The organism is Cytobacillus oceanisediminis (genome assembly GCF_022811925.1).
In the GTDB taxonomy this organism is placed as follows: Bacteria; Bacillota; Bacilli; order Bacillales; family Cytobacillaceae; genus Cytobacillus; species Cytobacillus oceanisediminis_D.
On the sequence record NZ_CP065511.1, the window covers coordinates 3,101,136 to 3,331,821 of the forward strand.

General features: G+C 38.4%; 207 protein-coding genes, 23 pseudogenes and 1 riboswitch (2 of these 231 only partly in view). Of the genes and pseudogenes, 47 read left to right on the plus strand and 183 right to left on the minus strand.

The genetic code is table 11. The annotated features are described in order from the left end of the window. From IRB79_RS15670 to IRB79_RS15700, 7 genes are all read right to left on the minus strand, one after another. On the minus strand, window positions 1-175 hold the 5' portion of the coding sequence (locus IRB79_RS15670; protein WP_243503385.1) for a DUF2243 domain-containing protein. Its footprint begins 269 nt before the window's first position; only the first 175 of its 444 coding nucleotides appear in the window; the start codon lies at window positions 173-175; its stop codon lies beyond the left edge, outside the window. Between the two features lie 122 nt (window positions 176-297). Then, window positions 298-1,437: a Ger(x)C family spore germination protein gene (locus IRB79_RS15675; RefSeq protein ID WP_243503386.1), complete on the minus strand. Its 1,140-nt coding sequence runs from the start codon at window positions 1,435-1,437 to the stop codon at window positions 298-300. Beyond that, complete coding sequence (locus tag IRB79_RS15680; RefSeq protein ID WP_243503387.1) at window positions 1,437-2,897, minus strand: spore germination protein; 1,461 nt, start codon at window positions 2,895-2,897, stop codon at window positions 1,437-1,439. Before IRB79_RS15680 ends, IRB79_RS15675 begins: the two co-directional genes overlap by 1 nt. Continuing rightward, window positions 2,857-3,990, minus strand: a complete 1,134-nt coding sequence (locus IRB79_RS15685; protein WP_243503388.1) for a GerAB/ArcD/ProY family transporter — start codon at window positions 3,988-3,990, stop codon at window positions 2,857-2,859. The genes IRB79_RS15680 and IRB79_RS15685 overlap by 41 nt, the downstream gene beginning before the upstream one ends. A 138-nt stretch (window positions 3,991-4,128) precedes the next feature. Then, window positions 4,129-5,037, minus strand: coding sequence for a cupin domain-containing protein (locus IRB79_RS15690; RefSeq protein WP_243503389.1), 909 nt, complete (start codon window positions 5,035-5,037; stop codon window positions 4,129-4,131). A 149-nt stretch (window positions 5,038-5,186) separates the two neighbouring features. Further along, window positions 5,187-5,840 (minus strand): DsbA family oxidoreductase, encoded by a 654-nt coding sequence (locus IRB79_RS15695; protein ID WP_347815358.1) that lies wholly within the window; start codon window positions 5,838-5,840, stop codon window positions 5,187-5,189. A gap of 773 nt (window positions 5,841-6,613) precedes the next feature. Continuing rightward, a complete protein-coding gene (locus tag IRB79_RS15700) occupies window positions 6,614-7,621 on the minus strand; it encodes a DUF3231 family protein (RefSeq protein WP_243503390.1) in 1,008 nt (335 codons plus the stop codon). 140 nt (window positions 7,622-7,761) lie between these two features. Here IRB79_RS15700 and IRB79_RS15705 point away from each other — a divergent pair, with 140 nt between their 5' ends. Next, window positions 7,762-8,304: an ADP-ribosyltransferase-containing protein gene (locus tag IRB79_RS15705; RefSeq protein ID WP_243503391.1), complete on the plus strand. Its 543-nt coding sequence runs from the start codon at window positions 7,762-7,764 to the stop codon at window positions 8,302-8,304. A 17-nt stretch (window positions 8,305-8,321) separates the two neighbouring features. Here the strand turns inward: IRB79_RS15705 and IRB79_RS15710 are convergent, their stop codons facing one another. From IRB79_RS15710 to IRB79_RS15725, 4 genes and pseudogenes are all read right to left on the minus strand, one after another. Beyond that, window positions 8,322-9,437: a cysteine desulfurase family protein gene (locus tag IRB79_RS15710; protein ID WP_243503392.1), complete on the minus strand. Its 1,116-nt coding sequence runs from the start codon at window positions 9,435-9,437 to the stop codon at window positions 8,322-8,324. A 308-nt stretch (window positions 9,438-9,745) separates the two neighbouring features. Further along, a pseudogene (locus IRB79_RS15715) lies at window positions 9,746-9,820 on the minus strand (peptidase E); the annotation flags it as partial. A gap of 42 nt (window positions 9,821-9,862) precedes the next feature. Beyond that, window positions 9,863-10,219, minus strand: a complete 357-nt coding sequence (locus IRB79_RS15720; protein WP_243503393.1) for a VOC family protein — start codon at window positions 10,217-10,219, stop codon at window positions 9,863-9,865. 117 nt (window positions 10,220-10,336) lie between these two features. Next, window positions 10,337-10,597 (minus strand): hypothetical protein, encoded by a 261-nt coding sequence (locus IRB79_RS15725; protein WP_431833436.1) that lies wholly within the window; start codon window positions 10,595-10,597, stop codon window positions 10,337-10,339. A gap of 195 nt (window positions 10,598-10,792) precedes the next feature. Here IRB79_RS15725 and IRB79_RS15730 point away from each other — a divergent pair, with 195 nt between their 5' ends. Both IRB79_RS15730 and IRB79_RS15735 read left to right on the plus strand, forming a co-directional pair. Further along, the gene (locus IRB79_RS15730) at window positions 10,793-11,086 is read left to right on the plus strand and encodes a phospholipase A2 family protein (protein ID WP_243503394.1); all 294 of its coding nucleotides are present in this window, start codon (window positions 10,793-10,795) and stop codon (window positions 11,084-11,086) included. A 113-nt stretch (window positions 11,087-11,199) separates the two neighbouring features. Then, window positions 11,200-11,571 carry a VOC family protein gene (locus IRB79_RS15735; RefSeq protein ID WP_243503395.1) on the plus strand — a complete coding sequence of 124 codons (372 nt, stop codon included), beginning with the start codon at window positions 11,200-11,202 and terminating at the stop codon, window positions 11,569-11,571. A gap of 66 nt (window positions 11,572-11,637) precedes the next feature. On the opposite strand, the gene IRB79_RS15740 is transcribed toward IRB79_RS15735, so the two are convergent. Continuing rightward, the gene (locus tag IRB79_RS15740; RefSeq protein ID WP_243503396.1) at window positions 11,638-11,868 is read right to left on the minus strand and encodes a hypothetical protein; all 231 of its coding nucleotides are present in this window, start codon (window positions 11,866-11,868) and stop codon (window positions 11,638-11,640) included. A 155-nt stretch (window positions 11,869-12,023) separates the two neighbouring features. Here IRB79_RS15740 and IRB79_RS15745 point away from each other — a divergent pair, with 155 nt between their 5' ends. After that, the gene (locus IRB79_RS15745; protein WP_243503397.1) at window positions 12,024-12,893 is read left to right on the plus strand and encodes an EamA family transporter; all 870 of its coding nucleotides are present in this window, start codon (window positions 12,024-12,026) and stop codon (window positions 12,891-12,893) included. Window positions 12,894-13,133: 240 nt separating this feature from the next. Here IRB79_RS15745 and IRB79_RS15750 read toward each other — a convergent pair whose 3' ends face one another. Continuing rightward, window positions 13,134-13,985, minus strand: a complete 852-nt coding sequence (locus IRB79_RS15750) for a GNAT family N-acetyltransferase (RefSeq protein ID WP_243503398.1) — start codon at window positions 13,983-13,985, stop codon at window positions 13,134-13,136. A 71-nt stretch (window positions 13,986-14,056) separates the two neighbouring features. Continuing rightward, window positions 14,057-14,551: a YoqH family protein gene (locus IRB79_RS15755; protein WP_243503399.1), complete on the minus strand. Its 495-nt coding sequence runs from the start codon at window positions 14,549-14,551 to the stop codon at window positions 14,057-14,059. Window positions 14,552-15,059: 508 nt separating this feature from the next. Here IRB79_RS15755 and IRB79_RS15760 point away from each other — a divergent pair. Then, the gene (locus tag IRB79_RS15760; RefSeq protein ID WP_243503400.1) at window positions 15,060-15,932 is read left to right on the plus strand and encodes a putative RNA methyltransferase; all 873 of its coding nucleotides are present in this window, start codon (window positions 15,060-15,062) and stop codon (window positions 15,930-15,932) included. A gap of 2 nt (window positions 15,933-15,934) precedes the next feature. Then, window positions 15,935-17,401, plus strand: a complete 1,467-nt coding sequence (locus tag IRB79_RS15765) for an Msr family ABC-F type ribosomal protection protein (RefSeq protein ID WP_243503401.1) — start codon at window positions 15,935-15,937, stop codon at window positions 17,399-17,401. 57 nt (window positions 17,402-17,458) lie between these two features. On the opposite strand, the gene IRB79_RS15770 is transcribed toward IRB79_RS15765, so the two are convergent. The 7 genes from IRB79_RS15770 to blaOXA all read right to left on the minus strand — a co-directional run bounded on the left by IRB79_RS15770 (window position 17,459) and on the right by blaOXA (window position 27,261). Beyond that, window positions 17,459-17,869, minus strand: a complete 411-nt coding sequence (locus tag IRB79_RS15770; RefSeq protein ID WP_243503402.1) for a RidA family protein — start codon at window positions 17,867-17,869, stop codon at window positions 17,459-17,461. A gap of 343 nt (window positions 17,870-18,212) precedes the next feature. Beyond that, the gene (locus IRB79_RS15775) at window positions 18,213-20,540 is read right to left on the minus strand and encodes an alkaline phosphatase D family protein (RefSeq protein ID WP_243503403.1); all 2,328 of its coding nucleotides are present in this window, start codon (window positions 20,538-20,540) and stop codon (window positions 18,213-18,215) included. 149 nt (window positions 20,541-20,689) lie between these two features. Continuing rightward, window positions 20,690-20,869 (minus strand): twin-arginine translocase TatA/TatE family subunit, encoded by a 180-nt coding sequence (tatA, locus tag IRB79_RS15780; protein WP_221880945.1) that lies wholly within the window; start codon window positions 20,867-20,869, stop codon window positions 20,690-20,692. A gap of 709 nt (window positions 20,870-21,578) precedes the next feature. Continuing rightward, entirely contained in the window at window positions 21,579-23,822 is a 2,244-nt protein-coding gene (locus IRB79_RS15785) for a metallophosphoesterase (protein ID WP_243503404.1), read from the minus strand. 592 nt (window positions 23,823-24,414) lie between these two features. Next, window positions 24,415-24,990 carry a glycerol-3-phosphate responsive antiterminator gene (locus tag IRB79_RS15790; protein ID WP_243503405.1) on the minus strand — a complete coding sequence of 192 codons (576 nt, stop codon included), beginning with the start codon at window positions 24,988-24,990 and terminating at the stop codon, window positions 24,415-24,417. A 255-nt stretch (window positions 24,991-25,245) separates the two neighbouring features. Beyond that, window positions 25,246-26,265, minus strand: a complete 1,020-nt coding sequence (locus tag IRB79_RS15795; protein ID WP_243503406.1) for an NAD-dependent epimerase/dehydratase family protein — start codon at window positions 26,263-26,265, stop codon at window positions 25,246-25,248. A 189-nt stretch (window positions 26,266-26,454) separates the two neighbouring features. After that, window positions 26,455-27,261 (minus strand): class D beta-lactamase, encoded by an 807-nt coding sequence (gene blaOXA, locus IRB79_RS15800; protein WP_243503407.1) that lies wholly within the window; start codon window positions 27,259-27,261, stop codon window positions 26,455-26,457. Window positions 27,262-27,407: 146 nt separating this feature from the next. Between blaOXA and IRB79_RS15805 the strand changes: the two genes are divergently transcribed. Together IRB79_RS15805 and IRB79_RS15810 are read left to right on the plus strand one after the other, a co-directional pair. After that, window positions 27,408-28,754, plus strand: a complete 1,347-nt coding sequence (locus IRB79_RS15805; protein ID WP_243503408.1) for an aminotransferase-like domain-containing protein — start codon at window positions 27,408-27,410, stop codon at window positions 28,752-28,754. A gap of 102 nt (window positions 28,755-28,856) precedes the next feature. Then, entirely contained in the window at window positions 28,857-29,357 is a 501-nt protein-coding gene (locus tag IRB79_RS15810; RefSeq protein WP_243503409.1) for a hypothetical protein, read from the plus strand. A gap of 114 nt (window positions 29,358-29,471) precedes the next feature. On the opposite strand, the gene IRB79_RS15815 is transcribed toward IRB79_RS15810, so the two are convergent. The 10 genes from IRB79_RS15815 to yfcC form a co-directional block, all read right to left on the minus strand. After that, the gene (locus IRB79_RS15815) at window positions 29,472-30,557 is read right to left on the minus strand and encodes a YkvI family membrane protein (RefSeq protein ID WP_243503410.1); all 1,086 of its coding nucleotides are present in this window, start codon (window positions 30,555-30,557) and stop codon (window positions 29,472-29,474) included. Window positions 30,558-30,630: 73 nt separating this feature from the next. Next, window positions 30,631-31,737 (minus strand): o-succinylbenzoate synthase, encoded by a 1,107-nt coding sequence (gene menC, locus IRB79_RS15820; RefSeq protein WP_243503411.1) that lies wholly within the window; start codon window positions 31,735-31,737, stop codon window positions 30,631-30,633. A gap of 21 nt (window positions 31,738-31,758) precedes the next feature. Beyond that, window positions 31,759-32,577 carry a GNAT family N-acetyltransferase gene (locus tag IRB79_RS15825; RefSeq protein WP_243509458.1) on the minus strand — a complete coding sequence of 273 codons (819 nt, stop codon included), beginning with the start codon at window positions 32,575-32,577 and terminating at the stop codon, window positions 31,759-31,761. A gap of 2 nt (window positions 32,578-32,579) precedes the next feature. After that, window positions 32,580-33,710, minus strand: coding sequence for a M20 peptidase aminoacylase family protein (locus IRB79_RS15830; RefSeq protein ID WP_243503412.1), 1,131 nt, complete (start codon window positions 33,708-33,710; stop codon window positions 32,580-32,582). Beyond that, window positions 33,707-34,570, minus strand: a complete 864-nt coding sequence (locus IRB79_RS15835) for a MurR/RpiR family transcriptional regulator (protein ID WP_243503413.1) — start codon at window positions 34,568-34,570, stop codon at window positions 33,707-33,709. Before IRB79_RS15835 ends, IRB79_RS15830 begins: the two co-directional genes overlap by 4 nt. A gap of 175 nt (window positions 34,571-34,745) precedes the next feature. Next, window positions 34,746-35,825 carry a Ger(x)C family spore germination protein gene (locus IRB79_RS15840; RefSeq protein WP_243503414.1) on the minus strand — a complete coding sequence of 360 codons (1,080 nt, stop codon included), beginning with the start codon at window positions 35,823-35,825 and terminating at the stop codon, window positions 34,746-34,748. After that, entirely contained in the window at window positions 35,822-36,910 is a 1,089-nt protein-coding gene (locus IRB79_RS15845) for a GerAB/ArcD/ProY family transporter (protein ID WP_243503415.1), read from the minus strand. The genes IRB79_RS15840 and IRB79_RS15845 overlap by 4 nt, the downstream gene beginning before the upstream one ends. 36 nt (window positions 36,911-36,946) lie before the next feature. Then, window positions 36,947-38,473 (minus strand): spore germination protein, encoded by a 1,527-nt coding sequence (locus IRB79_RS15850; RefSeq protein ID WP_243503416.1) that lies wholly within the window; start codon window positions 38,471-38,473, stop codon window positions 36,947-36,949. Between the two features lie 150 nt (window positions 38,474-38,623). Next, window positions 38,624-39,799 carry a beta-aspartyl-peptidase gene (gene iadA, locus IRB79_RS15855; RefSeq protein WP_243503417.1) on the minus strand — a complete coding sequence of 392 codons (1,176 nt, stop codon included), beginning with the start codon at window positions 39,797-39,799 and terminating at the stop codon, window positions 38,624-38,626. A 36-nt stretch (window positions 39,800-39,835) separates the two neighbouring features. After that, a complete protein-coding gene (gene yfcC / locus IRB79_RS15860; RefSeq protein ID WP_243503418.1) occupies window positions 39,836-41,338 on the minus strand; it encodes a putative basic amino acid antiporter YfcC in 1,503 nt (500 codons plus the stop codon). A 159-nt stretch (window positions 41,339-41,497) separates the two neighbouring features. Here yfcC and IRB79_RS15865 point away from each other — a divergent pair, with 159 nt between their 5' ends. Next, entirely contained in the window at window positions 41,498-43,510 is a 2,013-nt protein-coding gene (locus IRB79_RS15865) for a sigma 54-interacting transcriptional regulator (RefSeq protein WP_243503419.1), read from the plus strand. A 305-nt stretch (window positions 43,511-43,815) separates the two neighbouring features. Here the strand turns inward: IRB79_RS15865 and rpmG are convergent, their stop codons facing one another. The 8 genes from rpmG to IRB79_RS15905 all read right to left on the minus strand — a co-directional run bounded on the left by rpmG (window position 43,816) and on the right by IRB79_RS15905 (window position 49,451). Further along, window positions 43,816-43,965: a 50S ribosomal protein L33 gene (gene rpmG, locus IRB79_RS15870; protein ID WP_095312352.1), complete on the minus strand. Its 150-nt coding sequence runs from the start codon at window positions 43,963-43,965 to the stop codon at window positions 43,816-43,818. A gap of 27 nt (window positions 43,966-43,992) precedes the next feature. Next, window positions 43,993-45,159, minus strand: coding sequence for an FAD/NAD(P)-binding protein (locus tag IRB79_RS15875; RefSeq protein ID WP_243503420.1), 1,167 nt, complete (start codon window positions 45,157-45,159; stop codon window positions 43,993-43,995). 59 nt (window positions 45,160-45,218) lie between these two features. Then, window positions 45,219-45,584, minus strand: coding sequence for a hypothetical protein (locus IRB79_RS15880; RefSeq protein WP_243503421.1), 366 nt, complete (start codon window positions 45,582-45,584; stop codon window positions 45,219-45,221). A gap of 33 nt (window positions 45,585-45,617) precedes the next feature. Next, on the minus strand, window positions 45,618-45,869 hold the full coding sequence (locus IRB79_RS15885; protein ID WP_243503422.1) for a type B 50S ribosomal protein L31: 252 nt from the start codon (window positions 45,867-45,869) through the stop codon (window positions 45,618-45,620). 23 nt (window positions 45,870-45,892) lie between these two features. Next, on the minus strand, window positions 45,893-46,162 hold the full coding sequence (rpsN, locus tag IRB79_RS15890) for a 30S ribosomal protein S14 (protein WP_243503423.1): 270 nt from the start codon (window positions 46,160-46,162) through the stop codon (window positions 45,893-45,895). 183 nt (window positions 46,163-46,345) lie between these two features. Next, window positions 46,346-47,944, minus strand: a complete 1,599-nt coding sequence (locus tag IRB79_RS15895) for an ABC transporter permease (protein ID WP_243503424.1) — start codon at window positions 47,942-47,944, stop codon at window positions 46,346-46,348. Next, window positions 47,944-48,846, minus strand: coding sequence for an ABC transporter ATP-binding protein (locus IRB79_RS15900; RefSeq protein WP_243503425.1), 903 nt, complete (start codon window positions 48,844-48,846; stop codon window positions 47,944-47,946). Before IRB79_RS15900 ends, IRB79_RS15895 begins: the two co-directional genes overlap by 1 nt. 2 nt (window positions 48,847-48,848) lie before the next feature. Beyond that, window positions 48,849-49,451, minus strand: a complete 603-nt coding sequence (locus IRB79_RS15905; RefSeq protein WP_243503426.1) for a TetR/AcrR family transcriptional regulator — start codon at window positions 49,449-49,451, stop codon at window positions 48,849-48,851. A 455-nt stretch (window positions 49,452-49,906) separates the two neighbouring features. Between IRB79_RS15905 and IRB79_RS15910 the strand changes: the two genes are divergently transcribed. From IRB79_RS15910 to IRB79_RS15920, 3 genes are all read left to right on the plus strand, one after another. Continuing rightward, a complete protein-coding gene (locus IRB79_RS15910) occupies window positions 49,907-51,025 on the plus strand; it encodes a YibE/F family protein (protein WP_243503427.1) in 1,119 nt (372 codons plus the stop codon). Then, window positions 51,022-51,798 (plus strand): YibE/F family protein, encoded by a 777-nt coding sequence (locus IRB79_RS15915; protein WP_243503428.1) that lies wholly within the window; start codon window positions 51,022-51,024, stop codon window positions 51,796-51,798. Before IRB79_RS15910 ends, IRB79_RS15915 begins: the two co-directional genes overlap by 4 nt. 140 nt (window positions 51,799-51,938) lie before the next feature. Continuing rightward, window positions 51,939-52,430, plus strand: a complete 492-nt coding sequence (locus IRB79_RS15920) for a CBO0543 family protein (protein ID WP_243503429.1) — start codon at window positions 51,939-51,941, stop codon at window positions 52,428-52,430. A 38-nt stretch (window positions 52,431-52,468) separates the two neighbouring features. Here the strand turns inward: IRB79_RS15920 and IRB79_RS15925 are convergent, their stop codons facing one another. From IRB79_RS15925 to IRB79_RS15980, 12 genes are all read right to left on the minus strand, one after another. Then, window positions 52,469-53,254 (minus strand): DUF817 domain-containing protein, encoded by a 786-nt coding sequence (locus IRB79_RS15925; RefSeq protein WP_243509460.1) that lies wholly within the window; start codon window positions 53,252-53,254, stop codon window positions 52,469-52,471. A gap of 118 nt (window positions 53,255-53,372) precedes the next feature. After that, window positions 53,373-53,582 (minus strand): helix-turn-helix domain-containing protein, encoded by a 210-nt coding sequence (locus IRB79_RS15930; RefSeq protein WP_243503430.1) that lies wholly within the window; start codon window positions 53,580-53,582, stop codon window positions 53,373-53,375. A gap of 9 nt (window positions 53,583-53,591) precedes the next feature. Then, window positions 53,592-54,074 carry a DUF2975 domain-containing protein gene (locus tag IRB79_RS15935; protein ID WP_243503431.1) on the minus strand — a complete coding sequence of 161 codons (483 nt, stop codon included), beginning with the start codon at window positions 54,072-54,074 and terminating at the stop codon, window positions 53,592-53,594. A 256-nt stretch (window positions 54,075-54,330) separates the two neighbouring features. Beyond that, a complete protein-coding gene (locus IRB79_RS15940) occupies window positions 54,331-55,479 on the minus strand; it encodes a M20 family metallopeptidase (RefSeq protein WP_243503432.1) in 1,149 nt (382 codons plus the stop codon). 31 nt (window positions 55,480-55,510) lie between these two features. After that, window positions 55,511-57,193 carry a gamma-glutamyltransferase gene (gene ggt / locus IRB79_RS15945; protein WP_243503433.1) on the minus strand — a complete coding sequence of 561 codons (1,683 nt, stop codon included), beginning with the start codon at window positions 57,191-57,193 and terminating at the stop codon, window positions 55,511-55,513. Window positions 57,194-57,494: 301 nt separating this feature from the next. Next, a complete protein-coding gene (locus IRB79_RS15950) occupies window positions 57,495-60,368 on the minus strand; it encodes an ATP-binding protein (RefSeq protein ID WP_243503434.1) in 2,874 nt (957 codons plus the stop codon). After that, a complete protein-coding gene (locus IRB79_RS15955) occupies window positions 60,358-60,729 on the minus strand; it encodes a response regulator transcription factor (protein WP_243503435.1) in 372 nt (123 codons plus the stop codon). Before IRB79_RS15955 ends, IRB79_RS15950 begins: the two co-directional genes overlap by 11 nt. After that, a complete protein-coding gene (locus IRB79_RS15960; RefSeq protein WP_243503436.1) occupies window positions 60,707-63,979 on the minus strand; it encodes a hypothetical protein in 3,273 nt (1,090 codons plus the stop codon). The genes IRB79_RS15955 and IRB79_RS15960 overlap by 23 nt, the downstream gene beginning before the upstream one ends. Then, entirely contained in the window at window positions 63,976-65,376 is a 1,401-nt protein-coding gene (locus tag IRB79_RS15965) for a glycosyltransferase family 2 protein (RefSeq protein ID WP_431833437.1), read from the minus strand. The genes IRB79_RS15960 and IRB79_RS15965 overlap by 4 nt, the downstream gene beginning before the upstream one ends. Window positions 65,377-65,387: 11 nt before the next feature. Continuing rightward, entirely contained in the window at window positions 65,388-66,431 is a 1,044-nt protein-coding gene (locus IRB79_RS15970; RefSeq protein WP_243503437.1) for a HEAT repeat domain-containing protein, read from the minus strand. Further along, complete coding sequence (locus IRB79_RS15975) at window positions 66,432-68,054, minus strand: GGDEF domain-containing response regulator (protein ID WP_243503438.1); 1,623 nt, start codon at window positions 68,052-68,054, stop codon at window positions 66,432-66,434. A gap of 470 nt (window positions 68,055-68,524) precedes the next feature. Continuing rightward, window positions 68,525-69,049, minus strand: coding sequence for a DUF3231 family protein (locus IRB79_RS15980; protein ID WP_243503439.1), 525 nt, complete (start codon window positions 69,047-69,049; stop codon window positions 68,525-68,527). 206 nt (window positions 69,050-69,255) lie between these two features. On the opposite strand from IRB79_RS15980, the gene IRB79_RS15985 reads away from it, so the two are divergent. Next, a complete protein-coding gene (locus IRB79_RS15985) occupies window positions 69,256-69,831 on the plus strand; it encodes a CBO0543 family protein (protein WP_243503440.1) in 576 nt (191 codons plus the stop codon). A 49-nt stretch (window positions 69,832-69,880) separates the two neighbouring features. Here IRB79_RS15985 and IRB79_RS15990 read toward each other — a convergent pair whose 3' ends face one another. Both IRB79_RS15990 and IRB79_RS15995 read right to left on the minus strand, forming a co-directional pair. Continuing rightward, window positions 69,881-70,561, minus strand: a complete 681-nt coding sequence (locus IRB79_RS15990) for a lysoplasmalogenase (protein WP_243503441.1) — start codon at window positions 70,559-70,561, stop codon at window positions 69,881-69,883. A 53-nt stretch (window positions 70,562-70,614) separates the two neighbouring features. Next, window positions 70,615-71,181, minus strand: coding sequence for an MOSC domain-containing protein (locus IRB79_RS15995; RefSeq protein ID WP_243503442.1), 567 nt, complete (start codon window positions 71,179-71,181; stop codon window positions 70,615-70,617). 211 nt (window positions 71,182-71,392) lie between these two features. Here IRB79_RS15995 and IRB79_RS16000 point away from each other — a divergent pair, with 211 nt between their 5' ends. Continuing rightward, window positions 71,393-71,977, plus strand: coding sequence for a hypothetical protein (locus IRB79_RS16000; RefSeq protein WP_243503443.1), 585 nt, complete (start codon window positions 71,393-71,395; stop codon window positions 71,975-71,977). Between the two features lie 137 nt (window positions 71,978-72,114). Here the strand turns inward: IRB79_RS16000 and IRB79_RS16005 are convergent, their stop codons facing one another. The 24 genes from IRB79_RS16005 to IRB79_RS16120 form a co-directional block, all read right to left on the minus strand. Further along, window positions 72,115-72,609 (minus strand): CBO0543 family protein, encoded by a 495-nt coding sequence (locus IRB79_RS16005; RefSeq protein WP_243503444.1) that lies wholly within the window; start codon window positions 72,607-72,609, stop codon window positions 72,115-72,117. Window positions 72,610-72,766: 157 nt separating this feature from the next. Then, complete coding sequence (locus tag IRB79_RS16010; protein WP_243503445.1) at window positions 72,767-73,963, minus strand: CbiX/SirB N-terminal domain-containing protein; 1,197 nt, start codon at window positions 73,961-73,963, stop codon at window positions 72,767-72,769. A gap of 255 nt (window positions 73,964-74,218) precedes the next feature. Next, window positions 74,219-75,199 carry an ABC transporter substrate-binding protein gene (locus tag IRB79_RS16015; RefSeq protein ID WP_243503446.1) on the minus strand — a complete coding sequence of 327 codons (981 nt, stop codon included), beginning with the start codon at window positions 75,197-75,199 and terminating at the stop codon, window positions 74,219-74,221. Window positions 75,200-75,222: 23 nt separating this feature from the next. Beyond that, window positions 75,223-75,987, minus strand: coding sequence for an ABC transporter ATP-binding protein (locus IRB79_RS16020; protein ID WP_243503447.1), 765 nt, complete (start codon window positions 75,985-75,987; stop codon window positions 75,223-75,225). A gap of 2 nt (window positions 75,988-75,989) precedes the next feature. After that, a complete protein-coding gene (locus IRB79_RS16025; protein ID WP_243503448.1) occupies window positions 75,990-77,030 on the minus strand; it encodes a FecCD family ABC transporter permease in 1,041 nt (346 codons plus the stop codon). Beyond that, window positions 77,027-77,863, minus strand: coding sequence for a class I SAM-dependent methyltransferase (locus IRB79_RS16030; RefSeq protein WP_243503449.1), 837 nt, complete (start codon window positions 77,861-77,863; stop codon window positions 77,027-77,029). The genes IRB79_RS16025 and IRB79_RS16030 overlap by 4 nt, the downstream gene beginning before the upstream one ends. Before the next feature lie 62 nt (window positions 77,864-77,925). After that, window positions 77,926-78,465 (minus strand): cob(I)yrinic acid a,c-diamide adenosyltransferase, encoded by a 540-nt coding sequence (locus IRB79_RS16035; protein WP_243503450.1) that lies wholly within the window; start codon window positions 78,463-78,465, stop codon window positions 77,926-77,928. Between the two features lie 13 nt (window positions 78,466-78,478). Further along, window positions 78,479-79,033: a nitroreductase family protein gene (locus IRB79_RS16040; RefSeq protein ID WP_243503451.1), complete on the minus strand. Its 555-nt coding sequence runs from the start codon at window positions 79,031-79,033 to the stop codon at window positions 78,479-78,481. Continuing rightward, complete coding sequence (gene cobA / locus IRB79_RS16045) at window positions 79,027-79,788, minus strand: uroporphyrinogen-III C-methyltransferase (protein WP_243503452.1); 762 nt, start codon at window positions 79,786-79,788, stop codon at window positions 79,027-79,029. The genes IRB79_RS16040 and cobA overlap by 7 nt, the downstream gene beginning before the upstream one ends. Continuing rightward, window positions 79,785-80,414, minus strand: a complete 630-nt coding sequence (locus IRB79_RS16050; RefSeq protein WP_243503453.1) for a precorrin-2 dehydrogenase/sirohydrochlorin ferrochelatase family protein — start codon at window positions 80,412-80,414, stop codon at window positions 79,785-79,787. Before IRB79_RS16050 ends, cobA begins: the two co-directional genes overlap by 4 nt. Further along, window positions 80,383-81,768, minus strand: a complete 1,386-nt coding sequence (locus IRB79_RS16055) for a cobyrinic acid a,c-diamide synthase CobB (protein ID WP_243509465.1) — start codon at window positions 81,766-81,768, stop codon at window positions 80,383-80,385. Before IRB79_RS16055 ends, IRB79_RS16050 begins: the two co-directional genes overlap by 32 nt. Beyond that, on the minus strand, window positions 81,768-82,901 hold the full coding sequence (locus tag IRB79_RS16060; RefSeq protein WP_243503454.1) for a cobalt-precorrin 5A hydrolase: 1,134 nt from the start codon (window positions 82,899-82,901) through the stop codon (window positions 81,768-81,770). Before IRB79_RS16060 ends, IRB79_RS16055 begins: the two co-directional genes overlap by 1 nt. After that, the gene (gene cobM, locus IRB79_RS16065; protein ID WP_243503455.1) at window positions 82,894-83,676 is read right to left on the minus strand and encodes a precorrin-4 C(11)-methyltransferase; all 783 of its coding nucleotides are present in this window, start codon (window positions 83,674-83,676) and stop codon (window positions 82,894-82,896) included. The genes IRB79_RS16060 and cobM overlap by 8 nt, the downstream gene beginning before the upstream one ends. Further along, entirely contained in the window at window positions 83,673-84,377 is a 705-nt protein-coding gene (gene cobI / locus IRB79_RS16070) for a precorrin-2 C(20)-methyltransferase (RefSeq protein ID WP_243503456.1), read from the minus strand. Before cobI ends, cobM begins: the two co-directional genes overlap by 4 nt. After that, a complete protein-coding gene (gene cbiE / locus IRB79_RS16075; RefSeq protein ID WP_243509468.1) occupies window positions 84,378-85,571 on the minus strand; it encodes a precorrin-6y C5,15-methyltransferase (decarboxylating) subunit CbiE in 1,194 nt (397 codons plus the stop codon). Next, a complete protein-coding gene (locus IRB79_RS16080) occupies window positions 85,546-86,682 on the minus strand; it encodes a cobalt-precorrin-5B (C(1))-methyltransferase (protein WP_243509471.1) in 1,137 nt (378 codons plus the stop codon). The genes cbiE and IRB79_RS16080 overlap by 26 nt, the downstream gene beginning before the upstream one ends. Beyond that, on the minus strand, window positions 86,657-87,331 hold the full coding sequence (locus IRB79_RS16085; protein WP_243503457.1) for a precorrin-8X methylmutase: 675 nt from the start codon (window positions 87,329-87,331) through the stop codon (window positions 86,657-86,659). The genes IRB79_RS16080 and IRB79_RS16085 overlap by 26 nt, the downstream gene beginning before the upstream one ends. Further along, a complete protein-coding gene (gene cobK, locus IRB79_RS16090) occupies window positions 87,319-88,089 on the minus strand; it encodes a precorrin-6A reductase (RefSeq protein WP_243503458.1) in 771 nt (256 codons plus the stop codon). The genes IRB79_RS16085 and cobK overlap by 13 nt, the downstream gene beginning before the upstream one ends. A gap of 9 nt (window positions 88,090-88,098) precedes the next feature. Beyond that, window positions 88,099-89,721 carry a precorrin-3B C(17)-methyltransferase gene (cobJ, locus tag IRB79_RS16095; protein ID WP_243503459.1) on the minus strand — a complete coding sequence of 541 codons (1,623 nt, stop codon included), beginning with the start codon at window positions 89,719-89,721 and terminating at the stop codon, window positions 88,099-88,101. A 232-nt stretch (window positions 89,722-89,953) separates the two neighbouring features. Further along, window positions 89,954-90,132, minus strand: a riboswitch (cobalamin riboswitch). Between the two features lie 51 nt (window positions 90,133-90,183). Next, the gene (locus tag IRB79_RS16100) at window positions 90,184-91,407 is read right to left on the minus strand and encodes an MFS transporter (protein ID WP_243503460.1); all 1,224 of its coding nucleotides are present in this window, start codon (window positions 91,405-91,407) and stop codon (window positions 90,184-90,186) included. A 390-nt stretch (window positions 91,408-91,797) separates the two neighbouring features. After that, window positions 91,798-93,204, minus strand: coding sequence for an amino acid permease (locus IRB79_RS16105; RefSeq protein WP_243503461.1), 1,407 nt, complete (start codon window positions 93,202-93,204; stop codon window positions 91,798-91,800). An 86-nt stretch (window positions 93,205-93,290) separates the two neighbouring features. Next, window positions 93,291-94,925, minus strand: coding sequence for a M20 family metallopeptidase (locus IRB79_RS16110; protein ID WP_243503462.1), 1,635 nt, complete (start codon window positions 94,923-94,925; stop codon window positions 93,291-93,293). Window positions 94,926-94,976: 51 nt separating this feature from the next. Further along, window positions 94,977-95,780, minus strand: coding sequence for a dimethylarginine dimethylaminohydrolase family protein (locus IRB79_RS16115; RefSeq protein WP_279401024.1), 804 nt, complete (start codon window positions 95,778-95,780; stop codon window positions 94,977-94,979). A gap of 41 nt (window positions 95,781-95,821) precedes the next feature. Beyond that, on the minus strand, window positions 95,822-96,676 hold the full coding sequence (locus IRB79_RS16120) for a dimethylarginine dimethylaminohydrolase family protein (protein ID WP_243509476.1): 855 nt from the start codon (window positions 96,674-96,676) through the stop codon (window positions 95,822-95,824). Window positions 96,677-96,854: 178 nt separating this feature from the next. Here IRB79_RS16120 and IRB79_RS16125 point away from each other — a divergent pair, with 178 nt between their 5' ends. Beyond that, window positions 96,855-97,592 carry an IclR family transcriptional regulator gene (locus IRB79_RS16125; RefSeq protein WP_243503463.1) on the plus strand — a complete coding sequence of 246 codons (738 nt, stop codon included), beginning with the start codon at window positions 96,855-96,857 and terminating at the stop codon, window positions 97,590-97,592. A gap of 507 nt (window positions 97,593-98,099) precedes the next feature. Here IRB79_RS16125 and IRB79_RS16130 read toward each other — a convergent pair. The 8 genes and pseudogenes from IRB79_RS16130 to IRB79_RS16165 form a co-directional block, all read right to left on the minus strand. Continuing rightward, on the minus strand, window positions 98,100-98,303 hold the full coding sequence (locus IRB79_RS16130; RefSeq protein ID WP_243503464.1) for a site-specific integrase: 204 nt from the start codon (window positions 98,301-98,303) through the stop codon (window positions 98,100-98,102). 61 nt (window positions 98,304-98,364) lie between these two features. After that, a complete protein-coding gene (locus IRB79_RS16135) occupies window positions 98,365-99,147 on the minus strand; it encodes an MBL fold metallo-hydrolase (RefSeq protein WP_243503465.1) in 783 nt (260 codons plus the stop codon). Between the two features lie 496 nt (window positions 99,148-99,643). After that, window positions 99,644-100,938 (minus strand): annotated as a pseudogene (locus tag IRB79_RS16140) (IS110 family transposase). A gap of 382 nt (window positions 100,939-101,320) precedes the next feature. Beyond that, window positions 101,321-101,530, minus strand: coding sequence for a heavy-metal-associated domain-containing protein (locus IRB79_RS16145; protein ID WP_243503466.1), 210 nt, complete (start codon window positions 101,528-101,530; stop codon window positions 101,321-101,323). Window positions 101,531-102,006: 476 nt separating this feature from the next. Continuing rightward, the gene (locus IRB79_RS16150) at window positions 102,007-102,186 is read right to left on the minus strand and encodes a DUF6440 family protein (RefSeq protein WP_243503467.1); all 180 of its coding nucleotides are present in this window, start codon (window positions 102,184-102,186) and stop codon (window positions 102,007-102,009) included. A gap of 239 nt (window positions 102,187-102,425) precedes the next feature. Beyond that, complete coding sequence (locus IRB79_RS16155; protein WP_243503468.1) at window positions 102,426-102,788, minus strand: YunG family protein; 363 nt, start codon at window positions 102,786-102,788, stop codon at window positions 102,426-102,428. A gap of 82 nt (window positions 102,789-102,870) precedes the next feature. Then, window positions 102,871-103,605 (minus strand): SDR family NAD(P)-dependent oxidoreductase, encoded by a 735-nt coding sequence (locus tag IRB79_RS16160; RefSeq protein WP_243503469.1) that lies wholly within the window; start codon window positions 103,603-103,605, stop codon window positions 102,871-102,873. A 145-nt stretch (window positions 103,606-103,750) separates the two neighbouring features. Beyond that, complete coding sequence (locus tag IRB79_RS16165) at window positions 103,751-104,191, minus strand: GNAT family N-acetyltransferase (RefSeq protein ID WP_243503470.1); 441 nt, start codon at window positions 104,189-104,191, stop codon at window positions 103,751-103,753. Between the two features lie 628 nt (window positions 104,192-104,819). On the opposite strand from IRB79_RS16165, the gene IRB79_RS16170 reads away from it, so the two are divergent. Both IRB79_RS16170 and IRB79_RS16175 read left to right on the plus strand, forming a co-directional pair. Continuing rightward, window positions 104,820-105,833 (plus strand): AraC family transcriptional regulator, encoded by a 1,014-nt coding sequence (locus IRB79_RS16170; protein WP_243503471.1) that lies wholly within the window; start codon window positions 104,820-104,822, stop codon window positions 105,831-105,833. A gap of 32 nt (window positions 105,834-105,865) precedes the next feature. After that, complete coding sequence (locus tag IRB79_RS16175) at window positions 105,866-106,654, plus strand: SDR family NAD(P)-dependent oxidoreductase (protein ID WP_431833438.1); 789 nt, start codon at window positions 105,866-105,868, stop codon at window positions 106,652-106,654. A 509-nt stretch (window positions 106,655-107,163) separates the two neighbouring features. Here the strand turns inward: IRB79_RS16175 and IRB79_RS16180 are convergent. From IRB79_RS16180 to IRB79_RS16205, 6 genes and pseudogenes are all read right to left on the minus strand, one after another. Beyond that, window positions 107,164-107,490: an antibiotic biosynthesis monooxygenase family protein gene (locus IRB79_RS16180; protein WP_243503473.1), complete on the minus strand. Its 327-nt coding sequence runs from the start codon at window positions 107,488-107,490 to the stop codon at window positions 107,164-107,166. A 151-nt stretch (window positions 107,491-107,641) separates the two neighbouring features. Next, window positions 107,642-108,073, minus strand: a complete 432-nt coding sequence (locus tag IRB79_RS16185) for a cytidine deaminase (protein ID WP_243503474.1) — start codon at window positions 108,071-108,073, stop codon at window positions 107,642-107,644. Window positions 108,074-108,117: 44 nt separating this feature from the next. After that, on the minus strand, window positions 108,118-108,807 hold the full coding sequence (locus IRB79_RS16190; protein WP_243503475.1) for an aspartate/glutamate racemase family protein: 690 nt from the start codon (window positions 108,805-108,807) through the stop codon (window positions 108,118-108,120). 222 nt (window positions 108,808-109,029) lie between these two features. Next, window positions 109,030-109,185 carry a hypothetical protein gene (locus IRB79_RS16195; RefSeq protein WP_009335269.1) on the minus strand — a complete coding sequence of 52 codons (156 nt, stop codon included), beginning with the start codon at window positions 109,183-109,185 and terminating at the stop codon, window positions 109,030-109,032. Between the two features lie 124 nt (window positions 109,186-109,309). Then, window positions 109,310-109,753 (minus strand): hypothetical protein, encoded by a 444-nt coding sequence (locus IRB79_RS16200; RefSeq protein WP_243503476.1) that lies wholly within the window; start codon window positions 109,751-109,753, stop codon window positions 109,310-109,312. A 255-nt stretch (window positions 109,754-110,008) separates the two neighbouring features. After that, window positions 110,009-110,089, minus strand: a pseudogene (locus tag IRB79_RS16205) (DinB family protein); the annotation flags it as partial. On the opposite strand from IRB79_RS16205, the pseudogene IRB79_RS16210 reads away from it, so the two are divergent. Further along, window positions 110,088-110,537 (plus strand): annotated as a pseudogene (locus IRB79_RS16210) (isochorismatase family protein); the annotation flags it as partial. The pseudogenes IRB79_RS16205 and IRB79_RS16210 overlap by 2 nt on opposite strands. 326 nt (window positions 110,538-110,863) lie before the next feature. On the opposite strand, the gene IRB79_RS16215 reads toward IRB79_RS16210, so the two are convergent. From IRB79_RS16215 to IRB79_RS16235, 5 genes and pseudogenes are all read right to left on the minus strand, one after another. Continuing rightward, complete coding sequence (locus tag IRB79_RS16215) at window positions 110,864-111,529, minus strand: Type 1 glutamine amidotransferase-like domain-containing protein (RefSeq protein ID WP_243503477.1); 666 nt, start codon at window positions 111,527-111,529, stop codon at window positions 110,864-110,866. 464 nt (window positions 111,530-111,993) lie between these two features. Continuing rightward, a pseudogene (locus tag IRB79_RS16220) lies at window positions 111,994-113,258 on the minus strand (IS110 family transposase). A gap of 414 nt (window positions 113,259-113,672) precedes the next feature. Next, entirely contained in the window at window positions 113,673-114,416 is a 744-nt protein-coding gene (locus tag IRB79_RS16225; RefSeq protein ID WP_243503478.1) for a hypothetical protein, read from the minus strand. A gap of 276 nt (window positions 114,417-114,692) precedes the next feature. Next, window positions 114,693-115,589: an endonuclease/exonuclease/phosphatase family protein gene (locus IRB79_RS16230; protein WP_243503479.1), complete on the minus strand. Its 897-nt coding sequence runs from the start codon at window positions 115,587-115,589 to the stop codon at window positions 114,693-114,695. Window positions 115,590-116,033: 444 nt separating this feature from the next. Then, window positions 116,034-116,450, minus strand: a complete 417-nt coding sequence (locus tag IRB79_RS16235; protein ID WP_243503480.1) for a carboxymuconolactone decarboxylase family protein — start codon at window positions 116,448-116,450, stop codon at window positions 116,034-116,036. A gap of 121 nt (window positions 116,451-116,571) precedes the next feature. Here IRB79_RS16235 and IRB79_RS16240 point away from each other — a divergent pair, with 121 nt between their 5' ends. Next, window positions 116,572-117,012: an Lrp/AsnC family transcriptional regulator gene (locus IRB79_RS16240; protein ID WP_243503481.1), complete on the plus strand. Its 441-nt coding sequence runs from the start codon at window positions 116,572-116,574 to the stop codon at window positions 117,010-117,012. A gap of 238 nt (window positions 117,013-117,250) precedes the next feature. Here the strand turns inward: IRB79_RS16240 and IRB79_RS16245 are convergent, their stop codons facing one another. Continuing rightward, the gene (locus tag IRB79_RS16245; RefSeq protein WP_243503482.1) at window positions 117,251-118,765 is read right to left on the minus strand and encodes an MDR family MFS transporter; all 1,515 of its coding nucleotides are present in this window, start codon (window positions 118,763-118,765) and stop codon (window positions 117,251-117,253) included. Window positions 118,766-119,253: 488 nt separating this feature from the next. Here IRB79_RS16245 and IRB79_RS16250 point away from each other — a divergent pair, with 488 nt between their 5' ends. Both IRB79_RS16250 and IRB79_RS16255 read left to right on the plus strand, forming a co-directional pair. After that, window positions 119,254-119,754, plus strand: coding sequence for a GNAT family N-acetyltransferase (locus IRB79_RS16250; RefSeq protein WP_347815332.1), 501 nt, complete (start codon window positions 119,254-119,256; stop codon window positions 119,752-119,754). A gap of 369 nt (window positions 119,755-120,123) precedes the next feature. Next, window positions 120,124-121,094, plus strand: a pseudogene (locus IRB79_RS16255) (IS110 family transposase); the annotation flags it as partial. 79 nt (window positions 121,095-121,173) lie between these two features. Here the strand turns inward: IRB79_RS16255 and IRB79_RS16260 are convergent. Then, window positions 121,174-122,001 carry an HAD-IIB family hydrolase gene (locus tag IRB79_RS16260; RefSeq protein ID WP_243503483.1) on the minus strand — a complete coding sequence of 276 codons (828 nt, stop codon included), beginning with the start codon at window positions 121,999-122,001 and terminating at the stop codon, window positions 121,174-121,176. 84 nt (window positions 122,002-122,085) lie between these two features. Here IRB79_RS16260 and IRB79_RS16265 point away from each other — a divergent pair, with 84 nt between their 5' ends. After that, window positions 122,086-123,069, plus strand: coding sequence for a LacI family DNA-binding transcriptional regulator (locus IRB79_RS16265; RefSeq protein ID WP_243503484.1), 984 nt, complete (start codon window positions 122,086-122,088; stop codon window positions 123,067-123,069). A 142-nt stretch (window positions 123,070-123,211) separates the two neighbouring features. On the opposite strand, the pseudogene IRB79_RS16270 reads toward IRB79_RS16265, so the two are convergent. Then, window positions 123,212-124,409 (minus strand): annotated as a pseudogene (locus IRB79_RS16270) (IS110 family transposase). 343 nt (window positions 124,410-124,752) lie between these two features. On the opposite strand from IRB79_RS16270, the pseudogene IRB79_RS16275 reads away from it, so the two are divergent. Continuing rightward, window positions 124,753-125,150 (plus strand): annotated as a pseudogene (locus tag IRB79_RS16275) (YybH family protein). Window positions 125,151-125,465: 315 nt separating this feature from the next. On the opposite strand, the gene IRB79_RS16280 reads toward IRB79_RS16275, so the two are convergent. Together IRB79_RS16280 and IRB79_RS16285 are read right to left on the minus strand one after the other, a co-directional pair. Beyond that, entirely contained in the window at window positions 125,466-126,347 is an 882-nt protein-coding gene (locus IRB79_RS16280) for a DMT family transporter (protein WP_243503485.1), read from the minus strand. Beyond that, a complete protein-coding gene (locus IRB79_RS16285) occupies window positions 126,334-127,254 on the minus strand; it encodes a DMT family transporter (protein WP_431833439.1) in 921 nt (306 codons plus the stop codon). The genes IRB79_RS16280 and IRB79_RS16285 overlap by 14 nt, the downstream gene beginning before the upstream one ends. Window positions 127,255-127,370: 116 nt before the next feature. On the opposite strand from IRB79_RS16285, the gene IRB79_RS16290 reads away from it, so the two are divergent. Further along, window positions 127,371-128,711 (plus strand): aminotransferase-like domain-containing protein, encoded by a 1,341-nt coding sequence (locus IRB79_RS16290; protein ID WP_243509481.1) that lies wholly within the window; start codon window positions 127,371-127,373, stop codon window positions 128,709-128,711. 267 nt (window positions 128,712-128,978) lie between these two features. Here IRB79_RS16290 and IRB79_RS16295 read toward each other — a convergent pair. From IRB79_RS16295 to IRB79_RS16305, 3 genes and pseudogenes are all read right to left on the minus strand, one after another. Further along, window positions 128,979-129,164 (minus strand): annotated as a pseudogene (locus tag IRB79_RS16295) (aminoglycoside phosphotransferase); the annotation flags it as partial. A 425-nt stretch (window positions 129,165-129,589) separates the two neighbouring features. After that, complete coding sequence (locus IRB79_RS16300) at window positions 129,590-129,832, minus strand: SMI1/KNR4 family protein (protein WP_243503487.1); 243 nt, start codon at window positions 129,830-129,832, stop codon at window positions 129,590-129,592. Window positions 129,833-129,837: 5 nt separating this feature from the next. Beyond that, window positions 129,838-130,023, minus strand: coding sequence for a hypothetical protein (locus IRB79_RS16305; protein ID WP_243503488.1), 186 nt, complete (start codon window positions 130,021-130,023; stop codon window positions 129,838-129,840). Window positions 130,024-130,437: 414 nt separating this feature from the next. On the opposite strand from IRB79_RS16305, the gene IRB79_RS16310 reads away from it, so the two are divergent. Continuing rightward, complete coding sequence (locus tag IRB79_RS16310) at window positions 130,438-131,361, plus strand: ArsR/SmtB family transcription factor (RefSeq protein ID WP_243503489.1); 924 nt, start codon at window positions 130,438-130,440, stop codon at window positions 131,359-131,361. Between the two features lies 1 nt (window position 131,362). Then, on the plus strand, window positions 131,363-132,628 hold the full coding sequence (locus IRB79_RS16315; RefSeq protein ID WP_243503490.1) for an MDR family MFS transporter: 1,266 nt from the start codon (window positions 131,363-131,365) through the stop codon (window positions 132,626-132,628). A 220-nt stretch (window positions 132,629-132,848) separates the two neighbouring features. Here the strand turns inward: IRB79_RS16315 and IRB79_RS16320 are convergent. From IRB79_RS16320 to IRB79_RS16335, 4 genes and pseudogenes are all read right to left on the minus strand, one after another. Next, window positions 132,849-133,024, minus strand: a pseudogene (locus IRB79_RS16320) (MazG nucleotide pyrophosphohydrolase domain-containing protein); the annotation flags it as partial. 92 nt (window positions 133,025-133,116) lie between these two features. Beyond that, a pseudogene (locus IRB79_RS16325) lies at window positions 133,117-133,619 on the minus strand (N-acetyltransferase family protein). 495 nt (window positions 133,620-134,114) lie between these two features. Next, window positions 134,115-135,383: pseudogene (locus IRB79_RS16330) on the minus strand (IS110 family transposase). A gap of 254 nt (window positions 135,384-135,637) precedes the next feature. After that, window positions 135,638-136,084 (minus strand): Lrp/AsnC family transcriptional regulator, encoded by a 447-nt coding sequence (locus IRB79_RS16335; RefSeq protein WP_243503491.1) that lies wholly within the window; start codon window positions 136,082-136,084, stop codon window positions 135,638-135,640. A 118-nt stretch (window positions 136,085-136,202) separates the two neighbouring features. On the opposite strand from IRB79_RS16335, the gene IRB79_RS16340 reads away from it, so the two are divergent. Next, window positions 136,203-136,757: a cysteine hydrolase family protein gene (locus IRB79_RS16340; protein WP_243503492.1), complete on the plus strand. Its 555-nt coding sequence runs from the start codon at window positions 136,203-136,205 to the stop codon at window positions 136,755-136,757. A gap of 109 nt (window positions 136,758-136,866) precedes the next feature. Here the strand turns inward: IRB79_RS16340 and IRB79_RS16345 are convergent, their stop codons facing one another. The 21 genes and pseudogenes from IRB79_RS16345 to IRB79_RS16440 form a co-directional block, all read right to left on the minus strand. Then, window positions 136,867-137,394 (minus strand): P-loop nucleotide/nucleoside kinase family protein, encoded by a 528-nt coding sequence (locus IRB79_RS16345; RefSeq protein WP_243503493.1) that lies wholly within the window; start codon window positions 137,392-137,394, stop codon window positions 136,867-136,869. A gap of 325 nt (window positions 137,395-137,719) precedes the next feature. Further along, entirely contained in the window at window positions 137,720-138,235 is a 516-nt protein-coding gene (locus IRB79_RS16350; protein WP_243503494.1) for a DinB family protein, read from the minus strand. 877 nt (window positions 138,236-139,112) lie between these two features. Then, window positions 139,113-139,247, minus strand: a complete 135-nt coding sequence (locus tag IRB79_RS28055; protein WP_279401025.1) for a hypothetical protein — start codon at window positions 139,245-139,247, stop codon at window positions 139,113-139,115. Window positions 139,248-139,401: 154 nt separating this feature from the next. Next, window positions 139,402-140,133, minus strand: coding sequence for a class I SAM-dependent methyltransferase (locus IRB79_RS16355; protein ID WP_243503495.1), 732 nt, complete (start codon window positions 140,131-140,133; stop codon window positions 139,402-139,404). A gap of 226 nt (window positions 140,134-140,359) precedes the next feature. Further along, window positions 140,360-140,770, minus strand: a complete 411-nt coding sequence (locus tag IRB79_RS16360; RefSeq protein WP_243503496.1) for an NUDIX hydrolase — start codon at window positions 140,768-140,770, stop codon at window positions 140,360-140,362. A 145-nt stretch (window positions 140,771-140,915) separates the two neighbouring features. Next, window positions 140,916-141,263, minus strand: a pseudogene (locus IRB79_RS16365) (HAD-IIB family hydrolase); the annotation flags it as partial. Window positions 141,264-141,270: 7 nt separating this feature from the next. Further along, window positions 141,271-141,783 (minus strand): DinB family protein, encoded by a 513-nt coding sequence (locus IRB79_RS16370; protein WP_243503497.1) that lies wholly within the window; start codon window positions 141,781-141,783, stop codon window positions 141,271-141,273. Between the two features lie 186 nt (window positions 141,784-141,969). Continuing rightward, window positions 141,970-142,452: a DinB family protein gene (locus tag IRB79_RS16375; protein WP_243503498.1), complete on the minus strand. Its 483-nt coding sequence runs from the start codon at window positions 142,450-142,452 to the stop codon at window positions 141,970-141,972. A 565-nt stretch (window positions 142,453-143,017) separates the two neighbouring features. After that, window positions 143,018-144,496, minus strand: a complete 1,479-nt coding sequence (locus tag IRB79_RS16380; protein WP_243509484.1) for an Lsa family ABC-F type ribosomal protection protein — start codon at window positions 144,494-144,496, stop codon at window positions 143,018-143,020. 600 nt (window positions 144,497-145,096) lie between these two features. Next, entirely contained in the window at window positions 145,097-145,933 is an 837-nt protein-coding gene (locus IRB79_RS16385) for an alpha/beta hydrolase (protein WP_243503499.1), read from the minus strand. Window positions 145,934-146,257: 324 nt separating this feature from the next. Continuing rightward, the gene (locus IRB79_RS16390) at window positions 146,258-146,752 is read right to left on the minus strand and encodes a GNAT family N-acetyltransferase (RefSeq protein ID WP_243503500.1); all 495 of its coding nucleotides are present in this window, start codon (window positions 146,750-146,752) and stop codon (window positions 146,258-146,260) included. 326 nt (window positions 146,753-147,078) lie between these two features. Then, the gene (locus IRB79_RS16395; protein WP_243503501.1) at window positions 147,079-147,261 is read right to left on the minus strand and encodes a hypothetical protein; all 183 of its coding nucleotides are present in this window, start codon (window positions 147,259-147,261) and stop codon (window positions 147,079-147,081) included. A gap of 487 nt (window positions 147,262-147,748) precedes the next feature. Continuing rightward, window positions 147,749-149,022: pseudogene (locus IRB79_RS16400) on the minus strand (IS110 family transposase). 190 nt (window positions 149,023-149,212) lie between these two features. After that, window positions 149,213-149,348 (minus strand): annotated as a pseudogene (locus IRB79_RS16405) (NAD(P)H:quinone oxidoreductase, type IV); the annotation flags it as partial. A gap of 31 nt (window positions 149,349-149,379) precedes the next feature. Beyond that, complete coding sequence (locus IRB79_RS16410) at window positions 149,380-149,991, minus strand: alpha/beta hydrolase (RefSeq protein WP_243509487.1); 612 nt, start codon at window positions 149,989-149,991, stop codon at window positions 149,380-149,382. Window positions 149,992-150,004: 13 nt separating this feature from the next. Next, the gene (locus tag IRB79_RS16415) at window positions 150,005-150,940 is read right to left on the minus strand and encodes a ring-cleaving dioxygenase (RefSeq protein WP_243503502.1); all 936 of its coding nucleotides are present in this window, start codon (window positions 150,938-150,940) and stop codon (window positions 150,005-150,007) included. A gap of 31 nt (window positions 150,941-150,971) precedes the next feature. Continuing rightward, complete coding sequence (locus tag IRB79_RS16420) at window positions 150,972-151,580, minus strand: flavin reductase family protein (protein ID WP_243503503.1); 609 nt, start codon at window positions 151,578-151,580, stop codon at window positions 150,972-150,974. Window positions 151,581-151,600: 20 nt separating this feature from the next. Next, window positions 151,601-152,539, minus strand: coding sequence for a ring-cleaving dioxygenase (locus tag IRB79_RS16425; RefSeq protein ID WP_243503504.1), 939 nt, complete (start codon window positions 152,537-152,539; stop codon window positions 151,601-151,603). 378 nt (window positions 152,540-152,917) lie between these two features. Continuing rightward, complete coding sequence (locus IRB79_RS16430) at window positions 152,918-153,316, minus strand: DoxX family protein (protein ID WP_243503505.1); 399 nt, start codon at window positions 153,314-153,316, stop codon at window positions 152,918-152,920. 195 nt (window positions 153,317-153,511) lie between these two features. Next, entirely contained in the window at window positions 153,512-153,748 is a 237-nt protein-coding gene (locus IRB79_RS16435) for a DUF896 domain-containing protein (protein ID WP_243503506.1), read from the minus strand. Window positions 153,749-154,163: 415 nt separating this feature from the next. Continuing rightward, complete coding sequence (locus IRB79_RS16440; RefSeq protein ID WP_243503507.1) at window positions 154,164-154,871, minus strand: Crp/Fnr family transcriptional regulator; 708 nt, start codon at window positions 154,869-154,871, stop codon at window positions 154,164-154,166. A gap of 112 nt (window positions 154,872-154,983) precedes the next feature. Between IRB79_RS16440 and IRB79_RS16445 the strand changes: the two genes are divergently transcribed. Continuing rightward, complete coding sequence (locus IRB79_RS16445; protein ID WP_243503508.1) at window positions 154,984-155,337, plus strand: DoxX family protein; 354 nt, start codon at window positions 154,984-154,986, stop codon at window positions 155,335-155,337. A 365-nt stretch (window positions 155,338-155,702) separates the two neighbouring features. Here the strand turns inward: IRB79_RS16445 and IRB79_RS16450 are convergent, their stop codons facing one another. After that, window positions 155,703-156,068: a hypothetical protein gene (locus tag IRB79_RS16450; RefSeq protein WP_243503509.1), complete on the minus strand. Its 366-nt coding sequence runs from the start codon at window positions 156,066-156,068 to the stop codon at window positions 155,703-155,705. 91 nt (window positions 156,069-156,159) lie between these two features. On the opposite strand from IRB79_RS16450, the gene IRB79_RS16455 reads away from it, so the two are divergent. From IRB79_RS16455 to IRB79_RS16465, 3 genes are all read left to right on the plus strand, one after another. Further along, complete coding sequence (locus IRB79_RS16455) at window positions 156,160-156,636, plus strand: hypothetical protein (RefSeq protein ID WP_243503510.1); 477 nt, start codon at window positions 156,160-156,162, stop codon at window positions 156,634-156,636. A 340-nt stretch (window positions 156,637-156,976) separates the two neighbouring features. After that, a complete protein-coding gene (locus IRB79_RS16460) occupies window positions 156,977-157,300 on the plus strand; it encodes a spore germination protein (RefSeq protein WP_243503511.1) in 324 nt (107 codons plus the stop codon). A 63-nt stretch (window positions 157,301-157,363) separates the two neighbouring features. Continuing rightward, a complete protein-coding gene (locus tag IRB79_RS16465; protein ID WP_243509488.1) occupies window positions 157,364-158,467 on the plus strand; it encodes a GerAB/ArcD/ProY family transporter in 1,104 nt (367 codons plus the stop codon). A gap of 610 nt (window positions 158,468-159,077) precedes the next feature. Here the strand turns inward: IRB79_RS16465 and IRB79_RS16470 are convergent. From IRB79_RS16470 to IRB79_RS16480, 3 genes are all read right to left on the minus strand, one after another. Next, the gene (locus IRB79_RS16470) at window positions 159,078-159,461 is read right to left on the minus strand and encodes a VOC family protein (RefSeq protein WP_243503512.1); all 384 of its coding nucleotides are present in this window, start codon (window positions 159,459-159,461) and stop codon (window positions 159,078-159,080) included. A gap of 171 nt (window positions 159,462-159,632) precedes the next feature. Next, on the minus strand, window positions 159,633-160,382 hold the full coding sequence (locus IRB79_RS16475; protein WP_243503513.1) for an SAM-dependent methyltransferase: 750 nt from the start codon (window positions 160,380-160,382) through the stop codon (window positions 159,633-159,635). 386 nt (window positions 160,383-160,768) lie between these two features. After that, window positions 160,769-161,950, minus strand: a complete 1,182-nt coding sequence (locus IRB79_RS16480; RefSeq protein WP_243503514.1) for a styrene monooxygenase/indole monooxygenase family protein — start codon at window positions 161,948-161,950, stop codon at window positions 160,769-160,771. A gap of 463 nt (window positions 161,951-162,413) precedes the next feature. Between IRB79_RS16480 and IRB79_RS28225 the strand changes: the two genes are divergently transcribed. Further along, window positions 162,414-162,689 (plus strand): HYR domain-containing protein, encoded by a 276-nt coding sequence (locus tag IRB79_RS28225; RefSeq protein ID WP_431833390.1) that lies wholly within the window; start codon window positions 162,414-162,416, stop codon window positions 162,687-162,689. A 130-nt stretch (window positions 162,690-162,819) separates the two neighbouring features. On the opposite strand, the gene IRB79_RS16485 is transcribed toward IRB79_RS28225, so the two are convergent. The 8 genes from IRB79_RS16485 to IRB79_RS16520 form a co-directional block, all read right to left on the minus strand. Further along, window positions 162,820-163,755 (minus strand): transporter substrate-binding domain-containing protein, encoded by a 936-nt coding sequence (locus IRB79_RS16485; protein ID WP_243503515.1) that lies wholly within the window; start codon window positions 163,753-163,755, stop codon window positions 162,820-162,822. A 306-nt stretch (window positions 163,756-164,061) separates the two neighbouring features. Next, window positions 164,062-164,580 (minus strand): YfiT family bacillithiol transferase, encoded by a 519-nt coding sequence (locus IRB79_RS16490; RefSeq protein ID WP_243503516.1) that lies wholly within the window; start codon window positions 164,578-164,580, stop codon window positions 164,062-164,064. A 154-nt stretch (window positions 164,581-164,734) separates the two neighbouring features. Continuing rightward, a complete protein-coding gene (locus tag IRB79_RS16495) occupies window positions 164,735-165,070 on the minus strand; it encodes a (2Fe-2S) ferredoxin domain-containing protein (RefSeq protein ID WP_243503517.1) in 336 nt (111 codons plus the stop codon). 25 nt (window positions 165,071-165,095) lie between these two features. Continuing rightward, window positions 165,096-165,971: a hypothetical protein gene (locus IRB79_RS16500; protein ID WP_243503518.1), complete on the minus strand. Its 876-nt coding sequence runs from the start codon at window positions 165,969-165,971 to the stop codon at window positions 165,096-165,098. Window positions 165,972-165,999: 28 nt separating this feature from the next. Then, window positions 166,000-168,420 carry a heavy metal translocating P-type ATPase gene (locus IRB79_RS16505; protein WP_243503519.1) on the minus strand — a complete coding sequence of 807 codons (2,421 nt, stop codon included), beginning with the start codon at window positions 168,418-168,420 and terminating at the stop codon, window positions 166,000-166,002. A 91-nt stretch (window positions 168,421-168,511) separates the two neighbouring features. Further along, entirely contained in the window at window positions 168,512-168,751 is a 240-nt protein-coding gene (gene copZ, locus IRB79_RS16510; protein WP_243503520.1) for a copper chaperone CopZ, read from the minus strand. Between the two features lie 98 nt (window positions 168,752-168,849). Then, window positions 168,850-169,056: a copper chaperone CopZ gene (copZ, locus tag IRB79_RS16515; RefSeq protein ID WP_243503521.1), complete on the minus strand. Its 207-nt coding sequence runs from the start codon at window positions 169,054-169,056 to the stop codon at window positions 168,850-168,852. A 16-nt stretch (window positions 169,057-169,072) separates the two neighbouring features. After that, window positions 169,073-169,414, minus strand: a complete 342-nt coding sequence (locus IRB79_RS16520; protein ID WP_243509490.1) for a metal-sensitive transcriptional regulator — start codon at window positions 169,412-169,414, stop codon at window positions 169,073-169,075. A 326-nt stretch (window positions 169,415-169,740) separates the two neighbouring features. Between IRB79_RS16520 and IRB79_RS16525 the strand changes: the two genes are divergently transcribed. The 4 genes from IRB79_RS16525 (at window position 169,741) to IRB79_RS16540 (ending at window position 172,598) form a co-directional block, all read left to right on the plus strand. Further along, window positions 169,741-171,501, plus strand: coding sequence for a SulP family inorganic anion transporter (locus IRB79_RS16525; protein ID WP_243503522.1), 1,761 nt, complete (start codon window positions 169,741-169,743; stop codon window positions 171,499-171,501). Window positions 171,502-171,529: 28 nt separating this feature from the next. After that, window positions 171,530-171,877: an ArsR/SmtB family transcription factor gene (locus tag IRB79_RS16530; protein WP_243503523.1), complete on the plus strand. Its 348-nt coding sequence runs from the start codon at window positions 171,530-171,532 to the stop codon at window positions 171,875-171,877. Window positions 171,878-171,924: 47 nt separating this feature from the next. Continuing rightward, window positions 171,925-172,032: a YtzI protein gene (gene ytzI, locus IRB79_RS16535; RefSeq protein ID WP_243503524.1), complete on the plus strand. Its 108-nt coding sequence runs from the start codon at window positions 171,925-171,927 to the stop codon at window positions 172,030-172,032. Between the two features lie 224 nt (window positions 172,033-172,256). Beyond that, on the plus strand, window positions 172,257-172,598 hold the full coding sequence (locus IRB79_RS16540; protein ID WP_243509492.1) for a zinc ribbon domain-containing protein YjdM: 342 nt from the start codon (window positions 172,257-172,259) through the stop codon (window positions 172,596-172,598). Between the two features lie 533 nt (window positions 172,599-173,131). On the opposite strand, the gene IRB79_RS16545 is transcribed toward IRB79_RS16540, so the two are convergent. The 5 genes from IRB79_RS16545 to IRB79_RS16565 all read right to left on the minus strand — a co-directional run bounded on the left by IRB79_RS16545 (window position 173,132) and on the right by IRB79_RS16565 (window position 179,077). Beyond that, a complete protein-coding gene (locus IRB79_RS16545; RefSeq protein WP_243503525.1) occupies window positions 173,132-173,629 on the minus strand; it encodes a DinB family protein in 498 nt (165 codons plus the stop codon). A 542-nt stretch (window positions 173,630-174,171) separates the two neighbouring features. Further along, window positions 174,172-175,935: a Rieske (2Fe-2S) protein gene (locus tag IRB79_RS16550; protein ID WP_243503526.1), complete on the minus strand. Its 1,764-nt coding sequence runs from the start codon at window positions 175,933-175,935 to the stop codon at window positions 174,172-174,174. A gap of 749 nt (window positions 175,936-176,684) precedes the next feature. Further along, window positions 176,685-177,350 (minus strand): HAD family hydrolase, encoded by a 666-nt coding sequence (locus tag IRB79_RS16555; protein WP_243503527.1) that lies wholly within the window; start codon window positions 177,348-177,350, stop codon window positions 176,685-176,687. Window positions 177,351-177,624: 274 nt separating this feature from the next. After that, window positions 177,625-178,314: an aspartate/glutamate racemase family protein gene (locus IRB79_RS16560; protein ID WP_243503528.1), complete on the minus strand. Its 690-nt coding sequence runs from the start codon at window positions 178,312-178,314 to the stop codon at window positions 177,625-177,627. 244 nt (window positions 178,315-178,558) lie between these two features. After that, window positions 178,559-179,077, minus strand: a complete 519-nt coding sequence (locus IRB79_RS16565) for a CGNR zinc finger domain-containing protein (RefSeq protein ID WP_243503529.1) — start codon at window positions 179,075-179,077, stop codon at window positions 178,559-178,561. 104 nt (window positions 179,078-179,181) lie between these two features. On the opposite strand from IRB79_RS16565, the gene IRB79_RS16570 reads away from it, so the two are divergent. Next, window positions 179,182-180,363: an MDR family MFS transporter gene (locus IRB79_RS16570; protein WP_243503530.1), complete on the plus strand. Its 1,182-nt coding sequence runs from the start codon at window positions 179,182-179,184 to the stop codon at window positions 180,361-180,363. 204 nt (window positions 180,364-180,567) lie between these two features. Here the strand turns inward: IRB79_RS16570 and IRB79_RS16575 are convergent. Further along, window positions 180,568-181,014: pseudogene (locus tag IRB79_RS16575) on the minus strand (ABC transporter permease subunit); the annotation flags it as partial. Between the two features lie 53 nt (window positions 181,015-181,067). Between IRB79_RS16575 and fabZ the strand changes: the two are divergent. Then, a pseudogene (gene fabZ / locus IRB79_RS16580) lies at window positions 181,068-181,491 on the plus strand (3-hydroxyacyl-ACP dehydratase FabZ). A 59-nt stretch (window positions 181,492-181,550) separates the two neighbouring features. On the opposite strand, the pseudogene IRB79_RS16585 reads toward fabZ, so the two are convergent. From IRB79_RS16585 to IRB79_RS16595, 3 genes and pseudogenes are all read right to left on the minus strand, one after another. Further along, window positions 181,551-181,829 (minus strand): annotated as a pseudogene (locus IRB79_RS16585) (ketoacyl-ACP synthase III); the annotation flags it as partial. Between the two features lie 318 nt (window positions 181,830-182,147). Continuing rightward, on the minus strand, window positions 182,148-182,777 hold the full coding sequence (locus IRB79_RS16590; protein ID WP_243503531.1) for an NAD(P)H-binding protein: 630 nt from the start codon (window positions 182,775-182,777) through the stop codon (window positions 182,148-182,150). 668 nt (window positions 182,778-183,445) lie between these two features. Beyond that, the gene (locus tag IRB79_RS16595; protein WP_243503532.1) at window positions 183,446-184,759 is read right to left on the minus strand and encodes a haloacid dehalogenase-like hydrolase; all 1,314 of its coding nucleotides are present in this window, start codon (window positions 184,757-184,759) and stop codon (window positions 183,446-183,448) included. Window positions 184,760-186,737: 1,978 nt separating this feature from the next. On the opposite strand from IRB79_RS16595, the gene IRB79_RS16600 reads away from it, so the two are divergent. After that, the gene (locus tag IRB79_RS16600) at window positions 186,738-187,121 is read left to right on the plus strand and encodes a hypothetical protein (protein ID WP_243503533.1); all 384 of its coding nucleotides are present in this window, start codon (window positions 186,738-186,740) and stop codon (window positions 187,119-187,121) included. Window positions 187,122-187,283: 162 nt separating this feature from the next. Here IRB79_RS16600 and IRB79_RS16605 read toward each other — a convergent pair whose 3' ends face one another. The 4 genes from IRB79_RS16605 to IRB79_RS16620 form a co-directional block, all read right to left on the minus strand. After that, the gene (locus tag IRB79_RS16605) at window positions 187,284-188,555 is read right to left on the minus strand and encodes a hypothetical protein (protein WP_243503534.1); all 1,272 of its coding nucleotides are present in this window, start codon (window positions 188,553-188,555) and stop codon (window positions 187,284-187,286) included. Then, window positions 188,548-189,888 (minus strand): type IV secretory system conjugative DNA transfer family protein, encoded by a 1,341-nt coding sequence (locus tag IRB79_RS16610; protein WP_243503535.1) that lies wholly within the window; start codon window positions 189,886-189,888, stop codon window positions 188,548-188,550. The genes IRB79_RS16605 and IRB79_RS16610 overlap by 8 nt, the downstream gene beginning before the upstream one ends. A 19-nt stretch (window positions 189,889-189,907) precedes the next feature. Beyond that, entirely contained in the window at window positions 189,908-191,689 is a 1,782-nt protein-coding gene (locus tag IRB79_RS16615; protein WP_243503536.1) for a hypothetical protein, read from the minus strand. Window positions 191,690-191,763: 74 nt separating this feature from the next. Next, entirely contained in the window at window positions 191,764-192,645 is an 882-nt protein-coding gene (locus IRB79_RS16620; protein WP_243503537.1) for a M48 family metalloprotease, read from the minus strand. A gap of 333 nt (window positions 192,646-192,978) precedes the next feature. Between IRB79_RS16620 and IRB79_RS16625 the strand changes: the two genes are divergently transcribed. Next, a complete protein-coding gene (locus IRB79_RS16625) occupies window positions 192,979-193,566 on the plus strand; it encodes a TetR/AcrR family transcriptional regulator (protein WP_243503538.1) in 588 nt (195 codons plus the stop codon). Window positions 193,567-194,324: 758 nt separating this feature from the next. Here the strand turns inward: IRB79_RS16625 and IRB79_RS16630 are convergent. The 5 genes and pseudogenes from IRB79_RS16630 to IRB79_RS16650 all read right to left on the minus strand — a co-directional run bounded on the left by IRB79_RS16630 (window position 194,325) and on the right by IRB79_RS16650 (window position 198,031). Then, the gene (locus IRB79_RS16630) at window positions 194,325-194,822 is read right to left on the minus strand and encodes a DinB family protein (RefSeq protein WP_243503539.1); all 498 of its coding nucleotides are present in this window, start codon (window positions 194,820-194,822) and stop codon (window positions 194,325-194,327) included. Window positions 194,823-195,316: 494 nt separating this feature from the next. Next, window positions 195,317-195,487, minus strand: a pseudogene (locus tag IRB79_RS16635) (dipeptidase PepV); the annotation flags it as partial. 94 nt (window positions 195,488-195,581) lie between these two features. Beyond that, on the minus strand, window positions 195,582-196,019 hold the full coding sequence (locus tag IRB79_RS16640) for a VOC family protein (RefSeq protein WP_243503540.1): 438 nt from the start codon (window positions 196,017-196,019) through the stop codon (window positions 195,582-195,584). 223 nt (window positions 196,020-196,242) lie between these two features. Continuing rightward, a pseudogene (locus IRB79_RS16645) lies at window positions 196,243-197,525 on the minus strand (histidine--tRNA ligase). Between the two features lie 140 nt (window positions 197,526-197,665). Then, window positions 197,666-198,031, minus strand: a complete 366-nt coding sequence (locus tag IRB79_RS16650) for a transcriptional activator HxlR (RefSeq protein ID WP_243503541.1) — start codon at window positions 198,029-198,031, stop codon at window positions 197,666-197,668. 229 nt (window positions 198,032-198,260) lie between these two features. Between IRB79_RS16650 and hxlA the strand changes: the two genes are divergently transcribed. Together hxlA and hxlB are read left to right on the plus strand one after the other, a co-directional pair. Further along, entirely contained in the window at window positions 198,261-198,893 is a 633-nt protein-coding gene (hxlA, locus tag IRB79_RS16655; protein WP_243503542.1) for a 3-hexulose-6-phosphate synthase, read from the plus strand. An 8-nt stretch (window positions 198,894-198,901) separates the two neighbouring features. Next, complete coding sequence (gene hxlB, locus IRB79_RS16660; protein ID WP_243503543.1) at window positions 198,902-199,459, plus strand: 6-phospho-3-hexuloisomerase; 558 nt, start codon at window positions 198,902-198,904, stop codon at window positions 199,457-199,459. A 215-nt stretch (window positions 199,460-199,674) separates the two neighbouring features. Here the strand turns inward: hxlB and IRB79_RS16665 are convergent. Beyond that, window positions 199,675-200,013: pseudogene (locus IRB79_RS16665) on the minus strand (transposase); the annotation flags it as partial. A 562-nt stretch (window positions 200,014-200,575) separates the two neighbouring features. Next, window positions 200,576-201,175 (minus strand): tyrosine-type recombinase/integrase, encoded by a 600-nt coding sequence (locus tag IRB79_RS16670; protein ID WP_243503544.1) that lies wholly within the window; start codon window positions 201,173-201,175, stop codon window positions 200,576-200,578. Window positions 201,176-201,808: 633 nt separating this feature from the next. Here IRB79_RS16670 and IRB79_RS16675 point away from each other — a divergent pair. The 3 genes from IRB79_RS16675 to IRB79_RS16685 are packed head-to-tail and all read left to right on the plus strand — an operon-like array spanning window position 201,809 to window position 205,482. Continuing rightward, window positions 201,809-203,302, plus strand: coding sequence for a spore germination protein (locus tag IRB79_RS16675; RefSeq protein WP_243503545.1), 1,494 nt, complete (start codon window positions 201,809-201,811; stop codon window positions 203,300-203,302). 19 nt (window positions 203,303-203,321) lie between these two features. Continuing rightward, on the plus strand, window positions 203,322-204,407 hold the full coding sequence (locus tag IRB79_RS16680) for a GerAB/ArcD/ProY family transporter (protein WP_243503546.1): 1,086 nt from the start codon (window positions 203,322-203,324) through the stop codon (window positions 204,405-204,407). Further along, on the plus strand, window positions 204,400-205,482 hold the full coding sequence (locus tag IRB79_RS16685) for a Ger(x)C family spore germination protein (protein WP_243503547.1): 1,083 nt from the start codon (window positions 204,400-204,402) through the stop codon (window positions 205,480-205,482). Before IRB79_RS16680 ends, IRB79_RS16685 begins: the two co-directional genes overlap by 8 nt. A gap of 862 nt (window positions 205,483-206,344) precedes the next feature. Here IRB79_RS16685 and IRB79_RS16690 read toward each other — a convergent pair. From IRB79_RS16690 to IRB79_RS16715, 6 genes and pseudogenes are all read right to left on the minus strand, one after another. After that, a pseudogene (locus tag IRB79_RS16690) lies at window positions 206,345-207,600 on the minus strand (IS110 family transposase); the annotation flags it as partial. A gap of 218 nt (window positions 207,601-207,818) precedes the next feature. Continuing rightward, window positions 207,819-208,733, minus strand: coding sequence for a DUF4240 domain-containing protein (locus IRB79_RS16695; protein ID WP_243503548.1), 915 nt, complete (start codon window positions 208,731-208,733; stop codon window positions 207,819-207,821). A 165-nt stretch (window positions 208,734-208,898) separates the two neighbouring features. Further along, window positions 208,899-209,069, minus strand: a complete 171-nt coding sequence (locus tag IRB79_RS16700) for a hypothetical protein (protein WP_243503549.1) — start codon at window positions 209,067-209,069, stop codon at window positions 208,899-208,901. A gap of 159 nt (window positions 209,070-209,228) precedes the next feature. Then, the gene (locus IRB79_RS16705; protein WP_243503550.1) at window positions 209,229-209,576 is read right to left on the minus strand and encodes a hypothetical protein; all 348 of its coding nucleotides are present in this window, start codon (window positions 209,574-209,576) and stop codon (window positions 209,229-209,231) included. Window positions 209,577-209,755: 179 nt separating this feature from the next. After that, the gene (locus tag IRB79_RS16710; RefSeq protein WP_243503551.1) at window positions 209,756-210,109 is read right to left on the minus strand and encodes an MEMO1 family protein; all 354 of its coding nucleotides are present in this window, start codon (window positions 210,107-210,109) and stop codon (window positions 209,756-209,758) included. Window positions 210,110-210,172: 63 nt separating this feature from the next. Then, complete coding sequence (locus IRB79_RS16715; RefSeq protein WP_243503552.1) at window positions 210,173-211,027, minus strand: alpha/beta fold hydrolase; 855 nt, start codon at window positions 211,025-211,027, stop codon at window positions 210,173-210,175. Between the two features lie 144 nt (window positions 211,028-211,171). Between IRB79_RS16715 and IRB79_RS16720 the strand changes: the two genes are divergently transcribed. Then, the gene (locus tag IRB79_RS16720; RefSeq protein ID WP_243503553.1) at window positions 211,172-212,011 is read left to right on the plus strand and encodes a tyrosine-type recombinase/integrase; all 840 of its coding nucleotides are present in this window, start codon (window positions 211,172-211,174) and stop codon (window positions 212,009-212,011) included. Window positions 212,012-212,118: 107 nt separating this feature from the next. On the opposite strand, the gene IRB79_RS16725 is transcribed toward IRB79_RS16720, so the two are convergent. From IRB79_RS16725 to IRB79_RS16790, 15 genes and pseudogenes are all read right to left on the minus strand, one after another. Beyond that, window positions 212,119-212,664 carry a hypothetical protein gene (locus tag IRB79_RS16725; RefSeq protein WP_243503554.1) on the minus strand — a complete coding sequence of 182 codons (546 nt, stop codon included), beginning with the start codon at window positions 212,662-212,664 and terminating at the stop codon, window positions 212,119-212,121. 575 nt (window positions 212,665-213,239) lie between these two features. Next, on the minus strand, window positions 213,240-214,802 hold the full coding sequence (locus IRB79_RS16730) for a restriction endonuclease (RefSeq protein WP_243503555.1): 1,563 nt from the start codon (window positions 214,800-214,802) through the stop codon (window positions 213,240-213,242). A 1,014-nt stretch (window positions 214,803-215,816) separates the two neighbouring features. Beyond that, on the minus strand, window positions 215,817-216,701 hold the full coding sequence (locus IRB79_RS16735; protein ID WP_243503556.1) for a hypothetical protein: 885 nt from the start codon (window positions 216,699-216,701) through the stop codon (window positions 215,817-215,819). Window positions 216,702-217,520: 819 nt separating this feature from the next. After that, window positions 217,521-218,009: a hypothetical protein gene (locus tag IRB79_RS16740; RefSeq protein ID WP_243503557.1), complete on the minus strand. Its 489-nt coding sequence runs from the start codon at window positions 218,007-218,009 to the stop codon at window positions 217,521-217,523. A gap of 111 nt (window positions 218,010-218,120) precedes the next feature. Next, window positions 218,121-218,495: a hypothetical protein gene (locus IRB79_RS16745; RefSeq protein WP_243503558.1), complete on the minus strand. Its 375-nt coding sequence runs from the start codon at window positions 218,493-218,495 to the stop codon at window positions 218,121-218,123. Window positions 218,496-219,575: 1,080 nt separating this feature from the next. Further along, entirely contained in the window at window positions 219,576-219,848 is a 273-nt protein-coding gene (locus tag IRB79_RS16750) for a hypothetical protein (RefSeq protein ID WP_243503559.1), read from the minus strand. 200 nt (window positions 219,849-220,048) lie between these two features. After that, the gene (locus IRB79_RS28230; protein WP_431833440.1) at window positions 220,049-220,123 is read right to left on the minus strand and encodes a DUF7677 family protein; all 75 of its coding nucleotides are present in this window, start codon (window positions 220,121-220,123) and stop codon (window positions 220,049-220,051) included. Window positions 220,124-220,393: 270 nt separating this feature from the next. Beyond that, window positions 220,394-221,098, minus strand: a pseudogene (gene istB / locus IRB79_RS16755) (IS21-like element helper ATPase IstB). Window positions 221,099-221,115: 17 nt separating this feature from the next. Next, window positions 221,116-222,531 carry an IS21 family transposase gene (istA, locus tag IRB79_RS16760; RefSeq protein WP_243503561.1) on the minus strand — a complete coding sequence of 472 codons (1,416 nt, stop codon included), beginning with the start codon at window positions 222,529-222,531 and terminating at the stop codon, window positions 221,116-221,118. A gap of 519 nt (window positions 222,532-223,050) precedes the next feature. Next, window positions 223,051-223,281 (minus strand): hypothetical protein, encoded by a 231-nt coding sequence (locus tag IRB79_RS16765; protein WP_243503563.1) that lies wholly within the window; start codon window positions 223,279-223,281, stop codon window positions 223,051-223,053. A gap of 467 nt (window positions 223,282-223,748) precedes the next feature. Continuing rightward, window positions 223,749-223,991, minus strand: coding sequence for a hypothetical protein (locus tag IRB79_RS16770; RefSeq protein WP_243503565.1), 243 nt, complete (start codon window positions 223,989-223,991; stop codon window positions 223,749-223,751). Between the two features lie 1,122 nt (window positions 223,992-225,113). Next, window positions 225,114-225,527 carry a hypothetical protein gene (locus tag IRB79_RS16775; protein WP_243503566.1) on the minus strand — a complete coding sequence of 138 codons (414 nt, stop codon included), beginning with the start codon at window positions 225,525-225,527 and terminating at the stop codon, window positions 225,114-225,116. Between the two features lie 343 nt (window positions 225,528-225,870). Further along, entirely contained in the window at window positions 225,871-226,365 is a 495-nt protein-coding gene (locus tag IRB79_RS16780) for a hypothetical protein (protein ID WP_243503568.1), read from the minus strand. Between the two features lie 339 nt (window positions 226,366-226,704). Beyond that, window positions 226,705-226,965: a sacsin N-terminal ATP-binding-like domain-containing protein gene (locus tag IRB79_RS16785; RefSeq protein ID WP_243503569.1), complete on the minus strand. Its 261-nt coding sequence runs from the start codon at window positions 226,963-226,965 to the stop codon at window positions 226,705-226,707. A 567-nt stretch (window positions 226,966-227,532) separates the two neighbouring features. Then, on the minus strand, window positions 227,533-227,895 hold the full coding sequence (locus IRB79_RS16790; protein WP_243503570.1) for a YkvA family protein: 363 nt from the start codon (window positions 227,893-227,895) through the stop codon (window positions 227,533-227,535). Between the two features lie 22 nt (window positions 227,896-227,917). On the opposite strand from IRB79_RS16790, the gene IRB79_RS28170 reads away from it, so the two are divergent. Continuing rightward, the gene (locus IRB79_RS28170; protein WP_347815359.1) at window positions 227,918-228,028 is read left to right on the plus strand and encodes a hypothetical protein; all 111 of its coding nucleotides are present in this window, start codon (window positions 227,918-227,920) and stop codon (window positions 228,026-228,028) included. A 737-nt stretch (window positions 228,029-228,765) separates the two neighbouring features. On the opposite strand, the gene IRB79_RS16795 is transcribed toward IRB79_RS28170, so the two are convergent. Beyond that, window positions 228,766-230,686, minus strand: partial view of a coiled-coil domain-containing protein gene (locus IRB79_RS16795; RefSeq protein WP_243503571.1) — the 3' portion only. The gene runs 2,423 nt beyond the window's last position; 1,921 of the gene's 4,344 nt are visible here — the last part of the coding sequence; the start codon falls outside the window, past its right edge — the gene reads right to left on this strand; it ends in the stop codon at window positions 228,766-228,768.

A 230,686-nucleotide genomic window follows, 5' to 3' on the forward strand; every position in this document is an offset into this window, starting at 1 on the left:
CAGAAAATAGAGCAGTGAATAAGCCATCTGTAAAGATTTCAAGTTGGATATTTGGGCTCAAAATCATATGATGCCATTGAAGCAGCTGATGAAATACGATGCCATCAATCGCCCCTACAAGACCTAACCCAAGGATTAAACCGGCTATAAATAGGTTTTTATTTTCCTTTTTCATTAAAGCACCCTCCGAAGAACATTTATACTTCGATTAGTGCCCAAAATGAAGGGAAATTATTCTTATTAATAAATTTAATTGACCAATAAATATAGGAAGAGACATTCCGTCTCTTCCCGGCCTCATTGATTAGATTTATAGCTGTTGAAGTTAAAAATCTGAACTTTTACCTCGATATCAGTAAGCGAGTCCTCTTCCAAATAAAAATGGCCAGTTTTTTGTAAATCCGCAAATTTCTCAGGATGCATGCGAAACCATTTCTCGCCGGCATTCAGATAATCAATCTTATTTTTCACTCCATCCAAATAGAGTGTTCTTAGTTTCGTTTTTATTTCCTCTTCAACCAGACTTGTTAATCGGTTCATGGAAATGTCCTGTACTTTTTCCAGTAAATCAGTACGAATGGATAAATCAATCGAAAATTTTGGGGTGGGTGAATCTTCATCATACTTGATTTTCAGCCTCGGGCTTTCCAGCTTTACTGCTGCAGCCAATTTACCCTCTACATCGACTCTTTCGTCTACAGCAATATATTTTTCCATCAGCCAATTGAGAAATAAGGAATCCTCAAAACCTAGTTCCTTCATATATTTTCTGTTTTGAAAAACGGAATAGCCATCAAAATATAATACCGGATAATCCTTTTCTGCCTTCCAGCTTGTTTTATCAATTTTAACGGCAGGCAGTTTCGCTGCATTCATTGGTTCATAATATTCCCGCAGAAAATTCATTAATGCTACCGGCCTAATCTCATTTTGTGCTACCTCGTAAGCATCCTTTTTAAATAAAACGGTATAAACGGCTGGATAATTAAATAAGGCATTTATATTAAAAACCTCTTCAATTTCTTCATCTGTTGTGACGACATGAAGCGTAGGGCGAATAGAACGATTCTTTCCAATTTCCTCCACCACTTCCTGAAATTTGTGCTGAACAATCCGGTTTGTGATGACCAGAGTTTTTACATGGCCAAAATATAAAGGAGGTTCAGATACTTTATACAGCTTTCTTACAGCTAAATTTAACGTTTCTCCTTTTGCCGAAGCCACAAAAATAGGGACAGGCTCTGCTGATTTTCCCCCTTCCTGCTTAGCGACATTTAAAAAGTTTAGACCCTGGAGATATACTGTGTATTCCTCTTTTTCTTCATCATAATCCATTCCGATTGAAACAATATAGGTTAAATCCTGTATATTTTTAATGCCGGAACAGCCAGAAAGCATTAGACAGCAAACGGAAATGAGAATCACGCTTCTGACCATTACTTCTCCCTCCTCGTGGGATCGTCAGGGCTGGTAGTCGTGGATCGGGATTTATAAAATTGTACAGGCAGCATCAGAAATGCCTTTATGCTTTCTCTCCAGCTGATTGGAGCTACAGCTGAGAGGTAAGGAACCCCAAAGGATGAGAGCGTCGAAAAGTATAAAACAGTGATAATATAGCATAAGATGACTCCAAACAAGCCTAAAAAAGTACTCATGATGATAACCACGAATCTAACAATGGTAATGGCAGAACTAAGGGACTGACTCACAAGGGTGAAAGAGGATATATACGTAATCGCCGCAACAACCAGCATCGTTGGCGAGGTTAATCCTGCTCTTATAGCAGCATCCCCGACAATTAAACCTCCGAGTACGGCCACTGTCTGCCCAATGGCTCTCGGCAGCCTGATTCCCGCTTCATTAAAAAGCTCAAACAAAAGGAGTATGATGAACATTTCAATTGGCGCACTCAAAGGCAGGCCAAATCTGGACACTGAAATAGTGGCAACCAGCAGGTAAGGAATCTGTTCAATATTAAAAGCGGAAAAAGCGATCCATACCCCTGGGAGGAAACCCGATACCGTTATCCCAATCATTCTAATAAATCTTTCCATACTGACAAACGCATAATTCATGTAATAATCTTCAGGCGATTTAGTCTGCAATAGTAAATTGACTGGGGCATAAGTAACGGTTGGATTTCCATCCACCAATATGGCGAACCGCCCCTGATTCAGTGCCTGAACGATAAAATCCGGCCGGCCGGTATAATCAAGGCTGGGGAATATCGAATAGGGGCGATCCCTAATTAAGGAGTCGAGTTCATGGATACTCGTCAAAATATCGAGCTCAACCTTCCCAAGCCTTTTATGTATCTCTTCCAGCACACGCTTATCAATAATATCATCCATATACATAAGGGCCACTTTCGTTTTGCTTCGTTTTCCAAATGTATATTTTTCAACACATAAAGTGCTGGTATTGAGCCTTCTGCGTATTAAAGATATATTGGTCTGCAGATCTTCTACAAATCCATCCTTTGGGCCTCTAATCGATGTCTCCAGCGCAGATTCTTCAGGCTGCCTTTTTGGAAGGTTTGCTGCTCTAATACTTAATAGGTCCTTATCAGCCTGGAACAGAAAATTCCCTTCAAAAAGCATTTGAGACAAGTCATCAATTGACTTATCCGTTACCAGGTCAGCTTGAAATAAAGTCATGAGCTTATCTTTTGCCAGGCCTTCCTTCTCAGCTGCAATCATCGGCAGGATATATTGATCCAAATATTGAGTATTAACCAAGGTATCGAAATATAAAATCTCAAACTGATCTTTCTCTGTAACGTGGGATTTCTTCACAAAATCACTGTTTTTGCAAAATTGCTGCTCTAGTTCTTCTGCCTTTGCGCAGCCATTCTCTTTAGGTTGAGGATTGGACTTTAGAATTTTTGTTCTTGCCATGTTTTTCATCCCTTTTCTTCAGAACTAATACAATCAGGGCAGACAAAAGGATATAAGACAGAAAAAACATCATACTGACTGGAAGATAATACTTATAGATAAATTGATAAAAAGTGTGAGTTTCGATCTTTATGCTCATCAATCCAAACAAAACCACGTATAAAGTAAGGACCAATTTGGGATTCAATCGATAATGTTTCTTTTTGACTTGAAAAAATGCACCTATTAAATACATAAATAAGCCAATTCTGATCAATGCACCGCTCAGCCACTGATATAAGGCGAGAAAGTCCATATGAGAGATGTACTCCCCAATGCTTAAGACCCTCCATTGCTCATGGGCAGGGTAAAGAAATTTCGTCGCTTCCACAGGACCAAATTCCATGATCGAGGCTGTAAGCGGCCCTAAGGTTAATCCTGTCAGAAGCGTCAAAAGGAAAACTAAATGCTTAAATTTAAAGGGTTTCTGTGAATATGGCTGCAGTAAGAGTATGATATAAACCTCAAGCAATCCCGAAAGAGTATAGATAATTCCGCTCATGAAAGGTTCTAAACCTCCTGCAAATAATGGAAACAACAGGCTGGGGTCCTTCAATCTGGTGTTTGTAATGGAAATAAATACCCCGAAAATCATCACAAACGGCAGCAGTACACCGCTTGATATAGCCATATACTTCACACCGGCCATGGTCATAATGAAACAAACAATGATTAAAATGATGTTAATCATTAATACAGAGGCATCTGCCAGGAAAAACGCATTTAACCAAATCATTAAGTCTCTGAATGTTATATAGGAGCTCGTAATTAAAAAAACAATAACAGGAACCGATAAGAGAACGGAAATTGTCCTTCCGAGACGCTGTCTCAGCATGGAAAAGAAACCTTCATCTGATGAGTTTTTAAGTATGTAGTAAATAAGCCACATGAAAATCAGTGAGATCGGATAGGCTGCAATCACACTCAGCCAGCTGTCTCTTCCGGCAGCTGTCAATAAATTCGGAATTAAAATGACATGGTTAAGCAAGCCTGTGGACAGGATGAGCAATAGAAACAGTTGTCTGGGTATTAGGACTTTAACTAAATTTTGCATAACTTTCTCCAGCTATTAGTTTTATTAAGTATACTTACCAGACAAGAGCAATTTATGTAATGAGATTCTAATCCCTATAAAAGAGGGATGAATCGAAAGCGAATGTCACCTGACCGCTTTCGTTTCATCCCTTTTCGTTTAATATCCTTGCTGATGCTCTTCCTCAGCAGCCATGGCATCTGCTTTCGTTTGATGCACCGTCCCAAATGGATGCTGCGGCGGTGCGTAAATGGAGTATAGCTTGAGAGGCTTGCTGCCTGTATTGATGATGTTATGGTATTTTCCAGCAGGGATAATGATGGCAAAATCGTCTGCTACTTTGCGCTGAAAATCTAATCGATCCTTGCTGTCCCCCATTTGTACAATCCCTTCACCATCTTCAATTCTTAAGAATTGATCAAGTTCAGGATGAATTTCCAGGCCGATATCCTCACCTGGATTTATGCTCATCAATGTCAGCTGCAAATGCTGTCCTGTCCAAATAGCCGTCCGGAAAGTGTTATTTTGCTTTGTCGCTTCCTCTATATCAACGACAAATGGCTGAGGGCCATAATCGGTAATCCGGTCATTTAGTGAAACAAGCCGCGCTGCATTTTCCTGCTCCCCTGTCATAGCCCAAATGAACACATTCTGAACCTGAGGAAGCTGAGAAAGTGCGGACCCTCGCTGATTTTCCTGGAAACCTTCCATTTCCAATTGATAAGCCCTATGCAAGCCATCACGGTAATGATCAATGGATACATCGCCAATCTGATAATCCGGCTGTGTTCCCGTTAAATTATAATAAAGATTGCAGAAATGGGTTAAATGGACTTTCTTTCCTTCGATAGCCTGAATGATATTTTGTTTATGCTCTTCATTAGGGGCTTGTTCTGCGAGCTGCGTGTATAGCTCAAGCACCGAAGCTTCCCTTTTGACTCCTTCAAGAACAGTTTCACAAAGCTGCTGAAAATGATTCTGATTGCTTCTTAACATGTCGTCAGTATGAAATACAGGTGCATTTACAAAAGGGTAATATGGATAGGAATACGCATTAGGATGATACAATATATGTCATTCCCTTCACAGATTTATCAACACATCATATGCCTATAAAAAAAGAAGGTACGTCGATTTTTCAAGTTGGGCTTATGGATGAATTAAAAAGAACCAGTCTTGGCCTTTTTAAAGGACAGTTAGACTGGTTCATTTTCGTATTATTTTTTAGGAATCTCACAGCCGTCATCATCACAGATCATACCGTCATTATTATTTAAAACAGTAATCTCATCCTCAGCAATAATCTTCTGCAAAGCTTGAACAAACATCTCAGTTGGCTGAGCTCCGCTAAGTGCATATTTTTTATTAATAAGGAAGAATGGAACCCCGGTGATGCGGTATTGCTGTGCCAATTTCTCATCTGCACGGACTTCATCTGCAAACTCATTGCCGGCAAGCATTTTTTCTGTTTCCTCACGGTTCAGGCCAACTTCTTCGGCTAATTCTGCTAAATCGGCATGATCTCCTATATGCCTGGAATCTGTAAAATAAGCCCGGAGCAGCCGTTCAGTCATTTCTTTCATTAGCCCTTTTGTTTTGGCAAACATCGTCAGACGGTGAGCATCAAACGTGTTAGTGAGAACGACGGTATCAATGTTAAATTCCAGCCCGGCGTTTCTCGCCATCTGCACCATGTTTTGCGTGTTGGCTTTCGCCTGTTCAATCGTCATCCCATATTTTTTGGATAACTTTTCATACATATTATCCTTTATATCCCGTTCAGCCGTCGGATCAAGCTCGAAACAACGATAAGTCACTTCAATTGGATGATTAATCTGTTTAATGGCATCCTCCAGATGCCTTTTGCCAATATAGCAAAACGGTCAAGCGAAGTCAGTCCACATTTCAATATGCATATCCGATTCCTCCAATACTGTATATTCTTCTTTAGTATAGTAGGTGGCATTTTATTTTACACGGAAAAAGCTTAAGGGTCGATTTGAGATTAACACCTATATCATGATGGGCATTGGTATTATGGTCGTTATTGATTATGATTAACTGCCATTTCTTATGGGGATCTTGTTATTTTCGTCGTTAATCGGATTGATTAACGACCATTTTCCAACGGAGTCTGCCCTTTTCGTCTTTATTCATTATGATTAACTACCATTTCTTATGGAACTCAGCCTTTTTCGTCGTTATTCATTACGATTAACTACCATTTCTTATGGAACTCAGCCTTTTTCGTCGTTATTCATCTCGATCAACTACCATTCCTTATGGAGCACAGCCTTTTTCGTCGTTATTCATCTTGATTAACTACATTTCTTATGGAGCGCAGCCTTTTTCGTCGTTATTCATCACGATTAACTACCATTTCTTATGGAGCGCAGCCTTTTTCGTCGTTATTCATCACGATTAACTACCATTTCTTACGGAGCCCTGCCTTTTTCGTCGTTATTCATTACGATTAACTACTATTTCTTATGGAGCGCAGCCTTTTTCGTCGTTATTCTTCTTGATTAACTACTATTTCTTATAGAGAACAGACGTTTTCGTCGTTATTCATTACAATTAACTACCTTATATGTTCGCAAAAAAGCTGGAAAAAGGTATACGTCCCTTCCCCAGCCTTCCGCGATTATATATTTGCCAGTTCATCATGGTCTGCCGGATGCGGCGGCTCCTCGAACCAGCCATTTTTTATGAGAATGTTTGCACCATCTTCAGCAAAATTAGCGATTTCTGCAGACAAGCGAATGAAATTAATCGAAATATCTTTTCGCGCACTTGAAGCAGCACTTGTTGCATAAATTCCTGCACTAAGGGCAATGAGCGATGTGGTCATAAACATCATTAATTTATCTGAAAAAGGTGGAGAAGTGGAATCTGTTACTTCCATATCCCAAGTCATGCTTGCAGGCAAATAACTTTCTTCCAGCATCTCAGCAAAGACTTTTGTATGCTTTGCTGCAATGTCCCTTCCCCTTGCCATGAATTGGCCAACTTCCTTCGATTGGGCAGCTTGGCTAAACCCAACCATAACCGTTTTTCCCAATGCATTCCTTTTCAAATTGGTATATATATTTGTAATTTCAATCACATTCAGAGGCCTTTTATCGCCGAACAGCCCCCCCATGAATTTTTTGCTTTCAACAAAGCTGGTTTCTTTTACTGGAATAACATGAGGTGATTTCATATATATGCCTTTATTCAGCAGCATCTTTTTTAGCTTTGTTTCGTACTCATTGATTTCCATCAAGCAAGTGTTAAAATATTCAAGGACATCAGACCTGACAGACAGTGTTTTGGACAGCGCATAAAAATTGACAGCAAACATGGCAATATTATAGAGGAAATTCAATGTGAAATTTTCTGAATAAAGCCTTGGAGCAGCAACCTTTACATCCTCCTCTGCTTTAAATCCATATGGCACGGATAACCCTTCGTTTTCAAAAAAGCCAGTCAGCTTCTGTAAATGTTTTTCAGTCAATTGAATACTATCCTGAAGCATAGACTGTAGTTCCTGGTCTTCAACAGTATGTGAAAAGTATGTGAAAATACAATTACACATGCTGCTGTTCAAATAAGCCGACCATAGTTGCGCTATTTCAGCTGCAGTTAATGCCGTGTTCTGATTATCACTCATTGACTCCACGTCCCTCTTTTTTATTTTATTATTTCCAAAGAGCTGAAATAAAAAAGAAATTTTTTATAAAAATAGGGGCTCATGCTGGATCATTTCATGATTAATAACGGACCAAATATGGGACATCCTATCAATGGGAGGTGTCTCTTTTGATCGTATATCACGGTTCCACAAGAAAATTTGACCACTTTTACAAAGAGCAGGCCATTCAGAAAACAATGAAAGAGTTCGATACACTTGGCATATGGTTTTCATCAGACTTTGATTCTGCTAAGGCATTTGCCATTGGAACAGAAACCGTTATAGAAAAATCGGACACTGAATTCTGGGAAGATGGTTTGCCGAAAGTGGTTGAATATGACAAGCAAGTCCTAGGATTTATTTATAAAGTGTATATAGATGAACCAATATTAAAGGACTACGATTCCTTTGAACATTTCATGAATGAACGGGACCCCTATTGTGACTATGCAAGCACAAAAAAAAGACACCTTACCTGGAAAGATAAGGCGATCTTACTAAATAAAGATGAAGCCAACGCCGAATTTCGCAAAAGTCTTACGAAACAAGGCTACGATGGTATTGCCGTAAGGAAAATGGCCATTGAAACCGGTGACGAGGATATGTATTGCATCTTTTCGGATGATCTTCTGCAGATTGCCGATGTCTTTTCACTGGAATAAGCGGCTGCCAAGATCTCTTAAACTGTTTCTTTCAGCCAGGAAACCGCCTGATCAAGTTCCTCTTTTATCGTATATCTTCCAAGACTGAATCTGACAGCACCCATTCCCACATGTTCAGGAACCTTCATTTCCCTCAAAACAGGAGACAACTCTACTTTGCCTGAATGGCAGGCTGATCCTGTAGAGGCAGCAAGCTGTGGAATGGAGGATAAAATATCCTGTCCAACCCGATTGATAAAACTGACATTCAGGGTATTCGGCAGCCGTTTTTCTTCGTGGCCATTAAGGGCAACCTCATCACCAAATGCCTCCTTCAATTGATCCCAAAAATAATTCGTTAAGTCAGCAAGCTTCCGGTCCCAGACATGTTCCTGAGCCAACTTACAGGCTTTTCCGAGCCCGGCTGCCAGCAGAGTGTTCTCTGTTCCTGCACGCAAACCAAACTCGTGTCCGGCCCCATGAATGAGCGGCTCAAGCTCTATGCCTTTTCTGATATATAAGGCGCCAATTCCTTTAGGGGCATACAATTTATGGCCCGCTATAGTGAGCATATCCACATTCAGAAGATCGACATCAACGGGTACCTTGCCCGCGGATTGAGACGCATCGGTATGAAAAGCGATCCTGTGCCTTCTGGCAATTTCCCCTATTTCATCGATCGGCTGAAGAGTCCCCACTTCATTGTTTGAATGCATGATGGTGATCAGGATTGTATCTTCCCGAATGGCATCTTCAACATCCTCAGGAGATACCATCCCAAATGCATCTACATCCACCATGGTGATTTCAGCACCGAGACGCTCCAGAAATTTTAGGGGCTCGACAATGGCAGGATGCTCGATTTTTGACGTAATGATGTGTTTGCCTTTTTGCTGATGCTTGAAATAATAACCCTTTAACGCCAAATTATTCGCTTCACTTCCGCCGCTTGTAAAAATAACCTCTTCCGGCAAACATGACAACAACCCAGCCACCTGTTTCCTTGCAATCATCAACTCCTCTTTTACTGGCTGCCCAGCCCAATGCAGTGCGGAAGGATTTCCGTAAAAGTCCGTCAGCAGCGGATTCATGGCATCTACAACCTCCGGTGCCAAAGGTGTGCTTGCATTGTAATCGAGATAGACTTTGTTCATTCCCTTTTCCCCCTTTGCCTTAAGAATATCAAAATTATGAAAATAGAGGAATTAGAGCTGCTTCGGGCTCATAGGAAAAGGGATGCCAGAGCACCCCCAAAAATACATTTAACAATAAATTTACAGGCCAATTATATTCTATTAATAAAGATCACTTAGAATAAAACTATGCATAATCGAAAGGAGCTGGCTTAATGCTTGAGAAACTGTTCAGATTAGTGGTCCTGACGATTTTTTGTACGCTATTTCCTTAAGTTGTTATCCCAAAAATTCAGCTTCAAGCACCTCTTCTTTTACCTCTCCATCGAAATATACTCATCTAATAATGGATTGTCGGGCTCCATAGAAAACCCTCCGCCTCCTAGAGCAATAAATTGTTTCATCTTTCCCCCACCTCTGAATTCAGCAGTCTGTCAATCCCTTTCTCACTTTTTCTCCATCACAGCAAAGTAATTTTCTTCTCCATCCGCAAAGTTAAAAACCCGGCCGGAAGGCATGTCTACCATTTCTCCAACGGTAATGTCCTTGTTTGAAAAGTCGCTATATAGTTGTTCAATATTTTCCGTGAAGAACATCAATGAAGGGGTGCCCAGGTTTAATCCCGGCGACATCTTCTCTACCCACTCCTTATTGTGCAGAATTATGCTTGTTTCCGCCTCATTTGATGGAGCCACTTCGATCCATCTCATTCCCTGGCCATTATCTTCTTCGGCTATTACCTGAAACCCGGCTTTTTCAGTCCAAAAATTCACTGCTTCATCCTGATTGTTAACGTATACCATGATTTGTCAAACTTGTTTAATCATGCTCTCACACTCCTATCGTTATTTCATATTAAACAATTCGGAAAATTAAATCAATTAAAAAAAGAGCCTTGCCCAGGACAAAGCTCTCTTCCTTTAGTAGTAGTAAGGATATGGCGGATACGGGTATGGCGGGTATGGATAGTATGGATATCCAAAGCCTGGTCCGGGTGCCAGCAATGCTCCGGTCGCAAGCCCCCCTAAAAATCCAAGTCCAAGTCCAATACCAGGTCCTCCAAACCCGAATCCCGGACGCCCAAAACCAAATCCTGGTCTTCCGAATCCAAAGCCAGGCCGGATTCGATGTTCAGTGAAATACATGTCATTGTGCGGAACATACTCCTGTGTCATTGGCATGTGCTGATATTGATAATCCAAACGGAACTCCTCCTCTGTATTTATCTACAGTAAAGGATATGCGTCAGTTGCCTATGGGGTATGGGCCCCTGCCCTTTATCCGAAAACAATCTTCATTTAGTAGATATGTAACCACACCTCTATTAGGGTTCTGCCATATTTATAATTAAATTGATAATAAAAAGAGGGATACTATTGACAAGAAGAAAACAGATTCCTTGCCTTTTCCCCGGATACAGATGGTGCGGTCCCGGATGCAGCGGACCGGATGCCCCTATTAATGGCGTGGATGCCTGCTGCAAGGCACATGATAAATGCTGGGCAAGCGGGAAATCAAAATGCAGCTGTGACCGCGAATTCCTCAGATGCCTGAAGCCTAAGACAAACAGACATGGTGAAGAAGGAACAATTGCGACGATCATTTATATTTATATGAAAATCCAAACCGATTTTACCTGCAGCCGGTTCAGGAGAAAAAGACTGTATTAAAAAAGCGGCGCTAGTCGCTTTTTTAATGACAACTCTATTGCTTTATAAAATGGCTTCGATTAAACTCAAGGTGTGTTATCTGAATTATATAAAAACTTACCCAAGGAGGAACTATGAAACTAGGAGCATTTTCAGTAAGTTTAAGTGTTAAAGACATTAAAAAGTCTAAAGAATTTTACGAAAAACTTGGTTTTGAAGCATTAGGCGGGGATATTGCGCAAAATTGGCTGATCTTAAAGAATGAAAACTGTGTGATAGGTCTATTCCAAGGCATGTTCGAGAAAAACATCCTTACATTTAACCCTGGCTGGAACCAAAACGCAGAAAATTTAGAGGGATTCACTGACATCCGGGATCTTCAAAAGCAGCTGAAGGAACAAGGAATACATATCATAAACGAGGCAGATGAGTCAGGCTCCGGCCCTGCAAGTTTCACCCTCGAAGATCCGGATGGCAATGCTATTCTTTTCGATCAGCATAGATAGAATTGTACTTACATAATAAAGCAGAACAGCAGTGCCGAGTGACACTGCTGTTTCAGCTCAAAACAATTACAACCGTTCATTTCCCCGTTTGAAGTTCCCCGTTATCTTTGCCATGATTAATTGCCTGCTCTTTTCATCTTCCGCATCATTCATTTTTTTTAGAAACTTCTCTGCATCTTTTCCTTTTAGAATTTTCACTTGTTTTCCATTATAATCAAGAAATACTGTGCTATTCTTATTTACCCGAAAACTAAATGGTTCTTCATCCAAGCGGTTCCTTTTATCAATTTGATCCATTTTCTGCCTCCTTGCTTAACCAAACTATAATATAGAAAACTCAACAAGAAAACAGAATTTTATAAATTTTGATAAATGAATCAGAGAATATTCTATAGGCACTTCAGCAAAATAAAATGTATAATAACCCCATTGAAGAAATGGAGATCATGTCTATGAGCATCATTTTAGCTCTGCTTGCCGCAGTATTTGCATCCTTCACAGCCATCCTCGCAAAAATTGGAATTGAAAAGGTAGATTCCAATCTGGCTACTGCAGTCCGGACGGTAGTGGTAGTCATCATGGCCTATCTTATGGTTGTGATTACGGGAGAAACGGAAAGCATCTTGACAATTTCTGTAAAATCGTACATATTTCTCATTCTTTCAGGCCTGACAACCGGCTTATCCTGGATCTGTTTCTTTAAAGCCATTCAGATCGGCGATGTATCAAAAGTAGTTCCCATTGATAAGTCGAGCGTCGTCTTAACCATTCTTTTATCATTTATAATTCTCAGGGAACCCGCTACTGCTTTAGTCGTATCAGGGGGAGTCATTATCTCCATAGGAACCTTTGTTTTAATCGGCAAAGACAGGAAAAAGAGCCGCAAGAAGAAAGTATTCAATACAAAATCGTATATTTTTCTCGCAGTCCTGTCTGCGGTATTTGCTGCAGCCACCAATATTTTAGCAAAGATCGGAATTGAAGACGTCGACTCCAATGTGGCTACTTTCATCCGGACTGTGGTCATCATTATTTTCGCCTGGGGAATAGTGTTTTTTCAGGGGACATTTAAGGATCTTAAAAAAATCTCCAAAAAGTCCTACCTATTTCTTTTCCTCTCGGGAGCCGCGACCGGATTATCCTGGCTGTGCTATTTCGGTGCTCTTGCCATTGGCAAGGTTAGTGTGGTCAACCCCATTGATAAGTTCAGTGTGGTGCTGACAATGATTTTAAGTTTTATTATTTTAAAAGAGAAGCCGGCAATGAATACAATTGCAGGCGCCATTTTGATTACGATCGGGACGGCTTTGCTGATAATCTAGGCGTTAATTAAAGATAAATACATAAAAAAACGGCTTTAAGCCGTTTTTTTATGATTTTGCATGGAGATTGGGCTTTCCGCAGCCGTTTTTCAGAGCTATATAAGCATTATTGACGTGCTAGTGAAATTTACGTGCGGATAGACCAAATTTACTTTCGGATAAAATATTTTATTTGCACATAGCCCTATTTTACTTGCGGATAAAACTATTTACTTGCGTATAGCCAATTTCATCATACCCCTATCCAAAAGCCTGCGAAGCAATAGCATATAAGGAATGGTTCCTCTGCGGCATAGCTGCTGAATTTTTTATCATAACTGGAGGAGTATTTGCTTTAACAAAACCGGTTCGCTCCAAAAAAGACATAAAATCCGTTCTTCCCTCTGGAACATCAATTCGCAGCTTCCCTTTATGATGTGAAGCCAATTTTTCTACGATTAAAGCAGCTGTTTCTGAATCTGGAGCAGCAATGGGTCCGAGTATTAAATTGACTGGCCCCTGTATGGATAATCCATATCCAATGATTTCTCCAGTATTATTTTTAGCAACAATACATTGTTTGGACTGGCTGATTCGATTGCGGAGAAAAACGCTTCGCTTATCGCCAAAGGCAGCCCCATCCAAATCAACAAGTTTGGCTAAAGCAGACTGATTGAAGTCTTCTATGAAAACTCCATCATGATCCTGTAAATTTTCAGGGTCGAATTTATCACAAAGAAATTTGCTTATAAAACCCACTGTTGTGAAGCCCATTTTTTCATAAAGGGGCTGTCCTTCCTTAGTTGCAATTAGCATTACCGTCATATCTGCAGTAATACTTCCAGCACATTTCCGGACTGCTTCCATTGCCAGCCCTAATCCCCTGAATTCTTCATGGACAATAACCATGCCAATCGACGCCAGTTTAGTGTCATAGGGGATTATTGCTGAACTAGAAACAATTCTCCCTGCAGAATCCTTATGACCGAAAACTCTCCCAGATTCCAAAAGTGTTCCAACTTCATGTTCATCATAATCCCATCCAACCGATGCCGATAAATCTATTAGACCGGGAATATCATATTGATTTAATTCTGCTAATTTTGCTATCATTCGCTTCTCCCTCTTAGTCTTTTGTTTTTTCACCCCAATAAGTATTAAATACCCTTTATACAAAATCCTTCTTACTTTACACATCCCTTTAATGTGTTTTGTAAAACTGCCGGCCCCAGATTACCGGAACGGGAATTGGACAGTCGCAATTGCACGATTGCATCAGCAGAAAGTTCTGCGGATATTTCGTCAAACTTTCCGGCCAATGGGGAGCCGCCAAACCAGCTTGGCTGATCTTCTTTAACAGGATACATTTTAAATCTCCAGCTGATCACACCCGGTATTTGTGCAAACCCTTCATATTGATCATAATCGCCAAATGCTGAAGGCAAGGGCATCCAGTCAGCGTAGATTCCAATAGCTGTCCGTTCTCTGACAGGACTCCCCGGCTCCTCTGAATATGGTTTCTTCACTTTAGTTATAAGAGCTGTCCCCTGGATATTCGGGATATCTTTTACAGGCTCCAGCACACTGCTGCAGGGATAGGAAAGGGACCCTGCATGTGCTGCATTTATTTGAGGTGCAAAAAATGCAAAAAATACCGTTAATATCAAGAATTTATTCATCAGATTTCCTCCATTTCAAAGAGTAATTTTCCCCTTCCTTCTTTTTAAAATTCGGAGGAACCTTTGACTTTTTTAATAGATGAATTTATAATGACCAATGTATCTAATTATTTTAGGAGGATTATTAAAAAATGACACACGCGATGAGACTTCGATTCCCAACTTTGAACCAGTAATTTAATACGTTCAAAGGCTCTGTTTGTGTTAACAGAGTAAACGGGATTAGTCTGTCCTTTTTTAATAATCTTCAGTTCATATTGAAATAGCTCATTTTGGTGTTATTTCTTAAATTGCCAGTAATTTATGGCAATATTGATATGAATGGAAAGGCGGATTTTTCTGCCTTTCTTTTTTTATGTCTATACGCCTTCCCATAGACAAGCAAAAGGAAGGTTTATTTGCTGACGGCTCCTGATCAGCCCCTAACCGAATTAGGATGGGTCCTCTTCCCTTTACTCTGAATCACAGGCAGATGCCTGTGATTTTTTTATTGAAAGGAAGAAGAAAAATGGAGATTCATGCGAAATATAAAAATTTCAGCAATGCACTTAGATGCCCGAACTGTGAAGATTCACTGCAGGTTGTTCAATCGAAAAGCCTGATTTGCCCGAACAGGCATACCTTTGATATTTCACACCATGGCTATGTGAACACGCTCAGCCATTCACCGAAGAGCCGGTACAATAAAGCCTTATTTGAAGCCAGGAAGAAAATCATTATGGAGAGTGAACTTTTTAAACTGCTTCATGAGAAAATATCAGCCGTAATTGACACCTATTCCGCCGATTCTGACACCCCTGCCTTAATTCTTGATACAGGGTGCGGTGAAGGATCACATCTGGAAAAGATTATGGGCAAATCCAGAAACAGAACGATGACCGGTATTGGCCTGGATTTATCCAAAGCCGGTATTGCTCAGGCTGCAAAAAGTTATAAACATTCGATTTGGCTTATCGGGGATCTGGCAAAATCTCCTCTAGCTGATCATTCTATGAATATGATATTAAATATCTTTTCTCCTTCTAATTACAAGGAGTTTAAGAAGATTTTGGTTCCAGATGGGCTCATCATTAAGGTGGTTCCGCGAGCTGCCCATTTGAAAGAGCTGCGGGATGCCATTCATGGAAGCAAAGAGAATAGTCTTTACAAGAATGATGAAACCATTTCACTTTTTAAAAAGAATTTTACTCTTACTGACATAATTACTGTGTCGGATGCAAGAGAGTTGAATAATAGTGAACGGACACATTTAGTGCAGATGTCTCCACTTGCCTGGGATTCAAGTGAGACATCTTTAGATGCATTTATCACCAAGAGAAGTCAAATCACAATCGACGCAGATATTTTAATCGGATTAAACCAAAAAGAAACGAGGTTATAATAATGGAAAATGTACTTTTTGAATTAGAAAATATTAAAGTATCCTATTTAGATAGATTAGTATTAAATATTCCCCGGCTGGCCGTGCATCAGTTTGACCGGATTGGCATTGTCGGAAAAAACGGGGCTGGTAAAAGCACCCTGCTGAAGCTGATGGCTGGACAGTTAAAGTCTGAAAAAGGACGGGTTAAAAGATTTGCTGATTTTGCCTATTTCGATCAGCTGTCAGCACCAGAAGCGAGCGAAATAGATTATAAACTGGCTGGACAGCTATCAATACCTCAAACCGAAATAGAAAATTTAAGCGGCGGGGAAAGAACCAGGAGGAAATTGGCGCAAATTTTTTCCAGCTATTATGAAGGCTTATTAATTGATGAGCCAACCACTCACCTTGATGAAGAAGGCACACAATTCTTTATTGAAGAGCTGACCTATTATTATGGGGCACTTGTGCTGGTCAGCCATGACCGGTATGTGCTTGACAAGCTGGTCACGAAAATTTGGGAAATTGAAGATGGATCGGTGACAGAATATACGGGTAACTATTCTGATTATACGGAACAAAAAGACCTGCAGCGAAAACAGCAGCTCGAGCAGCATGAAAAATATGTGAAAGAGAAGTCCCGCTTATTAAAAGCCGCTGAGGAAAAAATGAAAAAGGCCGAGAAAATTACACAGGCAAATGGACATATCTCCAAAAAGGAAACAAAGGCCAAAGCCAATAAAATGTTTATGACAAAATCCAAAGATACAAGCCAAAAAGCTGTCCAGCGCGCTGCCAAAGCAATCGAACAGCGGGTACAGAAGCTGGAGAATGTGGATGCGCCAAAGGAAGAAATGACGATTCGTTTTCATCAGCATCCGGCACTGGAAATGCACAATAAATTTCCCATCATGGGCGATCGGGTAACTTTAAAAGGCGGAGAAAGAACACTTCTGAAAGAAGCAAGCTTTCAATTCTCCCTTGGCAATACCATTGCCATTACAGGAAAAAACGGATCAGGAAAAACAACTCTGCTCAATCACATCCTGAATCTCGGCGAGGGCATAACCATCTCTCCTAAAGCGGTTATAGGCGCCTATGAACAGATGGATTATCAATTCGATAAAAGCAAAACTGTGCTGGAATATTTGAAAGAAAAAAGCGATTATGATGATAGTAAAATTCGTTCTGTTCTTCACTCCATGAGTTTTACAGGAAATGACCTTAAAAAGGATGTGCGCAGTTTAAGCGGCGGAGAAGCTATCCGTCTCGTGCTATGCCAGCTGTTCTTGGGCAGATATAATGTACTGATTTTAGATGAGCCGACGAATTTTTTGGACGTTTTTTGCATTGAGGCACTGGAGCGGTTTTTAAAAGTATATGAAGGAACCATCCTACTGGTATCCCATGATAAAGTGTTTGTGGATCGGGTGGCTGATTGCGTGTATGCCATAGAAGAACATGTGCTGGTTCTAAAGAAGAGCTAAAAGAAAAAATGGACCCGACTACTTTTGCAGGAGGGTCCATTTCTTTAATTATGCGGCTTATTTGGCGTTTTGGGGTAAAGCAGCAACCGCTTCTATCTCAACTAATTGGCCGCTATAACCCAAAACGGTGACACCGGACAATGTACTTGGAACATCATGAGAACCGAATTCTTCTCTAATTACCTGCCACGCGGCCACCAAATCTGACTGGTCAGAGGATGCGACGAGGACTCTTGTATATGCCACATCCTTTAATTCAGCACCACATTCCTTTAAGGCTGCTTTCAGGTTATCAACACAAAGTTTGGCCTGTCCTTCATATCTGATTCCCTCAGGCACTCTTCCCTCTTGGTCGAGCGGGCAGGCTCCTGCCATAAAATAAAGATCCATTCCAGCAGGGACATGGGATGCGTAAGCATAGTCAACTGCAGGCAACATCGACGAATGTATTAACGAAATATTTTTCATTTCTAAAATTCCTTTCATACCGTATTACCTATTTTAATTCCACCTATTTGAAAGATTTCCTTTTTAGTTAACCTGTTTTAAGGCTTCTTGACAGGTGGAAATATGGGATGTATATAGATATTAAAAATGATTTTAGTTTTTTCCGTTCTCCTAATGTTTAAATGTCCAAATAAAGCAGTTGAAGAAACTGGTTTTCCTCCTTTGCGCTTTTTTTCTTTCAAAAGAGTTCCAGTACAATATATTTTCCTAATGTTAACTGATTCACCTTTAGATTTTACTGAAATCCCTTTGTATCTAGCAGGGGGCGGCATTGTTGACGCCACCTGCTAATCGTTTCACTATTCTACTTCATCATTAGGGAAATCAGTCTCCACCATCCATCTCCAAGCTCACCCGTAATGGACAAGTCTATTTCTTTTCCGCTGTTGCCTCCATCTAAATCAAAATGGAGCCATTTGAATTGTCCTGGTGCCAGCGTTCCGCCTGTCTCAGCAAGCAGCTTGTTATCTGAATGAATGATTGTATTTGCTGAGGTATAAATGGCATCTCCTGTTAGGAAATAAATGCGATGAATACCCGCTGGAATCGCAAGTCTTAAAGTAGCTGGAACATCCCGGCCAACGATCATATCGCGCTGCAGCTCATCCAGCTTATTTCGATCCCTAGCTGAATGGGAAGTTCCGACCCATCCATACCCCTTTGTACGATCCCAAGTATCTTCTGGAACAAAGCTTCTAAAGGATGGAAAGACAGGCGATGTTGAAGTACCAGCATCAAGTGCGAGCAGAAGCTCGTCTCCAGCTGGGACAGAAACTGCCTGAACATCTCTTGGCCGGCCAAATACGGTTGTTTTGCCAGCGTCCACTTCTACACGAAGTCTTTCAGCAGCTGGAATAGCTGCTGGAGGTGTTACCATTACCTCAACCGTTAATGAAGATTGAGCTTCAATAACCGTTGTCACACTCTCACTCTTCCAGCCCTTAGGAACTGGGATACTTACATGAACACTCGATGCTTTTTTCGTCCCATTGCTGAGGGAGACGGAAACAGGGCATGGTTTTCCCGCTAACATCGTGTTCGCTTGAATGTCTGTTATATCAACTCCACCTATTCGCATCGCTCCAGCTTTACCATTCTTCACTTCAAAGGAGGCGATGGTGCTTGCGGCAGCCTCTGGATTACTAGGTGAAGAGACAACTCGATAATCACTTTGCCATGATTTATGTGTGACATGGAATCGTACATATCCACGATATTCACCATCAAAGAACTTGACATGCGGATTGACCGATAATGCTGCTTCAACCTGATCCTTCCAGCCACAGCCAGAGCTAATCGACGTCCCGACAAACTCGGTAGCAAGTGTCTTGGATTTTGGATCATTGAAATCCTCTTTTAAATCATTTACCCAGCTTGAATGCCAATCCCCGCCTAGAACAATTGGATTGGATGGTCGACGCTTTTTAATGAATTCGAAAAGGCGATCCCGATCAGCCGAATATCCATCCCACTGGTCATGGTTAACACTAATACCCTCACCTGGATCGTAGTCATATTGTGCCATCATTGTTTGCTGTGCCAGCACATTCCATTTTGCCCGTGAACGGTGAAGATTTCCGAGGAGCCATAATCCTTGTTCAGACCCTACCATTGTCCTTTCAGGATTAGAAGCTTCAGGATCAAGCGGACCGCCTGGAAACCCTTTTCCTACTTGATTGTCACGGTATTGTCTTGTATCCAGCACGCTGAATTCTGCAAGATCTCCATATGTAAATTTTCGGTAAAGAAGCATATCAGGGCCATTAGGTTTAGAGCGGCGCCTTAGCGGCATATGCTCATAATAGGCCTGGAATGCAGCCGCACGCACTGCCAGAAAACGTTCACGCTCTCCTACGGGATAGTTTGGATCAGAAATATCATTAGACCAATCATTATCTACCTCATGGTCATCAAACGTCACAATAAATGGGAAAGCGCTATGCGCTGCCTGCAAATCTGGTGATGTTTTGTATTGTGCATGAAGGAGACGATAATCTGCCAGTGTTTCGGTATCCCCTTTTTCATAAATATAGTCACCAAGGTGGAACACAACGTCCAGGTCCTCCTCAGCCATATTTTTGTAGGCGACAAAGCGTCCTCCTGCCCATGCTTGGCAGGAAGCAATTGCGAACGAGAGACTCTTAAGATGTGAGCCTTCATCAGGAGCAGTTTTTGTTCTGCCCACAGGACTAATTTCATTACCAGCCTTGAAACGGTAATAATACTCTCTCCATGGCCTTAAGCCAAAGACTTCACCATGCACTGAATGACCTAGTTCAGGTCCTGTAATTTCTTTTCCTCTTCGAACAATCTTCTTAAACGCTTCGTCTTCTGCCACCTCCCATTCAACAGAAACATAGCGATTATCCATCCCTCCATTTCCGTCCTCTGCAAGCGGATTAGGAGCAAGCCTTGTCCATAATACAACACTATCCGAAAGCGGGTCGCCAGAGGCAACACCTAGCGTAAATGGATAAGCTGAAAAGTCTGGTGTTTCCTCAGCGTTTACTGACGTAATGACAGGCAGCGAAAAAAAGGCTGCAACTGCGGCTGTTTTCCCTGTAACTTCTAAAAAATTTCGGCGAGTCATCTTTTTTGCGGTAATATCCTTAAACCATTTTTGGTTATTCAATGTTCTCTCTCCCTTTTACTAGATTTAGATAACTTCAAACGATCTGGCAGGAAAATATTCCGATCTGACTATGCAGCTTCTAAGTTACCCTTTTCTATCTATTTTGATAGTCGAAAGCAGCTACACTTATTAAGAGCAGCTAGTACCGTTTATTTAGCGTCCTTATCTGATTCTTTGTCCGAGATAAGGTCTTTTGTTGCATTTTTAAATTCTTTCAAAGTATTCCCAGCTGCTTTTCCTAACTCTGGAAGCTTTGAAGGACCAAAGATAATGAGTGCAATAATAATGATTAAAATTAATCCTGGAACTCCGATATTTCCAAACGGCATAATGTTCTCCTCCTAAATTTTTTAGTAGTAATAGGGTATCTAGCAAAGCTTTTATCTACTCAATTAGCGCTTCCTCCCTTTCAAAATAAAAGCTTCTATTTTGAATCCACTTTCGTGGAGGTCAATTGATAAAGACAAGCGGAGCAGTATAGGCCATTTCCTCATCCTAAATTGACTAAAGAGAACAAAAAACCCAAGTATAGCCAGTCCTAAAAAAGCATACGCATGCTTAATAAGACTAGTAACTATACCTGGGTTTTCTCCATTAACTCCACCCTTGGCAGTTATATAATATGTATTCTTTATAAGTGATTCATCATCTACATTGTCATAGTAAAACTTTTTTATTAAATCAGTATTGTTATTAAGTAAATTTATTGTTAAAAAATTTTCACATTTCAACTAGATTTAGAGTTTAAATACCATAATTCAGAATAGAAGCATGCAGCTTTAAGCAGTTGGGAGTAAATAATTTTATTTTCACTGAACAACTCGGTGTAATTGGATTTTTTTGCATTTAGTCCCATGTTTCGCTTTTGGTTGCCGTACCCCCATTAAATATCAAGATAATAGGTCTCCCCTTAGCTTTATAATTTAAACAAAAAACCCCGAATAACAGAGTATTTTAAAATATCCGCTCTTCGAGGTGTAAAGACTATTCTCAAACTTAATCATAGCTATGATAGCTGGATTCTACTAATTCCATGCATTACTTTTCATTCTTTTTTTCAATTTTTACCATCACATCATCGAAGTAGCTATTCGTATTTTCCCAAGTATATAAAGCTACCGTACCTTTTGAATGGGAATCATCGATAATACGCTCTCCAAATATATCGATTCCGTCCTGGTACGCCTGGATCTGATTCCCAACCACCTTGATTTCTAGTTCAAAATTGGCGCCTTGGATATATCCTGGTTTAGTCACATGGGCCAGTGTTCTTTCCACTCCGTCGACGACTTTGAAGATCTTGTAGAATTGACGCTCCTTGTCCAATTCTAATTTATAGTAATTATCTGGATCCTGATAGCGGAACATCAGACCAATTCCGTCATTATCGGTAGAGCGTAATGTAGTGGAAAACGAGTAATTCTTCCAATTGAAGGCACTGCGCTTGTCGTAATAAGCAAAGGTCCCCTTACGACTGTCAACAGCAGGAACATCCGGAGCATAGATGTTGGAAGATTGTACAACTTCTCCTCTCACAACCGACCATTTAGATGGTGCTTCAATCGTTCCCTCATCCACGACTGTCCAGTCTTTCATAGGACCGTCATCATCACGTTTCTTACCCCCACTAAAATCATCCTTCAAGAGATCCCTAGATTGTTTAACATCTTTAACCAGCACATCATCAAAGTAGTTACTCTGATTCCCCCATGAATATAGAGCTACCGTACCTTTTGAATGGGAATCATCGATAATAGGTCCTCCAAATATATCGATTCCATCTCGGTATGCCTGGATCTGATTCCCAACCACCTTGATTTCTAGTTCAAATTTGGTGTCTGGGATATACCCTGGTTCAGCCACATGTGCCAGTGTCGTTTCCACTCCATCAACGACTTTGAAGAGCTTGGAGAATTTACGCTGGTTGTCCAATTCTAGTTTATAGTAGTTATCTGGATCCTGATAGCGGAACATCAGACCAATTCCGTCATTATCGGAGGCGCGTAATGTAGCGGAAAAGGTGTAATCCTCCCAATTGAAGGCACTGCTCTTGTCGTAATAAGCAAAGGTCCCCTTACGATTGTCAACAGCAGGAACATTCGGACCATAGATGTTGGAAGATTGTACGACTTCCCCATTCACAACCAACCATTTGGATGGTGCGTCAATCGTTCCCTCATCCACGATCGTCCAGTCTTTCATATGTCCGTCATCATCACGTTTCTTATCCTGGCTAAAATCATCATCGAAGAGATACCTAGTTTTTTTAACATCTGAATCAGGTGTACCAAGCTCAGCGTTTGTATATTGGAACTCATTTTGCCAGTCTGTTTTGTATTCATCTAGATAAGGGGAGTAACTGGTTGCTTTTATCGTCCCTGCTTCTGGATCGATTTCCAAAAGGCGTATAAAACCATTTCCTCCATTTGCTTGCATCTGGTAGTTAGATAGCATTTGGTAGACTTTATTTCCATAGTCTCCTACCGATACACGACGACCTTGACCATCGTTCAACACATGTCCATTAAGTACCATTGAGATATTTGGATGTAGCTTGACAAATTTCTGCCACATTTCTTCCCCGTCATTAACTCCACCTGCCTCTGAAGCTACACCATAATTATGGGCATTCCAGGCATGTCCTGTATTATGACGTGTCTCATCAGAAAACATATAGCTATGCGTTACTACTATGACACGGTGATTGGGATGAGAAGAAACAACCTCGTTCGCCCAATCCAATACAGGATCTCTTGGTCCAAATTCCAGCGAAAGTACTAACCAGTCCGTTCCTCCAGCGTTAAAGGTATGATAATTGTTATCATACTTATCAGGTTCCTCCGGATAAACACCCCCAAAAGTCTCAGTTCCGGAAAAATCACTTACCGGAAAATAGGTATTAAATAGAGTGGTATCTCGTGTATTTGCCGAACCTCCCGTACCCATATCATGGTTTCCAGGTAAAACCGTATAAGGAACAACCCCATCTAAAGTTCGCATCGCATCATAAGCAACCTCCCACTGGGGTGTATTGTTATTGTTAGTGATGTCTCCCTCGTGAACAACAAACTTGATATTCTTTTCCTCCGAGTTGTCGGCAATCCACTGCGTTTGGGCGCGAAAGATTTCCGGATGGTTGCTTGCTAAGTTTTGGGTATCAGGCAGGACAGCAATTTTAAAAGCAGATGAGCTAGCCTCTGCTTGGTTGGATCCTTGGAAAGAAGGAGTTACTATTAAACTGAAAATCATCATCAAAACAAAAACGAATTTAGTTGCTTTCATCTTTTACATCCTTCCTTTTTAATTTTTAGGATAAGAGTCTCGAGGTCCTCTTACCTAGTCAATGCCAATGGCGAAACATTCGTCATTTAACGAGGCTACGAACAGCAAGTGATAAACCTGATGCTACTCGCATAACTAGATTTTTCTAAATACTCTAATAACTAATCCCCCATTTCAAAACAAAGGTTTTTATATTGAATCCACTTTCGTGGAGATCAATTGACAGAGACAGAGTAGTAAGATTTACAAGTAAGCTCATAAAGATCTTCAATCTCTACTTTTGATTGGTATATTCAATTTGTTACCTCATCATCCTAAATTGACAAAAGAAACCAACAAAAAAAACCAAGTATAGCCAGACTTAAAAAACATGTTCATGTTTAATAAGACTAGTAACTATACCTGGGTTTTCTCCATTAACTCCACCCTCGGTAGTTAATAATATTCGATTTTTAATTTTCTACTATGTTAGTGATTCATAATCTACACTTTCATAGTAAAACTTTTTATTTAGACAGTATTGGTATTAAGTAAATTTATTATTAAATTTTATTCCAATAATCAGTTGATTAATCCTGCTAATTTCCATATTTCAAATAGATTTATAGTCTGTATTCCATAATTCAGGTTCACCGATAGCTACACCGTGTGCTCCAGCCTCTATCGCCTCTCTTATTTCATTCGGATGTTTAATTAATCCAGCTGTGATAATTGGACAATCTATTTTTTCGTAAAACTCCCGTATGACTCTTGGCATTAATCCCGGCATAATCTCAATTGCATCAGGCTGTATATTAGATACGTTTCGAATTCCATTTTCATATGCCTGTGTATCTAGCATAAATAAATGCTGGATCGCTAATAACCCTTCTTTTTTAGCGGCCTGAATCAATTGATTTTTTGTCGAAACAATACCATCTGGCTTTACTTTTTGAGACAAGTACTTTATTCCTTCTCGATCATTCGCTATTCCTTTGATGAGATCAACATGCAGAAAAATCGACTTATGATACTTCCTGCTTTCTTCAACGCAATGCTCAATTGAGAAAATATCACCTGTCATCAAAAAGATCGTCTCAACAGGTGAAAGAACAGCCTTCTCAATTAATGAGACATCGCGTACAGCAGCTATGATAGGATTATTTTTCACTAAAACCTTCTTCTCCATCAATTCCACCTCCAATAAATTGGTTATAGCACTTTGTCATTAAGAGATAGGTACCTTTTTGTAAAGGATTATTAAGTTTCTGAGTAGACAGAAGGCAGAAGGACGGTAACTGATAGTTTACAAATAGATTGGTAAGTGTAAAAAAAATGACAGTGTAATTTGTACCTGTCATTTTTCATTAGCAATATTATTAGTAAGGTAAGTACAACCTAATATGGACGTTGGGATAATACACCATCACAAAGTATCATTTTTCTATTTTTGAAACCAGGCATCCAGCAGCTCTTGCTCTTTTTCACGCGATATTCCTGCTTTTCGTCCGGAATCCTGTCTCCCTTTCTCCCATTGATATACATCCTGAATTGTATCTTCAAGCGGTCTGAAGGAAAGTCCGTTTTCGATGGCCATTTTTACGCTGATGCACATGTGCCACGGTTTATCTTCTCCATCTAAAGGGAATTGTTCAGGAATCCATAACGGCATTTCAGTCCATGGCTGTAATTGATGATCCAATACAAATTGTTCATCGGTCCAGACAAATTTGGCATTGCTGTTTGTAACTGATTTACATGTATTCAAAAGCTCTTCCATCGTCAATTCATAATCGGGGCCTGTAATATTATACGTTCCAGTTTTGATATTTTCCGCCATATTAAAGCCCCATGCTGCTATATCTTTCACGTCGATCAATTGAATTGGACGATCCGGACGTCCCGGCACCACTATATTTCCGCCTTCCGAGACACGCTGAACCCAGTATGGGAGCCGATCTGTATAGTCAAACGACCCAACCAGCTGACCTGCCCTGATATGCAGCACTCGCCCCGGCCAATGCTTTTCTGCTTCAGCTTCGCATAACACCTTCAACGCGCCGTAATACTCATAAGGAGAAATTCTGCCTTCCTCAACATTTTTCAATCGATCCTGCGGCATGGACTGTAAATGATAGTCTTCCGTGAGATTGAGCGGAATCCAGTCTTTATATACAGAGATGCTAGAAATGTACGTATAATGTTCGATGCTATCTCCAAGCACTGCTGCGATTTTGTTAATTTGGTGCGGTGCGAATCCGCATGTATCCATTACAGCATCCCATTTTCTGTTTTTGAGCTGCGACACATCACCATCTCTATCACCTACGAGCTGTTCCACTTCGGAAAACGCTTCTTTATTATTCCCGCGATTGAATAATGTGATATCGTGACCTCTATTCAAGCCTTCTTCTGCCAGCGCTTTTCCTAAAAAACGAGTACCTCCCAATATTAAAACCTTCATACTTTTCCCCCGTTCACTTTAATAGCTGCAATAAATACATTCATTTTATATAACGTTTTTCCTTCTTAATAAGATACGGAGAGTATTAAGAAATTTGGGAATTTTGGTAAAACATTTTATCTGTAAGCTATTTATCCCTGCATAGTTTTTACAATTGGGAAACCATAAACATGGTTTCCCTCAATAGGATCAGTTAAAATTACTCATTATGATCACTTTCTCCTTCAGTACTTCTACAGCAATATTCCTGGCCTCCGTACCTGTTCCATCGATATTCACCGCAAACACCCATGTGCCCTTCCCTGTTTCAATAAAACCAACGTACCAGCCCAGTCCCATGTCGGACAGCCTTGTCCCCGTTTTCCCATGCAGTATGAAATGATCCTGTTCATCCTGAATCATCATTCTCTTGACAGTTTTTTGATTTTTCTCTGTAAAAGGCAGCTTCTCCTCCACAAGCTTTTCTATAAAATCAGCTTGCTCTGCTGCGGAAATTTTCAGGCTGCTGTCCAGCCAAAAGGCATCAATTCCTCCTGAAATGTCCTGGTTTCCGTACTGGATATTTGAAACGTATTCCTGCATGTTCTTTTCACCAATCGTTCTCGCCAGGTCCTGATAAAACCATATAGCTGATTCCCTCATGGCAGAAGCAAGTGAATGATCCCGGTTCCAGCTTTCGAATTCCCGTTCAACTCCATCCCACCGTTTCACTACGTATTCATCTCTTACAGCGGCAGTTTCCAGCCCGATTAGGGCATTGGCGACCTTAAAGGTTGATTCAGGCGTCAGTCTCTCTTTGCTCCTCTCCTTGTTGTAGACATAAACCTTGTCATTCTTAAGATTCTTGAGAACCATAGTGCCCTCTTTTCCTGCAAAAGCTTCTTCAATGTGCAGATTTTTTGTGTTTTCTTGTCCGCCTAATGCCTCAGCACCTGTACCCGTCAGCAGCAATAACACGGAAAAGGCCGCAATATCAGCTCTTCTCATCCACTTCATCTTTTCTTCCTCCTTCATAAAATAGGATTTCCGTCATGATGTCAGCTCTTATATTTGTCCCTTATACTATAAACAGCATAATGGATACAGAAAAGAATAGTTTTGGCCATCTGTACCCATACAAATCCCCCGGGAGGTGTGAATTCATGGGCACTAAATATGATGAAATCATAGAAGAAATCCAATCCAGATTGGATGATGAACGCTTGAAAGCCGGAGAAAAGCTCCCTTCCATCCGCAGATTTGCCAAAGAATTCAACTGCGGCATCAACACTGTGATGAAAGCTTACAGTGAATTGGAAAAGGCACATCTCATCTACTCTGTGCCAAAAAGCGGCTATTTTGCGGTAGGCTCTGATATGCCAAAAAAACACAAATCTATGATCATTGATTTTGTCTCGGCAGGACCGGACAAAAGCAAGATGCCATACCGTGATTATCAGCATTGTATGAACCAGGCAATTGAGCTTTATAAAGAGGAAATGTTTCAGTATTCCCATCCCCTCGGTTTGCCGAGTCTTCGGCATCAGCTTTCAGCACACCTTCAGGATATGCAGGTTTTCACCCCTCCTGAAAGAATTGCGGTTGTATCCGGCTCCCAGCAGGCTCTGGATCTCTTGGTCTCACTCCCCTTTCCCAATAATAAAATAGAGATCTACACAGAACAGCCAACCCACTTCAGTTTCATAGATTCCATCACTTCCCGCGGCTTGAAGCCTATTGGCATAGAGGTGAATCAGGAAGGAATTGACCTCAATTACTTAGAAAAGATATTCAGAGAGAGAAACATCAAGTTTTTCTACACTGTTTCCAGATTTCAAAACCCTACAGGCTGCAGCTACTCCAACCAGGAAAAAAAGGAAATGGTCGAGCTCGCTCAGAAATATGATGTCTACATAGTGGAGGATGACTATATGGGAGATTTTGATACAAGAAAAAAGGCAGATCCCATGTTTGCCTATGATCCATCCGGGAGAGTCATTTACACAAAAAGCTTTTCGAAAGTTTTGCTGCCAGGGCTGCGATTAGGATTGGCAGTTCTTCCAGAAGCCTTAATGAAACGTTTTACACAAGCCAAATTTGCAGCGGACGTCCATACACCCGTCCTCACACAAGGGGCACTTGAGATTTACTTAAGCAGCGGTATGTTTAAAGCACATATTGAAAAACTCCGGCGTCAATACAAAAAGAAAGGGTCCATTCTCAAAAAGGCATACCTGGAGCAATTGCCTCCCGATACTTCATTTACTGGCGGGGATTCGGGATTCTATTCGACAGTTGTCCTCCCGGGCAGAATGAAAGCGAAGAATCTTGTGAAGCATCTCCAAAAGAAAAATGTATTAGTTCAGGATGCTGCACCAATGTATCTTCCAGAATATCTAAAGGAAAATAGAATTCGATTGAGTGTCTCCCAGGTGGAGGATAGAAAAATTACAGTTGGAGTGAAGAAGATCGGGGATGGAATTCGTGCGTTAGCCAATTCTTATAACTAAAAATTAAGCTTAAATATGGACTAGCCGCAACCGCCCAAAATGACATGACCCCCGATTAACAATCATATCTATAATGATGGGTTCCAATATCCATAAAAGGAGATGGTTCGATTGAATCCTTATTATTATCCATATTATCGGGCAACTAGCTGGGGAGATATTTTAACACTGTTGCAGCAAAGTTTATATGCTGAGGAAATGGTTTGTTCCATGAGTTCTGAACTTTTTCATATTCCCGAGACCAAAGATTTAAAAGGAAATGCAGAGATGCACAACCACCTGGTTCCGGCTTCGTATCACCGCGTGACCGCTGTTGGATGTGCACATAGACTAGTAAATGGAGAAAAGCGGCAATCGATTATCGACACAATGGCGGCTTGCATCATGAATGCGGAAAATCAGGATAAAAAGGTGCGGGAAGGACTAAAAACGATGGAGGAAAATGCAGGTCCAGAGTATAAGGCGTTTATAAGTTTGATCATCAGATGGCAGGGCCAGGCAGAAAATTACCTATCGCAAGCAAAAGATGCTTTGCTTACTATGGGTGTTTCTTTTCCTTCAGCTGGAAGCGGACCGGAGAATGGAGAATATAATCTTTATTAAGGAATAGGAAGCCAGCCAGTGCAGTGTTCAGAGCCGCAAGACAATTATGAGGTAAATTTGAGAAGGTATAGAAAGCTCAGGAGAACTGAGCTTTCTATTAAAGCAGCAATGTTTCTATTGCTTTAAAACAACTTCACTCCCTATACTCCCAGCAGCCTTCCTCTTCCCCCTAAACCAGGCAAACACAATCGCCGCAATCAGTGTAAATCCCAGGTACCCCATCAAAGGATAAACCGTCCCTACTAGCGTTATGAAGCCTGCAAAACTGGCTCCAAATGCTGCCGCACCAAAAAATACAGCAAAAAGATTGAATTTAGGATTATCCCTTTTCACGATCCTGGCCGTGAAGGCATACAGCATACCAACAGCTGTGTTGTAGATCATGCCAAGCAATACAACGAACATCAATAATCCAAAAGCCGGTGAAATTTCATTGGCAAGAGCAAGGATTGGCATGTCCGATCCACCCACCACATCCATCTTGAAAAGCATGGCAGCGTTGATTATTAAGATAAGAATTCCTAATCCAGCACCGCCAAGGATGCCGCCCATCCCTGCCTGCTTTTCATCTTTTGTTGTTCCGCCCATAACAGCCAGCATCGCAGCACCAGCCGCAATATTGTATGAAACATATAATAGTCCGCCCATAAACCAATTGGAAGCGGCAGGCGTTTGGCTTTCCGCCAGTTTCTGTACTTCAGAGAAATCAATCCCCATCGTGCTTATAGCATAACCGCCTATGATGATTACCATTACTAATAGAAACGGTGTTACCAGGCTGATAATTGAAATCACTTTTTGGATATTCAGGCAAACGGTCAGGACCGTCAATACGGCCATGATGATATTCCCCGCCATGCTCGGGATTCCGAACTGCTCTTCAAAAATGGATCCCGATCCCGCAAGCATGACAGCTGCCACCCCAAAAAGAAAGAAGGTAATGATGAAATCAACAGCCATCCCCAGATACCTTCCGCAAATATGATAAATCACGTCTTTGTGAGAATCTGTCTGCAGACGGCTTCCAAGCTGAGTTAAATTCATGCCAAGAAAAGCAAAGAAAAAGGTCGCCAGTATGGCTCCGGCAATCCCCATCCAGCCAAAGCCCGTGAAAAACTGCAAAATCTCCTGGCCTGAAGCAAATCCCGCTCCGACTATGACCCCAATAAAAGCACCAGCAATTTGAATACTCTTTTTCATTCTGATCCCCCTTTTATATATTTGAATTTTTCGACAATTTTACTTAAAAGAGAAAGAGAGAGTTCTCTCTCCCTTAAGAAAAGCTTTTTTCAAAAACAGTAAACTGTTTAATGGTCTCATAATTTGGTTCATACCCAAGGCCAGGATTTTCAGGAACCTTAATCATTCCCTCTTCAACAGTTACTTCAGGGTCAATCAGATCCTTCTCCCAATAGCGGGATGATGCAGCTGTGTCTCCAGGCATAATGAAGTTTGATAGTGTGGTTAAGGCAATATTGTGCGCCCTTCCAATTCCGGATTCCAGCATGCCTCCGCACCATACCGGAATGCCCCTGTCCCGGCAGAGATCATGAATTCTCCTGGATTCTGTCAGCCCCCCGACCCGGCCGATTTTGATATTAATAATTTTGCAGCTTCCCAGCTCAATTGCCTTACGCGCATCTTCATAGGAATGAATGCTTTCATCGAGGCATACCGGAGTTTTAAGTTCTCTCTGAAGAACTGCATGATCGATAATATCATCAGATGCAAGCGGCTGTTCGATCATCATTAGATTGAATTCATCCAGCTGTTTTAATAGTTCGATATCTTCAAGGGTGTATGCTGAGTTTGCATCAGCCATAAGCGCTATATCCGGGAAATGCTTTCTCACTTTCCTCATGACCTCAACATCCCAGCCTGGCTTGATTTTCACTTTGATGCGCTTATAGCCTTCCTTTACATATTCATCAATAAGGTGAAGCAAATCATCAACACGATCCTGAATGCCGATGCTGATGCCAACCTCAATCTCATTCGCTGTTCCGCCAAGAGCCTTTGCAAGCGGAATTCCCTTTTGCTTGGCATATAACTCCCAAACCGCCCCTTCGAATGCTGATTTCGCCATATTGTTTTTCCGTATGTAGGAGAGAGTTTCCGAAACTTCAGCAGGATGTTCCATTTCTTTGTTTAATAGATTCGGAATGATGAAATCTTCAAGCATATGCCAGTTCGTTTTCAGCGTTTCTTCGTTATACCATGGTGAATGAAAGGCAACAGATTCTCCCCAGCCGCTCACACCATTCTCATCCTTAGCTTCCAGCAAGAGAAATTCTTTATCCTGAAACGTGCCGAAGCTTGTTGTAAATGGAGCTTTCATTCTCATTTTCATATGCCGCAATACGACTTCTGTCACTTTCATATCCATTCCCGCCTTTTCCTGTTAGTTGAGTTTAAGCTGATTCCTCTGAACGAATACATAGTAATGCACCGGGCCCTCTGGCCCTTTTTGAAATCCTGCCATAGCGTACCCTTTAGAAAATAACTTCTGAAAAATCCTTCTTGTTTTAAAGCGCCAATCTATCGCAAGCTCGAAATTCTTATTCTTAATAGTCTGGAAGTTTGCCGGAATCGGAACAAGCACTGGAGCTTCAGCAGCATCCCATTCAGTATTTAATAAAACAGGAAAGTCGTCCTCTGATACTCCCCAATCAAACGGATTATGTGCTGACGCTATTTCAATGTTCAATGGCTCCTCCACATGTGAACTGGTAATCCACCATTCTGCCTTTAAACGGTCTGTCGGCAGACCATGATTCAGGCTATCATCCATATCTCCATAGCAATTCTCCACATATGTGGAACAAACTGCATTCAGCTTGGAAAGATTCAAGTAAGCATTCCGGCTTTCAAGCGGATCAAAAGTCCAGGTAATCAGGTCGTATCCCATTTCGGAAGCCAGTTCTTTTTGCTTCTGCTTCAATAAGGCCCCCATTCCCTTATCCTGGTGGTCAGGATGAATGCCCAGCATATGGGAGCATAAATAGCCTTTTCCCTTGTGGAAACCGGGAAAACCGTAGCTGAATCCCACAAGATCATCTTCTATAAATACCCCGAGGAGCAGCCCTCCGTTCTGGGCAGCTGTGATGGTTTGATGAACCGGAAGGGGAGCCATATTCCAGACCTTCTGCTCAAGCTTCTGAATAAGATTCATATCGGATGCTGTCTTTAATACCCGTAAATCCATTGTCACAGCAGCCATCATCACTCCTCCTCCTTTTCCAAAGTGGCCATTACGGCTTTGGCCAGTATTTCCATTCCCGAGTAAATCACTTCCCTGTTGAACGTCATGTCCGGATGATGAAGCCCCGGCTTTAAATCACAGCCCAATCCGAGCATCGTGGCCTTAATATTCGGCTTCTTGAGAGTATAAAAATGGAAGTCCTCCCCGCCCGAAGTCACGATTGGCTCCCTTAATTGGCCAGCTCCCAGGACATCAATTATAGCCTTCTCCAGAAAATCCTGAGCTTCTTCATCTACTTCAGCTGCTGCCACATTTGCTTTCGTCTCAAGGTTAATCTTGACTCCATACAGCTTGGATAAATAATCGGTGATGGTTTCAATTTTTTCAGCCAGGGCATTAATCACTTCATTTGTTTGTGCCCTCAGATCCAGGCTAAAGGAAGCTTTTCCCGGAATGATATTGCCTGAGTCACTGCCGGCGTGGAATTTGGTCATCTTGGCCGTATGCGGAACCATCGGATCCAAATGAATATTTTTAATTTCATGGATGAAAGAAGCACCGATCTCGATGGCATTCTGCCCAAGGTGCGGGCGGGCGCCATGGGCATCTTCCCCGATAATTTCCCCGGTCAGAAATCTTGCTGCACCATGGTAAATGGCTGCAGACGCTTCTCCATCCCTTATTTCCTGGATTGGCCTAAGGTGTACACCGTACAAGTAATCCACATCATCCAGCACACCATGCTCAATCATTTTCAGGGCACCAGTGCCCTTTTCTTCAGCCGGCTGGAAGATGAATTTCAGTTTGCCTTTTTTAGGGAAGCCTGCCTTTTGAAGCAGCAGCATGGCCCCAACCCCCATTGTCATGTGGGCATCATGTCCGCAGGAATGATTAGCCTGGAACTTGCCGTCCACCTCCTGCCAAAGTGCGTCCATATCCGCTCTCAGCGCGACGCATGGACTCCCTTCCCCCACTTCAACAGCCAAACCAGTGCAATTCCCAAACAGCTGAACCTGGAACCCCCGGCATTCCAGGAATTTTTGCAAGTACTCAGTGGTCTTATATTCCCTCCAGCTCACTTCCGGGTTTTCGTGCAAATGATCAAAAACCATATCCAATGCAGGTTTAATCTCTTCAATAATTTCCTTCAATCCATCTTCCCTCCCGGCTGAATAAAAAAATGTTCACTATCAAGCTTTTCATATTGCTCTTTCCTTGTTTGAAACCGGTCACAATCTTTAATCGATACACCTGCAATCACCGCATTCAGAAAGGAAAAGAGTGCCGGCGCCGCATCAATGGTCGATTTTTCCGATGAATGGATTTGAAAAAGCAAGTCGGCATGCTCTTTAATCGGCGCGATTGCTGAATCCGTAATGCCAATTACAAATGCTCCCTGCTTTTTCGCCAATTCCGCCATTTTAATCGTATCTTTCATGTAGCGGTCGAATGAAATGGCAATGAACGTTGCTTCTTTATCCATTTCAGTGATTGTCAGCAGCAGATCATCCGTATCCGGCCGGATCAGCTTCGCATTTCCCCTTACAACACCAAGGGTAAAAGAAAGCCAGCTTGCTGCCGCAAAGGAAGACCGCAAACCTGTAACATATACTCTTTTCGTTTCGATCAAACGTTCCACTAAAACATCGAAATCATCCTGACTTATATTTTGAATCGTTTCCCTGATATGGAGACAATCCTTTTCCATCACACTTGCCAGGAATTCCGGCTTTTCTGCCAGTTCCACCTTGCTGGTAAAATACTGACCAAGTGTGCTATTCGCCTTCAATAATTGTTCCCTTACCATCCTCTGCAGCTCCGAATAGCCGGATAGCTGAATCGAATAACAGAATCGGATGACTGTTGTTTCACTGACCCCGATTATCTTGCCGATCTCACCCGCTGACTTTACTGCAAAATCCTTAGGGTGATCCAGTAAATACTTAGCGACCTTCTGCTGCCCTTTGGAGAGGTTATTAAATTCTTTTTCAATTGTTTCTTTTAATATCATTTGGACTCACCTTAAATAAATGAAGTATATACTGTGTTTTTTATTTTTTTGAAGTCTGAACTTCGTTTTTACTAAACTATCACATATTTATCCTGAAAACAATAATAATTCTGAAAATTTATAATTAAAAATTGACACCCTTATCGGATGCCAATTTCTCTAATAATTAACATGATCATTCTATAATTCCCGATTGAACAGCATTCACTTCTGCTTCGATCTTAATTTCCATTTCACTATACTGCGCTTTCCATTCCTTCCGATTAAAATCGGAGCGCTGCCTGGCCTTTTCCCCGATGCGAAGGGGATCTGCATCCAATTCCTGAAACCTCTTGACCATTTTCTCTGCTCTGTCAGTGATTTCCTTTTCCACTGCTTTTTCAATTCTCTCAATCGTTTTCTTATCTGTTAGATCTAAATTAACCCCTTCCATGGCTCTGCCATTTACTTTCACCTTAAAAGTTGCTGTATATTTTCCATTCGTCTTTTCCACCACTATTTTAGGTTTTGATGACAGGTTTTCGAGACTTACATCTTCTCCGCCGCTAAGTTCTACTTCAAATTGTCCCCGCCGGAATTTTTCATAAAGTATTTTAAAGATATAGGCGTCACCAAAGCTGATTGTATCAACTAGCTTATCGTCTTTAAAAATCCCCAGTCCGCTGACCTTCAAATGCTTACCCTGTTTTTCAATTAAAGGTAAAAAAGGATCGGCATCTTTGCTGTAATAGTGAACAAGAAAACGGTGTAAATTGATCTTTGGAATGGTCTGCTCAAGATTCTGTTCAACTACATCAATTAAATACTGTGATACAGAATCGCTTTGCGAGTAATTAGAATCAATGATGTCTTTCGCCTTCTCTTTCGATACAACAAGCAGCAATTTCCGGCCAATACTGGGGTTTCTCTGCAGACTGTCTATTTGATTTTCAATACCATGCTCAGCGAGTTCCTGATTGAAAATGACTAGTCCCACCCTGCCAATGACTATGGGCCTTGCTGCTTCCGCCTGAATCTTTTGCCTGATCCGTTTACTTGTCTTCCCTGTTGCGGTAAAGACCTCGTTTACCGGCAGTGACTGTTCACCTGGAGGTATATTGGAAGAGCCTGCTGTTCCTTCAAATTCCTCACCATTGACATAATCATACCCAATGGTCTGCACTAATTGGAGATCCTCCAATACTTTTGGACTTGGAGTACATCCTGCCAGGAGGATTGGAATCAAGGAACAACATAAATAGTTTTTAACATTCATCCTTTTTTCACCTTCATGATGATATATTGTAAGACCAGCAAGCATGGTAAGTAAAAGTAGATGGTATATAACCCGATTTGGGAGACAGCTTTCTGCAGCAAATCAATTTGCTGTCTATTTGTTAAAATAACGCTGATGAAAAACAGCAATAGGCTAAAAATCCTCAAGGCACTTCTTTGAGAGACGGGAAACAGACGGTTCATTCCCCGGCTGGCACACCAGAGGCCGATGCAAATATTCGGAAGAATAGTAAAGAACCATACGGAAATTCCTATGTATTCGAACCTTTCCACAATGATTAAGTCCACGATTTTCCATAGTGTGAGTGTAGCCCAAATGGTGCCTTTTAACTGTTCCTGGTTGTAGTAGACAAACGTAACAAAAGCAGTCAGCAGGTAAATAAATATGCTGAATAGCACGCCGAAATAGGCCCACTTTTCAGATTTCGGCCCATCTTTTATAAAAGGATAAAACATAAATATGGTCTCAAACCCGAGAAAATTAAGGGTCATTTCTTTTGAAGCTTTAAATAATTCTGCAGGAGAAGCATTCAGGATTGGCAGGAGATTTCCATAATCGGCATACTGTAAAGGATAAAATTTCACCAATAATAATGGCAATCCGTATAAAATCCCTAAATAGCTTACTCCTGTTACAACCCGGAAACCTCCTGTGACATAGGAATAGGCTAAAAAAATGATAATAAGTACGAATATCCATTCAGAGACTTCTGGAAATACCCATACCTGGAGCACTTCCACATATGATCTAAGTACAACCAATGCAAAGGAAAAGAAATATAAAGAAAATAGAAAGCTGAAAAAACCGCCAATCCATTTCCCCATAATTTCAGCATGTATGGCTACGATGTCATTGTTCCCCTTATTCAAGATGCGATAGGAAACCCACACCAATCCGATAATGGAGGCGCCGGATGTTAAGATTGCGATCCAGGAACTATAGCCTGCAGACTGGACAATAATTCTTTCGAATCCCAGAATGCCTACGCCTATTTGCATCGCATGTATTAAATAAAATACAAAATAGGGAGATACCTTTTTATCCTCTTTAGGCAATGGAAACATCAGCTAGCCTCCTTTATCGGAACATATTAACCCCAATTAATCTTCTATGTCTCTTTTCGATTTCTCGTGCTTTTTGGGCTGAAAACGAGTTCGTACAGGTGATCTGACCTGCAATGGCCGCTTCGTTTGCATGAAAAACGGAAGTCGGAAGAGAGAATCCCTTAAATCATCCAGCCGCAATGGATAGACGGGTGCCAGATAAGGGCGTCCCAGAGAAGTCATTTTTAGCAAATGGCTCAAAATGTATGAGAAACAAAAGGTAACTCCCAGAAGTCCCCATAACTGAGCAGTGATTAAAAAAGGAAAGCGGATTAAGCGGATCGTGTTGCCCATTTGATAGACAGGCGTTGTAAAAGATGCCAGGGCCGCAAGCGCCACGATGATCAGCAGCACATTACTGGTCAGCCCAGCCTGTACAGCCGCAGTCCCGATTACAATACCGCCTACGATACCAATCGTCTGTCCGATTTTGGTCGGCAGCCTTGCTCCAGCCTCACGCAATAGCTCAATGGTCAATTCCAGAATAATCGCTTCCAGTATCGGCGGGAACGGGATGCCGCTCCTAGAAGCAATAAGCGGATTAAGCAGGTTCTCCGGAATCATTTCGTAATGGTAGGTAAGCACGGCGACATAAAGAGATGTCGACAAAACGGAAAAGAATACGGCAAACAAGCGGACAAGCCGAAAAATGGAGGCAATATGCCATGATAGAAAGTAATCTTCAAACGCAGAAAAAAACTCTACCAGAGTTGTAGGACCCGTTAGAGCATGCGGTGAGCCATCAACAATGATTGTTATCTTCCCTTCAGAGAGCACACTTGCCACCCTATCAGGCCTTTCCGTGTCAATTAAATGGGGAAAGGGAGAGCTATGATTATCGGATATGATCTGGTTAATAAAAGAGCTGTCCACGATTTGATCAAATTCAATCTCATTCAACCTCTGAAGAATTGTATTCACGTTTTCTTTGTCCGTAACTCCTTTAATATAAAGAACAGCCACCCTTGTTTTTGTCAGGCTTCCTATCTTTACTTCTTCCACAATAAGATCTGGAATAGGCAGCCTCTTCCTGACCAGATTGATGTTAGCATCAATCGATTCGACAAAGGCTTCTTTTGGCCCCACAACACTGTACTCGACTTCCGGCATACTGACGGGCCTCTTCTCAAGCGATACAGCAGAAATGACCAGAGCCTCTTGCAGTGAACCTTTTACTTCTACAACAACACAGCCTGTCAGCAATTTGTCCCTTATTTCATGAACATTATCTATAATTTCAGTATTATCAATGGGAATAGCCTGCTGCAGATCAAAAAGAGTCTGGCTCTCATTCTCTTTGATATAAGGCAAGACATATTGATGCAAGATATTAATATCTACAATTGTCTGGTAATAATGAATATAAAATGGGCTGGATTCTGAATATCTGTAGGAAACAAAATCTGTAGATTCTTTACAGCGATGAAGGAGTTCATCTATCCGCAGTTCATGCTCACTATTTTCATTCTTCTTTTGTTTATTGTCCCTATTAAACCTTTTTAATTTAGATTTAAAAAAACCCACCGGGCACTCCTCCAAAACTTAACAAATCGTAGTTTTAGTATGTGCCGGCGGGTTTAAATTATTCTATTGCAATATGTTAGATCAATATCTACTTTTGATGTTGCGAAAAACAATCATACCATTCAATATACTTAAATCATTTTCAGGCCATTATTCAAAGGTTCCTTTCACAACAGCATTACCGTCTTCAACCATTTTTCTGCCAAGGGAAAAAACGGTTTCAATTGCAAGTGTTGCTTTATTCAAAAGCACAAGGTCTGCATCTTTCCCTTCATCTATCCTTCCTTTTTGGTGAAGCTTGAGGATAGAAGCTGGATTTTCTGTAATTACAGAAAGTGCATTTTCCATGGAGACCCCTTCTTGAAGGATCGCATCCCGCACTTCGGAAAAGAGTGTGGAAACTTTGCCGATTTGCAGGCCAATTAGTTCTCCCTGCTCATTGAAATCAGGCAGGCTGGCCTGTCCGTCTGAAGTAAACGTAATTTGTCCAGCAGGTACCCCTTCGTCCAGCATGACCCGGAGAGCCTTGCTGCACTTTACTTCCCCCTCTTCGAAAAACTTCGGAATCGAGCTTGTCGTGAAGTCGACATAGCCTCCTTTTTTGGCATAACGTATGCCAGCTTCAAACAAATGCGGATTTCGGTTTATATGTGTCGGGTAGAATTGTTTGATTGGTATATCCGTGTTCTCCGCAATGTCTTCCAAGAGCTTTAAATGATCATAACTATCACCCACATGGACATTTACGATTCCCGCTTTACCTGAAAGCATGCCGCCCACTCGTGCAGCTGAAGCAATTTTGGCCATTTCTTCAACTGTCGGCTGGGAAGAACGGTGGTCTGCGATCGCAATTTCACCAACACCGATAATCTTGTCAATCAGAATGAGATCATCTTCAATTTTTCCAGTCAGCGTTTTTACTGGCACCTGATATGAACCCGTCTGGACAAAACAGGTAATTCCTTCTTCCTCAAGTGCCCGGGCTTTTGCTATAAGACTAGCCATGGTCCGTGTTGTTCCGTCTGTACCAATGACACCCACCAGGGTAGTGATGCCAGACAGTGTAGCATCTGTCAGCTGGATTTCCGGTGTCCGGGTTTTATAGCTCCCTTCACCGCCGCCGCCGATGATATGAACGTGTGAATCGATAAATCCCGGAACGGCTATTTTCCCTTCGGCATCAATGACTTCAATATCCGCAAATGAAAGATGAGGTATTTCAATAGAATCGCGGATATATCCTATTTTATTATGAACGAGTAATAAATCCTTTTTCCCAAGATAATGCGGAGAATAAATTTCTGCGTTTTTTATAAGAGTTAACAAGGATAAACCCCTTTCTGTCTAACTTATGATGTCTGGTTAAAAACCGATTAATACTGCGCCAATCACGAATAATGAAGAAACCCCCATGAGGAGCAGCAAAAATTTGATGATGAATTTTGCCCATGTTCCCCAGTCCAGCCTTGCTGCTCCAAGAGCCCCCAGAAGAGCTGCAGAGGTAGGTACAAAAATATTTGTCAAACCATCTCCAAGCTGGAAAGCAAGCACCGCAACCTGCCTGGAAACACCTGCAATATCAGCCAGCGGTGCCATCAGCGGCATCGTAAGGGCTGCCTGGCCTGATCCGGAAACAACAAAGAAATTGAAGACGGATTGGAAAAGATACATAAACCACGCTGACAGGGCTGCAGGGAAGTCTCCTATAACCTGGCCTGCTCCAAAGAGCATTGTATTCAGTACAGATGGAGCATCCGGGCTGTCACCTCCTAATATGATAACAATTCCTTTTGCCATGCCTACAACCAATGCTGCCGGCAAAAGATCTTTCGCCCCTTCAATGAATCCTTCAGCAATATCATCTGCCTTCATATTATTAAGCTTAAAGAAGACGGCAATGAGGCCCGCTGCCAATCCGATCGTAAAAAATTGCGAGGCAATTTCCGGAATATAGTATGCATGTTCCACAACACCCCATACAATCCAGGCGATTCCAGCTGCTATGGTTAACAGAACAAGGCCGTGTCCAAGAGTAAATCGGACCTTAAGCTCTCCCGTTTTCATATCTTTCCTGAAATAGCTGTCTGATTCATAGCTTACTGATTTTAATGGGTCCTTTTTAATTCCAGCTGCATATCTCCATGTATAGATAATGCCTATCAATGTGAAAACAGCCCACATGCCTATTCGAAATGGTGCTCCAGACATAACGGGAACTCCCGATACACCCTGTGCAATGGCCACACTGAAAGGGTTCATCCAGGAGGTAGCAAACCCAATTTGTGTTGCCACATAGGTGATCATCACACCTGTTATCGCATCATAGCCAAGTGCAACCATAAGAGGAACAAGGATCATCGCAAACGCAATTGCCTCCTCTCCCATGCCAAAAACGGCGCCTCCAAGCGAAAACAGAAAGAACATAATCGGAATGATCAGGATTTCTCTGCCTTTTGTCTTGTCAATCACGCTTAAAATGCCTTCTTCAATAGCACGGGTTTTCATTATAATTCCGAATGCTCCGCCAATGATCAATATGAATGCTACTACGCCAACTGCGGATCCCCATTTATCTCCTGATACGAGTCCTTCAAAAACATAATTTAAAAACCCGGCTTCTCCCCCAGATTCAAAAAGGCTTGTACCCTGGCGGACAGGATTCCCTTCTTCATCTTTCACTATTTCAAAGCTGTCGGGAATCAATACTGTCTTTGTTGATTCCTCACCGTTTTGCGTATAAGTTACTTCTTCCGTCTGAAATTGGCCAACGGGAACCAAATACGTAATCATGGCTGCCAGAAGGACCACAAAGAAAACGATGACAAACGTGTGCGGCACTTTCCAGACTCTGTTCTTTTCTTTCATTCTATTTCCCCCTTCATCTCTAGATGTAAATACTTAATGCAATTTGTGTGCCAAGTTGAAAATTCTGAATAAATGGATAAAGTGATAGAAACTGGTTTATTAATGGGGCATTTAATTGGTATAATAATAACCATTAATCAACCATTAAAGGAGATTACCATGAAAAATGAATTAGTGCTGCTTGCCGGAACAAGGGAGACATGCAAAGCTCTCACAGAACAGCTAAAAGGAATGCTCGGACAGTATATCCGAATAAAAAGCTTTGCTTCGGAAGAATATCTGCCTCCATTAATAGAGCATGCCTTAATTGTGTATTCTTCTTACCTGATTCATGATGAAGTAAAGCATGTTATTGCTCCTTCCTGTGAAGTCATCACAGCTCACAGAACCGTAAATTATCAATACATCGATTACCTTTTTGAAATACCAAATGATACAAATGTCCTTTTTGTAAATGACTTTCCCCAGAGCACCATAGACTCTATTGAAACCCTGAACAGGCTCGGAATCAGCCATCTCCGATATATTCCCTATTCACCAGGCGGAGAAATTCCAGATTCAATTGAGATTGCCGTTACTCCAGGAGAAATGGATCTAATTCCTTCTTCTATCCCGAAGAAACTTAATCTCGGTGTACGGCTTATTGATATCCACACGATTATGGCTATTATAGATTATTTTGAACTGCCGGAAGCCCTCAGAATAAATATCACCGATAAGTACACCGGAAAAATAATTGAACTGAGCAAGAAACTATCATCATTGAAACAGGAAGCCGATAAACTCAATCAATATTTAAAAAGGGTTGTGGATGGAGTAAATGATGGGATTTTGGCATTTAACAGATCCGGTTCGATTTCAGTCTTCAACAAAGAGCTTGAGAAAATGATAGGAATATCACCTGAATATGCGTTTAAGAAGAAAATCGGCCAGGTATTCAAAAACAGCGAACTGCTGGAATTTTTATTAAATGATGAATCCGGCGATCAGAAAGCTTTTACGGTAAGACAAACAAACTTGCTGGTGCACCGCTTTCCAATGAAGAATGATAATACGATTGTTGCCACATTCAAAAATATGGATGAAACGATCGAAATGGAAAGAAGGGTAAAACTGGAGCTTCAAAAAAAGGGTTTTGTATCCAAATATACCTTCCAGAGCATTTTGGGTGATAGCCCTATCCTTATGGAAACCATTCGGATTGCCAGGAAACTTGCATTTTCCGACCTTCCTATCTTGATTCAGGGGGAAAGCGGCACGGGAAAAGAACTGTTCGCCGGAGCCATCCATTCGGAATCCAGCAGGAGAAATGCACCTTTTTTGGGGATTAATTGCAACGCTCTTCCTGAAGAATTGCTTGAAAGTGAATTATTCGGATATGAGGATGGGGCTTTCACCGGGGCAAGAAAAGGCGGAAAAAAAGGACTGTTTGAACAGGCTGACCAAGGGACATTATTTTTGGATGAAATTGGGGATATCAGCATGAAACTGCAGGCCAGACTATTGCGCGTTCTCGAAGAATGGGAGATCCGCAGAATAGGAGGAAACAAGATTGTTCCTATTAATGTCAGAATTATTGCGGCGACGAACCGGAACTTAAAGAGTATGATCGAAGAAGGAAGATTTCGCGAAGATCTATATCATCGTTTAAAGGTTCTGTCCTTGTCCCTTCCTTCTTTAAGGCAGAGACGAAAAGATATTCCAATTTTAATAAAATCCTTCATAAGACAGAGCCACAAACCTGCTGCTGACATAACAGAGGAAGCTTTAGAGCTATTGTCCCAAATCGAATGGAAGGGAAATATAAGAGAATTGAAGAATGTGGTGCAGTACATGCTTGCCGTTTCGGATAATAATGTTCTGAAAGTGTCAGATCTGCCTACAGACCTAGTTCCGGCAAAAGTGCCATTAATGCCAAAGACTCTATCAAACTTAAAAGCTGAACACAAGATCCTGCTTAAATTTATTGCTGAGTTAAATGAGAAAGGAATACCAGCAAGCCGAAAAAAATTGTCAGCTCTTACCCGGAATACAACCTTCCCCCTCACGGAACAGCAGGCAAGACTCAGACTCAAGGAATTAGAACAGCTGGGATATGTCATCATCCGTCAGGGCAGATCGGGGACCTATGTGACAGAGAAGGGTTTGGAGTTTGCTCTGTCCTATAATTAAAATGGAAAATTCAGCACGCTTTCAGATACCGTGCTGAATTTTCAGGTTTTATCAGCGGCTGATCATTATGTTATCTAATAATGGCAATATTCTTTTTTACCAGTTATATAAAATACAAAGTTAATCATAGCCGCACCCAGTAAGCACATACACATTAACATGGATGAATATGGATAATAGTCTGGTATCAGTTTCATAAGGCGGCCACCCAAAGAAACAGGCTGCATACATTTTTCACCATTTTTAAATGGAAAGGTACCTCCCCCCGCCCTATTCCTTCATACGATATATGTCAAAATAGCATCTTACTTCGTTTCACGGTGCAAAGTATGCTTCTTTAAACGAGGTGAATACTTCATTAATTCGATCCGGTCAGGATTGTTCCGCTTATTTTTGGTGGTAATGTAATTCCTGTCCCCTGTCTCTGTACAAGCAAGTGTAATCTTTACTCTCATTCTAAAATCCTCCTAATCGGTTGTATCTTAAATACTTTTGACAATTCTTTCTGCCGCCTGGCGCGCCCCTGAAATATTTCGGGCAATCGGCCCAATTTCCAGTTCTGCCAGTGGCCCTGTTACATATAGATGCGGGCACCATTCAAGGGATTGACTGACAATCGGGTATCCGCACTTTGCACATGGAAGGCCAAACGTTTCAATGGCTTTCTCGAGCCAACTTCCGCCAGGTCTGGATGGCCTGAACCCGGTTGCAAAAACAATCGACTGCACTTTGACTTCCTGAGTGTCCACGGAAAGAATCAGTTCCTTGCTTTCTCCTTCCTTCACGGAAGTAACCTCTCCGTCTGCCAGCTTTATCGTTTGATTATTTTCAAGCTTCCTAAGCTTATGAAATAATTCTGAGGGCAGCGATCCCCGATTTCTTGCCTTTTTAATTACTTCTCTGCGTTCGGAATAATCCGTGATTCGCTGATAGTTTTTTTGATATTTGGGGCCAAGCCATCCCGGATCACTGTCAAAATCACAAACCCTAAAGGGATGCCTTTTTATTAAAGTGACTTGACCCGGATAAAGTGTTGATAGCTTGATGACAGTATGGGCGGCTGTAATGCCTCCTCCAATGACCGCAACTGGCGTCCGCAATTCAGAAAAATCTGCAGCTTCATCAAAAACGTGAAACAGCTGATTTTGGGTGCTTTTAATAGAATCTGCCCATTCCGGTACATGCAGCTGATCGTTTATGCTTATCGCCAGTACGACTTTTTTGGATTTTAGACGTTCTCCTCCAGCTGTGTTTACAATCCAAAAATTGTCCTCCCTATCGAGACCGTTTACATATCCCTGATGCCAGCTGGCCCCTAACCCAAGATCATGGAACAGTGATTGACTGTGCTCATTTAACATTTCCAGGGATGGTCTTTTATAGACCCCATAGAACTCACTTTTCTTCCATTGGTGATTTGCTGCATAACTTCTTAAGCTGAACGGATCGACATCTAGGTGATGTACAAATGGTGACCGTAAAAATTTCATGCCAATCCGTTCCGTACTTTTAGTCCACTTAAATAATGGCATTTCATGTGGATCAATAATGCGCAGCTTATCTGTTTCAACCTTATTATTCTTTACTAAGAAGGCCGCAATGGTACTGCCCTGAATGCCGCCTCCTACAACGATCCAATCAAAGACCATATGACCCTCCTGATGCAGGTTTTAATACGAAATCATTACGATTTAAAGAACAAATTTTTTTACGATTTATTTTCATTTAAGGAGAAATAAAAATATTTAACTTTATTCCTTTTCTTTCTTGCCCGGACACTATCTGTTATTTCGATCCATGTTACATGGTTCAATTTATTCTCAAGCTGCCTGTTAATCATGTCTTCAATTTCATGCATGGTCATCATCAGCTGTCCAAATGAAAGGTTAAAATGTTCTGCAGCCTGCCTATGAGGTGAATGCTTCACAAGAAGAGCCATAAATTCTTCAGAAGTCGAAGCCTTTTGAGCCAGCTCTTCTTCCAGACCAACGACAAATTCATAAATCTCCTTTTGCTTAGGAGGGAGTGACTTTACAATCTCTCTTGAGATCATTTCCATAAGATGTGAATTCATATCTTTCACCTCACCTTGCCAAGTGGAGAAACCTTACTTGCTCTTCATGTTATATCTCTTCATAAATCGTTCAGCACGTCCGCCGCGATCCGTGAACTTCTGAACACCAGTATAAAACGGATGTGTGTCTGAGCTTACTTCAACTTTAATTAATGGGTATGTGTTTCCATCTTCCCACTCGACTGTTTCATTTGTTGTTTTTGTTGATCCTGTCAAAAATTTAAAGCCGCTGTTCATATCCATGAATACTACTTTATGATATTCCGGATGAATATTTTCCTTCACTTTCATTACCTCCACATTTTATTTTACCAGCTGGATTTTTTAACTCCTGGAACTTGCCCTTTATGTGCATATTCCCGGAAAGCGATTCGGGACATTTTAAATTTGCGAAGATATCCCCTGGGTCTGCCCGTCACTTGGCAGCGGTTTTTCAGCCGTGTCGGTGATGAGTCTCTTGGCAGCTTCCGCAGAGCATCATAATCACCCTTCTCTTTCAGTTCCTTTCTTAATTCTGCATACTTTAATACAAGCTCCTGCCGTTTTAATTCCTTAGCTACTTTTGATTTTTTCGCCAATGAATTCACTCCTTTCTAATGAAAATCGTAATTATTACGATTTGAATAATGCTATTTAATCACAAAAATTTTGATATTGCAACACCTGTGACTTGAGAACTTCCTTTATGCTGATATTAGGTATTTAATAAGAAACGCAATCCATATAGGATTGCGTTTCTTAATTTCTATCTTTACACATCATTATTCAATATCCCGCTTATTAAATCCTATAAACCCGACCAGCGTCAGCACCGCGGCAGCGACACATAATAACAGCAGCGGGATAATTGAAAATTCCTCAATCGGTGCCTGCGGAACATGGCCAAAAGGAGAAATGCTGCCGATCCAGTCAGAGAATTGGAATAATCCCCCTAAATACAGCACAATAAAAGAATATAAAACATAAAGCCAAATAAAACCCGTGAATTTTGGCAGAAATCCAATCAGAAATACTGACAGCCCAATCATGACCAGCATGGCAGGATAATAGGACAGTGCTGCCCCAAAGATCATTCCAAAGGATAACCCGCCTTCAACCGCAGCAGTTCCAGCTGACCATAGTCCGAGCGCTGCAAGTGAAATCATGACAAAGCCATTAATTAGAGAAATGATAAAATAGCTGCCTAACAGTTTGGTCCGTGAAACGGATCTGCTTAACAGATGAACAATTCGTTCCTTCTTCTCCTCTCCGCGGAGTTTATTCATGGCCATCACTGGAGGAATCGTTGCCATCAGTGAAATAACAATCATCAGCATGGGGATGAATTGTTCTACCAATGTTACTCCATCTGTTGGCTTAAGGAGCTGTTTCATTGCTTCATTTTGCGAGAAAAATGATTCCAGATCCCCTAATACGGAACCATAAGAAGCACCCAGCACAAACATGCCAATTGCCCATGATATGATACCGGTCCGCTGCAATCTTAACGCAAGGCCGATTGGACTCTGCAAAAAACGGGATGCATATTTTTTTCCGGGCCTGGATGGCAAAAATCCGCGATCCAGGTCTCGAATTGCGTTCAAATAATTCGCAACGGCGAAAAGAACCATGGCAGCAGCAATCATTAATACAATAGGCCACCAATTATTAGAATCATAGACTTCCGCTTTGGTTACCCATGCGAGCGGCGAAAGCCAGGATAGGGATTCATTGCTTATGTCAGTGATAGCCCTGAATAAATAAGAAATGAGAAGGATGGCAATCGAATAACCGATTGTTCCCCGTGAGCTATCTGAAACTTGAGCAAATACGGCTGTTACACCTGCGAAAAATAGACCCGTCGCCCCTAATGCAGCACCATACAGTAATGACCCTTCCAGATCCATGCTTTCTATTCCAAGGGCATAAAGGCCAAATCCGTTAATCAGAGCTAATCCGATACATGCTGCTGATATGACAAGCAGGGATGCATTTAAATAGGATAGACGCCCTACAGGCAGCGAACGGAGCAATTCCAGCCGTCCATCCTCTTCATCAGCCCTGGTGTGTCGAGTGACAAGCAGGATGCTCATTAAACCGGTCACAGCAGCGGTCATTAATAGCATCTGATGGGCTGTCATGACACCGATCGTATAGTTGCTTAAATCCGCGGGACCAGTCATGGCAGTCATCGCCGGGTTTGCCATCGTTTGTGCCATAGCATCTCTTTCCTGCTGAGAACTGTATAATCCCTTAAAGGCTGTTGGAACGATTATCGTGAAAAAGGTAAGTGCAACCAGCCAGATTGGGATCCGCAACCGGTCCAGCCGGAATATAAATTTTGACAGGAAAGCGGTTTTTGCCAAATGATTGCCTGCCATCAGCGGACACCTCCAGTATCCTTTGCTCCTTCATAATGACGCATAAATAAATCCTCTAATGTTGGCGGAGCACTTTCAATCCTGGTGATGCCAAATTGGCTAATATGCCTGATAACCTCATCTATTTGAATCGTATCAACCTGAAACTTCATTCCATGCTCGCTTTCTTCAATGCCGTGGATGCCTTTCAGCTCATTTAGACCCGTAATCGGCTGCCTTGTGTCAACGAGCATTTGTGTCCGGGTTAAATGGCGAAGCTCGCTTAAGGACCCAGACTCAATAATCCGGCCTTGGCGGATAATACTAATGCGATCACAAAGTTTTTCTACCTCAGATAATATATGACTGGAAAGAAGGACACTTTTCCCCTGCATCTTAACATCCATTACACATTCCTGAAAAACCTTTTCCATCAAAGGATCCAGTCCTGATGTCGGCTCATCCAGAATGAAGAGGTCAGCATCAGAGGATAAGGCCGCAACCAGTGCAACCTTTTGCCTATTTCCTTTAGAGTAGGTTCTGCACTTCTTGGATGGATCCAAATCAAATTTCTCTATTAACTCCTCACGTTTTGCCTTATTGGCAGTTCCATTTAATTTTATAAATAAATCAATGACCTCTCCCCCTGTTAAGTTCGGCCATAAATTCACGTCACCAGGCACATATGCCACCCTTTTATGAATGTCGACAGCATCCTGCCAGGCGTCCTTGTTAAAAAGCTTTACTTCTCCGCCTGTCGCCTTTAATATCCCTAATAACACCCGAATGGTGGTCGACTTTCCTGCCCCATTCGGGCCGATGAAACCCAGTACCTCACCTGCATTTAACTCGAGATTTACCCCATTCAGTGCCGTAAACTTGCCGAATTTTTTAGTTAAATTGGTTACTTTTAAAAGGCTCATGCTCATTCCTCCCCATTTTTATAAAAACAGCGCTTTAAAATTTCCTTATAACTGTCCCATTCGTTAAACAGCTCGATACCGATATCCTCAAAAGACTTGATTTTCGCGATTTGCAGTTCTGCGAAACCAGTCATGGTCCAATTCAGGATATTCATCGCTTTTTGAGGTTCTATATCCTCCCGAAGCTTTGACCAGTCGATATTTTCGTAGATTCTTTTCATGCCATCTTTTTGAATGTTTGCCAGCAGTTGATTTATATCAGATTTTACATCCGGAGCATCTTCTTCAAGCAGCGATTTCAAGAAGTCAAATACAAGGGGATATTTCTTTTGAATGTTTAATTTAATGAACCCCACCTGGCTGATCCTTTCAAAAATGTCCCTTTCATTCATGTCTATTTCTACATAGATTTGTTCAATGATGTTTACTGCATTCTGAATCAAAAAGAAATACAAATCCTTTTTATTGCTGAAATAGTTGAACAATGAGCCTTTACTTATTTGTGCATCCTTTACCATTTCATTTGTAGAAGCCTTCTCATAACCGCTCTTTACAAATTCTTTCATTGCTGCATTGATAATTCGTTCCTGTTTTTCGAGTTTCAAACTGTAAAAAGTAGTATTAATTATATTGCACTCCTTTCACAATAATGACCAATGTGGTCATTTTAAAAATAACAAAATTGACCGCACTGGTCAATATATTTTCATCAATCATTTTGACAAAAATTATCAATTTTTTATTCTTAGTTTTATTTAAAATTACAGGGGGGATACATGCTAATAAGGAGGTGATCAAATTGACTTTGCTTTTCTATAAAGCAATGGAGGCTTTCAAGAAGGATGCTGAAAATCAGAAAAAAGAGAAACAGCAAAAAGAAATGTTGAATGTGCAAAAGAAATAATTACATGAATCAGCTGCTCTTTCATCCTTTTGGATGATTTTTTTTTGAATGACAAATCTCCTCCAGAACGGCGATAAACTTGACTATCCGAAAAAGTTCCTGATATCCTTAGTCCGTTGTAAAGTTCCTGTATTTTTATACTCCTGGAGGTTTATTTTGAAAAACATCCCTATTAAAAATTTCTATTTATATATCATATTGGCGCTGTGTATTGCTGCCTCTGTTCTATTTATACAGAACAATGACTCCTTCTATGAACGCACTATAGCTGAAGTAAAGGAAGTCAAACTTGTTCACTCTGAAAAAGTAACAGATATTTACGATAATGAAGACCGCTTATATGAACAGCGGATTATAGCAGAAATTACGAATGGAAAAGCAAAAGGACAGCATATTCTCTTAACAAATCAGTATTCGAAAGCCAAAGCTTATGACTATGAAATTCAAAGCGGCCAAAAATTATTTGTGTCCATAAAGGAGAATAAAGCAGGTGCTGCAGAATTAAGCGGAGATATCCTTGATCTGAAGCGCGACCATTACATACTACTGACAGGATGGATCTTTATCCTGATACTGCTCTTTGTCGGAAAAAAGCAAGGTCTCTTTTCCATCATCAGCCTGGCAGTTAATGCCGTGCTGCTTTCCTATGCATTGGATGTTTATCTGAAGAATCCCGAAATAAGCCTGCTGCTGATATGCAGTGCGGCAGTCATCTTATTTACCGTTACCTCCCTTCTGCTCGTAAACGGCTTTAACGAAAAAACATATGCTGCCATTATCGCAACGCTTGCGGCAACATTCTTGTCATTATTGGTCACTTATCTGGTCATATGGTTAACTGGCGGGAAGGGGCTAAGATACGAAGAGCTCCAATTTATTACCAGGCCCTATCAGATGGTTTTCTTAGCCGGTTTATTTATCGGCTCGTTAGGAGCGGTTATGGATGTAGCCATTACCATGTCATCTTCACTGTTTAGCTTATATGAAAAAAATAACAGCATTCCAGTGCAGGCTCTTAAACAGTCTGGAATGGAAGTGGGAAAAGACATTATGGGCACCATGACGAATATCTTGTTTTTCGCCTATATCAGCGGTTCCATTCCGATGCTTATTTTGTATATAAAAAATGACTCCCCGCTCGGATTCAGCCTATCCATGAACCTTTCACTGGAATTAGCCCGGGCACTTGCCGGAGGAATCGGGATTGTGATCACCATTCCGATTGGGTTGTATACTGCCATATACTTCATTAATAGAAAGAGGGCACGAAAATGAATGCAATACTAGTGCTGGCAGCCATATTATTTATTCTGATGACCCTAATAGGCGGAAAAAAGGGGGCCCGATCATTTTTTGCGATCTTCCTCAACTTCGGAGTGATTATTTTCGTCCTTTTCTTTATGAACGATCCAAACATCAATCCGATTATCGTTACTTTATTCGCCTGTGCATTCATTGGCTGTATCAATCTATTTTTTATAAATGAAGTGAACATTAAGACGATAACCGCATTTCTTGCTTCAATTATTACCACGGTCGTTCTTATTGTGTTCATTGTCATCATTGCAGAAAAGGCAATGATTCAGGGGTTTGGAGAAGAGGAAATTGAAGAGTTGAGCATATTTTCCCTTTATATTGGGGTTGATTTTGTTAAAGTGGCTGCGTCTGTCATCATCATGAGTACAATAGGCGCCATAACGGACGCTGCCATGGCCATCTCTTCCCCAATGAGGGAAATCCATTATCATCACCCGGACATTAGCAGAAAAGACTTGTTCCAAGCTGGCATCAGCATCGGTAATGATATTCTCGGAACAAGCACCAACACATTATTTTTCGCCTTCTTTGGCGGATATTTAGCACTGCTTATATGGTTTAAAGACCTATCTTATTCACCAGGTGAAATTATCAATTCTAAGATTTTCAGCGGCGAGATGATTACGATCTTCTGTGCAGGAATTGGGGTAACGATGGTGATCCCCGTCACTTCGTGGATTACCGCACTGTACTTAGTGAAAAGAAGAAGCTCTGCTGATTCCGCTGAATAGCTTATGATAATAAAAAGCTTCTGCACAATTGATTGATTCCCAAAATAATTTTGCAAGGCTGATTTACCTATTTTTTACAGTTTGTAGTATTTGATGACAAAGGTCGTCAATACTAGTTAACAGTAAAATGAGGTGAAACTATGCACTGCATGCTTGTAATAGTAGTTATCATTTTTTCTTATATTAAAGCTGACTGGAAGAATTGGGAAAATTATTATCCTACCATGCTTTATATATCTGTGGCGTCTTTCATTTATGAATTTATTTCACACAGCCATTTTCACTTATGGGAACTTGAAAAGGGCCTTTTGAATCTGATGGGCGTCCATCTATTGCATAACATCGTTATTAATCCTTTGATTGGCTTTGTGTTTTTATCTAATTATCCCAGCAATCTTAAGGATAGAATTTTTTATTTTGCAAAATGGATGGTTTTGTTTTGGGCGGCTGAATGGCTGGCATCCCGCTTTCATTTCATAACCTACCATAATGGATGGAATATCTGGTGGTCTTTTCAATTTGTGGCCATTATGTTTCCTATGATCCGTTTACATTACACCCATAAACTGCGGGCATTAACTCTTTCGGTACCGATAGCTGCCCTTTATTTGTTCTTGTTTGATTATCTATAGTTACGAGCGGATTGATGCCAGCCAAATAAACTCGATCCTTATTGACCGGAAGCCTCTCCTGCAGAAGTCTTCCCCTTAACCTGCTTTAGCGTCGCCACTATAAGGAAGCTGACAATCACTAACAAGAGCCATGAACTCACCTTTCCCAGATGAACGAGACTCCATGCATCGGCCTGATTGGGGTATTCCCAAGCCCCAAAGAATGTTGCGATATTTTCCGCTATCCATATGAAGAATCCGATAAGCACAAAAGAAAGTGCAAGCGGCATTCGGTACTGGATTCCGCCTACCTCGTAACTGACCCAGGATCTCCAAAAAACGATCAGAACCATTCCAGACAGCCACCAGCGGATATCGATCCAATAATGGTGGGTGAAAAAATTCAAATAAATCGCAGCGGCAAGAGGCACTACTGCCAGGAAAGGCGGCCATTTAATCAGGTCAACACTCAGCCTCCTCCACGCCTGGCACAGGTAACTTGCTACACTGGCATACATGAAACCGCTGTACAAAGGAACCCCAAAAACTTTGGAATAACCCTCCTCCGGATAAGCCCATGAGCCCATATGTACCTTAAATAGTTCAAGTGCAAGGCCGATAATGTGGAACAAAGTGATAACCTTCAGTTCATCCTTCGTTTCTAGCCCCGATTTCACCATCGCCCACTGCATCAGAAGACAGATGATCAGCAGCCAGTCATACCGCGGCAGAATGGGCAGCGGCAGGAATTTGGTTAAAGCTAAAGAAGCAAAAATGACAACAGGAAACAAACAGGATAAAGCCTGCTCCCAGCCGAAACGAAAGAGCTGCTTTAGAGATCTCATCGGCTGAGCTTCCAATTTTCGAATAGTCAAATGCATTTTAATCCCTCCCATTTTAGGACAGGTTCTTCGTCCGTCTGGGACATGGAACCTGTCCCCTAGTCCCATCCCCTAATCCCACTTATTCTTCACTGCGGTATTCCAGGATATCTCCAGGCTGGCAGTCCAATGCTTTGCAAATGGCCTCCAAAGTTGAAAACCGGATCGCTTTTGCTTTTCCATTTTTTAATATAGAGAGGTTTGCCATTGTGATTCCTACCCTCTCTGAAAGTTCTGTTACACTCATTTTCCTTTTTGCCAGCATCACATCAACATTGATTATAATTGCCATGTTCTCACCTCAGACCGTTAAATCATTTTCTGATTTTATATCAATTGCCTCTTGCAAAAGCTTTTGGAGAACAGCTCCAAAGACTGCGATAACCATTGAAGCAAAAGGAACCAGCAAGCCAACGAAGATGACACCCGGGGCATCGTCAATTTCTGCAAAAAGATAGAAGACCGGCAGGACCAGCACATGCAAACAGGCGATAGTGATGGCGCAATATTTTATTTTCTTTAAAGCTATAACAGATAAATCAGAGAAAGCTTTATTTTTGTCAATATAGCGCAAAAGTTTGAAAGCCTGGTATAGCGCAAAGTAAAAAGGGACCGTCGAAGCATAAAACACGATATAAACCAGATATTTAATGAAAGCAAACTTCGGCAGCAATTCACCTGCGACTTTTCCCAGCTCAGGCACCAAAAAAATGCACAAAACTAAAATCGGGACCCCCAAAAGAATAACGGCTATTTTTAAAAACAAAGTTGTTACCTTTTCCATAAAAAGCACCTCACTTCTTATTTTCATTTTGATTTTAATCTATTATTTATCGTTTTTCAATAAATAATTAATGTTTTTTATTATTTTTTTATTGAAGAAAAGGTAAATAACGTTCCAAATAACTAAAGGAATATTCTTTTACAGAGAAAAATTAATCAAATCAGGAGGGCTATTGCTTTTCTTCTTACTTCTCAGAATCGCCTGCACACCATCAAAAAAACCCGGCCCACTCAGGCCAGGCTTTAACGTTCCTATTCTACACTTTGCTTAACCTCTCGATCGTTCTTGCCAGTAAAGCCGTTCGCTTCGGAAACGTTTTTAAATCGATATACTCATCTGTCTCACTGTGGGAAAATTCTCCGAGCGGCCCCATGCCGTCCACCGTTGGGACTCCTTCAGTGGATGTATATGCTGCATCCGAACCTCCGCCGGTGCTGACTTCCCTAATAGACATTCCAAGTTCTTCCCCTGCAGCCTTTATTTCCTCAATCAATTTGTCCGTTCCTGCGACTTTTTCCATTGGCGGTCTTCCAATTTTACCTGATAAGCTGGTTTCTGTTCCCTGCACTTCCTCCTCCTCTGCAATTTCTGTGATTTTTGCAGTAATCTCCTTTGCCTGTTCCATGTTCTTTACCCGAACATCCACTTGCGCTTCTGCATCCGGGGCGACGGTATTGGAAGAGATGCCGCCGTCAATTAAGCCCACATTGACCGATAAGCCTCTCTCGTAATCATTTAAATCATGAAGTTTAACTACTTTATGTGCCAGTTCATCGATGGCGCTTCGTCCTCTTTCGGGTTCAACTCCGGCATGGGCACTTTTTCCTTTAACATCAAAGATAAATCTTCCAATTCCCTTTCTTTCTGTGACTATGCCGTCATCGGGCCTTCCGGATTCAACGACAAGTGAGAATTTTTTTCCTATCGACGCCTCTTTAATAATGGCTTTTGATTTTCGTGATCCGATTTCTTCATCACTATTAAAAATCAGGTGTACATTTTTATATGCGTCCGAGCCTCTTTCCTTAAGAAGTTTCAATGCGTACAAAACAGATACATGGCTTGCCTTTTCATCACTCACTCCCGGTCCATAGGCTTTATCCCCAATCATTTTAAATGGGCGTTTTTCTGCTTCTCCCTCAGGAAATACAGTATCCATGTGGGCAATAATGATGATTTTGGGGTCACTATCCTTTTCAGCTTTTATCTCCAGATGGTCTCCATACTGTGATTCACGGTGAACAAGAACATCCATATCCAAATCCTCAAATTCCTTTCTCAAAACAGCGCCAACCTTGTCCACTCCTTCTTTATGATAAGAGCCGCTGTCTATATTCACCAATTCCTCAAGCAAGTTCATCATTTCCGGCATTTTGTCTTCCAAATACGCTTCATATTGATTCAATGAATTCACTCCTTTTCAAATAATCACAGGGTTAAGCTTCGTTAATTCCAATGGCTGATCCTGGCCTGCTTGAATCAGCAGCACCATGCAGCTTACCAGTTTTGTGATCCATAAGGATCGCCTGGACATTCCCAATGGGTCTGTCCGTATCATCAAACTGAAATCCCATTTTGCGGAGCTTGCCAATTTCACTTTGGCCAATACCTTGTTCAGACCAGACATCTGGTCCTACACTGTTATAAATCCTGGGTTCTTCAATTGCATCTTTTATATCCATTTCAAAGTCGAGAATATGGCTGATAACTTGTGAAACTGAAGCAACAATAGTAGGTCCGCCAGGAGAGCCCAGCGTTAAAACAGGCACCCCATCTTTGAATACTATTGTAGGCACCTTCGCGCTGACCGGCTGTTTATTTGGTGCCAGGCTATTAATATGATCTGGTTCCGGTGTAAAATCCGTCAAATCATTGTTCAGCAAAAATCCGTACCCTGGTACCATGATGCCTGAGCCCATAATATGCTCATTCGAAGACGTGCAGGCTGCAATGTTCCCCCATCTGTCAGCAACAGTAAAATGCGTAGTATCTTTTCCTGTTTGATGCACTTTTACTTCGCCCTTGGGACGATCGCTGCCCTGGAACTTCCAGGGGTTGCCGCAGTCAATTTCCGGATTTCTCGATTTCCAGTCAATCTTTCCCCGCCGTTCTTCTAAATACTCTTTTTGAAGCAGGCCTTCAACCGGAATTTCAGAGAAATTAGGATCTCCCATATAAGCCAGCTTATCAGTGAATGCTAATCTCATTGCCTCTGAGAATAAATAATACTTTTCCCAGGAAGATGCTTCATACTTGTTAAGTTCAAACCCTTCCAGTATTCCTAAAAGCTCCAGCAGTGCGATCCCTCCGCCATTAGGTGGTCCTGGAACGGCAATTTCATAGCCTCTGTATGTTCCCAATACCGGTTCTTCAATTGGAGCGCGATAGTTTTGCAGGTCCTGTTTCGTCATAATACCGCCCTGATCCTTAAGCGTGTTAATGATGACATCTGCAATTTCGCCTTCATAAAGTGCTTTGATCCCTTTCTTTTGCAGTATTCTAAGAGTCTTTGCCAGGTCTTTGTTTCGAACCCAGTCTCCCTTTACTAACGGAACTCCTTCCGGCATAAAAAGCTTCTTTGCCTCTTCCCCTATTCTGATATGGAGAATTTCGATGACTTCGTCCCATTGCCAGTTCACCCTGAAGCCTTCTTCAGCCAGTTTAACAGCAGGTTCAATCAGGCCCTCCAGCGGCATTGTCCCAAACTTTTGATGCCCTTCATCCATAGCCTTCATGATACCGGGAATGCCTACTGACTTGGCATCAATGGTCTGCTGAAAGTAAGGAGTAATTTCTCCTTTTTTATTTAAGAACTGATCTTTATCTGCCCCTGAAGGAGTCTGTGAATGGCCGTTGATCGCCTTTGTCTTTTTTGTTTTCTGATCAAAATACACGACATATCCGCTTGCTCCTATGCCAGTGTTAAACACTTCAACTACACTAAGAGCAAATTGAATGGCAACAAGGGCATCCATGGCGTTGCCGCCGTTTCTTAAAATTTCCGCACCAGCTTCTGTTGCTTCATGAACCGCAGAAGCAGCCATCCCATGAGTGCCAGTCGCCTTCTGCCGCTTGTCCTCAGTGTCTCTTGCCATATGCCTGGTATCTACCTTATCCATTAAAATCCCTCCTATAGGGGTACCACCCAAATCTCATTCGCATCTCTTAAAAGATTCTAAAATCTGCTTTTACTTTTAAAAGCTTTTAATTTCTTGTACCCGGCTAAAAATAGCTGAAACATACAAAAAAAGGCACCGGACCTTAAGCCATTTTGATGACTATAGATCCGGCTACCTGTTATTAATAAATCTTTTATGTGAAATTAGAATCTAAAAGCTGGAGCAGCTGATGCCAGGTCTGTACTCGAATGCCGGAAGGTTTTCCCGGGGAAAATTTTATATAATGGAGTGCATGTATTAATCAATCACCGGGTGAATTCTCAGGAATCAGTATTTGGCCCGCCTTTCCAACCTTAAGCAGTGTCTGCAAAATGGCCATAGATAAGCTTCCCGTCTGATATGGCTTTATGAAGTAATCATGTGCTCCCAGTGACAGGCCTTTTTCTTTTTCATCCAAGGCCGTTGAGATAATAATTGGAATATGACTGAGCACTTCATTTCGCTTCAATATCTTCATAATACTCCATCCATCAAGACCTTCATCGAGCATGATATCAAGAACAATCGCATCAGGAAGGTGATTTTCCATATACGCCAGGGCATCCCTTCCGGTATTGAAATGCTTCGCATGCAAATTGTTTTCCGTAAGTTCCTGAATAATCAGTTCTGCCAGGCTTTGATCATCTTCAATGACCAGCACCTCATAGCGTCTTCCGCTTTGATGAATGTTCTCATCCAAACCGTGGGAAGGCTTATAGACAGCGGGAATGGAAACTCTGAAAGTACTTCCTTCCCCGTACTTTGAAAAGACATTTATATCTCCATCATGCGCCTTCACACTTTCCTGGACGATTGAAAGTCCCAGCCCCGTTCCGCCAATCCTCCGCCTATCTGAATTATCCACTCTATAAAACTTGTTAAAAATATCCCCTGCTTCATTTTCCGGAATCCCTAGTCCATGATCTTCCACTTCAATATGAAGCAAGCTGTTTTCCTCGAATAATCTTATATAAACAGGGCCTCCAGAGGGTGAATATTTGATGGCATTGCTTATTAAATTGGAAAATACCTGTTCAATTTTGCAGGAATCACCGAGAATGACATCATTTCCACTAAATGGTTCCAAAATAATCTTGTGAACATCCGTCTGCACCTGCTGATTATCTATTACTTTCTCAATAATAGGGAGAAGCTCAATATATTTTTTTTCGTACGTTTGTTTACCGGATTCCATCCGCTGGACATCAAGAAAATCATTGATCAGGGAAGTAAGCCTCTTGGCTTCATTTAATATTGTCATCAAATATTTCTTCTGCTTTTCCCCCTTGAGCTCCCGGTTCAGCAGAAGCTCCGAGAAACCTAAAATGCTGGCAAGCGGTGTTCTCAATTCATGGCTGACGGTGCTGACAAACTCCGATTTCATTTCATCTACTTTAAATTCCTTTGTAATATCCCTGTGGACCAATACAGTTCCAACACACTCATTATTCTGATAAAGATCTTCACAGTACATCTGGAAGACTTGTCCACTATCCTTTGTTTTGTAAACAAACGTTTCCCCGCTGGATGTTTCACCATTAAAGGCCCGCCAGATGAATTCGGTAAAACCATCTTCATCCTCTACCTGCTGTTTTAGAAGTACGCTCCACTTATCCCAGCTCAGTCCAACAATCCCTTCAAAACCACCCTCGCAGTGGAACATTTCGCAAAGCTGTTTGTTGACCTGCAGGATGCAGCCGTCCCTGTCAACATACTGCAGACCTTCCTTTACAGTGTTGAGGATATCCTGGTTCAATTTTCTATTAGCTTCAGAGTTTTCATAAGAACTGATTTTATCGAGCGACAACCCAATCTGTTTTGATAGTGCCGAATATTCATCCATATGCGTCTGTATAAAAGGAAACCCGTATCTGGTGAACACCATGACAGCAGTAACCTCTTGATTTGAAGAAATAACCGGCAAATAAAGGTCATAGCCGAAAATGGTTCTTTCATGGTAGCCTTTCTCTTCTTGAAGCAATTGTCTCTTAACAGCAAAACCTTCTTTTGTTTGTTTCAGCCTCTCAATTAATCCGCTTCTCAAATGATTCTTGAACTGTTCTACTCCCAAAGATGAAATGCCAAATGAAGCAGATTCATCATTTTCAAGCATCACAATTAACCCGCAGTCCGCTTCAATGACATTGGACATTTTCATCACAATGCTCACCAGCACTTCCTGTTTTTGCAGCGAATTGGAAATGCCATTGATCAATTCATTCCGGCGCTCAAGTTTTCTCTCATTTGATCGCATGGTTCCCAGGGCATCTTCCAATTCTTCCCTCTGTGCTTGAAGCTCGTCCTGCTGGGCAAGAAGCTCCTCATTTTGAGCAAGCAAATCCTGCTCTTTTTCCTGCAGGGTCATCACCATTTTTCGAAAGGCAACAGACAAGACTGCCAATTCATCCATCCTATCCTGCCCTACATTCAGTTCCGCCTTACCTCCCCTGGCAATTTCTTCAGCAGCGTTGGCAAACTGAGTAAGCGGCTGTCCTACCTGCTTGAACATAATCCGGATCATCCGGAACAGGATGATCAGAATGACAACAAGAAAAAGAAAAAAACCTGTTTGTATATAGGATTGTTTTTGGATTAAATCCTGAACCCTGCCGTTCAGCTCATCATTCAGGTTTTGCAGATAAACCTGAATATCATCCTGAAAGGAATTAATCCTTGCAGTAGCTCCGGAATCTGCCATTTTAATGATTTCTTCCATACGGCCTGCTTCAAAATATTCGATGGATACGGGAAGTCTTTCAATGAAATAATAATCTGCAAATTCATCCATTTCCTTCCCAAAGGCTTTGTCCTCCTTGGTTGAAGCAATGCCATTGTATTCACTGATAAGCTTTCTGATCTTAGGCCTTAAGGCAGTAGCCTGGTTTTTTAATTCAGAATTCCCAAAGGCGAAATAGCCTCTGACATCAAAAAAGACGAGATTGAAGTTATGGTCAATTTGCTGAACAATTTCTTCTTTTTTTACAAGCTTTTCGCGTTCTTTGTAATAAGAGCTGTTTATTTGCTCTTGCAGCACAGTTAAAATACTGGTTCCCGCCAGAAAGAGAAGGACGAATACTCCCATAAGTGCAACAATCTGCCTGGTCAAGCTCTTTTTTATAAAATGATTAAGCTTCATCTACTATTTCTCCAACCTTCTCAAATAATTGAAGAGGGCTGAATGGTTTAACAATGAAATAATCGGCCCCTGCCTTTAAAACCTCTTCCTGTTCATTTTGCTGGCTTTTGGCAGATAACATTAATATTTTCACTTCTTTGTTAAGAGCCTGCTCACACCGGATTTTCCTGATGACATCAAGACCGGTAAGTACAGGCATCATATAATCCAGGATGACCAAATCAAATTGCTTTTTTTCCAGCAGCTTCAGGGCTTCTTCTCCATCTTCAGCTTCATCGACTTCAAAATCCCCATCTTCCAGAGTGTCAGCAATAAGCATGCGCAGAATTTCTTCATCCTCAGCAATCAATATCTTTTTCATTTACTTTCTCTCCCGACTCTATGGAGTCAAATATTTTTTTCATAATATGATAGGACTTTTTAAGCCTTTCATGGTAATCTGGCTCCTCCCACAGTTCCCAGGAATAATAGGCAGAATCTTTTCCATGGAGCACTCCATCATGCATCTTTGGAAAAGAATCCAGGATACCTTCTCTGTCCGCCGACACTGCACTAATTCTTAATCCCTCAATTGTTTGGCTGCCTGCGAGACCTTCGCTCCATAGATCCCCAAGTATTTCTTTTTGGCTGGGATCCTTCATATTTAGCAATGCCCAAGGAAGTCTGATCTCCATTACTTTATTACTCTTGCTAACACTTATATCGGTTAATGAATTGAAGTTTTCATGAGCAGGATTTGCATTCCCAAACTGTAATTTTCCTGTCTCATAGGACTTGAATGGTTTCGTTTCCCCAGTTGATGGTATAGTTAATTCCTTATTCAGTGCTAACCTGATAGGATGAAAGACTCCATTATCCTTTTTATCGGCATAGCTTTCATTCGGAATCATATTCAGCATATGGCTATAATGATAGTAGAAAGTATCATAATAGCTATCTATTAAAAGCCTGGAATTATCCTGCCCGCCTATTTCTGCCATAAAGTCAACTCCGAAGTCCGTTTTGACCTTTCCTGTCTGAACCGGAATCGAAGTCTGTCCCTGCTCTGCAATGGTATCGATCAGCAAACGGGTGGTCTCATTCTCTAAGTCAATGGGACGGTTATAATCCAGCCGGATATATAAGTGTTCCTCATCAGAACGAACATACATATCCTTCAAGTAAGAATTCTCACTCCCGGAACTGTAGACAGGTTTCGCACTCAGCTTTTTCCAATCACCTGTATTGCCATCCACATATATTCCAGCTTCATTTTTACCAGGCTCAAAGCTCAGCAGGCCGAAATGCTGTTCATTTGTTTGCCTGTTCGACCAGTATGGACGCCTGTCAGGATTATCATAATCCATCGTATTCCAGGTTCGCTTGAACCATTCATCCTGCCAGGAAAACACAAGGCCGCCGGCATATCCTTCTGAAACGATGGACTCAAACAGCCGGCTGTTTATTTTTCCTTGCTCTTCCTCGGAGTGAAATCCCTGATTCATGCCTCCTACGTTCTCATGGGTCATCCCCCTGGACGAAGGGACTCCGAATTCCGCTACCATAACAGGCATCTCGTGGACAGCGATTAAATCATGAAGGTAGCCTGCATAATTATTCCTTTCCCCTTTTGAATCGATGTAATTGACATACTTCTCTTCATAGTTAAGGAAATCAGGGTAATATGGATATACATGATAAGAGGCAAAAAGGCCAGCGTGAAACTTATCTGTCCTCTGTATATGATTAGGGTTTACAGAAACCATATCTTCTTTAACCGACGGCTCTGAAGGATGTTCCAGAAGATCGGTTGTTACCCAGTTGGTAAAACTCATTGAATGCTGCCATTCGTAGCTCGCGGTTTCATAATTCACGGCATAGTCCATCATTTCAGCAAGCCAGATTTCAAAAGGACTGGCATTAGCCGTTTGGAAATATGCCCCGGAGAATTGCTGCCGGCCTTTATGTTTATCATTCGTTCCTGCGACCGCTTCTGGATCCCACTCAATTCCAACCATAAAACCCAGCACATAAGGGGAAATATCGTAAGTATATTTACCTGAAGCATGGCCAGTCCTCTCTTTAATAACAGCCTTACCATGGATGATATCAATCATTTTCTTCATTTCACTTTTAAAATCATCGGTTACAGCATCTGAAAAAGCATCCTGTTCCTTAACCAATGTTTCTTCATTGACCCAGACACCATGGAATAAAAATAATGGTTTTTCCGCAATCTGATTATATTTATGAAATGCTTCATAAAACGCTGGGGGATGCAATGTGTATATCCTTATGGCATTGGCATTCATATCGCCAATTGCTTTAAACCAGCGAAAATACTCAGCTTCAGTAATTCCTGTTTCCCCTGGGAAATTGCCAGGCTTGGCAATTCCCATATTGACCCCTTTTATAAGCAGATCCTCCCAGGTGCCATTTTTCAGTATTTGTATATAATCTTCACTTGTATGGCTATTGAATTGTATACCATTGGTCTCAGCTATTTCTGGGGTAAATTTGCTATTCGTTAGCTTCGGCTTTTCCTGCAGCACCTTTTTCATCATTGGGACGTACGCTTCCCAGTAAAAAGAATCATTGGCACTAAAATGTTCTTTCCACTTGGCCAGTCCTCTCGTATTATAAATATTTGGAACTTCTGCTTCATCAGCATAATCGCCTGCAAAATAATAGGAAGAATAGGCAGCGTTTTTGTGCTGAATAACAGCTGGGAAGGTGTCAGGAATTCCAGCATTCTGCAGCTTGCTTTTTCCTGTTTTAGTAAGAGGCAATGAATAATCCGCCAGTACTTCATCCGGATTTCTTGCCTCGATCACATCAAACCAATATCGATAGGGCGCTCCCCCCTTCTTTCCGAAGAAATCCTCGCCCTTATCAGTAATGCGAAACTCAACCCCTTCACCTTCCAATTCACTTTCATCGACGACAACAACGTAATCATTCGAGTTCACAAATACGAGACCGGGACCTTTAAGACCCCAATTTCCGTCTCCATAGTGTTCCTTTACCCAAATAGGAACCTCGCTGCTGGATAGGTCAGGGAAATACCTCCCAATCCACCCGCTCCAGCTGATATTCAATAAATTGGTCAATCGGTGCCGGGCCTCATCTGATGAAGGGCTTGCAAACGTATTGAATTCTGCAATGAGTGTTTTCCCTTTGGATGAAACTAAAGTTTCCTCCAGCTGGATAACCTCCTCCTCCTGCAGCCCGCCATATAGATTAGAAGAACGTTCTCCCAATGGATTGCTTCCATAGAATTCTTCCTCATAAACCCCATACGTGTCGGCAAGGTAAAGAACCTGATATTTATCAAGATTGTCCGGTAATGGCTTAATTTTATATTCATTTTTCATTCCTGGTTTAAAACCGCTGTAATCAGCCTCCATACTGTATCGGTTTCCATCTGATTTGATATATTTTTCATTATTTAAAATCCATATAAGTCCCTTATGCTCCCGATAAGAGTCATCCGGCACTGTTTTGTCCAAAATAAACACATTCAGTTTTTGATCCTGCTTTAGCCACCATGACCAGAAAGGACTGGAAATAACGGTCAGCACGGCAAAAACAAACAGAAAAACGGCTGTTTGCCCTTTGGTAAATTGTCTCATCCGGAAACACCTTTTCTTTTCATTTCTCCCCAGCTTGTATCGCCTTTGACCAGCTGCCATATTCCTTCACATCTCCAAAAAACCGTCAAAGGCCGGTACCATAACGTTTCAGTCAATGAATAGAAAAACAGTTTGATTAAATCAGAGATCTTTGGAAATTTCCTCAAGCTCCATTCCTCAAGCAAAACGGCAGCCATGGAGAAAAGTGAACCATATAAACACGATAGCAGAAAAATCAGGATTGCAAACTCAAGATAGATACCACCCAAAAATAGGGAGATAACCACATAAATGTATCCCAATAATTCAACTATCGGGCCCAAAAACTCTACTATCCAAAAGTATGGAAAGGATATAAACCCTATCGGGCCGTATCTTGGATTAAAGGTCATTTTCCTGTGTGTCCACAGGCTTTCAAATAATCCGCGATGCCACCTTCTCCTTTGTCTTCTTAGGTAGGTCATGCTTTCCGGAACTTCTGTCCAGCAAACAGGGTCAGGGACATAGACGATTTTTTTCTTTTGCTTTTTATCTCTGATAAGCCTATGGAGCCTTACGACCAGCTCCATATCCTCGCCAACTGTATTGGTTTTATAGCCACCCGCTTCAATGACCCATTGCTTGGAAAAAACACCGAAGGCTCCAGAAACAATCAGAAGTAAATTATGCCGGCTTAACCCAATCCTTCCCATTAAAAAGGCCCTTAAATATTCGATTATTTGCATGATTACCAAAGGCTCCCTGGCTAAGCCAACCTTTAAAATATTTCCGTCCTGTATTTCACAGCCATTCGCGATCCGAATGCTTCCGCTCGAAGCAATCACTTCCCCATCAGAATCCAATATTGGCTTCATTACCTTTAAGAAAGCATCCCTTTCCAGTACAGAATCTCCATCCAATGAACAAAAATAAGGATAATGGGAAAAGTTAATCCCTGCGTTCAACGCATCAGCTTTTCCTCCATTCTCTTTGTCTATTAAAAATAGATTTGGAAGAGAAGCGGACTGATAAATTTTTTTAACAGACTTTGTTTCAACCTGCTTCCTGACGGCTGCATTAATTTCCTTCATTTGATAATGTGTAATCATTTTTTCTATGGTGGCATCTTTTGAACCGTCATTGACAACGATAATTTCAAAGGAAGGATAGTCTATACTCAAAAGGGAGCGTACACTGGCAACAATCCCCGCTTCTTCGTTATATGCTGGAACAATGATGGAAACCGGTTTTGCGAAGGATTCATTCATATATTCGTCAAATGACTGATTCCGGTCCAGCAAATATTCCTTTCTTAGCTGAAATACAGAGATTAATAAAATAATTGAGTAGAAACTGATGACCAGCACCATAAAGACTGCTATAAATGCAGCAAATCCGACCAATATATTTCCCCACATCAGAGCCATAATCAACCAAATTCTCCTTTATTCATCCATTCCCAGGCCATGTCCCTTGCATATGAATCATTCGAGGTATCCAGTACAATCTGCAATTCTTCCTTTCCATCAGGAAACATCATAATGGATTGTCCAGCCTGAGATCGCACCCACCAGGAACGATCATGGAGAAGGTCAAGCAAATGCGGCATCAGTTTCCGTTCCTTTAGGGATCCGAAGAGTTTTGCAGCCATCATCCTTTCCTTCCAATCCTCGGAATGACGTAATTTCAGGTAGGGTGTTATGTCCTTAACCACCCCTAATGAAGAAAGTGCCTTTACTGCTCTTAAACGAGTCTCTCCATCATAGCTGGCATAGACTGACTCAATGAAATGCAAATATCTTAATTCTTTTCTTATTCCAGCGGCATCTATTATGGCATATTTCAATTGGTTTACAGCCCTATGAAAATCTGTAATTAAAAGACTGAACAAGTTTTCATTCAGCCGGAGGATGATATTTCTTAATTCACCGTCCGATAGATTTTCACTATTATACAGAAGAAGATCAGTAATTCCTTCGAATTGAAATGCCGCAAGTATCCTCAAGGATTGTACCCTTTCATCGTGTGATATTCTCTCTTCAATGGCTGCCTCCAAAACTTGAGGCTGTAATTGAATGAAATGAAGATCTTCGATATTGTAGAGAGCATTCATTCTAATGCTCCACCTTCTGCTTTTTAACTGTCTCTGGAAGTAATTTCTCAGGTTCCTGTCAGCAAACTCCCTAAGTTTCCTCGTTTCCTCTTCTCCTGTTAAATTGGCTGCGAACTTAGACAGAACCTCTTCTGCAGCCTTCTTTTTTATATCATTATCCAAATGAAAGTGCCTGCTTGTCTCTCCCTCAGCTATATATGCAAAGATCAGCGGACTAAGCGTTTCAATGCATTCATTAATTTTCCTGCGCTTTCGATGCTCCAGCCATTTTCTTATGACCAGGTACATAAGAATCAGAAGCAGCAATCCTGAAATGACAGCAGCTGATAGACCGAGAATGTATATTTCATTCTTCAGCATCTAGGTCAGCCTCTTAATTAAACGCTGAATTCGAGCTTCCAGTTCTGTAAGACTAAATGGCTTTGTCACGTAATCTTCAGCTCCAAGCTTCAATGCACGGGCAATATCCTGCTCACTTTTTCTCCCTGTCAGCATAAGAACATGAATGTCCTTGGCTCTCTTCGACTTTTTCATTTCCTGCATAACCTCAAGACCATCCATTACAGGCATAATCCCATCAAGAATCAGAAAATGAGGGCCCTTTTCTTCTATTCGATTCGAATGAAGAAATTTCCGGCCGTCTTCAAAGACCTGGATATCCAGTTCTGCATGATCGAACTCCATATTGCTGAGGACCTTTGTTAACATCATTCTTATTATCGAATCATCGTCAATAACGGAGACATATAGTTTTTTCTTATGCTGTGCAATTGGATCGGCTTTACCGCATTCCACTCTTGCTCTTCCCTCTTGTTTTGCTTCATATAAGGCCTGATCAGCTGATCTGACAATCGTTTCTTTCTCTATCCCCGGCTGATCGACCATAATAACTCCTGCAGAAAAAGTAACGCTAAATGAATTGCCTCCCTGTTCAAATCGTTTTTCCGAAAACCCTTTTAATATCTTTTCAAGGGCTATTTTGCTTTCGGCTTCTGAAGCGCCAGAAAATAAAATGACAAATTCCTCGCCGCCATAACGGAACACATAATCTGTTTGGCGGACATTTTCTTTTAAGTACTTTGCAAATTCAGCAAGGACTATATCACCTGCCGGATGGCCATAAGTATCATTAATTTTTTTGAAAAAATCAAGATCAAGTATAGCCAGTGAAAATGGCCGATGATTTCTTGATAATTCATTCATAAATACTACTAAACTGTCATCAAAAAACCTTCTATTATATACTCGGGTTAATTCATCTATCATTGCAGATTGATCGAATAATTTCTTATTCGCTAAGTGCCGTTCTACCTTTAAGAGAAATTCCTCTAAGTCAATTGGCTTGGATATAAAATCATCTGCACCCATTTTATAAGAGGTTAACCTAGTTTCACGATCGTTGTTTACACTGATCATAATCTTTGGAATATACTTATTTCGAGTATGTTTCTGTAAAATTTCTAATAACTTAAAACCACTTTCCTTTTCCAAATTTATATCCACAATTAAACAATCTGGACGATGATCATAATACTGCTCTGTTGCAACTTCCAGCTCAGTACTGGCAATAACCATCCAGCCCTTGCTTTCGAGTGCATCCTTCAGAAGGATCAGCATTGAAATATCATCATCAATCAGCTGAATAAGAGGGGCATTTTCCACCCTTATCGGAGCCTGCTGTTTTAATGTGCTTTCAAAATGCTCATATTCATAGCTCATCTCAATCAAATCGAATAGATAATTTCTTAAAGTTTCCTTATCCCAATCCTCTTTATCTTCCATATTATCAATATCCGATATTAGATTATCTGCCAGCTGATGGAGCCCTGTGAGCTGTAACGTTCCAGCAGTACCCTTTATGGAATGCAGGAACCTGTATACCTCTTCACTTTTTGTGGACTCAGACATATTACCTTCAAACCATGCTGTAATCTGCCTTTTTATTTTCTCAAATAATAGAACTTTATATTTTTTCAGCTCCATTACCTACACCTCGTTTATAAAAGTAGCTAGTGGCTGGTCAAAGTGACTTTATGTATTCTTCAATTAGACACTAAACCTTTTTATGATAATTAGTAATTGTAAAATAACAAATATCTTCCATCTCTTTAGTCTAAATCATTAATAATAGGCTTTCAAACCTGGATGTACTTTATATATCTGTCTCTTCCTGCAGGAACATCAAAGAAGTGATCCTCTATCCAAGAATTTCAGCTGGAAAATACAGGTTCTGTACAAATAATGAATTAGCGGATTCAATATACTATAGATGATAAGGATATTAAATGTAAATAAGCTTTAGATTTTTAAAAGCAATTAATTTTTCTGCCCAACAGATAATACATATTATAGGTGTACCTGGAAATATCAGCTTTTTTACTGCTCCTCAAAATTATATCTAAATATCTCATCTAAAAAGGTAAAAACCCAACTCAATGGCGTGAACTGGGTTTTTACCTTTTTGGTGTACCTGGAGCATAGTAATAGGGCGGCACCTTCAGCCATCCTCGCTTCCTCATCAAAGTTTTTAAAGTTCCGCCAAAGATCGTCCATTCTAAAAAGAACTCAGTCCACATATTGCCTACATCATTACGTACGGAGTCTGCTTGTCCTTTGGCACAGGCAGTGGAACATGTCACTAACTTAAATGCGACCCCATTGGTAATTTCTTCATCAGTCAGCTTAACTCCTAAAGGAACCTCATTTGGAGCAGAATTAGGTTTTGCTGATGTTACATCAGGTAAAGGAATTCCTTCTTTTCTCATAAACTTGCTTAATCTCTTGACTTGTGACTCACATATTTTTACTACATCAGTAAGCATTTCTTTCACTTCGTCATCTGTAGTCGTGTTTAATCCAATTTCTTCGTATCGTATAAATTCCTCCACCAAAGTTAAATACGTCCACAAATCCCCAACTTCAATTACGTGCAAGGGGGATTTAGGTTCATTGGTATTATCAAACGCAATTCTGAGCATATTAAAATTGCTTCTAAAGGATTAGGCATTTTTTTTACCTCCTATATTGTATATGTTGTCTATAGACTGAGAAAAAATGCATAGCCTTCGTTAGATTCTCACCTTAATTAGCATAGCAGAATCAACTTGCGAAGCTTAGCAAAGAAGAATGAATGACCGGTAAGCTAAATGATTTAAATCTAATTAGAAAGAATGGGTGATTGGACATGGCATTTGAAAAAGGACTGGCCAAGTCTGAACAAGCATACGAACAATTTACGGAGATAAGCACTGCATTCGCGGATATAGTGAAGAACGAATTTATTACTACGTGGCAATGGTGGGCTGGACTTGCTTTGTTTATCATTCCCTGGCTGATATGGTTAAAGTATAGGAAGAAAGATAGCACCGGGCGTCTTCTCTTAGCTGGATTATTAGTCATCATATTGTCTCTTATTATCGATTTAGCTGCATTATCTATGGGGTTATGGTCCTACCCTATGATCATTATTCCCCTGGCACCATTTTTATTTTTGCCGTATCACTTTTCATTAGCTCCAGTCGGAGTAATGTTTGCCCTTCAAATAAAGCCTAAAATGAATAGCTTGTTTAAAGGAATAATCTTCTCTGCCATTGGAGCTTTTGGAGGAATGAATTTTTTTAATGCCATCGACTTTTATAATCCAAAAAACTGGTCTACTTTATATGATTTTATCATCTTTCTCACTCTTTACTACAGCGGTTATTGGATAACAAGAATAGATAGTTTTCATGGGCTGGAAAATGGATCAGGAAAAAAATAAAAGACTTTCCTTTTTATTAGAAAGTCTTTTTTTGCTATTGGTTTACAAATCATAGCTGCTGTTTAACATCCGGTATTGTTACGGTATCCCCTGGCGATTCCCCAAATGAAGTAAGGCTTTCGGCAATCAGGAATTGGGCAGAGTAGTAAGTAATCATAATAAACACATCTGAATATACAATGTCTGAAACAAACATATTCCATGAAAGAATTGAATCAGAGATAACAAACAAAATGCTTCCGGCAATGGCCCGCTTGTTCCCGCTTAGGATGGCTGATAACGCCATTAATGAAATGACCAGCATGTAGGCAAAAACCGGGATCACTAATGCATCATTTCCTTCTTCAGATAAGGAAGCAATCAGCTGGCTGCCAATGATCAAAGAATAGAAGCCTATCGGGATTATGGCTGCCAGGCGGAGCTTCGTCATGCGTGACATTTTCAAGAATCCAGTCAAATAAAATAGATGCCCAACAAGAAAAGCTCCAAGCCCAGCTGCAAACGATACAGCAATAAATCCATCACCAAGCATGCAGAAAAACAGGCCAATAACGACTAAACGCAATGCCGGTGCAGGGCTGGCAGCGAGTCTTCGGTATGCATAAACAATAATGAGCACCATTGGAATCAGTTTAAAGGTAATTTTGATTGCCAGAGGCTCAGGAGGAACAATGAAAATATATAAGACAGCCATCAGTCCAATTAAAATAGGAATGAGTAGATTTTTCAAAAGTAATCCATCTCCCTGTGTCCGAATGTAAGTTGTCCTTTGATTAACAGGTATTAAACCCGTTCCAGCTTTTTAAAAGGCTTTGGGGGAAATTCAACACGGATTTCATCTCCTGGCTTCACTTCTCCGCTATTCAACACGATTCCCATAATACCAGCTTTTCTAATGAGATTTCCATCTTCATCCTTCTCTACCACTGCTTTTAAAAGCCCAGGCTGAAATTGATCGATTTGAGCACAGGGATTGCGCAGTCCTGTTATCTTGATCACAGCAGAATGACCCAAAAATAGGATTGTGTTTACGGGCAATTCAAGAAGATTGATTCCGGCAGTTGTAATATTTTCACCCATTTGGCCAGGTTCAATAGGGAAACGGCCTGCTAACTCCTCAAATAACTCACTGTGGATTAAATGAACCTGTCTTAGATTCGGCTGGTCAGGGTTTTGTATCACTCTTGATCGGTGTTTAACTTTTGAACCAAAATGGGCATCCCCTACAACCCCTAAACCCTTCACCAGTTTTATGATATTTTGATTTTTTTTACTGAAAGTATGCTTTTTGCTTAAGCTTACCGCTATAACTGTACCCACAAGTAAAAATTTCTGTATTTCATCCTGCATTTATTCCACACTGCCTTCCTTTTCTTTAGACTCCTGTTACTTATTTATTCCATAAAGAATTAATTAGTCCTTCACTCCTTCAACATTGTTTGATAAACGATAAGTTAATGATTAATCCTTGCTCAATATCCTTATAAAATCACACATATAAAAATAAGAAATTAGGAAATATAGAAATAACTAACTCGCAGCTAAAAGGGGTTCATTTGCCGTGGAGGAAAACCGGATAAAAGAATTCGATGATATTGTCAAAATGGCTAAAGAGGGACAAAAAGCTTTAAATGATTACTGGGTGGAATACAGTATTTACACTTCTTTTGAATACTGGTTTATGGTTATGCTATTTATTGTTCCTTTACTTGTTTTATTTTTCAAAATTGATAAAAGAAAATTATTTTTTATGGGTTTTTACGGTTATAGTATTCATATGCTTTTTGGCTATATCGACTTGTACAATAAAAATTCCGGGCTGCTGAATTATCCTTTTCCAATGATTCCAATGATTCCAGGTTTATCCCTTGACTCAAGTTTCGTTCCTGTTACATTTATGCTCGTTTATCAATGGACATTGAATCATAAAAAAAATTACTACGTTTATACTGTACTGACTTCTGCCGTTTTAGCTTTTGTTTTTAAGCCTCTTCTTATAGGTCTCGGTCTTTTCAAGCTATATGGAAACACGAATTATTTTTTTCTTTTTGCATGTTACCTGATTGTAATTATTTTAGCTAAGGTGATAACGGACGTTTTCTTATGGACAGAGCGTAAATTTAGTAATCATGATCAATCACATTAAACGTGGAATCCCGGTTGTGCAATAATACCCCCTGCCTTTCTGAGACTTTGGATGGAGTAAGATTTACATAAAAAATGCTGCCGTAATGGCAGCATTAACTTTTTATGGGAGATAATAAGGCCGTTTGCAGAACATCATTAACCTTCCAACTCAGTTAAGTTCCGATTATTCTTTAATCGATCCAATAATTTAATAAACCCAACAAAACCTCTAATAGTGAATAAGGTAAAATTCACACTGCCAAATGTATGGAAAATGGACCATTTCCTCCACTTGAATAGGCTTGTGTTTTTCTCAAAGTACCATTGGCCGATGCTCATTGGGACACTGAATATCAAACTTTTGAGAAAGATATTTCTTAAATTGTCATTGTAAGAAATCTTAACCCAAATCACACTTAAAAGCGGGAAAAACAAAATATCATAAATCAGGTTCGTTTTAAAAATTCTTGAAAAAGGGCGGACTGGATATTCAACTCTTTTCGTTCCAACAACATAGGCATCAATCAGAGTGGCAAGAACGCCTTTGGAGAAAAAAATAACTAAAGTCTCCCTCATTTTTTTCCCTTTAAACAAAAATGGAACTGAACAAACACACAATCCGAGAAGCAGGTTTAATAATTTTTTCTCCATTGAACATCAGCCTTTCCTATTTCAGATATTAATAAATTCACCCATTTTGAATTTATTTATTCTTTGAACCTGTTACTTCGATTTTGCACCTAAGCTTTTTATAAAAAATAAAGCTGCCCTTTGGCAGCCGTCAATTTTCATATAGGAATTATTCATTTTAATGATGGTGATGATGCTCATAGCCATGTTCTTCTGCATACTTACGGAAATTTTCCAGATCCTGCATTCCTGTAGAAGTGCCGTCAAGGGCTTGATTCATACGCTCTAATAGCACTGTTCTCAACTTTGGATGGTACCCGAAGTACTCAGCAATATCTATGGATATATGAGGATAGCTTTCTTTAAACTGTTCGGCCATTTTGTTCATTCTTTCCATTAATATGCCGGTAAATAAGAAATATGGCAGCATGATGATTCTTTTGGCGCCGAGTTTAATGCAACGCTCCATCCCATCCTTGACGGTTGGGGTTGTAACCCCCATGAAGGCACATTCAACGGCTGATACATTTAACTTTTCCCACAGCAATCTGCTGATCTTATAAAAATCAGCATTGGCATATGGATCGCTGCCACCTCGTCCGATTAATAAAATGGCCGTATCTTCATGCGTTTGATTTACATCAAAGCCGGTTTCGGCAAGTCTTGTTTTTAATATTTCAAGAACCTCATCATGAACCCCTATCGTCTGGCCATAGGTAAACTGAATATCCGGGAAGTGCTCTTTGGCATGTTCAATTTCTGCCGGAATGTGCAGCTTGGAGTGTCCGGCATGCAATAGGATGATGGGAATGACATGGATTTCATCTGCTCCTTTTTCAGCACAAAGCTGAATTCCGTCTTCAATATTGGGGGATGCAAATTCTAAGAAGCAGGTTTCTACCAAAAGGGCTGGGTCAATGCAGTCTCTCATTTGATTGACGAATTGGCGGACTTCGTTATTCCCTGCCTCCATCCTGCTGCCATGCCCGACAAATAAGACAGCTTTTTTCATTGTTCCTTTTCCTTTCTTGTATTTATCGATTCCTTTAATGCGGTTTTCATTGCGTTTGCGTTCGCCGTGTTCCATGGAGTAAATGATTGCATCTTCTTTCACTGCTTCATGAACAATATCGCGGGCTGTTTCTTCTTGCTGGACTGAATACCAGGTTCCTTTCGGGTAATCAATGACGACGCATTTGTCTTTGCAGCGGCCGTTGCATCGGGTCCGTGATGTATGAATATGCTCGTCTAAACGGTTTTTCCGGATTTCATCGCGTATTTGCTGTGTGACTTCTTCTGCGCCTGCACTCATACAGGTTGCGCCGTTGCAGATGAGCAGGTGACGCTGCATTTGGGTTAGGTTCCAGGTTGTCATTAGGTGACCTCCTTCTATTAATTTTGATACTCTATCTTGGAATCCTGTTTAGGCTTAGTATTAAGCCCGTTGATTTCCGCTGCGGGCACTTGCTTTCCGTGGGGCGTGCGGTGAGCCTCCTCGGCGCATGCGCCTGCGGGGTCTCACCTGTCCCGCTGCTCCCACTGGAGTCAAGTGCCCTCCGCTCCAATCAACTCAGCGGTTAAATATAAATAACCGTTCAAAAGCAACGAAGTTCTCATAAACACCCAGATGTTAAAAAGCCTCCGGATAAAAACCTTTGGCCAAAACCTCAAGCGCTTCCCCAACACGAACTCCTTCAGATGCTGCCGACAGCGGCAGGATGACAAAGCGTTCGTTTTGTACGGCTGGTGTCTGGCTTAAGGCCGGGTCTTTTTTAAGGAAGTCTATTTTTTGTTTCGCTGTTGTTGAGCCATAATCAATTACTACAATGACATCTGGCTGGCGTTCTACTGCGTCTTCTTTTGAGACGGTGGCCCAGTTTCCTTTTACATCACCAAAGATGTTGTGGCCTCCTGCCATTGTGACAAGTGTGTTCATGAAGTTTTGTGTGGCGGTGAATACATCGGTTTCGCCGCTGTCGTAAACCAGGACATCCAGCGGCTCTTTTATTTCCGGCAATTGTGAAGTGATCGCATTAATTTCTTTATCCATTTGTTCAATTAGTTCTTCACCGCGTTTTTCCACCCGGAAAATGTTTGCGATGTTGCGGATGTCACTATAAATATCTTCCAGTGTGGGTGCCACTTTAACAGATGAAGATTGTAAGTAGCTATTAATGCCTAATTCCTTTAGTTCTTCACGTGTTGCAATATTTTTCTCATTGAAGGCACTTTCCCAGCCGCCATATAGAAAGTCTGCTTCTGCTGATATGACTTGTTCTTTTGATGGATATTGTTCTGCTAATACTGGAACTTTGTCGTACGCCTCCTGTAATGGCTCATAAATCTCGTTATCCAAAAATGCAGTACCAGCCATTGAATCTTCTAAACCAAGTGCCAGCATGATTTCAGTCACATGCTGATTTAATGATATAGCACGCTTGGGCGCTTCTTCGTATTCATTCACAAATCCTTCATTTTCAATAACCACTTTCTCCGTTTGCTCCGCTTGTTCACTTTTCACCTTTGCTGTGTTTGCCTCTTCTGCTGAGCATGCGGCCAATAATAATGCTGCCGCTAAGACCAGGAAAGCCCAAATTCTGCTGCTTTTCATGTTCATAGGTCCCTCGATTCCATTTAATCGTTTGTGTAAAAAAATAAATGAAGTTTTTTGGTAAATGGGTTTTTCGAAACACCCGCCTGCATATGGAAGACTTCCTTCAAAGTCTCTTCTGTCAGGACTTGCTCCGGTGTTCCCTCCATATATATAGCTCCATCGTTCATGACCAGCAACTCATCACAATACCCGGCTGCCAGGTTTAAATCATGGAGGGCCGCCACAATCGTGATCGGCAGATCCTTTACCAAATCCATTAATTGATATTGATGTTCAATATCCAGATGATTGGTCGGTTCATCCAGAATTAATATGTTTGCCTGCTGTGCCAGGGCGCGTGCGAGCATCACCCGCTTCTTCTCTCCGCCGGATAATTGGCTAAACGTGCGGCTTTCCAAGTGAAGCACATTTGCGAGCATCATGCTTTCTTCCACAATGGCAAAGTCCTCCTCGTTATCAGCGGAAAGCCATTTTTTGTACGGCGTCCGCCCCATCATGACCAAATCTTTTACCGTAAAATCAAAGAGTACCGGTGTTTCCTGACTGACAACAGCTAACTCCTGAGCAAGCTTTTTCTGCGGGATATCGAGAATATCTTTTTCATATAACGTCACTAAACCGCTCGTTTGTTTTAAATGACGATAAATGATTTTTAGCATCGTAGATTTTCCGCTGCCATTCGGTCCAATGATGCCAACGAATTTCCCTTGTTCCACTGTTATATTGATATTATTTAAGATTTGCTTGTCCGGCACTGAAAAGGACATATTTTTGACCTGGATCATCCTTATTCACCGTCCCCAAAAGAATAACGCTTTCGCCTAAGCATCCAGATAAAGAATGGGCTTCCGCAAATAGCGGTAATAATCCCGATTGGCATTTCTTCAGGCGCCAGCACCATACGTGCGGCCATATCCGCCCAAACTAAGAAAATGGCACCGATCAGGGCGCTTATCGGCAGAACCATTTTGTAATTAGACCCCACCAACATCCGCACGATGTGAGGAATAATCAGTCCGACGAAGCCAATGCTTCCGCTGACCGCGACGACGACACCGGTCAGAAGGGATACAAAGAGAATGATAAAGATTCGAAACCGGTCCAGATTAACGCCAAGTGTCGCGGCCGTTTCCTCTCCAAGCAATAAAGCATTAAGCTGCCGATAATTCATGAGCAGCAGAATAAAAACCAGCAGCAGTGAAAAAAATGGGATGCCCAGATTGGACCATTTCGCGCCTGCCAGACTGCCGAGCATCCAATGCATGACCGCTTGAATTCCGCCCTGCTGCTTGGACATCATCAGCATAAAATTAGTAATAGCGGATAACACCATGGAAACCGCAATTCCGGCCAAAAGCAGACGAATGACCGATATGCGTCCATTGACGCGCGCTAAAAAAAACACAGTCATCACCGCAAAAATGGCCCCTAAAAATGCGGCAAGAGAAATGGCATAGACCCCCAGAACGCTGAATGCACCGAGTAAAATGACAGATGCAGCTCCAACGGATGCACCTGAAGATACCCCCAGAATGTAGGGATCTGCGATCGAATTCTTCACTAATGCCTGAATGGCTGCGCCGCAAATGGCCAATGCAGCACCTACTATGGCCGCAAGTACAATACGGGGGAATCGTATATCCCAAATAATAACCTTCTGTGCATTAGAAGCATCTGTTTCTATGAATATACCCAGCTTGGAGAAGAACACTTCCCAAATAAGGCGCGGGGTAATGTTCACAGATCCTACCATCACGGCAAAAGTCATGGAAGCAAGCAGACCCGCGGCCAGTACAGCTATCAGTAATGTAAACCGCGTCCTGGTCATTTAAGCTGCACAGGCTCCCAGCTGATGATTGCCGCATGGAAAGGATAACGGTACACATATTGGCCATCCTCTTTGGAAATAAATCCTTCCAGTGAGGCTTCCACATGTGCTTGTTCAAACTGGGATGATAAGATTTTCTTGCTCCCGGCATCAACTAACTGCTGCCATGTGTCATAACGATGCTCCCGCTCAAGCTTGATCATTTCACAATCTGCATAAATGCCTAACCTGTACAGCATGTTGACGATCATGATATAATCCCTGCGCGGATATTTAATGTCATAGCCAAACTGCTCATCCAAAAGGACGTAGTGCGGCTGAATAGGTCCAGTCGTTAAGCCGATTATGGCACGCTTTTTTGCCAGCTTATTCATTTTCTTCAGTGCTTCATTCATTTCATACATCCGATAAAAGCAGTTCACCCCAACCACGACATCGTGCGGCTCCAATTGTGCTTCTTCCCATTTGCTGTGGACAAACTGGATGGGGGCATCCTCTTCAAAGTATTGCTTTAAGTAAGCGAGCACACTCTTTGAACCATCCACCAGCGTTAAACTTCTGACATCCTGGCTGAGCGGAAATGTATAGTTGCCCCATCCCGGACCGAATTCAATACAGCTTGAGTCTTCCGGGATATGCGGCTTCATTTTTCCGTAGATCTTTTTGGCATACTCATCTGTTTGCTTGTATCTTTTTTTCTTCATGGACTGCATCCAAAAGGCTTCTTCCAGCTCATCATCAACCATTCGCTCCGGCATCCTGCCATGCCAATCCAGCATGCCTTCCTTCCAGAGCTTCTCAAAATCGTATTGCAAAGGGGATTCTTTTATCATTGAAATTCTCCTCAATTTCCAAAACCTAACTGGACAAGGTCCTAAATACGCAGGCCGGCTGCTTAAAATTCCAGCCCTTTCATGGCTTTAACATCCTGTTCGGCATAATAATGTTTGGTGGCATCGATGGTTGACACTAAATCGGCTAAATCGAGAATGGCTGGATGTGCAGAACGCCCTGTGATAACCAGATGCATCGTTTTTGGACGGTTTTGAATAGCCTCTAGCACCTCAGATAATGGCAGCACATCGTCAATGGGAAACCGTGTGATGGCCAAGGCATTATTCAGTTCGTCCAGCACCAGCACATCTGTTGTTTCATCTTTTAATTCTTCTTTTATCGTCTGCCAGGCGGTCGCAAGTGCTTCGCGGTGCTCCTCCGCTGTTTTCGTCCATGTAAACCCGATTCCTAATTGCACGGTTTCAACACCAAGTTTCCTGAGGGCCAGCTGTTCACCATATGTACGTTCCGGTGATTTAATAAATTGAAAGTATTTCACCTCCATGCCGCGGCCAATTGCCCTTAATGCGACACCAAGCGAAGCGGTTGTTTTTCCTTTGCCATCACCTGTATAAACTAACAGCATCCCTTTTTGTGCCATAGAACATTCCTCCTTAAAGCCAAGTTGTCTTTTCAGCAAATGGTGTGCGCTTTTTCTCCGAAGTAATTTCTTCTGCCGGATAGCCGATGCATAGCGTCCCCACTAATTGCTCCTGGTCAGATGCACCGATAAAATCATGCAGTGCAGTTTCGTGCACCAAGCCAACGCCTCTTGTACGCCATACCATGCCTAACCCCAGCTGTTCGGCCATCAGCCACATCGACATGATGGCACTGCTTACAGCAAAGACATTATCTTTTGTCGCCCCTTCATCTCCTTCAACAATGGCGGATGTCACGACAATGATCAGGGGTGTGTTCGTGATGGCTTTCATGGAACTTTCCACTAAATGCGGCTTCGCCGGAAAGCGTTTTTGCAAGTAATCAAATGCCAGCTGCTCGTAGCGTTTTAAGCTTTCTCCCTGTATTACATAGAAATGCCATGGCTCACGCATGCGGTCATTTGGTGCATATGTGGCTGCTGCTAATAATGTCTCGATTTTGTCTCGTTCTACTTCGCGCGATTCAAAGTTTCGAATCGCACGGCGTTTTTTTAAGGCTTCTAACATAATTCATGCTCCTTTTCTATAAACCAGGCAATTTGATCCCGTATTCCAACAACATCTCCAACCAAAATCATCGATGGATTCGAGATGCCATGAATCTGGATATCCTCTGCAATCGTTTCGAGTGTCCCTGTAATCGTCCGCTGATTGGCAGTTGTGCCCCATTCAATCACAGCGGCAGGGGTTTTTCCGCTTTTGCCATTGGCTATTAAGCTTTTCGTAATGTGAGCAATATTGCCAATGCTCATATAAAAGGCCACCGTGTCAATTTGAGCAAGCGCAGACCACTTTAAAAAGTCCTGCTCTTTTTCGGCGCGGCCATGGCCTGTTACAATCGCAAAGCTTGCCGCATGATCACGGTGTGTCACAGGAATCCCTGCATAAGCAGGAGCAGCAATCCCGGCGGTTATACCAGGAACAATTTCAAAGGGAATACCCGCTTCCCGCAAAATTGCCGCTTCTTCTGCACCTCGTCCAAATACAAAAGGGTCACCGCCCTTTAAGCGCAGTACCTGCATGCCCAGGTTTGCCTGCTCCACCAGCACCCGATGGATTTCATCCTGAATCAATCCATGCCTGCCCGGCTCTTTCCCGCAATAAATCAGCTCTGCATCCGCTTTTGCATGTGTTAACATTTCCTCATTCACAAGACGGTCATATAAAATCACATCAGCCTGCTGAATGCATTCCAAACCGCGAATCGTCAATAGTTTAGGGTCACCAGGTCCCGCTCCTACAATATATACAAATCCGCTCACTGTTCTTCTCCTATCCGCTGCTGCAGCCAGGCTTCACACTTCTGTACATCGCCTTGCTCCATCCACTCCAAAACTTTAGGATCCAGAATCTCTGCCAATAGCTGCTTTTTCTCATCCCCCGTATACTTCTTTAAGATTCGCTGACGGGCTTTCTTTAAGAAAGACACATACATAGCGTATTGCTCTCCGTATTGATCCGCTAAGTCTGACTTCACTTTACGGGTCAGTCCTGGGCTGGCGCCAGATGTAGATACGGTCAAAACGAATTCACCGCGGCGGACAACTGCGGGATTAATGAAATCAACACGTCCCTTTGCATCTGCACGGCTGAGCAGCTGCCAATGCTGTACAGCTTCCTCCACTGCATTGTTTACTTCTTCGTCGTTTGTGACAGCGAATATCAGTGCCGCATCATCTAAATCAGCCGGTTCGAAGGATTTTTCTTTCCATGTCAGATGCCCTTCTTGGATATACTGCTGCAATTTTTCTGTCACCGTTGGGCTGATCACAATTACTTGGGCTTTGGTTGGCAGCAGGGCTTCTGCCTTCTGGCGTGCCACATGTCCGCCCCCGACAATGACCACCTTTTTATAATCAAGATTCATTAATAACGGGAAATAATTCATATTCTGCCTCCAAACAAGCTTCCAGCCAATTTTTCACAAGCTGTGGATTTGATGCAAAATGAAAATGTGTGTAGCCGGCTACAAGATTATCAGTTAAATAGCCTTCCTTCTGAGAGCGCAAACGGCCCTTGCTGAAATAGGCTGGTGTAGAATGATCCCCTTCATATGCCGAGTAATGGAATTCATGCCCTTTTGCCTGCTCTCCTTCATTTATAAGGAAGTTGCCCGGAACACCTGTAATTTCCCGATATCCTAGTGCACCCAATTTATCCTGCATCCTAACCCGGCCCGGAATCATACCGATCATCGGGAATGCCTGTCCTTTTCGATCCACGATTTCTTCTGTTAAATACATAAAACCGCCGCATTCTGCCAATGTCGGAAGCCCCCGTTCCAGCGCTGTCTTTATAGATAGCTTGGCTGCCTCATTATTTGCCAAAGCTTCAGCAAACTCTTCCGGGAAGCCGCCGCCGATATAAAGCCCCTGCGCTCTTTCAGGAACTTGCTCGTTATCGAGTGGAGAGAAGAAATGCAATGTGGCACCATGGGCACGCAGCAATTCTAAGTTTTCTTCATAGTAAAAGTTAAAGGCCGCATCTCTGGCAACCGCAATATGTACTTCCTGTCTTTCTGGCTGTTCATCGAAAATCGAAGAGGAAACCTCCAGGACCTGGGCTTTTGTTAGTTCCAGAAGCTGATCAATATCGACTGTTTCTTCAATCGCTTCTGCCAGACTTTCAAAATATGAATCTAAATCACCGCGTTCAATGGCCGGCACCAGCCCTAAATGACGGCTTGGCATCTTGGCCACAGCTCCTTTGGGGAGATAGCCAATGACAGGAATTCCGCATTCTTGTTCAATCGCAGATTTCACAATGTCAAAATGGTTTTTGCTTCCTAATTGATTGGCAATGACACCAACAATTTGTGAGCTTTCATCCAGCATTTGAAAACCTTTGACAATCGCCGCCGCACTTCTTGCCATACTTGCCGCATTGACAATTAAAATGACGGGACTTTTTGTAATCCCGCTGATATGGGCAGCAGATCCTTCATTGGATAATGGTGATTTGCCGTCATAAAAGCCCATCACGCCCTCAATAACTGATACGTCTGTATCGCGGCTCGCTCTTGCGACAATGGCACGCACGGTATCATGGGACATCATGAAACTATCAATATTTCGGGAAGGGCGTTTGGTGACAGCTGTATGATATGTTGGGTCAATGTAATCAGGGCCGCATTTAAAGCCCTGTACGGTTAATCCGCGCTTCATCAGCGCACGCATAATGCCGATTGTGAAGGTTGTTTTTCCGACACCGCTTCCAGTTCCGGCCAGAACAAATCGATTCATCATCTTCCCTCCTCAAAGTGGACGCGTGCAATGCTGATGGTCACATTGCCGCTTTTCTTTTTCTCAAGCAGCAATTCCTTCGCATTTGCATACCTCTTGGCCGCCGGCTCACTGACCCCATACGCGCCTGTATATTTAAAAACGGTGTCCGACGGATTCTGCATCGGAATTTCATTCAGCTCTTTTGGTGTGTATGTAACAAACGGCCAGTTATATTTAGATGTTAATTCAAGCAGGCCTGTCTCGTTTTTTTTCAGATTAATAGATGCAATGGCTTTGACACTTTTTTTGCTCAACTTCATTTCAGCCAATGTTTCATCGATGACTTGTTCAATCTCTGCCATTGACGTGCCGCGATTACAGCCAATGCCGAGTACAACGGATTTCGGCCGATACAAGACTCCGTTGTCGAGCAGAGCCTCTTCATGCGGTTCCATGATGCGATCTGTAATAAGCAGTGCCGCTTGCGGCTTTGCCTTAATGGCTTCCTCTATAGATTGATAAATTTTTAGATTGTCCGGCAATTCCCGATCGTACGTCCACCAGTTCTTTTCCCCGGTTTCCTGCACAATTGCCACATGCTCTTCATTGACAACCGATGCACTGACAGGGGTTAATTTTTCATCACTATCCCACATCCACCCAAATTGGGCGCCAAATAAGTCGACGGGAATGGTTTTTTGAACATCTGACGCGGTGGTCACAATGGGTGCCGCCCCAATCGCATGGGCAAATTCATGTGTTAATGCATTGGCACCGCCAATATGGCCGGATAACACGCTGATGACATACTGGCCTTTATCATCAACCACCAGCACGGCAGGGTCCTTCTTTTTATCGATCAAAAGCGGGGCAATCATGCGGACGACAGCACCGAGGGAAATGATGCAGATAATGCCTTTATACTGCTGGAATAATGCGGGCAATAATAGGCGGACGGTGCCATCGAATAATTGAATTTGCCGCGCTTCTTCATCGCCCTGCTCGAATTTTTTCATATAATACAGGTCTGCATACGGGAATTTTTCAGCATAGCTTCTTGCATGTGCCACCCCATGCTTTGTAATGGCAACAAGGGCATAAGGTTTGCGCCTTTCAATTACCGGTATTTCACCTTCGCGCAAACTAATCATTCGCCGTCACACCTTTTCGGAAGCCATGTGTGAACGTTTTGTCATATAGCTTCGAGCGGTATTCTTTTTCATGGATATGCGGGTCCAATGCCCAGCCTGCCAGAATCATCGCATGCTTGCGGATGCCGTTGACACGCATCGCTTCGTCCAGCTCAGACAGTGTGGTGCGGACAATTTTCTGATCCGGCCATGAAGCACGCTGCACAACCGCAACTGGTGTATTGTCCGCCCATCCGGCTGCCTGCAGTTCTTTTGTGATTTTCTTTGTTAAGGTCGCACTTAGAAACATCGCGATTGTACAGTGATGGCTGGCCAATGCCTGTAATTTTTCACGCTCCGGCACTGGTGTACGCCCTTCAGCCCTTGTTAATATAAGCGTTTGCGTTAAATCCGGAATGGTCAGTTCTGCACCAACTGCTGCTGCGGAGGCAAAAACAGAACTGACGCCCGGCACAACTTCACATCCTATATCGTGCTGTTTCAATAGTGCCACTTGCTCCATCGTAGCTCCGTACATCGCCGGGTCGCCTGTATGTAAACGTACAACCGTTTTGCCAGCATTGACGTGCTGGACGATGCAATCCACCATTTCTTCAAGATGCATTCCGGCTGTGCGGATAATCTCTGCCGACTCCTTGGCTTCCGCCACTAATGTCTCGCTGACAAGAGAGTCGGTATACATGACAACATCAGCCTTATTTAATAGCTTTAAGCCTTTTACCGTAATTAAATCGGGATCTCCCGGACCTGCTCCGATAATCCATATCTTTTTCATTTGCGCACCACCATACATGACAAGTAATTTAATTCAGCACCCCGGAGCTCATGGACATTCCATATGACCTCTTCGTCAGATGTTACCTTTGTAACAACATGTGTTTTTTCCAATAAATTCATTTCCTCCAATAGATTCAGCATATCGTTCAATACTTTCGCTACTTTTATGAAGACAATCGCATCATGACTTTCGATCACCCGGCGCATTTCCTCCATATTCTCTGTTGCCGGAATCATAGCGACATGGTCATCGCCATCAGCCAGGGCAATACCTAAGCGATTAACAGAACCATTAAAGGACGAGATGCCAGCTACCGTTTCAATCGGAACATCAGGATGCATCGTCTGCATCAGCTTCATTAAATGGATAAACGTGCTGAACAGCATCGGATCCCCTTCCGTCACGAATGCCACATCTTTTCCCTTAGACAAAAAGCCATATATAGCTTCTGCGGATTTTGTCCACTCAGCGCGCAATGTATCTTTATCTTTTGTCATTGGAAAAACCAAGCCAAGCATCTCTTTTTCTTCAGGGTTTATATACATGTCAACGATGCGATGGGCGTATGATTTACTGCCTCTTAATTTTTTGGGATATGCAATGACCGGGCTTTCCTGCAATTTGCGGAATGCTTTTACCGTGATTAATTCCGGATCTCCCGGCCCGACTCCTAATCCATATAAAGTTCCGATTCTCATTTAGTTCTTTCCTTTCTTTGCAGTCACAATAAAAATGGGATTTAACGGCTCGAAGCGCGTTAAATGCAGGATTGGCTTGCTTTTTGAAATCTGCGCCTGCATTACGGATACTTCGCAGCCCAGATTTTTCAAATGCTGCATCGCTTCTGCGAGATTTTCGATCGTGGCAATATTCATAACGAGCCGTCCATTTGGCTGCAGCCGTGAAAGGCATGACTGCAATAAAAGCTCCATATTGCCGCCATTTCCGCCAATAAAAATCGCATGCGGATCAGGAAATTCATCCAGCCTCTCAGGCGCCTTTCCAAGGACTGCCGTGAAATCTGTCCGATGTTTTAATTGATTTTCCAGGCAGTTTTCCAGGTCGCCCTCATTCTTTTCAATCGCATACACGGCACCTTCCCGGGCTATTTTCGCTGCCTCAATCGCAACTGAGCCTGTGCAGGTTCCAATATCCCAGATGATGCTGTTTTCCTTTAGCTCCAGCTCCTGGATACAAAGAGTCCTGATCTCCTTTTTCGTAATCAAGCCTTTATCCGGCTTTCTCTGTACGAACCTATCATCCGGAATTCCCAGGGAGGCACGCTCCACTGGCTCACGCTGCTTTAATATCACAACATTCAATGGAAAAAATGACGATTGCTCCATTTCGTCCAAGGTGAAAAAGCGGCAGCGCTCATCTTCCCCCTGCAGATTTTCAGCAACAAAGGCATCATACTCCGTCATGCCGAACTTCTTTAAATACGTTGCAATGGCCTGCGGTGAATTCTTCTCATCTGTTAAAATAGCAATCTTTTTCCGCCCGTCGATTCTTTGGGCAAAGCCTTTAATAGAACGGCCGTGCAGGCTGACAATATACGCATCCTGCCAGCTCTCCTGCATTCTTGAAAAAGCCAGCTGAACAGAGCTTGTATAAGGATAAATCTCCAATGGAAGCTTTTTTGCCAATACACTGCCAAGCCCATAAAACAGAGGATCACCCGACACCAAAATAACCGTATTGCGTGTTTCCTGCTGCAAATCAGCTGTTAACGCCGACAAGCCGCCTTTGATTACTTTTTTCTCTCCAGTAAATTCCGGGAAAAATTGCAAATGCCGTTCCCCGCCGACCAGGACATCACATTCATAAATCCAGTCTATGTATGGGGGGAGCAATCCTTCTGCGCCATTATCCCCGATACCAATCATCTTCATCCAATTTGTCAATATTCTCAGCCTTTCCTAGACAGCTTCCCTTCATGGCATACAGAGTTGTCGATACTTTGATCTTCTCGTTCATATGATTGAGTGCATAATAGCAGCAGTTTCGGCAAAGGGCTTCAAAGAATTCTTCGTTTTCATGAAGGATTTCACCCACCTGTGAAGCCGTATTTGCCTGTAAAATGTCCTGCTGAATTTCCTCACTGACTCCCACTTTATTGGCCATACCTGCTAAAAACTCGAAACTGACTGGTGCACTTTTCGAGTGCACCATCATGACTCCCTGTGCAACCTTTGAGAATTTCCCCATCATCCCTACAAGAGAGACTTTGGGAATCTTCTTCCTTGCTATATTCTTCAAAGTAAAACCGACAAAGTCGCCCATTTCGATAAAGGCTTCTTCCGGCAAATGCGGATACTGCTTCATGGCAAATTTTTCACTGCGTCCGCCTGTTGTAATGACTAAATGATCACATCCTGCTTCTTTTGCGACATTGATCGCCTGAGCGATACTTGCCATATAGGCTGAACTGGAAAATGGCACCACCGTTCCCCGTGTACCTAAAATCGAGATGCCTCCGATAATGCCTAATCGGCCATTCAATGTTTTTTCTGCTATTTCTACACCGTCCGGAACCGAAATGACCACCTCAATGCCGCGAGTTACTTTATATTTGTCCATTGCTTCCTGGACGACACCATGGATCATTTTACGGGGCACAGGGTTGATCGCTGCTTGCCCTACCGCTACTGGCAGCCCTGCTTTCGTGACCCGTCCTACACCGATCCCGCCATCTAAATGGATGCCTTCTTTTTTGGCATATGTGACCGTACTTTGAATTCGTGCCTGATGTGTGGCGTCCGGGTCGTCCCCTGCATCTTTGATCGTTTCGCACATGACCCGGCCATCTGACCGATCAAAAGCCGTCACTTTAAAAGTGGCATACTGGCCAACCGGCAGATAAATCGTAACTTCATTTGGCACCTCTCCGGTCACAAGTGCCTGCAGTGCTGCCTTTGTCATGGCTGCTGCACAGGCACCTGTCGTATAGCCGTGCCGCATTTGGGATGGATCTTTTTTATTTCGCTGCTTTTGCCCGTTCATCCGCCATAATCGAAATGGCATTCAGCGCAGCGACCGTCACTGTACTGCCACCCTTTCTCCCTGCATTCGTAATAAATGGGATCCCTTCAAGCACGGCCAGCTCGGCTTTGGACTCTGCCGCTGATACAAAGCCGACTGGCATGCCAATAATTAAGTCAGGTTTTGCGAGGCCTTCTTTAATTAGACGAATCAATTCAAGCAATGCTGTTGGCGCATTGCCGATGGCATAGATTCCTCCTTCGTGCAGACTCGTTGCTTTTTGCATGGAAATGATCGCACGTGTTGTTCCCTGAGACTTTGCTTCTTTTGAAACATCTTCATCCGCAATATAACAATGCAGGTCCCCGCCATGCTTCTGGAATCGCTTGCGTCCTGACCCGCTTTCAATCATCTGTACATCTGCCACGACATGACGGCCCGCTAAAATGGATTGAATCCCTGCTTCAATGGCATCTGGAGTGAAAATCATGCTTCTTCCCAGCTCGAAATCTGCAGAGGCATGGATGACACGCCGAACCACCAGCCACTGCTCGTCTGTAAATGGATGTTCGCCCATCTCCTCTTTAATAATCGCAAAGCTGTGATCATAAATTTTATCCGGATCTACCGTTAACGGTACAAAGGTTGTATTAAAGTTCATGTTTGCCATGTGTAAAGCCCTCCCAATTTTTGAGTCACTTCTTCGAAAGAAGTGCAAAAGTTTTCATACACGAGCGGCGGCCGCTTAATCAAAATAACAGGAATCCCCAGTTCCAGAGCAGCTGTCATTTTCTCATCCACCGACCCCACCTTGCCGCTTTCTTTAGTAATCATCAGTGTCACATCGTATTGCTCACATAGAGCTTTGTTTAATGATTCGGAAAATGGTCCCTGGATCGCAATAATGTCCTTTTGCTTAACGCCAAGCTTATGGCATTTTTCCATGTTTCCCATGTTTGGGAGCATCCTGCATACAAGCCGGATATCATCCTGCATCAAATAGTTTGTGAAGATTTCCAGCGTTTTGCTGCCGGTTGTCAGCATGATCGTCCCTTTATGCGATTGAGCCAATTTCGCTGCTTCCTCATAACTTTCAGCTTCAGTTATGAGCGGTGAGGTAAACTGTTCATTTGGCCTTTCGTAGCGTATGTAAGGAATGCTGCATGCTTTGGCTGCTGACATTGCCGTTTTTGACGCTTCTTCCGCATAGGGATGGCTCGCATCAATCACAGTGGTCATCTCTTGCATCTGAATCAGTTCAATCATGTCATTTTCTGACAGCCGCCCCACTTTATAAGAAATGCCTTCAGCTTTCAAGCTGTCCGCTGCCGATTCAGTGACAACGGTTGCCAACAAGGAATAACCTTGATTTTTCAATTGAACAGCTAATGCTCTCGCATCACTTGTGCCTGCTAAAAATAAAATCATGAGATCCTCCTAATCCCCGCATGGTGCCGGCTCGACTTCGATCCTGGAGCTCATATCCTGATAGGTAAAATACTGAATTTTTTTCACCCGCTTAAAATATTTAAAAAGCCGTTCATTTGGATGCGCATTTTCTTTGTATTCTTCTATAATCTCTTTTAATAACGGCACCAGATGATCGGGCTCAATTCCCTCTGCCACCGGCTGGGCAGCATGAGCTGTCCGGCCAACCGGCTTTGCCCCGATAAATAAATCAAACTTCTTCTTGCGGTAAACAATGCCGATATCATCAAATACGGCCCGATAACAGGCCATACCGCAGCCATTAAAGCCAATATGCAATTCCTTTGGAAGCTTTAAGCCCCCCAGTTCAGCTGCAATTTCCTCTGCATACGGAATGGATTCTGCTTTCTCCCCGTAGCAAAAATCGCAGGCTTTTACATTTAAAACATCCCCTACTGGCATGACTGTCAGATGGTTTTGTTCGAGTTTTTCCACAATCGATTGAGGCTGATCTGTTGGAACCTTGATTAATAAACGGTGATCCGGTGTATATTCCATGGTGCCTTTCTCGCCAACAGCTTCTGCCAATACACGCATTTGGTCAGCTGTAATAAATTTATTGGCAACACCAGGCGAAACCGCAAATTCAAATATATCTTCGATTGGCTGCTGCACCAAATGTGTTTGGTCAATCTCCGATTTCGTCACCATCGATAATGCCTTAAAAGCCATATCCAGTGAGCTGGCTGCTTGTTTTTTGCTTTCAATCTGCTCGTAGCCTGCCTGTGCTTCCCCGGTTTCCTGATTTAATGCCCATGGCTCCGCTTCCTTTTTTAAACGCTGATGCGGCTTTAAGCTTTGCTTCTCTTCGCCAAGCGTATACTTTCTCTGATATCCGCGAGGCGTAATGATCTTGTTGTCATAAAAGAAAGTAGAGGAATTCCCGATCACGACTGTTGTCAGCATGCCTATATCGTGATCAAGCATTTCCGCCAGAGTAGTCAGAATGACATTCTGATTTTCGCGGTAAGCACTTTTCACAAGCCCCACTGGTGTATCAGGAGAACGATATTTTAATAGAATCCTTTGTGCCTCGACAATCTGTCGTGTCCGCCGGCCGCTTTTCGGGTTATATAAAGCAATGACAAAATCCGCCATCCCGGCTGCTTCAATGCGCTTCTCGATCACCGTCCAGGGTGTTAGATGATCGCTCAAACTGATGGTGCAGGAGTCATGCATGACAGGTGCCCCCAGTAAACTCGCACATGAATTAATCGCAGAGATGCCAGGAACAATTTCCACTTCGATTCCTTCTTCTTCCGTCCAGCCCATTTCGATCAGCACTTCATACACTAGGCCGGCCATGCCGTATACACCCGAGTCACCGCTCGATATCACGGAAACAATATGGCCAGCTTCCGCTCTTTTCACTGCATCCTGCGCACGGGATACCTCCTCAGTCATCCCTGTGCTGACAATGGAACTTGCTGTTACGAATGGCATGATCAGCTCTACGTAAGTTTTGTAGCCAATAATGCAATCACTCTGCTGCAGCGCATCCACAGCCCGTTTGGTTATATGCTCACGATCGCCCGGACCGAAGCCAACAACAAAGATTTTCCCCTTTTTCATAGGCTTACCTCCAATTAAGAAAAGCACATCGCCTTGCCTGCTGCCGTGCTGCTCGAGCAGGCGCCCTGTGCCAGACAATTCTCAAAGTTCAATGCTTCTTGCCAAATAAAAAATGCCTGCACTCCTTTTCAAAGGAATACAGGCATTTGAAATGACAGTATAAAAATAAGCATACTGAAACCCAAAAACAATTGATCATAATTGTCCCGCCTATACTTCTCCCTCCGAAAAGCAAGTGTCGTTTAAATAAGCAGGTTTCCTGACTTAAGCTTCTTCTTACTCTTACACCTTCCCGATTTCTCAGTGGTATTGTAATTTCATCAGCTTTTACAGTAGCGGGGGCTGTACTAGACTTTCACTAGTTTCCCTTTTACCTCACCAAATGTGAGCACTTATTCAAATTGATATATTAATTTTTTACTAATATAACATATAATGACCAATTTTGACATATTATTTTTTTCATAATTTTTTTAATGCTGTGTTAATGCCTTTGACATTATAAAATTCATGCCGTTTATATTGGACCATAGATACAATACCAAGAATCGGTCCAATCGCTAAACATGTAAAGACCCATTCCCAACCTACTAACCTCTGAATAATAGGGATTAGATTTATAGAAAATATAGTGATTAGGAAACCAATACACATTTGAAAAGTCAGTGCTGTTCCTACATACTCAACTTCTGAAACTTCTGAAACTGCGGCAGAAAACTGGGCAGAATCTGCGATGACAGACATTCCCCAAATGATAGAAAGGAGGAGAGTCAACCAAATATATTGACCAAAAGTAAAACCAATCAAGATACAGCAAATGGCACTGATAAACATAGAAATAATCGTTAGATTAGCTCTTCCAATTTTATCTGAGACTAGTCCACCTACTACACAACCAATTCCCCCTGCAATTCCGATTATAATAAAAGAGGATAATGCAATGAACCAAGGAGGAATCCCTGGTGAATAGCTTGTAAAACTAGCGGTCAAAAAGATAGGAATCCACGTCCACATCGCATACAATTCCCACATATGCCCAAAATAACCGTAGTTCGCAAGCATTACTGGTTTATTCGATACTACCTTTTTAATTAATTTAAAAGAGAAAGGCAATTTTTTAGTTGTTACTGGAGCATCTTTTAAAACCCAATTGACTATTATAGCTGCCAGGAGAGCCAATATTGAACTGCAAATAATCACTAATTGCCAATTTAAAGAAGAAGTGAATATAACAATAAAATGTGGCAAAGAGGACCCTAGAGTTAAGGCGGCTATTAAGATACCAACAGCAAGCCCACGTTTTTTTGGAAACCATTGTGATAAAATTTTTACAGCTGTCGGGTATACACCAGCGAGTGATACACCGGTTAATATCCTAAGCAGGATACCGAAAAAAGCCTGATCTACCAGTATAAGTAAGACATTCAATAGTGCCCCTAGAAACGCTGAAACGGCAAGAACCTTTCGGGGATTAAAACGATCTGCTATCCCAAAATATGAACTAACTAATGCACCTATTACAAAACCAATTGGGACAGAAGCAGACAGCCATGCTTCTGAGTTGGAGCTAAGGTTCCATACTTGAATTAATTCAGGGGCTATAACCGAAGCACTAAACCACAGGCTTAATGCGCATAATTCAGCTAATCCAATCCATACTAACGCTCTCCATGAACCTCGAATCATAATATCCCCCCTTTTAAATAAAGCGTAATATTATAATTATACAGAATATTTAAAACATAACTTTTTTATCCTCTTCAACATTAATTGACCTGCCAAATGATGGGCTATTCTCCTTGAGAACAATTATTTCATAATTAAATTCTCTCTTTTCTATTTTCTTCCTCACTTCCCTGCGTCTAAAAGTATCCTTTTAGTAACCTTCTCACAAAAAAGTGCGTTCTTCCATGAAAAAGATTTATTTTTTAGAATATATTCAAGATAGAGAAAATAAAAATTTTGGTTTCTTATAAAATTAAGGTGAAGCATTAAAAAAACCGGACAACCATCATGGTCATCCGGTTAATCCTGGTATTTAGTCACACCGAAACATACAAATGTCTACGATTGCTCTCATGCACCAATTTCATTATTTGAACTAACTTTATGAGTTTTTCGATTTTTGAAGTAATAGAATAGATAGCTGACAAGCAGAAATCCTATTCCAATAAGCAGTCCTGCCAGCTGAGTTGGGTCAAAGGCCAGGAATACTAGAATAGAGACACAGAATATTATACAAATCAGCGGGATGATTGGGTAGAATGGGACTTTGTATTTTAGATCCTCTACCTTTCCACCTGCTTGTATATACTTACGTCGGAACATGAATTGAGAGAGAGCGATTCCCATCCATGAGATGGTGACAGAAATACCTGCAATTGACATTAATAATACAAACACGGTTTCAGCTGCAAATACGCTTGTGAGTAATGATAAAAGGGAAAAGATCATGGTGAATACTAGAGCTGTGAACGGAACCTTTCGTTTTGAGAGTTTTCCAAAAACTCCAGGTGCCATTCCATCATGAGCCATCGCCCAAAGTAAGCGGGTCGAAGCATAAATACAAGAGTTTCCTACAGATAAAATAGCTGTTAGGATAACAAAATTCATGATATCAGGGGCAAATGGAATTCCAGCCAAGTCCATCAAGGTTACAAACGGGCTTTCTAATATCCCGAGCTCTTGTGTTGGAAAAATGGCGGATAATATAATAATAGAAGCAATATAAAAAATGATGATTCTAAAAAGGACATTTCGAATCGCACGAGGAATATTCTTTTGAGGCTCCTCGCTTTCACCGGCCGCAATTCCGATTAATTCTGATCCCTGATAGGAAAAGATGACATTCATCATCGTTACAAACACGATGGCAATTCCAGCAGGGAAAAGGCCTTTAGGAGCTAAATGTTCCATATATGGCGCCGGCCTGTCCGCAAGTGGTATGATGCCCAAGATGGCACTGAAGCCAATAATAATAAAGAAGATCACAGCTACAACTTTAATGCCGGAAAACCAATATTCCGCTTCAGCAAAGCCTCTTGTTGTTAAGGCATTGAGTGCGAACAAAAGAAGGATGAATATGGCACACCACACCCATACGGAGATATCCGGAAACCAGCGTTTCATCAATATTCCGGCAGCCGTAAATTCTACTCCAGCTGTTGTGGCTGAACCAATAAAATACATCCAGCCTAACGAGAAACCAGCCGAAGGACTAATAAATTTACTGGCATAAGTCTGGAACGATCCCGTAACAGGCATGTACACAGCAAGCTCACCCAAGCAAACCATGACAAGATACAAAATGACTCCACCGAATAAATATCCGATCAAAGCCCCTCCTGCTCCCGCTTGATTGATCGTGTAGCCGGCGTTTAAAAACAATCCAGTTCCTATTACTCCACCCAAAGATAGCATAAATAAATGACGGCGCTTCATCGACCGGTTTAATTGATTCTTCTGACCCTCTTCCTCAACCATCTAGATCACATCCCTTAATTAAATTGGCATCAGGCACATCAAGCTTGCGCGAATTTCACACTTTAATTGACAAAATCACCATTTTGTCAACTAGTTGCGCCTGACACCATTAGGTGCTTTTTTGCCAGCATTTTGACCATCCCTTCTACAAGTGCGGGTACTTCTTCGAAGGCGCTTTTGATGTGGAGGCGTTCGGTTCGTTTGTGAGCGTCTTTTCCGAATGGGCCTACGTTTAGTACCGGTGCTTGGAGCTGTGTCATTCCATCGAATGGAATGCTGTAGCTGCCGCCCCAAACCGGCGTGTTTTCTTTAAATACGATCCAGCCGTCATCCGTATCCTGATAATTGACATAGCTTAAATCGCTAATTCCATTAAAATAGTGAACTTGGTTAACAGGCAGCCCAAACTTTTCAAAGCCTTGTTGTTTTACATATTCGATACATTCTGCGACTAGCTTATCCTCTGAGGAATTGACTGCCGGATAATAAGGAGGTGCATAAAGCAGAACGATTGCCGGTGTCAGCTCCTGACACTGAATGATTAACGTATCAGCAATTCGGATAGATTTCTCCCGGTCATCCCATTCCGCTTTTTTCTGTACCAAGTCTTTGATACCCGCAACAAAATCTGTACCAAATTTTCGAACGGCATGCTTTTCCAGTTCTTCATAGCGCAGCACACGCACCTCACCTACGGGAGATACATTCCGTTCACTGCAGATTTCTTTATAGGCTTCGTTGCAGGCGTGAGCTGCATTTAGCGCTACCTTTTCGAAAATATCCATGATTTCCCCGGCATTCCGTTTCATTAAAAATACATTGTACAAAGCCGCTGAACGATAAGGTGTTTGCGCGGAATACTCCAGACGAAGATCCTTTTGCTGCAGTGTCACCGGGAGCGGAGTTTGCTCTCCCATCTCCGTTTCCTGCAGTGTTAAATTCCACTCCATTCTTTGTGTTAGAAATGAGGCAATATAAGGCGCTGTAATGCCGCTAAGCGGTTCCCCCACATGCGTTTCTTTTCCATAAAAAAGAGCAGCAGGCATGATTTTACCAATAGAGCCTGAATACACATAATAGTTCCTGTCACCCGGTTCTTGCGTAAATACCGGTTCCCCGTTCAAGAAAAGCTTATAGGTGAGCTGATGTTTTTCCTTCAATTCTAAAAGTTTCTGAACCGCTGCACGCATACCGGAAGAGTTCACTTCTTCATCCGGAACCGTCAGCAAGATCAGATTAATAGGCCAATGTTCAACAGTTGCCTTTTCTAATAATCCCATATGCATGACAAGCCCCATTTTCATATCCATCGTGCCCCTGCCAAATAAGAACTCTCCCGAGAGAAGATCCTGCCTGGCTTCTTCCGACAGCTCATCTGCCCTGGAATGAAGCAATTTCGTCAATTCCTCCGGGAAATGCGCGTACTCCCGAAGATCACCATATTCTTCTGTATTTACTGTATCAAAGTGGCTGATTAACACGATCGTTTCTGTGGCATCCGGATGTTTATATAAAGCGGTAACAAAGCAGCGATCTAAATCGGCATCATGGTGCCCCAAGTGATCAGGATTCTCTCGAAAATAGGTCAACTCCTTGAGCTTCGCTGTCACTTTAAAAGGAAATTTACGCTCTCCATCCGTAAGTGTCATACTTTTCCAGCTTACTACTTCGCACAATAATCTGCGCAATGCATCTGGGGTTCCCCACCTTAGCTGTGTCATAACTAAACGCTCCTTCTATGCGAATTAAAACGGCCATTTTTCTACTTATTATTAAAAACGAAGTGACAAACAGCTTAATCCGCCATCAAGTTTACGGAACTCAGATGTATCAAGTTCAATCGTGCGGAAGCCGGCTTCATTAATTTTTTGCTTTGTTTGCGGGTATCCGGATGGAACGATGATATAGTCGTTGACGCGAATACAGTTTGCTGCATATTCCTCTTCCGGAGGAACAACAATTTTTTGATAGGAATTAAAATCCGGGTGGTCTACAAATTCTCCAGCAACGACAATCGTTTGATTGCCAATATATGCTATTCCAGTTTTCAGGTGGAAGAATTTTTGTAATGGAACGATGGTTGCATTATAGCCTTCGGCTTCTAAAATTTGCTTAAGCTGTTCGGCGCCTTCCTGGTTCGTCCGGGTAGAGACGCCAATGTAAAAGTGATCTTCGATTTGTAAAATATCGCCGCCATCAAGTGTGCCAGGCGCTTTAATATAGTAGATTTTATCAAAGAAGGATTTGACTGCCGGCTTTATTTCGTGAATTTCGCCATTTCTTTTTTCCGCACCAGGGTTGGAAATAACTGCGAACTCTGCAGTTAAAACAGCTGTATCTTCTACAAACGTAGAATCCGGGAATTGATCATTGCTTTGAAGAACAGTTACTTCTGTACCGCATGTTTTAAGTGCTTCAATATAGGCATCATGCTGCTCTAATGCTTTTTCTAAAATAGGTGTTCCAAGGTCAGATGTTGTTAATCCATTGATAAAAGTTGAGCCGGGTCTTTTTACAATTGTGTTATGAAACATTTTTGCAGCTTGTGATGATTTTGTTGTTGATTCTCTTAACATGTTTTATTCCTCCATCTACTCTTGTGATTTATTAATTTTGGTTAAATACGTTCCACTGGGCATGTGAGGCATGTTGGTCCTCCAGTGCCTAAATATGAAATTTCATTACCTTCATATTCATAGACAGTCGCTCCTGCATCCAATAGTCCCTGTTTGGTTTGAGGATTTCCGGAAACAATGACACAGATGCGCGGTGCAACAGCCAGCACATTACAGCCGAGCCGCCGGTATTCATCGTCCGGTACTTCAACCAACTGGATGCCACGTTCTATCAGCATCTGTCTTAAAAATACCGGCATAAGACGTGAATACACCACTGCAAGATTTTCATCTACGATACTTATAAAAGACATAAGGTGAAGACACTCCTCTTCTCCTTGATCATGCGGGAGTTGAACAACTATACATTCATCTACTATATCTTTTGTCATTTCTTTAATTTGGCGAATCGCCTCATCGTTTGTTCGATATCCGCGTCCAATTAATAAAGTGCGGTCATCTAACCAAACAAGATCTCCCCCGTCAGCTGCAGCATCACCAGTTATTTCCCCCAGAATCGGGATGTTTTTTTCCTGTAAAAATTCTTTATAAATTTCTGCTTCAGGCTGACGTAATTTTTTCCCTGATTTTAAAATCATTGCGCCTTTTTTCGTAAATTTAACGGGATCATGTGCATAAAGCGAATCTAGCCCCACCTTTTCTGAAACCGGCAGAAATTCAATATAGCCGACATGCTCCTTGATAATGGATAGAAACTGTTCGTATTCCTGGTGGGCTTTCATATAATCCGGCTCACTGATATAGTTGAACTTTTTCCACTCACTCCTTAAATGCTCCTGGCTGATAAAGGCTTCTTTTGGATGCTTTACAATGACAGTATTTAGCTTTTTGTACATTGAAGTCACCAATTGGCTTAACCTCCTTTTTTCCGCATATCGGAATTAGTTTCCTCTGACAGGAAAACTTATAATATGATATTATAGTGATAGATTCTTCATGTCAATATATTTTGAATTTACTGAATAATTTATTTCAATACACTTATGTAAATTAAAAGGAATGGAAGGATAAAAGATGCAGACAATCGATCGTGCCATGCAGGTAATCAAGGTTTTGGCTAAAAATGACACAAGAATGTGGATTTCCATTACAGATTTATCAAAGGAATGCGACTTGCCTGTCAGTACACTTCATCGGCTCCTGCAATCCATGAAGCAGCACGGACTTATTCAACAGGACCCAGATTTGAAATTATATTCTATGGGTAACACCTGGTTAGAATATGGACTTAAAATGTATGACACCTTTGATTTTGTTGGACTGATTCGCCCAGAGATGGAAAAATTAATGCATGAGGTGGAGGAGAGTGTGTATTTTAGCAAGCCAATTGGATTAGAATCACTTGTAGTTGAAAGAATTGATTGTCTCAACAATCCGATTCGAATCAATGATCAGCTGGGGATTCGAATCCCGTTGAATATTGGGGCAGCCAACAAAGTGTTATTAGCCAATATGCCTAACTCCGAGTCTGTTAAAGTTATTAATTCCTTAGTGCCATCTGAGGAAAGAGATTCGTTTATAAAACTATTAAGCAAAGTTAGAAGGCAGGGTTATGGGGAGAGTCATGGCGAACAAACGCCTGGAACCTCTTCTGTCGCTGCGCCTATTTTCGATCACGCAAATGAACTCCTGGGAGCCATAAGCATCGGATATGTTAATTTCAATATCACAGAAGAAAGACAAAACTGCTTAATCGAAAAAGTAATCGAATACGGAATGCGAATCTGCAATAAATTAGGGAGTAAATACTGAGGTAATTAAAAAAGAGTTCATTTTAACAACTATTATGAAGAAATTGTCCTTAAGTGCTATATAACAATAAAAAAAACGCAAGGTTAAAAATCGCCTTGCGTTTGAAGTGTATATTAACCAGCAAATTAGTTTCCTGTTCAACCCAAAAACACATAAGAAAATCATTTCATAGATTCAGACTTTAAATAGACTTTAAATAGCTAGAAATGAAAAAATGCCCAATCCCTTAAATACCAAGGGTTTGGACACTTTTTTAATAAGGTTTATGAAAGCGTTAATTCGTATTATGCGAACTCATCTACCATTATTTTACACCCACTGATTATACAGTTGTTTTCTTGCTTCATATATAAACGAGCGTACAGCTGCGTTTAATGCGGGCCGTTATGTCCTATAATATAGAACCAGTATACATGCTAACGGCATACCCTTTCGAACAAAATGGCAGTAAATGCATGGCGTAATGTATGTGGCGAAATATGAGCACCCAGCTTTTTGGTATAGCTCTCAAATTTTAATTGGGCGCGGACACATCGGACCAGTGCTTTTAGGATTCACAAAAACAAACGGGAGTGTGTCCTCATGGGTGTCTAAATAGGCTTTCAGATGTTTCCCACACTCTCGTGTAAATAGCACAATGCGCTCTTTTTTACCTTTCCCTTTTGGTATCGTTATCATGCGTTCCGGCCATTTTATATCCACCTTTTTCATGACTAACTCCCGCAAGGTCCTTTTCTTATTAAACTAAAGCACCTTTAGTTCAATAAAACCGTTAAAACTGAACACTAAAACCGTTAAATTTGTGGATTCCTGTACCGAATTTAGTAAGTTTATTTTCTCTCAAAAACTTAACTGCAATTTTTACTTCTTCTAAAATTTTTGGTTCAAGTCCTAAAGTGTTATGTGAACCGTAAACCATTGAGATGTTTGGTATCTCTGAAATTCTTTCCAACGAGTTAACTAAATCAACAGGGTTTGTTGAAGGATAAAAAGCATATATAGGGGTTTCATCATATAGTAAATCCCCTGTAAACAAATAACCGTTTGTTTCATCAAAAACCGATATATGACCAGGAGAATGTCCAGGAGTATGATAGATTATTAACTTTCTATTACCCAACTCAATTACATCGCCATCAGCTAACAACCCTGTTGGTTCGCCTTGAAATGGTTGATATGTGTTAGGATTAAATGTATTCGGAGTAGGCAATGTTATATCTCTACTAACATCTTTTCTTATTTGTTCGATTGATAAGCCTTTTATTCCATTCACTAACCAATCTTTATCTCCCTCATGAACATATATTCTTTCAAATTCGCCATGACTTCCAATATGATCAGTGTGGACATGAGTAGTGATGACTTCAATCGGCAAGGTAGTCAACTGGTCAGTAACTCTCTTTATATTATCAATACCAAGACCAGTATCAATTAGTACCGCTTTTTGATTACCTAATAATAAAAATGAATGTACCTTCTCCCAATGTCCATATTCACTAATTACGTATGTATTACTATCAATCTGTTGCACAGTAAACCACAAATCTTTAATCATACATTGCCTCCAAAATATTATTTTACTTCCCTACTTGTTCTACATTACAAACCAATATCCCCTCTTATTGAACTTAACTCCCTCAATAAAAAAAGCGTACACACCCGATTACTCCTGATTTCTTAGATTTTCATAGCTATTTACCTGCCGGTAAATGGGTTTCAATTGGAGGATAGTAACTGAAAAGGATATATTTGGGCACGCCGAGAAAAATGAGCTACAACCCACTAACCAATCTATTACAAAAATTGGTGGAGTAGTAAGAATATGACCGCACTGGTAGATGTCCACATATCTCATGGAGGTCAACCCTCCCATGCCTCACAGAGTCTTCGCTCTCAAATTCCTTCGTCCAACCTTTCCATGAGGTGGATGTCGGCCATGCTGCCCCACAGGGTCCATGCCCGTAATTTAGTTGCTTTGCCGACTAATCCGTGCTTCAAATGTCTCCAAAACTATAAGCCAAGAACTATTTCTAATCTAAACGAAACCAGAATTAAGCGGCCAGTTCTGCCTTCTTTGATCCTGCCAAGTGAGGGATATCTTTTAACATCTTTTCTTCACTAAATTCAAATTGCTTTTTACTTATACTAAAGAAAATACGAATCAATTTATTACACAAAGCGATAAGGGACTGCATCTTCTTTAGCGGGTTGTCTGGCCGTTGTGTAAAGTAAGCATGCAGGGCCTTAAAAGCTGAATTTTTGGCAACGAGAATCATGCAAACCCTAAACAACAGAGCCCTTAGCTTCTTCCGTCCTCTCTTGGAGATGGTGGTTTTTCCCTTATGCTTTCCAGACGTATTTTCCTTCAGACTCAAGCCAGCCAGCTTAATAATTTGTCGGGGGTGAGTGTACTCACGTAGGTCACCCACTTCCGCAAAGAAACCAGCGACTGTATCTCTTCCAACACCCTTGATCGCTAACATTTGGGCTACACCTGGAATTTCATCAAGCAGGTAATCTATTTTTCCGTCCAATTCTTCGAATTCCTTCTGAATCAAATCATATTTAACCAGAAGAGTTTTCAGCTCCATTTTTGCCATCTCAGAGCCTTGGCGAAGTCCGATGGACTGACTCGCTGCTTGCTTTAACTCCCGAATCTTATTAGCACCTACACTTCTTTTTACGGATTTTCTTAAATGGATAAGCAATTCATCTTCTGTGAAATTGGCTATTTCATGCGGTAGAGCATAAAGCCGTAAGAATTGTAATGCAGCCTTGCCCTCCCACTTCTTAAAGACCTTAAGAAATTCCGGAAAATACCGGTCAATCCAGTTATGCACCTGGCCCTGGACCGTTTGAAGGTCATCGGTTAAAAGATCGCGTATTTTCTTTGCCACACGGAGTTCGGCATAAACACCTTGCGGTATGGTAGGTTCGGCGTATCTTCCGTCCTTGACCAACTGGGCAATGACCTTGGCATCTTTTACATCATTTTTAGTTGGAGAATTATCATCAAGTTCCTTGCTTTTCTTTACGTGCAAGGGATTTACAGCTACAAACTTAATCTCGTTCTCTTTTAAAATATGACCAGGTTAAACCAATAATGACCTGTTGGCTCCATACCGACAATCACTTTCTCCATACTACGTGCTTTCTTCGTTTCTGAAATCCAATGAAGAAAATGCTCAAAACCTTCTTTTGTATTTTCAAAATAACAAGGGGTTCCAAACTCCATTCCCCTGAAATCCTGGGCACGTGCCACATGCTTGAATTTCGCGATATCCACCCCTATAATCAGGGTGTAAGGAGTAATTTGAGCAATCTTCTTATTCTGGTTATAATTCATTTTAAAGCCTCCTGGTATTTGAGTAATGTCCTTTTCGCTTGCCGGCTTCAGGACTCTCTCATTCTACCAAGAGGTTATTTTTTTGTTCAAACTCCATTTTCCTTCATTACAGGAATGCTGCCCCTTTTGTTTAAAAAGAAAAAAACTGCCTGAAATGGCAGCTGGTTCTTTAAGTATTGCACCCTATAGTTTAAGTGAAAATCTTCACAATCTTTTGTGTAGGGGCTTATAAAAAAGACGCCTTCTTACAAAAGAAAAGCGCCCGATTGTTGAAGATCTAACAAAAGGCAGATGGAATAAGCAAGTGAATATTATCTAGATATACTTTATTTACTTCTTTTATTTATAAATTTTAGTTTAAGAACTAGAAATAAATAATTTTTTAGTTAAGAAGATGTAAACCATGTTGTTGAATCCAATTTGTAATTTTTTCATGGCCAACTTGTCTTTCGTCGTATGTAATCTTTACTTCACCATCATCGATGTCCACCAAAGCTCTCTCAATGCCATCCAATTTCATGAGAATCGTTTCTAATGTTTGAATCGGTTCTTCACTTGTTGCTTCTTTAATAAAAATAGTTAATTGCTTCAATTTTAATCCTTCCTTCCGAACATTTATTCTTTGAGCTTCTGTTAGCACATTCAAGATAAATCAAGTGATTGATCGTCACCAGCACATCGTCTAAATATTCTCAATTGTTTGAACGATTTTCCATAATTCCATCTTATTTATTATTTTAATTCTCCATTTTATTACCACTGAATTATAGAGTATGTAAATTTTTAAAAATTAACCCGTTAAGATTTAAAAAACAATGAAAAATGAACTTATAGTAAAGTACGACGATATTGTGCTTATTTAATTGAGGAAACTTATTTTCATGGTAGTTTAAAAAGAAAAAAGCTGCCTGATTAGCAGCTGTTCTTGAACAAAAGCACCCTATAGTTTAGTGAAAATCTTTACAATCTTTTGTGTAGGATCATACAAAAAAAGACGCTTTCTTACTAAAGAAAAGCGCACAATTCTGGAATAGGCCTTTACAAATTGGCACTTTAACTCATTCTCGACTATTTTTTAAAATTCTCATCTACCAAAGGTTTTCCTTCTTGATCAACCATAACGGTTAATCCACTTCCAGCAGCAGTTAGATTCAACATGTATAGAACCCCCGTCTGATTATCACGAATAATCTTAAAAAGTTCTAGCTTTCCTTGGGTATAAATAATTTCAAAACGTTTGCTATCCATTATCCCGCTCTCCCCTAACCCGATAATTGCTAAAGTGATTCATTAATTTAAGTGCCGTTCTTGATAGCCTCTTTAATTTTTATCATTTGCCACTCTATTTATTAGCACCTCCAGGTTTTAATACTATTCAATTAACCCCCCTTATTTTCCTGCAAAGTCTTGTTTAGCTAAACTGCCCCTTTACTTGAATAAGAAAAAGCCACCTTACTTGGCAGCTGTTCTTGAAATAAAACTCACCATTAGATGAATAATGTATCTAAATTGATTAAAACATTCTGTTTTAGATAATTATACTGTTTATCATTAGTATCTTTATATGCTTCTTCTCTATTTGAAGGATTATCCATATATAAGATGTCTTCTATAAATTGAGAAGCTGTAAAGTCGTGTCGTCTTCCATTAATAATATTATAAAAATGCCATCCATCAGGTAATTTAGTTTTCTTTATTTCTCCATCTAATAGATCATTTACTACTAATGTGGTAACACCACATTGCCCCTTTGCAGGATTATACTTACTCCATTTTGAACTTGATTCTAAAGACCAAGATTTAGACAAAGCATTCATTATTTGTTCTATTTTAAACGTGTTATTCTCCATAAAAGTCCCTTCTCTTACATCTAAATACTTATCTTAATTCTAATTAAGCAAACCTGCCCCGTTAGTATAACAAGAACCAGAACTACCGTAGATAACCTCCATTATTAATATCGAACGTTGCGCCTGTATAATGTTTGGCATTATCTGATAATAAGAAGATAACAGTATCAGCCACATCTTCAGGTAGGACAGGCGTATCGATGAGTTGATGACTTAAATACTCCTCTTTTCTCCAATTAGGTATCATACCCATCATTGGCGTATTAACCATCGTAGGAGCAACAGCATTAACTCGGATGTATGGTGAGAAATTCATGGCACAGCTTTTAGTTAAACCTAGTATGGCAGCTTTTGATAACCCATAAATTGCATCTGAGCTGCCTTCCATGCCTGACACTGAAGACATATTAATGATGACTCCCTTACGATGGCTTTGGAACAATTTTTTGCCGAACATTTGTGAGAAATAAATAAATCCCTTAACGTTTATATCTAAGACTTTATCAATTTCATCTACTTGATAATCCAATATATTTTTCGCCAAATAAATCCCCGCATTATTAACTAAACCATCTACATCAGAATGTTCTGCTTCAACATATACAAAAAATTTAGCGACCTCTTCATAGCTACTTACATCTAATTGATATGTATGTAGATCAGAGCGATCATCCATTGACCGTTTTAAGTCATATAAGGAATGTTCATTAATATCGCATGCAATAACTGAAGCACCCTCATGTAAGCATTGCTTGACAACTTCTTTTCCTATCCCAGAGGCCGCACCTGTTACGATTATTTTTCTATTTTTGAGCACTTATCAAAACTCCTCTCTATATTTATTACTCCAATTAACTAAGTTTTATCATGAGCGTTACCCTTTAACCTTATTGTACTAACCTGCCCGTTTGTTGCATAAGAAAAAGACACCTGGCCTGACGTAGCATTACCCTTATGTTAAATCACAACATTTTTCTAAATGAATAGCACCATTTATCATAATCTAATTTGTCTTCATAAAAACGATGAGCATTGTTTCGCTGAATACCAGATTCTAATGCCACATATTCAGCACCATTATCCTTTGCCCAATTATGTATAAATCCTAATAATTTCTCTCCAAATCCATATGATCGGTATGCTTTATCTGTTACCAAGTCATATATATATACGTGACGTTTATTATAAAAGTTAACTCTCCAACTTAAGCCAGCTAAGGATACAATTCGATTATCTTTATATAAAGCATATAAAAAATACCCATCTTTCCTCATTTCTTCAAGTAAGTCCAGATATGTCTTTTCAGTCAAATCAGTTCGTAACTGTTTCATAATCGGAAAGGCTTCTAACCATTGTTTCTTGTCTGTTAGCTCTTGTATTGATTCTACTTTTGAATTATTCACATTAACGCTCCTTAAAATTATTATATTATTAATATTTAATTCAATTTTGAATTCCATAATTCCTTTTTCAATAAACCTGCCCCGTTAGTTAAGTAAGAAAAAGCCGCCATTGGGCAGCTTGATGTTAAAGTAATGCACCCGTTTGTTTAAGTACATTAATTCACAAACTCAAAAATATTTTCAGTTATTAAAGGAATACTAATTGATTGCTACTTTGCCAAATAAGTAAATAGGTAATGAAGAAACTTCGCTAAATTTACTTTCTAACAGTATATGTATGTTCTAAGCAGAAGGAAATTCAGTAAAAATATATCGTGTCACTCGAAAACTTCTAATTCATCGAATAAAGTGATATCTATCGGAACATAACAAAATCAAATTAAGTATTCCGCTAATTTATTGGTTACGGAACTATTAAGTGAAATTACATCTATATCTTCAGTGAATAGCTTTAAGCAATTATTAAAGTTGTTATAATTACAATAGAATTACTCATTCTTGGCGTCTTTTGCAAATGGATTGTCGTTCCTTGCTAATTACAGAAAGACAATATATAAGTAAAATGAAATAAATATCCCGTTAAAAGAGTTGGCTGTAATGTTCTGATAGATAGAGAGGTGTAATAGGAATGACTATAAATTCTCGTGTTAGAATACCGGATGGACTTTGGAGGGGGCTAAAAAAACTTGGAATTAATGCTCATGATTTGGTTCGGAAATCAAAAATGCCGCTTACTGTACTAACTGAACAAGTTGTCACTGTTGACCAATATTACACATTATGGCAAGCATATTCCGATATCATCGGTGACATGGAAGTTGGAATGCTGCAACTTCCGACAGTATTTGAAACAACACAGTATCCCCCGTCTGTACTGGCAGCTTACCATGCCCGTGATTATCGGGATGCTCTTGAAAGAATGGCTCGGTACAAAGAAATGTGTCCACCTGAAAAATTACGCATTATGGAGGAAGACACAAATTGTGTAATTGAACTGGAATGGTTTGATACGGAGCATGCGGGACCACCCCTACTTGTTGGGACCACTCTCGCGTTTTTATTGGAACTTGGACGACGAGGCACCGGTTATTCTATAAAAGCGAAATCAGTGGAATTTACACATTCATTTGGTCAAGTACAGGCGCATGAAGAATACTTTGGCTGCCCTATCCACATAGGAGCAGAACGTAATAGTCTGACATTGCAAAGAGATGACCTTAATCGCCCTTTTACTTCCTACAACGCTGACTTACTGGAGATCTTAACACCAGTATTGGAGCAAACATTAGAGGAACAGCGACACAGTCACTCCATAACAGAGATAGTTAAGTGGATGTTGAAACGCAATTTAACAGGAGAACGACTCGACATACAAGATGTAGCAAGTGAGCTCGGCATGAGCGAACGAACCTTACAGCGCCAGCTTACTTATGAAGAGACCAGCTTTAAGGAGCTGCTAAAGGAAGCCCGTCATGAACAGTCAAGACAGTACTTGGCTAATCCTAATCTAGATATTAAAGAAGTGGCATTTCTTGTTGGATATAAAGATCAGAGCTCGTTTTATCGAGCCTTCCGTAGCTGGGAAGGTATGACCCCTTTAAATTGGCGCGCTGAATATGCACTTATAAACGAACTAAGTTGATAACCAGCTTAAAGGAGAAATGTATCTTGGAAATGGAATTATTGAAAAAAACCGCTTTAGTTACAGGCTCAACAAAAGGCATAGGTAAAGCAATAGCGAAAGAATTGGCTAAAGAAGGAGTTAATATTCTCATAAATGGACGCAATTATGAGGAGGTAGAACGAACTGTACAGGAAATCAAATCAGAATTCCCGCTAACTTCTCCTCAAAATGCTGCAGCCGATATTGTGGATGTTCAACAAAGAGAGGAATTATTTAAAAAATTCCCGAATGTAGACATTTTAGTTAACAATATGGGTATTTACGAAATCATGCAATACGAGGATGTTACGGATGAACTATGGCAAAAATATTTCGAAACTAACGTATTAGCCGCAAATGGATTATGTAAACATTATCTACCAAAAATGCTGGACAATAATGATGGCCGCATCATCTTTATTGCAAGTGAAGAAGCAGTAATGCCCTCTGGACAAATGCCTCAGTATTGTATGACAAAATCAATGCTGCTATCATTGGCAAAAAGCTTGTCTATACTAACAAAAGGAACAGAAGTTACCGTCAATACGATTATGCCGGGACCAACACTTTCTGAAAATGTCCAGGATATTATTGAGGGTATTTACAGAAATGAAAACATAACCTTTTCAGAAAAAGAAAAACAATTCATGGTCAATAATCTGCCACAATCTGAAATACAGCGATTTATCAGACCGTTTGAAATAGGAAGACTAGCTGCATTCTTATGCAGTCCCTATGCATCTGCATTTAAAGGCTCACCAATCCGTATGGATGGAGGAATGGTCCCGACCATTTTTTAATTAAAAAAGCTGCCAGGAGGAGAATTTTAATATTAAAAAATAGGTTACGAGTGGCCTATTTAATTTGTTATAACTCTCGTGCAGTACTTACCTTTGAAGTAAACTTCCGAATTTATACGAGCTTTCAAAGTTCACGGCAAAGTTCGGAGCGTTTACTTTTACTAACCCTTCACCTAAAAAAAGGCCTCGTATGGATTCTTTCAATGCCTTTATAATGGTTTCGTAGCGTACCTCCTAACGCAATTTCTCCCAAGAGATGCTCATTTAATTTGTTATAACCATAAATCATTAGACGTTTTCTAAATATAAATATTATTCTATATTCTTCTCAATGCTAAAATTCCCATAATTCTCTCTCCGTAATATTGAGGTATCTATTCCTACTTTTACTGGATATAACATTATCCTTCTTGTGCTAAACTGCCCCTTTTGTTAAATAAGAAAAAGCTGCCTGGTTCGGCAGCTGATCTTGAATATAAGCACCCGTTAGCTGAATTAGGCTAGAAGTATTACATTTCGTAAAAGTTATCCCTTTCTACTTTACACACTCTGAGTGCGAAGCTCTTGTACCATTCATTTTTACCTCTATCCTGTGCAACTAGATGTACTAAGTGTTCCTTCCAATTCTTTATCGTATCTAAGGAATCCCAATATGAAACTGTAATTCCTAACCCTTCATCTCTTGCACTTTCTACACCTAAGAATCCCATCTGCTGAGAAGCTAACTCTACCATTTTTTCCGCCATTTTTCCGTAACCTCTGTCACCTTCAGTTCGCTGTGAGGAAAATATAACCGCATAGTAAGGTGGTTGAAGAGTTTTAGCAATTCCACTCAATTTAGTTCCCCCAATAATGTTTAATTTTACAGTATTCCTAATGTATAAAATTTTTACATAATTTCAAGTTTCCTTATTCATTAATAAGAAAAGGCCACCAAATTTGGTAGCCGTATCTTCAATTAATGCACTCGTTTGTTCAAATAAGCTTTTATTCTATATCACTTGTATATTTTTCTGGTAATAACTCCATTACATTACACTTTACCAATTCATTTTTATAAGAAATGATAACATCAGTATTTTTCCCGTAATCACTAATTAACTCTCGACACATACCACAAGGAGAAACAACCCAACATTTCTCTGTATCCTCGTGTGGATGCGGATGAGCCACTGCTACTATCGTTTGAAAATCGTGTTCTCCTTCTGATATAGACTTACCCATAGCCATTGCTTCACCACATACTGTTATTCTTCCGACATTTGCTTCAACATGAACTGCTGAAAATACATTACCAGATGTCGTTCTTACTGCTGAACCAATGTGATGTCGTCCATATCTATAGTTCTTTTCAATAACTTTTTCTGCTTCTTTAATCAATTCATAGTCTATATCTTCCAAAGGTCTTACTTTTAACACGATATTCTCCCCCTAGTTGCTTCTATTTAAAAAAATTCTTAACTCTATTTTAAGGAAATATTTACAGCTTCGAAAGCATGTATGTAGGTTGTGTCAAATAGAGAAACATTAGAATCCTCCGGTTTTACCAATAATCCAATTTCTGTACAGCCTAATATAATCCCTTTAGCTCCAGACTCGATTAAACCATGGATAACTTTTTTATAATAATCCCTTGATTCTTGATGAATCTTACCCAAACATAACTCTTCGTAAATAATCTTGTTTACAATCTCTCTTTCATTGTCATTTGGCACAATAACTTGTATACCGTTAAACTCCAAGCGTGATTTATAAAAATCCTCCTGCATTGTGTATCTTGTGCCTAGTAACCCAACAGAATTAATTCCTTTCTCTTTAATTTGGGCTGCTGTTGCATCTGCGATATGCAAAATGGGGATATTAATTTTCGACTGGATATCACCTATAACTTTGTGCATCGTATTAGTACAAATGATAATAAAGTCAGCCCCTCCCTTTTCCAAAGAACGTGCAGCATTACCTAACACTTCACCGGCATTTCCCCAAGCGCCTTCTGATTGGTAACGTTCAATTTCATGAAAATCGACACTATATAAAAGACATTTCGCTGAATGTAATCCCCCTAATCTTCTTTTAACTTCTTCATTGATAATCCGATAATATTCAACAGAAGATTCCCAACTCATTCCGCCAATAAGACCAATAACCTTCATTTTATCCTCTCCATTATCCGCTTTTCTCTTCATGATTAGCTTCGATTAACCTACAAACAATTCCTTTTTTATTCAACTAAATGGCCCGATTGTTGAAAAAAAATAATGACCATTGTTCAACAAACCTGCCCCTATTGGTTAATAAAGAGCATACAAAGTCTTTTACTTTAATAAAAAAAGCATCCATTTGTAAAGGATGCCAAATTTCAGTCCACTTTGTTTTTAAGACCTAGCAATCTGTTCTGCTGTTTTGTTCATATCTTTTTGTTCAATTACATAGACTAGCTCCTCAATAATATCGTTTAATCTCATCTGACTAGTATCTTTATTTAAAATGATTGAAGTTTTGTATAGCAACCTTTTCTCCTGTTCAGTCATTCATATTCCTCACCTCTACCTGGTCTTACTCTTCAGTATACCCTCGCTTCATATTAATATACTTATAGTTTCGAAGTTGAATTTTTCGACTTATTGATGAAGTGTAAACTTTGCTAGAGCCATTTTACTTTTTCGAACTATCCTCTAAACGTAAAATATTACTAGACCAGTTAAACGAAAAGTCTTCCTTATTAGTTTTAAATAGATCTTCAGCTTTCAAGTCCTTAGTCTTGTTCTCTACATCATTTTGAACAGACTGTTTAAACTCATTAAACTGTCGCTCTAAATCCTCCATTTTACGAGCATAAGACTCATCTTCTCTTTTATAGAATTCAGCCTCTTGCGCATACTTTTTCTTTTCATCTGGATCACTAGAGCTTTCTGCCTTGCTGTAAGCCTCTTCTGCTTGCTTTGCTTTTTCTTTTCCTAAGTTACTAAACCAATTTTTTATAAATTCAAAGGCTTTGGCAAAAATAAGTTCAGCCAATTCCTTCCCATATTTAACTAGTAACTTTTGAATCTCTGGCCAAATTTTTTCCATAAAGAATTTAACTATTACTTTCCGCATAGTAAAATATACCTCCTAAGATGCCTACCTCCATTATATTACAGACTTTTGGGTATACAATATAATTTTTTGTTAATGCACACATTAATTTATCCGCTGTTTTCACAGCAGTTACCTCTTTTTAAGAGCCCCAAATAGTTCTCTTATTCCAAAAACCTGCCCCGTTAGTTAAAGAAAAAGCCGCCGATTGGCAGCAGACTCTTAAAGCAAAACACCCGTTTATTTTTGTACAATTTTCAATTCTTTTTTCCACCATCAACGATGCGATGGCCAAGAACCTTGCATCTTCCTAATTTGAATAATTTGTCCCGTATGGTATGCATCATGAAGCATTAATGGGCCACTCATGCAAGAGTTGGTTGAACTTTTTCCACATGCGCCAAGAATAGCTCGTCCTGGACAAATTAACGCATGGGATAATGAAGATTTTGTCAAAGCAATCGAAGAAACTGGAAAAAAACAACTGATCATTGCGGGCGTAGTTACAGATGTTTGTGTTGCATTTCCTGCACTTTCCGCTGTGAACGCTGGTTATGAAGTATTTGTTGCTACTGATGCTTCTGGAACGTTCAGTAAACAAGTAGCGGATGCGGCATTAACGCGTATGGCCCATGGTGGGGTACAGCTTCTGAACTGGTTTAGCATAGCGTGCGAATTACAACGTGATTGGCGCAATGATGTTGAAGGTTTTGGCGCTTTAATTTCTAGCCATCTTCCTGGTTATCAAAATCTTATAGGAAGCTATAGGGGGGCTCAGAGAGATTTCAGCACGCAGCCTAACTAGAATAGCAGCTTATTTATAACTCACTTTTTCCAATATAAAGCTACTTATTCAAGAAAAAGGAGTTTTTTCTGAAGTAACTAAAGCCTAATTTCTCACTTATAACCCCTGAGAAATTAAGCTTTTTATATTTGTATTTCCTTAACGTTGTAAATCCGCGTTTTGCTGGTGGTACCCAAAAAAAGCTAAGGACGATTGTTCAATTAACCTGCCCTTTAGTTAAAGTATTCAACAAAAAAGGGACTTAATCCTTTAATGGATCAACGCCCCTGATGGTTGAATAATTTCATTGATTTTTGATAAGTTGTTTTAATAAATCCACTATTATATCAGGGCGAAAACAGTTTCCAATGCCCTTCAGAAACAACTTCGACCGCTCCATCAATCACTTTGATTGCGGTTTCATCATCTATTGCATACGCGGGCCCTTGCATTCCGGCGGCCCATTTCTCAGCAGAAGCCATCGTGTTTCCCGGCAGCAACTCGTGATCCAGGTGCGGAAACATTGCAAAATCGACCAAACCCAGCGTTTCATCACCACCGTTGAGTGGCGTCCAACCAACGAAGTATTCTCCGATGTTAGGTGCCATCACCATGCTCCCAGCACTCATCCCCACATAGACTGCATCCAGCGATGGCAAGAGGTCTGCTAGGCCGGATTGCCGCATCCAGTGGTACAGGTAGAGGGCGTCGCCGCCCGCCACCAACAGGACGTCCATCTCTCGGACCAGCGGGACCCAGCGGTCTTCATCGATGCTTGGCAGCGCTGTAAGCTCCAGCACGCCTACAGACTTCCAACCCAGGCCGACCATGTGATCGGATTTCCCGCTGATGAACTGCCAGGCGTTGATACCGGGGCCGACCCAGGGGTGTCCGTACAACGCAGTGGGAATGCAGAGGGCATTAGACTCGGCAATAGGTTTATCCAACATTTCTACCAGTGAGTCGTGTATGCTCTTGTTCTTGATGCCTGCAGATGTAAGCAGAAGTTTCATAACTTCACTCCTTTTCATGTATATATTCTCTATCACTTCTTGAGTTCCTTCTTCAACTCCCTCAGTTTAATACGGTTTACTCACGAATGCTCGCTTATTCGCAGGATTTCATCCTCCATGGATATATATTTCTAAATTGAAAAAAGTAGATTCTGGACAAATGGCTACGTGAAGACATAGTTAAATAGAGGAGTAGGATTATACTCCAAATTCTACCATATGATGTACTTCTCCACGCCAGCCCTTGGAGGCTTTCCCTCCCATGTCTCAACGGGTCAATTGCCCTCTCATTCCTTCGTCATGCCTATCCAAGGGTGGAGGCCAGTTATGCTAACCTGATGGGTCAGTGCCCTTTGTTGAACAAACCTGATACTCCGTACATATTTGAAATCCTGCGAATAAGCCAACACTCGACCTTTAAAAATATAAGGGTAATGATTCTCTTCGAGAAAAAGTGAATTGAACTACGCCAACTCAGTTAACGGCTGGACCTTCTTGGCACAATAAGCTTCGTTTTTCGCGCTATCCCTACAAAGATCTAGCTAACTTCCCGATGAGCTTCATTATAGATTTCATTTTTTCATTTTCTTGACCTTAACATTATTCGAGTGGAGGGCTTTAAATTCCGGGTTGTTCATTACCAGACTCATAGTAGCTAAATAGAAAACGTCTTAACCTTGATCTTCCACGCTTTGAAATGATAATTTGCCCTTTCCACTTCCCTGAACTGGCTTCGGCTAGATGGAGTCCTGCATGGCGAAGTAAAGAGTTGCCGTGTGAAAAACCACTTAAATCTCCTGCTTCCCCTAAAATACCAGCTAACGAAATTTCACTAATTCCCTTAATCATAAGTAACTTATTCGCGAAAGGAATTTTAGGTAGTTCATCCTTAATTGCCAGCTCAACTCTTTCAAGTTGTTGAATCGCAAGGTCATACTCTTCGAGTAATTGTTCAAGATGAAATTTATAAGCTTCTAATGCTTGCCTTGTACCAACTGATTTCCTGGCTACATTGAGGTAAATAGGCTTTCTTTAATCCAGGCTGTCGCTTCATCAGTAACTTCCACCCGGCCACGATCTCTTCAGGCTTCATGGAACCCAGTTCCATCGGAGACGGGAAAAGCCGAAGTGTTGCGATGGCCCCTTTAGCAGTGATGTCTTTAAATACTTGCCTAAGCTCGGGGAAGACAATATCCACCCAGCGATTCAATTGATTAATCGAGCTTACAAGCCTCTTAACAATGACATCCCGATTTGACATGAGCACCCTGAGCTTTTCAAACGACTCAGAAGTATTCCTTACAAAGGCATAGTAACCGTTCTTCACCATATCGGCTATTACAAGAGCGTCTTTTTTATCACTCTTTGATTGGGTATTATCACGGTTTTCTTTATTTCTTTTCACCAAATGAGGGTTAACTGTCACTACCTCAATATCTTGTTTCATCAGCCATTTAGAAAGGTTAATCCAATAATGACCGGTAGGTTCCATACCAACTATGGCAGCCTCAAGTTTATGTAATCTTTTAATGCTATTAATCCAGATTAACAGGGACGAAAATCCCTCTTCGTTGTTTGGAAAAGTGATTGGATCTCCTACTACAATCCCACGGAAATTCACTGCTCTGGCTACGTGATATTGTTGTGCAATATCCACACCAACCACAAGATGTTTATCAGTAATTCTTTCTATTAGTTGATTTTGTTTGTCCTGCATTTTAAACTTCATAGTAAGGGTTCCTCCTAAGTTTGAGTTAGAGTCGTGTCTTACTCATATCTTACTGAGGAGCCCTATTTTTTTCAAAGCTCAAAAATAACGATCTACAGGAATGCTAACCTGCTCGTTTATTACATTGGAAAAGCCGCCTAAATTGGCAGCCGTTAGCTTAAATAAGACGTGAAAATAGTTTTAAAGGACTGTTCACCACGTGATTTTATTATTAGCATTAATTCAACAATTAACTTTTATCTATATAATGGTTGATAAATGCGTATTGCAGGTCACAATAGTCAACAAATGTGATAAAGAACATCAAGACCTTAATTCTATCCATTTTTATATCATTTGGGTGTGTAACAGTATTTCTTGTAAGTCTGGTAAATGTTGCGTATATTGCAGAACTTGATTTATCTAGTGTCTTTATTAAGGTTTTACAGAAACGTCTTTAGTTGCTTTCACATACTTATCCTGAAAATCAAGATATACATTATATTTATGTGATATTTTCCAATCCTTATTTAGATCACTTATAAATGTCGAATGTAGACTTGGCTCATTTTTAATTAAGAAGGATGAAAAACTATCAGTTAATTTTTCAATAATAACCTCTCCTGCAAGTCCGATATTAATCATGGAAGAATTTATACAATCTGCATTAAAACACTTTAAAGCTTCAGTTAAATAAAATACAACCCAATCATCAATATTTTTGATGGCTTTAAGTTTTGTTAAATACCCATCCTGATCATATGGTAATACATCCATTTGTTTAATGCATTCCATCCCATATTCAGTCACATGGAAATAAGGTAAATCAGTGCCATAATGCCCATAAGCCCCTGGGGCGATTACACCTTGTGTTAATAATTTGTGAAATTCTTGATATAACTTTAAGATTTCTATTCTTGATAAATTTATAGAACTGTACTCATAAAGAACTCTACCATGACACCCCCAAGCTTCTCCCCACATCGATACTAATGGTTCCTTAATTTTTTTCTTTATTAGTAAGCCGTTTAATAGACGAAATAAATCACTTTGACTACCTTGATACCCATACAATTTAAAGGTTTTACCTTCTGTATCAATATCATTACCTTCGTATGCTAATACTTCTAGAAGTAGATTTCTTATTTCTAAATTGCTCAACTCGGTAATAAAACTCATATTATTTCTGCTCCTTAACATCTGTATATTCTGTAAAACACTTATGTTTTAAAGATTATACATAACAGCTAATAATCCTTCTTTAATTATCCTGCCCCTTTAGTTTAATAAGAAAAAGCTGCCTAGATTGGCAGCCGTTTCTTTAAGGAGAACACCTCGTTAGTAGAATAGGAAAAGTTGATTACATAGATTTGTTGACTATAAAAATAATAGTATATACTGGAATAGGAGCCTTCTTCTTATTGGATTGTTAGTACGCAATCCGCTCTCGGCCACTTACTTTATAGATAATTCAGCAATAACCGGATAGTGGTCGCTAGGGAATTGACCATTTTTTTGATAGTTATTGATTTCGATCGTATTTGCGGTTACATTCCCTTTGGTAAGAATCCAATCGATGCGGTTGTCTGCTCCACCGCCTGTTGGGTCACGGAAGCCATTGAACGTTCCAATTCCCTCATTGATTCGTGACTCTGCTGTTTCCCATAAATCATCAAAAGCTCCATCGCTAGTTAATGTTTGATGTGGAAGAGTACCAGGACGAGTATTAAAATCTCCTGTCAGAATAATAGGTAATTCAGGGTTAAAGTCTTTGGTTTTTTCTAAAATTAATTCAGCGCTCTTTTCTCTCGCTTCGGCAGATTGATGATCGAAATGTGTATTTACAAAATAGAATTGTTTATCCGTTTGGTTGTCTACAAATTTCGCCCAAGTGACCATTCTTGGAATGTTGTTTCCCCATGTTTTTGAACCGATTACATCTGGAGTATCTGAGAGCCAGAAATGATCATACTCTACTGGAGTAAACCGTTTTTCATCATAGAAAATCGCGGAGTATTCTCCTCTATTACCGCCTTCGCGGCCCAATCCAATCCATGCATAACCTGGTAATACTTCTTCCAAATCCTGAAGTTGTCCATATAAAACTTCCTGCGTTCCAAAAATATCTGGATTTTCCATACGAATGAGCTTTTTAATGGTTGGAACCCTTTCAGCCCATGTATGCGGTGATGGATCATTGTTGTTTTCATACCTTAAATTAAATGTCATCACCTTCAAGTTTTGTTCCGTGCTTTCCGCTGCAAAGACATTGGAAATTCCGGAAAACATACTTCCCACCATTGCGAGTACCATTGCTACCGCTAAAAAAATTGGACTTAATCCTTTTTTCAACAAAATTCCCTCCTTTTTTTGATTACATTTGAAAGTATAGTTTTCAAAAGTAATCACGATGTTAAAAAAGAAGCAGATGTTTGTTTTGTTTTTTTAAAGCAAAAGAGAATCCGATAATATCAAGGGATTTTTTATTAAAAATATGAAATTTTTCTTAGAGAATCACTTGTTTTTGTAAATATTTACAGGATGAATTCACCAGTAAAATTTACAGCTTTTTAATAATAGTTAGAATCTTTAAAATCTTGGTAGTTTTTTCTAAATTATTCAAATAGATGGCCAATTGTTGAATAGAGTAATGACGATTGTTCAACTAAACTGCCCCTTCAACAAAAAAAGCCGCCTGGTTAGGCAGCTGATCATGAATACAAGAACCAAAAACGACAACAATAAAAGCCGTAATCCTTCCTGGGCAATTGCCCAAAGAGAAATAAGAGTTTTATATTAGGTACCTGTTGCTTCTAATTTCATAATGGCACCAAAATATTGTGAAGCAGTTGCAAAAGTGATAAACGCACAAAGCTCGCTAATTTCATCATCAGACATGTACTCTTTTAACACATTAAAAATGGCATCTGGGACATCTCCTTTTTCTTTAATAAATACCTCCGCAAATCCTACAGCAATTGATATTTTTTCATCGTACAAATTAGGTTCTGGTTTTCCTTTTGCTTTGCAATATGCACAACCACTACTTTGTGCAAGAGTTCTTCTTACTTGCTCTTTTAATTGAGCAGTAAGCTTCCCTTCTTTCTCCAACTCATTTCCCAGTCGACTCCACATAATCATTATTTCCTTGTTATGTCCCAAAAGTCTTTGGAAGGGGGTCGCCCCGTACTGTGATTCCTCAATTCTTGCCATAATTAATCCCTCCTTGTATTATTTATCATATCGAATTATTTCATCGCTTCACATTAAGTTTGAAATGCAGTTTTCAATATTTCATTAAAAATTTAACGAAAATGAGGGAAATAAGATTTATATGAAAATCGATGATATTGATAAGAAAATAATAGATGTATTAAGCGAAGATAGCAGATTATCAATGAGCGCGCTTGGAAGAAAAATCAATTTATCTTCTCCATCGGTTACAGATCGTGTTAGGAAAATGGAATCACTTGGAATAATTAAGAAGTACACATTGGAAGTGGATTATGAGAAATTAGGGCTTCCAATCCAATGCATAATAGAAGCAACTGTTAAAAATGGGGACTATAGCTCTTTTAGGAAATATATTGAGGAGTTACCAAATGTAGAATTCTGTTATCGGATTGCAGGAAATGCCTGTTATATGCTAAAAATACAATTCGACTCTTTTAGAAAGGCAGAAGGGTTTATTGAAAATGTAAGTCCGTATGCCCGTACTGTCACACATTTTATTTTTTCGGAGGTCCAGACCAATTTGAAAATGAGTACCCAATAGGTAATAATCAAGTATATTTAACTAATCTGACTCGTTAACACAATAAGAAAAGCGGCCGCAACACAGCCTGGACTAATAGTGGTGAACTATTATATATGGAAAAGGAGGTCCTTAAGGCCTCCTCTTAAGGCCTCCTCTCTTTCTTTTTTTTAAAATTTAAACCTAGGCCAGCAAAAAAGCACTTTTAATTTAATGACATTGCAATACATGGACGAATAGGAAGAGGAGGAGGTTCAAGCTAGCTTTCCTGTTGAGTGTCGTTGCTAGAAATACGGTCATTTGTCAAGAAAAACACGAAAAACAACGCCAATACGGATGGTATGAGAGCCCATGTGAATGTATAACTTATTGACTCTGCAAGGGCATCTATGATTTTATCTAGTAATGGCTCTGGCATAGTCTTACGTGCTTGCTCAGATAAAATAGAGCGTGTATCATTTTGAGCCCCTCCGGTAATCATATGATTGTTTCCGCTGGAAATTTCTTGAATTTGATCTGAAAAATTAGAACGTTGAATAATCCCATAAATGGTAATTCCCAAACTCATCCCAAGCTGTCGTAAAAATGATACTGTTGATGTGGCTGAACCCCGGCTTTCTGGTCCGAAGCTATGGATAGCTGCCATATTTATTACAGAAAAAGAAGCTCCTGTGCCTAACCCGATAATTATCATATACAATGTAACTGCAAATCTTGATGTTTCTGCTGAAACTGTACTTAGCAAGTACATCCCGATTAGCAAAATAACTGCAAAAATGAGCATGACATTCCGAAACCCGAGTTTTGGAGCAGCCGTTGCCCCTATTTGTGAGGATACTACCACACCCAGCATCATAGGAAGTAGGATTAGGCCTGAATTTGTTGCACTGCCGCCTGTTACCCCCTGAATAAAGATCGGTATATACACAATACCTACAATAAAGGAAACTCCATAAAACAAGCCTACAATCGTGCTTGAAGCGAAGAGTCGATCTTTAAACATAGAGAAAGAAATAACAGGATCTTCAGCACTTTTTTCCGTAATAAAAAATATTGAAAATAAAATGAAAAATCCTGCAAATAAACTTAAAATTACAGTAGAGTCCCAAGTGTACTCATTGCCCCCAAGCTCTAGAGCAAATAGCAGACATACAATTGCTCCAACTAATGTAATCGATCCCATCCAATCAATTTTTTGTTTCTTGCGTTCATGGGATTCTTTATAAAATAACGCGATTAACATTAATGAGAGAACACCAATAGGAAGATTGATGTAGAATATCCAATGCCAGCTGATATAATCAGTAATATATGCTCCAAGCAACGGACCGAATATACTTGATAAGCCAAAAACAGCTCCGAATAGCCCACTCATCTTTCCTCGCTTACCGGGTGGGAAAAGATCAATAATAATGGTGAAGGTAATCGGTATTAATGCACCACCGCCAATTCCCTGTATAGCCCGATATACGCTAAGCTGCTCAATGGTCTGGGCAGTTCCGCAAAGAATTGACCCAAACATAAAAAAGATTAACCCCATCATAAAAAAACGTTTCCGTCCAAACATATCAGAAAGTTTACCAAATATCGGCATACCTGCCATTTCAGCCACCATATAAGCTGATGTTACCCAAATAAACTTATCAAGCCCTCCTAAATCCCCAACAATGGTCCCCATAGCTGTTGCAACAATGGTGTTATCCATTGAAGCCATAAGAATAGAGAGCAACAGTCCTGTTACTACCAGATTTTGTCTTCTTTGTAGCTGCTTCATAAATATCTCCTAGCTTTTTCTAAAATTAAGGCTCTTGTTATACTTACTTTGTTGACCCACTCCAGGAAATCGAGTCCGCATGCGTTTCGATACTCCTTCTATAAGACATATCTCCGCTTCCATCAACAGGGTAATAAATCAAAATGAGTTTTAACACCTAGCATAAAAAAGTACATTGATGGTCTCTCAATATCCAATTACCTTCCCTTTTACATTTTAGAAAATAGGATTAAATTGTTAAATGCCAAGAATGATTTATAATCAAATTTGCCATTTAGCAATAGCATAAATATTTATTTATCAACCACTTCTTTTAGTCCTTTATATAAAACAGCATCTAATATATATTCTATATATAGCAGAAAGCTAGTATAATCTTATTATCATTTTATGAAAGGAATGAACTATGCCCAGATATCAATATCTTGACCCGCATAAAAACATAATGGAGGGAAAATATTGATTAAAGAACTTAGCACAAAAGATTAATGTTAAGAAAAATGCAGGTATCAGACTCAGAGAAATTGTTTCAAGTTTGGTCTAATCCAGAAGTAACTAGATTTATGAATATTGATAAGTTCACTGATAAAAAACAAGCAACAGAAATGATTATATTATTTGATAAACTATCAAAAGAAAACACTGCAATTCGCTACTCAATAATTGAGTTAGAATCAAATGAAATTATTGGTTCTTGCGGTTTTAACATTTTAGATTTTGAAAATGCAAAAGCTGAAATTGGTTACGAAATTAATAAACATTATTGGGGCAAAGGATTTGCTCCTGAAGCTATTACTTGTTTAATAAGGCATGCCTTTAACGATTTAAAACTTAATCGAATAGAAGCAAGAGTAGAACCTGAAAATTTCAACTCAATTAAAGTCCTGAGAAAATTAAATTTCCGCTTTGAAGGAACAATGAGAAAAGTGGAAAGACCAAAAGGACACTTTATTGATCTCAATCTATATTCGTTGTTAGTAACAGATTAAATCGACTGCCTATACTTGTAAAAGTATGGGCTATTTATCATTAATAATTCGATGGAGCTACTAAACAGTTATACTAATGTGACATAAAAGCATATATTCTTGTTGACCTAATCTGCCTCGTTCGTAATATAAGGTCACCAGTTTCTTCTGTTCGACCATATTTTATTTGGTCTTTTATATCAGTAGCCAGGATAGAACGTACCTGCCCGTGGGGCTTTGACCCAGTCAGCTAAACCCTTCGCCCCCTATTTGCAGAAACATGATTGAGGCTGGTTGGGGCATAGATCTCGTATAACAAGCGAAGCTGTGACACTGCATAGAGGAATTAGGGGTACTGGCAAATCATTAGTTTAGGAGGAGGATTTAGAAATGAATCCAGCCATTGATCTGGATGTTTCCAAAGGGGAAAGTCAAGTTCAAGCATTTTGCAAAAAGGTAAACCTTGTCGTAAGAGTTTTAAAGTTTCGCATACTGTTGAAGGTTTTGGTTTACTTGTAGAATTCCTGGAGGAAGTAAAGAGACAAGCAGGTCAGAAACCACCCTTTGTATTAGAAGTAACAGGACATTATCATTCCCCTGTTGTTCAATATTTGGAGGATCGTGGATATTTATTGATCATTGTTAATCCACTGATTTCTTATAAGGCTAAGTAAAAACAAATGCCGTTGATGCTTACCACTTCTGTGAGCTGTTTTATAAAGAGGAGGCTAGGGCCATATAAATAACGATGGAGTCCAGCTACTAACCTTGGGAACCCTACATGACAACACGAGAATATTACTGGGGTTTTCGTTCAGACGAAGCTGCAATTTCAAGCAAATCTAGACCAAGTCTTCCCCGAATATAGAGGGGTTTATAGTGACTTATTTTCAATCGTATCACTCTTAACTCTTTTAGAGTCTCCCTCATCTGAGGATATATTAGCGGTAAGTTTCGCTGATATGTAAGAGTCGATCTTAAAGATGGGCAAATGAATAGCTATTGAGCTCAAAGCTTCGGCAAAACGAAATCCTTTAGAAAAGACGTTTTATCAGAGTCATATATTAAATCTAGGAATGTATAAAGAGCACCTATCCAAATTAGAGTCTGAGATAGATGCCCTCGCTAAAGAAGTTGAATAATATAATATTATTAAATCTATCCCTGGTATAGGAGAAAAGATCGCTGCCACGATTATTTCAGAAATTGGGGAGATAGATTGATTTACTGATCCTAAAAAGCTGATAGCTTTCGCTGGGGTTGATCCCAGTGTATTCAAAATCTGGTAGTTTACAAAAAATCGAATCACAAAAAGAGGATCTAGTAGGTTTTGTCACGCCTTATACTCTGCAAATAATAGTATCTAACAACATATTTAGGCAAAATAACAGCCTGTAATGGATTTACCTCCATTAATGAGTATTGTTCAACAAATTAAAATTAAAAGTAAATCCTACAAACGTTTTGGATACCTTTGGCATAAGGATCTGCCGTTATCGTATCATGCAGTTGTTTTGCTTCTTCTGTAGCATTCTTCAATAGATATCCATGCTTTACGGCTTTAAGCATCTCTATATCATTCCCACTATCCCCAAACGCAAATGTATTCTCAACAGAGATCCTAAACTGTTTTATGACGAAGTACACTACTGCACGTTTGCCTGTATTTTGTGGAATAAAATCTACATCAAATGCATTTACCGGATCTCCAGCTAGAGGGTTACAACGGTTAATATTGAAGTTTATTCCGCTATTGCGTGCTAGTTGTTTTATGATATCAAGATCATACTTAACCCTCGCACTATCTTCTATAAAATAATAATAATTCATTTTAAACGATTGTTGACCAAATTGTGTTTGTTTTTGTAACTGTATCCCATATAACTGTCTTAAATCATTAATAAAATCTTCAACCACTCTATGGCTAAATCCTGACCTTTTGATTCTTTTCCTCCACTCTTGATTTTGATAAAATTCTCCTTTTGGATTGATCTCCCATAACTCCGTTCCTAGGTTTGATGCAATAAAATGCGGAAGGTAGTTCATCCGAGCTGCTCTCATTTTTTTATGGATATCAGCCAAACTACTGCCTGTTACCCAACCAATTCTGATATTTTTCTTATGAACAATCCTATCAAGATACTCCTCAAGCTCATACAAATCTTTTAACTGCCAGCCTTTTAGCTCATGCGGATAGTATGTTTCGTCAAAATCAAATATCATTAAGTAGTCAGGATTTCCGTTAGAATGGTACACTTTAAATGTCACGTTTAATACCTCCCTGTTCTATGTTATTTTTAGGTTACAGGCAGGGAACGTTCCCAGGTCAAATCTTTTTTAGAGGTAAAATAAATGGCTACTATTCTAGATATAGCTCGACTTAGTGGCGTTTCTAAGTCCACGGTATCACGCGTTATCAATAATCATCCTCATGTTTCAGAAGACAGCCGAACAAGAGTAATGGAAGCAATAGAAAAGTTGTCTTTTGTTCGAAATGCACGAGGTGTACACCTTAGAACACAGTCAACAAAAACTATTGGTGTGACTATCCCGGTCCTTGATCACCCCTATTTTAGCCCGCTTGTTGGCATGATTGCAGCAAAATGCAGAAAAGTTGGATATAAGATAGTGATTTTCCAAACGTTTTATTCTATTGATGAGGAATATGAAATTTATGAGAAGTTAACTGAAAATGAGCTGGACGCGGTAATTATCACTCATACTTTATTAGGTGAGAAGGAGATTAAACAGAGAGTTAGAGATAAGATAGTGCTTATTTGCAACGAACCACTTCAAACAAGGCATTTAGATGTCTTTTCACTTGATGAAAGGGATGCAGTTTATTCGTCTACCCAATACCTGCTGAAGGAAGGACGCAACCACCTATTATTTTGTGCGGATGAAGAAAGAACGCCACTTCAGCGACAAAGATGGGAAGGGTTTAAACAAGCTCATCTTGATTTAAATAAAACATGTACTATTCAGCAAAAAATAAGTGGTTACTCTACGATTGAAGAAGGTATACTACTGGGAGATGAAATTTTTTCAGGTCATTGCAATCATGATGGAATTCTTGCAGGCAGTGACTTTTTAGCGGCAGGATTACTTTCGTCAGCTAAAAAACATGGTGTTTCTGTTCCAAAAGAACTTTCCATTATTGGTTTTGACAACCACCCAATTTGCCTGACAACTTTCCCTGCACTTTCTAGCATTCAAAATCAGACTGAATTGATGGTCAAGGATTTAATTACCTGTTTACTAGACAGACTTGGCGGTAAAGAATTTCCCACTGCAAGAAAAGTTTATAAAGGGGATCTGGTGATAAGGGGGACCTAAGAAAGGAACATAAACCAGCTAATAGGAGTCAAGAACTTCTTATTAAAATATCTAATCCACCGTGTTATACTTTTGAAAGCAAGCCAAATAACCCTCCAAATTCCTTTTGGAAGGTTTTTCTTAATCTGCTGTTTTCTGTGGATTAAGCCAAATCCAGGAACTGTTCATTCCTTTTTAGCATTGCGTAAATCCAGTGTAAAAGCTTGTTTACACAAGCTATCATTGCTACTTTTGAAGGCTTTCCTTCATTTCGTTTTCGATCATAATACTCTTTTAGCTTCTTGTTCCTCGAGCTTCTTATACCGCATAAAACGGCCATATACAAAGCGTGCCATAATCGGCTTGAACCTCGTTTAGTAATATGATTCATAGTAGATGTGAACTTACCTGATGCATGGACACTGGGATCTATTCCCGCATAAGCCACAAGTTTTTTAGGGTGATTAAACCGGTCAATTTCTCCGATTTCAGAAATGATCGTTGCCGCGATTTTTCCTCCTATTCCGGGAATTGACTGGATTATCTTACATTCTTCAATTTCTTCTGCCAGGACATCTATCTCTGCCTCTATACTGGATAGGTGCTCTTGGTACTGAAGAAGCATAGTGATATACATATCCAAACTGAACAACTGACTTTGATACACACCTTGTTGGAAAGGATTTCGCTTGGCCGAATCTATTAATTTAGCTGCCCTCTCCCTGGCCCAACCCGCAGACCGTTTTATACGCATTTCCACAATTCTCTCCAGTATCTTTGCTTCACCAATCCTCAGAACATCTTCAGACGTAGGAAACTCCTTTAAAACCTGAAGAGAGACTTTTGAAAATAAATCTCCAAATACTCCCCTATATTCCGGAAATACCTGATCAAGAATTGTGTGGAATTGAAGTTTTGCCTGAATGTAAAGGTTCGTAACGGCTTCGTATTGCCTTGACAATGTTCTTAGGTTTAGCAGCCCTAAGCCTCTTTTCTTATAAGGCTCAAATTCTTCCTTATAATACAGAATACAAAGTTGATATGCATCAAACGCATCCGTCTTTACCTTTCTTAGACTGGTTTTCTTAGCCTGATGAGAAATGATGGGATTTACCAAAATATATAGATATTGACTGTCCTCCAGACATTGAATAATCGGTGTATGGTAATGCCCTGTAGATTCAAGAATTACTGCTGACACCAGTCTTTCTTTCTATCTCTTTCAAAAAAGAGACGAAAGTATCTAAATCCTCAGTGATATGTTTTATCTTGAAGCTCTTTCCAAATGGCTTGTCTTTATCTAGAAATGCCTGAGCTTCACTTTCCCCTTTGGCCACATCCAGGCCAACTACTGGATTCAATGATTATCTCTCCCTTTGTTATACTCGCCAGTAACCCCTTTACCTTCCTGTAGTTCCATAGCTTCGCTTGTTATACGAGGTCAAATTGTCCCAACCAGCCTCAAACATCATTCTACAAGTAGGGGGCGAACAGTTTATATTACGAGATCTAACTCCCACGCACCCGTACGTTCTACCCTGGCTACTGAAATAATAGGTCCTATAAAATAAAGAGCAACCAGTAAAAACTGGTTAACTCTATAATACGAAGCACCCTTAAGTTGAATAACCACCTTCTTCGTTAGTGCATATTTCTATCGGAATAGGTAACAAGGAACCTGTAATATCGCTTAATTAATAGGAAATGGTAAAATTAAACTATAATAACAAAGGAGTGAAAGAAGTGAATATTCTCAATCAATATATTAAGGCAACAAACACCCACAATTTTGCAGAAGTTAAAAAGTTACTCCACCCTAATGCGATATACTTTTTAGTAATAGAACTTGTACAAATCATGAAGAAATTCAAAATTATTTTGAGAATGCATGGTCATTAGTTAAAGATGAGAATTATGAAGCTCATGATGTACAATGGCTATTTAGTTCTAATTCATCTTTAATTTGTACCTATATATACTTTTATGAAGGTTATATTAATGGAAAATATACAAGTGGCCGAGGTAGAGCAACCAATGTGTTTGTTAAAAATTCAGGTGTGTGGTTGATAATCCATGAACATTTAAGTCCTTTACCAATATAATTAGAATGAAGGGGTATCTTAGTGAGAGATCCCTCTTTTTGTTACACCTTTTGTGTCTAATGCGATATTACAGAATAGATTCTTATTAACAAACCTGCCCCGTTTGTACAATAAGAAAAGCCACCTGAGATGGCAGCTGGACCTTAAAGTAATGCACCCTTTAGTTAAATAAGAAAAGGGACGCTTATTCCACAATCGCGCCCGATTGTTGAATATCCTAATTTAAAATATTTAAGATTATTTTCTGTTCCGATTAACTATATTCTAGAGATTTTTTATAGAACAAAAGCTCATTATACACAAGGATATTCTCTATTAATTGTCCTTCCTAACCCATTTTCTAAAAATATCAGGATTCGAAAATAAAAGTGCTAAAAGAATGATTAATATGCCAATCTTATCTTGCAAAAATAATGGATCTTTTAAAATAATATAGCCTAAAATTACACCAATAACCGGGTTAATATAGTTGCTAAAAGAGGCAAATAATGCTCCCTCTTCTTGAATTAAGAGATTATACAGCATATAGACAATTCCTGCATGGAATATACCTAAAATGATAATATATAATACTTGTGAATGATTGATATCGATTTGTAATGGCTTTTCAAAAAGGAATGCCATTGGCAATAAGACAATACTTGCAATCCATAAAACATTTCTCATATGGACCACCGGAGAACCATCTTCTAATTTTTCCATTAGAATTAAAGACAATGCAAAACTTATAGCAGCAAGAATGAGCAACACATTACCCAATATATTACCTGAAACGTTCATAATTCCTTGCGTTGGCCACGATAAGATTACAATTCCTAAAAATCCTAATATTATGCTGACTATTTCAAAGTTGCTAGCTTTCTTTTTGAAGAGCAATACGAAAAATACTAATGTAAAGATTGGGACCATTGCGATTAGCATAGATGCAATACTGCTCGATACGTACTTTTGGCCTTGTGCAATAAGAATAAACGGCAATACTACTTCAAAAAGTGCAATCCAAAAATATTTTTTAGTATTGGTTGTGTAGTTTTTCTTTGATTGAAACAGACTAATCACTGATAAACAAATTGCACCGATCAGTGCTTTAAAAGCAGACAACGAAATGGAACCTGCATCATTCGTTACTAATTCCACGAAGAAAAATTGAGATCCCCAAATGAGGCTTATGATTAGCAAGAGACTATATTTTTTCATTTGATTTGCCCCTTGCACCAAAATAGTTAGTACCAACAACACCGATGATAATGATAATTGATCCAGCTATATGGTATAAATGAAATTCCTCTTTTAAAAAAATGACCCCTGCTAAAATGGTAATGAGCGTAGCAAAATTACTGAAAACACTCATTTTCGATGCGTCTATTTTTGATAAAGCATAGTTGGAAAGATAGGTCGTTCCTAAAGACGATAGGATACCTAAATATAAAATGGCAAGAATAAAATCCCAGTGTCCAAAAGGTTGCATAAATTGATGGACTGTTTCGTTCATTACATGGTTTGTCAGTGCCAGTCCATTAAAAGCTATAAACCCAAACAAGGTCATGAAATATGTGATAGTGAATAACGAATAGCGTTGTGTTAACTTTCTGGTAAATACGTTGTATAGTGAGGCGGTAAATGCTGAAAGTAAAATTAAACCAGTCCCAAGGAGACTTGTATTTGTGCTCCCTGCCCCGTTCATGTACATAATATAGATCACACCGAGTACAGATAAACCAATCGCTATTTTTTGACTACTTGTAGATGTTTCCTTTAAAATGATACTTGCAAAAATTAACGTAAAAATTGGTATTGTTGCTTGAATAATACCAGCTTCCGATGAAGATGTATGCACTAACCCAAATACTTGAAAAGCAAAAAAGAGTGTCGGATATAAGATGGCTAACAAGGCAATCCGCAGTACATCTTTTTTTGTTACTTTGATCGGTTCTTTTTTTAACACGAACAACACTGTGGCAGCGATCCATGCAATGGTAAACCGATGAGCCAATGTATCTAACGGTGTTGCAACCGTTAATGTCACTTTAACAAACATAAATGACAATCCGATAATGATTGCATAGATGGTTGCTGCGATATATGCATTTCTATTTTCAATTATTTCGATTACCCCCTTATATTGATCCGGCCGGTACCATTATCGTAAGAGAAAATAATAACCTTTACGATATAAAAAATACACATCTGTACCGATACAGATGTGCAAAGAGGTTTATGATGCTTAAATATGAATCAATCTATCAATCACTTATGATGCAAATTCAGTCTGGAAAATTTTCGACCGGTGCAAAATTACCATCAATTCGAAATTTAACACAACAATATTCTTGTAGTAAAAGCACGGTATTGACCGCTTTAAAAAAATTGGAGGAGCAACATATTATTTATGCCATACAGAAAAGTGGTTATTATGTTGTGGATAATCACTTCTTCAAAACCCCATTGTCCACTGAAATAATTGACTTTGCAAGCGCATCTCCTACTTGGCATGCATTTCCTTATAAAGAATTTCAACACTGCATAAATAAAGCAATTGATACCTATCAAGAAGAATTATTTCGCTACGGAACGCCAAAAGGTTGGCCGCCACTCATAGCAGAAGCTAAAAAAATGTTAGAATCTTACCAAGTATTCACGCATAACGAACAGATTTTCATCACTACAGGTGTTCAACAGGCTCTTTCTTTAGTAAGTATGATGCCCTTTCCAAATAATCGTTCCACCATTCTAGTTGAACAACCTAGCTATCATTTATATATGGAACTGCTGAAAACCTTACAGCTGCCAGCAATAGGAATTCAACGTACCGCGAAAGGTATTGATTTAGGTCGACTAGAAAAAATATTTCATGAAGAAGATATTAAATTCTTTTATACAATGCCTCGCTTCCATAATCCTTTAGGATCTTCATACGGTAAAAAAGAAAAAGAAACTATTTTACAATTAGCAGACCAATATAATGTATACATTTTAGAAGATGATTATTTAGCAGATTTTGAATACAACCCGAAGAACGATCCTCTTTTTGCTGATGATTACCATGATAAAGTCATCTATTTAAAAAGTTTTTCAAAAATTATGTTTCCTGGGTTAAGAGTTGGATTGGCGGTTCTTCCTTATTCAATTATTGACATTTTTCAAAAATACAAAATGACAACGGATATCGACAGCTCTATGATTTCACAAGCCGCATTATATCTCTATTTGAAAAATGGTATGTTTGAACATAATAAAACGAAAGTCAGTAACATCTATCATGCACGTGCGAGAATTCTGCATCAATCAATACAAGATCATTTCTCTACTTACGAATCATCATCAGAAATTGTAATGCATAATCATATTAGGTTGCCCAAGCGTGTGAATTTGAAATCATTTGTTTATCATTTGCATGAAGAAGGCATATATCTGGATTCAGTTGAAAGAAATTATTTAGATGACTTTTACCACGAACGGATTTTGAAGTTGAATGTTTCAAATGTTGACGGCCATCGAATTGAAGAAGGAATTAGGAAAATTGCAAGTGCATTAAAAAATCCTCAAAACTACTTTTTATAAATTCTTTCAACAAGGCAAAACTATCCTTGTTCGAAAGTATAAAGGGTGAGGGATATTAAACATGAATAATATCCCTCACCCTTTTACTCTTGTCTAATAGATTCACCTTTATATTTTGTCTTACGGCTCCTTTAGCATTCCTTCATCGTCTAATAGATTTTCAGATTAAAAAAGTCCACTCATTCGATATTATTATAAATTCTTATTCCATTAAATGGCCCTAGGATAATTACCAGCTTCTCCTTCAATAAATGTTAATATCTCTCAATCTTTTTCATCAATACCTAGAAACTTCGGTGCATAGTCGAACCCTTCACTTTCTAAATGCTGATATAACTTATGAATTTTTACACTATCAGGTTTTAATTCTCGTCGAACAGTATCTCCCGAACGATAGACTTTTGAGACATTTCCTCCTGTTAGTACTTCTTCGTTTTCGTACTGACTTTTCATTAGAATTCCCCCTGTTTAGGGACGTTATGACTGTGTCAATTGAGATGTATTTTTACCCATAAATAAAAACAGATATATAAGGATATCTGCTTGGCAATGGGAATTTAATTGTCCACACCTTGTATCCCTTGAATGATTTCAGAGAGACAAATAAACGCATCCTTAACGATCAAGGACCGCACCCTGTCTCTATCCAATTAAATAATCATTTCAAGGTATTCCACATGTGTAATATAGATGCCCCTTTCTTTACATCTCTTTAAATTACATAATACCAAATATTAGTAATTGAATAAAGGAAATGTGATTAGTTTTTCAATTATTCTGCCCCTCGTATATTATGTTTAACTCCTTAAATAAGAATAGCTGCCTGGTTGGCAACTGATCTTAAACGTAGTCACTTTGTAGATAAATCAGGGGAAGGTTCAGATAGAGAATTCACCAACAGTCCAACCTTTGATAAACTCTTCTAACGATAAAGCGATAACACTTCGACTATCATCTTCATGGTTCCATACATAAATATCCTCATTCTGAATACTTCCGTTTACTATTGAAAAGCCAAAAAAGTCTCCATTACCAACATCAGAGAAAAATAAAAATAGATCAAGTGGTTTTATAAAGTCCCTTTGTTCATGAATGGTCCAAAGAAATAAGTTTTCTACCATCTGTTCTATTGACCAAATGAATGAAATTCCATAGTTTCCACATAGACTCCATTTGTTTCATTGTATAAATCAGCCAATTTTGTTGGCAAGCCGACATTTAGTTTCTCTTTAATGAAAGCCATCTCCGCTTCCGTTGCAGGTGCTTTAAACTCACACTCTTTTGAAATGTTGCTTAAATAATTTCTCCACATTGTTGACTACTTACCACCTTAGAATTCAAAATTCTCTCAAAAATCTTATTTCTCCTTCATTAATTAACCTCCCCCGTTAGTAAAATAATTATAGTTTTACTTTTCTATTAAAATGGCAATAATTCCTCTATAAAATAATATTTTAGGAGGAATACAATTGCTATTATCAATTGGCATGATTTCTTGCGATGTTAGGGTGTTGTTTTGAAATAAAGTTTGATTAAAACTCACTCAGAACTCTTTAATCCAAAAGTGCAAAACATCGCGTCTTTTTATAAACATCGTGATTTTATTTCAAATCCACACTATATTCAAGAAATATAACATTTACAATTTTATTCTTCTTGTGTTATTATATATTAAATTTGTTCCATAAACATCGAACTGATTATTGTTTCAAGGAGGTAGAACTATATGTCTTTTCGAGTAATTGTAGATTTTTCACCTGTTAACGAACTTATTACAAGTTTGTATCACTACATCAATTTCAAACAGCATCGTAATTTCTCCCTCAGTAAAGACTGGTATAATTCCGTTAAAACGGAACTTCATCCTCATTTCGCAGCTGAGCTGGAAGATGACCGATTAGAAGTATTGCATCGAATCAATTTATTAGTTTGGCAATGCCCCGGAGAGAGAACACCAAAAGAATTTATCGAATGGCTTCAAGACCAGCCACCCGGTGAATTATATGAACGATTGGCTCCCTGGATCAACAATATACCTGGTAATTTAAAAGAACTGCGTGATCGAATGGTATACCTATTATCAGAGTGGGATGTACAGTACTTTCAGCACATTGATCCTAGAATTATTGAACAATTAAAGGATGATGCAAAACAAAAACGGGACCTGATTTCTAAAGTAACTTCTATTAATTTAATTGAAGAAGCGACAAATGGAATTAGGATTGAACCAAATGAAATTTTAAAAACCGTGTTTCTCATTCCTCAATATCATTGCCGTCCGGCAACAATACTCGATTACTTCGAATCTATGTGCACTTGTCTATATCCGGTAAAGTCAGCACTAAATGATGCTAACGAACTGCCCTGGGAATTAACATTTGTTACCCATGCTTTAGCTGATGAGAATCGTTTGAAAATACTGCGATTTTTGAATTCCGGGATGCAAAGTTTTTCGGCCGTTCAAAGTTATACTGGACTCGCAAAAAGCACTACCAACCACCATTTGTCTATTTTAAGAAGGGCGGGATTGATCCGGACTCACTATTTTGGAAGTAAGTTTATTCACCAATACAGTCTGCGTGAGGAAGGGCTGGGGCAAATGCAATACCTGATCAATGCTTATATTAGAAACAACGACAGAGGAGTATAACATGAATAAAGCCAATCTTTTCTTAAAACAATATCACCCAATCGTACATACACTTCTTTTTGGTACGTTTTTAATCGCGCTTGCTCAATCAATGAGTCTGTTATTTTTGCCTATCTATTTGGTGAAAGAACTTCATATGGATTCTGTAGTCATAGGACTTACTGTTGGGGCTGGTCCTCTAGCGGCTACGATTGGGGGATTCATAGCAGGTGTTGTGTCAGACATGATAGGGAGAAGGAAGGTATTGCTTGCATCCCTTTTATTATCATCGTTTTCTTTTTTGGGCTTTGTTTTTGCTGAAACGCCAATTTTTCTCCTCATATTAGTGATCTTAATAGGGTTAAGCAACTCATTTTTTACGCCTGTCGCTAAGGCACTGATGGGAGATGTCACCCATGCGGATAAACGAATTCGCGTCTTTTCCCTTCGATATGTAGTTAACAATCTCGGTTTTGCAATCGGCCCAATAATTGGGGTTTATCTTGCACTGACTGCAAATGAAGTTCCCTTTCTTATTGCAGCATGTCTATATTTGGGATTCACTATTCTTCTTCATATTTTATTGAAACGATTTAGCATTAAACAAATAGAGGCTAAAGATACAGAAAAGATAACCTTAAAGAAGTCTTTAAGTGTACTGCGCTCAGACACTATCCTTCTCTATTTTGTCATTGGAGGAATCATTTGTATGGTAGTACATGGACAATGGTCGGTTCCTGTATCACAATATTTGGAAAATGATTTCACGAATGGTGTTCAATTGTTTGCTATCATCTTGATAGCAAACAGCATTGGAGTCATTGCCATGCAATATCCAATAACGAGATGGGCAGAAAAACGAACACCATTATTTACAATTATAATCGGATGTATTTTTACAGCTTTTGGCTTGTTATTGTTTGCTGTATCCGAGACTGCGGTTATGTTCGTTATGTCGACGATTATTTTTACTATAGGGGAAGTACTTGTGATACCGGCAGAGTATACACTTATTGATCAAATCACGCCAAAAGCATTGAGAGGAACGTATTATGGGGCACAGAGCTTTAACTCTTTAGGTAGTTTTATCGGACCAATGCTCGGAGGCTTTATGTTAAAACAATTTAGCGGAACTGCTTTTTTTCTAACAATGGCTCTCATTTCAATACTGAGCATTCTATTCTTCTGGCGTGGTGTTAATCTTTTCAAATATAAAAACACAGCTTCAAATGTTGATTTTGAAAGAAGCTTGATTAAAAGTAACTCACAAACCAGCATTTTACGATAAATAAAAAGAATCCATTTTGAAAAAAGATTGATAAAAATGGATTCTTCTTCAGCAAATTTATGATTGGTTTGTATAAAAAAGAATGATCATTTTCTACCTATGTTGTTTAACAATCGCGCCCTTTAATGGAAGATTGTTCACAATAATAATTTGAGATAAAAGAAGCTTTAGAAATTTAAAAAAAGTCCCGATTTGTTAAAATAAAAAAATACATATTAACCTAATCATTTGAATAACGTTCAGACAGTTTCTTTTTATGTGACTGAAACACTTCTTCTAGAGGGATATTGTACTTGTTTGCATTCACAATTAAATTACCTAATACATCCCCTAATTCTTCAGTAACCCTTGTTTATTCTCCTCATAAGGTCCCTTAATTTCATCAGGCCTGCCCCGTTTGTCAAAGAAGAAAAAGGCTGCCTTTTTTTGCGGCCTGATCTTTAAGGAAAGCACCCAGTTAGTTCAATAAGAAATTTTTACTGGTCATTTCAAGTCCTAATATTATCCCAGCCATAAACAAGTTCTTTGAGTTTCTTTCCAGCAATCTCTACTTCAATTTTATCTATTATCTTACCGCCTATCGTCTCATAAAATAACCTTGAATCATTTTCTTCTAAAACAAAAACAAGCATTGAATTTATCCCTAATTTCTCTAATTCCTTAATTACTGGATTAGTAAGTGCCTTACCTATTCCTTGCCCTTGGAACTCTTTTAAAATATAGATTGAACTTAGTTCTCCTTGATATTCTTTATACTTCCCACTTCTTTCTATACCACCAGATGAAAATCCAACAATCTCCCCTTTATCGTTTTCTGCGACAAAACATTTCCTTTTGGAATATTATTAATCCATAACTCTTCTCGTCTTTGATATGATAAATTATTTAAGAATTCATCTGGAATAATATTTTTATATGTTGTTCTCCAACTATCAACGTGTACTTCGGCAATACCCTTTGCATCATTTAAAACAGCTTTTCTTATGTTCATTAAATACACCTCTCATAAAAGTATAAGGTGTATATTCCATTTAATTACAAATAATCCTTCTTCTTATTAAACTAAACTCCCTCAATAAAAGAAGCGTACATATCCGATTACTCCTGATTTCTTAGATTTTCATAGCTATTTACCTGCCGGTAAATGGGTTTCAATTGGAGGATAGTAACTGAAAAGGATATATTTGGGCACGCCGAGAAAAATGAGCTACAACCCACTAACCAATCTATTACAAAAATTGGTGGAGTAGTAAGAATATGACCGCACTGGTAGATGTCCACATATCTCATGGAGGTCAACCCTCCCATGCCTCACAGAGTCTTCGCTCTCAAATTCCTTCGTCCAACCTTTCCATGAGGTGGATGTCGGCCATGCTGCCCCACAGGGTCCATGCCCGTAATTTAGTTGCTTTGCCGACTAATCCGTGCTTCAAATGTCTCCAAAACTATGAGCCAAGAACTATTTCTAATCTAAACGAAACCAGAATTAAGCGGCCAGTTCTGCCTTCTTTGATCCTGCCAAGTGAGGGATATCTTTTAACATCTTTTCTTCACTAAATTCAAATTGCTTTTTACTTATACTAAAGAAAATACGAATCAATTTATTACACAAAGCGATAAGGGACTGCATCTTCTTTAGGGTTGTCTGGCCGTTGTGTAAAGTAAGCATGCAGGGCCTTAAAAGCTGAATTTTTGGCAACGAGAATCATGCAAACCCTAAACAACAGAGCCCTTAGCTTCTTCCGTCCTCTCTTGGAGATGGTGGTTTTTCCTTATGCTTTCCAGACGTATTTTCCTTCAGACTCAAGCCAGCCAGCTTAATAATTTGTCGGGGGTGAGTGTACTCACGTAGGTCACCCACTTCCGCAAAGAAACCAGCGACTGTATCTCTTCCAACACCCTTGATCGCTAACATTTGGGCTACACCTGGAATTTCATCAAGCAGGTAATCTATTTTTCCGTCCAATTCTTCGAATTCCTTCTGAATCAAATCATATTTAGCCAGAAGAGTTTTCAGCTCCATTTTTGCCATCTCAGAGCCTTGGCGAAGTCCGATGGACTAACTCGCTGCTTGCTTTAACTCCCGAATCTTATTAGCACCTACACTTCTTTTTACGGATTTTCTTAAATGGATAAGCAATTCATCTTCTGTGAAATTGGCTATTTCATGCGGTAGAGCATAAAGCCGTAAGAATTGTAATGCAGCCTTGCCCTCCCACTTCTTAAAGACCTTAAGAAATTCCGGAAAATACCGGTCAATCCAGTTATGCACCTGGCCCTGGACCGTTTGAAGGTCCTCGGCTAAAAGATCGCGTATTTTCTTTGCCACACGGAGTTCGGCATAAACACCTTGCGGTAGGGTAGGTTCGGCGTATCTTCCGTCCTTGACCAGTTGGGCAATGACTTTGGCATCTTTTACATCATTTTTAGTTGGAGAATTATCATCAAGTTCCTTGCTTTTCTTTACGTGCAAGGGATTTACAGCTACAAACTTAATCTCGTTCTCTTTTAAAATATGAGCCAGGTTAAACCAATAATGACCTGTTGGCTCCATACCGACAATCACTTTCTCCATACTACGTGCTTTCTTCGTTTCCGAAATCCAATGAAGAAAATGCTCAAAACCTTCTTTTGTATTTTCAAAATAACAAGGGGTTCCAAACTCCATTCCCCTGAAATCCTGGGCACGTGCCACATGCTTGAATTTCGCGGTATCCACCCCTATAATCAGGGTGTAAGGAGTAATTTGAGCAATCTACTTATTCTGGTTATAATTCATTTTAAAGCCTCCTGGTATTTGAGTAATGTCCTTTTCGCTTGCCGGCTTCAGGACTCTCTCATTCTACCAAGAGGTTATTTTTTTGTTCAAACTCCATTTTCCTTCATTACAGGAATGCTGCCCCTTTTGTTAAAAAATAAAAAGCCGCCTAGTCTGGCAGCTGATCTTGAGCATATGGACCCTTTAGCTTAAGTACAAATCTTCACAATCTGTGTTTTTCATTAAGATTCCTATTGTATTACAGCAGCCAATGGGTGAAGCTGTTTTACCTCTTGTATTGATAGGTGTAAACTATAGTTTCCATGTTCGAGAAGTTTATTAAGAAAAAGATTTAATTGTTCTTGGGATTTAACTTTTATTTTTAAATGGTAACAGCCTTCTCCAGATACTCGGTGAGCTTCAACTACCTCTATTCGACCTTGAATAAAACGTATAAACGCATCATGATTAGCTGTTTTCATATGAACAATGACAAACGCTGTATAAGAAAGCCCTAGTTTCAGTTCATCGATTATAAGGGAGTAGGCTTTAATAACACCACTTTCCTCAAGCTTTTTAATACGATTCCCTACTGCTTGGCCAGTCATATGAATTTGTTCTCCTAAGTCCTTCCATTGAATACGTGAATTTTCAGTTAGTAACCGGAGGATCTGAAAATCAATTTGATCAATATCCATAATAAAATCCTTTCACCGTGAAATTATTTGATATAAAAGTCTTTCATCAAAGTATCGATAAAAATCAAGATATTATTTATCATTTTATTATACTGAATCTTTAAATGAGGTGGAAAAAATGAGCACAGCTTTAATCATTGTCGATATTCAAAATGACTATTTTCCTAATGGAAAGATGGAATTAAGCAATCCTGAAAAAGCAGCCGCTAATGCTGCTAAAGTTCTTAATTGGTTTAGACAGAATAACAAAGATAATATTTTCCATGTGCAGCATATCGCAAGTGATCCAGGGTTAGGCTTCTTCCTTCCGAATACGGAGGGAGTTAAACTAAATGAAGCTGTTCTGCCATTAGAAAACGAAAGCATTATTATTAAAAATTTCGCTAACAGCTTTTTAAAGACACAATTAGAAAGCAAATTAAAAGAAAAAGGAATAACCAAGTTAGTGATCACAGGTATGATGACACATATGTGTATTGATGCAACAGTTAGAGCTGCTGTGGATCTAGGCTTTGAAACTACATTGATTGAAGATGCATGTGCGACAAGAGACTTATCTTATCAAGACAAGGTCGTGCCAGCTGAACAGGTTCATTATGCGTTTGTCAGCGCACTTAACGGTATGTATGCCAATGTAATTTCGACCGAGGATTTCCTGCAGCAGAACAACTAATTAAATTGAAAAGGGAGTTTGTTTAAATACAAATTCCCTTTTTTGCTGTTGTTTATAAAGTACAAACCTGCCCCGTTAATTGAATAATTTTTTTACCTATTTGATAGGTCTAATTATCAATCACAATTTCTCCTTCACCATTTGGTATTTCAAAACCATTAAGGTAAGAAGTTAAAATTTCTTCTGAAATAGTGAACGCGTTTGCATCAAATCGTTTGTTACGTAACTTAAGTCGTTCACGTAAATCATTAGGTTGAACTTTTAAATAAATAAGTTTCCATTTACCCCCAGAATCCTCAATAAGTTTTTTATATTGGTACCTTCTTGCACGATCCCAAAAACTGAAGTCGATTACCACCTGCTGTTTATCGTGTATTAACTTTATTAAACGATTGCGTAAATTTTTTTCTGCATCTTTCTTGTATTCCTCAATTTTTTCAATTGGGAAATCAATCCCATAACGACCATTAACAGCCCATATTTCTTCATCAATAGAAAGACGCAAAAAACCTTCTTTTTCCAATTTTTTTGAGAAAGTAGTTTTCCCAGAACCAGTCACACCACACATCATCACCACTAATGGGGTTAAATCATCTCGTTCACGATAAATCAAGTCAAAATTAAATTTTTCAAACACCCTTACATCCCCCAATTGGGAATTCCCTCCTTACCCTAAATTAATCCTCAATCGACTTTATGGTAAATGCCCCTTCCTATATTTAATATATCTCGTCAAGAACCAGCAGGATTATTTTTTAATCGTTCTCTTTTATCTTCAGGCGTTTCATTACCAATAGTTTCTATAGTGAATATATTCTATATTTTATCGTCTATACCTTTTAAAGCTAACCTGCCCCTATAGTTAATAATAAAAAGCCGCCTAGTTTGGCAGCTGGATCTTAAATCGGTTATTATGGTCTTTGTATATTGATTAAACCTACTTACAATAGTGGCTCTAGAATTTAATCAAATAAAGTTTGTCTAGGTTCAGCCATTCCAAATTGTGCCCATTCTTCTTTTGAAGGACCGTAAATCCCTGGAACACTAAGTCCTGCTTGTCTCATTAGTATAGTCATTTGTCCCCGGTGATGAGTTTGATGTTGGTTTAAAAATAATAACAGACTTCCCTTTGTCATTTTTGTTCCAAAGAAATCAATTTGTTCCAACAGGGTCTGATCAGTCCAGTGAGTTTCCAAAGCCTCAATTAGGTTATTTGATGAACTAGTATAGCTTTCAGCAATGAAATTAGCTGAAGATGGAACAGACCAGTCTTCACTTGGAGCTGCAAACCTTAAACCTGCCTGTGAACTAATTACTTTAATAGCAGTGACCGTATGCCACGCAATACGCCCTAAAGACCATTGATTTGGTGTGACTTCCTGCTTTAATGATTCATCTGTGAGATTCTTAAGAACCCTGCTTGTAGCCCCAGCCTCAAATTCCCAGGATTTAAAAAAATCGCTTAAGCTATGATACATTTTCAGACTCCTCTCAATTTATACTCATATTAACATTCTCCCTCTTTATTAAATTACCTCCTCCTTTTTTCTTTAAGTCTGTACCCCAGAAGTTTTGGATTTCCGATCATTAACTGCCCCGTATTTTTAATTAACTTAAAAAGTAAAGTACATTATTTTTATACCTGCTAATCAAACTAAGAATGGTGAATTCAAATGGCTAATTCAAGAACTAACCGACTGCTTATTGGAAGTACAATCTTATCTAGTGCTCTTAGTATCACAATTATTGCTTTAACAATATATCACCATGTTACAATTCAAGATAAAATCGATGAACTGAAGAGGGCTTAGGAAACTAAGCCTTCTTTAACTACTTGCCCCATAGTCGAATAAGAAAATGAGCAGCCGCAGAACTTTTTTTAACCAGCAGCAATCATAGTTAATCGGGATGTATTACGATGAAAATGACGAGGGTCGAGGGAAAATGGTAGTTAATCGAGAGGAATAACGACGAAAATGACATGGGGCCAGGGAAAATGGTAGTTAATCGGGATGTTTAACGACCAAAAGGACGAAGGTCCAAGGAAAATGGTAGTTAATCGGGATGTTTAACGACCAAAAGGACGAGGGTCAAAGGAAAATGGTAGTTAATCGAGATGTATTACGACGAAAATGACATGGGCCAGGGAAAATGGTAGTTAATCGGGATGTATTACGACGAAAATGACGAGGGTCGAGGGAAAATGGTAGTTAATCGAGAGGAATAACGACGAAAATGACATGGGGCCAGGGAAAATGGTAGTTAATCGGGATGTTTAACGACCAAAAGGACGAAGGTCGAGAGAAAATGGAGTTAATCGTAATGAATTACCAGATTGATTAGTGAAAGAACAAATCAAAATTCCGGATTTTTCATTTGCTGTATTGACTCTGCAACATCGGAAAACAATTTAAAGTCTCCTGGATAAATAACACTGTCACTTCCACCGATAGTTCCATACCTATCAATAAAAACTGCTTGTAAAAACATAAAATAATTCCTCCGAAACACCTGTAATTTTTAATAAATTATTCTGTATTAATTAAAGGAAGTCCTGTATTTTGGAAATTACTGCTTTAACTAACCTGCACCGCCTGTTAAATAAGAAAAACGTCCCTGCATTTGCGCAGGTACGTTTAAACAATTACTTTTCTGCTGAGATTATTAAGAACATAGGTCTACGGAGTTCATCTTTCATTTTAGGAATACTGATTAACATTTCCTCAGAGGGAATAGGTTCCTTAATTGTCCTTATATTAAATCCAGCATTAATTAAGACATTGATATAAGTTGAAAATGTGCGATGGTATTTTATAACGTTTTCAGTTAGAAATGTTGTTTCACGTAATCCTTCCAATTGGTAATTGTCAACTGCCCAATGCAAACGATTCCCTTTGTCATCATGATACCAATCTTGTTCGTTCCGAGAAGTGAAGATTGGATGTTCAACTGAAAAGACAAAAGAACCTCCAGGCTTTAAACAATCATAGACCTTCTTACAAATTGCTTCAAAGGACTTAATATAATGAAAAGCCAATGAGCTGATGACAACATCAAATGGAGAGTCTGAAAAATCAATGTCTTCAATTGGCATTTTAATGTATGAAATGAAGGAATCATGAGTCATTTCACGAGCTTGTTCAAGCATTTTTTCAGATATATCTACTCCAATAACAGACCTCGCTTGCTGTTCACGAGCAAAACGGCAATGCCAACCGAAACCGCATCCCAAATCTAGTACACTTTTATTTCGGAGTTCTGGTAAAAGTTCTTTTAATACATGCCATTCTCCAGCAGCTTCAAGTCCTTTGACTGAACGTGCCATTTTTTTATATGCAGAAAAGAAATTCACATCATCATACTTGTTTTGCTTCATTTTATACAACTCCTAAAAATATTAGTTAGCCTCCTAAAATTAAAACAGCATCTAATTCAGGAGGCTATCTATCTCCTTCTAACCATTTCTTTCACCTCATTAAAAGTTGCACCTAATATAACACAATGCTTCTTAAACAAACTTGCCCTGTTTGTTTAAGAAAGCAAGCGGTCCTGTATGCTGCTAAGCCTAGCCAAAGCACCCTTTAGCAAAGAAAATCAAGTGACTATGATTGAAAAGTGTAGGCAGAAGACGATTTAAGCAGACCTTCTACACCGTTTGGAAAGTAGGGCATTAATTTATTTGCCCTTTGTAAATCAACCCATTTTATTTCTGCGATTTCCTCTTCATATCTAATTTCACATTCTCCCTCCAATATATTTGCTTCAAATGTTATAAATAAAGCGTGATGACTTTTCTCCTGAAAAAATGCTTCATTAACTGCTAAAACATTTCCCGCCTTAATAGTTAGTCCTGTCTCCTCTTCGACTTCACGAACAACAGCTTGTTCTAAACTTTCATCTTTTTCAACTGCACCACCAGGAAGTGACCAACCTTGTCCTTTATTATTAACCATTAAAATTTGTTCACTATCTTTGTTGTAAATAAGGGCGTAAACGACATCAACTCTTAACATATTATCCTCTTCACCTCTATCTATTGTTTTAGATAGCACTATTAGTAAAAACATATACCTTCTTAAACAAACCTGCCCTTTTGCCTAATAAGAAAAACAGCGATATTCTAAATTGAACGATCGCTGTCGTACCAGGGCTTAATAATTAAATAATCCCATACTTTTTTAATGCATAGTCAATTCCATTTTCACTTGATTGTTTAGTGACAAAATCGGCAGCCTTTTTCAATTTTTCGTTTCCATTCCCCATTGCTATACCTAACCCCGCCAATTCCAACATATCAATATCGTTTTCACCGTCACCAAAAGCGATAGCTTCCGATTTATCGATTCCAAAGAAATCTAAAGTTTTCATAATAGCTTAAGACTTTGAAACATCCTCCTGCAAAACATTTAACACATAAGGATGCCATCTTTTAAATGTTAGATGTGGAAACTTTAGTTCATACTTCTCAACTGTTTCATCATTTGCAAACAAACACAATAAGAATATATCTTCATTATGAAGTCTGGGGCATGAATAGGTAAAGTCCATAATCCTGCATCACGGAGGTGTGTCCCATTTGCCGTAACATGGTAGCTATATTGCCGCGATGATAAGATCCGTGAGTAACAACATGCAGCACCGTTTCAGAAACAGTAGTTTCAAGTAATCCAGCATAGGGGTTATCAACTACTATCACCTTTTCAATATTTTCCTGGCTGTTCAAAAGTTCTTTGTAACGTTCAGATAACTCTAAAAAGGTCTTTTTCATTTCTTCAATACTTTTTGTTTCTGCCTGCTCTTTTAATTGTTCTGCATACGCCAATGCTTCTTTCATATTTTCTCCTGAAATAATATTAAACCATGTGTAATCTGTGGTATAAATGTGAGTCAGCACCTTTGAAATTGAAGAAAAACCTGTTTGAATTTCCTTATGATAAATGTCTTGGGGAAGTTCTTTTAAACGGTCAATTATAACTCCATTTGCCCATACGTGGTAATCGTACATTTTTAATGCGGGATGTGTCATTTTAAACCCCTCCTTTTTTCGATCATGTTTTATTTTCAATTGATTTCTAAGAAAAATTACCTGATGTTTTTAAACACCTTTATTAGTGAACAGTTTCTGTTTTTGTATTTCAATTATCTATACTCTTCTCCTGCTAACCTGCCCTATGCTCAGCAGAAAAAAACTCCTCGTTTGCCAGCTGAATCTTCAACACTTGTCTTTAACCGTGCTTCTCCCTAAAAGCCTTTTTACTCTTTCAATTTGACCGATATGTCCTCGTATATGTTCGACTCGGAATTCCAGTAATTCTATGAATGTAAATCGCCCAGCATCAGCATACACTCCAACTCTTTCAAGTTGTTCAGCTTTCAAATTATGGAGGATAGGAAGCATACTGGAGCGAAGCATTTTAAACAGCAGAAGGTATTGTTCACGGTCTAATTGATCATAATTCAATGAATTCACCCAAGCGTCTTGATCAGGCGACGTTAAAAGCGGTTCAGGTTCTGACAAAACTTTTTTCAGTCTATGTGTAGACACCAATTCAGAATCTGTTATATGTATAATAATTTGATGTATACTCCATTTATCCTTTCCTGGCTTGAACCTAATCTCTTCCTCAGACAACTCTCTAATGGATTCTCTTAACATCTTATGTCCTTGACTGTACTCTTCAATTAACTCCTCCATTTGTTCCTCCTTGATATTTTGAATTTTAATTTGTAAGTGATCCCATTTAATTGGTCTTTCACTGCTTCAATGAATTTTCTCCTAGAATCTCTTCTTCTTTACTTGTCTTATAGACTTCATCTTGTACAAAACCTATTTCATTGCCATCTAAATCTAGTGTTCCATTATTGCAAACATTGCTTCCCCTTCATGCTCAAAATGTACATATTAGGATTTCCCGGGGCCTGGAGCCTCCAACAGAATAGCCTAAAACATCTTTATACCACTCCAAAGCCCTGCTTACCTCTTTAAAATTTGCTCGAACGTGTAATAGTCTTGGTATCATTTGCACTGCCTCTCCAACTACTATCAATATTAAAATGGTTATATAGATTTAATTCATCATATATATAAAAAATCCTTGTTCAACTATGTTTGTCCTGTAACATAAAATTTAGTTTAATTGTCTTCTTTCCCATTGTTGATTCCATTACGGAATAAAAAAGGACCGGCTGCAATTACAGCCGGTCTAAAAAAAAGAAAGGATTGTTTATTAACCTGATTATTTTCAATTTCTCCATATTTTCTACATAGATATTATTTTTGTAGCAACTGTTTGTTGAAATGCCTGATCATGCTCAACAATAACCATTGTAGGATGAAATCTTTGAATAAGCTCTTCAATCTGCATTCGCGAATATATATCAATAAAATTTAACGGTTCATCCCAAATATATAAATGAGCTTTTTCACATAAACTTTTAGCTATAAGCAGCTTTTTCTTTTGGCCTCCGGAATAATGAGAAATATCTTTCTCAAATTGTATCCGGTCAAAGTCCATCTTTCGCAAAATGGATTTAAATAGAGTCTCATCAATCTTGTGCTCTTCAATAAAATCCGATAACAGCCCTTTTAAATTAGAGGTATCTTGCTGGACATAGGAAATGGTGAGTCCTGAACCTGCAGTTATTGAGCCTGTATGCTGAATCGGAGTTCCTAGTATTAGTTTTAAAACACTGCTTTTTCCGCTTCCATTCTTGCCATCAAGTACAATTCTGTCACCTTGTTCAACTTTAAAACTAATAGGCTTATTTACTATTTGGCCATCGTACTTAACAGACACATCAGTCAAAGAAATCAATTCATTGGACTGAAATTCAAATGGTTCTAATTTTAATGATTCGGTTTTTTCTACATTTTTAAGCAGTTTTGATTTTTCCTCAATCGCTTTTTGCTGCCTTGACTCCAGGCTCTTTGCTCTTTTCATCATCTTTGCTGCTTTATGTCCTACAAACCCCTTGTCCAGCTTAGAGCCCGAATTCGTTGTTCCATTCTTGGAAGCCTCCACTTGATTAGACCAGCCTGCTGAGCGCTTTGAAGATTGCTTTAATCTCCCAATGTCTTTTTGCAGGCGCTGATTTGCTGCCTCTTGGTGTTCTTGCTCCCGATCAAAATTTAGCTTCCATGAAGAATAGTTACCACTCTGTACTTCAATATTTGCTCTATTTATAGATAAGATATGGTCAACGCATCCATCCAAAAAGATTCTATCATGTGAAATTAAAATAAACCCTTTTTTCTTCCTTAGATAATCAGAGACCACCTTTCGTGCATCAGTATCCAGATGATTGGTTGGCTCATCAATCAAAAGAAATTGACCCTCATTCAAAAATAGTGCAGCAAGCAATACCTTTGTTTGTTCTCCATTTGATAATGTATTAAATGTGCGGTACATGACCTCTGCATCAACATTCAAATAGGATATTTCACGAAAAAATTCCCAATCTTCTGCCTGGGGGCAAATCTCTTCTAAGATTTCATGCGTATACTTATTTTTATCCGAAACCGGATAAGGGAAATAATTAAATTCTACCGAAGAGATGATTGTCCCGCTATACTCATAATTTCCTAGTAACAAATTAAAAAATGTTGTTTTACCGCGTCCATTCCTGCCAATAAAACCTAGTTTCCAATCCGTATCTATTTGAAAGTTTACACCTTCAAAAATATTGTCAAAGCTGCCTAGATAAGAAAAAGTTAAGTCTTGAACCTTTATCATCGACATAATTATTCCTCCTTTGTATATCAATTCATTCTTCTTTTTATACAAAGTCGGTATACCCATCTATTTTACTAGTTCTCCGTATAAGTTTGATGGATACTAACGACTTATACGGAGTCTACATGCGTAACAATTGTGTCTGAATTGCTCATTTCTCGGTCTCCTTTATTATTTAGATTAGATTTTATACGATCTATCTTATCATTGGGAGTATAAAAATCCTCCCATTAAATTATTAGGAAGGATTAGTCTTTAATATTAAATAAGCTCCTATTTTGCCAGCGGAATCATGACAAATAAAAGTTGGTTTATAAAAATGGATAGACTAACCCCTATATTTTGTAGTTTGAAGTTATTCATTTCAAATAAAAATATAGATTAGTTAATCATTGTCCATCCATCAGTCCTCTCATAAATCGTATCCTTATAGTAACAATTTTTTTCCCGGAATACAATATCACAATAGTTCATTTCGTCTAGATTCCCATTTTTCCCCAACATCACATAGGTGACATCTTCTTCAATTAACCCGCCCCGTTAGTTAAGTAAGAAAAAAAGCCGTCATTTAGCAGCGGGATGTAAATGTAATGCACCCTGTAGTTTTCAAGCAGGGAAGCACTTTTTAAGAAATGCTATTTGGTCTGCAATAACTCCTTCTCTCACCTCAGGATTATAAAATTCAAAGTGAGGAACAGGATAGGACTTTACTTCAACGTTTGGAATGCTTTTAATCATTTCCATTGTTTGAGGCCCTTGTGTATCTTTATCGTACTCACCATAACATATCAAAACTTTAGCTTTTACTTGCCCCCCACTATTACTTGGTTTATATTTCATCATTTCAATTAATGCCCGTGGTGCTACTTCATTACGCCACGTTTTTGATTGCATTCCTGCAATGGTCTTTGATGCTTCCTCGCTGGTCATCACAGCCAACTCACCTACTTGCCCAACAACAGGGATATAAAATGACGGCTCTCCTTTTTTTCCGCGTTTTAGGTCTTTATACATTGCTCTTAAAAGGCTAACTGTCCCCTTTAGGGAACGTCCATTATTTTTGGGAAATCCATTGAACGGAATTTGTGAAATAACAGTAGATATATCTGATGATATGGCTGCCACCGATACTACATGACCACCACCTAGTGAGCTTCCCCATAGAGCCAATCGTTTGCCATCAACAGATGGCTGCCCCTTAATAAAGCTAATAGCAGATAAAAAGTCTTCCTGTTGTCCTGCTATACTCACTAATTGTCTTGGCCGACCTTCGCTTTCACCCAGATTTCGATAATCAAAAGTAAAAGCGGCAAATCCAGCCTGTGCAAAGCTTTTAGCCTTGGCGATCATACTTGGAGTATCTTGTGTTCCCCCAAAACCGGAACCCATAATGATACATGGTAACTGATTATCATTTTTTACTTGATACAGATAACCGACCATGTTATATCACGGCTTTTGAATGTTAATTTTTCTACCGTTACAATATTTTCACTCATAACTCTCCCCCCTTTTTATAAAAAACTATTCTTAGCATTTCTAAAATATTTTTAAACTCATCACGGCGGTCACATATTCTTATTTGATATTTCTGCTTCCTCTAACCTGGCCCTTTACGTTGAAAAAAAGCCGCCATTTGGCAGCTGGATGTTAAAGTAATGCACCCTATAGTTTAAGTGTATTTCTTCACAAAGTTATTCTTTTATTACAGGAATGCTGCCCCTTTTGTTTAACAAAAAAAGCTGCCTGATTAGCAGCCCGTTCGTTTTAATAAGTCATTAATTTGTTCATATTCTTTTCCATTACAACTGTATTAACAGGGTAACCATTAGGATTAGTTACAATTTCTTCTTTAGTAACAATATAACCCATATTCTCGTATAAACTTATATTTTTAGATAATGAAGCACGAACTCGACATTTCATTTTCTTTAGTCCATTTTCATTGGAGTATTTTTCAAGCCACAATAATACTGCCCTTGCAATCCCTTGTCCTCTTGAGTCAGGTGCTACAGATAGTCTTGAAAAATATATTGAATCTTTTTTAATAGTAAATCTCAAGGAACCTTTTGGTTCTCCATTTACGAAACACAATAAGGCTTTTTCTGTGCCGTTCTTAAGTTCATTAACTAAAGTATCTAATGATTCATCTGTTGCACTAGAAGGGACTTCAAGGTATCGATATTCTTCAAACGCCTCTAGCATAAGTTTATGAACTATATGTACTTCCTCCACATTTGCTAGCCTTATTTCTATATTCATATAACTCCCTCCCAAAATACTCCAAGCAACTACATTAACTTAGTCTCTGAGATAAAAATAGCATACAATACATTCAATAAATAGCTTATTGTAAGAAAGTCTAACAAGGGTTATTGTCATAATTCATGCCCCAGTACCCTATTCTAAAACCTTAGTGTTAACAATTTTACGGTGGGTCTTATAGTATTCCGTTATATTTCTTATTGAACAAACCTGCCCCGTTTGTTGAATAAGGAATTCAGTAAAAAAGGTGCCTCAATCCTTCTGGGATCAACGCACCCTATATTTGAAAGATACTTTTCATAACAGCAATTACTGGAGGCACTCTATGTGTTTTTATTAATTTTCTTTTTTACTTTTAAATTTAAAACAATTTGATAAAAACCAAATAGTAGCCCTACGGTTATTAAGGATATAAAAGTATACTCACGAGGAATCGTTAAATACACAAGTACCATTAACAGGATGAAAACTAAGTAACCTAAAATAAAGCCTTTATTAAAAGTCATTTTCACGCCTCCTTTATTAAAGGATAACACAAAAAATGGAAATTACGATGCGTTTTTTGTGATGTTCTTTGTTCATCTCCCTCAGTTTAATACGGTTTACTCACGAATGCTCCCTTATTCGCAGGATTTCATCCTCCATGGATATATATTTCTTAATTGAAAAAAGTAGATTCTGGACAAATGGCTACGTGAAGACATAGTTAAATAGAGGAGTAGGATTATACTCCAAATTCTACCATATGATGTACTTCTCCACGCCAGCCCTTGGAGGCTTTCCCTCCCATGTCTCAACGGGTCAATTGCCCTCTCATTCCTTCGTCATGCCTATCCAAGGGGTGGAGGCCAGTTATGCTAACCTGATGGGTCAGTGCCCTTTTGTTGAACAAACCTGATACTCCGTACATATTTGAAATCCTGCGAATAAGCCAACACTCGACCTTTAAAAATATAAGGGGTAATGATTCTCTTCGAGAAAAAGTGAATTGAACTACGCTGCCAACTCAGTTAACGGCTGGACCTTCTTGGCACAATAAGCTTCGTTTTTTCGCGCTATCCCTACAAAGATCCTAGCTAACTTCCCGATGAGCTTCATTATAGATTTCATTTTTTTCATTTTCTTGACCTTAACATTATTCGAGTGGAGGGCTTTAAATTCCGGGTTGTTCATTACCAGACTCATAGTAGCTAAATAGAGGAAACGTCTTAACCTTGATCTTCCACGCTTTGAAATGATAATTTGCCCTTTCCACTTCCCTGAACTGGCTTCGGCTAGATGGAGTCCTGCATGGCGAAGTAAAGAGTTGCCGTGTGAAAAACCACTTAAATCTCCTGCTTCCCCTAAAATACCAGCTAACGAAATTTCACTAATTCCCTTAATCATAAGTAACTTATTCGCGAAAGGAATTTTAGGTAGTTCATCCTTAATTGCCAGCTCAACTCTTTCAAGTTGTTGAATCGCAAGGTCATACTCTTCGAGTAATTGTTCAAGATGAAATTTATAAGCTTCTAATGCTTGCCTTGTACCAACTGATTTCCTGGCTACATTGAGGAGTAAATAGGCTTTCTTTAATCCAGGCTGTCGCTTCATCAGTAACTTCCACCCGGCCACGATCTCTTCAGGCTTCATGGAACCCAGTTCCATCGGAGACGGGAAAAGCCGAAGTGTTGCGATGGCCCTTTAGCAGTGATGTCTTTAAATACTTGCCTAAGCTCGGGGAAGACAATATCCACCCAGCGATTCAATTGATTAATCGAGCTTACAAGCCTCTTAACAATGACATCCCGATTTGACATGAGCACCCTGAGCTTTTCAAACGACTCAGAAGTATTCCTTACAAAGGCATAGTAACCGTTCTTCACCATATCGGCTATTACAAGAGCGTCTTTTTTATCACTCTTTGATTGGGTATTATCACGGTTTTCTTTATTTCTTTTCACCAAATGAGGGTTAACTGTCACTACCTCAATATCTTGTTTCATCAGCCATTTAGAAAGGTTAATCCAATAATGACCGGTAGGTTCCATACCAACTATGGCAGCCTCAAGTTTATGTAATCTTTTAATGCTATTAATCCAGATTAACAGGGACGAAAATCCCTCTTCGTTGTTTGGAAAAGTGATTGGATCTCCTACTACAATCCCACGGAAATTCACTGCTCTGGCTACGTGATATTGTTGTGCAATATCCACACCAACCACAAGATGTTTATCAGTAATTCTTTCTATTAGTTGATTTTGTTTGTCCTGCATTTTAAACTTCATAGTAAGGGTTCCTCCTAAGTTTGAGTTAGAGTCGTGTCTTACTCATATCTTACTGAGGAGCCCTATTTTTTTCAAAGCTCAAAAATAACGATCTACAGGAATGCTAACCTGCCCCGATAGTCGAAGAAGAAAAAAGAGCTGCCAATAATACACTAAAAAAGCTAATCGATTAACGTCGATTAGCTTTTTTTTACTGATTGGCTTTCTTTACCCACTCAGCGACGGTTACTGTACATTTAGCTTGATGTTTTACAATTGCTTGGATCTTCAATCATTTTTCCATCCTGGCCAACTGTAACACTTGTTCCATATGGATTGCCTTCGGCTTCACTTACTCCTCCGTTAATATTCTTTATTTTAATGAAAAGAACATTTTCTATACCACTTTGCAGCAGCCTCGACCTCTTGTGCAGTAAGTTGATGCCCCCTGTTTTCCCAATGAAGCTCTGTATAAGCGTTGGCCTTTTCCAGAATGGAGTGCAATTCTTTCGATTCCATTGGTGAACAAATGGGATCATTAGTACCAGCAGCGATAAACACATACTTTCCAGTCAGATCAGGAAGCTCAATTCCTTTTCTTGGCACCATTGGATGATGAAGAATGGCCCCTTTCAACGCATTTTGATAATGGAACAATAAACTGGCTGCAATATTCGCTCCATTTGAGTACCCGATGGCAATAATATTATCTCTGTCAAACTCATACCTTTCAGCAGATTCATCAAGAAATTCATTTAGTTCTTTCGTACGGAGAATTAGATCTTCCTCATCAAAAACACCTTCAGATAATCTGCGAAAGAAACGAGGCATGCCATTTTCAAGAACATTCCCCCTGCCACTTAAAATGGAAGCTTCATCGTCGATTCTTCCAGCAAGGGGCAATAAATCTAACTCATTGCCTCCGGTTCCATGAAGCAGTAATAAGGTCGGTTTTGATTGGCTTTTCCCTTTTTGAAATATGTGCTTCATCATTTACCTCCTTTTATACAGGGACCTCTAAAACAGGTAAGGACTCTTCCAATTCTCCCCTCTTAGATTCCAGCCAAGAAGGTAACATAAGCCTGCTGCCAAGTTCCTTTAGTGGTTCATCAACCGTAAATCCTGGAGGGTCTGTCGCGATTTCGAACAAAATGCCTCCTTCTTCATGAAAGTAAAGTGCTTTGAAGTAATTGCGATCCAGAATTTCAGTTGGATAATAGCCCTTCTCCTGAAGAAGGTTTCTCCACCTCATATGGTCCTGTTCATCTTTCGCTCTCCAGGCAATATGATGAACTGTACCAGCCCCCATCAATCCTCGAACAGAGGGGGTAAGTTTTATATCGATTGTATTTCCAAGATCGGCTTCTGATTTAAATCTTAAGAATCCTTCTTCTTGGCCGAGGCCTTCAAGCCCTAATACATCCTCAAGTACTTCAGCCGTTTTATTTGGCTTTGCAGAAATCAGGGTTGCTCCTCCAAATCCTTTAATGGCAACCTCAGTATGAATGTCTTTCAAACTCCATGTATTCAAAGGCCCTGCAGACCGCTCTACCAGTTCGATTTCAAGGCCGTCTGGATCCTGGAATTGCAGGTAGGTTTCACCGTAGCGAACCGTTTGTATAAACTTAACTCCAAATTTACTTAACCGTTTTTTCCAAAATTCAATTGATTGATCAGGGATCACATAACTGGTGACCCCGACCTGTCCCGTTCCAATCCGCCCTTGTAGCTGCTTCTCCCACGGGAAGAAAGTCATAACCGTTCCAGGATCACCATTTTCATTTCCAAAATAAAGATGATAGACTTCCGGCCGGTCAAAATTAATTGTTTTTTTTACTAGCCTAAGTCCCAGTACCCCTGCATAAAAGTCGATATTTCGCTGGGCATCGTTAACCATTGCCGTAATGTGATGGATACCTGAAGTTATTTGCAAATTCATCCCCTCCACTTCTTTAAGAGTGACTTAAATTCTACTTGGGTCTTTCGATAGAAAACAGTTCGCCAATCTTTGCATAATGGATGCCAGCTAAACGGCTCACTGCAGCGAGCCCCCTTGGATCAATTCTTCCTTTTTCATAGATGTTTTCATCAATATGAAATTGAACAACTTTTCCAATAATAAGATCACAGCCAGGAGTATCCGTACCCCCTAATGAAAGCGATTGTTCCAAGGTACACTCCATACGGATTTTCGCTTCCATCACACCAGGCACGGAAATTTTCGTACTTTCAGTCGGAGTTAATTGTGCTAATTCTATTTCACTTTGATCAGGAGGCAGAGCTGCTGCTGTCTTATTTATATTTTCTACATTCTCCTCATCGACAATATGAACAACAAATTCCTTTGTGCTGATAATATTTCTGGCCGTATCCTTCTGTGTTCCTTCATTTCTTTGAATCGCCAAGGATATCATTGGGGGATTTGATGTTACGATATTGAAATAACTGAATGGTGCCCCATTCAATACACCTTCATTTGAGATAGTTGTTACAAAAGCAATCGGCCTTGGTATGATGCTTCCTATTAAAAATTTGTAATTTTCTCTTTCACTATTGTCAGTTGGGTCAATTGAAAGCATAGCGGGCATCACCTCCAAATTTAATCCAATTCTCTTACTGTAAACGGAAGCAGAACACTTTCTATCTTATCCCTTTGTGGCTCATATTGTTCAGGCAGCATTAATTTCCCGCCCATTGTTTCCTGGGATTCATCATGGGCAAACCCTGGAGGATCAGTAGCAATTTCAAATAAAATTTCCCCATGTTCCCTAAAATAGATAGCATTAAAGTAGTTTCGGTCTTGAACTGGTGTAACCCCATATCCATTATCGGCAACATACTTTTGCCAATCCAATTGATCCTGATCATCAATAGCCCTCCAGGCAATATGATGGACGGTTCCCACACCCATTCGCCCCCGTCCAATTGGAGTTAATTTAAGATCGATGATATTTCCAATATCAGCAGAAGATCGGTAACGGATAAAATCTCCTTCCTGACCTACAACTTCAAGTCCCATAATGTTTTCCAGCAGATCAGCCGTCTTCGCTGGCTGAGTTGATAAGAGAGTTGCTCCACCGAATCCTTTTATAGCTTCTTCAGGGGTAACCTCCCCGAAAGTCCAGGAATTTACTTCCCCTTCTTCTCTTTCAACAATCTCCAAATGTAGTCCATGAGGATCGTCAAATTCCATATATTGCTCTCCGAAACGTTCCATTTTTGTATAAGGAACTTTAAATTTTTCAAGCCTTTCTTCCCAAAACTTCATGGCGCCTGCCGGAACGACATACGAAGTAACTCCTACCTGGCCATCGCCAATAACCCCTTGACGGGCACCTGCCCAAGGAAAGAAAGTAATGATTGTTCCTGGCTTGCCGCCCTCATTTCCAAAGTAAAGGTGATAAGTGCCTGGATCGTCAAAATTGACCGTTTGCTTGACTAAACGCAATCCTAAAACTCCGGCATAGAAATCTACATTCTCTTGAGGATGGCCTACGATTGCAGTTATATGATGAATCCCCATTGTTTTTTTACCCATATTTTCCTCACTCCTTTTAAAATTGGATTGATTATATTCTGTAATCACTGACATGCTTATGATACCCAGGTAATTGTTCTGCTGTCATCTTTGCTTTTTATTCCGCTAAATAGTTATAATGAAATCTTCATCAGAGTTTAGAACAAACACAAGTATTCAGGCATTGTTGTTTTACTTATAAATTTTGCCGGCTGTGAGCAGTAAGTTTTCCATCGGTGAGGATGAGAGCCCCTTTAGCACGTGGGGCTCCACTATTCTCTACCGAACAGTCAGATACCCTTCCCTGCTATCAATTCAGTTATACAATGGATATAGAAGCTGAAAAGGAACAAAGATTAACGAAAAGATTAATTTAAAGAATTTTTAATTCGAGATAGTTTAGAATAAAAAGAAATCCAATGCATATCGGCCTGGGCCAATTAATGCGATACCAATGGCTACAGAGATTAAAGTTAAGTTATATTCATATCCATTAGATGTTGCCCATAAACCATTTGGACCATGCACCTTTACGATTGCCATTATCATAGTTCCTGCAATCATTAATGCTGCGAGAGGTGTTAAAAATCCTAATGCAAACAAAATTCCCCCGATTAGTTCTGCTAATCCTGCGGAAAGGGCCATCATTACTCCCGGCTTCATCCCAATGGAATCAAACCAGCCTCCGGTTCCCTTTAATCCATGCCCCCCAAACCACCCAAACAATTTTTGAGCACCGTGACCAATGAATAATACGCCAATTACCAGCCTAATAATTAATAAACCTAAGTCCATCATTTTTAATTCCTCCTAGTTTTAATTATCTCGAATTCGAGATAATATATAAAAATTTATTGACTTTTTCTTACCTTTTCGAGAAGTTGAACTAATGCCTCATTTCCTCTGCATTTAATGATCTAAACATATCAATTAAATTGATGAATGTTTTGTTTCCCTTTGTAACTGCTGCCCGCTTTCACGATAAAATATGGTTTACCATATGGGCTTAACTTTATGTCTTGCTTGGGCTCTTTTTAATTTTTCCGGAGTTACATCATCTCCTATAGGATCAATGATGGTTGTGTTTAATAGCAGCTCTTCTATAGATCCGCGAAATTCTTGTATATATTGACTGCGCAAATTGACTATTTCTGCACTTTCAACTTGTGTTAAGCCTTCCGTCTTTCTTTTAACTGCGAGTTCATTTATTCTTTTTAAAATTTCATGCATAAGACTTACTCCTTTCAAGTAATAATTCGAATAATAATATCTCGAAATCAAATATCTTGAATTAAAGATAATATATATTATTAAATATGTCAACACTCTTCTCTTGATTATTCAGATGGTAATTTTTCATCTTGGAGATATTTAGCGTGTATTTTAATTGTAGTTTTGCATAGACAACTTTAAACTCGGCTTCCTTAAAATGAACATTAGCTGTTTTACAAAAAAGTGATAAATCGTCGTGTAAAACGCACACTACTTGTCTTCAAATCTATAATCGTTTGATTTCCTCTCCTATATAATTTAAGTACTCACTTTTTTGTGGAAAATGTCTTATTAGCTATAATGCCCCGTTTGTTTACTAATAAATATTCGGGGAAAATGCAGCACTAATGCACTCTGTAATAAGTGCTGATTTTTATCCTTCCTCTTTTAATGCACATTTTAGGCGTACACTATGAACTTCCATGGTTCCTCGCCTACCTGCTTTGCGTACAATTCCTTCTGCATTCAATTCATTTAAAAGTGCTGACACTGTTTCACGGATACTGCCCATCATCATTGCTAACTCTTGATGAGTGATGTGAATATCAAGTGCAATCCAATCTCCCGGACTGCTTTTTGACAATTTATTCCCAAACTTTTCTGTAAGTTTATTTAACAGGAATAAAAGCCGTTTTCTTGCACTGCTATATGCCATATACTCTAATAACTCTTCGACTTCCTTTAAACGGCTGGAGATTAATTCAAGAAGCTTTAATGAAATACTTGGATTTTCACGTATTATTTTTTCAAACTGCACTCTATCTATTCTGCAAATAACAGAATCTTCCCATGCCTCAGCATATAAATTTTCAGAACCTGTTGTAAACGTACCAATCTCTCCAAACACATGCCCAGTTTCTAAAATATCAACTGTAAACTCTTTCCCGCTTTCAGTTAATCTATACAAACGAACTTTACCCGATTTGATTAAATACAATATCTTTTGATTCATATGAGGAGAACTAATAATGGTACCTTTTTTCACCACTTTCATGGGTGTGACTGATTCATATTTCTTTAATTCTTCCAAGTCCAGATCCCCAAAAAGCTGTATTCTCGATAAATACTTAATTTTATCCATATAGCCCTCCCAAAATTTTGCCGAATGTAGTCCAGACTACATACTCACTAAACTATTAAGTCTAGAATTTATATATAGCAGCTACGTCTATTATACAAAAGGAGGAAACTGTGTGGATGTTATAACTATGACCATTCAAATTATTTTAATTTTGATTTTCGCAATATCCATTTCGATGAAATTAACACGTACCAAGTCAATGGTTAAGCACTGGAGCGAATATCGTTACCCCCTATGGTTTATGCAATTAACTGCTTTCTTGGAAAGTTTGAGCGTAGGTGGATTGATCATAGGATTTTGGCTTCCTAAATTTATTTTGCTTTCAGGATCCCTAATTATTATTCTTATGCTTGGTGCTTTACATGCTCACTTCTTAAGAGCCAAACATAGACCGATTATGGGGTTAAATGCTTTAACTATGCTTACTTTAGCTATCGTAATCACCTTTATTCAAATTGTTAAATAGTTGAGAATAGCTATGCAATTACATATGTTACATGCACAAAACGTGCTCTATTATGGGAGCCTTAGGCTTACATAAAATAAATAGCCCGCTTCTAATAAAAAAACGGGCTATTGTTTACTCGAAGGTAAAGGCAACTGTTTTACCAAAGTGCAGTTTCTCTTATTCCTCAATTGTATATAAGTGTTTTCTGAGACATGGCTTTTTCATTTCCAAACCACCGCATTGCTTAAATGCGACGAGAATTTACTCAATATAGTTAATTAGCTTTGCTGCAACTTGTTCAAAAATATATAGTTCAGGGTTATTATAAGGCTTGTTTTTCAAAAACTCATCAAGAGTTCTCATACATGCCCAATAAAGTTTCATTAAATCTTCTTTTGAGGGTAAGCCTTCAACAAAACGCCCTTTGCCACCATCATATCTATCTTCAAAATAAGCAAATAAATCACTTGATTTTCTAGGTTAAAAACTAATACTTTATCACTAAACACAGGAAATCGATAGTATGGTTTTTCATAAGCTTCCAAATCTGCTTTAATTGCAAACTTAAAATCAGTCCACTTTGATAAATTTGCTGGTCTGAAACGTTCTGTTAATTCTGGAAATAAATTAACGCTATCAGAATACCATATGGTTGCTGTCTTATGATTTAAACCTTCCTTTAAGCATCTAAAGAAATTGTAACCAACCGCAAACATTATTCCAATCGGAATGTTATTCTGCTTAACCAAGTCGGTGTTTCAGATACTTTTATCGGATAATCGAATAAATATATGAACCGAGAGTACACTACACATAAAACTAATGTGGGGTTTTAATGACATGAAACAGATTATTCTCTGGTCACTCTTGATATTGCCTTGGGCATCCTTGTTCTTTTTGAAAATGGATACTGTACGCAGGTACATGCCGGTCGCTCTATTTATGACCGTTATTCATACCTTGGCATATCAAGCGGCTTACCATTACGGATGGTGGAAAGAGACAGGTTCCAGTCTGTTCGGGTGGGATAAAGTCGTCCCGGTTCCTTGGGTGTATGGAGCATATTTAGTTATAGTTATCTGGGTATTCAGCTTTACTTTCGGGAAATTTTGGATGTATTTGACAGTCAATATACTTTTGGACGGATTATTTATGTACATCGTTTACCCGGTATGGCAACGGATGGGGCTTGTTTCGAGTGAATCGACTTTGTCTACAATAGCTATTGTTGCTATGATGGTCGGTTTTGCGTTCATCATCTATCTGTATCAATTGTGGCAGGACGAAGTGTTGAAACAACCCAAAGCGAATAAATGACCAAGAACTGACTTTACGTCCCCTTCATTGGAGAAGGAAAGCGAAGTAAATGAAAACATGGAGATTTCCGAGTCGAAGAATTGTTCACGTTGGCTTCACAATAGCGATACCCCTGCTCCACAGACTGTACGAAGCAGTAGATTCCGCACATTCATCATTGGTTTGGCCTGCGCCTTTCTGGTTGAAAAAAAACGGATTAAAGAGGATGTCCAGCATTAGGTATGGGAAAAATCCTTTATTAAATCCAAAGACTTTAAGAAAATTTTTTACTACAACCAAGAAACAAATGTGCGCTTTGGGCTTACTTTCATAGCCACTTTCCACTTTAATTGATGAAAATATGATCCAGGATGGTATTCTCCCATATCTTCTGGAAGAGGAATTCCGGGAAATCGAGGACATTAAACAGCTTGTACCTGTTGCAGATGTGCAGATTTGTGATGACCCTTCATTAATCGAACAAAAAATTTTAAATGGCTACGTCATTCTGACGATTGAAACAGAACTTAAGCATTTATATCCGCCAAGGGTTACAGATATGAAAGATGCGATTATCAGGCTTCCATTTCAAATGCAATCCAAGAGGCCGCTCTTTTTGCGAACTAAAAATCCTATCCGCTTTAGCAAGAAAAAAGCACTAGAGAAAAAGGATATTGATGAATAAAGCGGGAGCGGGAACGCAGTTTTACAGCAGCCAGTTACCAATCATGAAACGGAGGTGAACCAGATACAAGAACAGCCAATACCAGACAGATTGAAGATATCCCCATTTCTAGTGTTTTATTTAATTATGTCCATGCAAATTGGCATTGGGGTTCTTGGCTATCAGAGAGTCATCGCAAAGGATGCAGGCTATGATGCCTGGATTTCCATCCTGTTTGCCGGGGGATGCATACATGTCATCATTTGGATGATTTATAAAATTGCCGAAACGGTTGATGGAGATTTTGTGACAGCCCATAAGTACCTTACAGGCAATTTGATCGGCAAGGCAATCAGCTCCATTTTCATAGGCTACTTTTTTTTGTACGTCTTAGCTATAGTACGAACATTTATCGAGGTCATTCAAGTGTGGATGTTTCCGGAGCTTAGCACTTTCTGGTTCTCCTTAGGATTCATGATTCTCTGTACTTATATCATTTTTGGAGGATTCAGAACGGTAGTCGGTATAGCCTTTTTCGGCCTGGTATTGCCGGCTTATCTCCTTCTGACATTTGGCTGGGCCATTAAATTCTCAAATTTCTATAATCTCCTCCCTATTTGGGATCATTCAGTTAAGGAACTTCTCATCGGTTCCTATAATATGTCGCTTACCTTCATCGGGTTTGAGATTGTTCCGTTCATTTATCCTTTTATAAAAGAACCAAAGAAATCCAAAAAGTGGGCCCACCTTGCTGTTTTAACCACCACCTTGATATATACTTTTTTAGCAGTCATTACATTTGCCTATTATTCGGAAGATCTGCTTGCTAAACAGGTCTGGCCCACTTTGACCCTGTGGAAAATTGTTGAAATGCCTTTTGTGGAACGTTTCGAATATATTGGAATTGCAAACTGGAACTTAATTATGCTTCCGAATGTGTGTATTGCCATTTGGATTTCTTCTAGACTTATCAAGAGAATCTTTAATATTAGACAAAAAATCGGAGTGTTTTTTGTTGTCAGTGCTTTATTATTATTGATTAACTTTATTAATACGCACGAAAAGATTAGTATGGTTAATGACTATTTTGGGAAAATAGGGTTTGGCTTTACATTCATTTATATCCCCTTGCTCTTTGCCGCCATCATGATTGCCAAGAGGGTAAAAAAGAAGGTGAAAAAGAAATGAAAAGGCTTATCTTAATGTGTATGGTTCTGCTGCTTGCCGGATGTGTGGAAAAGGAGATAATTGATAATATATATGTATGCACACAACTGTAAGAGGTACGTTTTACTCTTTTACTTATTTAATGGAATACACAAGTAACTTCTTTTAGCTTTTTTTTGAAAATCAAATCCTATTGAAGGTATCCCTGTTAGGTTAGAAAAAAGATTGATCAAAAACACGTCTAATAATGTTGATTTTCCAAATATAAAGAGCCTGCTTTTGAAAAAAAGATTGATCAAAACAGGCTCTTTAAATATTTCACCAGGACGATTTTTATAAAAAAGTTTGATCATTTTCTACCTGTGTTGCTCAACAATCGCGCCCTATTCTGGAATAGTCCTTTTACTAATATTACCTCGTAAAGCCCTTTTTTTACCTTTTCACTTTTCTTGTGCTTTTTGTCTTCAGAATAGTAGTTGAATACCGAATAGTTAGTGTAAGCATAATATAAATTGAGACAGCCACTGCACAGATAATTGCTACACCCCACAGTGCTGCTTTCCAAGCCTCAGTCCACTGTGAATGCCGACGGCTAGGGTTACACTTTTCTGGTCGAACCCAGAACCTCCAATTAGTGCTTATTGTACATAATGCCTAGGATGTTCCCAAAGGGATCGACCACGGAAGCAGTGATGAACCCCTCGCCACGCTCTGTGGGTGCCTCGTACTCTTTCGCTCCCATAGACAGCAGCTTCTTGAAAGTTCCTGTTACATCGTCGACGTGCCAGTACACTATAGCGCCGGCAAGGCCGGTCGCTGAACCATCGGGCGCGTAGCTGCTATCGATCAGGCCGAGCTCGTGCTGATAGTCGCCGATGCGAAACTCGGCATATCCTGGACGTTCGAAGTATGGTTCGATGCCCAATACCTCGGTGTACCACTTCTTTGCCGCTGTTAGATCATCCGTCCAAAAACTAACTGTGGTGAGTCCTCGTAATGTCTGTGTATCACTCATAATCGCTTTCCTCCTTAATGTTGAGTAGTATTTCTTGATACTCAACTAAATAACATCTTCTGGTTAACTTCGATTTATTTACGATTAATCCCTTCTCTTATTCAACAAATATGGCCCTTTAACGCAAAAAGTACGCTATCCTTGCTCCGGAATGCGCCCTCTAATTGAAGTTTACATATTCCTAAAAAGATATATCCCAAATCCAAGGGTATCTCTGCCCCATTTCAGATATGTATTTCTCCACGTTCGGATCTTTTGTAACATCGCATCGCGATCTGGATCATCAGGATGTTCGTAGCAATAATTCTCAATGGACATAGCATAAAGCCACTCATATTCATCCCATTCATCGTCGTTAGTAGTGTAAGACCAGAGTGGAATTAGGCCTAGTTTTTCTCCAACCTTTACATTTTCAAAGTGGCTTCGTAATTCGGATTCTTCTGCTCCTCCGAGCGCCTCCAAATATTCTTTACTTGGCTGTTGCTTCCAGTAGCCTTCACCAATGAGCACATATCCACCCTTATTTACACACTTCCTCAGCGTATCCAACGTTTCATGCAATCCGCCTAATGCGTGAGTTGAACCAATACAAATCGCTACATTAAACTTCTCATTTATTGTCTTAATTGCTACTTTTGCATCTTCTGTAATGATTTCAATATTCTTTAAAACCCCTCTATTTTTAGCATTTACTTGAAGTTGTTCTGTGAAATCACTATATTTCTCAATAGCAATACATTTAGATCTGTACCTTTCAATAATCCGAAGAAGAATTTCACCTTTCCCAGCACCTATATCAATTACTTTGTCATTATCTTTTAAAGCAAGTAACTCAATAACTTTGTCTATCTTTGTTGGATTAATCGGATTATAAAAAGTATGGTTTTGATGTGCTATTGCTGAATATCTGTTTCTATCCATATTACCTCCAGTGACTTATTTTATTTACCTCTACCATATTGTAAAAGTAAGGCTTATTCAATTATCTGGCCCTTAAATGGAAAATAAGCGCTTATCCTTGTTCAAGACAAGCGCCCGATTGCTAAACAAGAAAAGATTATTTTTTTACGGCCTATTGAACATTAATAAGAAAATTACAAATTTACTCGTTCAACCACTAATTATAATTTTTACTTTCTATATTGAATTTCTCTTTAGTTTGAGGAATACAAGAAAAATCATTTTCTAGAGTTAATATAAATCAATATTTAATGATTTTTTTCTGATATTCCAGTCTTCTTTAAACAGACTAAATGTAGGTACATTTAAAATAGGGGCTGTCATATCACTTTTATTTTGTTCTGTTCTTAATGTAGATTAGATGGTTGAAAAAAAGCTTCATAAGCTTTTCGCGGATCCGCAAACCATTCTGCCACTTCATCTGCGATCTTTTGATTTTCTGAACCCGCTAACAGGATTTGAACAACATGCTGAGGCAGTACCTGAGTCATTGCATTTGTCCATTCTGTTACTTCTTTTACAAATGTTTTTGTTCGATCCCAATATGTCTCTCCAAGTTGGATGTCCCAGTTAGAATTTCTATATTGAATCAAAGTTTCGTACAATTGTTCAGCACAATAAGAAGAAAGATTACAGCCTTGGCCAGTAATCGGATCATTAAGAAAAACACTATCTCCACAACCAACTACTAGTTTATTTTTAAAGGTTGCATAAGGTTTTCTAATTACAGGCTTAATGGCAACTTGAAGGAAGGCATTATCATCGGAAAGAGCAAAGATATCTTGTTCGATACGTTCGTGGATGTCTTGGAAATATTTTCGTGTTACATTTTTCATTTGATTTGTAAATTCTTTTCCGTGCTTAATTTCTTTAAATACATCTAACTCTCTGTCTGGAATTGCCATAATGAACAATATAGTAACAGGACCGTGTTGTGTGATTGCAGGAATCTCAAACATTTCACCTATTTCAGGCAGAACTGTTACGCTTACGCCAAGAGGATTATTTGGCTTTACCCCCAAAAAATAACCAACGATACATTTTCGTTGAGGCACTTGGAAAGGAGAAAGCTCCTTTTCAAGTGGAAATGGAAAGAGAGGGCCCGATTTTCCAGTACAATCAATCATTAAATCAAACTCATCTGCCAAACTTTCTAGCTGATCTTTATTTACTCTTAAAAGCCGGAAAGAGACACCCTTGTCTTCAAGATCCTTCAAACAGTATGAAAAGTAGAAACGCTGGTCAACAGATAATGCTGGCTCCTTTAGCTTTCCAACAAAGAGTTTTTGATTACCAATCGTCATATGGATACTTTTAAGAAGAGTTTTATCTTCCCATTTTGGCATTTTAAAGCGATTTTCTCGGGTTCTTGTTGAGCCAAAGTGTACCTGGGTAGACATAATTCGTCCATTTCGGATCTTATCCGAAGAGTTTGAGTGTATAACAGTCACATCAAATTCTTCTTTAAGAGAATAAGCCAGCTGTATACCTGCAGTGCCACTGCCTATAATACATATTTTCTTTCTCAAGATTCTCTCCCCTTTGTTATTTGGTAGACGTAAAGAAGGTGAAATAACATTGGTAATTTTCTGACTTTTATAGTCTAAATAAAACAAAGAGTGATGTAAATGCGTCGATTTATTTAATTTCCATATTATTGATGTCTAAGGTAAACGATCACTTTTTCCACAATCTGGCCCTTTAATTGAATAATTGTGTATGACAAAACTGATGTGCGGATCTATGCATAGAAAAATTGTGACCCCTTGTAGCTAAAGAAGCACTTCAAAATAAGCATTAATTCATAAAACAAGCGTTAATCCTTCTTAACGTTAAATATGATATAAATAAAAAATGCCCAATCCCATATATACCAAGGGTTTGGACACTTTTCTAACCAGGTTTATGAAAGCGTTAATTTGTATTATACGAATTTATCTACCATTATTTTACATACATTGACCATACCCACGGTGACTTATACAGCGACAGATGCTACCGGAAATACAAGCCAATGTATGTTCGACGAGATTTGTCAATTTTCCAGAACCTGCCATAATCAACAATTCTCCTGGTGTTACGGCTGTGTGTACACCAGAATCTGGTTCTTTCTTTCCTTCCGGTACGACAACTGTCACTTGTACCGCAACCGATGCTAATGGAAATACCTGCACTTGTACGTTTAGAGTGACAGTAACTGTTGATCCTTGCCGGTTTTTTAGCAGAAGATGCCGTCGAAGAAGTACTGGCAGCCACAATCACAGCTGAAGTTAAACCTGTAGTATTTTGCTGCAAAACCACCCGTTTTTTTCTGTCATCTCTTTTTCTAATAGAATTTACACGGCTAAATCTAAAAAGTTGTTGGCATAGGAAATAGAAGTCTGGCCTATCTTTTCTATTATTCTCCCTTATTGTAAATCCATTTTTCTTTTAGTCGGTCAAATTCTCCATTGAGCTCCATCTCCTCCATCCAGAGATTGACCCAGTTCTGGAATACCGCATCCCCGCGATGCATAAGGTAGCCTTTCTGGCTCTTCGTGAACGTATTGTCCGTCAGAGCCGCATAAAGCCTGGAATCCTGGCTTGCATAGTAGATGGCCTCAATGCTGTCGGTAATCATCACGTCTACTTTTTCTTCAGCAACCATGTTCGGAATATCCAGATTGTTTTCGATTACGACAACCTTTGCCTCTGTAATGTTGGCATTCACGAATTTTTGGTTGGTTCCCCCTGGGTTTACACCGATGGTGACATCTGGCTGGTCAATCGCTTCCAAGCTTGTATATTTCTCCTTATCTTCCTGTCGGATTAAAGGAGCCTTTCCGTCATTAATATAAGGATGCGTTAAGTGTGCTGTTTTTTGCCGATCGGTATTGCGGCTTATCCCGCCAACCGCTATATCAAACTTATTTTTATGGAGGTCCTCCATTAAGGTTGGCCAGGAAGTTTTAACGAAAGTGATCTTGACCCCAAGGTCTGCTGCCATTAATTTAGCCGCTTCGATATCATAGCCTTCAAACTCTTTTGTTTTCGGATTAAAGTACGTAAATGGCTTATAGTCACCAGTTGTACCTACCCGAATCACACCTTTCTTTAAAATATGGTCGAGCCTTGAGCCAATGACGAATGTATTGGCCTTTTTATCTACATACCCTCCTGCAGCCTCGGCCACCTGTTTCACTGATACATAAGGTTTTTCATTTACAGTAACCGTTCTTAACGTCTTTCCGTTTAACTCAAGCTGTTCGGTTTGGCTGTCGGCAAGCGACAGGCTTGTCCCTCCGGTAATCAATAGTGCAAAAAGAGCAAACACGATGAGTACTTTTTTTTGCAAACTGTTTCCCTCCTATTCAATTGGTTATGTCTATTATCTTTAGGAAGGTACATAAAGTAAATTTGTTTTCTGAATTTTCAATAAAACAGTTCTTATATACGAGGAAAATAGCCCCTATGTTATTTAAACACAATAACGTTCGGCCCTTAGCCAAGTTAATTATGCACCTGGTATTCCGCTAATGGTCCTAAAATGTAAAGAAGCACTTTCCTTGTTACAGAAAAGCGCCTTTTAATGGAGAAAATTAATTTGAAATTGGGGTTATTTAGGTAAACTTTTTGAGCAATTATATAGTAAATTATCACATTACCAATCTAATCGATCTCGAGTAGAAGTAATATGCGCAACATGATGTCGCCCGTGCCAAGCGTAGATCCCAATATTAATACCTAACTTTCCAACACCTGATTCTGGGTGTTGGAAAGTCTTCCCTAGATCATCTGATTTCATAGAACGTAACAGACAAACCCATCTGCTGTGTAAAGCTTCTATTAGTTTTAATGAAATGTCTATTGGTAACTTCGAATCAGGGAGCTCAGCCCATTTCCCTTCTTCATACAGTTTAATGGTGGGATTGTTTTCTGTTAGGGCTAACTTAAAACGAGAGTAGCTATTTAAATGGCTGTCGGCAATATGATGGACCACTTGACGAATGGTCCACCCTTCAGAGCGATAAGCTGTATCTAAATGCTCATCTCTTAAACCCTCCACAGCTTCTGTTAATTGTAATGGAAGTTCTTCAATCTCTATTATCCACTTATCTAATACTTCGGTTGTAGGCTCACCTTCATATTTAAACTTTCCAATCGGATAACGTAAATCCATTCAAACGACTCCTTTCAATACTTACTAAATGGGCATTGTCTATATATGAGTAATAAATAACACCTGTGCAATTCGGTATAGTATTGAACAAAATTACATAACAATCTGCTGTATGGAAGACTCTGTGCTGGTCGTTGGCGACTAAGTGAAGGTGTTACAGTTCACTTTCATGGTTCTTAAAGGTTTTCCCATCATGGTAGTAAAGTTCAGAGCCTAAATTATTATTTCTTTCTCCTTTCAATTGAAGAATAAGTTCTTCACTTTTTGTTTTATTCATTTCTTTATACCAGGTTCCTTGTGGATATAGAACAGCAATCGGACCATGCTTGCATTGACCGTTGCATAATGTTTTTGTTGTGTGAATCTCCCTATGCAGACCTAAATTTTTCAATTCTCCCCTAATGGTTTCCGTTACTTCTTCTGCTCCATTTTTCATGCATGTTTTCCCGTTGCAAATTAATAGATGTTTGCTAACCCCATCCAAGTTCATAAAAATTCCCCTTTTTGCTTCCTTTTTATTTGACCTCTATAACAAATGGATAGCTATTGACTTTACCATCAAATTTAAATTCTCCCCACACTTTGTAGATCCCAGGTTTATCAAATTTTGTATCAAATTGTGTCTTTTCTTCTGATGCAGGGTGCACATGAACAAATTTCTCACCCTTTTCATCTAAAATTACGACATGTCCTAAAGCCCCCAGGTAGGGCTCTGGTGTAATCCCATTTGTATCAAAGTTTAACGTAACATCTTTGTTTATTCCTAGCCCTGAAGTTGTTAATTCAACAGTCTTTCCATTGATTGTTTTTGTTAAATTTGTATCAGTCTTCAGCGAATCTTCCTCATGTTGGCCATGACCTTTCCCCACATGCAGCTTGATCGGACTAATTTGATAGGCAAGGTTTTTTGGTTTAATATCAACAAACGATTTATAAGAGTTTTCAGCCAGGTCGAATTTCAGAGTATATACACCATTTCCTTTTTCCTCAGGATGCAAATGGTAATAATCTTCTAAGTCTGCACTTACAATAATTAGATGCATAATCTTTTCATGTGAAATTTCTAATTCAGGAGAATTTTGATCTTTATCCTTCACATCTATATTTATAAAACCATTTTCATATTTTACGTTTGTGACCACTTCACTTTCGGATTGATCTCCATGATCAGAATGCTCTGATTCCTTGCCATCACTTCCATGGCTAGCATGATTATCGTTATTATGCGCTTGCTCATTAATAGACTTTTCCTTATTACCATTTGCTGACTCATGGCTATCCGTGTGATCGTTACTGCCATCCAAGCTTGCATACACAGTATAGCTTCCAATGACTAACCCGAGATAAACAATGGCTGAAATCGCCCAGGTCAACATGCTTTTTTGTTTCATAAAAACACTCCTCTTTTTAATTGATAAATTATGTTTTTAACTTAATCCTTTGTAATCTGAGTGCGTTTAAAACAACCGAAACTGAACTAAATGCCATTGCTACTCCTGCAAGCCATGGTGCCAGAAAGCCTAGTGCCGCAATTGGAACTCCTAAAGTATTATAAGCAAATGCCCAAAATAGATTTTGCTTGATATTTCGAATAGTCATTTTACTCATAAAGATAGCATCGGCAATACTATTTAAGTCTCCTCTGATTAAGGTGATATCAGCAGCCTCCATTGCTACATCAGTACCAGTACCGATTGCCATGCCAATATCTGCAGTCGCTAACGCTGGTGCATCGTTAATACCGTCGCCAACCATCGCCACTTTCTTTCCGGCTTTTTGAAGCTTTTTAACTTCCTCTGCCTTTCCTTCTGGCAGAACTTCTGCTATTACATGGTCAATTCCGACCTCATTTGCAATTGCTTGAGCTGTCTGCTTGTTATCTCCAGTAATCATCACAACCTCTAGACCCATATTTTTTAACCTTTCAATTGCTTTTTGAGAGGTCTCTTTTATTGTGTCTGCGACTGCAATCACTCCAGCAAATTGATGATCGATTGCGACTAGCATTGCTGTCTTACCTTGCATTTCTAAGTTCTCCATCTTAGGTAATAGGTTTCCAACATCAATGTTATTTCTCTCCATAAGTCGGCGCGTTCCGATAAGCAAGGATTTACTTTCAACTATAGATTCGATTCCAAAGCCAGGAATAGCTTCAAAATGTTCAGAGCTCCCCAGCTCAATACCTTTTTCTTTAATGCCCTCAACAATGGCCTCAGCTAACGGATGTTCAGAATTTCTTTCTGCGGAACCGACTAACTTTAAAAATTCCTTTTCTTCAAATCCATTTGAGAGAATAACATCTGTAAGTGTTGGTTTTCCATTTGTTACAGTTCCAGTTTTATCAAGGATCACTGTATCCAATCGATGAGTCGTTTCAAGATGCTCCCCGCCTTTAAACAAAATTCCATATTCAGCGGCTCGGCCTGACCCTGCCATAATTGACGTAGGAGTAGCTAGGCCCAGTGCACATGGACATGCGATAACTAACACGGCAATTAATTTTTCAAGAGCTACTGCAAACTCTCCGGGACTTACAACAAAGTACCAAACCAGAAATGTCACAATAGCGATCCCAACGACAATTGGGACAAAAATTCCTGAGATAACATCGGCTAAACGTTGGATTGGTGCTTTTGATCCTTGAGCTTCTTCGACTACTTTGATGATTTGAGCTAAGGCAGTATCTTTTCCTACCTTTGTTGCTTTTACCTTTAAAAATCCGTTCTTGTTAATGGTTGATCCTATGACTAAATCTCCAACTGTTTTATCGACTGGAATACTTTCACCTGTAATCATTGACTCATCAAGAGCAGATCTTCCTTCAAAAATCACTCCATCTACAGGTACCTTTTCACCTGGTTTCACATATACGATATCACCAGCGATTACCTCTTCAATTGGTAATTTCAATTCTTTCCCTTCTCTTAATACTGTGGCTGTTTTCGCCTGTAAGCCCATAAGCTTTTTAATAGCTTCAGATGAACGTCCCTTTGCTTTTGCTTCAAACAGTTTACCTAATATAATAAGAGTAATTAACACTGCACTTGTTTCAAAGTACAATTCCACCATATGTGCTTCAGAGCCTATTGATAAAATACTCAAGTAGATACTGTAGAAATAAGCTGCAGAGGTGCCAAGCGCAACCAAAACATCCATGTTTGCACTTTTATTCCTTAATGCTTTATAAGCACCTACGTAAAATTGACCGCCGACTAAAAATTGAACTGGAGTCGCAAGCGCGAGTTGAACCCAAGGATTCATGAACATTTCTGGCAGCCAAATGAAAGAAGTAAATTCAAAATGACTGACCATCGCCCAAAGTAAAGGGATGGATAAAATAGCGGAGAAAATAAATTTTCCTTTTTGCTTTTTAATTTCTTTTTGTCTATGATCCACTTTTTCGCCTTTAGATTCTTGCTTTTGTTCCAAGCGATAACCCAATTTTTCAATGGCCTCCTTCATATCTGAGACCGAAACTTCATCAGGATTGTATTCTACAAGGCCTGATTCTAAGGCGAAGTTTACAGTTGCGGTTTGGACACCATTTAACTTATTCAAACGTTTTTCAATTTTATTAGCACACGCTGCACACGTCATGCCACTTATATCAAATTCAGCTTTCTCACTCATTACTTTATATCCTAAAGACTGCACTTTTTCTTTCAATTGATTTACATTTGCTTTAGACGGATCAAATGTTACTTTTGATTTTTCTAATGCGAAATTTACGCTCGCATCCTCTACACCATCTACTTTTTTGAGACCTTTTTCTATTCTCACTGCACAAGCAGCACACGTCATGCCAGCTATTTGAAGTGTTGTTTCTCTTTTATCGCTCATTATTTTACACTCCTATCACCACATACTATAGTTGGGTATATTTTGAGGGGAATAAAACGTGCTGGGCGTGACAGCACGTTTTTTCAACTCCTTAGTGACAGCTTTGATCTTTAGCCGATTTACTCAATGCTACATCATAACCTTGATCTTCTATAACGTCAGTGATTTCCTCTAAGGCAATCATCTTTGAATCAAATAATACATCTACTTTTTCATCATTTAAGTAAACCTTTACAACATGAACACCATTTAATTTTCCTACGTTTCCTTCAATGGAATTCACACAATGCCCACACGACATTCCTTTAACAATTAATATTACATTCTCCATTCTATACTCTCCTTTTTCTAATTTTATTACTATACCTAGGTATGGTATATTTAATGTGTAAAGAAATCGTGCTTTATTTACACATTCTTTACTCAATTTTATTGAACATCATAACCTTGATCGTCAATTATTTCTTTGATTTTATCAAGAGTAACTTCATTTGGGTTAAATTCCACATTTACAGTTCCTGAATCCAAGTTTACTTTAACATTGGTAACTCCGGCTAATTCGCCTACACTACCTTCAATTGAATTAATACAATGGCCACATGACATACCTTTTACGTTTAGAGTCATTTTTTCCATATCGTATCGTCCCCTTTTACTTTTTCATTAATTTTTGAATGGTTACCATTACCTCATCCAAGATCTCCGTATCTCCTTCTTCAATTTTCTCTAGAACACATGTCTTCATATGCCCTTCAAGTAAAATTCGAGCAACACTATTTAAAGCAGATTGAGTTGCAGATATTTGAGTAATAACATCATCACAGTACGTATCTTTTTCAATTAACCCTTTTATTCCTCGAATTTGCCCTTCAATTCGATTTAATCTTGTTGTTAAGTTATTCTTTACTTTATCTGAGTGGTGGCTTTTTCTTTCACCGTCTGATGAGCAGCATTGATCGATTTCAACAATTTCATCAAGATTTTCTGAATTCATCGACATTGCCTCACCTCCTTAATCACATAATACTATACCCCTCCATAGTATGTGAAGGGTTTTTTTATAAAAAGTTTAAAATAGGTATTTGACATAGAATTTTATTTGGGATAAAAGGATTAAATGAAAATGTTAAAACCCGATGAGTAGATATATACAATCTGATAAATCTCACCCTTATAGATCACTTTGTCTCCTATATTAATAAAAATCACCTCAAGTTTTTCTTTTGACATAAGTTAGAAAGCGATGTAAATTTATATCATAATATATTCAAATAATCAGATATACTATTTCATGAATATTATAAAGAGAAAGGGTTCGCTATGCAACGTAAATGGTTTTTTATAGGGAGATACAGTGGCTATTCTTTACAAAGTTTTCAAAAGGACCTTCTGTCTGGTTTAGTGGTTGGTGTCATTGCGATTCCTTTAGGTATGGCGTTTGCCATAGCTTCTGGAGTTAATCCTGAATATGGAATTTATACGACAATCATTGCGGGTATACTAATTTCATTGTTCGGTGGGTCAAAATTTCAAATCGGTGGACCAACTGGTGCATTTATCCCTATTTTGTTTGGAATTGTCATGACATATGGATATGAAAACCTATTAATTGCAGGGTTCATTGCAGGAGTTATATTATGTTTTATGGGGATTTTTCGTGTTGGATCTTTGATTAAATTTATTCCAAGGCCTGTAACGATTGGATTTACATCGGGGATTGCTGTTATCATTTTTATCGGTCAACTTGCTAATTTTTTGGGACTTACAGGTGTAGAGAAGCATGAATCATTTCTTAGAAATATAAGAGAAATCATCCTTCATTTTCATACTATTAATGTTTATAGTGTTTTAACAGCTGGATTATGTTTGATTACTGTCATACTTACTCCTAAATTTATGTCGAAGATTCCGGGATCTCTTATAGGGTTACTGGTTTCTACCCTTGCAGCGATGTTCTTATATCCTAATCAAGTAGCAACAATTGGCTCAACATTCGGGGATATTCCAAGTTCGATACCCCGGTTTGGGTTCCCAGAGATTACTTTTGAAAAAATTCAACTGTTAATTGGACCTGCTTTTATTATTGCTTTACTTGGAGGCATCGAATCTTTATTATCTGCAGTAGTGGCCGATGGTATGACAAAAAGTAAGCATCATAGTAATCGAGAACTATTAGGCCAAGGAATTGCGAATATGATTACTCCGTTATTTGGGGGAATACCAGCAACCGGCGCAATAGCCAGAACTGCCACAAATATTAAAAATGGAGCGATTTCTCCTCTTTCTGGGATGATTCATGGAATTGTGGTTTTGTTAATCTTAGTTCTCTTTGCACCATATGCTTCAAATATCCCTTTAGCCAGTATGGCCCCTATTCTAATGGTCGTTGCTTGGAACATGAGTGAGAGAAAAGAATTTTATCATGTACTGAAGACCAAAACGGAAGATTCACTTGTTTTAGTTGTAACATTTTTATTAACAATTTTTGTGAACCTTACGATTGCTGTTGAAGTAGGTCTTATATTAGCCATCGTTCTATTTACAAAACGAATGAGTGATATGTTAGTAACATCAAAGTCACTACCTAATCCCAAAAACAAACATGAAAAAATACAAACTCACATGGTGACAGATACTCATGACTGTCCTCAAATTAGTATTTATAATGTAGAAGGCCCTCTATTTTTTGGGGCTGCTCAAGCGTTTGAGCAATCGATTATGAATACAATCAATAATAATCCAAGAGTTATACTATTAAGAATGGGAAAAGTTCCTTTTGTGGATACAACGGGGGAATTTTATTTTTCAGGAATCGTAAAGGATTTGACAAAGCATGGGGTTATATTGATATCTGGATTAAAACCTCAACCTAAAAGTGTGTTAATAAAGACAGGTATATATGATTTTATTGGAGAAGAACATTTCTTTGAACATACTGGTGATGCGATAAATTTTGCACTTAAACACTTAAATAAAGAACAGTGTTTTGGCTGCAAACATTTTGCATTTAGAGAGTGTGCAGTATTATCTTGTCAAAAAAGTGATATCGGACAAATAAGAAAAGTAGCAGATACATCTTAATTAATGATTTGAAAGTGAGGACAAGTAATTGAACCTTGAAATACAGCAATTCAAAGCGGAATTCTTTAAAGCTCTTGCCCATCCATTAAGGATAAGGATACTCGAATTATTAGCGGATGGGGATAAGAATGTAAATGAAATTCAAAGTCTTGTAGGAAGTGAAGGATCTGCCGTTTCCCAGCAATTAACAGTTTTAAGGGCTAAAAATATTGTCACGGGAACGAAAAATGGCAATCGGGTGATCTATTCCTTAAGAGATCCGATGATTATTGAATTACTTCATGTTGCACGTCAAATTTTCAACAATCACCTTGTCGATACGATAGAAATGTTAGATAAGTTTAATGATGTAAATGATAATTCTGAACAGCTTTAGTCAATGATTTTGGAAAAAATATATGAAATCAGGTGAATAAAATGTTAATGGGTTTAATAATTGTTGGGGTTTTAATTGTTTTGATTGTGTTATTCTTAAGTGTTATAACAACTGCCAAAGCCTATAACTATAAGCATACAGTGGACCCCTTATAAACCAATCCAAATTTAGGCGAAGATGGCTGGGCAAAAAATAGTGACAAAAATACTTAGATGAATGGACCTTTTCAAAGGGCCCTTTTTCATTTTGTTATATAACCAATTTACTTTTTTTGTGATTTACAATGTCGTAATTGGTATTCTTACGAGATTGCAAAATGTTAATTGATATTAATTCTTATAAATTAGAATTAACAATATCGAATGGAGGAAATTCAATTATGTCTAAACTGCCAAATTGCCCAAAATGTAAATCAGAATATACTTATGAAGATAGAAGTCTATTTGTCTGCCCTGAATGTGCTAATGAGTGGGCATTAGACTTAGAAACCGAAAATAGTGAAAATCAAAAGATGATCAAAGATGCAAACGGAAATGTTTTAAACGATGGTGATACTGTAACTGTAATCAAAGACCTTAAAGTAAAAGGAAGTTCATCTGTCTTAAAAATAGGTACAAAAGTTAAAAATATACGTTTAGTTGAGGGAGATCATGATATAGAATGTAAAATTGATGGTTTTGGAGCGATGAAATTAAAATCTGAGTTTGTTAAAAAGGTTTAATTGTGGTCTAAAGTTATCGGAGGGAGGCATAAAGAATTTGATTGGAGCAGCCTCATCGTTTCTCTATGCGAGTCACGGATAACCATTTACAACGTTAAGGAAATTCCAAAATAAAAAGCCCTATTCTCTTAAAATGAGAATGGGGCTTTTATCGACACTGAAAAAAGATAGAAATATTGTAGCGTTTATGGTCATTAAAGCTAACTCTATAAGGCACACAGCCCTGGCATAATGTCATAATGAAAGTAAGTTGTACTCTAGAAAATCCAAAGGAATGTCTCAATTTTGAAGACATTCCTTTTTCTAACTAGAAATATTTAGTTCCCCTTCTTAAATAAAAGCGCCCGACTGTTGAACAATGAAATATGCGAAAGATCGCTCTGCAAATACGTTCTAATTTATTTGACTAACACACCCGTTTAGCCTCCATAAAGCAGGAAAATCACCCGCTTTACCATAGAGAATGAAAAGGGCTTCACACCGTCAATACTGCTTCTACGGCTGGGCGAAGAAGGTCGCTGCATTATGGTGCTTTAGGACCAATCAACGCCACCCCAAGAGGATTGCAACTTTCGCAAAAGAACAATTTGGCCGAGATGATACGTATCGTGCATCATGATATTGCTGAGTAAACGCTCAATAGAGTACCTGTTAACTGCATACGGAACTTTTAACTTTTCATCGTCAAGGTCCGCAATGACCGTTTTTAATTTATTCATGACTTCATTAAGGCGCTGCACTGTCTGGGCCCACCCAATTTCGTCTTCTGGATCCCCCGGATTTCCAAAGGTTTCTTCATTGTCTTCTGCTTTATGCGGATTCTCTGTGCCCTTAATTCGATGGATTACGTCTTCATTCCAAAATATCAAGTGGTTGACAATCTGCCAAATCGAATTGCTGATTCCCGAACTTGTCCATGCTGCCTCAGCTGCGATGACTCCATGAAGCGCCTGATCCATGGATGCAAACCAATCATTCTCATGGCAATGCATGTCGAGTTGTTCTAAAAACATTTTGGTTACAACTTGCATACAACCAATCTTCCTCACTGTATAGTGTAATCTTTCAAAGTTCTAATTCTATCTAACATGGCAGGGTAATCTGAAATTTGAGGGTGACGATAACAATAACCCTCAATCAATTTCGAAAAAAGCCATTCATACGCATAAAACAACCGTCATTATCGACAGTCGGCCATATAATGAAATACTCCATTCTTTTATTTTGAGAATACATCAAAACCATGATCACTATGACTTATTCGGCTCATCCTGCTTTTATTCCTTCATCATGACAAATAATAAAAACACCCTTCTTCAGAAAAAGAGAATTTAATTTTGTTCCTAATCAATTTTAATAATGAAAAGTCCTTTTTAATAAACCTGCCCCTTGAGTACATTCCTTCGTAAAGAAGAAAGCCGATTATCCTACTTAGAAAAAGGAAAATCGGCTATTTCTTTAATTAAAATAAGCCTGTTTGTAAAAACTTGATAATCGTCTTGGCGAGCCTGGCCGGTGGCAGCCTTTTTGATAATCTGTGCATTGTGAACAGCCCATTTCTTGGCCATGCAAATCAGTCATCTTCAAATAATTTTTCTCCTCGATGGAGGCGCATTGCAATTTGTGCTGTATGTGGCATTTCTCTAGCAGTTGGGGCATGGCCTGCCAGATAACGTGTTAATGCGAGGATCAATGTTTCCTGTGCATATCCAGCAAACTCGGAATCCTCTTTTTCCCAATGATCATGTTCGATCATTGCTGCTTCATACATTTGAAATGAATGAAACTCTGCATCTTCTCTTAGTAAAGCATGCCCGAGCGTATTGAAGAGTTCACTTTTATCACCGCCGCGTGCCAGGTAATTCACTACCCATCTTGCTGATTCTGCAACCTGTTGTTGTTGATTCATCATCTCCAATAATTCTGAAGGATTCTGCGGTTCAGTTTCCACATCCTTTGGTTCCGGTCTTCTTGCAGACGGTGTATTGAGAAAACGATCAAGATACACACTCATTGCTCCATGGAAAACAGCTCGGGTCAATTCAGGTGTAGTAGTGCGGCGTAACGATTCATGTACCGCATGTGCGTGAGTAAAAGTATGAAGTACAGTAATCCAATCCCTGAAATCATTTTGTACATGGAAACGGGAAATTCGATCAGCAGCCGCTAAAGCTACGAGCTGGGCCAAACGGGAAGGGGTGACTCCGATTTTAAGTGCATCCAACATCGTATTTACAGTTTTTATAGGGTCATCTGATAAAATTTGTTCAACCAATACTGTCCCATCGATATCAGCGCCGCCTCGTGATGAGACATTAGCAAGGATATCAGGTAATTTTGGAAACGCCTCCATTAATGGTTTGACCAAGTTCACAGGAGATTGCCAGCTATGGGATTCTTCACTGCGGGATACATCTCCGATACCAGGTAACAAGGATGACAATACATATGGTCGATACTCAAAACCAATCTGATTTAAAATCTCGAATGCTTTATTATGAAAATCAAGAGTATGACCTGTATTTACATAAAAATGATCCGTGACCGCTGTCATCATCATGTCAGCAAGCTGCTCGTTCGAGAGTCCCAATTCTACCGCGGTCAATAGTACCCGCTCAGCTCCCTGTGAATCCCGCACCTCCACACAACGACGATACCATTCTGATAATTGTTCGAATGATTTGGTATTCTTTTCATTTGATACAGGAAGGGACCCAAGTAAAAAGCGTGTTCCCATTCCGGAACTTTCCCGTGCAACATGAACCAGGCCTTGGAACAGTGCTAAAACCTGACCAGTTTTATCCAATTTAGGCAATATATTTGCCATGGCTGTTAAAATCGTTAATCCCGATCCCCACCCGCTCCTCCGATGTGTTGTCCCGAAGTCGACGCCGATCTTTGCAATCTCTGTCGCTGGATAACCCGCCTCCATCAATCCGACAACCGATTTGGCGATGACAAGACTAATATTTTGCTCAAGTCCGTCACGTAATCGCTGCATCAACTTTTCGATTGTCACCTTATTAAATGGAACCGGGTGAACCCAAACCTCATCTTCCTTAATCTCGACAGGATAAGTAGGGACATCATCTGCCCATGGATCCAAGGTTCCACCGCTTTTTATATCAAAGCGAGCATGATGCCAGTGACAAGTCAAAATCCCATCACATAGGCTTCCTGTATGGAGGGGAAAGCCCATATGCGGACAACGGTTATCCACCGCATAGACTTGTTTTTCGTAAACAAATACTGCAATTGCATGACTTCCACCTTTAATTACCTTTGCACCTTCATCTTCAAGCGTTTTTAATGAACCCGCATAAATCAATTCTGACAATGGTATCACTCCCAAAAATGAAATTTCAATGGACCCTCTAGATAAGGATAGAGGGCATACAAAAATTGTTATCTACAACTTTATATTATTGATGGAATACAGTAATCCTTCATAAGTGTGGACTTTTCTCATCCAAAAGGCTGATAAATAGACCCTAAAATTTTCTTGCTTATCAACCTGAAGAACGGATGGAGTCCCTTACCGATGAAGGAATAAATTGTTGAATTTGTTCTTCCCATAACGATTTTGACTGATAACCTATTAACATAATAATTTTAAATAGTAAAAACCTTTTTAAAGCCATACTCTCCAATTTGAATTTTTTCCACAGAGAAATAGGGCTTAGGTGAAGGCAAATAAGCGTTAATCCTTCTTAACGTTAAATATGATATAATTAAAAAAATGCCCATTCCCATGTATACCAAGGGTTTGAGCAATTTTTTTAAATGCGTTAAATTGTATTATACGAATACATGTTCCTTTATCGTTAGAACCTAGCCTGGCATTTAAGCCAGGCTTTCTAAATGTTTAGTATGTGAACGCTGACAAAAAATTCTGCCTTTTCATTCTTAGCAACATTCTTCCCTCGGAGAAACGATATCTTCTCTTCAAGTTAGGAAGAAAATATCTGGTTCCCTTCTAGTAACTGTATTAGCTTCCTCGATTGTTGAAGATCATTGCAACACTTTTATTCAACAAAAGCACCCTTTACTTTAAGTACATTACTTCACAATCTTTCTTTAGGATATTTATTTAACTATGCTGGTCATTAAAATTTCTTTTATCTGATCAATACTATGAACAATGTAAGTAGGATTAAACTCACTTAATTCTTCAAAGGATCCGTATCCATACGTTACTCCAATGGAATCAATCCCAACATTATTTGCACCAATAATATCGTGCTTACGATCTCCCATCATAATAAAGTTATCAAGCGTATAATTTTTGTGCTTATCAAGTATGTATTGAATAATTTCAGTTTTAGATGTTCTTGTGCCATCAAGATTACTTCCAACAACGAGATCGAAATAGTGGTCAATATTAAAATATTTAAGAATCTGTTCTGAAAATACCGTGGGTTTTGAAGTTGCAACGGTTAAGGTATATTGTTGTTCCTTTAATGATTTTAAAAATGGTGAAAGATTGGAATATAACTCATTCTCGAACATACCCCTTTGCTTAAATCGTTCCCTATAAAAATCAATAGCTTTTTGTGATTTCTCCTCATTAAAACCGTAGTATTCAGAAAATGAAACCTGAAGTGGTGGTCCAATAAAACATTCAAGTTTATCAAGATTAGTTTCAATAATGCCCAATTTTTCTAATGCATATTGAACAGATTTAGTAATACCGACCTTCGGATCCGAAAGTGTGCCGTCTAAATCAAATAAAATTATTTTGTATTCACCCATAGAAAAATACCTCCCGAATCATTAAAAGCAACCCAATTTTATCATAAAAAATTTAGAATAATTCAAAAAAAATAAACATACTAAACTAATCTGTCCCTTTAGTCGAAGAAAAAAAAGCTGCCGACCCACACGGGATCTTCAACTCTTGCACCCTATTGTTTAAGTGAAAATCTTTACAATATTTGTGTGGGAGCATACAAAATTGACGCCTTCTTCCTAAAGAAAAACGCCGTATTGCTGAAGAATTAAAAAATCTTAAAAAGACTTCATAACCCTACTTTAAGGACATATTTACAGATTCAAAAGCATGTATGTAGGTTGTGTCAAATAGAGGAACATCAGAATCCTCCTGCTTTACCAATAATCCAATTTCTGTACAGCCTAGTATAATCCCTTTAGCACCAGATTCGATTAAACCATGGATAACTTTTTTATAATAATCCCTTGATTCTTGATGAATCTTACCCAAACATAACTCTTCGTAAATAACCTTGTTTACAGTCTCTCTTTCATTGTCATTTGGCACAATAACTTGTATACCGTTAAACTCCAAGCGTGATTTATAAAAATCCTGCTCCATTGTGTACCTTGTGCCTAGTAACCCGACAGAATTAATTCCTTTCTCTTTAATTTGGGCTGGTGTTGCATCTGCGATATGTAAAATGGGGATATTAATTTTCGACTGGATATCACCTAAAACTTTGTGCATCGTATTAGTACAAATGATAATAAAGTCAGCCCCTCCCTTTTCCAAAGAACGCGCAGCATTACCTAACACTTCACCGGCCTTTCCCCAGGCGCCTTCTGATTGGTAACGTTCAATTTCATGAAAATCGACACTATATAAAAGACATTTCGCTGAATGTAATCCCCCTAATCTTCTTTTAACCTCTTCATTGATAATCCGATAATATTCAACAGAAGATTCCCAACTCATTCCGCCAATAAGACCAATAACCTTCATTTTATCCTCTCCATTATCCGTTTTTCTCTTCATGATTAGCTTCGATTAACCTACAAACAATTCTTTTTTTATTCAACTAAATGGCCCATGAGTTTAAGTACATTTATTTACAAAGCAGTCCTTTTTACACTTCCTTTTATTACAGGAATGCTCTGGGCAATTACCTCGACCAAAAAGGGCCTTATCAATTAGAAAAAAGTAAAATTAAATTTTCATTAAATATGCCAATTTACTTTTACGAATATTATTTTGATTTTTTATTTTTCTCCCGATATTTCTTTACTTTGGCTATTGTTCCACATGCTCTTCCAGATGAACTGTTCTTTTTCATACTGCACCATTTTTTTGTACTGCTTTTGGATCTATCGTAGAACGCCCATTTACAATCTGGACAAATCTTATATCGGTGAAAATTTCCTTCTTCTACCTTCCGTAAAATTAGAATAAGTATATGGTCAATTATGCTATTTTGATTTGTGTGAAAATCCAACCTATATCTTCCATTATCTACCATCATCTGAATATTAATATTCCTTTTTATTATCCATTGATTAATTACTTTTAAAGAGCTGTTTGACACAACTTTTCTGAGGTCATTCCTAAATAAAATAACATCTGTTAAATTATCTGTGTTTTCCTGTGCAAAATAAGTCTTCAAATCTTCTTGAGTAGTCAAGTGCTCCCTAGGAATTCGACTGTCGTTAGGTAATTCCCAAGTGTTAAGGAACATGATAATTTCATCTTTTTCTTTAGATTTGCCCATTGTAACCACCTATCGTTTTTGAGAGTTGCACTTTTGGTTATTATAGCATAGAATAACCGTAACCATTGTACCGTTTTGATGGTTACAAAAAAAGGGGGAGGATTATGAATTTATCAACTAAGGTTACTTTAACATCCGGATTTTTTTTAAATTTTGCCGGATTTGCCGTGTTTTCATTTCTTGCAGTTTATTTGTCTAATACTCTTGAATTATCGGGTTGGGAAACAGGGACAATATTATCTTTGCTTACATTGTCTTCGCGAGTATTGCCTCTTTTTACTGGCGGTATGGGTGATAAGTATGGATACAAAAGAATAATGGGGATTGGTCTTTTGCTAAGAGGAGTAGGATTTGTTACCTTGGCCTTTTCACATTCTTTTAGTTATGTTTCAGTAGCTGTTTTACTAATAGGAATTGGGGCAGCATGCTACGAGCCATCAGCTTTAGCATTTTTTTCTCAGGAAAATAACCCTGAATTAAGAAAGAAGACCTTTATTTATTTGAATTTGGCTTTAAATGGAGGAGCAATAATAGGTCCGCTGCTCGGTGGTATTTTATTGGTCACTAACCCCCGTTTTCCGTTCTTACTTAGTGCATCTATTTTTTTTATTTTATACATTGTTCAACTTATAATATTACCCAAGAAAGAAAACACTCAAGGCTCTGATTCAAATTCTATATTAGCTGGGGTTCCCCATATACTTAAAAACAAAAGATTTCTCTTATTTTGTTTTTCTATGATATTCTTTTGGTTTATGTTTGCTCAACTAACTGTAGCTTTGCCACTACATATGTTTGCGATTTCGAATAATGAAAATCTCGTTAGTCTTGTTATCACGATCAATGCTCTTACAGGACTCATTTTTATGATTATCTTTAAAAAACTGTATATTAAATCAAGTGCAATATTTTTATTAGTAGTAGGGACCTTAACAATGGCTTTATCTTTATTATTTATTAGCTTTTTTCCAAGCCCTCTGTGGCTTATTTTATGTATCATTGGTTTCACAGTAGGCGAAACCCTCGTTCTTCCGTCCTCTGATATTGCAATAGCAGATTTTGTTGATGATCAATACAATGGGATCTATTACGGATTTTCCGATCTTTCTTTTGCCGTGGGTGCAACTTTAGGAAATTTTACAGGAACTTTATTATTAGATATCTATCAACCCAATTCTTTTGTCCCGTGGGTCATCTTTTCAGGTATTGGTTTTTTAGGTTTTTTTCTTATACGAACACTGTTACTTCTACAAAGGGACCATGAAGCATTATTCCAAAACTATTAGAGCCTTAGTACTTAAAAGCTTCTTTTAACCTCCACAAAAATAGGCGTTGATCCTTAATGGATCAACGCATCCTAAAGTTGTATTTTCAAAGTTAATTTTTTCCTTCCTAACATTGAGAATATCACCTAACACACTAATGTCTCTCATAAAAGCTTTCCTTAGTTTAATCCTTGGGTTAATTACCTACAGTTAGTTCTGACCGCAAGAAAAAACCGCTTCAACGATAATCGTTCCAGTCAGCAGTTTCCCAAGGTTCATTCCAAGTCCAGTAATCATTGGAGAAATTGCAATCCTCAAGACATGCTTCGCCATAATGGTTTTTTCTTTTATTCCTCGCGTTCGTGCAAATAATACATATGGCTCTTGCAAATTTCCAAGTACGCTAGCACGCAGGAGTCTTGTATACATTGCAATTAAGGGAAGAGCCAACGTTACGGAAGGCAGAACAAGATGCCGCCATGTCCCAATTCCCTCAACTGGGAAGAGGTCAAGTTTAATAGAAAAGAAAAAAATGAATATGTAACCTAGCCAAAAAGAGGGGATGGATGCCCCTAAAAACGAAAGAAAACGGCTAAAATGGTCAATTAAACTATTTTTCTTCACTCCAGCAAGAAAGCCTAGAAGGACACTTACGAACACCGCTATTAATATAAAGTCTTTTGACTATTATCTAGAATAAAGATGACACAATGGAGGTTTAAATGTTGTTTGATACTCAAAAAATTAAAGAAATTATTAAACATCGCTATCCTTTTCTTTTAGTGGATAGGATTCTGGAATTAGAAGAGGGAAAAAGAGCAGTTGGTATTAAAAATGTGACAGTAAATGAAAGTTTTTTTAATGGTACTTCCCTAATTATCCGTTATGCCAGGTGCATTAATTGTAGAGGCATTAGCTCAATTAAGTGCAATTGTGATGCTAATAAAAGAAGGAAACCAAGGAAGCTTAGGGCTTTTAGCAGGTATAGATAAATGTCGTTTTAAACAACAAGTTAAACCAGGAGACCAACTCCTTCTTGAGGTTGAAATCACTCGTCTAAAAGGACCAATCGGAAAAGGGAGAGGTATAGCTACTGTTGATGGAGAATTAGTTTGTGAGACAGAACTGATATTTGCATTTTGGGATTAATATACTGATTGAATTTTAAAATAGTGAATCTTGGTTGTTCAAGAAACGGGCGTTGGTAGACTTGAGACAGATGGAAATGGAAAATCTGGTGTGCTTGTTGCCACAATAATCATATCTACATCTTCGACTGTTTTATTATATCTTTGCATTAAATCTTTTACTGCAGAGACACACAAGTCACTGGTAAATTCATCGGGTCGGGTTATTCTGCGTTCGTGAATTCCGGTTCTTTGAATAATCCACTCATTATTTGTATCAACCAATTGCTCAAAGTCAAAATTTGTTAATCTTCTTTCGGGTACATATGTCCCTATAGCTGTTACTCTTGCTCCTATCATTCACTCCACCTCTATTAATTATATGTTAGTATTAATACCTGGTACTAATTATAACCATAATTATCATTTTCAAGAAAAAGAAGGCTTTTTATAAATTATGCCTTCAGTCCTTTGATTAAGTTTAATATTCACATTCCAACAAAAATACCTCTTTAATCTTTAAATTCAATCCTAAATAGTCTGGCTCTTAACCTAAAGAAAGAGCACAATTCTAGCTGTAGAATTGCGCTCTTTCTTGAAGATTTCTTATGTACTTTGTCTTGGTTGGACACATCCATTACATTAACCATTCTTTCAATGACTATGTAAGAGTTGAATCTAGTTTGCTATAAATGGCGTTTGACGTATGTATTTAGAATTTGAAATTTCATTAATTAAAAAATCTGCGATATTACGATTGGTAATTGTTAGTCCCGGCATATCAAATAAACTTTCTTTTATGCTTTTATTAATATCTTTTTCGTATATAAATGGTAACCGAACAAGTGTCCAATCTCTCCTGCTTTCATGGAGAATAGTAAGCTCTTTTTTCTTATCCTTAATCATCTTAGAATACATAATTCGAAAGAAAATGGCACCCAACTTATTTACGAAGGACTTTTTATCTCCATTTACATCCAAAGAACCTCCTGATACTCCGATATACCTTTTTATTCCGATATCTTCCATAATAGTTATTATCAGTTTTGTAACTTCACTGTATAAAGGTGTGGCTCTATTAGGTTGTCCAAAAGTATTAACAACCGCGTCACATCCTTCAAGTAAAGAACGAATTGAATATGGATTTTGAGCATCTCCTATAATGAGCTCTATGTTTGGGCCGGTTATTGAAACTTTTTCTGGACTTCGGACGAGCATACGAACTGTATAACCTTTTTTAATTGCCGTTTCTGCTAAAAACTTACCTGCTTTTCCAGTGCCTACTATAATGGCTATAGTTCTTTTCATCTAGAGTTAGTCTCCTATTCTGAATTTCCTTTTATCACCATTTTATCACGAGAAGATAAAAAAAGTCATACCAATAACACCCCTTGGTGCTCAGGGGATTTGTGTTGTTTAAATTTATCATTCTGCAGAACATTGATCCATTAATGTTTTTTCGTTTTCTGATGAAGCCTGTCAGCTGCATAAAAAAGTTGGGTTTAACGCAATCTTTCTTGAACTACCGAGCCCTTTAACGGAACAACTTATTGTCACTCAAAAGTTCCTTAATCGATCTTTCAATTCAGATGTACTTTTCTTTTTCACTACAAAAACACCCCTTTAGATAACCATATCCAAAGAGGTAAAACGGTATATCTTTTTTCCAAAGCTACAACAATCACTAAAGCTAAAGAGGGTACTTTTTCTTACTGTCTATTTGACAGGGGTATTATCCAGCCTTTGATGGCTGATTTTTTATTTAATTGCCCTTTTGCCTTACGAATCATTAAAAATTTAAATATTTTTCAAGCACTTGTTTCCACTAATACGACTTAATGAGAAAAGCGTGCATGATTTACACTGATTCCGTTTATGTTTTGGCAACTTGAATGTATAAAAGGCGAGTCTAAGACGCCATCAACAATCTTTATTTCTTACACCGAGTGTGACTGAATCACCTGGACAAATCTTTTTTACGGATTCGCCAACAATTTTTCTTCATTTTCCCCAAGCTTGATCGTGTATTCAGTCGGTATCCATAAGCCTGTATTCTCATTTCTACCTTGAAGAACGTATTTTGGGTTATTTTTGCCCATCCGTTCTGCAGCTGTGTTCGCAAGCTTGCCGATATCACCTGTTTTGAGACGGTTGATAATTAAACCGAGTTTCAAACTTTTAATTGTCAGCATTTCATAATCTGTGCTACTGTCTCCCGCTACGAATATTGGACCGTATCCGCCCCGCGCTTTGGAGATGGCTTGTTCGATCACTTCCACCTTGCCTTCTCGAGCAGTGATCGGCCAATTATCTTCATATTCTGCTCGAATAATTCCGTCTTTCTTTTTTAATCTCATTCCAAAGACATTTTCCTTCGGAAGGTTGTAACCGTATTTTGGATTTGACGAAAATACCTCCACCACTTCTTCCATCGAAGCCGAAATAACATAAACGTCAATTCCATTTTCCATAAAAGTATGCATTAAGTTTGCGATTTCGGTGGCCAGACGCAGTCCTGTAGTATAGGCTACTTGAACAGTACCGGCTTTTCCTGACATGGACTTAGGACTCACAAGCGCTACCGATGCCATTTCCGCCCCCAAATTATAATCATTTGAAGCCTCTGCAAGCTGCTGGACTTCTATTGTAGACATGTTGGCAAATAAATAGAGCACCCATGGATATCCGATTTCAATACCATGTGTTTCCCCAATGGCTTCATACAGAAAGTACATTTTCGCTTTAAAATCTATAAATTGATCAGTTGAATGTAGCGTTTCTAGCCGCTCTTTTCCATTCATTCCTTCATAGTTGGAATAAAGAAATTCGTAATCGCGCTTCAGATCCTCGGCAATTTCCTCGAGTGTGACCGCATCTCCTTGAAGGTTTTTAAACTCGTGTGAAAAGGATCCATTCGGCACATTCTTTTTGATCACTTCATAAAACTCTTCCGGTTGCATGTTAAATGCCAAGTGATCAATTTGATAAAGAAAAAGGGCCTCCTCCGTATCACTCATGATGCTCGTATGATCCCAATCAAAAACAACATAAGGTTTTCGATTGGGATCGTATCCTGGACTTCCAGCACCATACTTATCAATTAGGTTTTGAACAGCCTTATAGGTGTCAGGAGCCCATTTCCCTTTATCCAACACTTGAATATAATGGCCCTCCCTTTTTTGTGGAGTCGAAACTGCTTTTTCGCTTGCCGCAGCTCCTAAGGAAGCAGACAAAATCATGCAAATAACAATCATGCCAAATAAAACTTTTAATTTGGTTCTATTATTCATATTATCCCCCCTAAAAAATGCAAAAGACGCCTGCCCAATAGCTCGTTATTAGCTATTGAAACAGGCGCCATTGCCGATTGATTCATTTATACATCAAAATTATCATAAACTTTCAAAATAGTCAAATATTTATTTACAATTCTTTCTTAACAGTTGTTGCTTTATAAAAAAGTTTGATCATTTCTGTTATCCTTTTTCAATTAAAGTCCCTCTATAAAGAAACGAAAATCTTCGATTTTCTCCTGTTTTCTCTTATTTTCGATAGAATAGTAAATTTAGGGCTATTGGCCGTTTGGTTAATTTGGCTAATTAAGGGGGATTCTGGATCCTATGAGTAAAAATGATTACTACTTAAGCCATCTTTATCTAAAAAGTGGGGTTAAAGTAAAAATATAATCGCACTGGTAGATCTCCACATTACCCATGGAGGTGTACCCACCCATGTCACACAGGGTCAAAGCCCCAAAATTCCTTCATTCAACCTTTCCATGAGGTGGATGTCAGTAATGCTGCCCGATAGGGTCCATTGCCCGTAAACTTGAATACCTTTTCGAGAAAACTGAAGGGTGAGATTAGACTGTTCAATGCAACAGCCGATTAATTGAATCATAACGGATTGTTGAAAACATTGTAAATAACAAAAAACAACAAAAACCTCCTCTTGTCATGTAAGAGTGGGTTTTGGTTGGAATGTGACCTCACGTACGTCTAAATAGGCTTTCAGTTCAAAAAGAAAAAAGCTGCCTAAGTAGCAGCTTGAACATAAGCACCTGTTTGTTATGGTAATTACTTTTATTTTTACAAACTTTTGTGATTTTATGTCAATCCTAAAATCATGATTACATTTTAGCTTATTAAGCTTTCCACTCTCACAGGATGGGGATACTCTTGCCTTACAAAATTGGCTAAAAAACCTTTCTTACAGAAAATGATATTGTTTAACAGTAGCCGATTTCAACCGAAATGATGATATGACACACATAGTTTCAGACAGATTTCAGAACCCTTGATTCCCCCATCCTCCACCATAGCCCGTATACTATTGTTACATAGAAATGATTTTCCTTTTTTGTACGCAACAAACAACAGCTCCGCTCCTTTTTCCATTGGCGAAAGGATACGGAACCTGTTTTATATCAGTGGTCAGCATAATTTCAAAAAATTTTATAAACGATTTAAAAAATAATATATGAAGTTAAAGAAAAGGTGGCAGGAGGTGTTTATTAAATATCTTTTATCATTTTCCATGCAGCTGAACCATTTTAATCTTTGTATGTATGAATGATGTCCTCACCAGGACATAACTTTTTCCAAGGATTTAGTTGAAATGGACTATTTAGATTAAGATCCAAAATAACCATTTACATATAATGGAATATCTTGTATTCTAATTAAGAATGGTTACTATGCTTCCTCTCATATTGCTATATTATCTTGGCTTCCTGTATGCTTATCTAACTCTAGGTAAGTATACAGGAGGAAGCAAGATAATTAAAATGGTCGCTACCGAACATTTGTTTTAGCAAATATGAGAGGAGTGCGTTAAATGCGACATGTACTATTCTTCGGCTTTATACTGCTGATAATAGTGTTACACCTGAAGCTTAATTAGTATACCATTCAGAGGTATCTTAGAGGTAATCCTTTAAGGTACCTTTTTCTTTATTATTGAGTCATCTATCTTTTCTGTAGAATGGATTTTATACAATAAAAAGGGATTTTTTTAAACAGCGCTCATCAAGAAAATATTAATTTCCGAGTGACTTTAGTGACTATAGGTAGTTGGAAAAATTTTCTTCAAAATGGTCATTTTACGTTGTATAATGGTATTATCAGTAAGTTGATTTCTCCTTACTTCCCATGATTTTGCCGCCCTCCGTATTTACATTAACTAAATGAGTGTAAATACGGAGGAGGGGACAGAATCAACAAAGCGACACTGGGAATTTTATGAATATTGTATAAAGGGGAAATTGTAATGAAGTCCAAAATTCTTTTCAAGCAGTTTGAAGTTGAGGTAATTAAAATTTCGACGACGGCACCCGATTCACTTGAGAAACTTAGAAAGTTGTATGGAGAATTCTATTTCAAGGTAGAAAAGGAGCTTGCCGGCGACACGAAAAGAGATCAGGCGCATAAAGAAATTAAACAGATATACGACGATAATTATAATAAGTTAGAAAATGCCCGAAAGCTTTATGCTGCAGAGAAATCTGCTAATGCTGCAGAAAAATCTGCGAGGAAACGAAATTTTACAATCTCTGTGGCTGCTAATGTTATTGTCGGTTTGTTTTTGGGATTTGTCGCCTTTTCTTTGAGAACCCATTACTCTAAGCTGTTAGAATGGGTAGGACTTAATTGACTTGCTGGTAAGGATGCCCATGGGCATCCTTTTCACTTAAACTAGTAAAATCATGTGTCAGAAATTAAAAACAGCCAGTAATTTTTTCAATCCTATGCTTATTTTTTGCAAATATGTAGAGCGATTAGTCTTTAATGCGAAATATATACAAAAAATATTAGATTAAAGGTTTATCTTTCGTTTTTTGTTTACCGATTTTGAGAAGAGAATTAACTCTTTATCTTTTAAACCACGAAAAACCTCGGGACGGTAAATTGGTTTTAGCTGTTTACTCGTTCCCATATTCGTGGCTCTATATTCTTGTCTCTCAACTACACCTTGCGATCCAAACCCTCCTTTTCCTTTACCGGTTTCATTTGAACTTGGACTGTAGCCCCAAGATACTTGGGTGCTTTCATGGTAACCGCAAAAATCAGACCAATACTGACAATTTGCATTTGAACTTTGGGTGAAAATAGCAAAGGTTTTACATTTATCAATGAATTGATTCCCACTCAGTTTAATTTGTTCCGAAACATCTTCAACTGTAAACACACTGCTTACATTGTTAGTTTGGTTTAGCTGAAGGATGTTATTGAACAAATCCATATTTTGCATACGAATACCATCAAACACGAATAAAGCCCCGTCATCTATTTTCCTATTACTAAAATTCTTTAATAATAGCTTCATTAACAGTTGAATCGTGGCTTCGCTTGATTCTTTATTGATCGACTGTTCAACCGTTATTACAAGGATGTTTCCGGAATTGAGAATATCCTCAATATTTTCTTCACCTGAAAAAATATCTCCTAAACCCTTCTCATTAATTAAATCGAAATACGTTTCATAAAGTACCACAAACTCAAAAGACTTGATAAATCTTTGAGTCCGCTGCCTCTCTCCTTCTGGCAGCCCCGATTCCATGATTAAATTTGCTGCAACCCTATGATCACCGTAATCAATTAACTCATTTAGCTTTATGGATTGATTAGATGACATAAGTGCTTTAATGATCATATTTACATACCGCCCAATATTGATAGATTCTGTTTCATTCATAGGTCGCTGCTGTTTAAGAATATCAATAATCAAATCTTTTATTTCCGTAACCGCCAAATTTGAAAATGGATTAATAGTATCGGATTTTGAAAAATTAGAAAAATCAAGATTCCAAATTTTTTTTTGCCCTTTCATTTCTTGTTGAAAGGTAGTTAAACTATTATTTAATAGGGAATCTTTATTCGTAAAGATGACAATCGATTTATTTTCCATTAAAGATTGAAGAAGCAGGTTTTTAATAAAGACGGCTTGACCTTCGTTCGGAACCCCTGACATTAAAACATTTCCAATCAGCTTATTCGTATTCTCTTGTGTTTGAGCAGTAGTTAAATAGCCTCCGATAAATTGCATTAATGCATTATGATCACCATTAAATGATGGTAAATTACTCATGGGTCCTCTCCTTTATATATTCATTAAATTGAAATTTAATCGGGTTTTGACCTGGTAAGGCTACAATTCCTTCTCCAATGGCTAAATTCATAATGTCCCAGTCCTCCACAACATTCCCAGTAACAATATGCTCCGCATTATGGAATGAGGTGTTGTGATGTAATATTTTTCTTGTTTGGGTGCCAAATAGGCCTTTAATAAAATCTCTGGTAGCAGGATCGGTCACTCGAAAGGATACGGTCGTACTTATTCCAGATAAAATACTATTGGCCAATTCATTGCCATAATTCTTTGGATCCCGGATCTGCTCTACGTTTTGCATGGCAATGATAAATTTAGCTCCAAGGCTTCGGCCAAAGTTAATGCCGCTTTCGATATGATAAAGGTTAGGTAACAGCTTAAACTCATCAATAATGAAATACACATTTCCCTCGCTTTTTTTACGGGACAGTGCCTCTTTAATAGCTAGGTCAAACAACAGCTTGTAAATAGGGCCTAACACACTGCCAATGGAAATATCGTACTCAATGAATAAGATTTTGCCGCCTTTATTTCGGATAAACTCCCGAATTGAAAAATCACCGTCTTTTTTAAAATTCCCAATAAATACTTCGCTGCAGACTTGCCTCAAATCGGACATTACTCCTAAAGCCTGCCCCATGCTTTTTCTCGAAATCATATCGTTCAATGCTTTTAAATCTTCGTGTTCTTGGAACTCCTCGTTTAAATCTTGAATCTGAACGGACTGAATATAGCCGCTGAGACATTCATTGCTAATAATATTGAAGTATTCCTCGTCATGAATATCTACTGCACCGCTATTTTCATGGATCCTTACTAAAAACTTCATGATTCCGATTAATACATCTCGTGCCGCTGCAGGGAAAAAAGAATTGCCTCCACTATTTTTAATCTTTATATCGAATAAAGCCGTTGCCATTTCTCTTATCGCGGTTTCCATATCTTCTTCTCCATCTAGAAGCGCTTCTTGAAGCATGTTCCAATAGTGAGTAGAGGTTGGATCATTACTGATTACAACATCCACTCCTTCCCGATAAAACTCGTTATAAAAGTCTCCTTTCGTATCAAAAATGACCATGACATCCTCATCATTTAGATTATTCACTAATTGGTCGACCAATTGAAACATGGCATTCGTTTTTCCTGTTCCAATTCCGCCGATAAATAATAAATGTTTTTCCAAAACGCTTTTAGGTAGTGGAATCTGCTGATGATTCCCGATGAATTGTATTTTTTCTGGTGGAGTATTTAATCTATATTGATTTTCTAATCGCATTCCTTCTAAAATTTCGATTTCATTTTTAGTAAACACTACTATCTCTCCTTTTTCTCTATCTAGATCGAGAAGGTCTCATACTTCTAGCTGGAGATTGACGAGGCACATTTCTCCTGTTAACCGTTCTTGGACGAAGTCGGCTATGCTGAAACTTGTTTGATTTTCGTGTATGTTTTTGAGCGGCTCTCCTATTGCGTATCTTTTGAGGATAACTTTGTTTGTTCTTTTTATTTTTATCTTTCAAAGTTCCTCGATTTTTTGCACCTTTTACGTTGTTGACTATATTTTTTTTATGCTTTTTTCCTTTCTGATTATTCTGACCCCTTACGCTTTTTACGTCCTTAACTATATTTTTTTTGTATTTTTGTTCTTTCGAAGTGCCTTGTTTTTTTGTACTTTTTACGTTCTCGACAGTATTATTTTGGTTCTTATCGCCTTTATGCTCCTTCCATTTCTTTGACTCATTGCTTTGCCCCTTTTCCTTTTTTTGCTCTTTGCTCGATTGTTTCTTTTTCTCCTTACTCAGTTGTTTTTTCTTTTGCTCTTTACTTAATTGTTCTTTCTTTTGTTCCTTGTTCGGTTGCTCTTTCTTTGGCTCCTTGTTCGGCTGTTCTTTCTTTTGTTCCTTGCTCGGTTCTTTTTTCTTTGGCTCCTTGTTCGGTTGTTCTTTCTTTTGCTCTTTACTCGATTGTTCTTTCTTTTGCCCTTTGCTCGGTTCCTCTTTCTTTAGTAGGGGGCTCTTTTTTGCCATCGGCTTCTTTGGTTCAGGCTGCTGCTGTGTTTTGTTCTGTTCCTCATTCTTCTTTTCTTGTTGATTTGCTTTGGCGTTTTCTCTTATTTTTATTTCTTTTTGCTTCTCTCTCTCTCGTCTTATTTCCCTGTATTTTTCTCGAATTTTGTCGAATTTTTGTTTTAGATTCTTATAAGTGGACTTTACCTTGTTATAATCTTCTTTTATACGTCCTTTAATTTTTGGTGTGGCTCTTATAAGACCTTCCACTTCTTTTGAAAAATTCCCTACGGTTTTACCAAACTCTCTTTTTATATTTGTTCTCGTTCTGCCGCTCGTGCTAGGGTTCGTTCTGCCGTTTTGGCGATTACGCTGGTTTTTTCGTTGTTTTATTACTTCTTTAGAAGCTCCTGTGTTTTTCCCCTTTACAGGTATTTTTCTTTTCTCATTGGCATGAGACCTTGATTGTTTCTTTTTAATCCCTTTCGTATTCCTCCAATTTACGGGTGATTGTCTCTTCTCATTAGCATGAGACCTTGACTGCTTCTTTTTAATCCCTTTCGTATTCCTCCGATTTACGGGTGATTGTCTCTTCTCATTGAAGGTGGACCTTAACGGTCTCATGTTAGATGATCTGTTTTTCCCTAACTCCTGTTTTTTTCTATTCAAATGTTTATTGGCAGTGATCCTTTTGCTCCTTCTATTCCTATTAGCTTTCTGTCTATTAACTCCGTTCTTCTGACGATCTTTTTGACCTTTGTTTCTTTTAGAATTTTTCATTAATTTGTAATATGTACTTGATCGATTTTTTCTCCTTTTAGCCTCATTACTCGGTGAACTAAGGCGTCGATTTAGCTGTTTATTATGTAATTTACTTTTTTTAGGCCTTGCTTGCTTCCCGATAGAATTATTATTTTTTTGATTAGCCGCATTCAGCCGCTTAGTACTCCCACTTCTTGGCGGGAATTTATGACCCTTGTTGTCATTAGACTGATCCTTCCTACCCTTCCCTTCACGCTTAGAAATATTTTCAATTTCTTGAGAAACTAATTCTTTTACAGCCAAACAAAAAGCAATAGCAGCCTCTATTACTCTTAAAAAGCTCAAAGTACCCTTCTCCCTTACTAATTGCATAAAAAAGTTACCAATATTATTAAATATCAGTAACTTCTATCCATATCTTAATAGGCTACATATTCAGCTCCTAAATCTTGAAGTCTACCAATTCTTTCGTCAGTATCAGGATGTGTGGAATACATCGCTTTTAATATTCCAATATCCGGACTTTGACCAGCAACACGGTCTAATGCTGAAGCTAACTCTGATCCATAGCCCAAATCTGCTGCAAAACGATCTGCCTCAAATTCGTTTTGCCGAGAAGATGCTTGAATAAACAGCAATCCAAACCTTGTCCAGGCCCAAACAGGAAATTGAATGATAACCCCATGCAACTTTTCACCTACGTCTTCTGATAGCATCTTAAGTACAATTCCTAAAGGAATGGTAAGGATAATCCAAATAAGCCTAATGAACCAAAGTGCAATATTAACAAATATATTACCGACTGTAATAGCTAATAAAAAATCTGTATCCTTATGTGAAAGATGTCCGAATTCATGGGCTAAAATCGCTTCTATTTCATCCTCAGGTATATCCAGCAAACCTTGGGTTACACAGACCGTTTTTCTGCCCACTGCAAAAGCATTGGGAATTGGACTCTTGTGGATAAATAACTTTATATTGCCTGGTAAAGTGGGATCCTTGATTTTTGCTTTTTGATAAACATTATCAAATAAGGGTCTTAGTTTTCTTTCTAAATCCCGCCTTTTAATAGGCCTTGATCCAGTTCTAAGTCTTAAAATAAATTCACCTAATGGAGACAGCATGGCAGCAAGGGAAATCAAATAAAATAAAACACAGAAGAAGATGAGGGACAATGTTTCTCTAAGATTCGTGCCCGATTGAAATAATGGTAAAAAAAGCAAGCAGTTTAGTAACATATAAACAATGATTCCCCAATTGCTCTTCTTTTTGAGATTTTTCAAAAAGCTTACTAAGTACATTTAAAGTCTCCTCCTTTTAAGTTAAACAAACTTACTCATATGGAAATTTTTACGAAATAAAAATCTTATTATTTGATAAAATTCGGTATATCATTATTTACATACATTAATCTTTCCATACTTTTTTGCTGAGTGAGAACATTAACATCCAAAAGGGACAATTAGTTCATATAAACGCAGGATAAATATTCTCCTATAACTAACAACTATTTTGATTTATTTCAAATTTATTGACCGACCGGACGGTCGCAATCTGATTTTATTTTATTTCCATTTTTCTGATAACTCAATGGGCTTTTTTACCAATTAATAAAAAAACATGGGGGGAATTATATGCCTAAGGAATTAGGAAAAGGAACAAAAAAACTTATATTAGATGTGGCTTACGGACTATTTGCCGAACTTGGATATGAACAGACGCCAGTCAGTTTAATTATGGAAAGAGCGGGGAAATCAAAAGCTACATTTTATTCCCATTATAAAAGAAAAGAAGATATTATGTTGGATATTATTGACCAACAAGTGTATCGAAATTTTAATTTTATTCAAGAGGTAGTTATCCCCTATATTCGTCAAGATAATTTTGAAATATTAGAGTTTTTTACTGGATACTTTCAAATTGGTCTCCATTTAGAAGATCGGAAAGATTGGACATTAGTTTATAATGACCTCATTCGTCTTTCTGTACACGACGAAGTGATTAGAATGAAACTTTCTAAAGCACACGATAACTGGTTAAAACTATTTGATACAGCCATAAAAAGAGGGATTGAATTAAAACAACTTCCAGAAGATTTGAATAAGGAGGCAATTATAAATTCCATTTTTTCTTTATATAAAGGAATCCATTTAGAAAGAGTTTATGGAAGCGGGCCAAATATGGAACAAATTCATTATTTTTTAAAGCGATTACTCTCGTAATAAAACCAGCCAGGACATCTGACTTGTTCCATATTAACCAAAAATAAGGGGAAAATCAAAATACTGACGAAAAAGGTCGTTAAAGTTCTGCCCCTTTAGTGCCATAACAAAAAAAGCTTGAATGTGAACACCCAGCTCTTACAAATGGGAGTGTGACCTCGCGTGCGTATAAAAAGGCTTTTCTGATGTTCCCCACACTCTTGTGTAAATAGCACAATTCGCTCTTTTTTACGTTTCCCTTTTGGGATCGTTATCATGCGTTCCGGCCAATTAATATCCACTTTTTTTATGTCAACTAACTCTATAAGGCACACAGCCCTGGCATAATGTCATAATGAAAGTAAGTTGTTCCCTTTGAAAGTAAGTTGTACTCTAGAAAATCCAAAGGAATGTCTCAATTTTGAAGACATTCCTTTTTCTAACTAGAAATATTTAGTTCCCCTTATTAAATAAAAGCACCCTTTACTTTAAGTACAGGACTTCACAATCTTTTTTTACACCTCATTAAACTCAATCCCTAAATGTGTTATACATGCAAAAAGACGCCTTCTTATTTAAGAAAAGCGCCCGACTGTTGAACAATGAAATATGCGAAAGATCGCTCTGCAAATACGTTCTAATTTATTTGACTAACACACCCGTTTTAGCCATCCATAAAGCAGGAAAATCACCCGCTTCACCATAGAGAATGAAGAGGGCTTCACACCGTCAATACTGCTTCTACGGCTGGGCGAGGAAGGTCGCTGAATTATGGTGCTTTAGGACCAATCAACGCCACCCCAAGAGGATTGCAACTTTCGCAAAAGAACAATTTGGCCGAGATGATACGTATCGTGCATCATGATATTGCCGAGTAAACGCTCAATAGAGTACCTGTTAGCTGCATACGGAGCTTTTAACTTTTCATCGTCAAGGTCCGCAATGACCGTTTTTAATTTATTCATGACTTCATTAAGGCGCTGCACTGTCTGGGTCCATCCAATTTCGTCTTCTGGATCCCCCGGATTTCCAAAGGTTTCTTCATTGTCTTCTGCCTTATGCGGATTCTCTGTGCCCTTGATTCGATGGATTACGTCTTCATTCCAAAATATCAAGTGGTTGACAATCTGCCAAATCGAATTGCTGATTCCCGAACTTGCCCATGCTGCCTCAGCTGCGATGCATCCATGAAGCGCCTGATCCATGGATGCAAACCAATCATTCTCATGGCAATGCATGTCGAGTTGTTCTAAAAACATTTTGGTTATAACTTGCATACTACCAATCTCCTCACTGTTTAGTGTAATCTTTCAAAGTTAAAAGACAAGAAAAAATCTGACTATAGTATAAATTAATCGGTCCTAAAAAGGTAAAAACCAAATCCAAGTGGTCCCTTCCATATTGGACATACCTTTCTCTCCAGCTTCTAATTCTCTCCAACATGGCAGGGTAATCCGAAATTTCCAGGTGGCGATAACAATAATCCTCAATCAATTTCGAAAAAAGCCATTCATACGCTTAAAATAACCTTCATTTTCGACTGTCGGCCATATAACGAAAAAATATTCTCAATGAAATACTCCAATCATTTATTTTGAGAATACAACAATATCATGATCACTATGACTTATTCGGCTCATCCAGCTTTTATTCCTTCATCATGACAAATAAAGTACCCTATAGGGCAGACCTTTTTAAGTGTCTACTTTATAGGGTACATTTTATTTTTCTGGTTGACCTATTGGCAAAACGACATACCTGGCCTTTGATTTTATAAGTGGCTTAATTCATATAATGCTTTGGCATAGATGGCTGTCGCATTGATTAAATCATCGATTTCTATAAATTCATCAATTTGGTGAGAGCTATCTACCTTACCAGGGAAAAGCGCACCGTAAGCCACTGCATTTTTCATTAACGCTGTATATGTTCCCCCGCCCAAACCCGTTTCGTAAGAAAAAAAGAAAAAGCCACCTGGAATGGCAGCTGGATCTAAAAGTATCGCACCCGATAGTTTAAGAAGAAGACTTTAATATTTAGCTGATTTGCTCCGCCAACTCTAAAATAATCCCCTCTGGACCACGAACGTAGCATAACTTATAACTTTCTTCATATTGCTGTATCTCACTAAAGATTTCCGTGCCCTTCGTTTTCAATTTTGCAACAATAGCTTCAATATCTTCAACAGCAAAGCAAATATGTCGGATACCCAGCGTATTTGCAAAAGGCTGCTGAATACCTTTTTCATCTAAAGGCGTATAAAATTTGACTAGCTCTATCCATGCCTGACCATCTGGCACCCCCAATCCTACACAGGCCGTTTTTACATCATTAAGCCCAACAATTCTATCCAACTGTTCTCCATCCAATTCCCATTCCGCTTGCACTTCAAGTCCTAAATCAAGAAAAAACGCTTTAGCCTCTGAAAGATCATTTACGTTTATACTCACATGATCTATTCTATTGATCTTCATATCTCATACCTCCTATATTCCTGTTATTTTGAATACCTGTATTCGTGTAAGATTTGTTTCAAATTCTAATTCGTTTAAAACAGAAAATATCCTTCTTTAACAAACCTCCCTCAATAAAAGAAGCGAAAACGGCTGCCCCATTTGTTGAATAAGAAAAAGCCACCTGGTTTGGCAGCTGATTCTGAAAATAAGTACACAGGCTACTTGAATAAGATTTTTTAAATCATTTAAACAGATATGATTCAAACTTTTCGTCACCTGATAACATATCTTTTATTTTGAATTGATAATTTTTCACCTCATTCTCTCCAATAATTATCACGTAAGGAATCTTCTCTTTGTTTGCTTTATCAAGAGCCTTGCCTAACTTTTTGTTGCTCATTTCATATTCGACATTATAGCCTTTATTTCTTAAATAATTTGCTACCAACAAGGATTCTTTTTGAGTACCTAGTGGAACTATATAATAATCTATATTCGGATTCTCTCTTAATTCCTTCTCAGATGTACTCACAGCCGTATAAATTACATCTAAGCCGAATGATATTCCTACTGTTGAGAAGTTTTCATTTGTACCTATCAACCCACCTATTGCATTATCGTATCTTCCGCCACTCCCAATACTCGATTTTATAGATTGGTCAGATAAGAATATTTCATAAATTGTACCCGTTTAGATCTCTAAACCTCTTGCTAAGAATGGATTAAAAATGCACTGTGTATTAATACTTAGAAATTCTAGATAGGATTCCAGCTCTTTTAATTCATTTAAACCTTGCCTTACCTCTTCATTTTGTTCGGAAAAAGATTCAAAATAGCTGAGAGTTGAATTCCTTTCATCAGTTAAAAACTGTTTAATTAACATTATCGTTGAATTTGATAATCCTTGATCATTAAGCTCAGAAATAACAGCTCCTAATCCGACTTTTGCAAGCTTATCTAGAATTAAAACTACTTTATTAATTTTTTGAGATTATGTACCAAATACATCAAGCATTCCAGTTAGTAATTTTCGATTGTTGTATTGGATCGATACCTTTAAATTAAGTTTCTAAATGCATCCAATGCCATAACCATTAATTCAGCTTCGGCTATTTGTGAATCTATTCCTACAATATCAACATCACATTGTGTAAATTCTCGAAACCTTCCTGTTTTAATTGGTCCATCTCTAAATACTTTACCAATTTCATATCGCTTAAAAGGCATCTTAAGCGTCGAGTTCATTGCAACAACTTTTGCAAACGGTATAGTGAGATCATATCGTAAAGCTAAGTCTCTATCCCCTCTATCAGTTAATGTATATATTTCTTCTAATATTTCAGCCCCACCACCGTATTTTGAAGCAAGTAGTTCCGTGTAATTTAATATAGGGGTTTCCAATGGTTTACATCCGTATTGGATGAATACGTCTTCTAAAGTTCTTCTAATGTCTCTTCTAATCACTTCAGCATTCGGTAAGTAATCTTGTGTACCCTTTACATTTTGATAATCCATTTTCTTCATTTTCATTACCTCCAAGTTTAAAAAAATAAAAAACCGCACTTGATTTAAGTGTTTAACTTAATCAAATACGGTTTAATGATAAATAGCCTTCCTATTTACCCTGGCTTAACAGATCCATATAAGTTCTTTTCATTTATCTTTTATTTAATTGATTCATTCGTTCCAGGAGAACTTTCCACGACCGTCTCCATATAATCCTTACCCCATTTATACATGGCATCCAGGATAGGCATCAGAGTTCTTCCTTGTTCAGTCAGAGAATATTCCACTTTCGGAGGAACGACTGGATAGACTTCTCGTTTAACAATTAAATCTTCTTCTAATTCTCTTAATTGGTTAACAAGCATCCTTTGCGTAATCCCGGGCATTAGAGCTTTTAATTCACCAAATCGTTTTGTTCCTTCTTTGCCTAAATGCCATAATATCAGCATTTTCCATTTACCGCCGATAACCGAAAGGGTTAATTCTTTTTCACAGTTAAATACTTTATCCTGCATTCGTGACATATTGAAACCACCTCCAGACCTAATTATAACCAATAGTATACTTTTAGTCACTATGTAAAATAAAAGTGCGTACTTTTAATATAATGTCATACGTAATATACTAGCAATTGTTCAGCGGCAAACACCTGATTCAAGCTGTAATACTAGTAATACCCAATTAGGAAAAAAAGTCTAGCCGTATAGGTTTTAAACTGCTGAATACAAAAAAAATTAACAGGAGTGAATATAGATGGAATTACAATTAGCATTAGATTTAGTAAATATCCCAGAAGCAATTGAGTTAGTTAAAGAAGTGGAGGAGCACATTGATATCGTTGAAATCGGTACACCGGTTGTAATCAATGAAGGTCTTCATGCTGTGAAAGCAGTAAAAGAAGCTTTCCCTAACCTAAAAGTTTTGGCAGACCTTAAAATCATGGATGCAGCTGGTTATGAAGTAATGAAAGCTTCTGAAGCAGGTGCAGATATCGTCACAATTCTTGGAACTGCTGAAGATATGTCAATCAACGGTGCTGTTGAAGAAGCGAAAAAACAAGGTAAAAAAATCCTTGTTGATATGATTGCTGTAAAAGACCTTGCTGGACGTGCAAAAGAAGTGGACGCTATGGGCGTAGATTATATTTGTGTTCATACTGGCTACGATCTTCAAGCAGTTGGAAAGAACTCTTTTGAAGATTTACAAACCATCAAAGGTGTTGTAAAAAATGCTAAAACTGCAATCGCAGGTGGTATTAAGTTAGACACACTTCCAGAAGTCATCAAAGTACAACCAGACCTTGTCATTGTAGGTGGCGGGATTACTGGACAAGCTGATAAAAAAGCTATTGCTGCCAAAATACAACAAATGATCAATCAAGGGTAATTCAGATCATGAATACAACTCAATACCTAGCTGAAATCATAAAAGAGTTAAATCGCTCCGTAGATTTAATTTCGAATGATGAAGCTGAAAAATTAGTTAATGGGATTCTTGAATCAAAAAAAATCTTTGTTGCAGGCGCAGGTAGATCTGGATTTATGGCCAAATCATTTGCTATGCGAATGATGCACATGGGGATAGATGCCTATGTAATAGGAGAAACCGTAACACCTAACTTTGAGGAAGATGACATATTAATTATCGGATCAGGTTCAGGTGAAACGAAAAGCTTAATTTCCATGGTGAAAAAAGCAAGAAATATCGGAGGAACAATAGCGGCTGTAACAATTTTCCCTGAGTCCACGATTGGACAATTAGCCGATATCACAGTTAAATTGCCTGGATCCCCTAAAGATCAATCGGAAGGCGATTATAAAACCATACAGCCTATGGGCTCACTATTTGAGCAAACCCTCCTCCTTCTTTGTGATGCGATTATCTTAAGATTCATGGAGAAAAAAGGGTTGGATACAACTAAGATGTATGGAAAGCATGCCAATCTCGAATAAGAATCATTCAATATTTAAAAGACTGTAGAGTTTAAATAGCTCTGCAGTCTTTCTTACGATTAGTCATGCACCTTCAAACGTTAATTTATTTTCTGTATAAATGGACCCTCTTCAACGTTGTGTTTGAAGAGGGTCCAGATTTATAGGTATAACAAATAGGCCTAGTGATTTCACGTTTTTTAACTAGACCTGATTTTGTGGTATTATGTACTAAACTATGATTGGGTGGCTAACCGGAAGTCATAGTTCATATTGTGTGTAATAAGGTAGAAGATAATCTTCAAAAGCTTATTCACACAGGCAATGGATGCAACCTTATGGCACTTGTTATAAGGTTGCGTTTTTAATTTATCGTAATAATCAACAATATGGTTTTGACTGAAACGGCGTAGTTTAATCATGTTCTGGATAATGATAAAAAGGAGCTTACGTAAATGCTTATTGCCACGTTTATTAATCTTGTCCTTGTAAAAGGTCTTACCTGATTGGTAACGGCGAATATCAATACCAGCGTATGCGTTTAGCTGCTTATTGTTTTCAAAACGTCTAATATTTTTTTCATTAATACCTAGTCTGCAACTCCCTTCAATCCATCATTGAAAGAAAGGGTGATATAATAACGAAAAAGGGCATTATTTTATGAAAAGGATTGTTTCAATTGGATTGGATACCTGACAGAAAGTCGAAAACACTTATTTATAAGCAGCTTGCTTCTATTCCAAAGGTATCATTTCTTCATTTCATCACGTTGTAATAAGATCTACTTATAATGAACAGTTTTTTTAAGAACAAAACCGCTTCAAGGCGGCTGGTAAACCAAGAGGTTATTTTTTGTTCAAACTCCATTTTCCTTCATTACACGAATGCTGCCCCGTTTGCTCAAAAAGAAAAAGCCACCTGGTTCAAATTACGAATTCTTACCCTATAGTGGATTTCCATCCACTATAGGGTAAGACCTTGGCTCGTTCCAAAATCTGACCCCGTTAAAAAAAGAAATTTCGCAAAATGGGTGTTAATTCATAAAATAAGCGTTAATCCTTCTTAACGCAAATAAAAAATGTCCAAACCCATATATACCAAGGGTTTGGACATTTTATAACCGTTTTTATTAAAGCGTTAATTTGTATTATACGTCATTACAATTGTACACTCTTCAGAAAAATGTACCTTTCTAATTCTTTTTCCTTTTCCTATTACCTCTGCAGTTCTTTTTTCTAAATTAATATCTTTAATAGATAGATTAGAAACTTCCGAACTTCTGCATCCTGACGAAAATAAAAAGAGTATCAGTGAACGATCACGAGGAGCTAAATTTTCTGCTGTAATTTTCATCTTAGCAAACTCCTTCTCAGTTAAATACTTTGGTAAGGAGATTGGTATTTTGGGTCTCCACCTTTTTTTGATAATTACATTTTCTATATATTCTTCAGCGAGGCAAAATTGAAAAAATGAAGAAAGTGCCGATAGGTAAGCGTCCACTGTCTTTTCCTTTTTATTCTTAGTGAAATGATTAAGATACTTCCTCACATCTTCAGTTGTTAATAGTTTTAAAGGAACTTTACACTCACTAAAGAAACGTTCTAGAAACCAACGATAATTTCTTATTGTTCGTTCTGCTTTATTTTCAAGTTTTAAACCTAACAAATATTCATCCAGAACCGCCCTTGTTGATTCATCCTCAAGATTACTCTTCCAGTAATCTCTTGATTCTTTCATTTGTTAACCCCTTCTCTTTAATTAATGCTAACCTATAACAATCTTTAACTAATTTATCTTTTTATATACTTTATTAATAAGACGTAATATAAAACAAATAATATTAGCTGACAATTCTGATCAGTAATATTAATCTTGTTCTTACTTATTGCGAATCACCTGTAAATCAATCTTCAAAAAAAACACTCCTCCTTTTAAATTCAGTTTGACCTTGTAAACAAGTGAAACATCTACTGCAACCATTTGAGCAATATCATCCAATGGCATATCCGGCTTATTATTTAAGTTTTTGGCTCTGTTATGATTTTGTAAAAAAAAATCTGGACTCCCATTATTTTGGAAGTCCAGAAAACTGTTTATACGCTTGTTAAACTAAAGCACCCTTATGTTTAAGTACATTAGTTCACAAACTTATACATTTTCCTCTATTAAAGGAATGCTGCATCGTTAGTTGAACAAAAACGCTGCACGGTTTGGTTAGCCGCTCATAAATATAAGCCTCTACTGTTTTACTTATTAGAATTAAACCAAATTCCTAATTTATCTACAAAACCTACACTGCAAACTGCCTTCATTTAGCATAATTTATCCAGGTTCACAAATAATAAGAAAAAATCATTGCAGAGGTTTTCTATGAAATTTAAGAGCAGTGGAAATAATGGCGACTTTGGCCCCTACAAACACAATAATCAAAAATGGGTGGAAATCCTTTCTAATTCGAATGACTTCGTTCATTTTTCTACTTCAACAGAAGAAGGTCCATTTTGGATATCTTATTTTCGTACTCTTATTTCATCTGACATCTTGCATAAAGATGTTCTGCCCTACTTACAGGAGCAGTTTTCATTAAAAGAGTTAAAAAGCACTATTCCAGTCCAGGAAATGATTCTTACCAGGGATTCAGATGAAATTATCCAAAATATTATGAATGGGTATCTGGCTATACGAATAAAGCCACATGATGAAATTTGTTTATTAGTGAATGTCGCAAACAGTAAATTTCGCGATGTAGGAATGCCGACATTGGAAGCATCCGCGATAGGCCCGCAGGTCGGATTTATTGAGGAATTAGATACTAATATTAATCTCATCCGAAAAAGAGTGCCCATACCAGAACTTATCGTCAAGGAAATGACTGTAGGAAAATTATCAAAAACAAAAGTAGCAGTATTATTTGTAAAAGGGATTGCTGATCAGGAAAATATAAACACCGTCATTCAAAGGATCAAAGATATTAAATATGATCATATTCAGGATAGTTCCTATATTTCATCCATGATTGAGGACAATTCAAATTCTTTGTTTCCACAATCAATTACAACAGAAAGAGCAGACAGGGTGGCAGCTGGTCTTACTGAAGGAAAAATTATCATTGCTGTTGACGGCTCACCAAACCTTATTATCCTGCCAGTAACTTTAATGGAATCATTTATTGCAATGGAAGATTATAGCTATTCGTGGATCATTAGCAATTTCTTCCGTTTATTGCGCTTTGCTGCCATGTTTATTTCAACTCTCATCACTCCGATGTATGTGGCAATCATGACCTACCATTACGAATTAATACCAGCCCGCTTACTAGATCCATTAGTAGGTTCAAGAGCTACTGTCCCCTTTCCTCCCTTTCTGGAGGCGCTGTTTTTAGAACTAATGATTGAGATGGTAAAGGAGGCAGGAATTCGTTTGCCGACAAAAATAGGACAATCACTCGGTGTTGTAGGCGGTATTGTAATTGGACAAGCTGTAGTGGAAGCCGGATTAACCAGTAATGTCCTGTTAATAATTGTGGGACTTGGAACGCTAGCTTCATACACCTCTCCTGTTTACAAATTCAGCAACACCATACGTTTTATTAAGTTTCCTGTTATATTTCTGGCTGCATGGCTCGGCTTATTGGGTGTTTATATATGCTTAATATTTACCTTGATCCATATACTAAGGCTGACGTCACTTGGGCGGCCTTATTTAAGCCAATTTCCTTTAAGAAAAACTTCATTTCAGGATTTATGGATTAGGCTTCCCTTTTCCATGCAGAAAACTAATCCAATAAACTTAAGACCGCAAAAAAGAAAAAAATATACAAGCAGCGAAGAGAATCCTGAGCCATTGAATGATTTTTATGAATAATTTTATAGGGTGATTACTTTTGAAAGTAAGTATAAGGCACCAGGTCTCACCATATTTAGTCTTCTTTATCATTTACAACTCACAGGTCGGTGTTGGAATTTTAAGTTTTCAGAGAACAATTGCCGAGAAAGCAGGATATGATGCATGGATTAATGTCCTGTCTGCAGGGTGTCTGGTTCAGGTCTTTATTTGGGTCATGTATAAACTGTTAGAAAAAGCAAATGGGGATATTATTGATGTGCACACTGCTGCTTTCGGCAAGTTACTTGGAAAATTCTTAAGTTTTTTCATTATCAGCTATTATGCTTTAGCAAGTGTATCTGTCATGCTGGAATTCATAAAAATCATTCAAGTTTGGATGTTTCCAACAATACCATCCTTGGTCATATCAGCCTTGATTCTAATACTCGTTTATTATTGTATTTCAGGAGGATTCCGAGTCGTCGTCGGTATGTCCTTTTTATCTTTTATTTTTCCGCAAATATTTATATTGGTACTATATATTTTCCCTTTAAAAATTGCTCAATTTTCTAATTTGCTTCCCATTATGAATCACTCACTTAAGGACATGCTGGAATCCCTTAAAAGCTCGATGTACACCATAGCCGGAACAGAGGCATTATTAATGTTCTATCCGTTTATCCGGAATCCTGATGAATCCAAAAAGTTTGCTCATCTTGGTGTACTTTTTACTACTCTGCTCTATACCATATCCTCTATTGTTTCTTTCACCTTTTATAGTGAAGAGCAATTAAAAACGACAATCTGGCCTGAGCTTTCACTTATAAAAATAATAAAGTTGTCTTATTTGGAACGATTTGAATACTTATATATCTCCATGTATTTAATTATTGTAACGGCTTTGATATCACTTTTATTATGGTGTTCAAGCAGAGGTTTAAAGAAGATATTTAATATGAAGCAAAAGTATGCTTTACTGACCCTTATTTTAGTAAGTATATTGCTGTGTCAATTAACAAACGAACAATTTAAAGAGATGTTGGATAATTATATTACTCATATGAATTTGTACGTCTTTTATGTTTATATCCCTCTGCTCCTGCTTTATTTTACTTTGTTTAAAAGGGGGAATCAAAGTGGTTAACCGTACAGCACTCTGGATGTTTGTCATCCTATTATTATCAGGATGTTCCTTGCTCCCAACCAATATTGTGAATGAGGTTGGTATGATACAGGCTGTAGGCTATGATTTTGCTGATGAAGGAGGCATAATAGGGTCAGTTGCAATTCCAATTTTTAAAAAAGACAAGTCTTCAACTGAAGTCAAATCAGCATTCGGACATTCCAGTAAGGAAATTAGGACAAAGTTAACTACTGAAACACATTTTCGATTAGTAAGCGGTCAGCTTAGGATAGCTCTTTATGGAAAAGACCTGGCAGAAAGAGGGATTAATGATATTATAGATACTCTGAATCGGGATCCATTTATCGGGAGCATCGTTCAATTGGCTATCGTGGATGGAGAAGCTAAAGATGTATTAAACCTAAATAAGGATAAGAATGATAATATCTCCATTTATCTTCAAGAAATGCTGGATCAAAACATGGAGTTCGGGCAGCTGCCCAAAACCAATTTGCAGACTTTCTTATTTCAATTATTTCAAATTGGCCAAGACCCCTATTTACCAATAATAAAAAATGTAAATGGCAGCATCCGAATCACTGGAATGGCGTTTTTTAAATATGATAAATATATTACATCCATACCAATGGAAGACGTTTATATATTTAAAACATTACTAAAAAAAAACAGAAGTAATGGCCAGCAAACATTTATGCTTGAAAATGGAGATAAGGTGGTTCTGGAAACTCTTTATTCAAATCCCGAGTATAAAGTGAAAATCGTTCATGGAAGACCGGAGTTTACCATTAATCTTAAAATGAGCACTAAACTTCAGGAATTTTCTTCTTCTAAAAAACAAAGACAGTCTTTTGATAAGAAGAAATATCAAAAAGAGGTAGAACAGGAAGTAGAAAAAAAAGCTGTCACTCTCCTTACACAATTTAAGGAGCAGCTAGTTGATCCATTGGGTCTAGGAGCCAAATATAAGGAACACTTTCGTGCATTTGATGAAAAACAGTGGGACATGTATTATCCAGAAGTAAAAGTCTCTGTAAAAGCAAATGTTGAAATACAGCAAACAGGAACTATCGATTAATATTCTGGTCATTAAGGAATTGTCTATATACATTAGATAACGCTAGTTTTGGTATACTATTTTTTATGTTTCAGCCCTTCTCTTTCGACAAAGAATGCTTAAGTGTCTCATATCAGGTCATAGTTGATAACTATTAACTAAAAAGTGCATGAGTTCCATTTTGGACTCATGCCTTTTAAAAGTCTTCCAGTTAGTCAAAATATAAGAAAGCCAAGGAAAGGAATTGATTTTACTTAGTTCTTGTAAGCGTAAGTGGGACAAGATCAGTTAAATTCCTATAGAGAAATTCAAATGTTCAAGAGAAGGATCGTTTGGGGCTTCATTATCACAAGTAGACTTTGCTTCCTCCTTAACCACAACCAAAGTTAATCCTCACCCAGTTTACATAAGTTTACTTAGGTTAAATAATTCATCAAAATGTATGAATTCCTTATTCTACTCCCTCAGTTTAATACGGTTTACTCACGAATGCTCGCTTATTCGCAGGATTTCATCCTCCATGGATATATATTTCTAAATTGAAAAAAGTAGATTCTGGACAAATGGCTACGTGAAGACATAGTTAAATAGAGGAGTAGGATTATACTCCAAATTCTACCATATGATGTACTTCTCCACGCCAGCCCTTGGAGGCTTTCCCTCCCATGTCTCAACGGGTCAATTGCCCTCTCATTCCTTCGTCATGCCTATCCAAGGGGTGGAGGCCAGTTATGCTAACCTGATGGGTCAGTGCCCTTTTGTTGAACAAACCTGATACTCCGTACATATTTGAAATCCTGCGAATAAGCCAACACTGACCTTTAAAAATATAAGGTAATGATTCTCTTCGAGAAAAAGTGAATTGAACTACGCGCAACTCAGTTAACGGCTGGACCTTCTTGGCACAATAAGCTTCGTTTTTTCGCGCTATCCCTACAAAGATCCTAGCTAACTTCCCGATGAGCTTCATTATAGATTTCATTTTTTTCATTTTCTTGACCTTAACATTATTCGAGTGGAGGGCTTTAAATTCCGGGTTGTTCATTACCAGACTCATAGTAGCTAAATAGAGGAAACGTCTTAACCTTGATCTTCCACGCTTTGAAATGATAATTTGCCCTTTCCACTTCCCTGAACTGGCTTCGGCTAGATGGAGTCCTGCATGGCGAAGTAAAGAGTTGCCGTGTGAAAAACCACTTAAATCTCCTGCTTCCCCTAAAATACCAGCTAACGAAATTTCACTAATTCCCTTAATCATAAGTAACTTATTCGCGAAAGGAATTTTAGGTAGTTCATCCTTAATTGCCAGCTCAACTCTTTCAAGTTGTTGAATCGCAAGGTCATACTCTTCGAGTAATTGTTCAAGATGAAATTTATAAGCTTCTAATGCTTGCCTTGTACCAACTGATTTCCTGGCTACATTGAGGAGTAAATAGGCTTTCTTTAATCCAGGCTGTCGCTTCATCAGTAACTTCCACCCGGCCACGATCTCTTCAGGCTTCATGGAACCCAGTTCCATCGGAGACGGGAAAAGCCGAAGTGTTGCGATGGCCCCTTTAGCAGTGATGTCTTTAAATACTTGCCTAAGCTCGGGGAAGACAATATCCACCCAGCGATTCAATTGATTAATCGAGCTTACAAGCCTCTTAACAATGACATCCCGATTTGACATGAGCACCCTGAGCTTTTCAAACGACTCAGAAGTATTCCTTACAAAGGCATAGTAACCGTTCTTCACCATATCGGCTATTACAAGAGCGTCTTTTTTATCACTCTTTGATTGGGTATTATCACGGTTTTCTTTATTTCTTTTCACCAAATGAGGGTTAACTGTCACTACCTCAATATCTTGTTTCATCAGCCATTTAGAAAGGTTAATCCAATAATGACCGGTAGGTTCCATACCAACTATGGCAGCCTCAAGTTTATGTAATCTTTTAATGCTATTAATCCAGATTAACAGGGACGAAAATCCTCTTCGTTGTTTGGAAAAGTGATTGGATCTCCTACTACAATCCCACGGAAATTCACTGCTCTGGCTACGTGATATTGTTGTGCAATATCCACACCAACCACAAGATGTTTATCAGTAATTCTTTCTATTAGTTGATTTTGTTTGTCCTGCATTTTAAACTTCATAGTAAGGGTTCCTCCTAAGTTTGAGTTAGAGTCGTGTCTTACTCATATCTTACTGAGGAGCCCTATTTTTTTCAAAGCTCAAAAATAACGATCTACAGGAATGCTAACCTGCCCCTTTAGCACAATAAGAAAAAGCTGCCGTAACTACAGCCCTGCTCTTAACTCACGCACCCTGTAGTTGAATAAGAAAGGTTCAATATAATATTTAAAACAAAAAATTACTTCCATCCTGAATCGTTTGAGAAGGTTTCATAATCACAACCTGTTAAATAATCAAACTCTTTTCCAGTTCTCCTTTGATATGCTTCAGATGCTAAAGACAGTAAAGGTTCAAATGAATTATCCTTTGGCATATTTTGAGGATTTTTAATAGTGAGTTCAAAACATTCTTTTCCTTCAGTAATCACTGAACATCTAGAATACAAGAATAAATCGGCAGAAAAATAGTCTTGAGTTTCTTCGTCATATGAATATTCTCCTATGTTTTTGGCGTGTTCTTTTGTATCTAACAAATAGAGCTTGTGCGATAGGGCTTCTTCAAATTCTTTTATATCCTTTACACTCATTTTTGCCAATGTGTTAACAGCGGGTTCTAATATCTCTTCTTCATCATTTTTGTCATTAAAATTAAGTAGGGAAATAATTGACCAAAAGGTTTCATCTTTCATCATTTTCTTAGGTTTTTGTGACTTCTTATGTTCTTCATTAATTCTTTTTTCTTCTTCCCTAATTTCTTTCTCAAAGTTTTCCCTATCATATTCCCAACGCCACTCTAAAAAAACTTCTATTCCAGCAGAATTGTCCCATTTCCCGCCATATGAGTTACATATTATTTTTCTTTTATTATCCGTAAAAGGAATATTCCCAATGTAAATAATCTCTTTAGGTACCTTCCCTTCAAGCCATATCAATGCACGACTTTTATTGAAAAAAAAGCGATTCTGAAGAAGAATATCACCTAATACTTCATTTTCAATAGTTGGGATTTCTACTCCAATATATGGGGTTGTGATAATAAGATAAGAATTGTCATTGAGGTCAGCAACTCTAATAGCCCCATATCTACCATCGGGTATAATTACAGCAAAAACGTCACCAATTGATACTGTAATTTTTAATTTTTTCTTAGCCATTTATGTTCCCCCTGGAATATATATTACCTAATAACTATTTACCGAAAGTCGATTGCCACTCTTCAACATAACTGCATCGTTTGTTCAATAAGGAATTCAACAAAAAAGGTGATTAATCCTTCCTTGATCAACGCACCCGTATGTTTAAGTGCAATTCTTCACGATTTACTTAGGGAATAGTTTACTTCCTAACCAACCGCCTAATAAAGCAGATAACCCAGCAATTATAGCTTTGATAATTAGGATTGTATTTGGAATTAAATACTCAACTAAAAAAACCACAAGTCCAACAAATATACCTGCAAATAAAGCCATTCCTGCACTTCCTTTATTCAATAGAGCCACCTCCAATATATACATAAAAGTAATAGATAACGAATTCAGTAAAGTATTTTTATACGACTTTATTCCTAAAAAGTTTAGCATTCTAGTTAAAGTAAACCTGCTCCTTTAGTTGAAGATGACAACAAAGCTGCCTTTTTAGGCAGCATTACATTAAGCAGAATTCCTACCCAATGTTGATTCAAGCATTAGGGTAATTGGATAAGAAACAATTAAAATTAAGGTTATGTAAATTGATTTATTAAAGAAATTTTTAAAAATTTCTTGAGACCATCGTGGCTCTCCAATGATCCAATAGGCCATTACATTAGAAATACTAATCCCATCATTGGCCTCAGGAATTAGGCTTTGGGTATAGTTTTGTGCAAGACTAATGGCTGCTAAAGTAGATACTGCAATAGCAAGACCAATCCCTTTTGAGAAAGGATTTTTAATTCCCATTCTTTGGATAAATAGAATACAAACAATTACAAAAACCAAAGATACTAAAATAAAAGCCATATTACCACCCCAGCCCTGGAAATTACTATCTATTTAATTATACTGGATAATTTTGTAACGGGGAATAAAAACCATTATATATTTAGCTAGCTAGCCTGCCCCCTTTAGCCCAATAAGAAAAGGCTGCCGCAACGACAGCCCTGATCTTTCAACTCAAACACTCGTTAATTCAATAACATTTAATAGAAATTAAATAAGTTATAAACTACCACTTTTTCAGCTATATTCTCATTATCAGCATTTGTGTTATACCAAACTCTTACTTTCTGACCATGTTTTAAGTCTTCAATGTTGTTTACAAAGAGGGCTTTTGGACCAAAGCCTGATATTTTAGTTTCATCTGTAACTTTTACTTCTAAAAGCATATACGAGGCATCTGGTTCAACTTTAATAACCGATAGCACTATCGTATCTCCATTAACTTCGGCTATTTTTTTCTTTTCATCAAAATTACTATACCTAATAAAATCAATAGCATACCAGACTACAATAACTACTATAATTGTTAGTATTATCGCTTTAAGTAATTTCAAATTATCCCCCCTTGTTTTCAATTTACAAGGTATATCCCTATTCAACATTCCTGCATCTATAGCTCAATAAGGAACCGTTTCTTTTAAGTAAGTTGAGATGACTTGTCTAAACAACGACTTTTCTTCAAGGAAAGGGTAATGATTGCTTTCATTAAAAACAACTAGTTGTGATTTTGGTATTAACTTATTCATTTCTATGGAGAAAGAATGCGGACATTGCACATCATATCGGCCACTCAATATTAAAGTATTAGTTGAGATCTTTCCTAACTCACGGGTTACATCAAAAATCATTTCTTCCCTAATAAAAAAGTTCATTCTTGGGGCAGACATCTTTTTATGTATGCCTAAAGAAAAGTATTTATCATATTTATCCGGGTGAAAAAGGGACAGTTTAGTTCTCTCTTTTGAGAATCGCTCCCTTTCGCTAGGTGTTAAATCAGAGCGTTTTAAAGTCTCAATAAGGTGCTGCATTCGGTCAAAGTGTGGATGATCTGGATGATAGATACATTCAGAGGATGAATTAGCATATTTCCTGGCAGCTGCCCCCACAATTATTAGTGAAGTAAGAGACATAGAAAAATGAATACCGTAGATGACTCCTATCATACCTCCTGTCGAGTGCCCGGCAAATGTCCATTTGGCATACCCCAACGCCTCTCGGATTGCTTCAAGGTCATAAACAGCATCAAACATACTCAACTCATGAGCCTCATGAGCCTTACTTGAATTTCCAGCTTCTTTTAAATTCACAAGGTAGACCGTATTATTCTCTGTCAAAGAATCTGCAAAGTAATCACCTGTATGATTAAACTCCGAATAGTGATGAGTGACGCAAATTGGATTACCCTCTCCTTTAACAAAGACCTCAAAGTTTCCGCGTGCGGTATTAATTGTTTTCGTTTCCCAGTAGGTCATTACTAAATCTCCTTACCTATCTAGTTATCTTTACATTAATAGTCTTGGAATAAATCTTTCTATACTTTTGAATACCTTGAGTCTTAATTTCTATAAAACAGGCAATAATTCCTTTTAGTATCCAATTAAATGGGAGGGATTAGTTTGTTATTATCAACTGCGTGGAAATCCTATGAAGCTGATAAACGTATAGAAGGCTTTTCACCTTATACTTTAAAAGCATATGGAATCCAAGCGAAGCTGCTCATTGGTTATTTTAATGATCAGAAAATCGATAGTGTCAACACAGAAGGATTAAAGAAATATCTTGTTACTCAAGGCAAGGACTTAAAACCCTCAAGTTTGGCCCACAGAATTCGGTTTATGAAGTCATTGTTTCGCTGGTGTCACGAGGAAGGACATTTATCCAGTAATCCAGCAGCAAAGATCAAGGAACCTAAAGCCGGCAAGAGAATCCCAAAGTTTCTATCAGAAAGGGAGATTGAACTATTACGTGAAGCCTGTATCAGTCCTATGGAAAAGGCACTATTCGAATTGATGTTTTCTACTGGCTGTAGAATTGGAGAAATCGCTGCACTTGACCGCAATTGCATTAATTGGTCCAACCGCTCTGCCATCGTCAGGGGAAAGGGTGACAAGGAACGTGAAGTGTATTTTAATATTCGGGCTGAATTATGGCTTAAGCGATACATTGATAGCCGCCAGGATAAAGATCCGGCCATATTTGTAACAGAGAGACAGCCACACAGGATGAGTATTGCCCAAATGAGGTATTACATTAAGAAAATCTCAGCGCGTGCCGGCATAGATAAGGAAATTCATCCTCACCAACTCAGACACAGCTACGCCACTCATTTATTGAACAATGGAGCACCAGTAGAAGTCATTCAAAGCCTTTTGGGTCACGAGAAAAGCGAAACCACTAGGATTTATGCTCAACTAAGCGGAAGGCTCAGACAGGAGTTTTATCAGAAATACTTTTAACGAAGCGAAGAAGCAACGCAAATTATGCGTTGCTTCTGTACTTTTGCACCCGTTAGTTCAATAGTGCACCATTTTGGAGACTAATATTGTTTAAATGAATCTAATCCCTACTGTTTTAAGTCAACTTGTGTGTCTTCTACATAGGGAGAGTGGAAAATTACTTTCTCGTCATCTATCCATTCAGCATCATCTACTCCCAACACTTCTAAGTCGTTAGCGGTAATTCCCCTAGTCAGAATACTATGTTCTTTCACTTCTTTCATCAGACCAGGAATTGATGTATAACAATAAAATTTATAAATGTGTTTGGTTTCTCCTAAGGTGGCATTTCTATGACCTATCAGTACCTTTACGTTACCCGTTGGGGAGCCAATGGTATGATAGGAGTTGTTAGCTACCGAAAGGAATACTAGAAATAGGAATGCTGAAATCGTGACGGTAATAATCACTACTCGGTCTACCATATGAGCAAAAGCAAAAACATAAAATGCAACTAAAGTAAGCAGGATGGGCAACTTATTATTAGTGGATAGTACAAAGGAAAAATAATAATTATTGATAGACATTATAATAGCAACCAAATCAAATACTAAAATGGAAATTAAGAATACCATCGTGCCATCTAAATTGAGTAATCTCTTGGTTTTATCCATTTCATTCACCTCTTTTTCGTCCCCTATATCAATCACTCAAGACGAAATAGGTTTTCCTCTTATTACCATTTAATATTAACATAGAAATACATAGAATAAGTAGGTATAAGTTCAGTTTTTGCAACATTCATTCTTCAACATTACTGCTTCGTTAGTTGAACAAACTCTATTTATAGAATAACATATTTACAAAATATTCTTATAAATAAATTAGTAGAAACAGGGTTATAAATTTACTTCATAAATATTTTTAACAACCTAATTATGACCATTTTAACAGGTGTACAAAAATTATTGTAGACCTGTTATTTACTATGCTAATTAGTGTGCTAATTCCACTGCTAAAACCTATAAAACCACCATAAACCATTGATATATCAACGAAAAAAAGAGATGAGAATTAGCGTGCTAATTCCATCTCTAAAAGGTGTGTTATTTCGTGTTTTCTCCCTATCAACCGAACGGGTTAATAAAAAGAAATGGTGGGTTTTTTCCCACCATTAAGAAACGTTCACACATATTATTTTTTGGATTTTCTTTCTTGTAATGTCTTTGTAGTGAACAAAATGTGACTCTTATTCATTGGCTATTTTTACGGTATAACCATGTTTTTGGAAAAGTTCCATTAAATATGAACCATCAATTAGGGTAATAGGCTTGTCCTTCACAAATTTATGGCTATCGTTTCCAAAATAACTAGTGGTCACTAATAATCCCTTTGCAGCACCCTCATTAATCATGGTTCCATAAAGGTCCCTTACAGCGGAAACTGGTACAACATTATTATATCTTTTAGCTTGTACAACAAATACTCCTCCACGAATTGGATCAGGATCATAGACAATTACATCCACTCCGCCATCCCTGCTCGCTTTTGTGGTTCTTACTTCGCTCCCATTAATAGAAAACATTCGCTCAAATAGACCACGTACTAGATGCTCAAAGTCTTCCCAGGGCATTTTAGAGATATTTGGGATATTTTCCACCCCTATTAAAATGTCTTTGGATTCAACAAATCTATTTTCGTTTTTTGTAAATTCCATAAAGGGTTTCACAGGTGCCATGTCTTTTAATGCACCAATTGAAAGACCCTTTAACTTTCGAAAACACTCTTTAGGGTTCACTCTTTCTAAATTTAAAGGTTGATAATCCTCTTTCCCAACACTTAGAGTTATAATGCAGGACGTAAAATCATTGCCAGTAGCTGGGCTTGTCCCGTGAACAATTCCATTAAAAACAATGGTATTAATGTTGTTATGAGTATCACTACTAAAAAGTTCATGGATTGTCTTTAACGACAATTGGTAAATGACATGATCATAAAATGAATCTAATTCTTTCTGATTCATTAATTTTTCAGTGATTTCCTTTTTAGTTTTGATGTATTTGTATTCAATAACTCTTGGCATCCTATCAGGCGTGGGAAGCGTATAATCAACAATTAAGGATTTCAGTTTCTTTATATAATCAATCTCAAACTTTGGATTAAAGCTGTTCGGTAAAGGTGCTCTCCTTATGACTAAATCGCAATGTTCAAAAACTGCATGTTTTTCCCCTTCAATAAGACCATTTTTAATTTTTTGAATTGATTCATTATGGTTGTTTTTAGCCGCTTCAAAAATTGACTTCTCTTCTAGGTATTTTTGATATAACTTTTCCTTCTTATCTCTATAGAGGCGATATTCCCTTTCATAATCTAATCTGGCAGCCTCCTCAATCTTAAGACGGGAGTTTTTTATAAATGGTAAGAGATCTTCCCAAAACGATGTGCCTGGTACCTTGTGCTTCTTAAAATACTCTTCTAATTTTGGTGCAACATCCTTAAATACGAATGGTTCAAACTCCCTTTTAATTAAAAGGTTGTCCCAGTTTACTGCATGGTTTATTTTTGCCGAGTTTAAAAGTAAGTTTCGGTAATCATTAATTAACTGATTCGCTTCCTTTGTAAGTGCTTCGGCTTTCAATAAATCCTTTTCCTCTTTATTTTTGTTTTTTAATTTCTCCACTTGTATCTTCCACTTTTCCTTTTGTTCTTTTACTTTGTTATCTAACTCAACCGAAGTTTTGCCTTTTATAGTTTTGCTAACTCCTAAATGAGTGTTGGAGATGGTTTTTTGGTAAGGATACTGTGATGCCATATTCAATTCCCCTCATCGAATCACCTATTATTGAAATAAATAGTAATATAACGAGAATCAATATACAAATTTTGGAATATTCACAGCAATTTTTTAAAAACAAAAAGCATCAGTTAATTACCAGATGCCCATTGCATTTAATATATTTATATCCTTCAATTGATTTCGACTTTTGAATAATGAATGAATTTACTAATTTAATCTTTCCCATTCAACAAAATTATCTAATATAACCAGGCTTTTGCATTGTAAGTGGTAGTAGCAACCATATTGGCAGATTGTAATTGTAGTACATATTCAGGTTTTTACTTGTTACCAATAATATCTTCGTATTCTATCGTAATGTGTTTTCCATTATATGTCTCAAAATTATTGAACCTGCATTTGGTATTAATAAAGAAATTTATGTCAGTATGTTATATAATTTTATATAAACTTTTCTTGGCTTGTTTTATTGCTTATTGGGATAAAACCCCAATTAAATGAATTATCTATAGTCCATGCGAAAAAGATTTCACTCAATTAAATATCTCCAATAGTAGTATTAATGTTGACTAGTTATCCTAAAGTAATTAACATAATAATGAGTATGTTAGTTTCTCCGCTACCGTAATGTAGAGCTGCTAACAAACAGACTGATAGCTTTTCCCCGCTACCACATAGGCAGGGCTGAGGCTATTTTTTATCTGCATTAAACATAGTCTTAGTTAACTTTACGCAGTCCTGTGAGTACGAAGTTTTCAGCACACCCCATAATTAATCCGCCTTGTGAGTACGAGAATTTCAGCACAGACTAAAGAAGCCCCTTTTTTAACAAATACCATTCCAACTCTCCAAATGCTATAGCGACTGCTATTTATTGTTTCAAAAAATATTACTTACCTCCAGGTACCGACAATTTATCAGATATAATTTAATTAAAGAGTTTGTGGGCCGATACAAGATTCAAATGACTGGTACAACTATTATCAATACCATATCCTCTGTACTAAAAGCACGCCCTCTACCACTTTCTTATGATACTTTTACTGTTTTAAATACACCTTCGAAAAGTGCTTTTTCAACTTGGTAGGTCAATCTACGCTCCTTTGCTTCTTGGTACTGTCCTTCACGATCCTTTACAAAAACCTTACAAAAGAATTTCGTATCCTTACAATTTGGACATTCCGAAAGTACCATAGATACTTTAACGTTTTCTGTAAGTATTTCTTCCATTACCAATCTTTCTTGGATGATGTAGTCAATAAAACCTTTCGTATCATTAGCCAGTATTAAATCTTCTATTTTGTCAATGGTTTCTATGTATCTATCTGAATCAGTATGAAAAAGTTCAAATTCTTTTAAATATGACTTTTTACAAGCAGTACATTTATTTTTTTCGCTTGTTAATATTGGAGCTGTACAGATTGAGCCTATAATAAACCCTATGATTTGCAATAGAAATCTAAATTTAGTTGTATCCCCGTCAAGGTCAAGAGTTGTACTTGAGCCACGAAGCGAAAGGATGCTTCCTTCTAGGGTAAAAGATAGATAACTAAAGAAATTAACCGGTACATCTGAATCGTCCAGAGCATATTTGCCTATATGTTCTCCGTTAAAATCATAATTGAGTTGGTTATTATCAGATACATAGGCCATTTGATATTCTCCATAATAGATAAAGAAAAAGCCTAATAAACCAAATAAAGCTCCAATGAAATAATGTTTTGCTGTTACAATCGAGGTCTTTCTTATTCCTAGAAATAATCCAATGGAACTTAAAAAACCGAAGGCAACAGCACCGGCCGGAATAAATACTAAAACTGACATCGAATATAGTTGAAAGTCTAAAAGCCAAAGAAGTAAAAGTGCTAATGCTGTTGAAGCTAAAGTGGATAAAAGCCCCCATATGTAAGCCATAGCTATAATCCTCCCCCAAATTTTTTATTGCTATTTAAATTATACAATTTTATCCAATGTTATTTATATTCAAAAATTGTATTTTTAAAAAACATCCCCACAAAGTCCGTTTCTAATTTAGCAACAGGAGGAGTTGAATAATGAAGGATAAAAAAAGCCCAATTCCTCCTTCTTTTTGCGAGGAATTAGTCTTGGATGCTCCACAAACGCGCCCGTTTATGGAAGATCGTTATTGAAGCAATGCACCCTCATATCTATTCTTTTCAAGTATCCGTGTAGAGCTAACATTCGCATGAATTACGGTGGCATGGTGTTTATGAAGATTAAGTGATTTAAATACCACTATTCATCATCATTAAACGGGTACTTTAATTATTTACATTGGGGATCAAGACTTTGAAAATACGGCCACTCCTGACTTTAAGGATATAGTAAAATGGTTGGATGATCCTCAAAACAGCGGTCTTCAGAAGCCCGATTTTGGATTACCTTTCCTAAAGACCTTGAAATCCAAGGAGTTGGAAATGACAGCAGAGAAGAAAATTTAGTTAATGGAGTTATGAAACTGGGGGTTATTTAATAATTTTATACTCTCCCTTGCATACCTATCAGACATAAAAAGTGAAAGTAAATTGCTTCTTCACCTACAAAGGGTAAACATTAGAAAGCAACTAGTTACTATGCTGGTTGTTTTTTTATGCCTATTTGTATTTCAAAGAAATTAAACAGTTAAATTTAATCATAAAAAAAATCGAGGACCACTGTACGCCACTCGACCTTTCTTATGTTTGTTCAAAATATTAAGCTCATTTTGTGTCCTTATTTGAGACTAAAGGTCAATCTATTTGTTTGAATTGCTTCTCCTTGTTCATTATAACTAACAACTGATAAATAAGGATTATTGCAAAATCCTTCTTCAAAAAGAATGTCATATTTATCTTTTGTAACACTTTCGTAGTTTCGGCCAGCTAAGGCTCCCGTTAAATAGTCTGGAATTCTATTCAAGTCATCATACCACAATTGTTTTGTGCCTTCTTCGTATGCACCAATAGAGATTGAAGGTGCTTCATTTTGAGTAACTTCTTCCATAGAACACATTCCATGATAATTAGCTTGAAGTAGGTCATATATTATTCCATCAATCCATTCCACTATGCTATCCCGGTCTGAAAACCAACATATATTTTCAATTTTATAATCGCATTCTTTTGTTATTGTAGTCATTAAGTAAGCCACAATCATTTGAACAAAACCAATGTACCTAAATAAAGTTAAATTAAAAGATTTACTTTCTGCTTTTTGCTTCAACTGCTTTAACTTTTTATGACTTTCTCATAGTAATCTTTGTTCCTTGGAGTATTACTAATCCATAATTTATATTGATTAATTAAAACGTCAATTTGCTCCATGCAATTTTCTTTAGTAAGGGAAAGAATTTTTAGTATTCTTTTCCATAACTACTGTAACATTAAAACAATATCCTGATTTAATAAATTTACCAAAACGTTGGTCAATTTCAGTAGTTTTCTTTAAATCTTTAGGGGCTATCTCACCCATAACGGCCATGAACTCTTTTATATCATCGATGTGAGGAACAATCGTAAAAGTGATTGAATCATAAAGTTTATTGCTATCTTTCAGACAGTAATCACTCAAAATAAACCACTTGGAAACCTTAATTTCCTTATAAGGTTTAAGGAAATGTCTGAAATCGTCTAAACTTGATTGTTGAAAAGTTGTGTCAAACCAATTAATTGCTCCATAATTTTTTTTTATTTTATCTTTATCGCTCAAGGAATTCTCCCCATTTCTCTTCAAATTTTTTAATTTACCAACCCATCTATATGTTCTATTACCATATAGATAATTGTACCAAATGCCTTTTTGTTAATACCAACATAGATGTCTGACTCTTTTTCTTAAAATAAAGAGGGAAAGGATAGAAATGGGAAGGTTACATGGCCGAAAGTATGCCTTTAAATTTGGGATTCCTTAGCAATTACTGAAGGTTAATCCCATTGTGTATCATATTAGATCAACTTACTTGATACAGGAATGAACAAGAAAGTCGGGTACTAATACTTTCAAAAATTAAATCACTAGATGAGTTAGTGAATTTTTTGATTTTTCCCCCTAAGAGTTATGCTTAATACAAAATGAACAGTTTTTAACAACTGTTCATCTATCAAAAGTCCATATTGATTTTTCTCGTTTACAAGTTGCTTATTGCCCCCTTAAATGGAAACCGGCAATTTTATTGCAGCGAATCGGTATACCTCCCACACCTTTATTTCTTTACCCCTTTTCACTAAGCGGACAATTACCAACCTTGCCCTTCGGATTTGGTAAGAAGGTACATCTTCCGTCACCTTGGAAAGGTAATCCATAGTGCTGAAAACCTACCACTGTCAAAATTTCTTTATTTTAAAGTACATTCTTTAAATAAATTAAAAATATTTGTTGCGCAGTATGAGTCAAACACGAAAGACGACCACTTTTAAAGTGATCGTAGTTTTTAGTTACAAGTATGTTGTACTGCGCAGTAAAAGACCCGTTAATAAATGACATCTCTTATCCGTGTAAAAAAGCAGCGTTATGCACAATATCAACATGTTCCAGGGTAAGAGAATAATTCACCCTGGGAAATAAATGGCACTACAAGTTAGGAAGTAGTCGTCTTGCGTTTGCCAATTGCTTTTTTAGCAGGGTAGACCTGTGTTATTGCTAAAAATCTTCTTACTAATAAAGAGTAACCTCCAAATCTTTAAAATTGTTATTTGTTTCGTTTTCAACAAATGAACGCGGATAACATATCCTTCCATGTCGTAATTTAAACATGTTTTCACTTCAAGTAATTTCATATCAATTCCCCTTCTAATTAGGTGAAAACCATTCATCCTCATCTTCCAGTAAAAATCCAGCGAAAATTTGAAGATCCTCATACTCAACATCATCATCATCCATTTCCACTTCTTTTGCCGCCTCGCGGTATAACTCACCCAATTCCAAAATGAGTTGTTCAAGACTTTGAGGATTGAACTTAATTTCTAAAAGTATTTGGTCGTTTTTAGATAAAGAATCATAAATCCTTTTACCAATTTGGCGATCATCCATAGCTCTCATTTCATTCATTGATAAACCACTCATTTGTTAGTCCTCCATAATATACCTTCTTGATAAGCCGCTTAACCACGATTTACAAGCTTATTGACCGCTACCCTATATGCGGACTAATCATAATCAAACTCATTTGACAAGGTTGTTAACAACCATGAATTTCAAACTATACTAATTGAGCAGCAGACTTTTTTCTCTTCTTTATGCATATTTAGCTTTTGAACCGTTCTTTAATCATCCATCTCGATCACATTTGTAAAGATGGCATAAGCTTGCTCTAATGAGCTTGGTATTTCAATATACAAGAATTATCAATACCTTCAAGTAATGGCAGTCCCACAGTACAGTTTGCTTTCCAAAAGGAAACTATTCGAAGCGCTCCAAAATTACTCAATATTGTTAACTATTTATAATACAATTTCCTTTACAGCATGCTCTGAAGTTTTCTATAAACTCTAAAGTAATAACCATATCTCGACAAAAGTTTACTAAACATTCCACAAGTGTATTTTGCAAGAAAAAAGTGCAGAGTTATGCAAGTAATTCTGCAGAGTTTTGCCACCCAACTTAATTCCTTACTTAGCCTTTGACAGTGCATTGGAAAGCCTATAGCTTCCTCCATTAAATGTTAATACATGTGCGTGATGAATCAAACGATCAACTAGAGCTGCCGTAAGCCTTGAATCAATAAAAATACGATTCCATTGGCTAAACTCAAGGTTAGAAGTAATGATTAAGCTTTTCTGTTCATACCAATCTGCAATAAGCTGAAATAATAACTCCGATCCTTCCTTGCTAAAAGGTAGATAGCCTATTTCATCCAAAATGACTAAGTCTACCTTTTCAAATTTCTTTCTAAAGGATGGTAATTTATCTTGGTTTAAGGCCTGCTCTAATTGCTCAATAAGAAGAGATACACGATAAAATCTCACCTCGTATCCCATTTCACATGCTTTTCTTCCTAAACCGGTCGCTAAGTGTGACTTCCCAGTTCCTGGAGCTCCAATTAAGACGACATTTTGCTTTTGTTTAATGAAGTCAATGCTCATTAAACCTTCTTTATCAATTTGGGCTGGAAATCGAATTCTTTCTGTTCATTCATAATTATTCAGACTCTTAGAGTCTAAGAATTTCGCATTTTTAATGAGGCGCTGCACTTTTGCTTTTTCCCTTAGGCGAAATTCTTCCTTAAACAGATCTATTAAAAATTGTGCAGGGGAATCAAATGGAATATCCTCATAAATTTCTGCTACATATGCTAATCTTAATGACTTACACATTGAGCGTATTTCATCACTCACTTTTGGTCACTCCTATCTATGGGAGCTAAGGAGTCGTATTGAGACCAATCCAACCCGAAGGGATTTTCATTCTTCCCTGAAATCAAATCATAAAACTCCTCGTTAATTCTTTTCATATCATGTGTCAAAAGTAAATTGACTAACTCTGATAATCTCTCTTTCCGTACTTGTAAATCATCAACTAGCAGGTAGTCATTTACTCTTCCAGGAAGATACTTTTGGTATCTAGAGTACGGCACTACTCTTGGCTTTCTAATCCAATCTTTGAAAATAGAAACCCAAGGAATGGCGCGTTTTCTATTCATATAGGGTCTAAAGTCTTCTAAAAGAATTTCTCCGTCAGGAGTTACAGCTTTAAATTTATCCCAAGATAACATGAAATAGATAAATGGATAATTCGCTGCTCTAGGAATATGGACTAATATATTATCTAATTTTGCTTCATTGAACTTATTTACCTTTGCTTCTATCTCTTTAAAGATTGGATAATCTTCAATAGGTAATTCCAATAAAAACTTCTTCTCCTGATTCCAAAGATCTTCGATCAATACTTCTTTCTCATAATGAAGCCTTTGTCGATCTTTTTGGAGGTGAACACGAAGTGTTTCTGTTAATTCTTCAAAGCTGTTCATTATTGGTGAGGTAGTTAGAAAGTTGTATCGAATATACCCCACCTTATTTTCGACGCTTCCTTTTTCATACCCACTACGTGGATTGCATACTTGCACATCAAACCCATAATGATTTTGAAATTGGATAAAAGCATCGGTCAACTTTGCTTCTTCGGTTTTTGATCTTACTTTTTTTACGGCTGGAGTTAGGTTATCAATTCTAATTTTTCTAGGTACCCCTTCAGTTTGATTAAATAAAACCTTAAGACCTTGAAGAAAGCATTCTTGATTCTCAGACGGCAGTGGAACTGCAAATGCTGCATTACTATATGGATACGACATGACTAACACATGAACATCCATATACTCGCCAACTTTAACAACTTCCATTACTCCAAAATCTACTTGCGCTTCACTAGGGGGATGTTCTAATCGGTCATGTCCTTTATCAAGTTCCTCACTATGGCTATTCTCCCAATCAGATATAAAATAGCACACAGTTCTGTATGATCCTTTGAATCCAAGAGTTTGAAGCTCTATAAAAATTTGTTTACTAGTTCTACGCAGCTTTTTCTTTAACTTACTATCTTCAAAAAGCCAATCTGATACAATTTCACCCCACTTCTCTGTATACATCATCCCCTTGGATTGTTTAATCTTTGATGTAGGCAATTGATTCTCATCGGCGTATTTCTTAGCTGTCCTCCAATTAATCCCTAAAGTTTCCTTGATCTTTGTTATAGATAATCCTTTTTTGTTTCTTAGGTGTTTGATACAATTAATATCAGACATTGCTAGCATCCTTTCAAAATCCTCCACTCTGTATTGATTCGACACCATTACAGTAGAGGGACTTGGGGTGGCTGGCAAGTCTTTTTTTATGCCCTTAATAAATAAAGTGCAGGACTCTGCATTTTTCCTTTGCAAAGTTCTGCACTTTTATTTTGCAATACACAACAAGTTCCTCGGTGCAATTAGTCAAATTCATGAACCTACGGCAATTTATGTTGCTCTACATTAATAATCACCAATCATTCTTATTTCTGTAATCTTCTACGGATTCGTACACATTAGCTGCCGAGATGCTATTTTTATGACCACATTCTGTACATTTCCAAATATACTTATGATCATCAAACCCTGACTGACCATTTAAAGATGCGTTGCAACGATCACACCGCCAATCAACATTAGGAAATCTTTCACCCATAGTTATTTCCTCCTCCTGGTATAGATTTATTCTATTCAAACTTTCTTTGCATAAGAGTTGACCCATGTTAATAAGTAAATTCATTCCTACTCTTTTCCCACTTTTCCTTATTAACTTTTTTGTTTCTGTGTGTTTTGGAATTCAATATATCGTTTAAGTGTGAGGCGATAATGAGAGTCTTCAGGATACTCCCTATCAACAGATGCTATCAAAGAAGGAGTAAGCTCTGTTTCTCCATTATATAAACCTTTGTTAAGAATCCCGTTCCACCGACTAATATAATCATTTACAGATTTGTCTCCCAAATGATAATTCTTTCTTAGAAAATCCCCAAATTCCATACCATATCCCTCCCTCACTATTTTTTTCTAATATATCTATTCCCTACCATCTGCTTCTTTTCCTCTACAATGAGCGCAGAAAAATCATTAATTGAAGAACTTTACTGCGCAGTATTTGTCTACTACGTAATACATGAGTTACTTCGCAACCTGGCCCGAATGTTGAACAAAGAAATCCCCATCCCCTACAAAATAGATATTTTTATCAAACTTTTTTACAAATTATCAATCTTTTTTATAAATGAACAATAGCTGTTGCTTTGAAATAAAGTTTAATCAAAAGCATGCTACAAACGTTGATTTTATAATAAAAGAAACCCACGTATTTTGAACAAAGATTGTTCAAAATGTGTGGGTTTAGTTTACTGTCGGGTGAGGTTTTATAAAAATGATTAATCATTAACTTTTCTTGAGAATAGAATATTCTAAAGTCACCTCACATACATACACGATTGCTGAAAGTATAATTACCTATTAATTGTATCTATTATTTCTTTAAAATCATCCTCATACATTTCTTTAAATGATCTGCCTACTTTATCGCTCAACAACTTGATGAAATCATCCATTGGAGGTATTACAGAATTTAACTTTCTCATATCTACTGCTAGATTGACCATTAAATCTGGAGAAAGCGCAGCCTCTTTAATACTTCTCTCTAATTCTGCTTTTTTATCTCTCCAATGAGTAACATATTTCAATCTATCCATAACATCATAAATTTTCGCTTCAAAGCCATCATATCTATTTTTTCATTATAGTAATCTACATCATCTCTATTAACAATAATAAAAATAACTTTTCTTGATAATATTTATCTTGCATTAAGTGCATAACTTCAAACATGCAATTTAGTGACTTGATATATGCACTACTCACTACTGAAATAACAAAATCATGATCCCTTATAGTCTTCATAAATTCGTCCAAACTATCTCTGTATGCTGTAACATTTATATCGAGTTATTTCTATGTTTTCATATTTTTAGTTCTTCCTCTAGAATATTCACTAGATCGCTATCTTTATGTGCATATGAAATAAAGACCTTTTTATCGCCATTTCTTCTACATCCCCATCTTTGTTAATTTTATAAGGTATTTTATTTACTTTTACTAACTCATCTGATTTATCAATAGAAATGTAAAAGAGTATTTCCTTCAAATGTAAAACGATTATATTCTATTTTCACCCCACCATCTAATAATTCTAGAATGTTTTCTATATTAAGATTAAATACGAATTTTTAATGCTTAATGTTATACCATCGTCTTTATACCTAAAATGATATCTCCACCGTTACCGTTCGAGTATGCACAATTAATTTTGCTATTTCTTCATCACTCGCAATTGGGTGTATATATGTTGTATTCTTTCTATAGTTTGTACTTATTCTATTTTCAATATCTTTAACTGTTCTAAACACTAAAAATTACCTCTCTTATAATTTAGTCAATGGAATTTTAGATATACCTGTTGTTTTCAGCAAATCTCCTAAAGTAATCACTCGTTGTACTTTTCCATCATCAGTCCACAATTGATAGTTAAAATCATCTAAAGCCTCTAATTCTTCCTCGTAATAAAATATTATTTTTGATAATCACTTGGGCGAATAACAATTCTAATGTCAGTTCCTTTATACTTAGCTGGAAATATCGTTTCAGAATAACTTACATTTATCCATTCTTCTAAAGTTGATGGAAGTATATAATCTTTAATACTACTTAAATATTTAAAAACATTTTCTGTACTTCTACGTATTAATTCTTCAACATATCGTTTCATTTCTTCGGATGAAGTTATAACATGTTTTAACTGATCAATAATATCTTCTTTACTCAGTTCGGTTATTGATAATCTCTATTATCTTATCTCTATTATTAATAATTTCATCTAATTCTTCATACTTAATATTGTTTTCTTCTATTTTCTCTGCTATTTTATATCTTCTTAGATTTTCTTCTGGAGAAGATAGCATCATTCTCTTTGAATATAAATTTTCAAACCACTCTTTTGATTTTTCTGGATTTGATAGGAACCAATTAGTTAATCTATTAAATATTTTTTGAGTAGAGTCTTTTCTTTCTACCCTATCAATAGCTTCCTTACTTAAAAGTTGTGATACTTTAATATCAATTTGATCAGAGCATATTTCATTAGTCATAATTTTATTTGGGTGTTCTTCGAAATAGTGTTCAAATGAAATAATATCTTGGTTTAATAACTGTCCATTAATTTTCCCACCCAATAATGTTAAGATTTGTTTTAGTTCATTATCTATATTTTTATCTCGATAAATATTGCCGAATTGTACAAACTCATTAACTTGATTCGGTACAAATACCGACTCTACAACTTCCTCAATACCCGCATCCCTAATCCAAAGAGAGTAAACTCTATTTAACCAATCTGCATATAGAGTTTTATCTTTTAAGCAAACGACTAATTTATCAATACTTGAATCTTTAAAAATATTGTTTATCCTAGAGAATTCAACATTCTCTCCAAAAACTTCAGCCCAACCTAAGTAAGTTTCTTTAGTTGGTATTGTTAACCCGTTATAATTAGATAAAATATCCCAAAGTAAGTCCTTATGTATCCTTTTTTGTTTTTGGTATACCTATTATCACGTTACCACTATTATCTTTAAATGCTAATCGCTTTAAACCTCCCGAATGATTATGGATAGGAACAATTGCACTCTTCTCAATATGTTCTTTAATTTCTTTGTAGCTATAATCTTGAACAATTGATGAGGTGGAAGGTTTTAAAATACAAATATTAAATTCATTTCTTGTCATGTCACTTTCCGAACAATAATCTATTAATTCCTTGTATAAAGAGACAGCTACCTTTATTAATTCATAATTTACTGGATTGTTATCTCTAATAGCATTTCTATCTCTTTCTACTTCAAATAAATTTGAATTAACGATTATAGGAAAACTAAATTCTTCAGTTCCTATTAGAGGAAATTCACAGAAAATTCTTGGCATAGTTCTGGAAATTGGTAAGAAATATAACTTATCGTCTTTACGCTCAATAGCACAACCAATCGTTACATTATTTTCATTTAATATTAGCAACTCTTTAATACTATCTGAAGCGTTAATTTGAACAACTTTTAGCTTGTCATTTTATTTGAATTTATTTCTTTTCCTTTTGTAACAATTTCCATTGTATGTAATAGAGTTGATATTCTCATTAAAAGTTAATACATAAGGAATAGTCTCTTTTAAATCTACTATCCCTTCCTCTACTGCTTCTCTTATGTCATCATCCTCTATTGAATAAATGAATTTTGTATCCTCATACTTTTCTTGTAATTCCTCTAGATTTTTGCACAAGCTCTAATTGCTCTAACATTGATTTAGTTTTGTTCTTAATATCGCTATATTCATTTCCTGATCTATCAACAGTGAACTCTAATTTTGTATACTTACTATCTTTTGAATAAACGACCCTTCAATTTGTACAATCTCTGATAATAAATGAGTTGACATAAAGCCAGTTCCAAATTTGCCTGTTTTCTTTTCTTCTGAACTTTGTTTAGAGGAGATTTGTGTGATTAAATCTAATAAATTTTCAAAAGAAAACGGCATTCCATTATGACTAAATATAATTTGATTTTTAGAGTAATCAATTTTATATCTATTTTTTACCTTTCGGTGTACAGTCTGACGCATTTTGAATTAGTTCCCATATCCATCTACGTCTAATTGTCTTTTTCTATTTCTGAAGACTCTCTTATCTTTTTCAATTCATCCCAAATAGTATTAGAACTCGCGTCTAAAACCTTATTTAATAAAATCTCTTCATTAGACATAGTAATAATCAATCCTCTTTTTCTGTATTCTTCTGAATTTCCAAGTATTAATTCTTAATCATTATTTTTAGCTTTTAAAAATTTGGGTTTGTTTTCAAAACTTTTATTCATTCTTTTAAATATGACTCTGCGACTTCTACAACTAATTTTGTCTCTCCAAAAGAAGAATACTGTAATTAAAATGCACTTAATGATAATTTATGAGTTAATTCTCCTTTTCACTATCATTTAATATAGACTCTAATTCAAGCTCAAGATAAAAATTTAAAGTATATTTAAAAACATAATGCCAATTCCCTTGCTTTATCTTAAATTAGTTAAATTGTACCATATCTTCCGAATTTTATTATCAAAAAAATAGCCCTTAAATGAAAAACGAGCGCTTATTCTTGTTCAAGTATTGCACCCGATGCGTTGAAGTTTGTTATTAAAGTAAAACCTCCATTAATTGAAAAGTTGATGATAAATTTTCATAAAAGCCCATACTCCAATTACACACCAAATCAATACTATTATTGAGCCAACACCAATTTTTTGTCTTAGCATTTTTCATCATTTCTTCTACCTTAAGGTCACATTCATATATTACATTTTTTGGTATCAGCTTTAATGCACACATACCTTCTAACGGAACAATAATTATGTCATCTAAATAGCCAAGTATCGGTATAAAATCAGGTATTAATTTAATTTGACCACACGCGTATGCTACAACACATGCAGTAAAAAAGGGTGCTCTTATGGATAGTAGTTTTGGATTCCTAGTGTGAGGAGCAATTGGAAATGGCATTGACAGACTTTTGTTTGGGCAGGTGACAGATTTTATCATTCGCTCTGGGGAATTCTTAACTTGGCCGATCATGCTATTGAGATGGGCGTGTTACTGCTTATTATTTATGGAGTCGTTAGCTGGTGAAAAATAAGCACTAAATTTTCTAAAAAGTACATAGAAAAATGCAATTTTCTGTCTTTGCAGGTATTGCTCAGTTTAAGCGCGATATGTGTTATTCCGTAAAATGGCCCGATTGTTGAACAAAGAAATCCCCTACAAAAAAGATATTTTTATCAAACTTTTTTACAAATTATCAAACTTTATTATAAATTATCAAACTTTATTATAAATGAACAATAGCTGTTGCTTTAAAATAAAGTTTAATCAAAAGCATGCTACAAACGTTGATTTTATAATAAAAGAAACCCATGTATTTTGAACAAAGATTGATCAAAATGTGTGGGTTTAGTTTTACTGTCGGGTGAGGTTTTATAAAAATGATTAATCATTAACTTTTCTTGAGAATAGAATATTCTAAAGTCACCTCGCATACATACCCGATTGCTGAAAGTATAATTACCTATTAATTGTATCTATTATTTCTTTAAAATCATTCTCATACATTTCTTTAAATGATCTGCCTACTTTATCGCTCAACAACTTGATGACAAGCACAACTCAAAACCTCTACCGACGAATATGGAAACACACAAAAGGCCGCCAAAATAGGCAGCCCTGTGCGGAAATTCGAAAGGAATCTGGAAAAACTTCGATGAAAGAGAAAGCCACTAGAAGAGCCTTCCTCTGAGCTATATTATGCTAACTATTTTTTCTTTTTATATTTTTTTAGAACAAGGGTCCCAGTTTTTTTTATTCCCCTTTAAAGCCTTAATATGATTTCACAAAAAAGATGGTATCAAGTTCGGCCATTGAAGGATCCTTATGTTTTTCTTCTGTACTTAGCAGCAGTCGACCTCTTTGCTCGACGTATTGGTTGCTTATGACCGTTTCAAATTCCCTTTGGATGGCCTTCTCCTTAATGCCGGTAAAACAGAATAATTGCGTGTTGGTTTTGTTCGCAAGGGATACCATCGGTTTTACCACAAAGTCAGCACTAGCCTTACCAAATGGATTATCCAAGATGATAAATTTCCAAGCATTTTCCTTTGCATATCGTTTTTTGCGCAAGTGGTTAATCAAAGCGATAAACAAGGAAATCTGGGTGGCGTGTTTTTCCCCACCGCTCCACTTGCATACCTCGTCCCAGGTGTAATAATCATTTTTATTGAGCAACTCATTCCGATGCTTCAACGTTTTGATGATACAACGGGATGTTTCTGCATAGCAGTTGAGGATATCCACCATATTGACCCGCTTTTCAAACAGTTCATCCATCTCTTTTACAGGGGCATTCCGCTCATTCATTGCTACGAAGTCCTCGAGTAACCGTTGGATAAACCGGTCTATTTCCATCTTCGCGTCCTCAATGGATTTTTTATGCCAACTGATTTGGAACAGAGAAGTAATTTCTCCTTTTTCCTCAATTTGAGAACTCTTTGCAATTTCCATAATGTTTTTATAAACCGTTACGGCCCGGTCATACATCTGTTCCACCAATTCTCCGCTCCGCTGATCCAATTCAGCTTTTTGCAGTTCAATGCCTGCTTCTAACTCTTGAACATAGTTCATTAGATTTTCAAAGGTGCGGATGATTTCTTGATAATCTTCAATGGAACTGTCGAGTATTTTGGACAAATCAAAGGTTAACTGTAACAACTGGGTATTGTTGGTTTCACGGACATCTTCTTTGAGTTCGTCGATTTTTTTCAGTAATTCCGTTCTCTTAAGCTCCATTCCTGACTTGTGAACACCCATATCATCCCGAATGGTTCTGACATCCTGAATCGGTTTCTCCCGATTCCAATGTTCTTCCTCCAATAAATTTTGGGAGGCAGAAGCAATCAGCATATCCTTCGTCGTCTCCAAATCCTCAATTGCAGTCCGGTTACCGGATTGTTCCTTCAGTAATGCCGACTGCCGAGCCATAGACCGACCTTCGTTTGATTCGGCAACAGCCAACTCGCTTTCATACAATTCTTTCTCCGCTTTAGCATCCGTTCCGTATGGGTAAATACCCTTCTCCCCTAGTAGCTCCGCACGTGTACGATATTCGGTTTCTGCAATGGCGAGGTCTTTTCCTGAACCTTCCTTGAGAGACCTATCCTTTTCAAGCTGGTCATCCAACTCTGAGATGTTATATTCAATCTGCTCCAACAAGTATGGATCATATTCGAGCATCAATCTCTCCATTGATTCCACTGTAAATCCGTTTTTCTGAATGTCTTCCTTTGCCCGTTTGACCAATTCACTGTAATGGTTTTGGGTTGATTCCAGAATTTCCAGTTGTCTACTTTCTGAACTATATTGTTCTCGAAACGCTTTATACCTTTCAAGTGTATCCTTATACTCCACTTCTGTCGCAGGCGTTGTTTCCTCGGCCTCCGCTATTTCATAATCCTCCAGGTCCCTCTTTAGAAGGATGAAACTTTTTTGAAGCTGGGTAATTTTCTCTTGAACCGCTCCCCCTGCTGATTCCCATTCTTGGGAAGTTTGGTTAAGAGCATTTTTTATTCCCCCTAATTCCTCGAGTTGTTTTGTTAGCTGTTCCAATTCTTTCCGAGCAGCGGGAATGGATTGATACCTTTTTATAAAATCCGATAGCCTTATCGTTTCCCCAGTCAACTTTATTCGGAGTTGCTCTTTTTCGTTTCTTTGGGATTCAGCTTCTGAATAAGAAGTAGATTGAGCT

What these genes read in the sequence shown, in the direction of transcription:
- IRB79_RS15790 (WP_243503405.1), bottom strand. Translation starts at nt 24,990, where the DNA reads ATGGAGAAGAAGGTTTTAGTGAAAAATAATCCTATCATAGCTGCTGTA.
- IRB79_RS16100 (WP_243503460.1), bottom strand. Translation starts at nt 91,407, where the DNA reads ATGATTCGAGGTTCATGGAGAGCGTTAGTATGGATTGGATTAGCTGAA.
- IRB79_RS16540 (WP_243509492.1), top strand. Translation starts at nt 172,257, where the DNA reads ATGTCTAAACTGCCAAATTGCCCAAAATGTAAATCAGAATATACTTAT.
- IRB79_RS16520 (WP_243509490.1), bottom strand. Translation starts at nt 169,414, where the DNA reads ATGAATTCAGAAAATCTTGATGAAATTGTTGAAATCGATCAATGCTGC.
- IRB79_RS16025 (WP_243503448.1), bottom strand. Translation starts at nt 77,030, where the DNA reads ATGACCAGGACGCGGTTTACATTACTGATAGCTGTACTGGCCGCGGGT.
- IRB79_RS16765 (WP_243503563.1), bottom strand. Translation starts at nt 223,281, where the DNA reads ATGGAATTTGGGGATTTTCTAAGAAAGAATTATCATTTGGGAGACAAA.
- IRB79_RS15710 (WP_243503392.1), bottom strand. Translation starts at nt 9,437, where the DNA reads ATGAACAAAGTCTATCTCGATTACAATGCAAGCACACCTTTGGCACCG.
- IRB79_RS15845 (WP_243503415.1), bottom strand. Translation starts at nt 36,910, where the DNA reads ATGTTTCCATTGCCTAAAGAGGATAAAAAGGTATCTCCCTATTTTGTA.
- IRB79_RS15740 (WP_243503396.1), bottom strand. Translation starts at nt 11,868, where the DNA reads ATGGATCAAATTGATAAAAGGAACCGCTTGGATGAAGAACCATTTAGT.
- IRB79_RS16360 (WP_243503496.1), bottom strand. Translation starts at nt 140,770, where the DNA reads ATGTTAAGAGTTGATGTCGTTTACGCCCTTATTTACAACAAAGATAGT.
- IRB79_RS16005 (WP_243503444.1), bottom strand. Translation starts at nt 72,609, where the DNA reads ATGGAGAAAAAATTATTAAACCTGCTTCTCGGATTGTGTGTTTGTTCA.
- IRB79_RS15900 (WP_243503425.1), bottom strand. Translation starts at nt 48,846, where the DNA reads ATGAGCCTTTTAAAAGTAACCAATTTAACTAAAAAATTCGGCAAGTTT.
- IRB79_RS16505 (WP_243503519.1), bottom strand. Translation starts at nt 168,420, where the DNA reads ATGAGCGATAAAAGAGAAACAACACTTCAAATAGCTGGCATGACGTGT.
- IRB79_RS15835 (WP_243503413.1), bottom strand. Translation starts at nt 34,570, where the DNA reads ATGATATTAAAAGAAACAATTGAAAAAGAATTTAATAACCTCTCCAAA.
- IRB79_RS16525 (WP_243503522.1), top strand. Translation starts at nt 169,741, where the DNA reads ATGCAACGTAAATGGTTTTTTATAGGGAGATACAGTGGCTATTCTTTA.
- IRB79_RS16335 (WP_243503491.1), bottom strand. Translation starts at nt 136,084, where the DNA reads ATGGATATTGATCAAATTGATTTTCAGATCCTCCGGTTACTAACTGAA.
- IRB79_RS16455 (WP_243503510.1), top strand. Translation starts at nt 156,160, where the DNA reads ATGAAACAGATTATTCTCTGGTCACTCTTGATATTGCCTTGGGCATCC.
- IRB79_RS15735 (WP_243503395.1), top strand. Translation starts at nt 11,200, where the DNA reads ATGAAACTAGGAGCATTTTCAGTAAGTTTAAGTGTTAAAGACATTAAA.
- IRB79_RS16620 (WP_243503537.1), bottom strand. Translation starts at nt 192,645, where the DNA reads ATGTACTTAGTAAGCTTTTTGAAAAATCTCAAAAAGAAGAGCAATTGG.
- IRB79_RS16605 (WP_243503534.1), bottom strand. Translation starts at nt 188,555, where the DNA reads ATGAGTAATTTACCATCATTTAATGGTGATCATAATGCATTAATGCAA.
- IRB79_RS15950 (WP_243503434.1), bottom strand. Translation starts at nt 60,368, where the DNA reads ATGAAGCTTAATCATTTTATAAAAAAGAGCTTGACCAGGCAGATTGTT.
- IRB79_RS15880 (WP_243503421.1), bottom strand. Translation starts at nt 45,584, where the DNA reads ATGAATTCACATCTTATGGAAATGATCTCAAGAGAGATTGTAAAGTCA.
- IRB79_RS15920 (WP_243503429.1), top strand. Translation starts at nt 51,939, where the DNA reads ATGCACTGCATGCTTGTAATAGTAGTTATCATTTTTTCTTATATTAAA.
- IRB79_RS15760 (WP_243503400.1), top strand. Translation starts at nt 15,060, where the DNA reads ATGGAGATTCATGCGAAATATAAAAATTTCAGCAATGCACTTAGATGC.
- IRB79_RS16355 (WP_243503495.1), bottom strand. Translation starts at nt 140,133, where the DNA reads ATGAAGCAAAACAAGTATGATGATGTGAATTTCTTTTCTGCATATAAA.
- IRB79_RS16135 (WP_243503465.1), bottom strand. Translation starts at nt 99,147, where the DNA reads ATGATTAAAGATTTGTGGTTTACTGTGCAACAGATTGATAGTAATACA.
- IRB79_RS16560 (WP_243503528.1), bottom strand. Translation starts at nt 178,314, where the DNA reads ATGAAGGTTATTGGTCTTATTGGCGGAATGAGTTGGGAATCTTCTGTT.
- yfcC (WP_243503418.1), bottom strand. Translation starts at nt 41,338, where the DNA reads ATGAAAGAAAAGAACAGAGTCTGGAAAGTGCCGCACACGTTTGTCATC.
- IRB79_RS16590 (WP_243503531.1), bottom strand. Translation starts at nt 182,777, where the DNA reads ATGAAAAGAACTATAGCCATTATAGTAGGCACTGGAAAAGCAGGTAAG.
- IRB79_RS16460 (WP_243503511.1), top strand. Translation starts at nt 156,977, where the DNA reads ATGATCCAGGATGGTATTCTCCCATATCTTCTGGAAGAGGAATTCCGG.
- cobI (WP_243503456.1), bottom strand. Translation starts at nt 84,377, where the DNA reads ATGAGAATCGGAACTTTATATGGATTAGGAGTCGGGCCGGGAGATCCG.
- IRB79_RS16750 (WP_243503559.1), bottom strand. Translation starts at nt 219,848, where the DNA reads ATGAGTGGTTTATCAATGAATGAAATGAGAGCTATGGATGATCGCCAA.
- IRB79_RS16085 (WP_243503457.1), bottom strand. Translation starts at nt 87,331, where the DNA reads ATGGCAAACATGAACTTTAATACAACCTTTGTACCGTTAACGGTAGAT.
- IRB79_RS15685 (WP_243503388.1), bottom strand. Translation starts at nt 3,990, where the DNA reads ATGCAAAATTTAGTTAAAGTCCTAATACCCAGACAACTGTTTCTATTG.
- copZ (WP_243503521.1), bottom strand. Translation starts at nt 169,056, where the DNA reads ATGGAAAAAATGACTCTAAACGTAAAAGGTATGTCATGTGGCCATTGT.
- IRB79_RS16080 (WP_243509471.1), bottom strand. Translation starts at nt 86,682, where the DNA reads ATGAACGGGCAAAAGCAGCGAAATAAAAAAGATCCATCCCAAATGCGG.
- IRB79_RS16050 (WP_243503453.1), bottom strand. Translation starts at nt 80,414, where the DNA reads ATGAATTATTTCCCGTTATTAATGAATCTTGATTATAAAAAGGTGGTC.
- IRB79_RS16245 (WP_243503482.1), bottom strand. Translation starts at nt 118,765, where the DNA reads ATGAAGCAGCTACAAAGAAGACAAAATCTGGTAGTAACAGGACTGTTG.
- hxlA (WP_243503542.1), top strand. Translation starts at nt 198,261, where the DNA reads ATGGAATTACAATTAGCATTAGATTTAGTAAATATCCCAGAAGCAATT.
- copZ (WP_243503520.1), bottom strand. Translation starts at nt 168,751, where the DNA reads ATGGAGAATGTAATATTAATTGTTAAAGGAATGTCGTGTGGGCATTGT.
- IRB79_RS16500 (WP_243503518.1), bottom strand. Translation starts at nt 165,971, where the DNA reads ATGAAACAAAAAAGCATGTTGACCTGGGCGATTTCAGCCATTGTTTAT.
- IRB79_RS15935 (WP_243503431.1), bottom strand. Translation starts at nt 54,074, where the DNA reads ATGGAAAAGGTAACAACTTTGTTTTTAAAAATAGCCGTTATTCTTTTG.
- IRB79_RS16340 (WP_243503492.1), top strand. Translation starts at nt 136,203, where the DNA reads ATGAGCACAGCTTTAATCATTGTCGATATTCAAAATGACTATTTTCCT.
- IRB79_RS16040 (WP_243503451.1), bottom strand. Translation starts at nt 79,033, where the DNA reads ATGTTAGAAGCCTTAAAAAAACGCCGTGCGATTCGAAACTTTGAATCG.
- rpmG (WP_095312352.1), bottom strand. Translation starts at nt 43,965, where the DNA reads ATGAGAGTAAAGATTACACTTGCTTGTACAGAGACAGGGGACAGGAAT.
- IRB79_RS15770 (WP_243503402.1), bottom strand. Translation starts at nt 17,869, where the DNA reads ATGAAAAATATTTCGTTAATACATTCGTCGATGTTGCCTGCAGTTGAC.
- IRB79_RS16705 (WP_243503550.1), bottom strand. Translation starts at nt 209,576, where the DNA reads ATGGCTTTTATTTTAGTATCTTTGGTTTTTGTAATTGTTTGTATTCTA.
- istA (WP_243503561.1), bottom strand. Translation starts at nt 222,531, where the DNA reads ATGCTAGCAATGTCTGATATTAATTGTATCAAACACCTAAGAAACAAA.
- IRB79_RS16375 (WP_243503498.1), bottom strand. Translation starts at nt 142,452, where the DNA reads ATGGAGGAGTTAATTGAAGAGTACAGTCAAGGACATAAGATGTTAAGA.
- IRB79_RS16010 (WP_243503445.1), bottom strand. Translation starts at nt 73,963, where the DNA reads ATGACAACCTGGAACCTAACCCAAATGCAGCGTCACCTGCTCATCTGC.
- IRB79_RS16385 (WP_243503499.1), bottom strand. Translation starts at nt 145,933, where the DNA reads ATGGTCGGTTATCTGTATCAAGTAAAAAATGATAATCAGTTACCATGT.
- IRB79_RS16715 (WP_243503552.1), bottom strand. Translation starts at nt 211,027, where the DNA reads ATGACCTACTGGGAAACGAAAACAATTAATACCGCACGCGGAAACTTT.
- IRB79_RS15915 (WP_243503428.1), top strand. Translation starts at nt 51,022, where the DNA reads ATGAATGCAATACTAGTGCTGGCAGCCATATTATTTATTCTGATGACC.
- IRB79_RS15865 (WP_243503419.1), top strand. Translation starts at nt 41,498, where the DNA reads ATGAAAAATGAATTAGTGCTGCTTGCCGGAACAAGGGAGACATGCAAA.
- IRB79_RS16410 (WP_243509487.1), bottom strand. Translation starts at nt 149,991, where the DNA reads ATGAAGCACATATTTCAAAAAGGGAAAAGCCAATCAAAACCGACCTTA.
- IRB79_RS15995 (WP_243503442.1), bottom strand. Translation starts at nt 71,181, where the DNA reads ATGCAGGATGAAATACAGAAATTTTTACTTGTGGGTACAGTTATAGCG.
- IRB79_RS16300 (WP_243503487.1), bottom strand. Translation starts at nt 129,832, where the DNA reads ATGGTAGAAAACTTATTTCTTTGGACCATTCATGAACAAAGGGACTTT.
- IRB79_RS16265 (WP_243503484.1), top strand. Translation starts at nt 122,086, where the DNA reads ATGGCTACTATTCTAGATATAGCTCGACTTAGTGGCGTTTCTAAGTCC.
- blaOXA (WP_243503407.1), bottom strand. Translation starts at nt 27,261, where the DNA reads ATGAAGTGGATGAGAAGAGCTGATATTGCGGCCTTTTCCGTGTTATTG.
- IRB79_RS28225 (WP_431833390.1), top strand. Translation starts at nt 162,414, where the DNA reads ATGCTACCGGAAATACAAGCCAATGTATGTTCGACGAGATTTGTCAAT.
- IRB79_RS16060 (WP_243503454.1), bottom strand. Translation starts at nt 82,901, where the DNA reads ATGATTAGTTTGCGCGAAGGTGAAATACCGGTAATTGAAAGGCGCAAA.
- IRB79_RS15810 (WP_243503409.1), top strand. Translation starts at nt 28,857, where the DNA reads ATGGTTCGATTGAATCCTTATTATTATCCATATTATCGGGCAACTAGC.
- IRB79_RS16600 (WP_243503533.1), top strand. Translation starts at nt 186,738, where the DNA reads ATGAAGTCCAAAATTCTTTTCAAGCAGTTTGAAGTTGAGGTAATTAAA.
- IRB79_RS15720 (WP_243503393.1), bottom strand. Translation starts at nt 10,219, where the DNA reads ATGGTATACGTTAACAATCAGGATGAAGCAGTGAATTTTTGGACTGAA.
- hxlB (WP_243503543.1), top strand. Translation starts at nt 198,902, where the DNA reads ATGAATACAACTCAATACCTAGCTGAAATCATAAAAGAGTTAAATCGC.
- IRB79_RS16200 (WP_243503476.1), bottom strand. Translation starts at nt 109,753, where the DNA reads ATGCGGAAAGTAATAGTTAAATTCTTTATGGAAAAAATTTGGCCAGAG.
- IRB79_RS16175 (WP_431833438.1), top strand. Translation starts at nt 105,866, where the DNA reads ATGGAATTATTGAAAAAAACCGCTTTAGTTACAGGCTCAACAAAAGGC.
- IRB79_RS15815 (WP_243503410.1), bottom strand. Translation starts at nt 30,557, where the DNA reads ATGAAAAAGAGTATTCAAATTGCTGGTGCTTTTATTGGGGTCATAGTC.
- IRB79_RS15965 (WP_431833437.1), bottom strand. Translation starts at nt 65,376, where the DNA reads ATGTGGGGAAATATATTGGTCGGATTTGCTGCATTTATAGCAGTCTTT.
- IRB79_RS15795 (WP_243503406.1), bottom strand. Translation starts at nt 26,265, where the DNA reads ATGAAGGTTTTAATATTGGGAGGTACTCGTTTTTTAGGAAAAGCGCTG.
- IRB79_RS16625 (WP_243503538.1), top strand. Translation starts at nt 192,979, where the DNA reads ATGCCTAAGGAATTAGGAAAAGGAACAAAAAAACTTATATTAGATGTG.
- IRB79_RS16125 (WP_243503463.1), top strand. Translation starts at nt 96,855, where the DNA reads ATGCAGACAATCGATCGTGCCATGCAGGTAATCAAGGTTTTGGCTAAA.
- IRB79_RS16735 (WP_243503556.1), bottom strand. Translation starts at nt 216,701, where the DNA reads ATGGCTTACATATGGGGGCTTTTATCCACTTTAGCTTCAACAGCATTA.
- IRB79_RS15985 (WP_243503440.1), top strand. Translation starts at nt 69,256, where the DNA reads ATGGCATTTGAAAAAGGACTGGCCAAGTCTGAACAAGCATACGAACAA.
- IRB79_RS16120 (WP_243509476.1), bottom strand. Translation starts at nt 96,676, where the DNA reads ATGTACAAAAAGCTAAATACTGTCATTGTAAAGCATCCAAAAGAAGCC.
- IRB79_RS16170 (WP_243503471.1), top strand. Translation starts at nt 104,820, where the DNA reads ATGACTATAAATTCTCGTGTTAGAATACCGGATGGACTTTGGAGGGGG.
- IRB79_RS16430 (WP_243503505.1), bottom strand. Translation starts at nt 153,316, where the DNA reads ATGATGGACTTAGGTTTATTAATTATTAGGCTGGTAATTGGCGTATTA.
- tatA (WP_221880945.1), bottom strand. Translation starts at nt 20,869, where the DNA reads ATGCCGTTTGGAAATATCGGAGTTCCAGGATTAATTTTAATCATTATT.
- IRB79_RS16420 (WP_243503503.1), bottom strand. Translation starts at nt 151,580, where the DNA reads ATGCTTTCAATTGACCCAACTGACAATAGTGAAAGAGAAAATTACAAA.
- IRB79_RS16595 (WP_243503532.1), bottom strand. Translation starts at nt 184,759, where the DNA reads ATGAATAATAGAACCAAATTAAAAGTTTTATTTGGCATGATTGTTATT.
- IRB79_RS16130 (WP_243503464.1), bottom strand. Translation starts at nt 98,303, where the DNA reads ATGAAAAAGGTGGATATAAAATGGCCGGAACGCATGATAACGATACCA.
- IRB79_RS16670 (WP_243503544.1), bottom strand. Translation starts at nt 201,175, where the DNA reads ATGAAAGAATCAAGAGATTACTGGAAGAGTAATCTTGAGGATGAATCA.
- IRB79_RS16390 (WP_243503500.1), bottom strand. Translation starts at nt 146,752, where the DNA reads ATGAATATAGAAATAAGGCTAGCAAATGTGGAGGAAGTACATATAGTT.
- IRB79_RS16235 (WP_243503480.1), bottom strand. Translation starts at nt 116,450, where the DNA reads ATGGCAAGAATTGAGGAATCACAGTACGGGGCGACCCCCTTCCAAAGA.
- IRB79_RS16280 (WP_243503485.1), bottom strand. Translation starts at nt 126,347, where the DNA reads ATGAAAAAATATAGTCTCTTGCTAATCATAAGCCTCATTTGGGGATCT.
- IRB79_RS16240 (WP_243503481.1), top strand. Translation starts at nt 116,572, where the DNA reads ATGAAAATCGATGATATTGATAAGAAAATAATAGATGTATTAAGCGAA.
- IRB79_RS15785 (WP_243503404.1), bottom strand. Translation starts at nt 23,822, where the DNA reads ATGAAAGCAACTAAATTCGTTTTTGTTTTGATGATGATTTTCAGTTTA.
- IRB79_RS16470 (WP_243503512.1), bottom strand. Translation starts at nt 159,461, where the DNA reads ATGAGTGATACACAGACATTACGAGGACTCACCACAGTTAGTTTTTGG.
- IRB79_RS15750 (WP_243503398.1), bottom strand. Translation starts at nt 13,985, where the DNA reads ATGATAGCAAAATTAGCAGAATTAAATCAATATGATATTCCCGGTCTA.
- IRB79_RS16545 (WP_243503525.1), bottom strand. Translation starts at nt 173,629, where the DNA reads ATGCAAGTTGTAACCAAAATGTTTTTAGAACAACTCGACATGCATTGC.
- IRB79_RS16630 (WP_243503539.1), bottom strand. Translation starts at nt 194,822, where the DNA reads ATGCAAGTTATAACCAAAATGTTTTTAGAACAACTCGACATGCATTGC.
- IRB79_RS15960 (WP_243503436.1), bottom strand. Translation starts at nt 63,979, where the DNA reads ATGAGACAATTTACCAAAGGGCAAACAGCCGTTTTTCTGTTTGTTTTT.
- IRB79_RS16055 (WP_243509465.1), bottom strand. Translation starts at nt 81,768, where the DNA reads ATGAATCGATTTGTTCTGGCCGGAACTGGAAGCGGTGTCGGAAAAACA.
- IRB79_RS16650 (WP_243503541.1), bottom strand. Translation starts at nt 198,031, where the DNA reads ATGTCACGAATGCAGGATAAAGTATTTAACTGTGAAAAAGAATTAACC.
- IRB79_RS16195 (WP_009335269.1), bottom strand. Translation starts at nt 109,185, where the DNA reads ATGACTGAACAGGAGAAAAGGTTGCTATACAAAACTTCAATCATTTTA.
- IRB79_RS16435 (WP_243503506.1), bottom strand. Translation starts at nt 153,748, where the DNA reads ATGCATGAAATTTTAAAAAGAATAAATGAACTCGCAGTTAAAAGAAAG.
- IRB79_RS16225 (WP_243503478.1), bottom strand. Translation starts at nt 114,416, where the DNA reads ATGAGTTTTATTACCGAGTTGAGCAATTTAGAAATAAGAAATCTACTT.
- IRB79_RS16475 (WP_243503513.1), bottom strand. Translation starts at nt 160,382, where the DNA reads ATGGATAGAAACAGATATTCAGCAATAGCACATCAAAACCATACTTTT.
- IRB79_RS15805 (WP_243503408.1), top strand. Translation starts at nt 27,408, where the DNA reads ATGGGCACTAAATATGATGAAATCATAGAAGAAATCCAATCCAGATTG.
- IRB79_RS15925 (WP_243509460.1), bottom strand. Translation starts at nt 53,254, where the DNA reads ATGAGATCTCTAAAGCAGCTCTTTCGTTTCGGCTGGGAGCAGGCTTTA.
- IRB79_RS15765 (WP_243503401.1), top strand. Translation starts at nt 15,935, where the DNA reads ATGGAAAATGTACTTTTTGAATTAGAAAATATTAAAGTATCCTATTTA.
- IRB79_RS16015 (WP_243503446.1), bottom strand. Translation starts at nt 75,199, where the DNA reads ATGAAAAGCAGCAGAATTTGGGCTTTCCTGGTCTTAGCGGCAGCATTA.
- IRB79_RS15840 (WP_243503414.1), bottom strand. Translation starts at nt 35,825, where the DNA reads ATGAATGTTAAAAACTATTTATGTTGTTCCTTGATTCCAATCCTCCTG.
- IRB79_RS16190 (WP_243503475.1), bottom strand. Translation starts at nt 108,807, where the DNA reads ATGAAGGTTATTGGTCTTATTGGCGGAATGAGTTGGGAATCTTCTGTT.
- IRB79_RS16290 (WP_243509481.1), top strand. Translation starts at nt 127,371, where the DNA reads ATGCTTAAATATGAATCAATCTATCAATCACTTATGATGCAAATTCAG.
- IRB79_RS15675 (WP_243503386.1), bottom strand. Translation starts at nt 1,437, where the DNA reads ATGGTCAGAAGCGTGATTCTCATTTCCGTTTGCTGTCTAATGCTTTCT.
- IRB79_RS16415 (WP_243503502.1), bottom strand. Translation starts at nt 150,940, where the DNA reads ATGAATTTGCAAATAACTTCAGGTATCCATCACATTACGGCAATGGTT.
- IRB79_RS16250 (WP_347815332.1), top strand. Translation starts at nt 119,254, where the DNA reads ATGTTAAGAAAAATGCAGGTATCAGACTCAGAGAAATTGTTTCAAGTT.
- IRB79_RS16110 (WP_243503462.1), bottom strand. Translation starts at nt 94,925, where the DNA reads ATGACACAGCTAAGGTGGGGAACCCCAGATGCATTGCGCAGATTATTG.
- IRB79_RS16730 (WP_243503555.1), bottom strand. Translation starts at nt 214,802, where the DNA reads ATGGCATCACAGTATCCTTACCAAAAAACCATCTCCAACACTCATTTA.
- IRB79_RS15755 (WP_243503399.1), bottom strand. Translation starts at nt 14,551, where the DNA reads ATGAATAAATTCTTGATATTAACGGTATTTTTTGCATTTTTTGCACCT.
- IRB79_RS16395 (WP_243503501.1), bottom strand. Translation starts at nt 147,261, where the DNA reads ATGACTTTTAATAAAGGCTTTATTTTAGGTTACTTAGTTTTCATCCTG.
- IRB79_RS15700 (WP_243503390.1), bottom strand. Translation starts at nt 7,621, where the DNA reads ATGAGTGATAATCAGAACACGGCATTAACTGCAGCTGAAATAGCGCAA.
- IRB79_RS16640 (WP_243503540.1), bottom strand. Translation starts at nt 196,019, where the DNA reads ATGAAGATCAATAGAATAGATCATGTGAGTATAAACGTAAATGATCTT.
- IRB79_RS15725 (WP_431833436.1), bottom strand. Translation starts at nt 10,597, where the DNA reads ATGCCAATGACACAGGAGTATGTTCCGCACAATGACATGTATTTCACT.
- IRB79_RS16440 (WP_243503507.1), bottom strand. Translation starts at nt 154,871, where the DNA reads ATGGATAAAATTAAGTATTTATCGAGAATACAGCTTTTTGGGGATCTG.
- IRB79_RS15930 (WP_243503430.1), bottom strand. Translation starts at nt 53,582, where the DNA reads ATGGCAATTATAATCAATGTTGATGTGATGCTGGCAAAAAGGAAAATG.
- cobM (WP_243503455.1), bottom strand. Translation starts at nt 83,676, where the DNA reads ATGAAAAAGATATGGATTATCGGAGCAGGTCCGGGAGATCCCGATTTA.
- IRB79_RS16105 (WP_243503461.1), bottom strand. Translation starts at nt 93,204, where the DNA reads ATGGTTGAGGAAGAGGGTCAGAAGAATCAATTAAACCGGTCGATGAAG.
- IRB79_RS15975 (WP_243503438.1), bottom strand. Translation starts at nt 68,054, where the DNA reads ATGGAGCTGAAAAAATATAAAGTTCTATTATTTGAGAAAATAAAAAGG.
- IRB79_RS16370 (WP_243503497.1), bottom strand. Translation starts at nt 141,783, where the DNA reads ATGACACATCCCGCATTAAAAATGTACGATTACCACGTATGGGCAAAT.
- cobJ (WP_243503459.1), bottom strand. Translation starts at nt 89,721, where the DNA reads ATGAAAAAGGGGAAAATCTTTGTTGTTGGCTTCGGTCCGGGCGATCGT.
- IRB79_RS16350 (WP_243503494.1), bottom strand. Translation starts at nt 138,235, where the DNA reads ATGTATCATAGCTTAAGCGATTTTTTTAAATCCTGGGAATTTGAGGCT.
- IRB79_RS16555 (WP_243503527.1), bottom strand. Translation starts at nt 177,350, where the DNA reads ATGGGTGAATACAAAATAATTTTATTTGATTTAGACGGCACACTTTCG.
- IRB79_RS16785 (WP_243503569.1), bottom strand. Translation starts at nt 226,965, where the DNA reads ATGCGTCAGACTGTACACCGAAAGGTAAAAAATAGATATAAAATTGAT.
- IRB79_RS16495 (WP_243503517.1), bottom strand. Translation starts at nt 165,070, where the DNA reads ATGAACTTGGATGGGGTTAGCAAACATCTATTAATTTGCAACGGGAAA.
- IRB79_RS16115 (WP_279401024.1), bottom strand. Translation starts at nt 95,780, where the DNA reads ATGTTAAGAGAATCAACAACAAAATCATCACAAGCTGCAAAAATGTTT.
- IRB79_RS16035 (WP_243503450.1), bottom strand. Translation starts at nt 78,465, where the DNA reads ATGGCACAAAAAGGGATGCTGTTAGTTTATACAGGTGATGGCAAAGGA.
- ggt (WP_243503433.1), bottom strand. Translation starts at nt 57,193, where the DNA reads ATGGATAAGGTAGATACCAGGCATATGGCAAGAGACACTGAGGACAAG.
- IRB79_RS16380 (WP_243509484.1), bottom strand. Translation starts at nt 144,496, where the DNA reads ATGTCGATGATAAAGGTTCAAGACTTAACTTTTTCTTATCTAGGCAGC.
- IRB79_RS16425 (WP_243503504.1), bottom strand. Translation starts at nt 152,539, where the DNA reads ATGGGTAAAAAAACAATGGGGATTCATCATATAACTGCAATCGTAGGC.
- IRB79_RS15875 (WP_243503420.1), bottom strand. Translation starts at nt 45,159, where the DNA reads ATGGTCTTTGATTGGATCGTTGTAGGAGGCGGCATTCAGGGCAGTACC.
- IRB79_RS16695 (WP_243503548.1), bottom strand. Translation starts at nt 208,733, where the DNA reads ATGGCTAAGAAAAAATTAAAAATTACAGTATCAATTGGTGACGTTTTT.
- IRB79_RS28055 (WP_279401025.1), bottom strand. Translation starts at nt 139,247, where the DNA reads ATGTTTTTACAAGCAGTTTTTATTGATAGGTATGGAACTATCGGTGGA.
- IRB79_RS16725 (WP_243503554.1), bottom strand. Translation starts at nt 212,664, where the DNA reads ATGGATAAAACCAAGAGATTACTCAATTTAGATGGCACGATGGTATTC.
- IRB79_RS16310 (WP_243503489.1), top strand. Translation starts at nt 130,438, where the DNA reads ATGTCTTTTCGAGTAATTGTAGATTTTTCACCTGTTAACGAACTTATT.
- IRB79_RS16770 (WP_243503565.1), bottom strand. Translation starts at nt 223,991, where the DNA reads ATGGATAGATTGAAATATGTTACTCATTGGAGAGATAAAAAAGCAGAA.
- IRB79_RS16490 (WP_243503516.1), bottom strand. Translation starts at nt 164,580, where the DNA reads ATGGATTTACGTTATCCGATTGGAAAGTTTAAATATGAAGGTGAGCCT.
- IRB79_RS16155 (WP_243503468.1), bottom strand. Translation starts at nt 102,788, where the DNA reads ATGGAGAATAACACGTTTAAAATAGAACAAATAATGAATGCTTTGTCT.
- IRB79_RS16215 (WP_243503477.1), bottom strand. Translation starts at nt 111,529, where the DNA reads ATGAAACTTCTGCTTACATCTGCAGGCATCAAGAACAAGAGCATACAC.
- IRB79_RS16565 (WP_243503529.1), bottom strand. Translation starts at nt 179,077, where the DNA reads ATGGGCAAATCTAAAGAAAAAGATGAAATTATCATGTTCCTTAACACT.
- IRB79_RS15970 (WP_243503437.1), bottom strand. Translation starts at nt 66,431, where the DNA reads ATGCTGAAGAATGAAATATACATTCTCGGTCTATCAGCTGCTGTCATT.
- IRB79_RS15825 (WP_243509458.1), bottom strand. Translation starts at nt 32,577, where the DNA reads ATGGCTGCTGTGACAATGGATTTACGGGTATTAAAGACAGCATCCGAT.
- IRB79_RS15955 (WP_243503435.1), bottom strand. Translation starts at nt 60,729, where the DNA reads ATGAAAAAGATATTGATTGCTGAGGATGAAGAAATTCTGCGCATGCTT.
- IRB79_RS16675 (WP_243503545.1), top strand. Translation starts at nt 201,809, where the DNA reads ATGAAATTTAAGAGCAGTGGAAATAATGGCGACTTTGGCCCCTACAAA.
- IRB79_RS16150 (WP_243503467.1), bottom strand. Translation starts at nt 102,186, where the DNA reads ATGGATAGCAAACGTTTTGAAATTATTTATACCCAAGGAAAGCTAGAA.
- IRB79_RS16020 (WP_243503447.1), bottom strand. Translation starts at nt 75,987, where the DNA reads ATGATCCAGGTCAAAAATATGTCCTTTTCAGTGCCGGACAAGCAAATC.
- IRB79_RS16030 (WP_243503449.1), bottom strand. Translation starts at nt 77,863, where the DNA reads ATGATAAAAGAATCCCCTTTGCAATACGATTTTGAGAAGCTCTGGAAG.
- IRB79_RS16570 (WP_243503530.1), top strand. Translation starts at nt 179,182, where the DNA reads ATGAATTTATCAACTAAGGTTACTTTAACATCCGGATTTTTTTTAAAT.
- IRB79_RS15895 (WP_243503424.1), bottom strand. Translation starts at nt 47,944, where the DNA reads ATGGCAGGCAATCATTTGGCAAAAACCGCTTTCCTGTCAAAATTTATA.
- IRB79_RS16315 (WP_243503490.1), top strand. Translation starts at nt 131,363, where the DNA reads ATGAATAAAGCCAATCTTTTCTTAAAACAATATCACCCAATCGTACAT.
- ytzI (WP_243503524.1), top strand. Translation starts at nt 171,925, where the DNA reads ATGGGTTTAATAATTGTTGGGGTTTTAATTGTTTTGATTGTGTTATTC.
- cbiE (WP_243509468.1), bottom strand. Translation starts at nt 85,571, where the DNA reads ATGAAGATGATTGGTATCGGGGATAATGGCGCAGAAGGATTGCTCCCC.
- menC (WP_243503411.1), bottom strand. Translation starts at nt 31,737, where the DNA reads ATGAAAGTGACAGAAGTCGTATTGCGGCATATGAAAATGAGAATGAAA.
- IRB79_RS15745 (WP_243503397.1), top strand. Translation starts at nt 12,024, where the DNA reads ATGAGCATCATTTTAGCTCTGCTTGCCGCAGTATTTGCATCCTTCACA.
- IRB79_RS15980 (WP_243503439.1), bottom strand. Translation starts at nt 69,049, where the DNA reads ATGCTCAGAATTGCGTTTGATAATACCAATGAACCTAAATCCCCCTTG.
- IRB79_RS15680 (WP_243503387.1), bottom strand. Translation starts at nt 2,897, where the DNA reads ATGGCAAGAACAAAAATTCTAAAGTCCAATCCTCAACCTAAAGAGAAT.
- IRB79_RS16790 (WP_243503570.1), bottom strand. Translation starts at nt 227,895, where the DNA reads ATGCCATTTCCAATTGCTCCTCACACTAGGAATCCAAAACTACTATCC.
- IRB79_RS16305 (WP_243503488.1), bottom strand. Translation starts at nt 130,023, where the DNA reads ATGTGGAGAAATTATTTAAGCAACATTTCAAAAGAGTGTGAGTTTAAA.
- cobK (WP_243503458.1), bottom strand. Translation starts at nt 88,089, where the DNA reads ATGATTTTATTTTTAGCAGGCACAAGTGATGCGAGAGCATTAGCTGTT.